We start from the raw sequence: 230,686 nt of genomic DNA, 5'->3' as shown, positions 1-230,686 counted from the left end.
CCACTTGCATAATCACCTGCACTTTCACAACTATAATTTCCTAAAAACACTGATCCTGCATTAACTATTTTACTTATGTATTGAGTTGCATTATCAGAAGCTATAATTAAGTGCTCAGGTGCATATTCATTACTAAATTCAATAGTTTCTTCGATAGCATTTAAAACAACCGCAAAACTATTTTCTAATGCTTTTTTTGCTATTTCTTTTCTTGGCAACTCTTCTAATTGGTTTTCAATTTCTTTTAACACCTCTTCTACTATAGTAGTTTTAGTTGTTACCAATACAACTTGGCTGTCTGTTCCGTGTTCTGCTTGCGATAATAAATCTGCTGCTACAAATGTTGGATTTGAAGTTTCATTTGCAATAACCAAGACTTCACTCGGTCCTGCTGGCATATCAATAGCAACTCCTTTCTGTTGCACTAATTCTTTTGCTTTAGTTACATATTGATTTCCTGGACCTAAAATTTTATACACATTAGGTATGGTCTCTGTACCATAAGCCATAGCTCCTATTGCTTGTGAACCTCCTACTTTAAAAATTTTAGTAATCCCAACTAACGATGCCGTATATAAAATCGCTGGATTTACCTCTCCCTTTTTATTTGGAGGTGTACACAAAATAATTTCTTTACATCCTGCTATTTTTGCTGGAACTCCTAACATTAGAATTGTTGAAAACAAAGGAGCTGTACCTCCAGGAATATAAAGTCCAACCTTATCTATCGCAACACTTTTACGCCAACAAGTAACTCCTTCTGATGTTATAACCTCTTTTTCTTCTTCTTTTTGAGAAGTGTGAAAAATCTCAATATTTGATTTTGCTAACTGTATTGCTTCTTTTAATTCATTACTTACTGTATTCTTAGCAATCTCTATTTCTTCTTCAGTTACTTCAAAAGAAGTGATATCTAATCCATCAAACTTTTTCGCATACTTTGTTAAAGCTTTGTTTTTATTTAACTTAACATCTTCCAAAACCTCTTTAACCACTTCATCTAAATTACTTTCACTTAAAGTAGCTCTCTTGCAAAGATTTTTCCAATCTTCTCTATTAGGATATTTTATAATCTTCATTTTATTCCTTAAAATTTAAATTACCATTTTTTCAATTGGACACACTAAAATCCCTTCAGCTCCATTGTTTTTCAACTCATCTATTATTTCCCAAAACTCATTTTTGTCTAATACCGAGTGTACTGAACTCCAGCCTTTTTCTGCTAATGGCAATACTGTCGGGCTTCTCATTCCTGGTAAAATATTTATGATTTTATCAAGCTTATTATTAGGTGCATTTAGTAAAATATACTTAGACCTCCTACCCTTTAAAACCGATTGTATTCTGAATTGCAGCTTATTTAAAATTTCTTGTTGTAATGGTTCTAATTTCGGTGACACTGCTAAAACTGCTTCAGATTTTAGAATAACTTCAACTTCTTTTAAATTATTTTTGAAAAGTGTAGAACCACTAGAAACGATATCACAAATACCATCTGCCAAACCAATATTGGGAGCAATTTCTACTGATCCGTTAATAATGTGTAACTGTGAATCAATATTGTTTTTGGTTAAAAAATCTTGTACTGTTTTAGGATATGATGTTGCTATTTTTTTATTCTGAAAAAAAGACAATCCGTTATATTCTTCTCCTTTAGGAATTGCAAGAGATACTTTACATTTCGAAAATCCAAGTTTCTCTATAAACTCGATTCCTTCTCCTTTTTCTATCAACAAATTTTCCCCAACAATTGCTATATCAATAACTCCATCTTTTAGATACTGTGGTATATCACCGTTTCTCAAATAGAAAACCTCTAATGGAAAATTGCTTGCTGAAGCTTTCAATTGATCTTTTCCATTATCAATAGAAATACCGCAGTCTTTTAATATTTGTAAGGAATCTTTATTTAGTCTTCCCGATTTTTGTATGGCTATTTTTAATTTACTCATTTTCTTAAGTTTGGTTTGAGTAAATCTTTATAGAGAAGATAATTTCCTGGCGCCTATGGAAACAAAAAACCCGTTTGATTTACTCAAACGGGTTTTAAATATATTTTATTTTTAATCAATACATCTTCACTTCGCTTGAGTGCAAATATGATGATGATGATGTAATTGATTAAAATTCATGTCTTTATTTCTGTTTCACAAATATTTGAAATAATTTTTTAATTTTCCTAATTAAATTAATGTTAATTATAAATTACTCAATAAATCGTACAAACTTTCTTCTTTTTCTAGTCCCATTTTTTTCTTAATTCTATACCTAACAGTTTCCACGCTTCTAGGAGAAACATTGACTAATTGCGCCACTTCCTTACTTTTTAAATTCGATACAATATAAGTACAATGCTTCAGATCATTAACCGATAAGTTTGGTGCTACTTTTTTTAATTTATTATAAAAATCTGGTCTAGTTTTCTCAAATTGTATTCTAAAATCTTCCCATAATTCTTCTTCTGAGATTAAATTCAGTAATTTTTTATTTATGGTTATAAAATAACTTGAAGCATCTAAGTTGTTTTCCAAATGAGTCTCCAAATCTTTACATATTTTTCTAATAGCATCGTTATATGTTGAAATTTTTAAGACTCTTGAAAATAAGGCTTGTTCGTTTAATTTTAATAGATTTTCTATTTCCTTCTTATTTTCAGAAAGCTCTTTATTTTTACCTTTTAAATCTACTATTAAACCTGCTAACTCTTTGTTTAACTCCTTAATTTCTCTGTTTTTTTCTTTGTTCTTCTTCCAATAAAAAATTTGAGTTAGGATTAAAACTACCAATAAAATAATTGTTAGAACACTCCAAAATATTGTTCTATTTTGATCTTTAATTATTTTTCTACCCTTATCTTTTAACTCATTTTCTAACTCTAATTCTCGAGTATAAAAATCTTCTATTCTCTTTTCGGTTTCTTTATTTGCCTCTCGTAAATTATTAGTTACGTTTTTGTATCGCTCTAAAGCTTTCTTATATTCTTTCTTCTCTTCATGAAGTTTCCCATAAGTTTCATTAATCAAGCTTGTTGTAAAACTAAAGCTATCATCTTTAAAAGTAATATCTTCAGCTATTTTCAGGTTACGAAATGCATCATCGTATTTTTTAAGTCTTAAGTAATTATGCCCAATGAAGTAATGCATTCTTCTCAAACCCGTAATCTTATCCTCATACTTATTTAACAATTTTAAAAACTCAAAAGCATACTTATTGGATTCCTCCCACTTGCATCTTCTTTTAGCATTCACTGTTAAATTATAATAAGCATCTATCAGTTGAGGGATTTCATTTATTTTTTTATACTCAACTACTGCTTTTTCAAATAAGATTTTTGCTTTTTCATAGTTAGTGCTTCCTTTCGTTAATGTTACACCTCGTGAGTTAAAAATAGTTCCTTGTAAAAGAATGTCGTTTGTTTTTTTAGCTAACTCATAAGATTTCAAGAAAGTCTCTTCAGCTTTATCATATCTTGTTAAGAATAAATTTTTGACTCCGTTTAAATAATATATTTTACTTTTTATTGAGTCTTCTTCTACGTCAATTTTGTTAAGTTTAATAAAACGCAGAATACTATCTAATAATTGACCATCTTCAGTTCGTTGAAACCTATAATAATCTTTGACTACTTTTTCTTTATAATTTTTTACTGTTATTGCCTTTTCTTGGCTTAATATAGCTAGGGGGGCTATTAAAAATATTATTAAAAAAAATAAAAATGTTTTATTGTTTTTCACTTTAATTAATGGTTTTTCAGGTACTTCATTTATACTACAAGCAATTTATTTTAAAAATTTAGCTTTAATTTTCATCAGATTTTAACTCAAAAATACATCAATTCTACTACAGGCTATTTTGTTCTGTTTTGAATAAATACTTTTGTGTCGAAATTATTAGTTCTTTCCCCTTACTATAATTTTATTTTTGTTCAAAGTTACCAAAGTATAATGATGTTCTTTTTCCCCTTATAGATTTCCTCGTTAATCATTTTGGTAACTTTTCCTTTTCAATACTATTTTAACATTCTCTTATATTTTTTTTTAGTTTCTTAAAGTCTTGCAACTTAACTTTTGTTTCTTTTACACTTTGTAAATAAAACGCAATAATAAAAATTTACTAGCTTAATTCAAGATTTATGACAATCTATTTTTAATTAAATTAAATAAAACAGCTAGAATGCCACTTAAACAAATCAATACTATTTTAACATAAATAAAGATTATTTTATTAGCCTCAAAAAAAAAGCCACCTTAATAGGTGGCTTTGATTATAAATAAGTTTTTGTTTCTTTAAATCTATCTAAAAGAGATTTTACGCATACGTAAACTTTCAGGAGTTACTTCTAAGTACTCATCTGGTCTAATATACTCCATACATTCTTCTAAAGAAAAATCAACTTTTGGTGCAATTTTCACTCCATCATCAGAACCAGAAGCACGTACGTTAGTTAATTTCTTTCCTTTAATTAAGTTTACAGCTAAATCTCCATCTTTTGAGTTTTCTCCAACAACTTGTCCTTTATAAATCTCTTGGTTAGGATCAATAAAGAAACGTCCTCTATCTTGTAAACGATCAATAGCATAAGCCGTAGCTTTACCTGTTTCAGAAGAAACAATAGCTCCTTTTAACTCATCACTAAATTCACCTTTATAAGGGCCATACTCACTAAAACGGTGGTTGATGATTGCTTGACCAGCAGTTGCTGTTAATATTTTATTACGTAAACCTATTAATCCTCTTGAAGGAATATTAAATTCTAAATGCTGTAAATCTCCTTTTGGTTCCATTACTAATAAGTCTCCTTTACGTAATGTTACTAAGTTAATAGCTTTTGAAGCTACATCTTCAGGAAGATCGATTGATAATGTTTCGTATGGTTCACTCTTTACACCATCAATATCTTTTAAAATTACTTGTGGACGACCTACTTGTAATTCATATCCTTCACGACGCATTGTTTCTATTAATACTGATAAGTGAAGTATTCCACGTCCAAATACATTGAATTTATCTTCTGTATCAGTTTCATCAACACGTAATGCAAGATTTTTCTCCATCTCTTTAAATAAACGATCACGTAAGTGACGAGATGTTACGTATTTTCCTTCTTTACCAAAGAAAGGTGAGTTATTAATAGTAAATAACATACTCATTGTAGGTTGATCTACTTCAATTCTTGGTAATGCTTCAGGGTTTTCTAAATCTGCAATTGTATCTCCAATTTCGAAATCATCAATACCTGTTACTGCACAAATATCTCCACTACGAACTTTTTCTGTTTCAGCTTTACCCATTCCTTCAAAAACGTGTAATTCTTTGATACGAACTTTTTTCGTAGTTCCATCAGCTTTACAAAGCATGTAATCTTTATTCTTCTCTAAATCTCCACGGTATACACGTCCGATAGCAATTCTTCCTTTAAATGAAGAATAATCTAATGATGTAATTTGCATTTGTGGTGATCCTTCTCTGTACGGAGCTTCAGGAATAGTTTCAATTACCGCATCTAATAAATCGATAATATCAGTTTTCTCATCCTTCCAGTCAGTACTCATCCAACCATTTTTAGCCGAACCATAAATTGTTGTAAAGTCTAATTGTTCTTCTGTAGCTTCTAAAGCAAACATTAAATCGAAAACTTTTTCGTGCACTAAATCTGGTGTACAGTTTTCTTTATCAACTTTATTTACAACTACAATAGGTGTTAAACCTAACTCAATTGCTTTACCTAATACAAAACGTGTTTGTGGCATTGGTCCTTCGAAAGCATCAACTAATAATAAAACACCATCAGCCATTTTTAATACACGTTCTACTTCACCACCAAAATCGGCGTGACCTGGAGTATCAATTACATTAATCTTAACTCCTTTATAGTTTACAGATACGTTTTTAGAAAGAATTGTAATTCCTCTCTCACGCTCTAAATCGTTGTTATCTAACAATAAATCAGTACGTTCCTTACGTTCATCTAAGATTTTTGCCTGATCTATAATTTTATCTACTAAAGTCGTTTTCCCGTGGTCAACGTGCGCTATAATAGCGATGTTTCTAATTGATTGCATTCGTGCTTATTTTGAAGCTGCAAAAGTAGTGTTTTAAAAATGAATACTATAGGGAAGTTGAATTATTTTTCTTCTTCTGAAGATTCATCGTCTCCTCTGAAAGCACTTGGGAGTATATCGGGAATAAATTTTATTAGTAATGGTAGTAGTAAAGCTCCTCCTGGTAACATAAAAACTGTAAACGCAGGAATAGCTTTACATATATCTAACATTTGCTCTTTTACCTTTATCTTTTCTTCTTCAGATAAATTTGTGGTAAGAGACTTTTTTATCAAAAAAACTAGCTCTTTGCTTTCTTGAAGCTCTTTAGCTAGTCTTTTTTTATTTTTTTGAATAGCTTCTTTTATTTCGTCAACCGTACTCATTACAGTTTACGACGCTTTCTTTCGGTTTTCAATAAATTTAACTCTCTTGAAGTTTGACCTGCTACTGAAGTATTTTCTTCTGCTCTACGAATTAAATATGGCATTACATCACGTACTGGTCCAAAAGGAACATATTTAGCTACATTATATCCTTCTTTGGCTAAATTAAAACTAATATGATCACTCATACCATATAATTGACCAAACCACATACGCTTATCTGTTGATTCTATATTATATTCTTTTGCTAAATCCATTAACAAATAAGAACTTTCTTCGTTATGTGTTCCAGCAAAGATTGCCATGTTCTTATGCTCCATCATAAAACGAACAGCTTCATTATAATTATCGTCTGTTGCTTGCTTATCTACGCAAATTGGTGATGGATATCCTTTTTCTTTTGCTCTTTCTCTTTCCTTCTCCATATAGGCACCACGCACTACTTTCATACCTATATGATATCCTTTTTGATGTGCTCTTTGATATAAACCTCTTAAATATTCTAATCGGTCATGTCTGTACATTTGTAATGTATTAAATACAATAGCTTTTTCTTTATTGTAAATTTCCATTAATTCTTCAATCAAATCATCAGCTGCATCTTGCATCCAACTTTCTTCTGCATCTATTAATAATGGAACATCTTTCTCTGCTGCAGCTTTACATACTATATGAAAACGCTCTACAACTCTTGCCCACTCTACTTTTTCTTCTTCTGTATGCTCTTCACCTTCTGTTAATTTCTGATATAAAGCAAAACGTCCAAAACCTGTTGGTTTGAATACTGCATATGGTATTGACTTTTTTTCTTCAGCAAAATCAATTGTTTTCAAAGTCATTTGTAAAGCATCGTCAAACTGTGCTTCATCTTCTTTTCCTTCCACTGAGTAGTCTAAAATACTATGTACATTACCACGATTGTACATTTTTTCTATGTTTGGTAAACAGTCGTCTTCTGTTACTCCTCCACAAAAATGATCAAAAACTGTTGAACGGATTAAACCTTCAACTGGTAAATGTGCCTTTAATGCAAAATTAGTTACCGCTGTTCCTATGCGAACCATTGGCTGGTTCTGTATCATTTTAAACAAAAAATATGCTCTTTCTAACTCTGAGTCAGATTTTAATTTAAAAGCAGTTTCGGTGTTGTCAAAAAGTCTCATTATTGAGGTAATATTATTATTTGATTTTAAAGACAAATATAACAGACCCATATGATATATTTTAATTTTTTCTATTTAATTTCGCCTTTAAATTATAGATTGAAATGACTTCTATTCAAGCAGCAACATACCCTATCCATTTTGAAGAAAAAGCGTACATCGAATTAGCTAATTTAATTCGCAACAATAACTACTCGTCTATTTTTGTTCTTGTAGATGACAATACGATAATGCATTGTTATCCTCGATTTATGCAATTACTAGAAACCGACAAACCCATCGAAATTATTCAAATTGATGCTGGTGAAATTTATAAAAATATTGATACTTGTGTTGGTGTTTGGAATGCTATGACCGAATTAGGTGCCGACCGTAAAAGTTTATTAATTACTCTTGGTGGTGGTGTAATTACAGATTTAGGTGGTTTTGTTGCCTCTACATTTAAGCGCGGAATTGATTTTGTAAACATTCCTACTACTCTTTTAAGTATGGTAGATGCTTCTGTAGGTGGAAAAACTGGTGTTGATTTAGGTGTTTTAAAAAACCAGATTGGTGTTTTTGCTAATCCTGAATTAATTGTATTAGATCCTGAATATTTACATACGGTTACTCCTAGAGAAATTAGATCTGGTACTGCAGAAATTATCAAATACGGAATGACACACGATATTCGTTTATTTAATGAAATTAAAGATAACCCTGAGTTAAATATTATTGACTTAATTCATCGATCTGTTGAAATTAAAAACGAAGTTGTTTTAGAAGACCCTAAAGAGAAAAATGTTCGTAAAGTTTTAAACTGGGGTCATACCATTGGACATGGTGTTGAATCTTATTTTTTAGAAAGTGATTATAAAGAAAACCTAACTCATGGTGAAGCTATTGCTATAGGTATGGTTTGCGAAGCATATATTTCTTCTGAAACTTTAGGCTTTTCAAATGATAAACTTGAAGAAATCAAAAAAGCTATTCATACTATATATGGTAAAGTAGAAATCTTAGAGGATGACTTTTCTGCTATTCTTGAATTAATGAAACACGATAAAAAGAATATAGGTGGTGAAATTAACTTTGTTCTTTTGAAAGATTATGAAGATTTTAAAATCGATTGCAAAGTTCCTTCAAACCTAATTATAGACAGTTTGAAATATTATAATATATAACAAAAAAGGCGAGAAAATTTCTCGCCTTTTTTAATTTATGCTGTTACCGAACAACTTTTATATATCTCTTCGTATACTGGTAAAATATTTTCTAAAGAAAACAACTTTATATGTTCTTTGGCATGTTCCTTAAATTGATTTAACATAGCCTCGTCTTTTAAAATTTTAATAGCGTTTTTAGCCATATCATCTACATCACCTAAGTCACTCAAATATCCTGTCTTACCATCTATATTTACTTCTGGAAGACCTCCTGTATTTGTTGATATTACAGCTGTACTTGCTGCCATTGCTTCTAAAGCCGCTAATCCAAAACTTTCTGTTTCTGATGGTAATAAAAACACATCTGAATAGCATAATATTTTAGCCACTTCATTACTATTTCCTAAGAATAACACCTTGTCCTCTAAACCAAATTCTTTTACTAAGTTCTCAGCTTTTAAACGTTCTGGCCCATCTCCAACCATTAATAGTTTTGATGGAATTTCCTTTTGAACTTGATTAAATATTCGAATTACATCGTCAGTACGCTTAACTGGTCTAAAATTACTTACATGTGTTAAAATTCTTTCCTCTGGTTTTGCCAATCCAATACGTTTGCATTCAGCCTGGTGAGCTTTATCATACTTTTCTCCATCAATAAAGTTATACACTACTTTTATATCCTTATCAATATTAAACAAACGCAACGTATCCTCTTTTAAACTATTAGAAACTGTAGTTACTTCATCCGATTTATTAATACTAAACTCTACTGCTGTTTTATACGTTGGGTGACTTCCTACTAAAGTAATATCTGTACCATGTAATGTAGTAACTACTTTTACATTGATACCTTTTTCCTCTAACATCTTTTTAGCCATATACGCTGCATAGGCATGCGGTATTGCATAATGTACATGTAAAACTTCTAATTGATGCTTTTCAACTACTTCAACCATCTTACTAGACAATGCTAATTCATAAGGTTGGTATTGAAATAAAGGATACTCTTCTAATACTACTTCATGAAAGTGTATTCTGTGTGAAAAAAAGTCTAATCGAACTGGTTGATTATATGTTATAAAATGTACTTCATGTCCTTTATCAGCTAATGCCATACCTAGTTCAGTTGCTACTACTCCACTTCCTCCAAAGGTAGGATAACATACAATTCCTATTCTCATTTATTGGGTTTTATTATTTGGTATTATTAATGACGTAAATTTACGTTTTTACTTACGCTTTAATGTGAAGAAAAACATAAAAAAATCCCGCATAAAAGCGGGATTTTGAATATTATTTTAAATAACTATTTCTTAGTAGTCTCCTAATGTTTCTGGATTTTGTGCTAACGATGCTTCTAATTGCTCATCGTTTGGAGCTTTACCATGCCATGCATGTGTATGCATCATAAAGTCAATTCCATTCCCCATTTCTGTATATAATAATACACAAACTGGTTTTCCATTTCCTGTACGAGATTTTGCATCAGCCATTCCTTTTAAAATAGCATCTACATCATTTCCTTCTTTAATTTCTAATACATCCCAACCAAAAGCTTCAAATTTAGCTTTTAAGCTTCCCATTGCTAAAACTTCGTCAGTAGTACCGTCAATTTGTTTTTCGTTTACGTCTACAGTAGCAATTAAGTTATCTACTTTCTTTCCTGCTGCATACATTGCTGCTTCCCAGATTTGACCTTCTTGTAATTCTCCATCACCATGTAATGAATATACAATTTTATCATCTCCATTTAACTTTTTTGCTTGAGCAGCACCAATTGCAACACTCATTCCTTGACCTAAAGATCCAGAAGCAATACGAATACCTGGTAAGTGTTCGTGTGTTGTTGGGTGCCCTTGTAAACGTGTATCTAACTTTCTAAATGTTGCTAACTCAGCAACTGGAAAGAATCCGCTACGTGCTAATACACTATAATAAACTGGCGATATATGTCCGTTTGATAAAAAGAATAAATCTTCATTATTTCCGTCCATTTTAAAATCAGTAGAATAATCCATGATTTCTTGATATAAGCAAGTAAAAAATTCTGCACATCCTAAAGATCCTCCAGGGTGTCCTGAGTTTACTGCATGTACCATACGAACGATATCTCTACGTACCTGTTGTGTAAATTCTTGAAGCTGTTGTGTTGTCGACATTATTTTTTGTTTTATCTCGACAAAAGTAATAGTTTAAAAAATAATTGCCAATTACTTTTTCAATTCTTATTTAAAAAAGGGTTCGATAATTTTAAAGTTCTTTTTCATGTAATTTCCCCTCCGATATAGTTTTGTTTCGAACCCTTGGTTTACGTACCTCAAAGAACCTTTATACTCAGCTAGGATACAAGTTTTAGTAGTCTATTTTCATGAAAACAGAGTATTCAAACAAACTAAAACCTTAATTAACAACATTTTAAAAAAACACATATTTTCTGTTAAAAACAGTAATTTTGAATCATTTAATAACCTCATATGTCATTTCTTATAAAAAGAATACTCTATTTTTTATTCATTTTTACATTCAGTTTAACAATAAACAGTCAAAACCAAACTTCTTTACCTGATTCTTTGTTACAGAAAAGTTATAAAGAATTATCAGATTTATTCTACAACAATAAATCTGACACTTTAAAAGCAATAACTTATGCTAAAGCTCATTTCTTAAAATCTTTAAAAGAAAACGACACAATGAAAATGGTAGATGGAAAATATTATTTAGCTGATATAAAAAATAATGATTCTATTTATTTGAACTTTTGTGATTCTTTAATTAATATAACTCAAAAAAAACCTAATAAAAATTACCCTGCTAGTATATACATAGATAAAAGTAACTTTTACTTACATCACGAAGAATATAGTGAGGTATTAAAAGAAATAACTAAAGCTAACAAACAATTGAAAAAAAACAAAAATGATAGCTTACAAAACTTAATTTATATAAATCTTGGATTAGTTAAAGAAACTGTCGGAAAGAAAAGAGAGGCTATAAAGTACTACAAAAAAGCATATTCCTATGCCTTTAAAAAAAACAACCTAAAGTTATCTGACCCATTTATAGCTATACCAACTAATATAGCAATTTCTTATAGCGTCTTGGGACAAATTGATTCAGCTTTTAAATATAATAACATAGCAATTAATACGTATAAAAAAAATAATGATTCTATCTTACTTGGATACTCTTACTTTTCACTTGGGCTCATTCTAAAAAAAAAGAAAGACTATATGAACTCAATAAATACATATCTTAAATCCATAAACGCAATCAATAATGATGAAAATTACAGAATTCTAACCAGTCTTTACTCTAAAATAGCTGACATGTATGATTCTTTAAATGATAAAAAAAACACTCTTAAATTTCATTTAAAAGCAGATTCTATAAGCACATTAAAACAAACTAAAAATATATCTTTAAAGAGAAGTTATAAATACTTATATGATTATTATAAACAGAAAAATGATTATCAAAATCAATTAAAATACATCAATAAGCTTTTAACCCTAAAAGAATTTATCTTAAAAGAAAAAAATAAAATTGACGAAATATTCTCTAAGGAATATGATATTCCAAACCTTTTAGCTGAAAAGAAAAAAATCATAACTAAACTAAAATTTGAAGCAAAAAACTCTAAAAGAAATAAACTTATCTATATAACACTTCTTTTTATTTCTTTAATTTTAATTGTTTATCAAATCAATAAAAAAAGAGTCTACAAAAAAAGATTTCTAGCCTTAATAAATCAAAAAGAAAAAGGAAGTCTAAAAGTTGTAAAAGAGGTTAAACCTAGCAATACTGAACTTTCCCTTCCAGATACTGTTATTAAAGATATCTTAAATAAACTGATCCTTTTTGAAAAGAATAATGATTTTTTAAACAACGATATAAACCTACAAAACTTGGCTACTAAGTTTAATACTAATTCAAACTATTTATCTAAAGTTATAAACCAACACAAAAACTTAACTTTTACTAACTATATCAATAATCTTAGAATTGAATATACAATCCAAAAATTAAAAACCGATTCTTTTCTTAGAAAATATACAATTAAAGCAATTGCTACTGAAGTTGGATTTAAAAACTCTCAATCTTTTTCTAAAGCTTTTTTTAAATATACAGGCATTAAACCTTCTTATTTCATCAAAGAATTAAACAAATAAACACCGCTCATTTTAACTTAAATTAACATAATTAGGTACTACAATTTAGTAGATTGCACAAAAAATTAACTAAATGAAGTACCTATCAATATTATTCGCGTTTTTAACGCTACAGCTATTCTCTCAAGAGAACCCCAATTGGCTGAGACACTCCTCAATTTCGCCAGATGGAAAAGAAATTGTTTTTACTTACAAAGGAGATTTATATAAAGTTCCTTCTACTGGTGGAAATGCAACTCAATTAACTTTTCATAAAGCACACGATTACAAAGCTGTTTGGAGTAAAGACGGTAAAAAAATTGCCTTTGCTTCTAATCGTTATGGTAATTTCGACATTTATATAATGGACGCCAGAGGTGGCGAGGCTAAAAGATTAACGTTTCACTCTACTGACGAAATTCCATTTTCTTTTTCAGCAAACAACAAAGAGGTTATTTTCGGAGCACAACGTCAGGATGAAGTAAAACATAGACAGTACCCTACTAATTCTCAACCTGAACTTTATGCTGTACCTGTAACAGCTGGGCGTGTTAGTCAATTAATGACAGTACCTGCTGAATATGTACAAGTATCTAAAAATGGCAGCACCATGTTATACCACGATAAAAAAGGTGGTGAAAACGAATGGCGTAAGCATCATAAATCATCAATCACTAGAGACATTTGGAGTTACGATACTAAAAAGAAAACTCATAAAATGCTTACTTCTTTTGCTGGTGAAGACAGACATCCTTTCTTCTCTGATGATGAAAAAAGCATTTATTATTTAAGTGAAAAAAGCGGTTCTTTTAATGTTCATAAAATGAATATTGATAACGCTAACCAAGATCAACAATTAACAAATTTCAAATTACACCCCGTACGTTTCTTAAGTGTTGGTAATGGTATTTTAAGTTTTGGTTACGATGGTGAATTATATACCATGAAAGAAGGTGAAAAACCTTCAAAAGTGAATGTTATTATTAGAACACAAAGCAAAGACAATAAAGATAAATTCATCTCTATTAATGGAGGTGTTAATGAAATGGCTATCTCTCCAAATGGAAAAGAAATTGCTTTTATTTCTAGAGGAGAAGTTTTTGTAACTTCTGTAAGTGAATCTTTTACTAAAAGGTTAACCAATACACCAGAAAGAGAGCGTTTTGTTACTTGGACTCCTGATGGAAAATCGGTAGTATACAGTAGTGAAAGAAATGGAAAATGGAGTATTTATAAAACAGAAAAAGTACGTAAAGAAGAACCTTTCTTTTTTGCAGCAACTTTATTAAAAGAAACTCCAGTTATTGAAAACAAATTTGACAATTATTTACCAGAGTTCTCTCCTGATAGTTCTAAAATAGCTTTTGTTGAAGGAAGACGTACTTTAAAAGTAATGGACTTAAAAACTAAAAAACAAGTAACCTTATTAACTCCAAAAGATTTATTCCACATGAGAGATGGTGATAAATACTACACATGGAGCCCTGATAGCAAATGGTTATTAGTTGGGTGGAGTAAAACACTAAGTAATAGTGAAGCTTTATTAATGGCTGCTGATGGTAGCAAACGTATAAACTTAACTGAGAGTGGTTATAACGATTACTACCCTAAATGGGTTAACGGTGGAAAGCAAATGTTATGGTTTAGTAACAGAAATGGGTTAAAGTCTTATGCTACTAGCGGACGTTCTCAATCGGATGTATATAGCATGTTCTTTACACAAGAAGCTTGGGATGAATTTAACCTTAGCGATGAAGAGTTTAAATTGATGGAAACAATTAAAGCTATTCAGAAAAAAGAAAAGGATAAAAAGAAGAAAGAAGCTGACAAGAAGGATAAAAAAGACAAAAAGAAAAAGGATAAAGACAAGAAAAAAGTAAAACCGCTTACTTTCGATTGGGATAGTATGAAAGATCGAATTAAAAGATTAACTATTCATTCTTCAAGCCTTGGCGATGCAGTACTTTCTAAAAAAGGTGATGTTTTATATTACTTAGCTCGTTTTGAAGGAAAAATGAATCTTTGGAGTACTAATTTACGTACCAAAGAAACCAAAATGGTTATGCGTTTAAACGCTAATTACGGTTCATTACAATGGGATAAAGACATGAAAAACCTATATCTTTTAAGTGGTGGAAGAATTTCTAAGATAGATCCTGCTAAAAAGAGCAAAAAACCAGTAAAGATTAGTGGTGAAATGATGTTGGATACAGCAGCTGAAAGAGAAGCTATGTTCGATCATGTATGGATAAGAACCAATGCTATTTTTTATCACCCAGATTTCCACGGAACTGACTGGAACAAAATGAAAAAAGAATATAAAAAGTACTTACCATCTATTGGTAATTCTTTTGAATTTTCTGAAATGCTTTCTGAAATGTTAGGTGAATTAAACGTTTCTCATGCTGGAGCTGGATATAGTACCAGTATTAAAAATGCTGATGCAACTGCTTCACTTGGTATTTTTATGAATTACAACCATAAAGGAGACGGAATTTTAATTGATGAAGTTATTAAAGATGGACCTTTAGATAAATCATCTTTTAACGTTAAAGCAGGGATGATTATTGAAAAAATTGATGGTGTTACAATTGATAAAAACGAAGATGTTGCTAAATACTTAAACAGAAAAGTAGGAAAATTCGTTTTACTTGATATCACAAATCCTAAAACAAAGAAAAAACAAACTATTACTGTAAAACCTATTTCTTTAGGTCAAGAAAACCGTTTATTGTATAAGAGATGGGTAAAAACTAATGAAAAAGAAGTAAATAAATTAAGTAATGGAAAGTTAGGTTATGTTCATATCCCTGGAATGAGCGACGGTCCATACAGAAGTATTTACAAAGATATTATGGGTAAATTTTCTGATCGTAAAGGTATTATTATTGACACACGTTTTAATGGTGGTGGTGACCTAGTTGCTGATTTAGCTATGTTCTTTACTGGAGTTCCTTTTATTTCATACGAAACAGAAGCTAAAGTAGTTGGAGGTGAACCTACTTCACGTTGGACAAAACCTACATTATCTATCTTTAACGAGAGTATGTATTCTGATGGACATTGTTATGCTGCTGGATATACTGATCTTAAAATTGGAAAAACAGTAGGTATGCCAGTTCCTGGTACTTGTAGTTTTGCAGGATGGGAAGGATTACCTAACGGAAGCTACTGGGGTGTTGTTCCTATTAGTGCGAAAGATAAATCTGGAAGATGGATGGAAAACAACCAAACAGAGCCTACTATTAAAGTAAAAAACATGCCTGGTATTATCGATAAAGGTCGTGATCAACAATTAGAGCGATCTGTATCTGAAATGCTTAAAGATATCAAGTAGTTTTAAATACATTCAATATCAAAGAAGGTTAAAGTTCATTATACTTTAACCTTTTTTGTTACAGTACATTCAGCTTGCTAAGTATTATAGTTTTTTTCTTTCAACGAAACTCGCTAATAGCTCTGCATTAAAACGAAACCATCAGAGAAGCTCGTTGATTGAATTGTACAAAAACAAAATGCTCAGCGAAGTTCGCTGAGCATTTTGTCGAGTTTCGAAAGCACCAGCGAGCTTCGCTGATGGTTTCGTCGTATTTTTATTGAGTCAGCGAACACAGCTGATACTTTCAACTAAAAAATATTTAGGTTTTTTGTTTTTTCTTTTTTGCTGCTGGAAAAAGTACATTATTTAAAATTAAACGATAACCTGGAGATGTTGGATGCAAGTCTAACTCTGTTTTTGGATCTCCTACCCTATGCTGATAATCTTCAGGATCATGACCTCCATAAAAAGTAAACATTCCTTTTCCTTTTGTTCCATGAATGTATCTACCTTCTCCATTGGTTTTATTTTCTCCTAAAACCATAATAGTAGGTTTGATTGTTTTACGATCAAAAGAAGTGGTTTGTCCCATAAACGCTTTTACTAACTGAGTATGGTTTTGTGTTAGCATTGTTGGTACCTGATCCCACTTAGCCGAATATTCTTTTAACGTAAAGTAATCTACTTCCTTTTTTATTCTACGTTTACGAGTCATATCTATAGAAGAAAACTCATATGTTGTTGGATTACGAATTAATTCAAAATTTCTAAAAGCAAAGGTTTTATTAAAATCTATTTTCGACTGATAGTTTGGTTCAGAAGCATCTCCATCAAACATTCCTTCACAAATATCAACTCCATCTGCTGCTAATGCAATATCAAAACTATCGGTAGCCGAACACATTGCAAACATAAACCCTCCTCCTATTACATAGTCACGTATTTTTTTAGCAACGGCTCCTTTTTCTTCTGAAACCTTGGCATATCCTAACTTTTTGGCCAATGCTTCTGCATCCTTCTTTTGTTGTATATACCATGGTGCTGTTCTAAACGCTCCATAAAAACGTCCATACTGTCCTGTAAAATCTTCGTGATGTAAATGCAACCATTCATATAACAATAGCTTGTTATCTAATACTTCTTCATCATAAATAACATCAAATGGAATTTCTGCATAGGATAATACCATTGTTACTGCATCATCCCAAGGCATTTTTCCTTTAGGTGAGTACACTGCTATTTTAGGAGCTTTTTCTAAAGTTACCGCTTCTTGATTTTTAGATGGTGATGAAATTTCTTCTAATATTAACTTCGATCTGGCATCGGAAATTATTTGATAAGAAACCCCTCTAATTTTACATTCCTTTTCAACAGCCTCATTATTCTCCATTAAAAAAGCACCTCCATCATAATTCAACAACCACTTAGCTTTCAAACCATTTTGTAATGCATAATAAACAATTCCATAAGCTTTTAAATGATTCTTTTGATTATCATGACTCATCGGCACATAGATAAATGATGCCCAAATTGAATTTGAAAATAACAGTAACGCTACTATGTATATATATTTTTTCATATGTAAAAACTAAAATACACAATTACTGTTTAGCAATTGTGTATTTTAAATTATTTTATGAATTGTTTAATATTCTAAAACGGTACATCGTCATCACTTGGACCGAAAGCATCTTCTGGTGAAGTGAAGTTATTTGATGAAATTTCATCGTTAAAACTTGAGTTCATACTCGACTGGAACTCACTACTAAATCCTTCTTCTAAATCCGAGAATTTTGCTAAGTGTCCAGTAAACTTTAAACGAATATTATCTAAACCACCATTACGGTGTTTTGCTACAATAAACTCTCCTTGTCCCTCACATGGTGAATGATCATCATCATCCCATTCTGTCATTCCATAATATTCAGGTCTAAAGATAAACGATACAATATCGGCATCCTGCTCAATCGCCCCAGATTCACGAAGATCGGATAATAATGGACGTTTTGAACCTCCACGAGTTTCTACCGCACGCGATAACTGTGATAACGCAATTACTGGTACATTTAATTCCTTTGCTAATGCTTTTAAGTTACGTGAAATTGTAGAAATTTCCTGCTCACGGTTTCCTCCTGCTCCACCAGCTGTCATTAACTGTAAATAATCAATAATTAAGATACGTACATTGTGTTGCGACACTAAACGTCTTGCTTTTGCACGTAAATCGAAAATTGAAAGTGCCGGAGTATCATCAATAAAAATTGGCGAATCTGATAACCTCTTCACTTTTACGTTTAACTGCTCCCATTCGTGTGGTTCTAAGTTACCTTTACGTAATTTCTCTGAAGTTAATCCAGTTTCTGATGATATCATACGAGTAATTAGCTGTACAGATGACATCTCCAGTGAAAATATGGCTACTGCATGATTAAATTCAATTGCCATATTTTTAGCCATCGAAATTACAAATGCCGTTTTACCCATACCAGGACGTGCTGCAATAATAATTAAATCGGAAGGTTGCCATCCAGATGTTAAGGCATCTAGTTTGGTAAATCCAGTGGCTAAACCACTCATCCCTTCTTGACCTGATATCTCTTGAATTTTGTTAATCGATTGTTGTACTAAAGAATCTGCTCTTTCTGCTCCTTTTTTAAGGTTTCCTTGCGTTACCTCAAATAACTTTCCTTCGGCGTCATCTAATAAATCGAATACATCTATTGTTTCTGTATAAGCACTCTCTATAATTTCAGAAGAGATAGTAATTAACTTACGTTGTATAAATTTCTCTAAAATAATACGTGAGTGAAACTCAATATGTGCAGACGATGCTACTTTTTGTGTTAATCCTATCAAATAGAAATCTCCACCAGCAACATCTAATTTTCCATTTTTCTTCAATTGATTGGATACAGAAAGTAAATCAATTGGCTCTGAGTTTTGGAAAAGCGTATAAATTGCAGAATATATTTCTTGATGACGTTTATCGTAAAAAGCCTCTGGATGTAGGATATCAATTACTTCATCAATCCCCTTTTTATCAATCATCATAGCACCTAAAACTGCCTCCTCAAGTTCAAGAGCTTGTGGTGGTAATTTTCCTTTTTCAAGACTTACTATTCTAGCCTTATCAACTTTTGTTCCCCTAACAGAGTGCGTTTTTTCCATGAGAACAAAAGTATATTTTTATGCTGAGATTTATATCAGCATTACCTAAATTTCTTTTTACACAAATTCGCTAATAAAATTGTTATTAACTTGTTGATAACGTTCCAACTTTCTTATTTTTGACACTATGAGGTATTCAAAAAAATATTTAGTTCTAGCGTTAACTCTTCCTTTACAAATCATATTTATTCATTTTTTAAGTCAACAAACACAATGGATAGAACGCTATTATAGTAATGGATTATACCCTTTCATATCAAAATTATTTAGAATTATTTTTGGATGGCTTCCTTTTTCTTTTGGTGATGTATTAGGCTTCTTTTTATTATTCTTATTTATCAAAGCTATTTATCGTTTGTTCAAAACCAAATTTAAATTCATACTACCTCAATTAATCAAATTCGTTTCCATTTTAGCAATTATTTATGCTTGTTTCTATACTTTTTGGGGATTGAATTATTTTCGCGAACCTTTAGCTAAAAACCTGAACTTACAACAATCTGCTTATACGACTGATGAGTTAGTTTCAACCACAAAAAAAATCGTTTCTGAATTAAATAGAGTTCACTTACTTATAACTAACAACGACTCTGTTGAAGTGAAAGTACCTTATTCTCAAAAAGAAATTTACAAGTTAGCACCCAATGGTTATAATAAGTTAACTAAATCCTATCCGCAATTGGCGTACACCAATCCTTCTATTAAGAATTCTATGGTAAGTTTATTTCAATCATATAATACAACTTCAGGCTACATCAATCCAATAACAGGTGAAGCCCAAGTAAACGATATGATTCCTAAAACTGGTTATCCAGCTACTACCTGTCATGAAATGGCACATCAAATAGGTTGGGCTGCTGAAAATGACGCTAATTTTGTTGGGTTCTTAGCTTCTATTGCCAACGACGACTTATATTTTCAATACTCAGGTTACAGAATGGCTTACAATTATTGTATTGGTCAAGTATATAAACGAGATAAAAAAATAGCATTGGAAATAAAAAAAACGATAAACAGAGGAGTCTATAAAGATTACAGAAATAGTTATTTACACTGGAAACAATATGAAAACCCTATTGAACCTTACTTTAAAAAAGGCTATAACTCTTATTTAAAAGCCAACAACCAAACAAAAGGAATTGATTCTTATAGCTATGTAGTAGACCTACTAATAGCTTACTTTAAACAAGCAAATTAAACTTCAAATTTATTTATAAAATACTATTGAAATAGCTATTTTTGATGCTGATAAAATTAACAACAATGAACAAACAACATATTATTGATAGATTTGTAAAGTATGTAACTATTGATACAGAAAGTGATCCTAACAACCCTGCTTTTCCTAGTACTGAAAAACAATGGGATTTAGCTAGAGTTCTTGAAAAAGAATTGATAGAAATAGGAATGGAAGATGTTGAGTTAGATGAAAATTGTTATTTAATGGCAACATTGCCTAGTAATTTAGATTACGAAGTACCTACTATAGGTTTTGTAGCTCATATTGATACTAGCCCTGATTTTACTGGAGCTAATGTGAAGCCACAAATTCATGAAAACTACGACGGAAAAGACATCGTTTTAAATAAAGAAGAAAATATTGTTTTATCTCCTGATTATTTTGAAGACTTATTACAATATAAAGGACAAACAATTATTACTACTGATGGTACTACTTTATTAGGTGCCGATGACAAAGCTGGTGTAACTGAAATTGTTTCTGCTATGGAATACTTAATTCAGCATCCAGAAATTAAGCATGGTAAAATTAGAGTTTGTTTCCCTCCTGATGAAGAAGTTGGTAAAGGAGCTCATATGTTTGATGTTGAGAAATTTGGTGCACAGTGGGCTTACACAATGGATGGTAGCCAGATTGGTGAGTTAGAATATGAAAACTTTAATGCTGCTGGAGCGAAAGTAACTATTGAGGGTAAAATTGTACACCCTGGTTATGCAAAAGGTAAGATGATTAACTCTATGTTAATAGCTAATGAATACATTAATGCTTTACCTGAAGATGAAGTTCCTGAAAAAACTACTGGTTACGAAGGATTCTTTCACTTACACCACATGGAAGGTTCTGTTGAGAAAACTACATTACACTATATTGTAAGAGACCACGATATGGATCAATTCAATAACCGTAAAAAAGCCATGTTAGATTTAGCTGAAATATTAAATGCTAAAAGAGGTCAAAAATTAATTTCTGTAGATCTTAAAGATCAATACTATAATATGAAAGAAAAAGTTACTCCTGTAATGTATATTGTTGATATTGCCGAAGAGGTGATGAAAGAAATGAACATTACTCCAATTATCAAACCTATTAGAGGAGGTACTGATGGTTCTCAATTATCATACAAAGGTTTACCTTGTCCTAATATTTTTGCGGGTGGTCATAACTTCCACGGGCGTTACGAATATGTTCCTGTTGAAAGTATTATTAAAGCTAGTGAAGTAATTGTAGGTATTGCTCAAAAAGTAGCTACTAAATTCAAATAACATATTCAATTATAATATAAAACAAAAAACTCTAGCAATTGCTAGAGTTTTTTGTTTTGATACATATTACTTTTATTATAATAAGAAAAGCTCTAGTGAAACACTAGAGCTTTAATTTAATGATATAATCACCCCTTAAAGAAAATATCATTTAAATGCGAAATAAATCCCCTACATTTATTTCACGACAAATATGTCTCTTTTTCAACACTTTACATTAGGAAAACCCCCTTTTCAGAATGTGTAAATAACCTTTTTTTCACAAAAAGAACAGATATGTTTATTTCTTATATATAATTTGTTAGCACAAAGCCATTATCTAATTTTGGGGTATTAAATAATAATAAAAATGGATAGAAAAGCCTTATTAGAGTTAACTGGGAAGTATCAATCCCCACTTTATGTTTATGACACTGAAAAAATTATTAGCCAGTATAAAAAGATTACAGGAGCTTTTTCAAAGGTCAAGAACCTAAAAATAAATTATGCTGCCAAAGCTTTATCTAATATTAACATTTTAAAAGTTTTTAACTCTTTAAAAAGTGGGTTGGATACTGTTTCTATTCAAGAAGTAAAACTAGGCTTAAAAGCCGGATTCTCTCCTGAAAACATTATTTATACACCTAATGGTGTTTCTTTACAAGAAATTGAAGATGTTGCTAAATTAGGAATTCAAATAAACATTGATAATTTATCTATACTTGAGTTATTTGGACAAAAACATCCTAAAATACCTGTTTGTATTCGTATTAATCCACATATTATGGCTGGAGGAAATAGTAAAATTTCTGTAGGTCATATTGATTCTAAATTTGGTATTTCAATACATCAAGTACCCCATATTAAAAGAGTGGTAGAAAATACGGGAATGCGTATAAATGGTGTACACATGCATACTGGATCTGATATTTTAGACATTGATACTTTTTTAAGAGCTTCTGAAATATTATTCAATACTGCTAAAGAGTTTGATAATATCGATTTTATTGATTTTGGAAGTGGTTTTAAAGTACCATATAAAGAAGGTGATATTTCTACAAACATTGAAGAATTAGGTAAAAAGCTTTCACAACGATTCAATAATTTTTGCAAAGAATATGGTAAAGATGTCACCCTAATGTTTGAACCAGGTAAATTCTTGGTAAGTGAAGCAGGGTACTTTTTAGCTAAGGTTAATGTTATAAAGCAAACAACTTCTACTGTTTTTGCGGGTATTGATAGTGGTTTAAACCATTTGATTCGCCCAATGTTTTATAATTCATACCATCGTATAGAAAACATTTCTAATCCTAAAGGAAGGGAACGTTTTTATAGCATTGTTGGTTATATATGTGAATCTGATACTTTTGGTTCTAACAGAAGAATTAATGAAATTTCAGAAGAAGATATTTTATGCTTCCATAATGCTGGAGCTTATTGTTATTCAATGGCTTCAAATTACAATTCGAGATACAGGCCTGCTGAGGTTATGATTTATAAGGGGAAAGATTACTTAATTAGAAAAAGAGAAACTTTTGAAGACATCTTAAAAAACCAAGTAGAAGTATCTATATAAATAAAAACTCTGACTTTAAAAGTCAGAGTTTTTTTAAAATATAATCAACCCCTCAAAGACTATATCTTAAAACGTTGTAATAAAGTCCCCTATCTTTATTAACTGATACAAATATGAAACTTTTTTTTAATTAAATTCATAGGTAAAACCCCCTTTATTAATAAATTTTATTATAAAAAACAAAAAACCTCCATGAAATGAAGGTTTCTGTCGTTGAATAGCATCTTTTAAAAGATATATCGTAATCCTAATTGCATTTGCCAACGAGAATTTAAACTCGTATCATACACAAATGTTTCTTTTAAATTTGGATTAAATGAGTATGTTGGTTCTTTAGTATAATCAGGAACATAGTTTGCTGGATTGGTATTTGCCGGATTTACATCTGGAAATCTTACCCCAACTGGCTGCACATTTCCTACCTGCTGCACTACTCCCCAATCTGAATTAATTAAATTACCAACATTTAATATATCTAAACTTACTTGAATCGTATTCTGCTTATCTTCTGAAACATTAAAATTAAAATCTTGTAAGATTTTTAAATCCCATCTTCCTCTCCATGGTGCTAAAGCCCCATACCTTTCTACAAACTGACCTCTTCTTGAACTTAAGTACTCATCTTGGTTTATATAAGTCTCAAAAGCTGTAGCCTCAGCTGCTGTGGCAAAATTCATTTGAGTTAACTCAGATGCAGTTGGAATATATAATAAATCATTTAATGCAGAACCATCATTATTTATGTCTCCTCCATATGTATAATTAAATCTTCCTCCTTTAGCATATTCAAAAAACGTAGAAATAGTGGTTGCATATTTACCACCTCCATAATTAAATTTCTTAGAAGCTACACCAATAATTCTATGAGTATCTCCATATTTTGAGAAAGCTAATACATCATTATTTGCATTTCCTACTACTGGGTTAAAAGCAAAAGCATCTCCTGTAATTTCCGCCTCTATTGAATTTACATCTTTTGAATTTAAATAACTATAAGCAACATTAGCATACAATCCATTCTCAAAAGTTTTTTCTATTTTAAATGAAGCGTTGAAAGTTCTCCCTTTATCTGAATTTGTAAATACATATGCATTGTTTCCTTTGTCTGAATTTGCATAAATCACTCTGTTTCCTGTACCATTTCCTTGCAATGTAGCTGTTGGATTACGTAATCCCCAGTTTTGAACATGTGCTCCGTTAATATCTTTAGTATATGCAATATCACCAGAAATTACATAACCACTTTCAAACTTATAGTCTGCTCCAATATTAGTTCTCCATACTTGCGGAAATTTAAAATCTGGATCTACCATTTGGTAGAAAAATACATTAGGGTTTGCAATTTGGTTTCCTAACCACACAAAAGGTAAACGTCCTGTGAATATTCCCGTTCCACCTCTTAATTGTAATGTTTTATCTCCTTTTGCATCCCAATTGAATCCAAATCTAGGTGAAATTAACCATTGATTAGTTGGCATTTTTCTATTATCTAACCTTACTGTTTCGCCTGTATTAGGATTAAAATAATCTATATTAGGAGCAAAACAACATGCATTATCAATTACATCCTGTGCTTTCTCTGCAGTATCGAAAAATAATGGTTTATCAAATCTAATTCCGTAAGTCAATTTAAGGTTATCGTTAACCTCCCATTCATCTTGAACATAAAAAGCTAATTGACCTACATTGGTTTCTGCTAAGGCCCAACCACCTGGATTTCCTATACCTGCACTATTTAAAGCATTATTTGCTGAAATTGCACCGTTAAATTGTGCTTGGAAATTTGCAACTAATGCTGCTTCTGCTGCTGGGTTTCCTACAGTATTTCTAAAGTCAGATATACTTCCTGTTGGAAAAAATACTCCTTGTGCTCCATAAACACCTAAATTGAATGAATTATCAAATTGAAACTTTTCAAAAGAAAAACCTACAGTAAACGTATGGTCTCCTTTAAAGAAATTCATATTATTAGTTAATTGAAATACTTTTTGATCTAATTTATTGTGAATTGAAAATGGTTCGTGTCCTGCAATAATATAATTTGAACTTCCTGTATCATCTAAAATACTTATCGATGGTGCTGGTGAAGATAATGCATTTCTGAAATCATCAAAGTGTGTATATCCTATTTGCAGTTTATTTGTTGTTTCATCATTAAAAGATGAATTTAACTCTACTAAGAAAGAGTTTATATTGTTATTGATTTCATATCCTGCGTTTTCAAACTGTAAAGTAGTCGCACTTGGTCCTCTAAACCCTAATGCTGTTGGATGAGCTGGTTTTTCTTTTTTAGCTCTTAAGAAGTTATAAATAAGAGCTAAACGATGTTTCTTATTTATATTCCAATCTAATTTAAAAATACCTTTTGTTGATTTAGAATCGTATGTAAAACCTTTATAAGCTCCCGTATTGTAAAATACATTTCCGCCATTAGCATCTTGCCCTACTACAACTTGAGATAGTATATTTTGAACTAATTGTAAATCTGATTCTAAAACTCTTGATTCACTAATTCCTCCATTACCAGTATTTGGTGTCCATCCAGCTGTACCTAAATCCGTACGATCATCTTTTTCAAAATTTGCAAAAAAGAATAGTTTATTTTTAATTATTGGACCTCCTAAACTTACTCCATATTGCGCTTGGTTTAATTTAGGTTTTACCACCGACTGTCCTTTAATTTTCCCTCCAGTCATGTCTTCATTTCTATAAAAACCATAAACTGTCCCTTTAAGTTCATTCGTACCACTTTTAGTTACTGCATTTACCGAAGCACCTGTAAAACCTGATAATGTTACATCATACGGTGCAGTAGATACAGAAATTTGTTCTATTGCATCTAATGAAACTGGCTGTGAATCTGTTTGTCCTCCTGGAGTAGCTGCATCTAATCCGAATGGATTATTAAAAATAGAACCATCTAAAGAAAAGTTATTAAACTGGTCATTTCTTCCCCCAAAAGAATTACCACTTGCTGTTGGCTCTAATCGTGTGAAATCAGATGCTGAACGTGATATTGTTGGTAATGTCTTTAATTGAACTGAACTAACACTTGTTTGCGCTCCTGTCCGATCATTATTAAATACTTTACTTTTAGAAGCTGATATAACAACTTCATCTAACTGTTCTCCGTCTTCTGATAATTTCCCATCAATATTGGTTGTTTTACCTAAAGTTAGAAATACATTATTTACTTCTTGCGATTTGAAGCCCACATAACTAAACGTAACTTTATATGGCCCTCCTACCCTTAAGTTTGGTATTGTATATCTTCCATTATCTTGAGCTACAGCTCCAGACACGGTACCCGTCGGCACGTGAAGTATTACAATGTTTGCCCCGAATAACGGCTCCCCTTGGTTATCGGTTACTGTCCCCTTTATTTTAGATGTTGTTACCTGAGAAAAAACAGATACACTTAGTAAAATAAAAGAAAATAAAATCAATTTCTTCATAATAGTACTAATTTTCATTAAGTTATCTCTCAAATTTACGCAATAAAAAAATCCGCTCAACAGAGCGGATTCATACTTTATTAACATGTATTTAACAATAAATTACTTTTCAGCAACTACTTCAAATACGATGTCAGCTACAACAGTTCTGTGTAAACGTACAGCAGCGTTGTATTTTCCTAATCTTTTTACGTTTCCTCCAGTAACTTTGATAAATTTCTTATCGATTTCAGTACCAGCTTTAGTTAAAGCTTCAGCAACATCAATGTTATTTACTGATCCGAATAATTTATCTCCAGCACCAACTTTAGAAGCTATTTTTAACTCATAACCTTTAACAGTATCAGCTAATTTAGTAGCATCTTCAATTAATTTAGCCTCTTTAAAAGCACGTTGCTTTAAGTTTTCAGCTAATACTTTTTTAGCTGAAGAAGTAGCTAAAACAGCATATCCTTGAGGAATTAGGTAGTTACGACCATAACCATTCTTAACAGTTACAACATCATCTTTAAAACCTAAATTTTCTACGTCTTGTTTTAATATCAATTCCATGTTTCTGCTTCTTTATTATTTTAATAAATCACCAACGTATGGCATTAATGCTAAGTGACGAGCTCTTTTGATAGCTTGTGCAACTTTACGTTGATATTTTAATGATGTTCCTGTTAAACGTCTTGGTAAAATTTTACCTTGCTCGTTTACTAAATACATTAAGAAGTCAGCATCTTTATAATCGATATACTTAATACCGTTCTTTTTAAAACGACAGTACTTTGCTTCTTTTTTTGTATCAATATCAAGTGGAGTTAAGTAACGTACTTCTCCTTGCTTGCTTCCTTTTGCTTGTTGATCTATTGATGCCATTTCTTACTTTTTTGCAGATTTAACACGTTCTCTTCTCTTCTCAGCCCACGCTGCAGCATGCTTGTCTAACTTTACAGTTAAATAACGCATAACGCTATCATCTCTTCTGAATTCTAATTCAAAAGGAGCAATTGCATCTCCTGCTACTTTGTAGTCAAATAAATGGTAAAAACCACTTTTTTTCTTTTCAATTGGGTAAGCTAATTTTTTCAATCCCCAATCTTCTTTAGAAATCATTTCTGCACCTTTAGAAAGTAAATAGTCCTCAAACTTTTTTACTGTCTCCTTTATCTGAGTTTCAGATAAAACGGGATTCAAAATGAAAACAGTTTCGTAATGATTCATAATTAAATTGTTTAAAATTTATTTTTAAGCCTGCAAATATACTTCTTTTCCTTCTAATAAAAAAGCAAAATTACTCTTTAATTAAACGCTTCATTTTTAGTATGTTTGTTAAGTAACAAAAACTCTTCATTTCTATGCAAATACCTGACCTCCCTAATTTAATCCATTATGCCATTCCTTTTTTTATCATTACTATTATTATAGAAGTAATTTTAACTGTAAAAGTAAGGTTAGAAGATTATGAGTTTAAAGATGCTATGACATCTATTACTATGGGGTTAGGAAATGTTTTTATTGGTTTATTTACCAAGGCATTAATATTAGGATTCTTTACCTTTTTATATAAGTATCGTGTATTTACTATACCTTTTAAATGGTGGGCTTGGTTTATATTACTTTTTGCTGAAGATTTTATTTACTATTGGAATCATAGAATTGCTCATGAAAGTCGTTTATTTTGGGCTAGTCATGTAGTTCATCACTCATCTACAAAATATAACTTAAGTACTGCTTTGCGACAAACTTGGTCTGGAAGCTTTTATACTTTCATATTCTGGGCGCCTTTGCCTCTATTGGGGTTTCATCCTGTAATGATTTTAATGCAAATGAGTATTAGTTTGCTATATCAATACTGGATTCATACTGAATTGATTAATAAACTTCCTAGATGGTTTGAAGCTATATTCAACACACCAAGTCATCATAGAGTTCATCATGCTACAAATCCCCAATATTTAGATAGAAATCATGCAGGTATATTTATCATATGGGATAAACTCTTAGGAACTTTTGAACCAGAAGTTGAAAAACCTGTTTATGGTTTGGTTAGTAATATTAATACTCATAACCCTATTAAAGTTGCCTTTGTTGAATGGTATTATATGTTAAGAGATGTTTTTACGAGTAAGACAAGCTTTAGTAAAAAAGTTTTATACCTTTTTAAACCTCCTGGATGGAAACACGACGGAAGTGGGAAACTTTCCTATCATTTACGACAAGAATGGGAAAAGAATAAAAAAGGAGATGTTTAAAACATCTCCTTTTTTATTAATTAATATCAAATCGAACTCCTAATGAAATATTTCTTGTACTAGTTCCCTTAAACAATGGGTTTAAATCATATTTAGCATATAAACCACAACCTTTGTAAGATGCATAGGCACTTAATCCATAGTTTATAACATTGGTATTAAAACCTGCTTTTTGTACTTCTTCTACATCTACTCCTTGTGCATTTGTATATTCTAAATATTGGCGTGTTCCTAACTTGAATCCGAAAAAGCCTCCTATTCCAAACTGAAATGAATCATGTGTATTGTCTATAACTTCTTTATCGGAATTAGTCTTATTCTTAGATAAATCAAGTTCTATATGCATTGGAAAAGTCATTTGCACATGCCTTAATCTACTTTCTGAAAGATTATTAATATGCGTACTTAATACAGTCTGATTTCCATTAACCACATGATATTGATTGTTTTTAGCTCTTAGATTATTCCATAAGAATGAAATTCCATATTTGAAATATAATTTTGATGGATCTTTAGAAAAGCGTGTTTTCCAAGTAAAGCCTAACTCATAAAAATGTGATTGCCAAAACTTATAATCAGAATCATTTAAAGAACTAAACTCACTACTAGTCAACACGTTATTTACTCCCAAAGCAAAAACAAACTGTGTAGTTGTTCGTTTATTTTGTTTCTTTTTCTTCCTTTTTTCATAAGAATCGAAATGAAAAATTGTCTTATCAAAAATTTTAAAATCAAAACCATCAGTTTCATCTACATTAGCTATTTTTCCATTGGTTTTATCTTGTACAAGTTGTTGTAACTTTCGTTCTTGAACACTTACTCTAGTTTCAATACGAGTTGCATGTAACTCTGCTGCTTCTTTTTTTAACTTCTTCGCTTCTTCTTGAGTTATTGTTTTCTTCTCTAACTTGTCATTAATTGACTTAACTTTTATCTTAAGACTATCTTTTTCTTGCTTTGTTATTTTCTCTATTTTTTTTGCAATCTTACTTACTTCGTCTTCAAAGTTTCTCTCTTGAGAATGGGCAATAGTTGTTACAAACAACACTAATAGTAGTATTCTTTTCATTTTTTTATTTTTAAATTAAACAGGTATTAACTGGAAAGTTTAATTATCGATAATTAATAAGCGCTTTTATTTATTCCTATCTGCAATTGCAACAATTACATCAGATAATTTTAATTTTAACTTACTCATGAAGTCTTGCTTGAAATCTGCTTCTTGTATGCTAAGCTCGACTTCTGCTAGAATAGTTTCTGGGTTTATTTTAAGGTTAGATTTAATTAATTCGTCTTGTATTACATCTAAAACATCTTCTCTATTTATTTCATACTTTGCATAATACTCTTTAACTTCCTCAGGCGAGTGCGTTACTGCATATAACAAATAATCACTATTTACTTTTATTCGCGATTTAACTTTTTGTTCAGGCGTATTATTTTTTTCTTCTTTAGCTATAGATTTATCAACATTAGTCAGAGATATTTTTACTTCTTTTGATTCTTCTTTTACAGCACTAGCAATAAAACTTTCCTTTAAAACACGACCTTTTTTTATGCTCTCTTTTTTAGAAATTTCACTCTTTTTAAAATCTTCATCTACAAGGTTTGCTACTGCTTTTTCATTCACCATTTCTTCTTTGATATCTACTTCATTTATTTTGAAAGTATCTAAAGTGGTCTCTACAATTATTTCATTACTAGGAACAATATGCTGATCATCACTTTTAGTTCCTAGATATAATATACTAATACTAACTAATAAAATAACACTAGCAGCATAACTTAAAAGTTGAATTCTCTTCTTCTTTTTTCGTGCCTTTTCTTGATCTAACTGAATACTTAAACGTTCCCAAGCTGAAGCAGATGGTTTCAATTCTCTGTTTTTCAGTTTATCTTTTATATTTTTATCAATATTATTTGCTTGCATCTTTAATTTCATTCATTTTTATATAACTCTCCTGCAAATATTTACGTGCTTTAAATAATTGAGATTTTGATGTCCCTTCAGAAATATTCAGCTTTTTTGATATCTCAGAATGTTTATATCCTTCTATCGCATATAAATTAAAAACTAACTTATATCCTTCTGGTAATTGATCTATTAACTTTTGAATATCTTCAACAGAAGTATTTTCTAAACTTTCCGTTGCTGCATCATTAAACACAAAATCTTCTTCTGCTAATTGAATAGGATTTTTTTTCCTTAAATAAGTAAGACAAGTATTTACCATTATTCTACGAATCCAACCTTCAAAACTTCCTTTGTTTTTAAACTTATTTAAGTTGGTAAAAACTTTAAAAAAACCTTGTAACATCAAATCTTCTGCATGATGTATATCTTTTACATACTGCCTACACACACCTAACATTTTAGGCGAAAACTGCTCAAACAAAGTTTGTTGAGCTTCTCTATCATCTTTACTTGCTTTTTTTATCAGTTCTGTTTGCTGATTATGTAAACGAATAATTTTCAATTCAAATTCTCAATTTTGCGTCCTTACAAATATATAGACTACAGATTTTTAAAAAAGGTTGCTCGTTTATATATTTTTTGTTTTTTTGCTCTAAATTTTCAAAAAAAAGAAACTATGAAACTACCGAAAAACATCAAACCTATTAGTTTATTTTTACTAAGATTACTTTGTAAATATTATTTGGCCTATTACTTATTCTCATATGCTTTTGCTAAAATTTTAAAAACACAATTTAGTTTTGGACCAGTTTGGGGAGCTGATTATAATGTAAGCGATTATAATGGTTTTATGCTTACTTGGTACTATTATGGCTACTCAAGAACATATGGTTTAATAATTGCTGGTAGCCAAATCTTAGCTGGAATATTAATACTATTCAGAAAAACCGAACGTATCGGTGTTATTCTACTTTTATCTTTTATGGTAAACATTCTGTTAGTAAATATTTTTTATGAAATAGCTTTTGGTGCTATGGTTATGGCTATTACATTAACAGTTATGGGATTGTTCTTGTTAATTTCAGATTGGCAAGGCTTTAAAAATTATTTCTTTAAAATTCCTGTAAATAAAGAAAACTCATTGGGTAATCTTCCTAAAATATTCACCAAATATTACTGGCTACCATTTTTAATACTTCCTATATTACTTTACATTAGATATGATTATATAAATGATCTTGCTAAAAAATATGATAAAACAAACGAGTTGGTTGGCGTTTGGAAAGTTGCAGAAAATAAACCTTCACAAGAGCTATTTAAAATATACTTTGACAAAAGAAGTAGTATTAAAATTAAAGACTTTGATAGAAAAATATATTATGGTAGTTATTCTTTAAATGATAGTTTAAAATATTTTAGTTATAAAATTAAACATTCTACTGAGGTAGGAGCATTTAAAGTTCAAGACAGTTTAAATAAAATGAATTTGCACAAAGACAGTATTAAATCTTATAGAAAAAAACTGATTGAGCACTACAATAAAGAAATGAATATAATAGAACTTGAAAGTAAATTCAATTATTCTATAAAAAAGGACACTTTAACCTTAACTGATAATCTAGGTGTAAAACAATACTTTTTAAATATAACAAAAGAATATCCTGTCTTAAAATAAACATCTGTTTTTTGTAAATAAAGAATCTCCGACTTTAAATAAAGTAGGAGATTCATATATCACACTTGAATGATATCCAGGGGTACTTTATATATAGCAAAGTTTTATACCACTGAATTATAATACAAATGTATGCCTTTATATTAAAACGATGTATAGGAAAAACACTTGTTATTCATAAGCCCCATCCTTTTTTTAATCTTTTACCAGCTCTTTTTCAAGTATTTAACCTTTTAAACATAAAACTCTTTTCCTATTTATTCAAAAACCTATAAATAATCAAGGTTTAATTAGCTTTAAACATTTCCTCCTAAAACTTGCTCAGTATATTTGTTTATACTACTTTTATTTTGAAACATATTCATTCAAAAGAGTTTTAAGTGTATGAGTTATAATGCAACGATAGAAGAAGAAAACAAAGAAATAGCTAACAGGTACAAAGATTTATTAAAAGGGACCTATCAAACTTTATCTGATGAAGATAAAAAATTAATACGTAAAGCTTTTGATATTGCTGTTGAAGCACATTCTGAACAACGTAGAAAAACTGGGGAACCTTATATTTATCACCCTATTGCTGTAGCTAAAATTGTAGCTGATGAAATTGGACTTGGTGCAACTTCTATTGCTGCGGCTTTACTTCATGATGTAGTTGAAGATACACATTATACGATTAACGACATGGAGCGCTTGTTTGGCGAAAACATTGCCCGAATAGTTAGTGGACTTACCAAAATATCTAATTTAAAAAAAGAGCAAGATTATTCTATACAGGCTGAGAATTTTAGAAAAATGCTACTTACCTTACATGATGATGTAAGAGTTATTTTAATTAAGATTGCCGACAGATTGCACAACATGCAAACCATGGACGCAATGCCAGCTCATAAGCAAGTAAAAATTGCTTCTGAAACTCTATATATTTATGCGCCATTGGCACATAGATTAGGTCTATATAATATTAAAACGGAATTAGAAGACCTAGGTTTAAAATATACAGAGCCTGATGTTTACAAGGATATTTTAAACAAAATTAAAGATAGCAAGGAAGAACAACAAAAATACATAGATACTTTTACAGGTATTTTAAAAGAAGCATTAGACAATGAAGGCTTTAAATATGATATTAAAGGACGTTTTAAATCAATTTTTTCTATTCGAAGAAAAATGCGAAAACAAAACGTAACTTTTGATGAAGTCTACGATAAATTTGCTATCAGAATCATTTACGAACCTAGTTCAGGTGATGAAAAATTTGATGCTTGGAAAATATACTCTATTGTAACAGATTTCTTTAAACCAAACCCTGCCCGTTTACGAGATTGGATTTCTCAACCAAAATCAACAGGATATGAAGCTTTACACATTACTGTTATTGGTCCAGAAGCTAAATGGGTTGAAGTACAAGTTCGTTCTGAAAGAATGGATGAGATTGCAGAAAAAGGATATGCTGCTCACTTTAAATATAAACAAGGAGCTGTACAAGAAAATGGTCTTGAAGGTTGGCTTAATCGTTTAAAAGAAACTTTAGAAAACCAAAGTTTAGATGCAGTAGATTTTGTTGAAGATTTTAAACTCAATTTATACGCAAAAGAAATATACGTATTTACACCTAAAGGAGATTTAAAATCGCTTCCCAAAGGAGCCTCTGCTTTAGATTTTGCTTTTTCTGTACACACCGATGTGGGGTTAAAATGTAGAGGAGCAAAAGTTAATGGTAAATTAGTTCCATTAAGCTATGAACTTAAAAGTGGTGATCAGGTAGAAGTACTTACTGCTAGTAACAATAAGCCTAATGTTCGTTGGTTGGATTTTGTTTTAACAGCAAGAGCTCGTACTAAAATAAAGTCTGCTTTAAAAGCCGAAGAAAAGAAAATAGCCGAAGAAGGAAAAGCTATTTTACTTAGAAAACTTCGTCATTTAAAAATTGGTTCCAGTGAAAAAGTTATCCACGAGCTAGCAGGCTACTTTGGCTTAAAAACTAGTTTCGATTTATTCTTTAGAGTTGGTAATGGAGCCATAGATAATACTCAATTAAAAGAATTTGTTGCGCAAAGGAGTGGGCTTATTATGGGCTTCATTAAAAATACCTTCCGTCGTAACCCTTCTAAAAATATTTCAGAAAAAGAAGAAGTTACTAACAAATTTGACGCTTTAGTTTTTGGTAAAGAAGAACAAACTTTGGATTATACTATTGCTAAGTGTTGTTCTCCTATTCCAGGTGATAAAGTTTTTGGTTTTGTAACTATTAATGAAGGAATCAAAATTCATAAAAACGATTGTCCAAATGCTATTTCATTACAATCAAACTATGCTTATAGAATTATGTCTGCAAAATGGATTGATTCTACAAAGCAAGAATTTACAGCAATTCTACACTTATCTGGAATTGATAATAAAGGAATTGTAAATAATATTACTAGAATTATTTCAAACAGTATGGATGTATTTATTCATACAATTAATATTTCTGGAGACGATGGTGTGTTTGAAGGAAAGCTATCGTTAAGTGTTAAAAATAAATCACAATTAACCAAACTAATAGACAATATGAAAAAGGTAGATGGTGTTCAAAAAGTAGAGCGTGTTAATACTTTGTAAATATCATTTTAATATCCTTGTTTTTTTATCAAGAAATAACTGTAAATTTGTCTTTTCGTAAATTTTAAACTAAATGAGTAATTCAGCAGAAAATCAAGAAATTGTAAAAAAAGTTTTCACTTCTTTCTTAGAAGAAAATAAGCATCGTAAAACACCTGAACGTTATGCTATTTTGCAAGAAATATATGATGCTGATGAACATTTTGATATTGAATCTTTATATATCAAAATGAAAAACAAAAACTATCGTGTAAGTAGAGCAACTCTTTACAACACAATGGATTTATTATTAGACTGTGGATTGGTGCGCAAGCATCAATTTGACGGGCAATCTATGGCTCGTTATGAAAAAAGTTATTTTGATAAAAACCATGACCATGTAATACTTACAGATTCTGGAGAAGTAAAAGAATTTTGCGACCCAAGGATTCAAATTATCAAAAAGACTATTGAAGAAGTTTTTGATATCGATATTCATAATCATTCACTTTATTTCTACGGAACAAAAAAGAACTCAAAATAACAACAACAAACACACTTAACAACACACTAAATGGCAGTAGATTTATTACTCGGACTACAATGGGGAGACGAGGGAAAAGGTAAGATCGTAGATGTTCTTACAAAAAACTACGATATTATTGCACGTTTTCAAGGAGGACCAAACGCTGGTCATACTTTAATTTTTGATGGAAACAAACACGTTTTACATACAATTCCATCAGGAATTTTTCATAAAACAGCTTTAAACGTAGTGGGTAACGGAGTTGTAATTGACCCTGTTATCTTTAAAAAAGAATTAGAAAATTTAGACGTTCACAACATTGATTACACTTCTAAATTATTAATTTCTAGAAAAGCACATTTAATTTTACCTACGCATAGACTACTAGACGCTGCTTCTGAAACTTCAAAAGGAAAAGCTAAAATTGGTTCTACTTTAAAAGGAATTGGTCCTACTTACATGGACAAAACTGGTAGAAACGGTATGCGAGTTGGAGATTTAGAACTAGACAACTGGAAAGAAAAATATAGAGCATTAACTCAAAAGCATATCAATATGCTTAATTATTTTGATGTTCAAATTGACTATGACTTAGATGAATTAGAAGCTGAATTTGATTTAGGTATTCAAAAACTAAAAACATTACAGTTTATTGATTCTGAAGAGTTTTTAAATAAAGCTATTAAAGAAGGTAAAACTATTTTAGCAGAAGGAGCACAAGGTTCATTATTAGATATTGATTTTGGAACTTATCCTTTTGTAACTTCTTCTAACACTACTGCTGCTGGTGCTTGTACTGGTTTAGGAGTAGCTCCAAATAGAATTGGTGAAGTATTCGGGATTTTTAAAGCTTATACAACACGTGTTGGTTCTGGACCTTTCCCTACCGAATTATTCGATGAGGATGGTGCTACAATGGCCAAAGTAGGTCATGAATTTGGAGCAACAACAGGACGCCCTCGTCGTTGTGGATGGCTAGATTTAGTAGCTTTAAAATATGCTGTTGATGTAAACGGTGTTACTCAACTAATGATGATGAAAGGAGATGTTCTTTCTGGGTTTGACACATTAAAAGTATGTACATCATACAATTATAAAGGAGAAAAAATAGAACACTTACCATATAATATAGAACCTGAAAACGTATCTGTAAACTATACTGAGTTTAAAGGATGGGAAGATGATTTAACTAAAATGACTTCAGCAGATCAATTACCTAAAAATTTACTAGACTATGTTGCTTTTATTGAAAAAGAAACTGGAGTTCCAGTAAAAATTGTTTCTGTAGGACCTGATAGAAAACAAACAATTAATAGATAAACAAAAAGGAGTTCTTTTCAGAACTCCTTTTTTATTTTTTGTTGCTTTCTAAAATCTCTTTGGCAAATTTATTACATAACAACAAAGTTTCTTTCACATCATCCATTGTTGTTTTAGGATTTATTAAACACATTCGTAATACAACTTGTTTATTCAAAATAGTAGTTACCAAAAGAGCTTCTTTAGACTCCATTACTCTTCTAGATATTTCTTGATTCAATGCGTCAATTTCTGGCTCTGAAAAGTTTAAACCTATTGGATTATATCTAAAATTAATTACCGCTAATGTTGCTGGTGAAATAATTTCCCAGTTACGGCTCTTACGTAAAAGTTTTTCTACATCATCAGCTAACTGAATATTATAAGTTACTGCTTCTTTAAATTTATCTAGTCCATACGTTTTTATCGACATATAAAACTTTAAAGCTCTGAATCTACGTGTTAATTGAACTCCGTAATCATAAAAGTTTATTTCAGATTCATTTCCTTCAATATCTCTTAAATATTCAGGTTTCTCACTAAAAGTATTACTCAACCAAGAAGCATCTTTTACCAACAAACATCCAATTTCATATGGTTGATAAAACCATTTATGAGGATCAACTGTCAAAGAATCTGCACGTTCTATTCCACGTAAAGCTTTTGCTCCTTTTTCAGATAAAATAGCTGCCCCTCCATAAGCTCCATCAATATGAAACCATAAATTTTCTTCTTCACAAATATCAGCTATCTCATCAAGAGGATCAACAGTTCCTGTATTAGTAGTTCCTGCTGAAGCAATAAAGCAAAAAGGTTGTAAACCTTCTAACCTATCTTTAGCTATTGCATTTTTAAGTTTGTTAATACTAATTCTAAACTCAATATCGGTTGGTAAAATTCGTATTTGTTCTTTTTTAAACCCTAAAACTCGAATAGCTTTTATATTAGATGAATGTGCTTGGTCAGATAAATAAATTACCGCCTTCGAAAAATCGTCTCCACATTTAATTCTACGAGCAGTAACCAAAGCAGTTAAATTTGCCATAGAACCACCACTTGTAAAAATCCCTCCTCCTTTTTTTACAGGGAAATTAAACATTTTCAACAACCAATTCATGGTTACTATTTCAAGTTCAGCAGCAGCAGGAGAAACAATCCATCCTCCAGAAAACACATTAAATCCAGTTGCTAAACTATCGGCCATAGTACTAATAAAGTTACTTGGACCTGGAACAAAAGAGTATGATTTTGGGTGCGAAATTACATTACTGTAAGTCATCACATTATTCATCACAAAATCTAAAACTTCATTGGCATTTGTTCCTTTATCAGGTGCTTCTTGTAAAAACAGATTATCCATTTCTTCACGAGTAGCAGAAGTAACAGGTTTTTTATCATTTAAGGTATCCCAATGCTCAGCAATTAGGTCTACTATTTTATATCCATAAGATTTCATTTCTTCTAGAGATAAATCAAAATGGGCGCTCATAAGGTTCTTTTTATATTGTTTTTGCAAAATTAACCATTAAAAAAACGACACTGTTGCTTTTTACTTAATAATTTTATTCATTCATTAAGAAATATGGCACGTTCTTTTCATTATTTTTGTCCTCTAAATTTTGTATTTTGAAAAAACTATTTCTTTTAACCTTTATACTGTTTTCAATAGAAAGTTATTCTCAAGCTAAAATAATTAAGATTCTTTCTACTGATCAAACAATTGCCGATGATGAAAAATACCCTGGTGCTAAGGTATTAATTGGGAATGTTAAGATGAAACATGAAGGAGCTACATTAGAATCTAAATTTGCATTATTTTATCAAAAAGAAAACATCTTTAAAGCTGTTGGAGATGTGGTTGTTGAGCAAGGAGATAGTATTATTCAATACAGCGATTTTGCTTTATATAATGGAAACACTAAAATGGCAAAATCATGGGGACATGTCGAAATTAATGATAAAGAAATGAAACTAAGTACGGATACTCTTTATTTCGACAGAAAAGAACAAATCTTATTCTATCCAAGCGGAGGAACTATTCGTGATAAAAAAAATACGTTAAAGAGTACTAGAGGAACTTATTTCTTACAAGACAAAAAATTTACTGCAAAAACAAAAGTAACAGTCGTAAATCCTGATAATAATTTAGAATCTGATCATTTAGATTATTACACCAATACAAATTTAGCCTACTTATACGGACCTAGTACTGTTACCAATTTAAAAGACAGTACTAAAATTTATTCTGAAAGAGGATTTTACGACACAAATACTGATATTTCTTATTTTGTAAAAAATGCTAAACTCTTTTTAAAAGAACGAACTGTATTAGCCGATAGTTTGTATTATGACAAGCGCAAAGGCTTTGCTTCTGCAACAAATCGAATAAAAGTTATAGATACGGTTCAAAACATGGTAGCCAAAGGGAATTACGCTGAACTATATGAGAAAAAGGATTCTCTTTTTATTATAGACAATCCTGTAGCAATTACAGTTGTAGATAAAGATTCTATGTATGTAGCTGGTGACAAAATACTACTGACTGGTAAACCTGAAAAAAGAATTGCTCGTATTTTCAATAATGTAAAAATATTTAAATCTGATTTACAAGGTAAATGTGATTCGATTCATACAAGTCAAACAACTGGTTTAACCCGAATGTTTGTAAATCCTATTTTATGGTCTGGAAAAAACCAAATTACAGGAGACAGCATTCAAATATTAATGAATAAAAAAACCGAAAAACTTGATTCTTTAAAAGTATTAAAGAATGCTTTCATGGTTCAAAAAGATTCATTATCAAAAGATGATTTTAACCAAATTAAAGGTCGAAATATATATGGAAAATTTAAGGACAATGATTTAAGATTAATGCTTGTTAAAGGAAATGCTGAATCCTTGTATCATAACAGAAATGAAGATACTCAAAAGCTAGAAACTATTACGAAAGAAATTGCTAGTGATATAGAATTTACCTTAAAAGACAATGAAATAGAGCAAACTAAATATTTCAAAAAATCTGAAGGAAAAACCTTCCCTCCTTCTGAATTTCCTTCTGAAGAAAAAAAGTTTAAAGGATTTATTTGGCGTGCAGATGAACAACCAAAAACTGTTGAAGATATTTGGGTAAAAGGTAAAAAAGCCACAATACTTAAACGTAGCAATAATTTAAACGTAAAAAAAGCTAGAGAAAAATTTATAAAAGAAAGTAGTAAAAAGAAGAAAAGTAAAAAAATTGATATCAAAAATATCTAATTACAAAACATATAATGAGAAATGATTTTTTAAAATATCAGGGACAAACTACACCTCACCCATTAGCTATTGAAATTTCTAAAGCAGAAGGAAGTTACATTTACGATAGCGATGGTAAAAAAATGTTAGACTTTGTTGCTGGTGTTTCTGCGAATAGCTTAGGACACAGTCATCCTAAAGTTACTCAAGCAATTAAAAATCAATTAGATTCTTACACTCACGTAATGGTATATGGCGAGTTTATACAAAAACCTCAGCTAGATTTATGTAAAGCTTTAGCAAATACATTACCTGAAATTCTTTCCTCTATTTATCTTGTTAACTCTGGAACCGAAGCTACTGAAGGAGCTTTAAAACTAGCCAAAAGATTTACTGGAAGAAGCGAAATTATTTCAGCAAAAAACGCGTATCACGGAAATACACAAGGAGCTATGAGTGTTTGTGGTGCCGAACAACAAAATAGAGCTTTTCGCCCTCTAATCCCTGGAGTTAAATTTATAGAATTCAACAATGAATTAGATTTAAATAAAATTACGAAACACACTGCTGGGGTTATTTTAGAAACCATTCAAGGTGGTGCCGGTTTTATTGAGCCTAAAAACGATTATTTAACTAAAGTTAAGCAACGCTGTGAAGAGGTTGGAGCTTTATTAATCTTAGATGAAATCCAAACTGGGATTGGACGTACTGGAAAATTTTGGGGATTTGAAAATTACAATGTTACGCCCGATATAATTATTACGGGTAAAGGTCTTGGTGGTGGAATGCCAATAGGCGCTTTTATTTCTTCATATGATATTATGAATTGTTTAAAAGAAAACCCTAAACTAGGACATATTACTACTTTTGGTGGACACCCTGTTATTGCAAGCGCTGGATTAGCTACTGTTGAAGAAATAACTTCTACTAAACTTATCGAAGAAACCTTAAGGAAAGAAGAATTAATTCGAAATAAGTTTAAAGATCATCCAGCTGTCAAAGAAATTAGAGGAAGAGGATTAATGTTAGCTTTATTAGTTAACTCTCCTGAAAATGCATCAAAAGTTATTTTAAATTGTTTAGAAAAAGGAGTTATTCTTTTTTGGTTACTTTTTGAAGGTTCTGCAATAAGAATCACCCCTCCATTAACTATATCTGAAGAAGAAATTAATGAAGGATGTGATATTATTTTAAATGAATTGAATAATCTCTAAACTAAAAATTCAAACAAATTAGGTTTATCATTTAAATATTCCCCATAAAAATTACGCGATTTCATTCGTTTAATTAATGGAGCTAAATCTGATTTTTTTTCTAATTCAATTCCAACAACAGCAGGACCATTTTCTCTACTTGTTTTTTTAGAATATTCGAAATAGGTTATATCGTCATTTTTACCTAAAACGTCAATTACAAATTCTTTTAAAGCACCAGCTCGTTGAGGAAACTGTATAATAAAATAATGTTTCAATTTGTTATACAACAAAGCGCGCTCTTTAATCTCCGCTGTCCTTGTAATATCGTTATTACTACCACTAATTACACATACTATATTTTTACCTTTAATTTCTTCAGCATAAAAATCTAACGCAGAAATAGTCAAAGCTCCCGCAGGTTCTACTACAATAGCCTCTTTGTTATATAAATCTAAAATAGTTTGACATACTTTTCCTTCAGGAACTGTAATCATATCGTGTAAATTCTCTTTACAAATATCTAAAGTTAAATTCCCTACTTGTTGTACAGCAGCACCATCTATAAACTTATCTATTTTATCTAATCGTACATTTTTATTTTCTACAATAGATGTTTTCATTGAAGGAGCTCCTTCTGGTTCTACTCCTATTATTTTGGTTGTTGGTGATAATTGTTTAAAAACACTCGACAATCCAGAAGCCAATCCACCTCCTCCAACAGGAACAAACACATAATCTATAGGAGTTTCAAACTGTTTAATAATTTCTAAACCAACTGTAGCTTGTCCTTCAATAATTTTTTCATCATCAAATGGATGCACAAAAGTTTTCCCCAACGTATCGCATACATGTTTTGCAAGTTTATAAGCATCATCAAAAGTATCTCCAGTCAATTCAATATCAACATAATCACCACCAAACATTTTAACTTGTTCTACTTTTTGTTTAGGTGTTGGAGATGGCATTACAATAGTACCATGGATTTTCAACTTTTTACAAGCATAAGCAACTCCTTGTGCATGATTTCCAGCACTTGCACAAATAATTCCATTACGACGCTCTTCTTCCGATATTGAACTAATCTTATTATACGCTCCTCTTATTTTATACGATCGTACTTGCTGTAAATCTTCTCTTTTTAAATAAATAGAGGATTTATACTTTTCAGAATAAATAAAGTTTTTTAACAATGGAGTTACAGTAGCTACACCTTCTAATGTAGCTACTGCTTCTTCCACAGCTTTTATCGTTGGTCTGTATTTTGTTTCTACTTGCATACTTTTAATGAAAAACTACTGCCTCCTTTTTTTCTTCTTGACTGATTACTTTCATTGCTGTCATTGACGTTCTTAATGTTTTACCTACTTTTTCAATTGGATGACTTTGGATAGATTCATTAACTCTAATTAATTCTAAGTTATCTACTTCATTAGAATTTGTATATGGTTTTCCTATTACTGAAGTATCAACCTTACTCATGAAATCAACTAATAACGGTTTTGCTGCATGATCAAATAAATAACATCCATACTCAGCAGTATCTGAAATAATTCGATTCATTTCATATAATTTCTTTCTTGCAACAGTATTTGCTATTAACGGTAACTCATGTAATGATTCATAGTATGCCGATTCTTCTTTAATTCCTGAGGCAACCATGGTGTCAAAAGCCAACTCTACTCCTGCTTTTACAAAAGCAACCATTAAAGTACCATGATCAAAATATTCTTGCTCACTTACTGCAACCTCAGTTGCTTCTGTCTTTTCAAAAGCAGTTTCTCCTGTTGCTGCTCTCCATGATAATAGATTTACATCATCATTAGCCCAATCTTCCATCATTGTTTTTGAAAAATGTCCTGACATAATATCATCCATATGCTTATCAAACAATGGCTTTAATATTTCTTTCAACTCTTCTGAAAGTTCAAATGCTTTCATTTTTGCAGGATTAGACAAACGATTCATCATATTGGTAATTCCTCCGTGCTTTAAAGCTTCGGTAATAGTTTCCCAACCATATTGAATTAGTTTTGCTGCATAAGTTGGTTCAACTCCTTCTTCCAACATTCTATCGAAAGATAAAATCGAAGCGGTCTGTAACACTCCACATAAAATAGTTTGTTCTCCCATTAAATCCGATTTCACTTCAGCCACAAAAGAAGACTCTAAAACTCCTGCTTTATCTCCTCCTGTTGCTACTGCATAAGCTTTTGCCTGTGCCCATCCTTTATTTTCAGGGTCATTCTCTGGATGTACAGCTATTAATGTTGGGACTCCAAAACCTCTTTTGTACTCCTCTCTTACTTCTGTCCCTGGACATTTTGGTGCCACCATAATTACTGTTAAATCTTCACGAATTTTCATCCCTTCTTCAACAATATTAAATCCATGAGAATATGATAATGTTGCTCCTTTTTTCATTAAAGGCATTACCGTTTTTACAACTCTTGTGTGTTGCTTATCTGGTGTTAGATTCAATACTAAATCAGCATTAGGAATTAACTCTTCAAACGTACCTACATTAAAATTGTTTTCAGTGGCATTTTTATATGAAGCTCTCTTTTCTTCAATAGCTGCTGGTCGTAATGCATAAGAAACATCTAAACCTGAATCTCTCATATTTAACCCTTGGTTTAAACCTTGAGCCCCACAACCTATAATGACTACTTTTTTATTTTCTAATGCTTTAACTCCTTCTGAAAACTCAGATGCTTCCATAAATCTACATTTTGCAAGTTGCTCTAATTTTCCTGCTAATGATAATGTATTGAAATAATTTGTTGCCATAACTTATAGTTTTTAGCCTTGCGCTTTTTATGTTATTTTTTGTAACAGATAAAAGTTTTCGTTTAAAATATCTGTTGCGTTTATTTTGTTGTTTAATTCTTTAGAATATATAAAGTAATCTTTATGCTCTTTTATTAGTATACCTTGGTTTCTTTTTATTCAATACTTAAATGAAACACTCCCTATATATTCTCCTTAATTTAGAATCTTATCGTATAATGTATTTTAATATCTTTTCTCAATTCCTGATTCTAATAATTTAGAAATTCTCATTTCATCTTTTGTTATTGCAATACGTCCTGATCGAACAAACTGCATAATTCCATGCTTGTCTAATGCATGATATAACTCTTCTATTTCTTCTTTTGTTCCTGACTTTTCAAGTACAAAAAAATCTTTGTTTATATTAATTACTCTCGATTTACTATTATTAATAATTGTTTGAATATGATCGTTTTCTATTAAAGATTCTGAGCTTAACTTAAACAAGCAAGACTCTTGATAAACTGTATCCGTAACTGTATGGTAATAAGCCTTGATAACCTCTACTTGCTTTTCTATTTGACCAATAATTTTCTTTATTTGCTCTTCGGTTACTTTGACTAATAATGTAAATCTTGAAACACTTTTTATCTCCGATTTAGAAATATTCATGCTTTCAATATTGATATGCCTTCTTAAAAAGATTCCTGAAATCCTATTCAATAATCCCACGTTATTTTCTGTATATACAGAAACTGTAAATGTTTGCTTATTTTCCATAATTATTCTAATCTTATATCTGAAACTGAGGCTCCTGTTGGTATCATTGGAAATACATTATCTTCTTTTTCTACACATACTTCTAAAAAATATGCTTCTTTAGATTCCATCATTTCTTGAACTGACTTAGCTAAGTCTTCTCTTTTAGTTACTCTATTTGCTTTTATACTATACCCTTCAGCAATAGCAACAAAATCTGGATTTGTCATTTCTGTTGATGCATATCGCTTGTCAAAAAACAATTGTTGCCATTGACGTACCATTCCTAAATATTCATTATTAAGAACCACTATTTTAACGGCTGCTTTGGTTTGTAAAATGGTACCTAATTCTTGAATTGTCATTTGGTAACCTCCATCGCCAGCAATCATAACAACTTCTCTATTCGGAACTCCCATTTTTGCTCCAATAGCTGCTGGCAATGCAAATCCCATTGTTCCCAAACCTCCAGAAGTAATATTACTTTTAGTTTTATTGAATTTTGCATAACGACATGCAAACATCTGGTGTTGCCCAACATCTGAAACAATAACAGCATCTCCTCCCGAAGCATTGTTGATTTCTTTTAAAACCTCTCCCATGGTCAATCCTTCTTTAGTTGGGAATAAGTCGTCTTTTTTCACTTTATCAAATTCAACAGCTTCTAGCTTATTAAATTCTTCCAACCATTCTGTATGTGAGTTTTGATTTACAAATGGTAATATCTCTGCTAAACTTTCTTTTACATCTCCTAAAACCGCAACATCAACTTGAACATTCTTGTTAATTTCAGCTGGGTCTATTTCAAAATGAATAACCTTTGCCTGCTTAGCATAAGTATCTAAACTTCCTGTAACTCTATCGTCAAATCGCATACCTACAGCAATTAATAAATCGCATTCATTGGTTAATTTATTAGGTGCATAATTCCCATGCATTCCAACCATACCAACATTTAATTCGTGTTCTGTTGGCAATGCCGATAAACCTAAAATGGTCCATGCCGATGGAATCCCAGTTTTTTCAATAAAAGTTTTAAATTCTTGTTCAGCTTCTCCTAGAATAACTCCTTGACCGAAAACTATCATAGGTTTTTTAGCTGCATTAATCAACGTAGCAGCTTCCTTAACTTCTTCTAAACTTACTTCGGGCTGTGCTTTATAACTTCGAACATTGGTACATTTTTCATACTCAAAATCGAATGTATCAAATTGAGCATTCTTAGTAATATCAATCAATACAGGACCTGGACGCCCTGATTTAGCGATATAAAATGCTTTTGCAAATATTTCTGGTATCTCTGATGCCTTTGTTATCTGATAATTCCATTTAGTAACTGGTGTAGAAATACCCACAATGTCTGTTTCTTGAAAAGCATCCGAACCTAATAAATGCTCTGCCACCTGTCCTGTAATACATACCATTGGAGTGGAGTCTATTTGAGCATCGGCAATCCCAGTTATCAAGTTAGTTGCCCCTGGGCCTGAAGTAGCCATAGCTACTCCAACTTTCCCTGTAGCTCTAGCATACCCCTGTGCAGCATGTGTAGCTCCTTGCTCATGACGTGTAAGTACATGATGTATTTTATCTTGATACTTAAACAACTCATCATATACAGGCATAATTGCCCCACCCGGATATCCATAAATCAAATCTGCTCCTTCTTCTAATAAACATCTTACCACAGCTTCTGCTCCTGAAATATGCAACTGCTGTTTTGTTTGTGTTAATGATTGTTTTTTTGTTTTTGTGGTCATAACTTCAGGTATTAAAATTCATCGGTTACACATCCTTTAGATGCTGATGAAACTGTTTTAGCGTATTTATATAAAACACCTCTGTTTACTTTTAATTCAGGTGCTTTCCATTGTTGTTTTCTTTCTTCTAATTCTGCTTCTGAAACTTCAAGAGTAATTGAGTTATTCTCTGCATTAATCGAAATGGTATCTCCATCTTTTACCAATGCAATTACTCCTCCGTCTTGTGCTTCTGGAGTAATGTGTCCAACAACAAAACCATGTGTTCCTCCAGAGAAACGTCCATCGGTAATTAAAGCAACATCTTTTCCTAACCCTGCTCCCATTATAGCTGCAGTTGGTTTTAACATTTCTGGCATACCTGGTCCGCCTTTAGGACCTTCATATCGAATAACAACAACATCGCCTTTGGTAACTTTTCCATCTCGAATTCCATCATTTGCAGCATACTCACCTTCAAATACTTTTGCTTTTCCTGTAAAAAACAATCCTTCTTTTCCTGTTATTTTTGCTACTGAACCATCTTTTGCTAGGTTCCCATATAACATTCTAAGATGCCCTGTTTCTTTTATAGGCGCATCTAAAGGTTTGATTACATCTTGATTTTCTGTTAAATCTGGTACACTTTCCAAATTTTCGGCTAATGTTTTCCCTGTTACGGTTAAGCAATCACCATGCAATAATCCTTTCTTTAATAAATACTTAAGCACCGCTGGAATTCCTCCTACCCGATGCACATCTTCCATCAAGTATTTTCCACTTGGTTTTAAATCTGCAAGGAATGGAGTTTCATCTGAAATACGTTGAAAATCTTTCAGCGTAAACTCAACATTTGCGGCTTTTGCTATTGCTAAAAAGTGTAATACAGCATTGGTTGAACCTCCCATAACTGTTACCAAACGAATCGCATTTTCCATTGATTTTTTAGTAACAATATCTGATGGTTTAATATCTTTTTCTAATAAAACACGTAAAGCCTCTCCTGCCTTTACACATTCATCTTCTTTGTTTTTACTAATGGCTGGATTTGACGAATTGTATGGTAAACTCATTCCTAAAGCTTCAATTGCAGAAGCCATAGTATTTGCAGTATACATTCCTCCACAAGCACCAGCTCCTGGACATGCTTTCTCTATAACATTTTGATATTCTTCGTTGTTTATCTTCCCTGCTACTTTCTCTCCCCAAGCCTCAAATGCAGAAACTACATCTAACTTTTTTCCTTCATGACATCCAGAGGCTATAGTTCCTCCATATACCAAAACCGACGGTCTGTTTAATCGTAACATTGCCATTAAAGCACCCGGCATATTCTTATCGCAACCTACTACTGTTACTAAGCCATCATAGGACATAGCTTGTACTACTGTCTCCATAGAATCGGCAATTACATCTCTCGATGGTAGCGAAAAACGCATTCCTGGTGTCCCCATAGAAATCCCATCTGAGACTCCAATTGTATTAAAAATTAGTCCAACTAAATCCGCATTTTGAGTTCCCTCTTTTACCAACTTTGCTAAATCATTTAAATGCATATTACACGGATTCCCTTCATAACCAGTACTTGCAATTCCAATTAGTGGCTTTTGTAAATCTGATTTTGACAAACCAATAGCGTGCAACATTGCTTGTGCTGCTGGTTGTGTATCGTCTTGTGTAACTTGCTTACTGAATTTATTCAATTCCATTCTAACTCGCTTTTCTTTTTTGACGTAAGCCTAGTACTTCGTCTTTATATAATTTCATTAATTGATATCCGTATGATTTTTCCCATGCAAGAGGAAACTCATAAGTATCTAGAGATTGTAATCCTACTACTTCAGCAGCGGTTCCTGTAAAAAAACATGCATCTGCATTTTTCAATTCTTCTAGTGTAAAGTGCTTTTCTTCAATAGAAATACCTTCTTCTTTACACAATTCTATAACCGTAGACCTTGTAATTCCCGCCATAATATGTCCACGTGGTGGCGTATATAACTTTCCATCCTTTTCCATAAAAATATTAGCTCCTGAACACTCAGCTACATTTCCATTCATGTCTAATAACAAAGCTTCATCATAACCATTTTGCTTAGCTTCATTGGTTGAAAGAATAGAATTGATATAATGTCCAGTAACCTTTGCCTCTACAAAACATGCTTTTGGATTCGGTCTTTGAAACGAAGATGTTTTAACACGCAATAACTTATCTCCCATATATTTTCCCCACTCCCAGCACTGAATAATTAAATTCGTTTCATTAGAAGTTACCAAACTCATATCGGCTCCAGTAGTGATTAATGGACGTATATATGCATCTTTCAGCCCGTTTCTTTCTAACAATTCATATGTTATTTTAGTAAGCTCTTCTTCTGTATAGTTGAACTGAATATTCATTACTTCAGCTCCATATTTTAAACGTTTATAATGGGCTTCCGATTTAAAAATTCTTGTACCGTTCGGAGTGTTATAAGCTCTTATTCCTTCAAAAACTCCGTTTCCATAATGTAAGCTTTGGCTATATGGATTCTCTGTAGCCTCCGATGCTTTGATAAATTTTCCGTTATAAAAAATGATACTATCCTCTTTGTAATACATTGTTTTTAGTTGTTTTGCTGTTCGAAATTATTTTATTGTCTTTTTAGTTAATTCTTATTTTTTTGTGATTTAATGATATCTACTTGACGGATTTAAAACTCATTTGATTGATTTTTAATTAATTACATGTTTAAAACTCTAATATTCAGCACAAAAAAAAGCCTGCATCTAAATTGACACAGGCTTTCTTATATAGCAATAATTATCTGTATCAACTCGGCGGTGAGCTAATAATGACAATAATTAATACTACTATAATATTTAAGTTTCTACTCATATTTTTGTTAACTAGAAAAGGCTTCCTAAATTAGGAAGCCTTTTCTTATACTACATTATAATTTAAACGCGTCCCATTTATCCTTGTGAAATAATCACAACGACAATAATAGAGATGATATTTAAAAAATGTTTATTCATTCGTTCTATGTTACAAATATCTATAATATTTTTTTAATTATCCAAATTTATTTCAAAAAAAATAAAAATTATTTTATATGTTTGTGGCATGAATTATTTAAAAAATAAAATACGTAGTACTGTTCCCAGTACATTTGTTCGCTTTCGCCGCCGCCGCTAAAAGCTAACAAACCATACCCTATATACGTAATTTTTATTTTTTATTTCTTGTACAATTTCAACTACATATCTGTTTTTCCTATAGTTATTCTTTCGAATAGCCCAGTTGTTGTACGCCCTATTTTCCGCCGTCGCCCGTCAGGGTGTTAGTCGGTTATTGAACCTAGGTGAGTCCGGTTCTTCTTTTCAAAACAATCCATTTTACAATCATTTTTAATTTAAAATCAAGAACAATGAAAATTGTTATTGCTGATAAATCGCATGCAAAGTATGCCGATATCATTTGTCGAACAATTGATGAGGCTGCCCAAGTTAGAGGTACAGGTATTGCTAAACGTAAACCTGAATACATCATTACTAAACTAGAAAACAACAATGCTGTTATTGCCTTAGATGGCGATAAGTTTGCTGGCTTTTGCTATATCGAAGCATGGAGCCACGGTAAGTTTGTAGCCAATTCTGGATTAATTGTTCATCCAGATTACAGAGGAATTGGACTTGCTAAAAAAATTAAAGCAACTGTTTTTAAACACTCTAGAACTAAGTTTCCAAATGCTAAAATCTTCTCTATTACTACGGGATTGGCTGTGATGAAATTAAATAGCGACTTAGGCTACAAACCCGTTACTTTTTCAGAATTAACCAATGATACTTCCTTCTGGAAAGGCTGTCAGACTTGCAAAAACTACGATGTTTTACAGCGAACAAAACAACAAATGTGCTTGTGTACGGGCATGCTATACAATCCATCAACAACAAATAATAACAAGGTAAAAATCAAAGAAAAGGTGTTTCAAAGATTAAAGAGAATTAAAGAAAGCATCTATTTAAAAAAAGATAAAAAATGAAAAAATTAGTCATTGCATATAGCGGAGGATTAGATACTTCTTATTGTGCTATTAGCTTATCTAAAGCTGGATACGAAGTACATGCGGTTAGTATAAACACAGGAGGTTTTACACAAAAAGAAATTACAACTATTGAAACCAATGCCTACAAAATGGACGTTTCAACCTATCAAAATATTGATGCCATTTCTACCTTTTATAAAAAAGTAGTTAAGTATCTCATTTTTGGAAATATATTAAAAAATAACACCTATCCTTTATCAGTTAGTGCAGAAAGAATAGTTCAAGCAATTGAAATTGCTAATTATGCTAAAAGTATCGGAGCACAATATATTGCACATGGTAGTACTGGTGCAGGAAACGATCAAGTAAGATTTGATATGATTTTCCAAACCATTGCTCCAGAAATCAAAATTATAACCCCAATTAGGGAACAACAATTATCGAGGCAAGAAGAAATTCAATATTTAAAAGACAATGGTATTGAACTCTCTTGGGAAAAAGCAAAATACTCTATAAACAAAGGACTTTGGGGAACCAGTGTTGGTGGCGACGAAACCTTAACATCTCATAAAGCATTACCAGAACAAGCCTATCCTTCTCAATTAGAAAAAACAGGAGAAGAAACAATAAAACTAAGTTTTAAGAAAGGGGAATTTATAAGCTTAAACTCTATTAACGACACTCCTGAAAACAACATACAAAAACTAAACAAGCTTGCGAGTTCTTATGCCATTGGTAGAGATATTCATGTAGGTGATACCATTGTAGGAATTAAAGGGCGTGTTGGTTTTGAAGCTGCGGCTGCCTTGATAATTATCAAAGCGCATCACTTGTTAGAAAAGCACACCTTAACCAAATGGCAATTACAACATAAGGAATACATGGCTAGCTTTTATGGAATGCATTTACACGAAGGACATTATTTAGATCCTGTAATGAGAAATATTGAAGCTTTTTTAAGCAGTAGTCAAGAAAAAGTAACAGGCGACGTGTTCGTAACCTTAAAACCTTATCATTTTCAATTAGATGGTATTAGCTCTAAACACGATTTGATGAACCCAAAGTTTGGTAGTTATGGTGAGGAAAATAATAGCTGGACTTCAGACGAAGCCAAAGGATTTATCAAAATCTTAGGAAATCAGAATAAAATATATCAACAAGTAAATTCTTAACAACATGATACAAGTAGGAATTATAGGAGGTGCAGGTTATACCGCGGGTGAACTAATTAGATTATTACTACAACATCCAAAGGCTACATTGAACTTTGTATACAGTACATCCAATGCAGGAAATAAAATTAGTGCTGTTCATCAAGATTTGGAAGGTTCTTTAACCATGGAATTTACAGATACCATCAATCCAAAAGTAGATGTGTTATTTTTATGCTTGGGACACGGAAATTCTAAGAAGTTTTTAGAAAGTCATTTCTTTTCTAATAAGACTAAAATCATTGATTTAGGAAACGATTTCAGGTTAGTTAAAGACAAAGCTTTTCAAGAGAGAGAATTTGTTTATGGTTTACCAGAATTACAAAAAGAAAACATTCAAAAGGCCAAAAACATTGCAAACCCAGGCTGCTTTGCAACAGCAATTCAACTCGCTTTATTGCCATTGGCTAAATCAGGATTACTTAGTAAAGATGTACATATTAATGCAGTAACAGGAGCTACAGGAGCAGGAACTTCTCTATCTCCAACTACTCATTTTACTTGGAGAGATAATAACTTCTCCTATTACAAACCTTTTACACATCAGCATTTAGGAGAAATTACTGAGTCTATCAAAATCTTACAAACTAGTTTTGATAATGAACTCGTATTCATGCCTAACAGAGGTGACTTTTCAAGAGGAATTTTCGCCACAGCTTACACCTATTTTGAAGGAAGTTTGGAAGATGCAAAAGCTATGTATCAGGAATATTACAAAGAAGCTCCATTCACTTTTGTTTCCGAAAATCTAATACACTTAAAGCAAGTAGTAAACACCAATAAATGTTTGATTCACTTACACAAACACAACAACAAACTTTTGATTACAAGCATTATTGATAATCTATTAAAAGGAGCTTCAGGACAAGCCATTCAAAACATGAACTTACTATTTGGTTTTGAGGAATCTGAAGGATTACAACTAAAAGCAAACTTCTTTTAACAACAAAACACAAACACATGAAAATAGCAATTATAGGTACAGGAAACTTAGGTAAATCTATTGCAAAAGGACTTATTAATACAAAAGCAATTAGTAGTTTATACTTAACCAAAAGAAACATAACGGTTCTTAAAGAGTTTGAGGCTATTGACAATGTCTTCTTAACAAGTAATAATACAGAAGCAATCCAAAATTCAGACATTATTCTTTTAGCTGTACAACCAGCACATTTAACAAAGATATTAGCAGAAATAAAACCAGAATTAAAATCACATCATCTGATTATTTCTACTATTACAGGTTTTTCAATTGCTAAGATTGAAGAAATTATAGGAACTGAAAACAGCATCATCAGGGCTATGCCGAATACAGCTATTGCCGTAGGAAAATCGATGACATGTTTATGTGGAAATTCTAAAGGATTAGAAAAAATAAGTACTGCGGAGACTATTTTTAACAAACTAGGAACTTCTATTATCATACCAGAATCGCAAATGCAAGCAGCCACGGTAGTTTGTGCTAGTGGTATTGCTTTTTGGATGCGAATGATTAGAGCTACTACTCAAGCTGCTATTCAACTTGGTTTTGATGCTCATGAAGCACAGGAACTAGCCATGCATACCTGCGAAGGAGCTTCTAGCTTACTAATTACCAATGGCAATCATCCAGAGCAAGAAATAGACAAAGTAACTACTCCTAAAGGCTGCACTATTGAGGGACTGAATGAAATGGAACACCAAGGATTAAGTTCATCACTTATCCAAGGAATGGTGGCATCCTACCAAAAAATTAACACTATAAAATCGGAACAATTATGAGTTTATTTAATGTATATCCTTTGTTTGACATTACCCCTGTAAAAGCAGCAGATGTTTTTGTATACGATAAAAACGGTACCGAATATTTAGACTTATACGGAGGGCATGCTGTTATTTCTATTGGGCACTCCCATCCTACTTATGTACAAAACATTAGAAAACAATTAAGCGATTTAGGGTTTTATAGCAATTCTATTCAGAATCCATTACAAGAAGCTTTGGCTAAGAAATTAACACAACAAGCTAATTGTAAGGATTACCAATTGTTTTTATGCAATTCGGGAGCCGAAGCTAATGAAAATGCCTTAAAGCTAGCTTCCTTTCATACGGGTAAAAAGAAAATTCTTTCCTTCTCAAACTCTTTTCACGGAAGAACCTCAGCTGCTGTTGCTGCTACTGATAACACTAGGATTGTAGCACCTATCAACGCACAGCAAGAAGTCGAATTTTGCCAATTGGGTGATTTAACAGCCGTAGAAAAAGCATTACAAAAAGACGATGTATGTGCTGTTATTATTGAATGTATTCAAGGAGTTGGTGGTTTAGACGAAAGCTCTACAACATTTTACCAAGGTTTGGCTGACTTATGTAAAAAGTATCAAACAGTATTGATTGCAGACGAAGTACAATCGGGGTTTGGAAGAACTGGTGATTTCTTTGCCTTTCAAAAACACGGAATCCAACCCGATATTATTTCTATGGCAAAAGGAATGGGAAATGGATTTCCTATTGGCGGTATCTTAATTCACCCAAGTATTAAAGCATCTTATGGTTTGTTGGGAACTACTTTTGGTGGTAATCATTTAGCCTGCGCAGCTTCGTTAAGTGTTTTAACTGTTTTAGAACAAGAACAATTATTAGAAAATGCCAAGCATATTTCAGCCTACTTTCAACAAAAAGCAGCGACAATTCCTCAAATAAAAAAGCTAAAAGGAAGAGGCTTAATGTTAGGACTCGAATTCGATTTTCCGATAGCAAACTTACGAAAGAACCTCATCTTTAAGCAACACATCTTTACAGGAAGTGCCAAGAATCCGAATTTATTAAGAATCCTTCCACCATTAACCTTGAAAGAACCACAGGTCGATTTCTTTTTTGAAGGACTGATAACCGAGTTAAACAAACAATCATGAAAAAATATACCAACATAAAAGACCTTGAAAGTATTCCAAATACCATTCAAGAAGCCATTGCTTTAAAGAAAAACCCGTATCAATATGCAAGCATTGGAAAGCATAAAACCTTGGTTATGCTATTTTTTAATGCAAGTTTAAGAACGCGATTAAGTACCGAAAAAGCAGCCAAGAACTTAGGGATGGATGTAATGGTATTAAACGTAAACGATTCTTGGAAACTTGAGTTTGAAGACGGAACTATGATGAATTTCAATACTGCTGAACATATCAAAGAAGCTGCACAAGTAGTTTCTCAATATGCTGATGTTATTGCAGTAAGAGCTTTTCCTTCATTAAAAGATAAAGCAATAGACAGTAGCGACTTAGTCCTCAATAGTTTTGTAAAGTATGCCACTGTTCCTGTAATTAATATGGAAAGTGCAGTTGCACATCCACTACAGGCCTTGGCTGATGCCATTACTATTGAAGAGTTGAAAACCATACAAAAACCAAAAGTAGTATTGTCTTGGGCACCACATCCCAAAGCATTGCCTCATTCAGTTGCCAATTCTTTTGTAAAAATGATGTCGGAAATAGACATTGATTTTTCCATCACACATCCTGAAGGTTATGAATTGAATCCTCAAATAACTAAAGGTATTCCCATTGAATACAATCAACAAAAAGCCTTACAAGATGCTGATTTTGTTTATGTAAAGAACTGGAGTAGTTATTCAGAATACGGAAAAATACTTTCGGAAGATTCCAATTGGATGCTTAACAAAGAAACTTTAGGCAACGCCAAATTTATGCACTGTTTGCCCGTAAGAAGAAATGTAATTGTAGAAGATGCTGTGTTAGATAGTGATGCTTCTGTGGTTATACAACAAGCCAATAACAGAACCTATGCAGCTCAGATAGTATTGAAGAAAATTATAGAAAACCTATCCTCATGAAAACACTTAAAATAATAAAAATAGGCGGCAATATTATTGACGACCCAAAAGCCTTGGACGACTTTTTGTATCACTTTTCAACCATAGAAGGTCCGAAAATACTGGTACATGGAGGAGGTAAACTAGCAACCAAGCTTGCCGAACAAATGAATATTAAGGTACAAATGACCGATGGGAGAAGAATTACCGATACTCAAACCTTAGACCTAATTACCATGGTATATGCAGGAAAAATCAATAAGAACATAGTTACAACACTCCAAAAGAATACCTGCAATGCTCTTGGTTTTACGGGAGCAGATGGAAATACGATTCTTTCAGTAAAAAGACCAGTAAAAGAGATTGATTATGGTTTTGTGGGGGATGTGGTTAAAGTAAACACCGCTGTTTTAGAAAGCTTGTTAGCACAGCATATTACGCCTGTTTTTTGTGCCATTACACATTCTACAGAAGGACAATTGTTAAATACCAATGCAGATACCATAGCAGCTGAGTTAGCCATAGGGTTTGCACAACAGTATCAAACGGAACTCTATTACTGTTTTGAAAAAAACGGAGTATTAATCAATGTAGAAAATGACGATTCTGTGATAGAACACCTTACTAAAGAAACTTACCAAGACTTACTATCACAGCAAATAATAGTCAATGGGATGTTGCCTAAACTAAACAATTGTTTCTATGCTATAGATCATCAAGTACATAAAGTATGTCTTGGAAAACCTGCCATGCTATACAAACAAAATTCTAAATTTACTACCATACAAGCTTCATGAAAACACTAGATATATTAACCACTGAAGCCATTGAGCTTTTAAAAAAGCTAATTGAAACACCTTCTTTTTCTTCTAAAGAAGATGTTACTGCTGCCTTGCTTGAAAATTGGTTTGTTAACCATCACATACCATTTCAAAGAAACCAACACAATGTTTGGGCAGTAAACCAGCATTTCGATGCACAAAAGCCAAGTTTATTGCTTAACTCACATCACGATACGGTAAAACCGAATAAAGGCTATACCAAAAAACCGTTTGAAGCACTAGTTGAAGACGGCAAACTATACGGTTTAGGAAGCAACGATGCTGGTGGATGTTTAGTTTCATTATTGGCTACTTTCACTCATTTTTATGCCCAGGAAAACTTAGCCTATAACTTGGTATTTGTAGGCTCTGCTGAAGAAGAAAGCAGCGGAGCTAACGGATTAAATAGTATGTTATCCATTATTCCGGAAATTGCTGTGGCTATTGTTGGCGAACCTACGCAAATGCAACTGGCCATTGCCGAAAAAGGTTTGGTTGTTTTTGATGCTATTGTAAAAGGAACTCCGAGTCATGCTGCTCATCCTAACACCAACAATGCTATTTATAATAGTATAGATGTGTTACAATGGTTTAAAAACTATGAATTTGAAAAAACTTCTGAGGTCTTAGGTCCTGTAAAAATGACGGTAACTCAAATCAATGCAGGAAAACAACACAATGCTGTACCTGCCGAAGTTTCCTTAGTGGTAGATGTTCGTGTAAACGACCAGTACACGAATCAGGAAATTGTCGATTTACTTCAAAAAGAAGCGCCTTGTCATAGTATTGTTCCTCGTAGTACGCATTTAAATTCTTCTTCCATTCCTATGCATCACGATTTGGTTCAAGCTGGAATTTCCTTAGGTCGAACTACTTATGGCTCTCCTACGCTTTCTGATCAATCTGTATTGAGTTGTCCTTCTTTAAAACTAGGTCCTGGAGATAGTAAGCGTTCCCATACCGCTGATGAATTTATTTATCTTCATGAAATTGAAGAAGGGATTGAATTGTATGTAGAGTTGTTGGGGAGAGTATTGAGTAGTTAGATTAGAGATGTTAGACAAAAGATAAAAGACTCGAAACGTGAAAACAACTTTCACTAAAGACTAACAACTAAAGACTTAAAACTTTAGACATGAGTATTGAGTAGTTAGACAAAAAGATTAAAGACGAAAAATTTAAGTGAGAGTTTAGATGATAGAAATTAAAAAATATAAAAAATGAAACTTTGGGATAAAGGAACCAATATAGACCATAAAATAGAACTGTTTACCGTAGGTAACGACAGAGAAATTGACCTGCATATTGCGAAATACGATGTACTTGCTTCTATAGCGCATGCTAAAATGTTGCATAGCATCAACATCATAACCGCTGATGAACTTCAACAATTACTTGCGGGATTAGAGGCCTTACTTGTGCAAATCAACAACAACTCTTTTACCATTGAAGCACACTTTGAAGATGTACATTCTAAAATAGAATTTGAACTCACCCAACAATACGGTGATGTTGGAAAGAAAATACATACTGCTCGTTCTAGAAACGATCAGGTGTTAGTCGCTCTACATTTATATTATAAAGAGAACTTACAAGAAATCAATCATTTGACTAAATCCTTTTTTGATACCCTGCTCCAATTGGCTGATACTCATAAAGAAGCTTTACTACCTGGTTATACGCATTTGCAAGTAGCCATGCCTTCTTCTTTTGGCTTATGGTTTTCTGCCTATGCTGAACTTTTAATTGATGATGTGTATCTTTTAAATGCAACATTAAAAGTAGTTGATCAAAATCCATTAGGTTCGGCAGCTGGTTATGGTAGCTCCTTCCCTATCGATAGAGTTTTTACCACTCAAGAACTTGAGTTTGCTACTTTAAAGTACAATGTTGTAGCCGCTCAAATGAGCAGAGGAAAAAGCGAACGCACCGTTGCCATGGCTCTTGGTAGCTTAGCCAATACCTTAGCTCGTTTTGCCATGGATATTTGTTTGTATATGAGTCAGAATTTTGATTTTATTTCCTTCCCTGAAACACTTACCACTGGGAGTAGTATTATGCCACATAAAAAGAATCCCGATGTTTTTGAACTTATCCGTGGTAAATGCAATAAGATTCAGGCTTTGCAATCCGAAATGCTTTTAATTACCAATAATCTACCTAGTGGTTATCATAGAGATTATCAGTTATTAAAAGAAAACATGCTACAGGCTTTGGAAACTATGAAAGAAATTCTGTTCATCTTTAACTATGCCATTGAGCAGATTGTTATCAAAGACATTGATTTGACTTCTGAAAAATACCAGTATCTATTTACGGTAGACAATATCAATATATTGGTAGAAAACGGGATGCCTTTCCGTGAGGCTTATCAGAAAATAGGAAATGAGGTAAATCAAGGGAAGTATGTTCCCGACAGATCTAAACAACACAGTCATTTAGGTAGTATGGGGAATTTAGGTTTGGAATTGATACGTCAGAAAATGGAAAATAGTTAACGAGTAATTTAAAATATCGTCTTAAAAGCAGATAATTGAAGTTATCTGCTTTTAAGACGATATACCATCTGGTATTTATTCTATTTTTTGTCGGTTTTCATCATACAAACCAACCAAAAGACTGTTTCCTTGTGTATCTACTTTAATTCCTCCATACTTAGTTTTTTCATACTTTTCAGCATCACCTTCTTGAAAAAAGTAAGATTCAGCACCAATGCTTAGTCTTCCCCATTTCTTTAAGTTGTATCGTATTAAAAACTCTCCTTCGTTTATTGGCTCTTTACCATCTTGCATACGCACTTTCTTTGCAATGCCATTCTCGGTAAGTTTTATTACGCAGAATCCTCTTTTAGTAATACTATCAGTATCTATGTTGTTTGAAATCGCATAATTCAATCTCATATAATCTCCTTGCATTAAAGAACGAGGATCTACAGGAGCTAATTCAAACAAAACCAATTGTCCTTTTTCTAATAAGGCTTCTTTCTGAAAAATTGATCGATTAAACAATACTAATAAAATAGCAAGGTTTAAAAGAATGAGTATCCATTTATATTTCTTCATTATTTCCTAGCATTTTTGTGGTGAATACATAGCACGCTAAAAACAGCACGCCCGATACAAATAAAAGTATAGACTTGGTTAGTAAAGTAAAGCTCAAGTCGTAATAATATTGCGAAACAAAATAGATTAAAGCTACGATTCCTATAACCAGCCCTGTTTTATAATTAACTAAAAAGCTAAGTAACAATAATATGATAGCTCCCGATATTGCTGGTGAGAATATAGTTGACAGTAATATTAAAAAGCTTAACACATATAATATTGTCTTGGTTTTAGCTAGTGTTATTTGGTGCACCTTGATAATCACATGTACAATATACATTCCTATGATGATAAATAATACCGAGGAAATCCAAATGTAATTTTCATTCAATGCTATTGCTCCTTTCTTCCCTAGCATACTCAAACCTATTAGAAAGGAAACAACCACACCAATCCTAAGTGGATTGTATAGTTTCGCTAGCTTCTTTGTGGATGATAATATTCTTGCCTCTTTTAAAAACACATAGCTTAGCATTAAAGCCATCACTCCAACATATATATGAATAAAATCGTAAACCTTTGTATTTAACAATAAAGACAAAAAGCTTCCATTTACGGTAAGTATAGCTATAAACGATAAGATATAGTTTTGTGTAATTACTAAAGTCACAAAAGCTATTAAGCCAACGAGTATGGATATCATATCTTCATTCATTCGCATACCAGACAAGCCAAAAACAAGCATTACAAATCCCGTTATATATATTGTAACACTAAAGGTATCCCAAATAAGGTTATCCTTTACTACATTAGTTACAACAGCAAGCACTATAAACAATCCGCCTAAAAATATCATTGCAGCTTCAGAACTGTAAAAACCAGCTATTCCTAAAAAGGCTATAAATGCTAACATTGCTACAAAACTTCCTAAAATGGTAAGTATCTTAATTGCTAAGCCCGATTTGTTTTCTTCTTTTTTTAAATAACTGTCTAAAATCGCTTGTTCGTTATAGGTAAAATCTTTGTCTTCACTCAAACGAATACTTTCTAACAGTTCCTTTTTATTCGCTAATTCTTCCATTTCTTTTTCAAATCTGTTAAGGTTTTAATCACAACACTTACACTTGCAATAACAAATAGACTCAGGAAGAAAAACATTCCTTCCACATCTGTTATTTTTAAAAGCAGTGCACAACAAATAATAATGCAGCTAAATGCAATTATTGAAAGGTAAAAAACACTTTTTTCTTTCAACCCATATCGAACTCCTATTCCATACAATCCTGTTGCTAATAGTACTAACACCCAAAAAGCTTCCGAGTTTCTTTCAAAAATTCCTGTTGCAATCCCTACGGTACTAAAGAAGACCACTGCCAATGCTAATACATTGGTAAACCAGCTGGGTACACTAATCTGTTCATTTATTTTCTTTACCAATAAGAACGCAATTAAAAACAGTGCATTGATACAAAACAGCAAAGCAAACACAAAAATTTCTGACCAGTCTTGAGCTACTTGCTCTGCATATAAAATAAGAGTTGTATTGATGAGCGTTATAAACACCAACCATAAAGGAGCAAAGTTTGAAATGACTACCCAAATAACAATAGCCATAGTCCAGCCTAAGAAAAAGTCGTAGGCATTGGCACCCGTTTGATAAATCTGTCCAAATACAGCAAACAGCACTCCTACCAATATAGAAACTCCTGTTAGTATTATTTTCTTTATATCTAACGGTATTTTAGCCACTACTAAAACTAGGGTGAGTAATAAAATTCCACCTTCTATTAAACCTAGTTTAAAAAACTTGTGCATACTTGCCCAGTTATAGGCAAAGAAGAAAATAATTCCCGCGGTAGTAAAACCAACACCCAAACTCATAAAAAACAATCTCAGAAACTGTTGCCAAGATGTTTTATCGTGATACACCTGTGTATTCAATATCTTTTGAATACTTCTTTCAGACCAATTGCTATGCTGGGCAATTATCTGAATATCTTCTCTATCAATATCTTTCATTCAATTTTTTTTTAATGTTCTCTCCCTTCTTCCTAAGATTAGGAAATATTAAAAGTAGTCAATTTTTAACTAAACTCCTTTTTTAGTTTTACGTTGTTCTATGCTCCTTAAAATAGTTAAGTAATTCCATTAACCTAAAAACAAGGTAAGCCCTTACTTTATGTACGGGTTTTTATAAGGTTACCATCCTATTTAATGCTAAGTTTGTTTGTACTCTAAAAAGTATTGCAACACAACTAACATTTATTTAACTAACTTTTAAATCTTTAACTATGAAAAAATTACTGTTATTATTAATCATCTTTTCTATTTCTTTTTTTTCTTCTTGTAGTTCAGAAACTTCCGATATTGAACTAAAACCTCAAATAATTGAAGCTTCTGATAACAACCAAGCATTCTTCCCTGGAAAAATTCAAGGTAAAGCATCACAATCAAAAAGCGCTAAAGGTTTTTCCAACATAGCTGGATGTGGAGTAAGTGGTCCAAAGTGTGCTTCTTCAAATCAAACACTAACCTATACCTATGCTGGTTCTAATAATGTAACATGGACAGTAACTAGTGGTAATATTTCTGTTGCAGGCGGACAAGGAACCAATACTGTTTCTTTAAATTTTGGAAGTAATTTTACAGGAGGTGTTATTACCGCTGTCAATTCTGAATCTCCAAGTTGTACTGTGATACTCGAAATATTAAAATGTGGAGGTACTCCAACTCCAACTTGTGGTATTATTACCAATGGTATCTATGAACGTAATCTTTTGGGAGATGAAAATGTTATCTTCTACACAACTACAACTACAAATCCAGGATGGCTTATAACAAGTTCTTTCTTTACGGTAACTTACCAAAACGGAGATACTTCTCATCATGTAGGTTATACAAATCAACAAGGATATCAACAAATTATAATCCCTGTTAGCTGTACTAATAAAGTAAGAAAAGTTAAAGCAACTATTTATGGAGGAAATATCTCTAATACCCTTTGTTCTGATTCTATAACACGCGATTGGGGATCCATTGGTGTTTGTGGAACCGATGGATTTAATTAAACCTCTTACAAAATACTTATTAAGCGGGTTCTACCCGCTTTTTTGTTTAGAAACATATAGACTTCTCTTCTCTATCCTTTCAAATTTAGTTTACTTTTAGCAACAATCCCAATAAAAATACGCTTTAGAAAAGTCTTTATTAATTAAAGCTTCTTTGTTTATAAAAATATGTCCTAGTCCACTATCGCCAAACATAATATAATCATCTACATCTATTTGTAATAGCTGAACATCGTCTGCGCTTCCTACTTCATAGTCTCTTGGGTCAGATTGCGTAAACTCTGCATAGCCTCCTATTTTATGTCCCGTAGCGTCAAAATATTCTCCAAACTCTTCTTCTTGCTCCTCAGTTAAACTTTCTGAAAAATCCCAATAACCATAGTCACCAAACAGATAATCAAATTGTGAATCTTCAGAACCTCCTCTATCAATTCCTTTTTCAAACGATAATTGATGTAGTTTAAAAACAGGCATCTCTTCATAATCCTTAACCGATAAGAAAGAAAAATCTTGCAAAGGCTCTTTCTCTAAATCTTCTTTGGTATGGTAAACAATCGCTGCATCTTCTACATACCATTCTGTTGCCGATAAAAACAATTGAAGAATTCCATCTGTTGGATAAAACTTTAATGAAGGAATTTGTGCAAAATTAAGTTGTGCCACCAGTACCATTGGTTTGCCATTCTTATCTTTCGGATATTCCTTTTCTTTTGGAAAAAAGGGAAAACCAAGAAACTTACTGTCTTTTAAGTCTAAGTTATCTTCTAAATCTTTTTCTTTTCTAGGTTTAGCAATTATTTTTATAAACTCTCTTTCGTACTCTTTTAAGTCCGATTCATATTTCTTTAAAAAGTCAGGAATCATATAGCTATTTTTTATACTGAACACACAAATATATCGACTTCTCTTGTAAATAAATAAGTTTTTATAAATCTTACCTATCAATACATCAGCAAGCTTTTATGATTGTTAATTATGAAAGTATAAAATAATATAGCTACTTTCAATTCTAAAAAAACAAGTACAAATAAGATATCTAAACCTTAGATTATTCACTTGTATTTGTTTAGCTTTATTATAGTTTACCTTATTAATAAAACGCTATCTATTTCATCAGGAAAAGCCAATCTTAAGTAAAAATGTCCTGTTCCTGCTAGGCCTAGTAATAAACCTGGAGTTTGGTTTTTATTTGTAGTAAGCCCATTAGGATCATTTACACCACTTGGCCATGCTTTTCCATTTTTATCGTAACGTTCTATTCCTAATACCCCTGCTTGCTGAGCTAACTGAATATAACTCATCTCATTTAATAACAATCCTCCACTTAGAAGAATATCGGCATTACCTGCAATTCCATGACATAATGAATAATTAATTGATTCACTATTATTTAATTGGCCAATAATGTCTTTTGAGGTAGTTTCCATTGCTATTCGAATTTCTTGTAAAAAATCTAAATCTGAAGTCATTTGGTAAGCTGCTAAACGAGACAAGCCAATACCTGCTGCTCCATGACACCACATAACTCTACTATAAAGATGTTTTGATGTATATGTCTTTTGTTCTTTACAATCTCGTAAATCGGGCCAATTATTCATTTCTTTATTAAAAAGTTCTCGTTCATATTGAAATCCCATAAAAGCTGCTTGATAATATTTATCATCTTTTGTTTTTTGCCAAAGTTCTAATAAAGCCAAAGCCATACCTGCATTTCCATGTGAGTATCCTGCTAAACCAGGCCTTGAAGGTATTGTTTTCCAAGTCCATGAAGTATCATTCTTACAAGCTTCTTTAATAAGGAATTCCCCACAACTAATAGCTAGTTTTAAAAAAACATCATCTTGTTCTACTCGATGCATTTTTAACAGTGGAGCTATAGCTCCGGCCACTCCTGTTATTACATCAATTTCACTAATTTCATCTTCTTTTAAGTTACGAACCATTTTCAATCCAGCTTCTTTCCAAACAGTATTTTTGTTAAGAACTCCTATTTGCCATAAAGCAAATCCTACCCCAAGTTGTCCTGAATATAATCCAAATTTACAGTCCAATGGTGCTGCTTTAAATTGTAATAATATATTCTTTACAGCCCCTTCCAAAACTAATTGTAGAACATCATCTTTTTTCTTTGCTAAAAACTCAGCAAGAAACAAAGCAATACCAGATAATCCGTTATATAAGTCAGATTTAAATGTTCTATTTACCATCTGGTAACTACCATTTACATATTCAATTGCTGTTCCTTGCCAATTACAGCAACCATCTACTGACCAAATAGCCTCTTTAGCCAGTTGTTTTGCTATGTTATAAGCCGTATTTAAAAATGGATGTTCTTTTATACTTAGTTCTTCCTTTTGCTCTTTTATACACTTTATCATCTTTTCTCAAAAATTAACTCATTAGTATGAGGGTTTAAATAAATGCGGTCAATACCAATTCCATTATTTACTAAAAACTGTTTAATAAAAAGGTTTCGTTCTGTTACATCATCAATAGCATTTTCTCTTGCTTTTATTAATGATTCCGCAATCATTTCTGATCGACTCATACCAAAACTCTGACCTAAACCTGGATCTTCAGCGATAGAAACTCCTGCTGCTATTTTTTTAGTAAACAATGGTATTCTATCTATTAAACTTTCTTTTAACACAGTAATTATAGACCTTATTAAAAGACTTACAATTGATAAGTGTTCTACATTAATATATAATACAGCATTATCATTACGTTTAAATAAATCAGGATGATTTAAACATTTGAAATGAAAAGGAATTCGATACTCGTTTAATATACTTGTAATTTCATGAACTAAATTCCCAGCAGCTTCTGGTAAAATATTCCAATAAATCCTAATTTTATCACAGTCATTCGTTAAATACTCATTTCCAAATACGTAATAAAAAACAGGTTGAGCATCAAACTTTTCTTTTTGTCTATAAAAATTAATATTTTGTCCTACTTTCATTGTGCTTTCTGTAGATTCTGTGATATAAGTATTTGGTATAACTGGACGTAAAGTACCATTCTTCTCAGCATACATTCCTCCCTGACTATCAATCGAGTAAATCATCCAATTTTTATCTAAATCTTGTACAGAATTATTATGCAAACTCAAATTTTTCATAAAAGCAACTCGTTCTCTTTTATCAGGTAATTTAAAATCTGTATCCTCTTTCTTAACACCACAGTAAAATCGAGTATATAAAGTATTAGTCAAATGCTGATGCAATTGTTTACGTGTTAAGGTTTCGTCTATCTGTTCATGTTTACCAAAATCCGATAATGATTTTATATAATTATAGCATGGACTTTGTTGATAAACTTTAATTAATTCTTCTTCTACCTTATAACTGGAGCTAGATGTAATTTCAATAGCAGACAATAATTTATTTAATTGTTTTTCATATGTAGACAACTTGTTTTTCATCTCTAACTACTTTTATTTTGTTTCATTTAAATAATTATAAACTGCAACTTTAGGGTCTTTAAAAATTGTTCTTGCTAAATCAATAACTTGAGTTGTACCAGAAACTAATTCAGTAGAGTTATCTGGATTAAATTCTTTTGCTGTTTGTAACAAACGTGCTGCAGTAAACCTCATTATTTTTATTTCTATTTTTTCTAGTTCTTCATTCCATGGATAATGCTTAGAATAACGTTTCCAAAAAGCCTTAATAGCTCTCTCATATTCTGCTAAACTTATTTCTTTATCACTCTCTGTATCTTGTTCATTGAATTTTAAATGTTGAGTAAATATACTAGTACTTAAATAGCTTTGAATTAAACCAGCTACATCCCATAGCGGGTCTCCAACATTAGAAGTTTCCCAATCTATAAGTTTTACTTCTTCATTATTACCATTATTGGTTACTAAAAAATTAGCCAATTTAATATCTCCATGAATCAAACTATTACCTTTCCATTCCCTATATAATTGAATCAACCCTTCTCTTAGGATATAATCGTCTTTAATTATCTCAAAAACTTTCTCTTTAGGGTTTTGTTCATTCACAAATTCAGGCAATCGTAATATAAAAGGTACTTCTTTGTTATAAAATTGAAGTGATTTATTAGTTCCTATTTCTTCTTCAATATCTTTATGAAAACTAATAAAAATATCAGCTATTTGTTCAGCGTGTTGATGAGATAATACTTTATGCTTCGTTGCTAGATTGTATAAATCTATTGCTTCTTTAAAAAAATCTAAAACCAATACATGAGAGAAAGGATCATAACCATGATATTTCGGTATATATTTTTGAGTTTCTGGATAACAATCACTTTTATGAAATAAATAGTGTGTTGTTGCATCTTTTTGCATCCAATATATTTCATGAGCACTCATATTTTGCAATTGTTTTATAAATAAACCATTGCCTTTACCCAAGGACACTTTAAAAATACTATTACGACTTATAACTTGATGGAAAATAAAATCTCCTGTTACCACATCATTAGCATTTACAAAGGCTTTGTTAATTAAATAGGATATTAAATTATTATTTGTCAATCGCATGATATATGTGAGGGTTAAAACTGGAACACTTATTTAAATAAATGTCCCAGATATTTATGTTCTAACTATTAAATAAATATTTAGTCCATTCTTCTCTTATTTATTAACAATGCCAGAACCAAGCTGTATTGCAGTTCCAAGAAGGACAAAACATTGAAGGACAACCTGTATGGGTTCTCATCATAGCAGTACTCCCTGCTTGATGATAAACTGGTGGCACTGTATTCGTTGGTGCACCAGTTTGATGGTAAACCGGTGGCACTGTATTCGCTGGTGTTCCCACCTGTGGTTGTACAGTAACTCCCCCATTATTTGGAGCTTGTGGATTTCCGGTATTATTAGAAGGATTCATTTGCTGGCTTGACTGAGGACAAAGCTCTAGTACAAGGGTTTGTCCCATTGTAGGAGGACAAAGGTTTTGATAAGTAATCATTGTAGTAATAGTTATTTTTCCCTACTCTTTTTAAAATAGGCTTTTCGGGGTTCCACCTTGTACTCAAAAACCAATTGTAGCTACTAAATCGAATATTATAATTTTTGATTACTTTATAAAATTCTAAAAAGAATCATTTTAAATTTAAAAAAATGTAACAAGCTCTATATTAACAGGTATGAAAAAGGAAATTAAGAGTATAAGTAAAAAGTTGTAATTACAATTAATTATTTTCTTTGAGCTAAAGACTATATCATTATTCATTTCTCTAATTATTCAATACTCAAACTTTAAATAATAGGAAATAATTAAAATTATAGATAGAAAAGTTTTCATACTTTTGGACAAAATATGTCTATAATCATTTTGTCCAAATGAAAAAATTAGGAGATACATTAAGAGAAGCGAGAGAACAAAAAGATCTTATACTTAGAAAGGTCTCAGCTGAAGTTGATATTGATCAGTCTCTGATTAGTAAGTTTGAAAAAAGTGAAAGAAAACCTACCAAAGAGCAATTAATTAGGTTAGCCAATTTCTATAATCTTTCCGAAAAAGAACTTATTATAAATTGGTATTCTGAAAAAATAGCTCAAGAATTAAAATACACAGAATCATCTTCTGAAATATTAAAAATAGCAGAAGAGAAAATTAAATACTATAAAAATCAAGAAAATGGATAATAAATCTATAAAAGTAGCTGAGCTTTTTGCAGGAGTTGGAGGATTTCGACTTGGTTTAGAAAAAAGTAATTATAATATTGTTTGGAGTAATCAATGGGAACCTTCTACAAAAATGCAACATGCATCTTTAGTTTACGAGGCTCGTTTTGGAAAAGAAAACCATTCAAATGAAGATATAGCAAATGTACCTACAAATGAAATTCCTGATCACGACTTACTTGTTGGAGGATTTCCTTGTCAGGATTATTCTGTTGCTACAACACTACACAATTCAAAGGGATTGAAAGGTAAAAAAGGAGTTTTATGGTGGTCTATTCAAAGAATTTTAGAGGAAAAGAAAGATAAAAAGCCTAAATACTTATTTTTAGAGAATGTAGATAGGCTTTTAAAATCTCCAGCCAAACAAAGAGGTAGAGACTTTGCTGTGATGCTTCAAAGTTTAAATGAACTTGGTTATGCCGTAGAATGGAGAGTTATAAATGCAGCAGAGTATGGTATGCCACAACGTAGAAGAAGAGTTTTCTTTTTAGGTTATCATAAATCAAGTGATTTATATAAAAAACTAAAAAAAGAAACATCTTTAAATTGGATTACCAAAAAAGGAACTATAGCAACAGCTTTCCCTGTTCAAGAAACAAATTCAATTCAAGAACTTGAATTACAAAGTGATTTAGTAGAAATTACGAATGAATTTAATAAAGAAGGAAAACTTTCACCTTTTCAAAATACAGGTTTAATGATTAATGGAAAGGTATACACTACCAAAACTGTTGCTAATTATAATGGAAAACATACCGTTTTAAGAGATATTTTACAAAACGGAGAAGTAACAGATGATTTTTTTATTGAAGATAAATCTTTAAAAACTATAAAGACTATAATCAATAAAGACGGAGGGTTAAAAACAATTTCTACAGAAAAACAAATGTGGGAATATTTAAAAGGAGCAAAAAAAGAAAAAAGAAAAACACAAGATGGATTTGAATATAATTATAGCGAAGGAGCTATGATTTATCCTGATGCTCTAGATAATGCTTCAAGAACAATTATAACTGGTGAAGGAGGTAAATCTCCATCAAGATTTAAACATGTTGTTGAAACAGAAAAAGGTTTAAGAAGACTAACACCTGTAGAATTAGAACGTCTAAACATGTTTCCAGATAATCATACACAACTTGAGGGTATTACAGATACTAAGAGGGCTTTTTTTATGGGAAATGCCTTAGTTGTGGGTATTATTGAAAAAATTGGAAAAGAACTTTATAAACAAATTATGAATGAGTAGAAATTATGATATACTTTCTACTCATTCTATAATCAACTTTGCTAAAAAGTTAAAAGGGAAAAGTTTAAGAATTGCTTGTGGTGAAATAATTGAAAAAGCGAATTATAAAGGGAAAGGTAATTTCGGTCAATTATTAGAGAAGTTTTATTTTGGATATAATCCAAATTCTAATGCTGAACCTGATTTTAAAGAAGCTGGTATAGAACTTAAATCAAGTCCTTTAAAAACACTAAAGAACGGAGAATTTCGATCAAAAGAAAGACTTGTTTTAAATATTATAAATTATCTAGAAGTCTATAAAGAAGATTTTGAAAATAGTACATTTTGGAAGAAAAATGCCCATTTACTACTTATTTTCTATTTACATGATAAAGATTTAAATATACAGGATTACATTATAAAACTGGTTGATAATTGGGAATATCCTGAAGAAGATTTAGAAATTATCAAACAAGATTGGAAAAAAATCAATCAAAGAATAAAAGAAGGTAAAGCACATGAATTATCCGAAGGTGATACTTTATATCTAGGAGCTTGTACAAAAGGATCTACAGCTGCTAAATCATTACGAAAGCAACCTTTTAATAAGCAAAAAGCTAAACAAAGAGCTTATTCTTTAAAACAAGGTTATGTAAACCATATAATAGCAAACATATCAAAGGACGAGGAAGCTGTTTATGGAAAAATAATTAAACAATCAACTGAATTTAAAGAGAAACAAACATTTGAAGAAATTGTAATTGAAAAATTTAAATCTTTTTATAATAAAACTGCAGAAGAAATTGAAAAACACTTCAATTTAGAATTAAAAAAGGGAGCTAAAAACTATTATTCGAGTCTTTCAAAAAAAATTTTAGGTATAGAACTTAATCAGAAAATTGAGGAATTTGAAAAAGCTAATATAGAATTAAAGAGTATACGAGTAGAATCTAACAACAAAATTAAAGAATCAATTTCTTTTCCATCATTTAAATTTGAAACTATCTATAACGAAAATTGGAGAGAAAGTAAAATGAAAGATATTACAGAAAAAAAGTATCTATTTGTTTTTTTTAAAGATTTTGGTAATGGATATATTCTTGATAAAGTGCAATTTTGGAATATGCCTTATAATGATAGAAATGAAGTTCGAAAAGTTTGGCTCAAAACAAAGGAAGTTATTTCTAAAGGGAAAATTTTTGATGACTATGCTCGAGATAAAAATGGTGATATCCGATACTCTACAAAATTGAACCCTATAAAAAAGAATAACTTTCCAAAAATTAAAGACAATAAAGTTTGTCATGTAAGACCGCATGGAACTGATTCTACTGATATCTTTCCTTTACCTATAGAAGATAAAAAACTTAAAGTAAAAGAATATAGTAAACAATGTTTTTGGTATAATTCGATTTATGTGAGAGATGAGATATATCTGAAATAATTGGCAAAACTCAAAAGACATTTATTCTATATCAATCTAAAAAACAGGTGTTACATATAATTAACTAATTATAAAGCAGAAAACCTCCATATATTTAAAAAACAAATTTTAAGACTACCAAACAACTATGTAAAAAGAACTTAACAATAAATATCTTTCTTATTTACAGTAAAGTTTGTTTACTAAACTAGGTTTAGTTTTTATTTTCAAATATTCTTAAATTTAATAAATATTTGAAACATAAGAAAATGAATTATAGTGATGGAGTAACTTACATGAAAGATTTAACAACGAAATTAGATGTAGGAGAAACATCTTCGTTTATTTATGGTAAATTAAAAATTAATTATCCTGGATTTAAAAATTATGGTGATTATAAATTAACATTAAACGGTAACGCTCCAAAACATACTGATTTAGTTCAAGAATTTTATGATAAAACAACTTCTGCAAATTATAATAATATTGTTAATTTCTTGGAAGATATTTATTCAAATGGATTGAAAGCAAAAACGACTATCTTTAATCAAGATTTTATAAATTTGATTTATTGGATAACCTTACAAGAAGAAATTAACTATCCTCAACCTCGCTTTAAAGGTCGTAAATTAACTTTTCAAAGATTTTTTGAAGGAGTTTATTCTAAAATCTTTCCAAACATAATTAGTATTGAATCTGTTTTGAATAGGACAAATAATCACGGAGGAGGAATTCCTTCCTTATTAAATATAAAAAAGCCTCCTATTTTTTATAATTAAGTAATCCCAAAATAAGAATACTTATAAATGCTTTTACAACTTATTATGTTACAAAATCAATTATTTATCTATTTCTTTAATTAATATTAACTATAGATAGGCTTCGTAAACAAAATAGTTTAACAACTATTTTTAGAGTTTTTTTGTGAAAAAGGGTATTTTATCAACTTTCCATATTAAAAAAAATAAGGTAAAACCTTACTTTAAGTACGGGTTTTCTCAAAAAACCTTTTTTATAAAATGGTAGGTTTGTTTCCCCTTAGTTAAGAATACTATTTATTATCTAAACTAACACACATCATGAAAACAAGAAGTATCAAACTAGTATCATTTAGCATACTCTTTGCATTATTGGGTAGTTGTTCTTCTATACCCCCAGAGTTTGCCATGGCAATGCAGAAAGAAAAAGAAGGAATTCAGCTCTTAAAAAAGCGACATCAACAAACAGTTGTTGAATTGACCGAAAACTGGTACAACGAACGTCGCAATAGATTGCTTTTTATAAAAGAATTGGAAATTAAAAAAATCACTTTACAAGTAAATGATCCTTCTGGAAAAGGCAATATTACTGTGCTAAAAAAAGACTCCTTTGCTAAAATCAATCAGCAATTTAACGAGGCCATGGAAATGGCTGGTAAAATAAAACAAGAATTAATCAAAGGCTATGCCGACAGCGACAATTGGAACAAACTGATAAAGCTGAATGCTATTAATTTAGAAATGACCCGATCGCTAACAGATTTAAATGCTTCTCAAAGAGCTTTCTATTTAGAATTGGTTGGACAAAACGTTCCCTTTCCTAGCGATTTTATAAACGAACAAACACAAGAGCTTCTCAACCGCGTAAAAAAATAGATTATGACACCTCAAGAAAAATATGTCAAAGCTTTAAAAGATTTATTACAAGCTCAAAAAGAAGTGCAAGCAGCGGAAAGTAATCCTTTTAACTTAGGACTTCCTACCCACCTTGGGCTTTCTGACGAAACTTTTATTACCAACGAACAACTAGCGGAACTAAGTACTATTATTGGAGAAGCTAGCGAAAACAACCAAAAGTTTGCTAAAATTTGGAATCTAGGAACCGATATTATTTTAAAAGCGAAATCGATATTCCTATAAAAACTTATTAGCAATACTTTAGAACATATTAAAGATACTTTTCTATCAATTAGAAAGGTATCTTTTTTATATCTTGGCTTCTAATAAATTGTAGTAATTGAAAAATGGAGAAAGAACTACCAAACTATTTTGATATATTCATGGAGCAATTTCCAACCATGGGTACTGAAGCTAAAAACTTTACACGATCTATACTTAGCTTAAAAAAATATTCTAAAAAAGAGTTACTATATCAAAGTGGAGAAATACAAAAAGATATAGCATATGTATGTCAAGGCTTAGTAAGAAAATACTATATCAACGAAAAAGGAAATAAAATTAGTGTTGGTTTTTCTTCTGAATTACAATACGCTACCGATTATCCTTCTTTTATAAAACAAACTCCTTCTAAATATTATTTAGAATGTATAGAACCTACTATTATTATTTCCATGCCTTATACTAAACTTCAGGAAGCATACGACAATTTTAAAGATAGTGAAATGTATGGTAGATTAGTTGCCGAATATGTATTAACCAGAGAAACTGATCGCATTGAAGGTTTTCTATTCGAAACCGCTGAAGAACGTTATTTAAACTTTGTAGCCAATAATAAAAAACTATTAAACCGAATTAGTTTATCACATTTGGCTTCTTTTTTAGGTATTGAACGACAATCGTTAAGTAGAATTCGAAGTAAACTTGCTAAAAGATAATTTTGTCACATATGTGTCAGGTACGCAGTCTATTTATAACAGAACTTTGTGGTATTCAAAATAAATTCTGTAAAAATGAAAAACAACATCTTTAAAAAAGTTCTATTCGTTTTAGTTCTATTAATCTTATCAATATTTTCAAACGGACAATATGTTATCTTTTTTGCTATTTGGCTTTTTACCTCAACACTTCTTTTTGCTGTTAGAAACCTAAAGAAAGGACAAGGCTTTTTATTCGCCTTTATAATCATAAGTATTGGTTATTATATTGGAACAGATGTAGCTCCTTTTTTACCTGTTAGTGTATCAATAATTATTACTATAATTTTTAGTTTATTTGCCTCTCTGCCCTATTTTATTGATTCTTTTTTTTCAAAACATAGAGACTCTTTTTTAACAACACTCATTTTCCCAACATCAGCTGTTTTAATAGAGTATGGTTATCATTTATTTGACCCATTTGGTTCATGGTGGCACATAGCCTATACGCAAAAAACGCAAAGTATTTTACTCCAGTCTATTTCTGTTTTTGGAATGGGGTACATCACTTTTTTGATTACTTGGTTTGCAACTGTAAGTAACTGGATATATGAACACAAAGCTACTTGGAAAAACATTCAAAAAGGAACCCTTATTTATATAGTGGTTTTAGGAACTACATTGATATATGGTGGGTATCGTTTACAATTTCAAAAGGCTATTTCTACTACAGTCCGAATTGCTTCTATATCTGTTTTAGATAGTTTAAGGCCTAATATTGATTTACAAAGAATACAAAACGATGAAACAACTCAAAAAGCTACTATTGAGGCTAAAAAAGGAATAACGAAACTAAATCAGTATTTATTTGATAAAAGTATTACCGAAGCTAAAGCTGGTGCAAAAATAATTTTCTGGGCAGAAGGTAATGCTACTATATTAAAAGAAAACGAAATAGCATTTTATGAAAAAGCCAGTCAAGTAGCTATCGAACAAAAGATTTATTTAGGATTAGGATTAGCAGTTATAAATCCTAAAAACAGTAAGTTCCTTGAAAACAAATTTGTATTATTTACTCCAAATGGTAAAAAAGCAATTGATTACTGGAAAGGAATTTCTGTACCAGGAGCTGAAGCTAGTATAAGTAATAACAAAGTTGTAGGCATTCCTAAAATTAAAACTAAATATGGTACTATTGCTGCGGCTATTTGTTTTGATTTAGACTTTCCTAATTATTTAAAACAAGCTAAAGGCTCTGATATTCTTTTAGCTCCAAGTAATGATTATAAGGAAATTGACCCAATTCACACCGACATGGCAAAATTTAGAGCTATTGAACAAGGATTTAATTTAGTTAGACAAACTAGTTTGGGGTTATCAATTGGAACAGACTATACAGGAAAGGTTTTGAGTGAAATGGATCATTTTACTGATGAAAATAAAATATTAATAACACAGCTCCCAACTAAGGGAACTACAACTATATACTCTATTATTGGAGATACATTTATACTACTATGTCTATTCTTATTAATTATCGTTATTATCTTTCTTAAAAAAAGAAAATAATCATACCTCACTTCATTCTTAAAGTTTATAAAGAAAAAGATACTATCAAAAGTATCTTTTTTTATTAAGTATTCTTAATAAACAGAAGTAATTCTATTGAGTTTTTTATTCTATAAATTTAGTTTCAGGAGGTGTTCAAAGAATAAAAGTGAATTTAAAACCTTTTATAATAATTACAATCTTATCCTAGGTATGAATTTATTCTATCCCACCTCCCAAAACACAATTTTAATACAATCAATCTTAATCTTTTCTTAGCAATATTATAAACACACTTAATCTTTAGAAATAATAAATTAAGGAAGCCTTTATAAAGCCGTCGTTACGTAACTGATATAAAAACTCATTCGTTGATACTTTTGGAAAACCTGTAGCCTGTATATTTACTTTCCAAGTATCACTCAATCTTCTATTAAATTTTATAAAATAATTTTGCGTTTTACTACTCAAATCATAGGTATAACCTCCTAAAAACTCTGTAGCATTGGTATCGTTTCCTGTAATACGAATACCTGTATATATATCGTTATCAAAACCAGTAATTAGTTCATCTCCTCTATCGTCAAAGTTGTATTCTGTTAGAAAACCTAAATCGGCACCTGTATTAAAAATATTACTAATCGTATATTCTTGTCCCACAACAAAAGCTGTAATTGTTTTACGCTTGCTTACGCGTCGTATCGCTTCTAATTTCCATAAAACTGGTCCCGTTGCAGCTTGAAGCTCCAACCCTGTTTGATTAATTCGTTCGTAGAAAATTTCTGGCAAAAAGTTTCCTGTATTTCTAAACAAAGGTGCTCTGGAAGTTCCATAAAAGTGCGACAAACCAATATCAAAACCTACATTGCCTAAGTTGAAAGAATGCGACCAACGTACTGCCAACTCTGGTTGGTATCTTTTATGACTACTTTCATATGTTACCTTTGAATAATCTAAGACTCCTCCTGGGCGTGGACGACCCTCTGCTCCTGGATATAACAACGGTCTATGATAGGTCATTCCAAAAATATCTAGCGTTCCCCAATTAAAGTACTTTGATAAATGAATCATTGGCTGCCCTAACTTTTCTTCAATATCAACTCCTTCCAATCCGTCTGACTGGTTGATTATATCTACCAAATGATTTGCTTCCGTAACTCCCCAGAATATTTTCTTTAAACCTACTGACAGTTCCCAATCTTTAATAATGGTTTGCCAATACAGCTCTCTAATATCATAATGCGTACTCTCTGCATCATGCTGATCTATTCTTAAAAAGCCTTCGAACTTTAAAGTATTCTCGGTCTTTTTTCCCCATTGCATACTAAACTCTGGTCTGTAGTAGGCTGATAAATACGTTTTATGCTGTCCTGCATACAAGGCTTTTTTAGGAAAATAACGTCCTGTTAAGCCAATCCTTCCAGAGAAATCATAACTTATGGAAGGATTTTGAGTACTATCTTGTGCATACCCTTCTTGCCATCCTAAAAAGATGCTTAGAAATAATAAGTATGTACTAATTTTTGCTTTCATTACTTAGCGCGCTTTAATGCATTTTGAGAAAAGTCATTTTCATCAATGTCAACTCCAAACTTTAAGTTTGAAAACTCTAATAAGGTTTGTTTTCCATTTTGGTGATTTACCATATTTAACTTTCCCGCACGCCAATACTTGTTTAAATACTTTTTATAATCAGCATGTGTTAATGTTTTTAAAAGCGTATCTTTTCTGTCGTAAAATTCTATTTTTTGTGGTCGGTAGTTTTCTTTATTATACCACACTATGTTTCGTTTATACCCTGAGCTTTTTGAAACAGGATAACGTTCTATTTTAAAACACATATTCCCATTAACCTCTTCTTCTCCAATGTATTTATACGTATATTTTTCTACCTCTTCCGATCCTATGTCTTCAAAAGCAAACTCACTTCCTAAAAATGGACCTGATTTAGTGGATGAAGAAATTCTCTTTACTCTACGAATGGCTGGTAAATACAACCATTGATCGTCGTCCTTCATCCTGTGCGTAAACGTCATACTTACTGTACCTTTTACATCTCTTGGTGTATCGAAAATAGTCATGGATTTATCTCCATCATTTGCTACTTCCATATTATAACCGTGCATCTTACGCACCGTTTTTTGTCCATTTCTATTGGTTAACGTCATCGTCATTGTTTGCGATGCTGTTTGCCAACCTGAACTTGCTTTTTTTGCTGACTTAGCAATGTCTAATCCTTTATTAGTTTGTCCAAAGGTAGCTGCTGATAACAACAACAATCCTATAGTTGTTATGTTTATAATTGATTTCATTTTATTATTTTTTAATTATTATTTTTTTGTTGTTGAAACGTCTAAAAGTGTTGGTTTGTCTAGTAACAATAGTAATGCAGGTAATAGAATTAAATCTAAAACTAATGCTGCTATAATGGTAATAACTGATAAGACAGCCATGTCAGAATTCAGACCAAATGATGATTGCATTAATACTGAGAAACCTGCTACCAAGATGATCGTTGTAATTACAATAGCTCGCGCTACTGAAGAAAAGGCATACTGAATTGCTTCTTCTGGCGATTTCCCCATCTCTCTACGTGCGCTAATGTATTTTGAAAGGAAGTGAATTGCATCATCTACCACAATTCCTAAAGTCATTCCTAAGGTAGCCGCCATTCCCATATTGATTTCTCCATTGAAAATATACCAGAAACCAAAGGCCATTGTAATTGGTGCTATGTTAGGTATGATACTAATGGCTCCATAGCGGAAACTCTTTAACACAAACATTAGTAAAATAGAAATTAGAAATAATGCTCCAATTCCACTCACCATCATATTGTTTAGGTTGCTCTTTGCGATTCTCGAAAAGATAATTGACGGACTTACTCCTGGAGTAAACATCTCTTTAGGTGCATTGTCTTTTAACCATTGTTCTGCTTTTTCATTAAAAGCTAATAAATCGTTAGATGAAATGTTTTTAAGCGTTGCTGTAAACCTTGTTTCCGATTTATCTACATTAATTTGATTGTTTAAATCCAAACCAAATGGTAACGACATTTCATAAAGTAATAAGTATTGCGAGGCTTCATCCTTTGCATCTGGAATTTTATAATAACTGGCATCATCTCCATGCATTGACTTGTTTACCTTTTTAAATACTTCTGAAAAAGAATTGACATGTACTACTTCTTCTTGGCTTAAAAGCCATTCTTTAAACTCATCAACTACTTTTAAATAACTAGGGGTTGTTATTCCGTCTTCTTCTCCAGCTCCTAAAGAGAAATCTATATTATAAATACCTGTTAAGTTTTTACTTATATAATCCGTATCCGTTCTAAAGTCAACCGACTCATCAAAAAACTTTACAAACTCATTATTCAATTCATTTTTTACAGAAATAAAACCTAATCCTAAGATTACTACCATTGAACCAACCAATATTGATTTATGCTTGTTTATGACTACATTTCCAAACTTATCGAACCATCCTTTTCCTTTCTTTTCATCATTAATTGGTTTTACTTTCATTGGTAGTATGGCTATCAATGCTGGTAATAAGAATAAAGAAAACAACAGCGCAAAAAAGACTCCCATTGCTGTGATATTTCCTAAGTCTTTATAAGGTGATCCTTCAGAAAAATTTAAGGTTAAGAATCCTAAAATGGTTGTAATACTGGTAAGTAATACTGGTTTAAAGTTTAAAGAAACACTCTTTTTTATTGCCTCGCGTTTAGATAATCCGTTACGCATTTGTTGAATAATAGTAACTAATACATGTATACTATCGGCAATAGCTAATGTCATTATCATCGTAGGTGCCGATGATGAAGGTCCTGTAAGTTCAATCCCTATCCAACCAGCCAACCCCATAGCTGCCATGATAGAAAAGATTAATACAAAAAAGGCTGAAATCATTCCACTTACACTTCTTGTAGTTATCACCACCGCTATAATGATAATTAAGAACATGATAGGAATTAAAGTACTCATATCGTTCATTGAACTCTCTGCAAATGCAGTATTCATCATCACCACTCCAGAAAGGTAAGTTTTATGCCCTGGGTAATCCTTTTCCCATTTCTTTACCATTTCTCTAACATTATTGGCTACTTGTAAAGCTCCATCGTCTTTATCTGCTGGTATTTGAACCGTAATATTTACTGAAGTTATAGAGGCTTCTTTATTAATAGACCTATTTAGTAACAAAGGTTCATGCAAAGCAATGTTTTTAATTGCTTCTAAATCTTGATTAGATAGTGCTTCAACATCCGTATATAAATTTTCTACATACATATCGTCGCCTTCTGCTCTGGTATGTTGAAAATTTGATAATGCGTCTACTCTAGACGACCAAGGCGTTTGCCAAGCTCTCTTTTCTAACTCTTGAATAGCTGCTAGGGTTTCTTTGGTAAATACCTTACCATCTTCTGGTTGTACAGCAATAAGTACATTATCGTTTTTTACATACTTCTCTTCTATAGCATCAAAAGCCATTATTTGCGGATCGTCACTATCAAAATACACATGGTAATCGTTATTAAACCTTAGGTTTTCTCCTCCCCAGCCTAATAATACTGTAATAAAAATGGAGCCTAAAAGGATAAACCATCTGCGCTTGATAAGCCATTCTCCAAATTGAGTTATTTTATCGTTGTTATTCATTTTATGTTTATTTAATTTTTCTATTGTTTATTGGAGTGCGTTTACATACTCTTTTATTAATGCCACACCTTCTTTATCTATAATCGTAGTTCCGATCAAAGGCATTTTTTTTATTTCCATTTGTTCTAAAATTGCTTCTTTGTTTTCGGCAATGTTAGATTCTTGAAAAGACACTTGATTGTTCAAATTCAAATCGAGCCAAAAAGCATAATTGGTTGCAACTCCTCCGGTACGATGACAGTGCGCACAGTTTATATCTAAATAAGCTCTTCCTCTTTCTTCTATTGAAATGGAGGTGTTCAAATAATTAGGAGTTTGTGCTATTTTTGAAGGATCAACATTGTGAAGTATTCCTATATCTTGCAAGTGTTTTAATTGGTTTACCTCAACTCCATCAATACTCACCATACGATTAAGCATTCTTAACTTAGGTCCAATAGGCACCACCTCTTTATCTATTTGATGACAAGTAGTACACGCTGTATTATCTGGAACTTGATAGTTAATGGTTCTAAATACTCCATTTTTATCGTTCCATTTCACCACAGTTTCATACCCATCTTCAATGAGTTTCGCATCTGTTTGTTCCTTGTTCCATAAATAAACTGCTACATTCCAAACATCGTTTTGCTTTTCTAAAACTCTAGTTTCAATAACTCTTTTCCCCTTTTCTGGAGCTAATTCATCATTTAAATAGTAAAAAGTTTTTGCGATAATGGTTCCATCAGGAAAATTAGGAAGATCATCTCCTAAAGAAGTTAGCTTCTCTCCATTTGGTAATTTTATCAGACGTTGCTTTTTTGCATAGTCTGTAAACAAAGGAGAAGTTAATTCGTATTCATAATAACCGTTTTTGGGTTCTAAGTTTTTAGGAGCTCCCTTATACATGTTATACGAAGACAAATAAGGTTGAAAAGAAATTTTATTCTTTACATAAACATCACTATCCCCTATTAATAAACCATACCCTACAAATACAACTACTAGGAAAATAAGAACAAAAAGAAAGACTTTTAATACCTTCATTATCTAATGCTTAAAATTTAGTGAGGCAAAATTACTGGAGCACTAACATTCTTTTCATATTGTTTTTAAGGTAAAAACTGTAAAAAATAAGGTATCTTTGAATTCCTAATAAATAATGAGGAGCTCAGATGATAAAGAAAGAAACATTTATAATGGAAAATATTTCCGAAACCTTAAAGGCACTAAATCTTTCTAAATATCAAAAGTCCGATCATTTTCATATCCTTAAATTTAAAGACCATTATCATGAAATGCCTCATCAAATTTCAACGAAATCTAATGGTGTTTTTGAAGTCACGGTATCTTCTGGAGATGAAACCAATATTAGAGTAGATGGTAAAGATTTAGACTCTTTTAATGATCATTTATTTTTTCTTGCTCCTGGGCAAACTATTGATGTTGATGTTCAAAGCGATGGAATAGACCCTAAAGGGTATATGATTTTCTTTACTTCAGAATTTTTAAATTTTGCTACTTCTAGCTTTAGTGTTATTCAACGATTTCCATTTTTTAGTATGAATTATTCTCCAATGTACTTTATGAATAAAAAGGATAGTGCTCTGTTTATGGGATATATGGAACGAATTTATAAAGAGTTTCAAAACATGAATGAGAATACGATTGAAATTATTCGTTCTTTATTAACTATTATACTTTTTGAAGCCAAAAGATCCTTAGACGAAAATGCTTTTAAGAATACCATAAGTTCCAGAGCCGAGGAAATTACTTTCAATTTCGAAACCCTGCTAAAAAACACCAAACAAACAAAACGAAAGCTAAGTTATTTTGCCGATAAACTTAGTATTAGTCCTATTTACCTTTCTGAATGCATTAAAAAAACTACTGGTAAATCTGCCAAGAAATTAATTACCGATTATATTATTATGGAAGCTAAATCATTGTTAACACATTCATTGGACACTATAGATTATATAGCAGATCATTTAGGCTTTGATGACACTTCTAACTTTATTAATTTCTTTAAAAAGAATACTTCTAAAACCCCCAATCAGTATAGAAAATTGAAACTTGATAAGTAAGAGTCTCTTTAAAACCCTCTCGAATATCTATAGCTTTTAAAAATGTTTTTCTTTTTGGTATATTAGCACTGCGCTAAGAAAAAGAACTACATGGAAAAACTTTATACCCAAAAACACACTAAAGAAAGCTTATACTACGCTATATCAATAATGCTTGAAAGAGCATCTTATTATGGACTTCGTGTTTTAATAATTCTATATTTAACAGAAGGTGTTCTAAAAATGGACAAACTTGCAACCTCAACTATCTACGGCTTGATTGCAGGTTCATTAATGTTTAGTAAAATCTTAGGAGCACTATTAGGTGATTTATTATTAGGAAATAAAAAAACAATTATTATTGGAGCTATTCTCCATGCTATTGGTGCATTTTGTTTATGTATTCCTTCTCTCACTGGACTTTATGTAGGATTAATTCTTATAGCCATAGGAGGTGGTTTCTTCGTCCCTAATATTACCTCCAATTTTGGTAAACTATATTTAAACAAACCTAAGCTTATAGATGCTGGTTTTACATTGTATTATTTAATTATAAACCTAGGTTCTTTCTTCGGTATTATGTTAATGGGATATTTAGGAGAGACCATAGGTTTTAATGTTGGTTTTATTACTGCGGGAACCTTAATGTTGCTATCTATTATACCTGTACTTCTTTCTAAAAAAGAAACACAGGTAAGGTTAAAAAAATCCTCAATTTCTATAAGCAAAAGAGTTTTAATTATTTTAACTACTTTTTTTCTTGTTGGGTTGTTTTGGGGAATCTATAAAATAGCTGGTGCTCATTTTTTTGACTTACATGCATTGTTATGCAAATTACCTTCTTTAAGTGTTTCTAATTCTTTTCTATTATCCATAAATAGTTATTTTACTATCGTAGGCTGTTTAATTACTGCTATAATTTGGACTTATTTTTACAATAATCGATTCTTTAAAATACTTCTTGGGTTTGTTTTCGGAGTCTTATCATACGGAATTTTATTATTTATTCCAGAAATTCCTACCGAACAACATTTATACATTTTTATAATTTCTATGTTCTTTTTAGCGCTTTCTGAAGTGCTTATTGCTCCCACAATTTTTGGAGTACTTTTACAATATTCAAATCCTAAATATTTGGCTATTTTAATCAGTCTTATGTTTATTCCTACAAGACTTATGGCACTATTATTTGGATTGTTTGAGAATCATTTTGAAGAGAACTCTATGTTGGGATTACAATTTAGCATCGTTGCCATGAGTATTATTGCCTTAGCGTTGATGGGATATTTATTATGGAATAGAAAATCAAACACCTATGAACTTGAGTAATAAAAAAATAATCTACGCTTGGATTGGGACTTTTAAATCAGAAAAAAAGCTTTATGAAAAATATTTAAACATAGATTATTCTAATGATGATTTACCTCAATCTAAATTCGGCAAAGATGTTGGGTTAGAATACTATGATGATGACTTTATGGAAAGTTGGTGGTTTAAAAAACTAAATTTAAATGAACTCAAAGAATACAAAGAAGACTTACTAGATTCTGAACATTTTTTCGATGAACTTATTATCGAATTAAGTAAAAGAAACTTAGATAAACGTAATACTATTTTATTTCTATTTGGTGAAAATGGTGAAAACCCAATAAATGAAGTATTATTTAATCATAATAATCATAGTGTAAATAATAAACGAATTGAATTTATTTTTCGAAAAGAATATTCATTAAAATAACACTACACAAAATGAATCATTTAATCAACACAGGAAAGAAAAGAACCATATTAATTTCAATAAGTATTTTATTGATTTCAATTCACACTATCTATTTCTATCATTCAGTAAGACCAGAAATAGAAGTCAAAAAACTTATTAGTCAACTAGTGCGGTTCTCTTTAACTCTTGGGCTTTTAATAATGGTACATAAAGGAAAAAGCTGGGCTAAAAACATCTCATTAGTATTATTTTCTATAGCCGTTTTAATAGCCTCTGTAAGCTTTTTTACTATCAATGCTCCTATTCTTAATAAAACTCCATTAATCGTAATGATTTTTATCTACTCAATGGCTATTCATCATTTTGGTTTTTCTAGTAGTTATAAGGCTTTTTTTGATTTTCAGAATAGTGGTACAAGAAGCTTTTCAACTGAACAAACTATAATCTCTGAAAAGATTGAAAACACAAATGTAGAAACAGTTATTTCTTCTTATGATAGCATTATGGAAACGAATAAATTTTGGAACATTATTGAAACTACTAAAAACAAGAGTCTAGGAGATTACGAACAACAACAAATTGAACTTGAAAAAGAGTTATATAAACTAACAGCTAATGAAGTTTTAGAATTTGATAATAAATTCAGAACCTTAAGGGGGAATATTTATAACTGGGATTTTTGGGCTGCTGCTTATATTATAAATGGAGGTTGCTCTGATGATTGTTTTTTAGATTTCAGAGGTTGGCTAATTGGGCAAGGAAAATCGGTTTTTGAAAATGCTATAATTAATATAAAATCTCTTACAGAACTCAAGGATACAAATGACGGAGATTGGGAAGGATTAAGCTATATAGCTACTAGTATTTATGAAGAAAAAACAGGAAAAGAAATGCCTACTGGTATTAGTGAAAACTTTAATATGACTGGAGAAGAATGGGATGAAGATTCTGATGATTTGAAAAATAGATACCCTAAACTATGGGCTAAGTTTGGAATGGAATAGTTATCAACGCTAAGCTCTTAAAAAACAATAAATCAAATACTCAAAAAATGAAAAAAACATTTTTCCTTTTTAACCTTTTAATTTTAATAACTATAAGTTCAATTGCTCAAGAACAATTTACGCTAGATCAATTCAAAGAGTTTTGCGATTCTTCTGGACTTGTTTTTAAAATGCCTGCTGGTTATAAAGTTACTAAAGTTAAAGAAAACCCTAATTTAGGATATTCTTTTGCTGTAATTAACAATGATGCTTCTATGGAAATTAGATATACTATTTGGCCGCTGAAAGCTGCATTGAAGAACTATGAAGCATCTTTAAAGGATGAAAACTCAATGATGATTTCTCCTAACAATATTTATAAAGGGAGAATTCAAGCAAATGTTTTAAATATGACAGGTGGACAGATGTATAACATAGGTCGCTTTCCTCCACAAGCTGTAAAGAAAGAATTTAATGCTGATGATGGTGGGTCATGTTTTTTAAATTTCAATTCAGAATTTGGAAAAGGATATAAACATGGTCAATTCATCTATTTGCATAAAGACAATACTGCCGATGTTATCATCACCTTTATGAGTAACGACAAGGAAAAACATTCTGATTTAATGATGGAAGGCTTTTATTCTTTGAAATTTAAATAAATATAACTCATGTAACCTGATTTAATTTCAAGTCGTCTAAACAGAAAACTTAGAAATTAATCATGAAAAAAACATTCCTTTTCCTTGTTTTAGCTGGTGTTTTAAAAAGTAATCTCCATCAATTGCAAGCGCAAGAAACAACTCCTTCTACTACTCTATTTTCAAGAATAGACAACTATTTTACTGCTGGAACCAAAAATGGTTTTTCTGGCGCTATTGCTGTAGTTAAAAACGGTAAAACAATTATTAATAAGGGTTATGGTATTGCCAATAAAGAAACCAACAGTCTTAACAACCCGAATACTATTTTTGATATTGGTTCTAACACCAAACAGTTTACTGCTACTGCTATTTTAAAGCTTGCTGAGTTAGGCAAACTAAAACTTAACGATCCTTTAAGCAAGTATTTTAAAGAGCTTCCTGCCGACAAACAAAATATTACAATTCATCAATTACTTACTCATTCCGCTGGATTTACAGATTCTATTGGTCGTGATTTTACTGAAATATCGCAAAAAGACTTCTTTGAAAAACTTTTTGCTTCGCCTTTATTATCCAAACCTGGAGAGAAATATACCTACTCTAATGTTGGCTATAGTGTATTAGGAAGAATTATAGAACTTACTTCTGGTCAACCTTATGAGGTATTTTTAAACAACTATCTTTTTACACCTGCAGGAATGTCACAAACCGGATATCTTTTACCAAAATGGGATACCAATCAAATTTCTCGTAGTTATAACCGAGGTATTATTGAAGGGAAATCGCCTATTTTTCGTTATCAAAAAGATAAGGGTGTTAACTGGCATTTAAAAGCTAATGGTGGAATCAACTCTACTCAAAATGATATGCTTCTTTGGCATAAAGCCTTAAAGGAACACAAAATTTTATCGAAAGCATCTTTAGAAAAATTGCTTACTCCTGTGATTCATTATTCAAGAGGAAAATATAAATATGCCTATGCTTGTGGTTGGGGAGTTAGAATTTTAGAAAACAATATTAAAAGAATAGCTCACAACGGATCTAATGGTTCTTATTCACATTCACTCATATGGTTTCCTAAAGAAGATATTTATATTGTATATGCAACCAATGCTAATAGCGATCGAGTTGAATTTGCTGCCTATCCTGTTGCAAAAATGCTATTGGATGAAAACTATGTTCCTAAACCAATACAAAACAATATTTTCTCATTTATATTGGAGTATACAAAGCAACACCCTTCTAATAAACACGAAGAATTAATTACTGTTTTAAAAGAGCAATACAAAGATGACTTTACCCATTCAGGGGTTTTAAATACCACTGCCTACCTCATTCTTAAATCGAATAAGAATCAAGATTGGGCATTGGAATTATTTAAAGAGAATGTAAAATTATATCCTAAAGATGGAAACCTTTGGGACTCTTTAGCCGATGGATATAAAGCCCATAATTTAACTAAGGATGCTATTAAAAGTTATCAAAAAGCCGTTGAGTTAGGCTATACCGATTCGCAAAAAAAACTTGATGAGTTAAAAAAGAGCTAAATCATTTATTATTCTCTCAATCTCATACAATTTCAAAGCTACTTATATAGTAGCTTTTCTTTTTACTAATAAAATTATATCTGAAATGTGCGTATACACTACAACAGGAACTATGACTCCCGCTAACAAAATTATTGGAAAGTAAGCTATTCCTCTGTTAGGTACAGCATATCCATACCTTTGGTATAACATTTCTTGAGATAATACACCGTTGATAAAAACAAATAGCACTAAGCACACTCCTATAATATTCCAACCTATTAAAAGTTGTCTATTGATTGTTTTATAATGCATCCAAACAACCAATAATATAGCTGTTATTCCTGGTATAATATCGAAGTTCCAACCTTTATAAGTCATTTCCATGGGAAGCCATTCTCTTATTGCTAATTGAAATAATAATAGTTCTATAGGAAATCGGACAATATGGAGTGCTGTACTCCAACGAATGTCCCTATTATTATAAACTGTTTTAGTTCTAAGTAAATACATAATAAATACTGTAGTTGGTATAATGATAAGGCCAAATCGAGAAACACTATCTTCTTCTTGAAAATGATAAATTCCTATATAAGACAAAATAGAAATAAGAACAATCCAAGTAAAGGAAATAACGATAGCTGTATTTGATAGTTTATTTGATTTTATAAACATAAAAACTATATACACCGTAAGTAATATAAACGAAATTGAAATGTACAATGGTAAATTTGGAATCATCTTTTTAAGTTTTACTCAAAAATATGTTCCGCTACCTGTTAAAAACTTGCCATATGACAAGAAATACTATTGAATGATTTCTTTTCTAATTCTACTTAGTGAAGTGTCGGTAATTCCTAAAAAAGAAGCAATGTGTTTTAAGGAAGCTTTTTGAATAATTTCTGAAGAGTTCTCTACCAAATCTTGATATCGTTCTTTGGCCGTTTCAGTAATCATAGCCAAGCTCCTTTGTTTAAACTCAAAAAAGTTTTTTGATAAATGAGCTCTTCCCCATTCTCTATACTTTTCTGAAAAATTAAAATGTTCTTGAAATGTATCAAAGTCTTTAGCCCACAACTCAGCATCTTCCATTACTTGTATATACTCTTTGGTGGGAGTTCTTAAGAAAAAAGAAGTTTCTTCCAAAACAATGGCTCCCTTACCATAAAAGTTAGTAGTTACTTCATTTCCTTTTACATCTATAACAAACGAACGTAAAAATCCTTTTTCTACTAAATAATAATGATTGACTACCTTTCCTGAATTGATTAAGAAATCGCCCTTTTTTACTTTAATAAGCTGATATCCTGAAAAAATTACTTGTTGCTCCTCTTTAGATAATAACAAATCTTTAAACTCATGAGTAAGCACAGTAACTGGTTCCATTAATGTAAAATTTTAAATAACAACTCTTTTAAAATATCAGCATGCGATTGGTTAGCTCCTACTCCTTTACTCTTTACATCTGCCTCTCTTAATAAGGCTATGATTTGTGATACTTTACGCATTGGGTAATTACGAGCTGCTGAGCTATAATCGTCAACAAAATAAGGATTAACTCCCAAGTTTTTTGCTACTGATGCTTTTGATTTGTCTTGCAATCCATGATACATTAATAACTGTGTAAAAAAACTATTTAATAATGAAATGGTCATTACCAATGGATTGTTCTTTGGATTCTGTGCAAAGTAGTTGATTATTCTATTCGCTTTTACTACATCTTTTTGCCCTACTGCTTTTCTTAACTCGAAATTATTGAAGTCTTTTGAAATTCCTATATTCTCTTCAATATGCTTATCGGTTATAATTGTTTCTTTAGGTAAAACAGAGATTAATTTATCTAACTCATTAGATATTTTACTCAAATCAGTTCCTAAAAACTCCACCAACATTTGAGAAGCTTTTGGTTCTATATTGTACTTCTTCCCCCCTAAAACCTTACGAATCCAATCAGCTACTTGATTTTCATACAGTTTTTTGCTTTCATATATCAATCCATTTTTAGCAATGGTTTTATATGATTTCTTACGCTTGTCTAGCTTCTTGTATTTATAGTTAAATACCAATACTGTTGTAGGTTGTGGATTCGCCGCATAAGCTTCAATCTTATCTATTGTACGACTTAAATCTTGCGCTTCTTTTACTATAATTACTTGACGTTCTGCCATCATTGGAAAACGCTTTGCTGAAGAAACAATTTCTTCCATAGAAACGTCTCTTCCATACATCACTACTTGGTTAAATCCTTTTTCAGATTCTTCAAGTACGTTTTCTTCTATATAATCAGAAATTTTATCAATATAATAAGGTTCTTCTCCCATTAAAAAGTAAATAGGCTTTAGGTTTCCTTCTTTTATATCAGATATGATGGATTTTATTTCGTTCATTTTCTTACTTTTGATTTATGCAAAAGCTCAATCTTCCTAGCTATACATTCAAGACCAAAAGTAACGAAAATAAGATGCTTATTTTCGATAATTTGAGAAAAAAATATGTGGTATTAACTCCCGAAGAATGGGTGCGTCAACATTTTGTTGAGTACTTGGTTAGGGAAAAAAACTACCCTGTTTCTTTAATAGCTATTGAAAAACAGCTTACTATAAATAATAGAAAGAAAAGAACTGATATTTTAATCTTTAATTCTAACGGTAAACCAAACATTATTGTTGAATGTAAAGCGCCTTCTGTTAAAATAACACAAGATACTTTTGACCAAATAGCTCGATACAATCTTAAGCTAGATGCCGATTATCTTGTTATAACCAATGGTTTAGAACATTATTATTGTAGTTTAGATAAAGAAAACGAAACTTATGTGTTTTTAAGGGATATTCCTTCTTATAATTAACAAATTATTGCATCACTTAATCACTTTAAAAGTGTATTTTTGCCGTCTTGAAAACTGCAATCGTCATATTAAATTGGAACGGTAAAAAATTGTTAGAACAGTTTTTACCATCAGTCGTAAATTTTAGCTCTAATGAAGCCGAAGTTTATGTTGCTGACAATGCCTCTACTGATGACTCTATTACTTTTGTAAAAGAACATTATCCTAGTGTTAAAATTGTTAAAAACAAAGAGAATGGCGGATACGCTAAAGGGTATAATGACGCTTTACAACATATAGATGCTGATATTTATTGTTTGCTAAACTCTGACATTGAAGTTACCGAAAATTGGTTAACTCCTGTTTTAAAAACTTTTAAAGAAGAGGAAAACACTGCTATTATTCAACCTAAGCTATTAGATTTTAAAGACAAAACTAAATTCGAATACGCTGGTGCTGGTGGTGGTTTTATTGATTTATATGGTTATCCTTATTGCCGTGGTAGAATTTTCAACCATTTAGAAATCGATAACGGTCAGTTCAACGATACGGCTTCTATTTTTTGGGCTTCTGGTGCTTGCTTATTTATACGTTCTGAAGTATACCATCAATTACATGGTTTTGATGAAGACTATTTTGCTCATCAAGAAGAAATTGACTTATGTTGGCGTGCTCAAAACGAAGGCTATACTATTAAATATGTAGGAAGTTCTACAGTGTATCATGTTGGTGGAGCTACTTTACAAGAAAGTAACCCTCATAAAACTTTTTTAAACTTTAGAAACAGTTTACTTAACATTGTTAAAAATGTACCTAAACAATGGTTTTTGTTTGTCGTTTTTTCTCGTTTAATTTTAGATGGTGTTGCTGGGCTAAAATTTATGCTTGAATTAAGACCTATACATACATGGGCTATTTTAAAAGCTCACTTTAGCTTTTACAAGAACTTTTTTAAGTTTTTAAGTAAACGTAAAACACTTCAGAAAAAGTCTAATTATAACTTACATACCTCGATTGTTTGGCAATACTTTGGTTTAAGAAGAAAGAAATTTGAAAACCTACGTTAGGTTTATTCTAATATTTTATTTCCTTCTAAGTTAGATAGTCTAAAATCCTTAACTTCTCCTACTCCTTTAAACCTAAAACGAATTCCCACAATTGTTCCTATAGACTCTTTGTAAGCTTTTGTATACACTTGAGTACTATCAATAAAAACACTTACTTTTTTATTTTGATTCAGTACCTTAATTTTTCTGAAATCTGATAAATCTGTGCCTAATGCAGATAAGTCGTTCTTTTTACCTTCCAAGTACACATCACTCAACATTAAATTCATTTCTGAAGCACAGCCTGTAATTGAAAACGGAATTAAAAAAGCGCTTTTTGTACCGATAATAATCAGGGTTGTTTTCTGACAAACGCCCCATTTTTCATTAAATGTACTTTTAATTTTACTCTCCAATTGAAAGTTATCTCCAGAGAAATCTCCTAAGTCATCTACAAAGTGAAAAGTAGAATTTATTGGTTTTTCATTGCTACTAATTTCATCAAACACCTCTTTTGAAAAGGCTAATGTATTTTTGACTTTTACTTGCTCTTGCTCAAAATACTTTGGTATAGGCTCATAATCTATGGTTCCCATCCAACCTTTTGTTTTTATAAATAAATCGTGCTCTCTAACAATTTCATTATCTATTAACAACTTAGCTCTAAAATACCCCGGATAATAGTATTGTCCCGTAGCTTGTGTTTGTTCTTTATTAATTTCTATTGTTTTAGAAGTGTCCCAATATTGTTGAATTAAAATATTATTAGAAGTGACTCCTTCTAAATTAAAATCGAAAATTACTGAATTAGGTAAACCTTCAACAATAGGTTTACTTTTAAAAGAGATTTTAGAATAATCTTTAGCTTTTGCACTTTTATTATTTGACATAGCTAGTATTGATACAAACAATACGGCAATAATAAATGCTGAAAACATAATAACTCGAAAGTTAGCAGAAACTGTTTTTTGGTAAAAGGTAAGTTTTGATTCTTTTTTAGTATTCTTAAAGTCTCTCCAATTTCTATAACCTGCAAATTGAGCCAAAGCATTTAGCGTACTAATACTTGGAGTGCTCTTATAATTAACTCTTCCCCAAACTCTTTTTAAGGTAGTGGCACTTAATAACACTTTTGTCTCTTCATGAATCTTTTCACTTAATTCTGTAAAAACATCATTATGCCATAATTTAGAGTCTCCCCAATTTAGCTTCTCTTCTATTAGGCTCAAGCACTTTTGTAATTCGGTATGTTCTTTAAAGGTATTCATTCACTACAAAAATCACCAAAAATCACCACTTGAACAACTATGAATGAACTTGAACACGTTTGTTTCTCTCTGAAAAATAACTTTTTAGACTTTTGAGTAAAAATTAAACACATTAATCATGAACTCAAGATTATTAGCCATTCTATTATTCGTTACCTACTTTGGATATTCTCAAAATCACATTCCTTTAGACACTATTAATTGGGATATCAAAGCGAAATCTTATATTATTGAAAACTACAAAGGCAAAGATGCTATTTACTTACAAGCTGGGTCTATAACTCTAAAAGATAAAACCTTCTTAAATGGAACTATAGAGTTTGACATTTTTTTAAAAGAGGAACCTGCTTTTCCAGGTGTTTATTTTAGAACTACCAAAAGCTTAGATTCAGAACAATGGTATATGAGACCACATTTATCTGGAAAACCAGATGCAAATCAAGCTGCTCCAACTACAAAAGGAATTAGTCCTTGGCAATTGTACTTTGGTAAAAAGTATTCATTTCCTCATAAATATAAATTTGACGATTGGACACATGTTAAACTTGTAGTAAATGATAACAAAGCACAAGTGTATTTAGACTATTCTGACAAACCCAACCTATCTTGGAACTTGTTTAACCCAACTCAAGAAGGAGGAATTAGTTTTAGGGGTGGAAATTCAAGTGGTTTGCATTTGGCTAATATTAAAATAACTCCTAATAAATCTGAGATTATCGATTTTTCACCATTAGATAGAAAACCTATTAAAAATCTTGTTTCTAAATGGAAAGTATCTAATAAGTTTGAAGAAAAACAGCTTGATAACTTAAACAACTTTAAATCACTTTTAAATTCTAGAAAATGGATTGGTACTACTGAAATCGAGGAAGGTACTGCTGCTAATATTTCTAGAGTAGTTCAACTAAGAAACGGAAAACCAGGTAATACTGTTTTTGCTAAAATTGACATTCATTCTGATAAAGTTCAAACTAAAATTTTCGAATTTGGCTATAGTGATCGTGTTGTAGCTTTTCTGAATGGAAAACCTATATACAGAGGAACTAATAGATGGAGATCCAGAGATTACAGATATTTAGGAACTGTAGGACTTTTTGATGCTATTTACTTGCCTCTTAAAAAAGGAAAAAACACGTTAGTTATGGCTGTTTCTGAAGACTTTGGTGGCTGGTTAATTACCGGGCGATTTAAAGATGGTAAGCTCGTTAAGGTTATTGAGTAATAGAATTCTCGTCTTTAGGCTAAGCCTTCTTCATCTTTATAGATATAATAAAGTAAAAAGAATACCGAAATACCTCCAAATGTATGCCATAGCCAATGAGTTCCCATAGGTAATATGATAGCTAGGTTATCTAAAGTTCTAAAAAACACTGCTATCAAAAATATAACACATGCCAATATCATTAGTTTCGCGTGTTTCCAATGAGTTAAATATAAATACCAAAAAATTGGACCTACTAGTGATATGGCTGTGATTAAATAATTTACTGACGAGTCATACTCTTCAGGAATTGGTAACATCCTTGGTAAAATGGATAATACTATTATTGAAGTAATAATTAATAATCGGGATTTCCATCCTTTCTTTACTTTAAAGATAAAAAAGACTACTCCCATTAAGCTTAATAACATAATAGGAATCCAATCTAACATAATCCAAAACTCATGGCTTCTAGTTGCATGATAGACAGTTCCTCCTACCCAACTTATAAAAATAATGGGCAAACAGCTTAGTAAAAACAAGTGTTGCTTTTTACTTTCATATATTTTCTTACCTAAATAATATATGATTGCTAAAAAAATTAGGTTGCTAAACGTATTGAAAGGTTCAACAGGCATTCTGCCTGCTATTGTTTCTTGGTAAATTGGGCCGCTATCATTTGGAAATTGCTCTAGTAAACAGTAAAGTATCGTCATAAATAAACATCATCTATCTCATTTACAACAAGATAAGAAAATAATCGTTTATTTACAAAATGTCTAAACTTCCTTTTCCTTCACGAATAACCTCTGGTTCACTGGTAGTTAAGTCAATAACAGTAGATGCATAATTATCTCCATAACCTCCATCAACTACTACGTCTACTATGTTTTGCCATTTTTCATAAATCAATTCAGGATCTGTAGTATATTCTAATACTTCATCCTCATCATGAATAGATGTTGATACAATAGGATTTCCTAAAGCTTCAACAATGGCTCTTGCTATGTTGTTATCTGGAACACGAATACCTACTGTTTTTCTTTTCTTAAAAACCTTTGGCAAAGAATTACTTCCAGGCAATACAAAGGTATAAGGTCCTGGTAAAGCTCTTTTTAAAATTTTATAGGTTGGTGTATCTATTTGTTTTACATAATCTGATAAATGACTCAAATCATTACAAACAAATGAAAAATTTGCTTTTTCTAATTTAACACCTTTAATTTTTGCAACTTTTTCTAGTGCTTTTGTATTGGTAATATCGCAACCCAATCCATAAACAGTATCTGTTGGATAAATTACCAAGCCTCCTTTTTGTAGTACATCTACAACTTTTTCTATTTGTTTTGGACTTGGGTTATCGCTATATAGTTTTATGAATTGTGCCATATTTTTTAATAATTATCAAAATCGAAATCATCTAAACTTTCAAAATCATTAAACTCGTCGTCTAAATCTTTTGTCAAATCATCCGCTTTAAATTCTTTATCTGGTGCTTCTGCTGGTACTTCTCCTACCGACAAAATTGTTTTTGCTTCATTAACCACTTCATTAGACTGTTCTATTACTTCAACATAGAAAGTCCACATTTGTAAAAAATCATAAACATAAATTAGCTTATCATTATTTCTTGGTAATTCCTCTTTTAAAACACAAGTAGCCATTGACAGTCCTTCTCCAGCTTCAGCCATGTTAAATAATGGAATTTCTTCTCCTTGGTTCCAACCTTCATCTGTACGGTAAAAAGAGGCCATTTCCTGACCATCAAAACCAAATGATTTTGATATTTCAAAATGTAAATCTTCTAACGATTTTCCTTCGTTAACTGTTAAGGTTCTGATTACATCTTCTTCTGTATCTAAAATTACGCGTACTTTATACATTCTATCATTTTTAGTAGCCACAAAAATACGTATTTTTGAATGATAATTTTAGTAAAATGAATAAGCAAGAATCTCTAAATATACTTAATAGCTACAATAAGAACACCTTAATGGAAACTTTAGCTATTGAATTTATTAATTTTGGTGATGATTTTATTACCGCTAAGATGCCTGTAAACCCAAAAGTTCATCAACCTTATGGATTATTGCACGGAGGAGCCACTGCTGCTTTAGCTGAAACTGTTGGTAGTTCTGCTTCTGCTTTTTTCTTAAAAGATCCTAATAAAATAGTAAAAGGAATTGAACTAAGTATTAATCATTTAAAAAGTAAAAAGACAGGAACTGTTTTTGCCACTGCGAAGGCTATTCATAAAGGAAAAACTACTCATTTATGGGAAGTTAGAGTGGTAGATGAAGAAGATACTTTAATTTCTTTATGTAAAATAACCAACATTGTTTTAGATAAAAAGTAAATGACATTATTAAAAAAAATATTAAAAATTATGGGAGCTATTCTTTTTGTAGCTCTTTTAGTTCTTTACTATTTATTTTCAAGTTTTACAGCTCCTAAGTCTGATGAAGAAGTTACAGACAGTTTTAAAAACAGTAATGTAAAGCCTGTTATTTCTTACGATACATTTAAAAACTATAAATTCCGAAAACTAACTATACAAAAAGATACTACTTTACCTACACTTGTATTTGTTCATGGAACTATTGGTTCATCTACCGATTTTATTGAGTATATGAAAGATAGCTTACTGTTAAGTAAAGTAAATATGATTTCATACGATAGAATTGGATATAACTACAAAGATGTAAATCCTGTACAAGAAAGTATTGCTTTTGAACGCGATATGCTACAATATATTATTCAGGGCTTAGATCATCAAAAAACAATATTAGTTGGTTACTCGTATGGTGGACCAATTGCTTTAGCTATTAAAGAAAAAATTAATAAAACAATTTTATTAGCTCCAGCCGTTTACAGTAAAGTAGAGCCAATGCCTTGGGCTGTTAATTTATATAAATCGAAATTGACTAGATGGCTAGTTCCTGATATATGGAAAGAAGCTTCTAAAGAAAAAATGTCTCATCAAAAAGATTTACAAAAGTTTGAAAACAATTGGAAATCTTCTCCTAATAAAGTTATAAGTATTCATGGATCTAACGATTGGATTGTTCCTTATGAAAACTCAACTTTTTTAGAACAACAGTTCCCCAAAGAACAATTTAAATTAATTTCTATTAAAGATGCTGGACATGGATTTATTTGGAGCAACTTTAATGAAATTAAACAACAACTACTAAATCAAATAGATTGAATATATTCTCAGCAACAAAAAAAGCATTAGAAAACAGGCTTCCTTTTGTTATTTATAGAAAATCAGGTACTACAATACTAAAAGCTTGGTTTCAAAAAAACGATACTTTATACACTTCTGAAAATTACACAGAGAGTGGATTTATTTTTGCTCCTTTTGACAATAACAACTCTGCTATTTTAATTCCTGAAACAGAATCGTCTTTTTTTCAAGAAGAAATAGATTTAGATATTAAAGTATCTCAGCAAAAAGAGTTTGATTCAAACAATTCTTCTAAAAAAGAACATCTTGAATTAGTTGAAAAAGGTGTAAAAGCTATTAGTGATAACTTGTTTAAAAAAGTTGTTTTATCTAGAAAAGAAGAAATTAAACTTGATTCTTTTAATGCTATTAAAACTTTTCAAAAACTTTTGGTAAACTATCCTAGTGCTTTTACTTATTTATGGTACCACCCTAAAGTTGGTATGTGGTTAGGTGCAACCCCTGAAACATTAGTTAAAATTGAAGGTGCTCAGTTCAAAACAATGTCACTAGCAGGAACACAAATTTTTAATGGAACTACTGATGTTACTTGGAAAACAAAAGAAATAGAAGAACAACAATTTGTAACTGACTATATAAATGATAGAGTTTCTAAGATTTCAAAGGATATTAAAATTTCAAAAACTGAAACTATTAAAGCAGGAAATTTATTACACTTACGTTCTGTTATCAGAGGAACTATAAACGCTGAAAACTCAACATTAATAAAAGCCTTACATCCTACTCCTGCTGTTTGTGGTTTACCTTTAGAACCTTCAAAAAAATTCATTTTAGATAATGAAAATTACAACCGAAGCTTTTATACAGGCTTTTTAGGTGAATTGAATTTAACCAACAATGACCAAAACACATCAGAACTCTTTGTAAACCTAAGATGCATGGAGATTAAAAATAATTCAGCATTTGTTTTTATTGGTGGTGGAATTACTTTAGATAGTAACCCAGAAAATGAATGGAAGGAAACAGTTGCTAAAACTTCAACTATGAGGAAAGTTTTATAAACTTACTTCCTTTTGTTAAAAATAAAAACCACCTATTGATGTTGATTTCAATGGTGGTTTTCGTGTGTAAATTGAATTTGAATTGATTTTTTTAAGCATTCAGTTAAAAGCATAAAATTTCTTTACGCTAAAAATTAAACGCTAAACAGTTTCTTCTGCTTAAATATCTTCGAAAGAAACGTCAGTAAAGCTTTCTGTAGATGCTTTTGCTTCTGCTACTTCTTCTTTTTTATAATCTTTCTGGTGACGCTCACTAATTACTTCAGAACCTTTTTCGTTTACGATAAAGTCAGTTGCTTTATTCAACATTTCTTTAAAGTCAGAAAAATCTTCTTTATATAAATAAATCTTGTGCTTTTGATAGTGGAAAGAACCATCATCATGAGTAAATTTCTTACTTTCAGTCACAGTTAAATAATAATCATCTGCTTTTGTAGACCTAACGTCAAAAAAGTACGTTCTTCTCCCTGCTCTTAAAACTTGTGAAAAAATTTCTTCTTGTTCTACTCTCTCGCTCATAATTCGTTTCTTAAATAATAGTTGTTTACTTAGAATTGCTCAACAAATCTAACAAAATATTTGACTTGACAATACGAAACACTACATTTCTTTTTCTAAAAGTTGTTGTTCGTATAATTCTTTATAATATCCTTCTTCTTCTATTAATTGATTATGAACACCTTGCTGAATTATGTTTCCTTCATCTAAAACTATAATTTTATCTGCATTCTTAGCTGATGAAACTCTGTGACTTATAATAATAGTAGTTTTATCGCTAGATATTCTTTCTAAGTTTGATAATATTTGTTCTTCTGTTTCAGTATCTACTGCCGATAAACAATCGTCAAAAATTAAAATCTTAGGATTTTTAATAATTGCTCTAGCTATCGAAGTACGCTGTTTTTGTCCTCCTGAAAGCGTTACTCCTCTTTCTCCTAAAATAGTTTTATAACCATCTTTAAAACCAATGATATTATCATGAATTACAGCGTTTTTGGCAGCTTTTACAATTTCTTCTTCAGAAGCATTTTCTTTACCAAACTTTATATTGTTTTCTATTGTATCTGAAAATAAAAATGGATCTTGAGGCACAAAACCAATTTGATTTCTAACATCGTTTAAATTACGAGTTTTGATATTCTCTCCATCAATTAACACTTCACCTTCTGTTACATCATATAAACGTGAAATCAGGTTTATTACCGTAGACTTTCCACTTCCCGTTTTTCCTAATATGGCTAATGTTTCTCCTTTATTAACAACAAAACTCACACCTTTTAATGCTGTAATATCTGTATCATCATAAATTAATGACACCTTCTTAAACTCTATTTCACCTTTTACTTCTGTAGGTTCTTCAACTTCATTTTCTATTTCAGGAACTTGTTCTAAAAATTCATTAATTCTTTGCTGCGAGGCCTCTGCTTGTTGTACCATAGAAGTTACCCAACCAACGACTGCAACTGGCCAAGTAAGAATATTCACATACATAACAAAAGCAGCAATAGCTCCTACTTGAATTTCTCCAGCGATGTATTGTTTACCTCCTATATATAGTACTATTATATTACTAATTCCAATTAACAATATCATTAGAGGAAAAAACAGGGCTTGAACTTTATACAAATCAATGTTCTTTTCTTTACTTTGATTTGCAATCTCATCAAATGAAGTAATCACTTCTTTTTCTATTCCATAGGATTTTACAACATTAATTCCTGAAAAAAACTCTTGATTAAATGTTGTTAACTTCGATAAATACTGTTGAACAACAGTACTTCTCTTATTAATTTGCTTACTTAAGATAAAAATTGATATCGATAACACAGGAAATGGAATCATCGTATAAAAAGTAAGCTTTGGCGAAATCGCATACATTTGAGTAAAACCAATGATAAAAGATATAATCATATTTAATGAATACATAATAGCCGGACCAAAATACATACGTACTTTAGATACATCTTCGCTAATACGGTTCATTAAATCACCTGTTCTATTCTTTTTATAAAAGTTAATCGATAGGTTTTGATATTGTTGATAGATTTCATTCTTTAAGTCAAACTCAATCATACGTGACATCACAATAATAGTCTGTCTCATTAGAAACGTAAAGAAACCTCCAAGAAGGGTTACTCCTACTATCAACAATATATTATTAAGTAATATAGTTTTAACTTCAGATAGCTCTGTTAGCTTACCTAATTGGTAATCTTCTACTATATTTAGAGAATCTCCAACAAAATCAGGAATTTTAAGAGTTAATATTTTGGATAATACTGTAATTAATACTCCTAAAAGTAACCTCCATTTATATTTTACAAAGTATTTATTAAGATATTGTAATGCTTTCAAATTTAAATTTATGTTTAAATAAAAAAATTAAACTAACAAATGCTTTTTGTTAATAATAACATAATTTAGTTCTCTTTTTTTGCTTATGTTTTGACGATTTCTTACTTTTGCACTCGAATTTTTGAGATTTATAAAACAGCCTCAAATTAAAAAACAACTAAAAATGACATCAGAAATCATTGATACTAAAGATCTTAAGAACGACCCAGTATTTGGTCAACTTTCTTTCGATAATCACGAGCAAATTGTTTTTTGCAACGACGAAGATACAGGATTAAAAGCAATAATTGGTATTCATAACACAACTTTAGGACCTGCTTTAGGAGGTACTAGAATGTGGCAATATAAAAGCGAGTGGGAAGCATTAAATGATGTTTTACGTTTATCTCGTGGGATGACATATAAATCGGCTATTACTGGATTAAATCTTGGTGGTGGTAAAGCTGTTATTATTGGGGACGCTAAGACTCAAAAGAACGATGCTTTAATGCGTAAGTTTGGTGAGTATGTAAATTCTTTAAGTGGAAAATACATTACTGCTGAAGATGTTGGAATGGAAACTCGCGATATGGATATTATTCGTGAAGTAACTCCACACGTAACTGGTGTTTCTGAAGCAATTGGTGGATCAGGAAACCCTTCTCCTGTTACTGCTTATGGAGTATACATGGGAATGAAAGCTGCTTCTAAATATAAGTTTGGTTCTGAAAACTTAGATGGTAAAAAAGTATTAGTACAAGGTGTTGGTCACGTTGGAGAAACTTTAGTAAAACATATTACTGATGAAGGTGCTCAAGTTATCTTAAATGACATTAACGAAGCTCGTTTAGAAGAGTTAAGTAAAAAGTACGGTGCAAACGTAGTATTAGGAAATGACATCTACGGCTTAGATATCGATATCTATGCTCCATGTGCTTTAGGTGCTACAGTAAATGATGAGAGTATTTCTCAATTAAAAGCTAAAGTTATTGCTGGTGCTGCTAACAACCAATTAGCAAACGAATTAAAACACGGTAAATTATTACAAGAAAAAGGAATTGCTTATGCTCCTGACTTCTTAATTAATGCTGGTGGAATTATTAATGTATATGCTGAAGTAGTTGGTTATGATAAAGCTGAAAGCTTAAAAAGAACTGAAAACATTTACAATACAACATTAGAGATTTTCAATTTAGCAGAAAAAGAAAATATCACTACACATCAAGCTGCTTTCAATATTGCACAATCAAGAATTGATGCACGTAAAAAAGAGCAAAATAGCTAGATAAAAAACAAAAAAGTTTTACTTTTGCAGAGCGTTAGAAACAATTTCTATCGCTCTTTTTTTTAAAGTTCTTTAAAATGATTAACAGAAGACACATTCGAGTTAAAGTAATGCAATCGGTTTATGCGATGCAGCAATCACACAGTGATGATTTGGTGAAGGAAGAAAAGTTTTTAAAACACAGCATACAAAAAATGTACGATTTGTATGTTTTAAACCTTCAGTTATTAGTAGAAGTACAAAAATTAGCTCGTAAAAGAATTGAACTTTCAAAAAAGAAAATACTTGCGACTAAAGAGGATTTAAATCCTAACGAAAAATTTATCAACAACAGACTTATTAATCTATTAAACGAAAGCGTTAGCTTAGAAGGTTATGTGGAATTAAATAAGCTTAACTATTGGGAGCTTGATGACGAGTATATCAAAATCCTTTTAGATGAACTTCAAAATAGCGACATGTATAAAAAATACATGAACACTATTGAAGATTCATATAACGTAGATAGAGCTTTTGTAATTGAGTTTTTTAGAGAAATAGTAGCTCCTAACGAAAAGTTAGCCGATTATTTTGAAGATAAAATGATTTCTTGGATCGATGATATTCCTTTTGTAAACACTTGGATTATTAAATCTTTAAACAAACAAAAACCTCAAAACCCTTTTATTTTAGGAAGTCTTTATAAAGACAATGAAGATAAATTGTTTGTATCTAATTTGTTTACAAAAACAATGCTTAATCAGCACAAATATGAAGAAGATATCATTGACAAAACTCCAAACTGGGAAGCAGATAGAATTGCCGATATTGATATGATTATTATTAAAATGGCTATCACTGAATTTTTGCATTTCCCTTCTATTCCAAGCAGAGTAAGTATTAACGAATATATTGAGTTAGCTAAGGATTACTCTACAAACAAAAGTGGATATTTCATAAACGGAGTTTTAGATAAATTAGCAAAAGACTATTTAGCCTCTGATAAGATGGTTAAAATAGGTAGAGGTTTGTTATAATTTATTATTTTTACAACAGAATAAATTAAATGTTTTTTAAAATGAAAAAAATAGCAATAGCAATAGCATTATTCGTTTCAACAGGAATGTTAGTTTCTTGTGGTCAAGGAAATGCATCATCAAAAGTAAAAAAGGAGAATGTTGAGAAAGCAGAAAAAAGAGATACTTCTATAAGCTTAGGTGCTCCAACTGTTTCTTTTGACAAAGAAGAGTATGACTTTGGTACCGTTAATGAAGGAGAAGTTGTTGAAACTACTTTTGTTGTTACAAACACTGGTAAATCAGACTTAGTAATCACTAATGCTCAAGCTAGTTGTGGATGTACTGTACCTGTTTGGCCAAGAAACCCTATTGCACCTGGTAAAACTGGAGATATTAAAGTAAGCTTTAACACTAACGGAAAACCAAACAAACAATCTAAGTCAATAACTTTATCTACTAACACAGAAAAAGGAAGAGAAATTCTTAAAATTTCTGGTATGGTAACTCCTAAAAAGAAAGCTTAATGTTTACAACCATTTTCTTACAAGCAAGCTCACAAGAAAGCATTATGAACATGCTTCCTTTTATTGCTATGATTGGTGTTTTTTACTTTTTGATTATTCGTCCACAAATGAAGCGTCAGAAAAAAGAAAAACAATTCCAAACTACCATTAAAAAAGGAATTAAAGTAGTTACATCTAGTGGTATCCATGGTAAAATTACCGAAATTAACGATTCAGATAATACTGTGATTATCGAAACTGGAGCTGGTAAAATCAAATTTGAACGATCAGCAATCTCTATGGAGCTTAGTAAAAAATATAATACTACAGAAAAAAAATAGTATTCCTATATTTAAAAAAAGTGAGCTCTCAAGCTCACTTTTTTGTTTTTTATGTAGATTGCATAATATTTAAATTTTGAATAAAATTTTCAACATACCTAAAACCTTTTTTGGTTTTTTAGTAGCTTCTATTCTTTTTTGGCTACTTATAAATCTATCAAAAGAATATACCTCTATTTCAAATTTAGAAGTAGTATATACTGATTTACCTCAAAAAAAGATACTGCTCTCTCCTCCTCTAAAAAAGCTACCTGTACTTATAAAAGGAACTGGATTTAACTTAATTTCTACTAAAATAGCCAACAAACCTATTAAACTTAGTTTAAAAAAGCTTTCTAAAAAAAGCGCCAATGATTACTATTTTTTATCAAAAAACATATTTCAAGACATCCAAAAGCAATTAAAATCTGGAACAGAATTAACTCAAATTCAAAAAGATAGTATCACATTAAAAATAGGAACATTATATTCAAAAAAAGTTCCATTAAAAGCAAACCTCAATACTACTTTTCAGTTAGGTTATGACTATTCTAGCCCTACTACTATTACTCCTGATAGTGTCTTAATTTCTGGAGATAAAACTTTTTTAAAAAACATCAACTCTTTGATGCTTGAAAAAATCAACTTGGAAAATATCTCAGAAAACAAAAGCATTCAATCTGTTATACTTTTTCCAAAAGGAGGAGAGATTAAAACGAATATCACTTCTGCAAAAGTTAATGTTTATGTAGACAAATTTACAGAAGGCGAAGTTGAAGTTCCTATTTTAGTCAAGAACGCTCCTAAGAGTATTAACATATATCCTAAAAAAGTAAAATTAATCTACAAAGTAAGTTTAAATAACTTTAATAAAATCACTCCAGATTTATTTAAAGTTGAATGCAATTATCATCAAGTAGAAAATAACGATACTAACTACCTTACTCCGAAATTAATTGTCTCATCAGATTTGGTTTCTTCAGTAAGGATTACTCCAAATAAAATAGATTTTTTAATTCATAAATAATATGGTTGTAGGATTAACAGGCGGCATTGGTAGCGGAAAATCAACTATCTTAAAAATGTTTTCCAAATTTGAAAATATTGCAGTTTATATTGCCGATGAAGAAGCTAAAAAACTAATGACTTCTTCTAGTGAAATTAAATCTCAATTAATTACCGAGTTTGGAGAAGAAACCTATCAAAACAACCAATTAAACAGACAATATTTAGCAAATATTGTTTTTAAAGACAAAAGTAAATTAGCTAAATTAAACTCTATTGTTCATCCAGTTGTTCACAAACATTTACAAAACTTTATTCATAGTAATTCAAAAAAGAAATACATCCTTTATGAAAACGCTATTCTTTTTGAAAATGGTAGCAATCATATTTGCGACAAAATAATCACCGTAACTGCTCCTGAAAACATTAGAATTCAACGTGTTCTAAAAAGAGACAATTCAAACATAGAAGATGTAAAGAATAGAATGAAAAATCAATGGAATCAAACTAAAAAAACGCTACAATCTCACTATATAATTGAGAACCTGACAATTAGTAAAAGTAACGAGCAAGTCTTGAAAATCCACAATAATTTAACAAAAAACCTATAGTAATTTACGTTTAATTAATGCTTTTTCTTAAAATTATCTTAATTTTACACTAACTTTGTTAATCTAAGTTAAAAGAAAACATCCCTTCACTTTATTGATTTATTTTTGAATAATGGGTAAGAAAATTTTCATGCTTATTGTTGTTTTAATGAGTATTTCATTAATAGGAATAATCTCTGTTCAAGTATATTGGATTAAAGATGCCATTAGAAACAAACAACAACAATTTAACAATAATGTAATTATTGCTTTAGCTGGTACTTCAGAAAGTATAAAAGATAGAGAGTACACAGAATTTGTTCAAAATAGTAAAGATTTTTTTGAGAATAATAAATTTAGAACAGATGCGGAAATAAAGACTTTCTTATTTCAACAGATAGACACAACCAACAAGAAAAAATTCTCTTTTGGTAGTACTATTTTAGAAGAAAACTTTAAAATACCTGGAGATTTTGTTAATAACGACTCTATTGTTGTAAAGCGTTACACAGGTAAAGAAGATATTTATTTTTCTCAAATCATAAAATCTGAAAACAAAGATTTTAGAAGTTCTAATAATGAAAGTCAATTTTCTACTTTTAAACTTTATGATAATTGGAATAAACAACAATTAGAACATGTATTTAGAGAGAGTAAAAGAATATATCCTATTAACCAACGAATTAGCAACAAACAGCTAAACGAAACTATAAAACGGGAATTAGCAAGAATGAATATAACCCAAGATTTTAAATATTGTGTGTATGAAGATGGATTTGCAACGCAATTAAAATCTGGTTATTTTAATATTAAACCTAACGATACCAGTTATCCACTATTTGAAGATGATAATGGAAATAGTAAATATAAATTATACATAAGATTTCCTAACGAACGTAAGAACTTACTTTCTGGGATGGTAAAAATTTTAGGTTTATCGTTATTGTTTATTGGTATAATTATTGCAGCTTTTTCTGCTTCCTTGTATCAACTAATTCGTCAGAAAAAAATATCTGAAATCAAAACAGATTTCATAAATAATATGACACATGAGTTTAAAACACCTATAGCTACTATAAACCTAGCTTTAGATGCTATTAAAAACCCAAAAATCATATCAGACCAAGATAAAGTGAAACGATATGTTCAAATGATTCGTGACGAAAACAAACGTATGCACGGGCAAGTTGAAAATGTTTTACGAATTTCAAGATTAGAAAAAAATCAAATAGAAATTAGTAAGGATGCTATTGATGTACACGACATTATTGAAGAAGCTATAGAACACATTCAGTTATTAATAAACGATAAAAAAGGAAGTATAACAACACATTTTAAAGCTATTTCAACAGAAATATTAGGTAATCAATTTCACTTAACAAATGTGGTAGTTAATATGCTTGAAAATGCTTTAAAGTACTCTGATGGAGCACCTAAAATTGATGTATATACTGAAAGTACAAATAAATACTTTATCTTTAAGATAAAAGATAAAGGTATAGGAATGAGTAGAAATGCTCAAAAATATGTTTTCGATAAATTTTATAGAGAGCATAAAGGAAATATTCACAACGTAAAAGGCCATGGTTTAGGATTAGCCTATGTAAAAGAGATTATAGATAATCACCAAGGAAGTATACACGTTGAAAGTGAAAAAGGCAAAGGAAGCTTGTTTACGGTTAAATTACCATTAATATAAATTTAAAATAAGATGGGGAGTAAAAAAATACTATTAGTAGAAGATGATCCAAATTTTGGAACTGTCCTTAAAGATTACCTGGCATTAAACGACTATAATGTTACACATGCTAAAGATGGTATAGATGGATTAATTATGTTTAAAAATGCAGAATATGACTTATGTATTTTAGATGTAATGATGCCTCGAAAAGATGGATTTTCATTAGCTCAAGACATTAGAACAACGAACAAAGAAATCCCAATAATTTTCTTAACAGCTAAAACATTAAAAGAAGATGTTTTAAGAGGTTACCAAGTTGGAGCTGATGATTATTTAAATAAACCTTTCGATTCTGAGGTTTTATTACATAAAATCAAAGCTATTTTACAACGAAAAGAAAATGAAAAATCAAACGAAACTGATGAGTTTGAATTTAAAATAGGTGGATTTGATTTTAATTCTAAATTACGTCATTTAACTTTTAATGGTGGAGAAACACAAAAATTATCTCCAAAAGAAAGTAAACTTTTAAGAATGCTTGCAATTCATAAAAACGACTTAATGCCTCGTGAATTAGCGTTAACTAAAATATGGAGAGACGATAATTACTTTACTTCTCGTAGTATGGACGTTTATATTGCTAAGCTTAGAAAGTATTTAAAAAACGACGAGAACGTTGAAATTTTAAATATCCATGGTGAAGGATTCAGACTAATAGACAAGTCATAAAAAACATCAAAGAAAACAAATGAGAAAAGACTTCCTAACAAAATTAGGAAGTCTTTTCTTTTTTATAAATTGTAACAATAATTCTGATTAATCGTCAAATACATATAATCAACAAACTCAAACAAATTTGGAAACAATTTTATCTATAAAAAACCTTGATAAAAAATATGGAAAAGTCCATGCCGTTAATAACCTTTCTTTTGACATTAAAAAAGGAAACGTTTACGGTATTTTAGGTCCTAACGGAAGTGGTAAATCAACAACTCTAGGCATCATTTTAAATGTAGTAAATAGAACTTCAGGAGAGTTCAGTTGGTTTGATGGTAATTTATCAACACATGAAGCTTTAAAAAAAGTTGGAGCTATTATTGAACGCCCTAACTTTTACCCATATATGTCGGCTGTTCAAAACTTACAATTAATTTGTAAAATAAAAGGTGTTTCTCATGACAAAATTGAAGAAAAACTAAAAGTTGTAAATCTTTTTGACAGGAAAGATAGTAAGTTTAAAACCTATTCTTTAGGTATGAAACAACGATTAGCTATCGCTTCTGCCTTATTAAATGACCCTGAAATTTTAATTCTCGATGAACCTACAAACGGATTAGACCCACAAGGAATTCATGAAATTCGTCAGATTATAAAAAAGATTGCTAAAAATGGAACTACAATACTTTTAGCCTCTCACCTACTTGATGAAGTTGAAAAAGTATGTTCTCATGTTTTAATTATAAGAAACGGGGTAAAGCTATACAGTGGTAGAGTTGATGAAATGACTACCTCAAATGGTTTTTTCGAATTAAACTCAGAAAACAACGAGTCTTTAATTAATTCCTTAAAGAAGCACCCAGCAATAGGTAATATTAAAGAAGAAAATGGTCATATCATTGCTTTATTAAATAATGAATTATCTTCTTCTGATATTAATAAATTTCTTTTTGAAAATAACATAACGTTATCACATTTAGTAAAAAGAAAACCTAGCTTAGAACAGCAATTCTTAGACTTAACAAACAATAACTAACCCTACTACACAACAAACTATGTTACGACTTTTATATATAGAATTTCATAAATTAAAACACAATAGAGCCAGTAAGGTTCTTTCAATTATATATTTTGGACTTTTAACTTCTATAGCACTAATTGCAGCTATAAAATTTGATATTGGTCCTATAAAATTCCATTTAGCAGAGCAAGGTATATTCAATTTCCCATATATATGGCACTTTAACACTTATATGGCTGCTATTTTCAAGTTCTTTTTATTGCTTGTAATAGTTTCTATGATGGCCAACGAATACAGTTATAAAACATTAAAACAAAACTTAATTGATGGATTAAGTAAAAAAGAATTTATACTTTCTAAATTTTACACAGTTATTGTTTTTGCTGCTGTTTCAACACTTTTTGTTTTTGTTGTTTCATTAATTTTAGGTGCTATATATTCAGATTTTAATGAGTTATCAATTATTTTTTCTGACCTTAGTTATTTAGCTGCTTTCTTCATTAAACTAGTTGGATTCTTTTCATTTGGTTTGTTTTTAGGGATTTTAATCAAAAGGTCAGCATTTGCAGTAGCTGCAATGATTGTATGGCTAATTATTGAAAGTATTTTTAAAGGCTATTTATATTGGAGTTTTAAAGATTTAAAAACAGGTACTAACGAAGCGGTAGAATCAATCATGCAATTTTTCCCTTTAGAAGCAATGGCTAATTTAATTAAAGAGCCTTTTACTAGATTAGGAGCTGTAAAATCTGTAGCTAATCAAATAGGTGAAAATTTTACAAAGGATTATTCTGTAGGCTTACTAAATATATTTATTGTATTAGTTTGGACCACTATTTTTATATATGCTTCATATTTTTTGTTAAAAAAACGAGATTTATAATAGGTTTTAAGTAGTTTCGTTGTTCTATATTAGCAGAAAATTACTTGAAATAATGAAAAAAACTCCACTACTTCTACTCTTTTTATTAATTTCAATATCAACTTATTCTCAAAAAGAAGCAAATTTTTGGTATTTTGGTAACAATGCTGCTCTAGATTTCAATTCTGGAGCACCTGTACCAGTAAGTAACAGTCAGTTAGATACTACTGAAGGTTGTTCTTCTTTTTCAAATGCTAATGGAGAATTATTATTTTATGTTGGTGCTCCTAGTCCCAATGCAAGAAATTTAACCATTTGGAATCGAGATAATGTTCCAATGCCTTTTTCAGACGTTACGAGTGGTGGGCAAACATTAAAAGGAGATTCATCAAGTTCACAATCTGCTTTAACTGTACCAGCACCTAAAAAAAAGGATATTTATTATCTTTTCACTGTAGGTGCTCAATTAGGTCCAGCTGGTGAAAAAGGTTTTTGGTATTACACTATTGATATGACCAAAGATGGTAGCTTTGGAGATATAGTTGAAGGTCCAGTGGTATTGCATACTCCAGTTTTAAAAAACAGATGGAGTGAAAAAGTAACAGCTGTAAGAGGAGATGAATGTAATACTTTTTGGGTTATTTCTTTTGCTACCGGTAACACTTTCTTTGCATATAAAGTTGATGAAAACGGAGTAGATAAAGCTAATCCTGTTATTTCTACTATTAATGGTTTAACAATAAATGATCCTAGAGGTTATTTAAAAGTGTCTCCCGATGGAACTAAATTAGCTTTAGCTAATATGACTAGTGGAGCCTACTTGTTTTATTTTGATGATAAAACAGGAAGAGTTACAAATTACAACAACCAAACAACTCCTCAACTAATAAGAACAAATTCTGAAAGTGCTTATGGCGTAGAGTTTTCTACTTCAAGTAGAAGAATGTATGTTTCAACTGGTGAATTTGGCGGCGCTACTGAAAACTTATTTCAGTTTGATGTAACAAAACCAACTATGAATGAAGTTAATAACTCTAGATTTATTGTTCATACGTACTTTAACTCTAGAGGAGCTTTACAATTAGGACCTGATAGTAAAATTTATTGGACAAGTGATCAAAATAATAGAATAAGTGTTATAAATAAGCCTGAAGAATTAGGAGCTGCTTGTGACTATTCTCACTTGTCAGTTTCATTAGGGGGAGCTAGGGCTAGTCAAGGTTTACCTCCTTTTCTTTCTTCTTTATTATTACCTATAAAAATAACAGATAACTCAACTGGAAAAATACTTAATAATACAACCGAACAAAGCTGTATTGGAGAATCATTAACCGTTACACCTGAAAGCATAACTCCTCAAGCAGGATCTACTATTGATTATAAATGGTACTTTAATAATGGAACTACTCCAATAGCCACAACTAGTAACCTAACACTACCTAATTTAACCCTAGCTAATGCTGGTGATTATAGGTTAAATGTTAGTTTAACAGACAATTGCGGAAATGCAACCACTTTAGAAGGAGTTTTTAAACTGGAAGTTTACCAACCTACATCAGCAACTAAGCCGAATGATATTTTCTATTGCGATACAGATAACGATGGATTTAATACTTTTGATTTACAGGCTACAGTTACTCCACAAGTTTTAAATGGTCAAAATAACACCGTTTATGAAGTAAAATACTTCTTATCTCAAGCTGATGCAAATTCTAATAGTAATGCCATAGCTAACCCTTACACAAATCCAACAGCATTTAGTAATCAAACCATTTATGCTAGAATGCATAATATAGTAGCTCCTGATGCTTGTTTTGATATTAAATCTTTTCAATTAGTAGTTACAGGAAACCCTAATCCGCAAACTCCAGTTGATTATGAAGAATGTGATGATACTGCCAATGGTGGTGACACAGATGGTTTCTTTAATAATTTCTTGTTAAACTCTAAAGACAATGAAATTTTAGGTACGCTTCCTACAAGTCTTTATGAGGTTTCTTATCATACTTCTTTAACTGGAGCCAATACAGATAAAAACACAGACGTAATTGATAAAAATACTCCATACAGGAATGTTACAGCTAACTCTCAAACAATTTACGTTAGAGTAGAAAATAAAAATAACCCAGTTTGTAATGATACTTCTAAAACTTTCAATTTAGTCGTTAACTCATTACCTGTTATAGTTAATGACCCAGTAATTATAAGACAATGTGATACAGATGCTGATTTAAACACGAACATCAACCTTACATTATCACAAATAAATATTTCTGCTAACCATGCGAATGAAACATTTAAGTACTACCCTACTCAAAATGATGCCATTAACAATACTGCTGAAATTACAAACACTACTGCGCATCCTGTTTCCAATGGTGATGTTATTTGGGTAAGAACAATTTCTAATAAGAATTGTTATCGTATTTCTAGAATAGAAATTGTAGTTGGTTTCTCTGCTGATGTTGCTTACAACACTCCTTTTGAAACTTGTGATGACTTTTTAGATGCGGATGGAAATGATAATGCTAATAATGACGATACTGATGGAATTGCTACGTTTAATATCAGTTCTGTTGTTAACGATGTGAAAGCTTTATTCCCTGCTGCAATACGTCCTAGTTTAGATGTTTTGATTTTTGAAACTATTGCTGATAGAGATGCTGTTTTAAATGCTATTCCTAATCTTACAAACTACAGAAACAAAAATGTTCCTGCTCAAACTCCACAACCTTTATACATTAAAATTATTAATACGGTTAATAATGATTGTACTGGAATTGGTAGCTTTACTATTTGGGCACAACAACCTCCTGTTGCCAACAAACCTTTAAATTTTGAGTTTTGTGACGATTTTAATAGCGGCTCTATTATTGATGGTATAAATATCAATATCAATTTAAGAGATAGAGTTAATACTATTTTAGGTCCAACTCAAACAACTGGCTTTACTGTTACTTTCCATACAAGTGCAGCTGATGCTAATACAGGGAACAACCCTATTCCTAATGATACAAATTATACCAATCAAACTAAAGATAAAGAAACAATCTATGTTAGAGTTCTAAATAATACTACTAGTTGTTTTAATGACCACATAACTTTCGATATTATCATTAACCCTCTTCCTACAATAGCCAATGCTATTCCTAACTTGGAAGTTTGCGATGTAGCTACTCCTAGTGATGGTGACCCTAGAAATAGATTAGCTCAAAACATTGATTTATCTCAAAGAGACGCAGATATATTAAATGGTAGAGATCCTAATTTATTTGAAGTTTCGTACCATAGAACATTACAAAATGCTATTGATGGAGTATTACCTTTATCGAAAACTAATTATTCAAATGATCCTACTACTACTAATTTCCCTGCTAATTTATTAAGTGACGATCCAGCTACAGAAATTATACATGTTAGTTTATTAAACAAAACTACGGGGTGTAGATATGGAATCGCTACACTACAACTAGCCATAATGCCTGAACCTAATATCCCTTTGAATATTACTAATTATATTGATTGTGATAATCAATCAGATGCTAGTAATGATGATACTAATGGTATTAATGGAGACATTACACTTAAAAATAAAATTCCTCAAATTTTAGCTAACTACCCTACAACAGAGCATGGGAATTATAAAGTGACATTTCATAGTAGTTTAGCTGACGCTCAATCTGGAAGTAATCCTTTAGATGAGAATAAGTATGAAAACACAGCTAACAATCAAACCATATATGTAAGAGTTGTTAATACTAAAACTTCTTGTGTACACGATGATTTGAATTTCAATATTGTTATCAACCCTCTTCCTGCTTTTACTGTAGACACCCCTGTGATTGTATGTTTAAACAATCCTCAAACAAGATTAGAATCTATTAACCCTAATGCTACTTATAGCTACGAATGGACTTTAAAAGGAGATCCTAAAGTACTTAGTAAAGATGCCTTTTTAGATGTGTTAAAAGGAGGAACTTATGTAGTAAAAGCAACAATGCAAGATGGAACTGGATGTACTAGAAGTAGAGAAATAGTAGTAAATGAATCTATTAATCCTACTTTAAACGATGATGATATAGTTATTGTTGATGATACTAATAATAATGGTCTTGATAACTATTCGATTAAAATAATTACAGACAATAAAAATTTAGGTATTGGTGATTATGAATTCGCTATTGTTGATGAAGATAACAACATGACAAGTTTTCAAGACGAACCTTTATTCAAAAATATCTATGGTGGTTTTTACAACGTTATTGTAAGAGATAAAAACGGTTGTAAACCTGATGCTCAATTAAAAGTATCTGTTATCGAATACCCTAAATTTATCACTCCTAACGGTGATGGTAAAAATGATACTTGGAAAATTAAAGGAGCTGATTCAAGCTTCTACCCTTCTAGTAATATTACTGTTGTAGATAGATATGGTAAAATTGTAGCTATCATACCAATAGATAGCCAAGGATGGGATGGAACTTATAATGGTAAACAACTTCCTTCTAGCGATTATTGGTTTAAAATTCAACTCGTAGATAGAAAAGGAAAAATGCATCAACATCAAGGACACTTCTCTATCCTAAGAAAATAATTTTATTAGTTCAGTTTTCTCTTTTTTTATTCTATTAAAAGTAGGGAAAACTGATTATTAATTGTTTTATTTGTTACATACTTTTTTTTAAAATATGAAGTCAAAACTACCTCTAAGTATTATTTTATTATTTATTGCTTCTTTTTCCCTAAAAGCGCAAACAATAGACGTAAACACTGCTGCTCAAGCAGAAGCAGTTTACACACCTAAAGACCTTATAGAAAAGGTTTTAATAAACAACACATGTGCAACAGTTACAAACATAACTTCATCTGTTTTTGGTGCTGCAACAGATAGACAAAATAAAAGTTATGGATACTTTAAAAGTAAACCTGGAAGTGGTTTTCCTTTTAAAGAAGGAATTGTTATCTCTACAGGTAAGGCTTTTTCAATAGGAGAAACTGGTTCATTTAGTTTAGATTCTGGAACTACAGGTAATAATGATCCAGATTTAAGCGCTTCTTTAGGAGAACCTAATTTACTTGATGCAAGTGTTATTGAATTTGATTTTGTTCCAAAAGCTGATGAAATAAGTTTTCGTTATATAATGGCATCTGAAGAATATCAAAATAATTACCCTTGTAGTTATGCCGATGGATTTGCTTTCTTATTAAGAGAATCAGGTACAACTGCTTATACGAATCTAGCTGTATTACCAGGTACTACGACCCCTGTTAGTGTTACCAATGTACATGGACCTATTAGTGGAGCTACAGGCTGTGCAGCAGCAAACCCAACATATTTTGCTGGTAATAATTTGGGAGACACCAATTTTGATGGAAGAACAACTATTTTAACAGCTAAAGGTAAAGTAAAACCTAATGTTAAATACCATATAAAATTAGTTATAGCTGATAATAGAGATAGTAGACTTGATTCTGCTGTATTTTTAGAAAAAGGAAGTTTTAATCTAGGTTTAAATTTAGGAACAGATTTTTTATCTGCAACAAACACCTCTGTTTGTGGTACAGAAAAATTATTATCTTCAAATATTACAGCAGATACCTATCAATGGTATAAAGACGATGTGATAATTCCTGGTGCAACTAATAAAGATTATTTAGCTAACTTAGGTAATGGTAAATATACTTGTAAAATTACCACAGGTACTTGTAATGATGAAGATGATGTAACTTTAAATTTCTCTGATGCACCTGTAAACAATACTGCTATTACACCACTTGCTACATGTAGTAATAATTTAACAACTAATATAGATTTAACAGCTAAAACAAATGAAATTTTAGCAGGTCAAAGTAATGCAACTTTTGAAGTATTATTTTTCTCAGATGCAGCATACACCACTCAAATTACTGCCCCTACTACTCATGTGAACAATACAGCGGATGATACCATATATGTAAGAATTAGAAATAAAACTGCAACTAATTGTTTTGTCGATTCTTCATTTAAATCACAAATATTTGGTGTACCTATTCCACAAACTCCAGTTAATTACGAAGAATGTGATGATACTGCCAATGGTGGTGACACAGATGGTTTCTTTAATAATTTCTTGTTAAACTCTAAAGACAATGAAATTTTAGGTACGCTTCCTACTGCAACTTATGAAGTTTCTTATCATACTACTTTAGCTGGAGCCAATACAGATAAAAACACAGACGTAATTGATAAAAATATTCCATACAGGAATGTTATAGCTAACTCTCAAATAATTTACGTTAGAGTAGAAAATAAAAATAACCCTGCTTGTAATGATACCTCTAAATCTTTCAATTTAGTTGTGAATCCATTACCTGTAGTAAATAATCCTATAATTGTTAGGCAATGTGATACAGATGCTGATTTAAACACTAACATCAACCTTACATTATCACAAATGAATATTTCTGCGAACCATGCGAATGAAACATTTAAGTACTACCCTACTCAAAATGATGCCATTAACAATACTGCTGAAATAACAAACACTACTGCACATCCTGTTTCCAATGGTGATGTTATTTGGGTAAGAACAATTTCTAATAAGAATTGTTATCGTATTTCTAGAATAGAAATTGTAGTTGGTTTCTCTGCTGATGTTGCTTACAACACTCCTTTTGAAACTTGTGATGACTTTTTAGATGCAAATGGAAATGATAATGCTAATAATGATGATACTGATGGAATTGCTACGTTTAATATCAGTTCTGTTGTTAACGATGTGAAAGCTTTATTCCCTGCTGCAATACGTCCTAGCTTAGATGTTTTGATTTTTGAAACTATTGCTGATAGAGATGCTGTTTTAAATGCTATTCCTAATCTTACAAACTACAGAAACAAAAATGTTCCTGCTCAAACTCCACAACCTTTATACATTAAAATTATTAATACGGTTAATAATGATTGTACTGGAATTGGTAGCTTTACTATTTGGGCACAACAACCTCCTGTTGCTAACAAACCTTTAAATTTTGTACTTTGTGACGATTTTAATAGCGGCTCTATTATTGATGGTACAAATGTCAATATCAACTTAAGAGATAGAGTTAATACTATTTTAGGACCAACTCAAACAACTGGCTTTACTGTTACTTTCCATACAAGTGCTGCAGATGCTAATACAGGGAACAATCCTATCCCTAACGATACAAATTATACCAACCAAACTAAAGATAAAGAAACAATCTATGTTAGAGTTGTAAATAATACTACTGGTTGTTTTAATGACCACGTAACTTTCGATATCATTATCAATCCTCTTCCTACAATAGCTAATGCTATTCCTAACTTGGAAGTTTGTGATGTAGCTACTCCTAGTGATGGTGACCCTAGAAATAGGTTAGCTCAAAACATTGATTTATCTCAAAGAGATGCTGATATCTTAAATGGTAGAGACCCTAATTTATTTGAAGTTTCGTATCATAGAACATTACAAAATGCTATCGATGGAGTATTACCTTTATCGAAAACTAATTATTCAAATGATCCTGCTACTACTAATTTTCCTGCTAATTTATTAAGTGACGATCCAGCTACAGAAATTATACATGTTAGTTTACTTAATAAAACAACAGGTTGTAGATACGGAATCGCTACATTACAATTAGTAGTAATGCCTGAACCTAATATCCCTTTGAATATTACTAATTATATTGATTGTGATAATCAATCAGATGCTAGTAATGATGATACTAATGGTATTAATGGAGACATTACACTTAAAAATAAAATTCCTCAAATTTTAGCTAACTACCCTACAACAGAGCATGGGAATTATAAAGTGACATTTCATAGTAGTTTAGCTGACGCTCAATCTGGAAGTAATCCTTTAGATGAGAATAAGTATGAAAACACAGCTAACAATCAAACCATATATGTAAGAGTTGTTAATACTAAAACTTCTTGTGTACACGATGATTTGAATTTCAATATTGTTATCAACCCTCTTCCTGCTTTTACTGTAGACACTCCTGTGATTGTATGTTTAAACAATCCTCAAACAAGATTAGAACCTATTAACCCTAATGCTACTTATAGCTACGAATGGACTTTAAAAGGAGACCCTAAAGTACTTAGTAAAGACGCCTTTTTAGATGTATTAAAAGGAGGAACTTATGTAGTAAAAGCAACAATGCAAGATGGAACTGGATGTACTAGAAGTAGAGAAATAGTAGTAAATGAATCTATTAACCCTACTTTAAACGATGATGATATAGTTATTGTTGATGATACTAATAACAATGGTCTTGATAACTATTCGATTAAAATAATTACAGATAATAAAAATTTAGGTATTGGTGATTATGAATTTGCTATTGTTGATGAAGATAACAACATGACAGGATTCCAAGATGATCCTTTATTCAATAATATCTATGGTGGTTTTTATAATGTTATTGTAAGAGACAAAAATGGTTGTAAACCTGATGCTCAATTAAAAGTATCTGTTATCGAATACCCTAAATTTATCACTCCTAACGGTGATGGTAAAAATGATACTTGGAAAATTAAAGGAGCCGATTCAAGCTTCTACCCTTCTAGTAATATTACTGTTGTAGATAGATATGGTAAAATTGTAGCTATCATACCAATAGACAGCCAAGGATGGGATGGAACTTATAATGGTAAACAACTTCCTTCTAGCGATTATTGGTTTAAAATTCAGCTCGTAGATAGAAAAGGGAAAATGTATCAACATCAAGGACACTTCTCTGTTTTAAGAAAATAAATTATTAAAAAGACCTGTTATTACTAACAGGTCTTTTTTTTACCAAAAACACTAAAAATAAGATAGTTAAGGAAAAAACCTGTACTATAAAACTTCTTTTTTGAGTAAATTTGTATTTAGCTACAAATTATTAAGATGAAGAAAGTAATTATCACTTTTTTCCTGCTTACCTCTCTAATAACATCTGCACAAAATGAAGCTAATATTTGGTATTTCGGTAGAAATGCTGGAATAGATTTTAGTGCGGGCAACCCAATTGCGCTTGTAAATGGTCAATTAAATACTTTTGAAGGTTGTTCTACTATTTCTGATACGAATGGAAACCTATTATTCTATTCAGATGGTACTACAGTTTGGGATAGAAATCACAATGTAATGCCTAATGGGACTAATCTTTTAGGGAATAGCTCCAGTACACAGTCTGCTTTGATAGTTCCAAATCCAACAATTAATAATATTTATTATCTCTTTACAGTCGATGCACAAGAAAATAATATGCATGGGGTTAATTACTCAATAGTAGATATGAACTTGAATGGTGGTAATGGAGATATTACTACCAAAAATATTCCTTTAGTTAGTACAGCAACCGAAAAAATAACAGCTGTGATTGGTAAAAGCTGTGATGCTATTTGGGTAATCACAGCAGATACAACGAATTTTTATGCATATGAAGTTACTACTGCTGGTGTTAATACAACACCAGTTCAATCTAGTCTTATAAACACTTTAGGAGCAATGTTTAGTAGAGGTTACTTAAAAGCATCACCAGATGGCACTAAACTAGCAATGGCTGCAGCCGAATCTGGCTCTTATATATATGATTTAGATACTAATACAGGAATAATCACCAATGGGAGACGCCTAAATTTAGACTTTAATGATGGATATGGGGTTGAGTTTTCAATAACAGGAAATAAATTATATATAGCTACAGGTATTTCTTCAAATGGAGGAACAGCTAATCTTTATCAATTTGACACATCTACTTCGGATATTAATACTATTAACAATTCTAGAGGAGCTCCTTTTTTTACCTATCAAGGTTCTAGAGGAGCTTTACAAATTGGTCCAAATGGTAAAATTTATCATGCGGTAAATAGGCAAAACTTTTTGGGAGTTATTAATTCTCCAGAAAATCCGAAAAACTCAATAAATTATGTTCATAATGGAGTGAGTCTTAACGGTAGAGAATCATCACAAGGACTTCCTCCATTTATCCAATCCTATTTTTTACCTACTACGATTCTAAATGCAGCTAACGACTTAGTAATTAGTAATGAAAAACAGTTTTTTTGCTCAGGAAGAGATTATGATTTAAAAGCAGGTAGAATAGAACCAGGAGCAACATATACTTGGGTTAAAGATGGAAACGTTATTGGAACAAACGCTATATTAACAACAAATAATGTTAATTTTGGTCCTGGAATATATGAACTCACCATTGAATTAAATGATGCCTGTAATACAACTTTAACTGCTGATGCAGATATTGAATTTGTATCACAACCAACAATTGTTAACATCCCCGATTTTGAACAATGTGATAATGATTCAAATCCTTCTGATCAAAGAACTACTTTTGATTTAACCACTAAAGAAGCTGAACTAACTAATAACGCTACTAATGTAACTGTAGATTTTTTTAATCAAACTGATGTTAACTTCTTAAACCCACTACCAAAAACCAATTATATCAACACTACTAATCCAGAAACAATAGTTGTACGAGTTAGTTTTAATTCTTCTAACAATAATAATTGCTTTACTACAGGCTCATTAACCCTAAGGGTTATAAACGCTAATTCAACTACTAATTTAGCAGATGTATATGTATGTGAAACAGATCTCAATGCAAACAATCAAAATGCGACAAATAGTCAAGGCTCTGGAAATGGATATTATGATTTTTCAAAAAAAATAGGGGAAATCACTTCACTAAATCCTGCTGTTTCTCTTAATACTCATACTATTAATTTTTATAGAAGATTAGATGATGCAAATAATAATATTAATGTATTAATTCCTCCTTATGAAAATCACTTATTTACTAATAATTCCGATATTTATGTAAGAATAACTCCCAATTCTGCATCTTCTTGTTTTACTATTACTAGTTTCAAAATATTTATAGAAGCATTACCTATTCCTAGAGGAAGCTCTACCCCTATTCTTTTATGTATTAACGTTCCTAAAGAAAATGCTATTGTAGCTACAGTAGATTTGAATGCTTCAACGGGTAATGCTTTAGATACTTATCAATGGTACAGAAATGGAGAACTAATTCCAAATGCTACAAATTCAATATATAAAGCTTCAGATGCAGGAACCTATAAAGTGGAAGCTTTTACAAATAATTCATTAACTGAAGCTCCGTGCTCTGGATACAATACTTTTACTGTTACAACATCTAGTAAAGCACTAATTGTAAATATTACCCCTATTGATGATACTTTAAATGATAATAGTATAACAATAACAGTTGAAGGAGATGGCGATTATGAATATGCTTTAAACAACTCTAACAACTACAATACTGGTATTGAGAATTTAACGTATACTTTCTCAAATTTAGCTATAGGTATATACACTATAAGTATAAGAGATAAAAACGGATGTGGAATTACAAATTCTGATGAAATACCAATAATTTTTTTTCAAAAACATTGTACACCAAACCAAGATGGTATTTATGATACTTGGAAAATATTAGGCGTTGATAATGACTTTTTCCAATCTGTATCAGTTAATATTTATGATCGTTATGGAAAAAGAATTGCTGTAATACCTAACAAAAACCATATAGGTTGGGGAGGTATTTATAATGGTAAACAAGTTCCTTCAACTGATTATTGGTATCATGCTACTTTAGTTGATAAATACGGTAAAATTCGGATTAAAAAGAGTCACTTTGCCTTATTACGGAAATAAATTTTCTGTAGTTGACTATAACATAAAACAAATAGTATTTCAATAAAACTATACGTATTTTTGTTGTATGAACTTTGAACTACACTCAGAATTTAAGCCTACAGGAGACCAACCTTCAGCCATTAAACAACTTGTAAACGGAATTGAATCAGATGAAAAGTACCAAACTCTTTTAGGTGTTACTGGCTCTGGTAAAACCTTCTCCGTTGCAAATGTAATTTCAGAGGTAAATAGACCTACTCTAGTTTTGGCTCATAACAAAACTTTAGCAGCTCAATTATATTCTGAGTTCAAACAGTTTTTTCCAAACAATGCTGTAGAGTATTTTGTTTCATATTATGATTACTATCAGCCAGAAGCTTATATTCCAGTTACGGGAACTTATATTGAAAAAGATTTATCTATCAATGACGAAATAGAGCGTTTACGAATTAGCACCTCTTCTTCCCTATTATCTGGCCGTAGAGATGTATTAGTCGTAGCTTCTGTATCTTGTTTATATGGTATTGGAAATCCAAATGAATTCAAGAAAAATGTAATACCAATTAAGGTAGATCAACAAATATCAAGAACAAAGTTCTTACATCTTTTGGTTACCAGTTTATATGCTCGTACAGAAGTTGAAATTAAAAGTGGGACATTTAAGGTAAAAGGAGACGTAGTTACTATTTATCCATCCTATGGAGATAGTGGTTATCGAGTTCACTTTTTTGGAGATGAAATTGAAGAAATTGAAACTTTTGATATAGAAACAAATCAAGTAGTAGATAAACTAGATGAACTAACAATATACCCTGCCAATCTATTTGTAACATCACCTGATATACTACAAAATGCTATCCATAAAATTCAAGAAGACATGGTAAAGCAAGTGGATTATTTTAAAGAAATAGGCAAACATCTAGAAGCTAAAAGACTTCAAGAAAGAACTGAATTCGACTTAGAAATGATTCGCGAATTAGGTTATTGCTCTGGAATAGAAAATTATTCACGTTATTTAGATGGAAGAGATCCAGGAACACGTCCTTTCTGCTTACTTGATTATTTCCCAGATGATTATTTAATGGTAATAGATGAAAGCCATGTTACCATTCCACAAACACATGCCATGTATGGTGGAGATAGAAGCAGAAAAGAAAATTTAGTAGAATATGGTTTTAGATTACCAGCCGCTATGGACAATCGACCATTGAAGTTTGACGAATTTGAATTACTTCAAAACCAAGTAATTTACGTATCTGCAACTCCTGCTGATTATGAATTAGAAAAAACAGAAGGTGTCTTTGTAGAACAAGTAATCCGACCTACAGGATTGCTAGACCCAGTAATTGAAATCCGTCCTAGTTTGAATCAAATTGATGATTTAATTGAAGAAATTCAAACTCGCGTAGAAAAAGACGAACGAACATTGGTTACAACTTTAACCAAACGAATGGCAGAAGAGTTGGCAAAATATCTAACTAGAATACAAGTTCGTTGTCGCTATATTCATTCAGATGTAGATACTTTAGAGCGTGTTCAAATAATGCAAGACTTACGTAAAGGTTTATTTGACGTCCTTATTGGAGTTAATTTATTACGTGAAGGTTTAGACTTACCTGAAGTTTCTTTAGTAGCCATTTTAGATGCAGATAAAGAAGGTTTTTTACGTTCGCACAGATCACTTACACAAACTATAGGAAGAGCAGCTCGTAACGTAAATGGAGTGGCCATAATGTATGCTGATAAAATTACTAATAGTATGCAACGCACTATTGATGAAACAAATCGAAGAAGAGAGAAACAAATTAATTACAATACAGCTAACGGGATTACTCCAACACAAATAAACAAGAAAATTGACGATACATTATCGAAAGATACTGTTACTTCTTATCATTACGATAATGCTACTCAAAAAGCAGCTGAGCAAGATTTAGAATTTTTACCTAAAGAAGAAATAGAAAAACGTATACGTGCAAAACGTAAACAAATGGAAGAAGCAGCCAAAGCATTAGATTTTATGGTCGCTGCTCAATTACGTGATGAAATTAAAGTTTTAAAAGAAAATTTATAACTTTAATCTTTGCTTCCCCAAGGTGCACTTGGTACATCTATCTCTTTTGTTAAATCAAATTTTACAGAGAAGAACCTACCAACACCTACTCTACGTAAATTATAAGTAAAACTTGTTCTATCTATCGTTACCCACCAAACATTGGTAGAAGCATAAGGTATTAAATCTGATGTATGCTGGTCAGCAGGGAAAAACTGGATATGAGCTAATCCTTTATTAGGATTAGTACCTCCATATTGAGTAATTTTATCTTCAGATCCATCTTTATGTCTATGGTCATGTTTTAAACTAATGAATCTATCTTTATTTAATTTAAAAACCCAAGTACGTGATTTATTATTCCCAACAAAAAAAGGGATTCTTATTGTATTATTTTCGCAAACACGAAAATGTATTACTAATTTTTCTCCAGTAAAACCATCACCTTCTTTTCCTCCTTCAACTATTTCTCCTTCATATGCTTTTCCACAATGACTTTTTAAACTATTCCAAAATAACTCAGAATTAGATACCTCTTGCGATATTAATTGCAAAGGGAATAATAGTAACATCAATAGTAGCTTTCTCATTTTTATAAATCTGTTTTCATTAAATCTCTACCAAAATAAAACAAAAAAACCTCACTTTTTGTGAGGTTTTCAATATATAACTAAGAAATTAATTTTAAGCTCCTAAAACTTCTTGAACTTTATCAGCTGCTTCTTGGAACTCAGTAGCTGAGATAATTTCCATTCCGCTATTATCAATTAATTCTTTTGCTTCTTTTGCATTTGTTCCTTGTAAACGGCAAATAATAGGCACATTAATTTTGTCTCCCATATTCTTATAAGCATCTACAACACCTTGAGCAACACGATCACAACGAACGATTCCTCCAAAGATATTTACTAAGATAGCTTTTACGTTTGGATCTTTTAAAATAATTCCAAAAGCAGTTTCAACACGTTGAGCATCTGCAGTACCACCAACATCTAAGAAGTTTGCTGGATCACCACCTGCTTGCTTAATTAAATCCATAGTTCCCATTGCTAAACCAGCTCCGTTTACCATACATCCAACGTTTCCATCTAAATCTACATAGTTTAAACCTGCAGCTTTAGCTTCAACTTCAATTGGGTTTTCCTCACGAATATCACGCATTGCTGCATAATCTTTATGACGATATAAAGCATTTTCATCTAAAGTTACTTTAGCATCTACAGCCATAATCTTATCATCAGATGTTTTTAACACTGGGTTAATTTCAAACATTGCTGAATCAGATTTAATATAAGCTGTATATAAAGCTGTAACAAACTTTACCATTTCTTTTAAAGCTGCACCACTTAAACCTAAGTTAAAAGCAATTTTACGAGCTTGGAAAGGCATTAATCCAGTTGCAGGGTCAATCTCTTCAGTAAAAATTAAATGAGGAGTTTCTTCTGCTACAGTTTCAATATCCATACCACCTTCTGTAGAATACATAATCATGTTTCTACCAGTAGCACGGTTTAATAAAACCGACATATAAAATTCATTCGGTTCGCTATCACCAGGATAATAAACATCCTCAGCAATTAAAACTTGGTTTACTAATTTACCTTCCGCTGAAGTTTGAGGAGTAATTAACATCATTCCTAAAATATCATTAGAAATACTTTTTACCTCATCTAAGTTTTTAGCTAACTTAACTCCACCACCTTTTCCACGACCACCTGCGTGTACTTGTGCTTTAATTACGTGCCAACCAGTTCCAGTTTCTTCAGTTAATTTTTTTGCTGCTTCAACAGCTTCTTCTGGTGTATTTGCAACAATCCCGCGTTGAATACGAACGCCAAAACTGCTTAATATTTCTTTACCTTGATATTCGTGTAAGTTCATTAGATATGAATTTTTAAAAGTCGAACAAAAATACAAATTCAAATGATATTTCATTACATTTTGCCCTTTAATTTGTAGTATTTCATATGATATTCTTAGAATTACACTTTCACATATCTTTAACGTTTAGAATGTAACGTTAAGTTTTTTAACATGTCTTTACTCTAATTAACATGATTTTATGATTTGGTTCGTGAAATCATAAATAATTTAGCTAATCCTTATTACTCTATCAATCAACTATGTATAAAATCGCTACATTAATAAGCGCTATTCTTTTTATTTCTAATGGGATAAATGCACAAGAAATCAACAAAAACAGAAAAAAAATTAATGCTACACGTGTTGATTCTCCTCCTAAAATAGATGGTATTTTAGACGACAATGCATGGAATAATACTCCTATTGCTAAAGATTTTGTGATGATGCGTCCTAATAATGGAGAAGCTGAACCAAACACACATAAAACTGAAGTTAAATTAGTATATGATGATGAAGCTATTTATGTTAGCGCTGTAATGTATGCTCCTGACCCTTCTAAAATCCCAGCAGAGTTTAACAATAGAGATCGAATTGGGAACTCAGATTTTTTTATGATGTTAATTAACCCAAATGACGATGGGCAAAACCCTAATATGTTTGTGGTTACAGCATCTGGAGTACAAGCCGATTCTAAAGTTTCTACCAATAATGAAGACTTTAACTGGAATGCTGTTTGGGATAGCGCCATAAAAATAAATGAAGATAATTGGTCTGTAGAAATGAAAATACCATATAGAGCATTGCGTTTTGCTAATAGACCTGTACAATCTTGGGGATTTAATTTTCATAGAGATGTAAAAAACCTAAATGCCCGTTATACTTGGAATCATATAGACAATACACAAGGAAACTGGACTCAATATGATGGTTTAGTCGAAAACTTTAAAGATATAAAACCTCCTACTCGATTGAGTTTTTATCCGTATGCTTCAACTACAGTAACTTCATTTGATGGAGATACAGATTTTGATTGGAGTGTGGGAATGGATGTTAAATATGGAATTACAGAAAACTTTACATTAGACGCTACTTTAATTCCAGATTTTGGTCAAACTGCTTTTGATAATGTTACGTTAAACCTAGGGCCATTTGAACAACAGTTTAGTGAACAACGTCAATTTTTTACTGAAGGAACAGAGTTATTTACGAAAGGACGATTATTTTATTCAAGAAGAATTGGTGGAAATCCTATAGATCAATTTTCTGGAGAAAGAAATTTAATTGACGATGAAGATTTTACCAACGGTAGAAAAATAAATGAAGAAATTACAGATTACCCTGATGTAAAAATGTTAAATGCCATAAAAATATCAGGAAGAACTAAAAAAGGGTTAGGAATTGGTTTTTTCAATGCTATAACAGATAAAACTGAAGCTACAATTACTAAAACAGAACAAATAATTAATGGAACAGAAATTATCAAAAATGTTAGTAGCTACAAAACAGTTACAAGTCCATTAACAAACTATAACATTATTGTATTCGACCAACAGTTCAACCAAAATTCTTCAGTAACATTAATTAACACCAATGTTACTCGTGATGGTCGATTTAGAGATGCTAATGCTACTGGATTATTATGGCATGTAGAAGATAAAGGTAGTAACTATAACATAGATGGTTCATTTAAAATGACAAACATCACTGATGATGTAAATAACCCTAATACAGGATATTCATTTGATACAAGTATTGGAAAACAATCTGGAAATTGGAGAGGAGAAATTGGTTATAATTTTGAAAACAAAGATTACAATCCTAATGATTTAGGTATTTTATTTAGAAATAACAGACAAAGAATCTATGGTTTTGTGGGATATCGATTATTAAAACCAAAAGGAATTTTTAATAGTTATAGAATAAACCTTTATTACAATGTAAACTTTTTACATACTCCAGGCACTTATACTGGTACCAATGCAGGTTTATCTTTTTCATCACAAACAAAAAGTCGTTTTGGTTTTGGAGGAAATTTAAATTTCGGTACCGAATCAAAAGACTTTTTCGAGCCAAGACAAGGAACACAAAGTGGTATTTTTTTTAATAGGCCTCAAAGATTAAATATTAACCATTGGGGATCTACAGATTACCGAAAAAAGTTTGCTATTGACTATAGCTGGTACTATACTTTTTTCAGAAACAACCCAAGAGAAGGATATGGCTTTAGAGTTTCACCAAGATATCGTTTTAACAACCAGTTCTCATTAATCTATGGATTTAGATTTAACAAATCGAATAGTGATCAAGGATATGTAACTACTTTAGATAATGATGATATTATTTTTGGACAAAGAGACCAATCTTCTTACAACAATTCTCTTTCTGGGAAATATAGCTTTAGCACCAAATCTTCTTTATCATTAACATTCCGTCATAATTGGAGTAAAGTTCCATATCAAGATCAATTCTATAAACTAAATACTAATAATGGTTTATTAGAAGCCAATTCTTATTCTGATAATCACGATGTTAATTTTAACAGTTGGAACTTAGACCTTAACTATGTTTGGCAATTTGCTCCTGGTAGTCAACTAATAGCTTTTTACAGAAATTCTATTTCAAATTTTAACGATAAGGCCAATCAAACATTTTTTAATAACCTAGATAGTTTATTTGATGAAGCAAACAGACATACATTCTCTGTTCGATTGGTTTATTTTATCGATTACAACAACCTTAAAAAGATATTATAATAGGGTTTATTATATATAGATTGAAATAAGATAAGCTTTAAAGTTTATCTTATTTCTTTTTTATACTTTCGTTACATTGAATTCAGAATTATGATTATTACTAAAAACATCCATAAACATTATGGTAATGTTGAAATTTTAAAAGGTGTAAACCTACATATTAAAAAAGGAGAAATTGTGGCTATTGTTGGTCCTTCTGGAGCTGGAAAAACAACCTTGCTTCAAATATTGGGTACTTTAGATAAACCTCAAAAAGAACAAGATTATGAGCTTTTAGTTGACAATGTATCTATAAAAGATTTAAATGATAATCAAATATCTTCTTTTAGAAATAAAAACATTGGTTTTGTTTTTCAATCACATCAATTACTTCCTGAGTTTACTGCCTTAGAAAATGTATGCATACCGGCATATATTGGAGGTAAATCAAAATTAGCAACTGAAAAAAGAGCCAAAGAACTATTAGAGTTTTTAGGATTATCACATAGAGAAAACCACAAACCTGGTCAACTATCAGGAGGAGAACAACAAAGAGTTGCTGTGGCTAGAGCTTTAATAAACGAACCTTCCGTTATTTTTGCAGATGAACCTTCTGGTAATTTAGATTCGAATTCAGCTAAAAAATTACACGAACTTTTCTTTGAACTTAGAGATAAATTTGGACAAACGTTTGTATTAGTTACTCACAATAAAGAATTAGCCCAAATGGCTGACAGAACTTTAACCATGAAAGACGGAATCATAATTAGTTAATGTAACAAATTCATGTTTGGAGCTACATATTAGCAAATCAACTAGAACATGATAGAAACATTTAACGAACTAATTGCTTTTCTAAAAAATCCTGTATTAGAAAAAGATGCTAATCAGAATGGTACATATCGATTAAAAAAATTCTTACACATACTTATTATAAGTATATTAACAGGAGTAGCTTTATCACCTCTTTTTGTTCTAATAGAACATTTAGGTTGGGTAGATATGAACAATCATGCTATGGAACAACTAATGAAAAGTTTGTCTAAAGTTCAAATTTTCCTCTTTGCTGTGGTTGCTGCACCTTTGTTAGAAGAATCAATTTTTAGGGCTCCCATAACCTTATTTCGAGGAGATAAAGTATTTAAAATAGCTTTTTATGTGTTTGCAGTTGCTTTTGGTTTAATTCACTTAAGCAATTTTCCTATAACAAACAATGTACTTATCCTCGCTCCTATCTTGGTAGCTCCTCAAATAATTTTAGGAGGCTATTTAGGTTTTATTAGAGTTCGTTTTGGTTTAATTTGGAGTATTCTTTTGCACGCTACTTACAACGCTTTCTTTGTTTTTATTAGTTTTGCGGGAGATTCAATATAAAAAATGACAAAAGCAGAACTTAAAGAATTCTTAGACGAAAAAGTTTTAAAATATAATAATCTAGACTTTATTGATAGTGATCCTATTCAAATTCCACATCGATTTAGCTTAAAAGAAGATATCGAAATCATTGGTTTTTTAGCAGCTACAATAGCTTGGGGAAATCGTAAAATGATTATTAAAAATGCTTCAAGGATGACTGAATTACTAGGAAATTCTCCTTACGACTTTGTCATGAATCACACCGAAGATGACTTAGGAAATTTTGATGGCTTTGTTCACCGTACTTTTAATGCTGAAGACTTTAAGTTTTTCATCAAATCTTTAAAAAACATCTATCAAAATCACAATGGATTAGAAGCTGTTTTAGCTACTAAAGGAGATGATAATTATAAATTAGCCATTCATAATTTCAAGCAAATATTTTTTGAAATCCCTTATTTAGATAGAACACTCAAACATGTTTCTGATCCTCTAAAAAATTCAGCTTCAAAAAGAATTAATATGTTCTTTGTTTATAAAAGGTAGTACAAAAATCTGTGTTATCTGCAAATCTATTACATTTACAAAAGATATAATTTTTAAAAATAAAAATAATTGAATTCAAACGAATTAAAAGACTTTCTAGATTCTAAAGTAAATGAATATAATAGATTTAATTTTATAGAGTCAGACCCTATTAGTATTCCTCACAAGTATTCTTTAAAACAAGATATAGAAATTTCTGGTTTCTTAGCAGCTACAATAGCATGGGGTAATAGGAAAAGTATTATTAAAAATGCAAATCGTATGATGGATTTAATGGGGAATTCTCCATATGATTTTGTAATGAATCATAAAGAATATCATTTAGAAAATTTAGAAGGATTTGTACATAGAACTTTTAATTCTATTGATTTTTCATACTTTATTAAAGCTTTAAAACATATTTATATAAACCATAAAGGATTAGAAAATATATTTTGCACTCATGCTTCAAATGATTCTTTACAGCCTGCTATACATGAATTTAAAAAGATTTTTTTTGAAATACCTCACCCCTCCAGAACTACCAAACATATCTCAGACCCTTTTAAAAATTCCGCATGTAAGAAAATTAATATGTGGTTGAGGTGGCTCATAAGAAATGATAATTCTGGGGTAGATTTTGGTATTTGGAAAAATATTTCTCCTTCTAAATTATCCTGTCCTTTAGATGTACACTCTGGAAATGTAGCTCGTAAACTAGGTATTTTAACTAGAAAGCAAAATGATGGTAAAGCCTTAGCTGAATTAGATAATTCGCTACGTAAATTTGATGCTAACGACCCTGTAAAATATGATTTTGCTTTATTTGGATTAGGGGTTTTTGAAGAATTTTAATCAAATAATATTAATTCATTTTTATCTAATTTAATATTAAATAAAGAATGACCTACAGATATAAAGGTATCGGACTCTGTATTACTATATCTTTCTAACATTTCCATTCCTATTGATGACTGTGATAAAAAACCTTGCTGCTCTTTAGTAACCAACACACTTGTGGGCTGCTGCTTTTGAATCCCAATAAGTTCAAAATTTATTGCAGTTCTATTTGTTCTAAACATAGTAGTTGTTTTAGTTCCTACGTAATTAATGTAGATATTATGATAACGTTTACCACCAATGTTTACATATTGTAACTTGATGCTTTCTATAAGGTTTCTTATACCTCTTCGTAAAGTTTCAAACGAATAATCATTTGCAATATCTTCTATAGTATTTTTAACTTCTATTCTACGTTTCGTTTGATTTAAGGTGTCTAATCGATTAGAATGCGTTTGAATATTTTCAAGAGCATTTAATATACCTCTATTTACTTTATTTAAGGAATCTACCATTTCATCTGTATTTTCTAATTTGTCATTATCAAGTAATGCCATTAGATTTGTTTTCTTTCTTCTCAACTTAGATAGTTTACTCTTAGTATTATCAATTTTATCTTCTGTTTCTTTTATTAAATTATTGTCTTGTGGTTGCTCCATAAGCATCTCTTTAAGAGAAGAGTTCTCAAATAAGTGTTTAATAATAAATGTTTCTAGTTTAGGAATTGATAAACCTCTTGACTCTTTACAAATAGATATGTCGCGTTGTTTTGTTGAACATTTATAGGCACTTTCCTTATTGTTTAAGCGTTTTTTTCCAATTACAAGGTTCTTACAATGACTACAAAAAATAATATCTTCTAAAAGGTAATGATATGTAGCTCTTTTTCCTACTCTTCTTTTAGAATGTAGAATTGTATTCACTTTTTCCCATATTTTAGATTCTATTATTATAGGTGTTTCTACTCTGATATCACTATGATACTTAAAACCTTTGTATATCGTATTTTTAATAATACTACTAATACTAGAACCAGACCATTTGGTATCTTCTTTCTTTCGGTCTATTTGGTGGATATTTCTTTTCTGTTTAAAAAATCCTGTTCTAGTAGCGTAAGATGTCTTAACACCTCTTCTGTTTAAAATTTCAGCAATTTTATATGCTCCATGATTACCTTGTAAGTATATGTCGAAAATTTCCTTTACAATTTCAGCTTGAGATTTATCAATTGCATATTTACCTGTTTTTGAATCTCGTTTATATCCATAAGCTATCATTCCATGAGTTTTACCTCTTTCTGCATTTATCCTATGTGCTGGACGTACTCTTAAAGAAGTTGTCATAGCATAATACTCGTTGAATACTGAAAAAATAGTACTCATCATTTTAGTCATGGGGTCATTAAGATTAATAATTTGACCATTAACAATGTATTCTATTTTATTATCAAGGACCAACGTTGCAAACATCAACCATATATTTGTGTTACGCTCAATTCTATCTTGATTGTATACCCAAATTGCATTTATTTTGTTTTTTTTAATATCTATTATCATTTGTGCAAATTCTGGCCTATCAAGAAACTCCACTTTATTGAAATTAGAATCCAATACATCAAAAGTATCCAGACCTTTAGTTCCAGAAATATTTTCATCTACATATTCTATAACATCAAAACCATTTGCTCTAGCATAAGCTAGACCGCCATTTATTTGATGTTCAATACTTGTATCATTTTTATTACTTCCTGATTTTCGAGCATAAATTGCTAATACTGATTTATTCATACTTTTTTCTTTTTTACAGCTATTTCACTCATAGCCAAACATTACTATTTTATTTTTTCGGTAACTATTTGACATAGTTATCCTAGCTCGATTTTAACATGTTAAAATCAAAAAATGGTCAGATAACCGCATACAACGGATATCATTTAGATAAGGTGTGGTTTATGTTTGTTTGCTGTAACTACTCTTTAGGTTGGTAATAATACAGAGTAGCGTAATTGGATGGGATATAGGTTATTACCATCTCTAACAAATATCACACTTTTATTTCATAAGTGCAACCTATTTTTTTAAGAACTGTACTTTTTTGCTCCTAATTCTTCGATAAAAACTAGGCTGCTAGTTCTAAATTATTAAAAATTAACTTTCTGATTTTTGCTACAGTTCCAAGTGATACAGAATAAAGTTGAACACATTCTCTAACGCTAAAACCTCTTTTCAAACCTCCTACAACTTTAGAATATTTCGCTAAAAACTTTTCTTTATTTTCTTTTGTTCCTTTGGGTCTACCACAATGAGTACCATTAATTTTGGCTTGTTCCATCCCAGAACGAATCCTAGCAATTGAAGTTCTTCTTTCATTTTTAGCGAATAGGGATAACATATGTAACATTATCTCTGTTTGCATATTCATTTCACCATCTTCATTCAATGTTTCAGCATTCAAGTCTTGCAAATAGATACTTATATTTAATTGATGAAGTTTTTCAACAAGTTTTAATGTTTCTAATGTTGAACGTCCAAGTCGTGAAACTTCTGTAACTAATACTTTTTGAAATTTTCCCGCTCGGGCTTCTTCCAATAATTGTTGAATTCCAGCACGCTCTTCATTTTTCTTTGCGCCACTTATTTTTTCAGTAATGATACTTACAACCTCATAATTGAATCTATCAGCTACTTTTTGCATATCTACAACTTGACGTTGATAATCTTGTTTTTGTGTTGATGTTCTTCCAAAAATTGCTACTTGTGTCATAATTACTAAAATTTACGTTTATACTCATTTGCTGTTATAAAAAAAGGTTGGTATCTATTTCAAGGTCATTTTGCTTGGTTTTTACCCTGTATTTAATAGTCCCAGCCGTTATGGGAAATCGTACACCTTTTTTTATAACACGATTCAAGGATACAAGGAAAAACATTCCCGTGCCAGTATTTCTATATTTTTTATTTACGGAACCTCCCGCCCTTATTGGGATTACCTCCTTTTTTGTCCCTAAAATATCTAACCAAGGACTTTTACTGATTTCGCAACTATTTATAGATAAAACAATCTATGAATACAAAAAAAGGAATCAATGTGTTGTCGCTCTTCGATGGCATATCCGTGGCGCAGTTAGCCCTAAAACAACTAAACATCCCAATCAATAATTATTACGCTTCTGAAATTGACAAGAATCCAATCAAAGTAACTCAGCATCATTTCCCAGGGACAATACAACTTGGTGATGTCAGAAATGTTGATACGTCTGAATTACCTCCAATCGATTTGATGGTATTCGGTAGTCCATGCCAGAATTTGACAGTACTAAATTCTAATCGTAGAGGTTTAAACTCCGAAAACTCTGGATTGTTTTATGAAGCGTTGCGTATACTTCAAGAAGTAAAACCTAAATATTTCTTAATGGAAAACGTTGGAAGTATGAGTAAACAGGACCGTAAAATAATATCTGAATTGTTAGGTGTTGAACCAATTCAAATCAATAGTTCATTGGTTGGTCCCGCACTCAGAAATCGTCTGTATTGGACGAACATCTCCAATATAACTATTCCAACGGATAACAAAATAATCTTGCAGAAAAGCATTGAGAATGGCTGGATGGATAAACGCAAAGCCAATGCGATACTGACTAAGAATGTTCCGTATACACGTAATGGACTGATACGTTATCTAACACGTTCCATCGGACAGATTGTGTTCTTGAATAAAGATTTCTGTTACGAATCCAAGGAACGTAAACTTGAACTGATTGAAGATATGACAGACGATGAAGTGAAGCAACTCTTCAGACCGTTCACCACATCAGAATTGGAAAGAATGCAAACTTTACCAGTTGGTTACGTTGGTGAGATACTGAAGAAAACACCGAGTCATCACGCTATCGGAAACAGTTTCACCTTGGAAGTTATCAAGCACATTCTATCACACCCAGATTTTAATACCACAACGAATGAGTAACCAGAACAAGCTACAGGACCTAACCAACAGGATGCAGTTGAAAGATTTGGAGTTGAAGCAATTTCAGTCCGAGGATAAGAAGAAACTGCTTAGAAACGAAATCTTGATACTTCAGAATCAAATGGCGTTGGAACGCATACGGCTGAAGATTCAACGGCTACGAGACAGTCGCCCCTCCTAAATAAGTTGGTGAAAATTTTACCAAAATTTTTACGAAGCAATGCGAACTGTGTTTTTTCGCTTCGCTAATTGGTATAAGTAACAAGGGTCACAGCATGTAAAAACCTTTGCGAATATTAGGGGAGGGAGGCTCTTTTGAGAATCTTTAAAACTGGTTGGTGGTTTGTTTACACGTTGATGTGGAATCGCCCCTATGAGCATTACACGCTGTTTTAGGTTGGAAGTCCTTCAGCGTTTACGTGCTAATGGAATCAGTACGGGTTCAGTTATTTTCCTTGATGTTTTAAATACGCTTCGCTTATTGGAAGTTGCTTAATTCTCAAAGATTCCGCACTCCTCTTTTTTAATATTCGTTTTGGAGTGTGGTGGAATATAAATGGAACCACCTCCATAAATGAAGATGTTATATTACTTATATAGTAAAGGGGTACCAAAAGTTCCCCTATTATAGGGGTAGTTATTACCGCTATTGGAGAATCTGATTATCACCAAGTGAAAAAATATTGAAATTTCTTACTCAAAACCCTTGACTTTTCTCCAATTGGTGAGTATACTTAATCAAAGTTAGGTTGGAGGTCCATGTTACTTCAACGTGGTTATATCACTCCAACCGAGCTTTTATAAATAACAAAAGATATTATACGTTATGATAAATGTCAAAGAAAAACAAAAAGGTAATAAAAAAGGATTTAACTAAATCCAAGTTTACCACCGTACATCACAGTATGCTGTACGACCAGAGATTAAGTGCCAACGCACTTAGAATTTTAATAAGCTTACTAGCAGATGCTGAAAACTTCAACGCTTTCTATAAACTATTTGAGAATCGTTTCAAGATTAGTAACAAAACCGTAAAAGCTGCATTCAAGAATTTAGAAGAATGTGGTTACGTCAAACGTACCAAATTACCCAGAGGATTTCATTATACCATTTCAGAGTTTGGGAATCTAAATCCAACGAAAACTGAAGTTGAAGAAACTCCCGTAATAAAAGAAGTAGATGTTAAGTTGGAAGAAAAGATTCAACAGCAAAAAGATTTACTTCAAGAATATTTAAATAGAAACGTTGCCTATTTAGAACACGATTACATTCAAAATTTCATGTTTGATTTGGTAAGTACTCATACCAATTCTGATGGTTTATTAGATTTTTATACGTTTAGGAATAAAGCTGAAAAAGAATTGAAATCTATTAAAAAGGAATTATTTCAAGGTTTAATGTCACATACCAATAAGCGTAGCCCTTGTATTTCTAAAAAAGCTGATAAGAAATATAAAGAGTGGTTGAAAGAAGAAATCTATGTGAAAAACAATGTTCCAACTGATGTAGAATGTAAGCACAAATGGAAACATATTAAAATCAGAAATCAAGAATTTAAAACTGATTATGAAACGGCTAGATATGATAAAGCTGAACAAGATTATTATGATAATCAATAATGATTTATAATAATTAAAATTTAATTATAAAGTGAAATCCGCACGGATCGTGCGGATTTTAACTTTATTACATTTATTTAAACTATATATTATTTCATAAATAAATTATTTTTCAATTTTCCATTAGCATCAATTTCATCAATAATTATTTTAGAGACTCTTTTAATATCTGAATTCTTTTGATAACCTAAGTACGGACTTGATATGTCTATAAATATTTGTCCAGTCTTATTATACCCTATATAATCTACAGTTCCATTTTTTGGAGGTATAACAATGGTTTGAGTTACTTTCATTGTTGACTTATTGATTATCTGTATGATTGGATTTTGATAGCCCATATAGCCCTTAGACTTGGTATAACCACCAATAACTAAGTAATCTTTAGATTCTGCTACATGATGAATATAATAGAAATCTCTAATCGTTTTTTGTTTGATTAGCTTTAGGTTTTCATCGTATAATTTCAATTCAAATAAATAAGGCGTATTTGCTCCTGTGAACTTTAAATCACTTGCAATATTTACAAATCCACCAGAAAAAGGCATATAGAATACATCTCCACTACTCTCCGTCATATATTTATGTTCTCTAAAGAATTCTCCGTTTGATAGTATAGAGCTTTTAATTACTTTTTGTTTTGATGTTTTCAAATCAATCTGAACTGGTAGTAAATTATTTTTTACTAGTAAGAATACTGTTACAACTTTATTATGTTCAAATATTGCTTTGATTCCCCAATCTGTGTTTATCTTTTGTACACCATTTGAAGTTCGCAACAATCCTTTAAAGATATTTTGACTGTCAAACGAATTACTAATCTTTGATAAATCCACTTCAATTAACTTACCATCATTCGTTTTTGAAATGAATAGATGACGCTTTTTATCAAATTTAGACCTCGTTTTAATTGCAATCAATCCACAACCTAATTTATATCTTTCAATTTCATGTGTATCTATATTTCCATTGCTATTGGATTCAAAATTATTCTTATAAAACTTTTCATTTAGGTAATTCCTATTATTAGCCATGTAGTTTCGAAAAACAGTAATTCCTTTATTGGTGAATTTGGCTGTATATATTTTATCGTAATCTTTTAATGAACTGTTATTTCTAAATACTGTAATGTTTTCTAAACTTTGAGAAGTGTTTAGAGCAATAATGTTTTTTCGTGCTTTGGTTATGATTGAGAATTCATTCTTAGGAACACTTTTACTTCTAGCGTAATATTTAGTTACTGCTCGTAGCGATAGAATACCTCCATCCTCATTGATAACGGTTTTATGTACTCTATTTGAAACTAAATCATATGGAATATGACTTCTTATTCTTCCACTTGTGATAATTTCTTCTGATTTAACAGCATTTTGACTTGATAGTGAATTACTAATCCCAAGTAATCCTACCAATAGTATTATTTTGATTTTCATATAAATGATTATTTTATTTTTTATGGAAGTTTAATCTTTGATGTACCAACTCTTAAATAAGAATTAGGAGTGACACACTTTACTTTGGTTACTTTTGAATTCAAACGATTATCTCGTTCAATCCAAACAGCGAGGTGCTTTACTTTATCATTATCAAATTCATCACGAACTTTTCGATAGTAGATTAGCACCGACCAACTAGAATACATTTGCGAAGACAGTACTTTATTGGGCTTACCTAGCAGCTTTTGTACTGCGTATTTACTTTCTCCAAAGATTCTTGTTTTAATGGTGTTAAAAGGCTTGATATTGGAGTTGTATGATTTTTTCTCATTGGTATCACCACTTAAATCTAGCGGAATGTTTGGAGCTGATAAATTCTTTTTAGCATAGTATGTATCGTGGATATAATAGCTTATCCCTAATACGAGTATTAGCAGTACTACAATCTTTTTTGTTTTCATATTTGAGTATTATTTTCTTCAAATATAAATTATTTTTTCTTTTTGCGGTCGTTCGTCCGCATTAATATTTATAACAATACATTCTTTTGTCTTATGGATATCAATAAGAAAGTGTGTAATTTTATAGCAAAAGAGTGGGTTTCAGAAAGTAAGTCTAATAGGAATTTTGCTTTAGACCATAATATTGATGAGAAGACCGTAAGAAAATTACTTCAATCTGATGGGTATAGAATTCCTTTGAAAACTTTAAGTAAAATATGTGAAGCTAGGGAAGTTAGTTTGGAAGATTTTTTTAAACAGATAAAACTATAATATATTTTCAATCTCATCTCTTATGATGAATCTAAATCTTTGTATCATAAAAAGAATCGATATTAAATATCTTATAATCATAAAAAAAATAATGGCAGTAAGAGATATTTCTACATACTTCGATAACGCATCTTTCAATATATGATTAATTAACAATAATGACAATATATATATACCTAAAGAAATTATATATAGTGTGATATTAGCAATTTGTTTCATATTATTCTTATATCTTTCAAATGCTTTATTGTCAATATTAGGGTTATCCTTTTCGATTCTTATCCTAGAACTTATATTCAATAACAAAGAAAAAAAAAGTCCCGTAAAAATAGCAACGCCTGTTGCAGTAACTTTATCAAAAGAAGAAATTTTAACATCATAAACAAATATTAAAATAGAAAAAAGAAGAGGTAAAGCATAAAAAAGAAAATAGAAAACTAAAGTATTAAAACAATCAGAAATGGTATCACCATCACTATCAGTTTTAATACTTTTAATAGCTTTTGAATTAATTTCTTGGTAACTTTTAAAATCTAACATCTTTAAGATTTTTTAGCTTCTTTTATTATTTGTGTCATTTCTGCATCTACAAATCCTTGCATCTTTTTAAAATTTGGAGAGTTATCTGCATTGATACATTCATTAGGTACCTTTATATTAGGAATAATATTAATTGTTTCTTCTGTATCATCAATCTCTACAGTTTTTTTCTCTTTATAACTCTCAAAGCTTCGACCATATGTTACTTTTATTACACTTCCTTTATCGTCAAAGGAAACCCCATGCCTTAGTAAAAGGGTCTTGATATCATTCTTATCCACTTTTTGTGAACTATTTTTAATACTACTAAATTTTATTGTAGCTGTTTTAGCTGAAATTGAAGCAGTGTCAAAAACACTTTTCTTACTAACAATTGTTATATCTAAAACATTAGAATTTTTCAAAAATTCTTTTTGCCTTCTTTTAGTTGTAGTTGCTTGTAATTTTCTACCTAAGATTCCAAAATCATGTGGATTTAACACCTTTTTAAGTAGCTCATCATAAAGAGGTTTTATACTTAATGAACCATGTTTTTGTATAAAAATAAAAGCGGAATTAGAATTTGAAGGAAACCAGATTCTAGCGAAAAAAACTAAACCTACAATATCTTTATCTGATACTATTTTTTTTTCTTTTTCTTCATTTATTATATATTGTTTCACGCCTGTTAATCCTCCATTAATCAACAAATCTAAAGTCCTTTCAGAGTTATTAAAATCAAATTTCTCTAAAATTCCACCATGTGTATTCTTACTGTTTTTAAATGACTTTTCAGTATCCAATTGTTTAATAATATCTTGAACAAATCCTTCTTCAAATTTCTTTTCAACATCATTATAAGCATTACTTAAAAAATCATTAGTACTAATTAAATCTGAATTCTTTCCAAATTTCTTTTTTATACCTAAAGAGTACATTCCTAAAAACAAATTATGACTAGCCATTAAAATTTCGGGGGTTTAAATTATTATCATTTAAATATACAAAAAAAGATGAACCTAAGTCCATCTTCTTGCATATTCTAATTATTTAATTTACTACTAAGAATTATCTTCTACAGTAGCATTTGGAGCATTGTTTGTGACAGAAGCTATACCTACCTTATTCCAGTAGAAAAATCTCACATATACTAGAAAATGCAATAAGTATTAATTAGAGCCAGCAATATTTAATCTATATTGTAAAAAAGGTCCTATTAAACTTTGGCTATTATCCAATTGTTTTTGATTTGTAATAGGTATACCAATTCTAAATTGATTTTTGGGTGATATTTTTAACTCTATATATGGAGTTATAATACTTTTCTTACTTATTCCATTTTCACATTTAGCTATACTTTCATTACATTTTAAATATTCAAATGACAATCCTGCGTGAATACTAGAAATAAATAACCCTTCTATATATTCTTTTGTTTTTTTATATTCCTTATTAAGGATAAATATTCTCTGTCCAACAGCAGCGCTAAAACCGTAATAATCATTAAACTTTTCTCCAGATTTAGGACTTGACCTTTTTTGAAGATAATAACCAGTAAAACTCCAGCCTAATTTTTCACTCTCAATTCGAGTTATTCCTAAAGACAAGTTTTTTTGTTTAATATTTTCTGCATTATCTATTAAACCATCATTATCTAAATCAATTTTATCTCCTCCAAGTATTTCAAAAAAAGAAATATTTCCTCCAAATGTAATCTTAGTACTATTTTCCATAAGTTTTTTATAATAATCTATGGATAAATAATCTAGAAAAGCTTTTGTACTTTTATCATAAGATTGTTTTAAGTTCTTATAATAAGTGTATTTTTGACTATCGTTTATTGGGTCAAAAAATAAATCCTCTAAGAAAAAACCATCTTTGTTCTCTTCTAATTTATTTAACACTTTTTCTATAAGATTTACTAATAATGTATCCTTATATTTAATTAAATCTTCAGTTAGTTTCTTTTTAAGTTTTTTATCTAAAATTCTTTTCTTATTTAGATAACTCTCATTAAAATTTGGGTTAATTTTCTCTAAAATTTTAATACCTCTTTTACTTTCAGCAATTGAATTATCAAATGTAAAACCAATACCAAAAGTTGTAATTCCTCCTTTTTGAGCCAAATTTAATTTAGTATTAAATAAAAAATTATAGTTTTCATAATTTGGGCTTCTAAGTTTCATTGGAACAACAACTATTTTCTGTAAATCATTATTTTTAGAGAATTGAATGTTTGTAGATATTGCTTCAAAAGAGTTTAAACTAATATCATTGAATAAATCTGTATCAGCATTTAACCCTGTATAAGAATTATATAAGTGAGCCCTTTTTAATTTATGTTGAGCATTAATTGTTTGAATGAACATAAATAATATTATACCAATTTTTAAACTTTTGAATTCCATATCTCTCCTTTAGTTAATTTTTTAGTAGCACTAGTTGCTGGATTCTTTTTCACAATTTTTCTATTTGTCTTATCAATTAAAAATGCTTTCATTTTAGGAACAGTTGTAATTGCGTAAACTCTAAAATAAACCCTTATTATATTCCCTTCTATTAAGCCTAAAGGAATATTTATAGTCCCGTCATTATCGGAATAAGGTTGATTTAGTAAATTAATTTTTTTCCTCCCTACTTGAAGACTTGCATTAAGAAGGGCAATAGCTTTTCCTTGCGTCCATTTAAGTGTAAACTGATATTCGTTTGCCATTAAGTGGTTTTGAAGTTCATTTTCAAAACCATCAATCTCTATATCAATAGAGAAAAAATCTTTAGTAATCATATAAGGTGTTTTTTGGTTACAAAATCTAAAAATAATTAAAGAACCATTTTATTTAAGTACCTATACATAGGTTTTTTACCCTATATTTTCATAGTGGTTTTCTCTATTTTTAATTGAAAAACAATAATTAGTGAATATTATATCTGGCTAAAAAAGAGAATTTTTGTAATTAACAATAGTTAAAAATTCTTATTTAATGTATTGGCAAAATCTTTTGCTAATATTATAGATTTTGTAATTGCTTAAATAAATAGAACTTTCCTTTTAATATTTACAAATGCATAGACCGTATATCACTTAAAATAGTTTTATATAGATGTATTTTACATGAATATAAATCCATTGAATTAAACTATGAATTTAGAAATTACTAAAAAGCAGCATTATGTATGGAGAGAGTATTTAAGAAAATGGGGAGAAAATGAAAAAAGAAGAATCAATTTAGACACCATATGCACTACAATATAAATAAAGGAGATTTTTAGTTTTTCATTCAAGACTTGGCATCTAAACCACTATTATTTGATAATATGATTGGTAGTATTGGACATGAAATAAATGAATTTATGAGTTTAACAAGTTTCGGAAAAAAATTATATAGCACATAACTAGATGATTTAATCTAAATTTTATTTATTAAATTAGGAGTTCAAAAAACAATGCTAATCTTACCTCTAAGGGTAAGCTAAAAAAAATGAATGAAATCAAAATATGATTTAGACCCTAAAGAGCTATTTAAAATTTTAACCAAGAAAAAGATTAAGTTTCTTTATCACGCAAATACAATATCGACTTCTAAAACATTTTTAAACAATAAAAGTCTTTTTTCAAGAAAATATATAGAGGATAATAAACTATTTCAGACCAAACAATATTCAGATGAAAAGGATAAGAAAATTGGTGTTTGGGATGGTATTTTTCTGGATGCCATAGATATTCATGAAGAATTTAATAGAGCTAACTTATATGGGCCTTTCTTATTCTCATTAGATTTAAAACTTCTAGAATCTGAGCATGTAAAGACTGTGAAAATCACAAAAAAGAACCCCGTTCATTGGGCTTTAACAGAGAGCAATGATAACTGGTATTATTCTGATTTAAAAGAATTCAATGAGAACTATAAGATTGGTAATAAGAGAAAAGATGTTGGAAGTATGTTTATTTTTGAAGATATAGATGGAGTAATACCACTAGCTCCATATTTAAAAAGAATAACTTTAGATAACCCAAATCTATATGTAAGTTATAATAATAAAGATAAATTACTTTCCAATATTGTAAAAGAAGAGATTGATGAATTATTAAACAAAAATGGATTTGAAGGGGTTGAAAAAGTGTTAAGACATAAGTTTTCTAATATCACTTGCTCTTGTTGGAGAGAGTATAAAAGATTAAGAAGAACTGAGTTAAAAAAACTTTTTCACGTAAATCCTTAATAAAATAAGATTGAAAATTATTTTTCAAATATTCGAACTAAGTAAGGAAAACCATAAACTGAATTAAAAAAAGGAATATAATTTAGATAATTAAATTAATTTATGACAATAGAAAGAATATATAGTAATGGAAAACTTAGTGTTCGCTCATATCATGCTTGTAAGTACAATAAAATTGAAACTATTTTAGATTTAAAAGAATACTATTCTATATATAAAACTTTTGTCAAATTAAAAAACTGTGGAGAAAAATCTAATCTTGAATTAATTGAACTATGCAAAGCTTATTCGGAAAATTTAATTGGTGACAAGGTTATTACTGATGAAAATAATCTAATAAATAAAATTCAAAAACTAAATCGACCTCAAAGACAAGTAATTAATCAATTCATTAAAATCACAACTTCAAACTTAAAAGTAAGAGGGCGAAATGCAATAACTTCATACATTGGAAAGTCGCTTAGATTAAATGATTTTCTAATTAAAATTTTTGGTGAAGAGAATTTTCAAGTTTCTAAAATCAAAAATATTGGTGAAAGAAATATTCTTGAGATAGAAATATATATCGATAAAATTAAAGCATATATAAATGAGGTTTCTCACATTATTGATGAAAAAAAATTAATTAGTCTTAACAATAAATTTTTAATACAAGATACCTTTTCAATAAAAGAAATATCAGATGAGGTTACTCAAAGTCAATCAATTATTAAGCTGTGTGATTTTTTAATTTTGAAGAATGCTTTCTTTAAAACAGATTACACAACTATTTTTAAAAACACTATAGATGTTTATATTTCAGATTGTAAAACTCTTGATGAAACAGCTGAAATAACAAACCTAACAAGAGAAAGAGTTAGGCAAATTCGTCAAAGATGTTTTGAAGAAGTAAAAGATAAAGTTTTGTTGTTAGAAAACTTCGAAGATGATTTTTATCAAAATTACGATATTGATATTACAGAAAATTTTATCATACTAACTGATGAAAAGGTTAATGAAATCAATTTTTTATATGATACTAAGTTTTCGAAAAATTTTATAAACTATATATTTTCAATCTATCTCTCGAAACATTATTCTATAATTGGAAATCTTGAAGATGTTTTAATTCCAAGACAACTTAATCCCAAGAATAGACATAAATGGAAAAACATATATCTAGCTAAAAAACAAATTCAAGAAGAATTAGATTTTAATAAACTTTTTGAAGATATCAGTCTAAGACAAAGAGAGAGAAAAAACGCAACATACAAGTTCAATTTTAAAAGTTATTTATCTCAATTTTTATTAACTGAAAAATACACCCTTTTAGAAGAAATAAAAGACGATTGTGAACGAATAATTAATGAAGAATTCGATTTATTTCTTGATTTAGACGATAACATTGTTTTTAAAAGGAACACCTTAAAAACTGCGGCTGAATATGCTTATGATGCTCTGATTGAGTTAGGTGAACCATCAAAAGTTGAAGATATCTATAATAAAATAACACAGTTATTTCCTGGTTTCAAGACAGATTCAAAGAAGGTTAGAGCTTCAATGAAAAGAAAAGCTGGTTTCGTGCCGATTGGAAGAAAAAGTGTCTATGGATTAAAAAAATGGGAAAACGAGCTTGTTAATTTTAAAGGAGGTACAATAAGAAGTATAGTAAAAGAATACCTAGACAATTTATCTACTCCTATACATATATCTAAAATAACACAATATGTTCTTCAATACAGGCCTAAAACTAACGAGTATAGTATTATTCAAAATTTAAAACTCGATGAATCTAAAATGTTTAAATTTTTCGAGAATGGGGTTATTGGTATTTCTGGGAAGAAGTATGAATCTACTTTTATTACCTTAAATAGTAAGCCTAAGCCTGAAAAAAGAACTTGGGAAGAAAGCTATGAAGTGTTGTCTGATTTTATATTAGAAAATGACAGGTTACCTTTTTCTAGTAATTGCCCAGAAAGTGAAAAGATTTTATCTAGATGGCTAACTGTTCAAAAAGGTAAAATAAAGAAAGGAGAACTTAATAATACTAAGGTTAAACTAATAAATGAAAAACTAGAAAAATTTCCAAATAGAGTTATTCGAAATCACTCAAAAAACTCTCATGATATACAAGATTTACTGAAATTTATAGAGATAAACAAACGATTACCTAAGCCTACTATTCAAGAAGAACAAAGATTATATCATTTTTTCTATAGAAAAAGAAAACTACTCGAAAAAAACAAATTGCCTAACAAAGAATTTGACATCATCAATAAAATACTTAACGAGCATTCATTAAAATTGAGATGTAAAAATAGTTTATCCAATAGATATGAAAAATTATTGGTTTTCGTGAAAGAAAATAAGAGACTGCCTTCAGCAACTTATACAAACGAACAAAACTTATATCACTTTTTTTATAAACAACGAAAACTCTATGAAAATGATGAATTAAATGATGAATTAACAAAGCTTTTTCTATCTATTGCCAAGGAAATACAAAACATAAAATATGAAAATACAAGAAATTAAAAACAAACAACTTAATAGGTTAAAAGAAATTTGTGAAGAGAGTGATGTAAGCTACTCTTCAATAAGCACTTTATTAGAATCTGTCAAAACAAAAAAATTATATAAACGAAATAATTATCATTTACAAACAATGAATGATGAAATAGAAAAAGCTATAAAATGAAATTTAAGGAAATAAGCATAAATAATTTTAGACAATATCATGGAAATGTAATAATTGACCTAGAAACAAATGCAGATAAAAACATTGTTTTAATCGGAGGAAGAAATGGTTATGGAAAAACAAATTTATTATTATCCATAGTATGGTGTTTATTTGGAGACAAGATTTCTCAAGTTGACGATAATTTCAAACGAGAAATTCAAAAAGAAAAAAACTATTCCCTCTTTATGAAGCAATCTATAAACTGGTCAGCTCATAAAGAAAATGAAAATACTTTTTCAACTAGTTTGGTAATCTCAGAAATTGAATTACCAGAAATTAAATCAATATCTACTAAAATAGACTCAATTATAATTAAGCGTGAGTTTAATGTCTTGTCTATGGAGGAGAAGCTTTCAATCATTGACAAACAAACAACCAAGGAGTTATTTGATGATGAAATTGATAAGGTTAATTTCATTAATGATTATATAATACCATTGGATGCAGCAAAATTTGTGTTTTTTGATGCGGAAAAAATAGCTGAAATAGCCAATTTATCAATAAAAGAAGAAGGTAGTTTCTTAAATGATGCTCTTGGGAAAATTTTAGGTCTAGATATTTATGAAAGTTTAATTGAAGACTTAAATGATTTTGCCAATAATTTAAAAAAAGAAGGTGCTTCTAAAAATATACAAGAGCAATTAATTGATAGAGAAAAAGCAATAAAAATTGCTAAAAATGAAATTGAACAGTTTGAAGAAGAAAATGCAGAAAAGCAAAAAGAAATTGATGACTTAAAAAAGGAAATTAGAATTTTTCAAAATTTAATATCTGAACATAGTAAACAAGGGAATTCAACTTTTGACCGTCAAGGAATAATCGAAAATATAAGTAGCCTTAAAGAGAAAGAGAAAGAATTGGAAGAACGTTTTGGTGAATTAAGTGAGATTATCCCACTAGCAATGCTTACTGGAAAATTAGAAGAAATACACGAACATATAGAGATTCAAGATAAAAATGAAATATCTATTAAGTCATTAAACGAGAATTCAAAAAAAATAGAAAATTTTATTGAAAGGCTATTTAATCAACCACCCGAGCCTACTAATTCTTCGATGACTCTTAAAGATAAAATGTTTTATTATGAAAAAGCACAGAGTTTAGGTTCTGAATTGTTTGCAAAAAAGAACGAGGTTAAAGATTTAAGTTTTGAACATGACTTAAACAATTCTGAAAAGAAACTAATTGAAGATACTATTAACTTAGTTAATATTCAATCGAAAGACTTATTTGAAACTACAATTGAAGAATATAATTCTGTAAAAATAGAATTGAACGGATTAAATAATACATTAAATAAAATTGATGCTGATTTAGAAGATGAATTAATTTTAGAATATTCATCAAAAAAAGAAAACTCTGAAAGGAGAATTGCTGATTTTCATGAAACTATCGGAGGTAATAAAGGAACTATAATTAAGCTTCAAAAAGATATATCTCGATTAAATCAACAATACCAAGCATTACTTAAGAAGGTTGAAATTAATCAACAAAACAGATTGAAAATTAATAAGAGTAATGAATATCTCCATGTTTTAAAAGCCTTTGTTCATGAGCAGAAAGAATTTAAAAAAGAAAGCTTATCGAAAAACATTTTAGCAGAAATGCAAAAATTAATGCACAAATTAAATACGAGTGATAATAATTTTATAACTGATGTTAAAGTTACAATATTAGCAGAAGGTAACGGTATGAAAATTACTCTTTATAATTCTCAAGATACAGAAGTTAAAAAAGAGATTCTATCGCAAGGTGAAAAACAATTATATATTTCAAGTTTAATTAAAGCTATTTTAAAAGAATCAGTACAGAGTTTACCTATTTTTATTGATACTCCTTTAGGAAGACTTGATGATGAACATATAAAAAACATATTGCTTTATTTCTATCCAGATTTATCTGAACAGGTAGTTATCCTATCAACTAATAATGAGATAACTCCTAAAAGGTATAAAGATATTTCTACTAATGTTTCTAAAGCATACTTATTAGTAAATGATGGTGAGAATACAAATTTAAAAAAAGGTTATTTCCAAGGTTATGAGAATTAAAATTAGCAAAGAAAGTGATGATATTTTATACAAAATTAAAACATTGTATAATTTTAAAAATGATGGTATAGCTCCAAGAATAGCTTTTTCTTATAGCATTATGACTGGAAAGGAATTCGATGTCAATAATGATTTAATACCTAGTTCTGACGGTAAGGAATTCAGAGATGATAGAGCTCTTTTTGGTACAATTGTAAATGATAGTTCAAACTTTATTATTTATAAAGCATCATTAGACCAACATTATAATAAAAATATTTTTGATGATGAGTTTTCGAAATTATTTAAACTTCATTTAAATCATGGTTTAAACTTAATCAGTGATAAGATTGATAAGTGTAATATTTCTAATGGTGAACATATAAGTTTCATTATTAGTTTAATTAAAAAAGGACTTTCATTCCGTAAAAACATCGTTAAAGTTGGCTTAAATACTACGAAAAAAACTGATGTAAAGGAATTTAAGAATCCTCTTTCATTTTGCATTGGAAATTATGAAGACGGAACTGATGTTGAAATTAAGATTAATGATTTAAGAGAGTTCGATAATAGAAATATTGCCATTGCGGGTATGGCTGGCTCGGGTAAAACTCAGCTGATAAAAGATATTCTATTTCAAATATCAAAAAAAACTGAAAATTCTCTTAAGTTTATTTTCTTTGACTATAAAGGAGAAGGAAATCCAGAACAATTAAAACCTTTTTTAAAGAATACTAATTGTGAATTTATTGATATTGTAAATGATGGTGGAATTGATTTTAATCCATTCTCATCTATAAACTTAGAGGAAAGACAAAGACCATTTAGTATTAGTGCTTTTGTGGATACCATTGCTACATTTGTACCAAGCGTAGGTGTATCACAAAAAAATATTCTTAAAAATATTATAACTGACCTTTTTGATGAAAAAGGAAATTCATATCCAACAATAAATGAATTATTTGAAAGGTTAGATGAATATTATGAAGAAACAAAAAGAAAACCAGATACTCTTTATGCTGGAATTCAAGATTTAACATCAAATATCTTCAATTGTAATGATATAGAATCGAATATTCTAGATAAAAGCATATACTTAAATCTACCACCAGCACTATCTGATACTTTAAGGCAATTAGTTGTGTTTTTATTACTTAGATATTTTAATACCTTTTTTAGTTCTACTAATGACTGTAAGCCTAACGATTATATTTTCCCTTTAAGATATGTAATGGTAATTGATGAAGCTCACATATACTTAAAAAATAAAAATGCGAGAAAAGCATTAGAAGAACTATTAAGATTACTAAGGTCTAAGGGAGTGATTATAGTAATGCTTTCACAAGGTGTTGAAGATTATAAGACTAAAGATTTTGATTTTGCTTCTCAAGTTAAATTACCAATCTGTTTAAACGTTCAGAATAAAGACTATAAGATGATTACTTCATTTTTAGGTACACCAAGTAGTAAATATAAACTTGAAACTGAAATTAACAAATTAGAATCTGGAAAAGGGCTATTAAATATAAATGACCCTAAAACTATTGAATTGAGGCAATTTTGGAAAACAATTGAAAAAGAAAGGCTATAAAAGATAGCATAAGAAAAATTAATAACTTTTTAAGGAAGTATTTTTATTTGTAAATCATGAGTGACGTTTCATGATTTGCAAATAAAGTTTACATAATGAATGTTAAGTTGAATCTTTATTCATAAAAAATGGACAAAAACTAAAAGTGAATGTAAAAATACATTACAACTAAATTAGAATGAAATATGTTAAAGGCTATTAAAAATCTTAATAAAGTGTAAAAACGCATTCTTTTACTTGTTGTAAATCATTACTGAGATGTTATCTTGTCTATAAAATCTTTGGTTTTTTTTATATTATAAAAAACATACCAAATTAATAAAGGGGAAACAAGTAAAAATAAGGTTAGCAAATCAGAGTATATAGTTGGATGCGATGTAGAAATTAAAGAAACACTACATTTGTACTACCTTTTATAAACAAAGAACATGTTTTTACGTTGGATGGTTCGTGATAACAAAACTGGAGTAGATTTTGGAATTTGGAAAACACATTCCCCAGCTCACTTACATTGCCCATTAGATGTACATTCTGGTAATGTTGCCCGTAAACTTGGTATTTTAAAAAGAAAACAAAACGACTGGAAAGCTTTGGTTGAATTGGATACAACCCTACGAAAGTTTGACAAGCATGACCCTGTTAAATACGACTTTGCATTGTTTGGATTAGGTGTTTTTGAGAAGTTTTAATACTTTTAACTTTCATAACTAACTATACTATGAAAAAAATCATCTTTTTATTTGCCTTATCGTTTTCAATAACTGCAATTGCACAAGACAATAGAGTTCCAATTGACTCTACTGTAACTACAACCAATTCTGTTGTAATTAAAGGTAAAAGAATTCAGTATAAAGCTCAAACAGGAACACAACCTGTATACGATAAAAATGGTGTTATAAAAGCAACTCTTTTTTATACTTATTATAAAAGAACAGATGTAAATAATAGCGAAAAAAGACCTCTAATCATGTCTTTTAATGGTGGACCTGGCTCTGCCTCTGTTTGGATGCATATTGCTTATACTGGTCCTAAAATTTTAAAAATTGATGATGAAGGAAATCCTATACAACCTTATGGTATCAAAGACAATCCGTATTCAATATTAGATGTAGCTGATATTGTTTTTGTAAACCCTGTAAATACAGCTTATTCTAGACCTATAGTAAAGGAGAAAAAGAAATTAGATAAAAAATACTTTTTTGGTGTAAATGCAGATGCTAAATACTTAGCTGGTTGGTTAAATACTTTTATAACAAGAAATAACAGATGGAATTCGCCTAAATATATTATTGGAGAAAGTTATGGTGGTACCCGTGTAATGCAATTAGCTTATGAATTACAAAATAGCCAATGGATGTATTTAAACGGTGTAATCATGGTGTCTCCAGCAGATTATCAACTGTTAAGAAACAAAAACTCTGAGGATTACGCTATTAACTTCCCTTATTTTACTGCGGCTGCATGGTATCACAAAATGTTACCTCAAAAATTACAACAGCAAGATTTATTAGATATTTTACCAGAATCTGAAAGTTTTGCAATTAATAAATTACTTCCAGCTTTAGCAAAAGGTGGTTATGTGTCTAAAGAAGAAAAAGAGGCTGTGGCTGAAAAAATGGCGTATTATTCTGGAATTAAAAAGGAAGTAATACTTAAACACAACTTAGAAGTGCCAAACCGTTATTTCTGGAAAGAATTATTAAGAGATACTTCTGGAAAAACAATAGGACGCTTAGATAGTAGATATTTAGGTATTGACAGAAGAGAAACTGGTAGTTCTCCTGATTATAGTCCAGAATTAGTTTCTTGGCTACATTCATTTACACCAGCAATCAACTATTACATTCAAAATGTTTTAAAGTTTAAAACAGATGTAAAATATAATATGTTTGGTTCAGTTCATCCTTGGGACTTTAGTAATAACGATGCTAGAGAAAACCTACGTAAATCTATGGCACAAAATCCATATTTAAACGTATTAGTACAATCTGGTTACTATGATGGTGCTACTACTTATTCTGCTGCTAAATATACCATGGGAAAAATAGATCCAAGTGGTAAATTTAAAAATCGTTTAAGTTTTAAAGGATATAGAAGTGGACATATGATGTACCTTAGAAAAGAAGACTTGGAAAAAGCAAATGACGATTTACGTAATTTTATAAAAAAGAGTTCAGAAAATATTGGTCCAGCAAAATATTAAAAGATAGATATAGTTTTATGAAGAATGATTTAAATGATATGATGTGCTTAGACACTTATTTATCTTCTTTAGATGATGATAAATATAAAGAAACTAGCTCTTTAATTAACCAAAACAAAGCGCAAAACATCAATTTGTTAAGCTGGGGAATTCAAGATTTATTTACAGTTAGCACACTTGCTGACGATCTTAAATACCTACATAAACTAGCCAACAATTTTGATTGGGGAAACAATTTCAATTCTATTTTAAAAGAAAACTCTTATGAATCTTTGGTTATTACCAACAGTGATAAACAGATTATTTGGGTAAATAGTGGCTTTAAAAAGATGACTGGTTATGATAGAGAATTTGCTATAGGAAAGTCACCTGTATTTTTGCAAGGAGAAAAAACTACCGATGTATCTAGAGAAAAGATTCGTAAAAAACTATTAAAAAACAAACCATTTAAAGAGGTTATAATTAATTATAAAAAAGATAAATCAACATATAAATGTGAATTAAAAATTTTCCCTTTATATGCTCAAAACGAAACCACACACTTTTTAGCACTAGAAAAAGAAGTTGTTTAATGCAAACATTTATCCATTACTTTTTACATTTCGGTTTTCCTTTTATTCTAGCTTATGTATTCTTTAAAAAAGAATGGAAAAAAGTAAGTTTAATTCTATTAGCAACTATGCTTGTAGATTTGGATCACTTATTAGCTACACCTATTTTTGCCCCAAATAGATGTAGTATTAACTTTCATCCTTTACATACCTATTATGCAATGATTATATATGTGTTTCTTCTCTTTTTTAAAAAACCTTTTAATATTATCGGAATTGGTTTATTGTTACACATGATAACGGACTATATTGACTGTTTATTTATGTAGTTAGTTAAAAACGAATCAACCAAAAATTTAGACCTTTCATCTATACATAAATACCTTTCATCTAATTTCACATTTCCCCTCTCTAACTTAAAAGTATATTTATAATAGCTTAACTTATTAAATATGCTTCACTTAACTACAACCAACATAGATGAAATAACTTTAGAAATAAAGAATTTAGTAAAAAACAATACTGCATTAATTTCTATTGGTGAACACACAGACATAAATATTGATAATCTTGTAAGCTCATTAAATGAGGCCGATATTAATTTTATTGGTGGAATTTTCCCTATGGTAATCTGGAAAAACGATGTTCAAGACAAAGGAATTATTGTTCATGAATTAAGTAATGTAGTTCAAACATATACAATCAGAAATATTAGTCAAAAAGAATTTAAAATTCCAAAAACTAATTTTAAAGAAAATACCAATTACAGTTTAATCACTTTTGTAGATGGTTTAACTTCAAGTATTTCTAATTACTTAAGCAGGCTTTATCAAGAATACGGAATGAAAACCAATTATTTTGGAGGAGGTGCAGGGAGCTTAACTTTACAACAAAAGCCATGTGTTTTTTCTAAGGAAGGCTTTTTAGAAGATACTGCTGTAGTTGCTATTATAGAAATGAAATCTTCTATTGGTGTAGAACATGGATGGCAAAAGCTAGATGGACCTTACATTGTCACAAAAACTAGTGGTAATTCTATTGAAGGCATCAACTGGGATGCTCCTTATGATTTATATAAGAAAGTAGTTGAAAATGATTCTGGAATGAAATTTAGTGATACCGGGTTTTTCGAATTAGCCATGAGGTATCCATTAGGTGTTATAAAACAAGGAACAGATTATATCATTCGAGACCCTTTATCTACAGATGAAAATGATTCATTGGTATGTGTTGGTGAAGTTGAAGAGAATACAATGATTAATATTATGAAAGGAGATAAAGATTTATTAATTAAAGCGGCTAGAAAAGCTGCTGAAAGTATTGCTAATCAAGCTGAAAAACCAAAGTTTGCAATGATTATTGATTGTATCTCTAGAATTCTATACTTAAAAGATGATTTTAAACATGAATTAGAAAATGTTTCAGAAGCAATTTCAAATCAACATCCTACTATTCCAACTTGTGGAGCTTTAACACTAGGTGAAATATCTTCTTACGGAAATGGATATATCGAATTTTATAATAAAACTATAGTAGTTGGTTTATTTGAATAAATGGAACAGGACAATAAAATATTAGATATTTTAAGACTTTATGAATACTCAATGAGCATAGGAAAATCGTTAGATTACTATGAAAATTGTAATTCTTTTCTAAAACTTCTTCTTACGAGAAGAAATCTAAATGCTTGTTGGATTCTTAACTTGAATGAAAAAAATCAGTTAACAAAAAAATATTCAATTCCACATGGTAACGATATAACCCCAGAACTAAGCCCAAACTTAAAATCATTTTTAAACTCTATAAACAATTATATTATAATTGAATATAGTCAAGATTTTAAGGAATTAGTGCCTATAAAAGTAAATGAAGGTACTATTGTAATTTATAAGCTTTATCAAGGAAATTATTTATTCTTGTATACCAATACTTCTAATATTTATAAAAAAAATTCCGAGCAATTATTACCTGTAATAAGTAAGTTTTCACATACTTTGGAAGCTTGTATGGTTTTTGAAAAAAAACAGAAACTATTAGAACAACTTGAAGAAAAAAACAAAGACCTTAGTAATTATGCACATATCGTTTCTCATGATTTAAGATCACCTTTAAGAAATATTGAAACACTTGTTACTTGGCTAAAAGCAGATCATGTAGAGAACTTAAATAATGAAGCCGTGCAATTCCTTGACTCCATAAGTGATAATATTCACATCATGGAATCCTTAGTTAAAGGAATACTAGAATATTCAACAATTAATAGAAATGATTTCAATTTTTCTAAATTAGACTTAAACCATATTATCAATAAAATTCTTCAATATACCAATGCACCAGAAAACATAGAAATAACAGTTTCTAAAGACTTTCCTTCTATTTTAGGAAATGAACATAGAATACAACAGTTATTTCAAAACCTAATAGGGAATGCTATTAAATATAACGATAAGGAAAAAGGTCTTATCGAAGTTGGTTTTTTTGAAGAAGATGAAAAAACTGTTTATTACGTAAAGGATAATGGAAAAGGCATTGAAAAAGAATACCATTCAAAAATATTCAATGCTTTTCTAAAACTAGAAGACACAAAAGATTCTATTGGTATTGGACTTTCTATAGTTAAAAAGATAATAAGTAACTATGGAGGTAAAATCTGGTTAACTTCTGAACTTGGTAAAGGAACTACTTTCTTCTTTACTTTAGAAAAGTAGTTTTCTATATCTTTTTTAAATCGCAATACCAAAAACTAGTATCGTAGCTTTTTACTTTTTCTTTGGTAGAAGAATGACAGTTTTGAGAATTATCTTTATTTAAAGTATATGATTTTAAAACCTTCTCTCCTATTTCAAACTCTACTGGCTTTTTAAAGATTGGCCCATCAAAACAGAAGGTATGGAACTCTCCATTTTCTCCACAAACATCAATATCATCAGGTAGTTCATTAATAAAGTCTTCATCAATAATTCTTCCCACAAACTCTTCTCCTAATAACTTAGCATTTACACAAACTGTAATAGTTTTAAAACCCAACGCTAAAAATTCTCTTAGTAAATCTTTGGTGTTTTGTTTCCATAATGGATATACACCAATAATTCCTACTTCTTTAAGCTTAGAGTCCCTATAATTTTTTAAATCTTCTAAGAAAATATCTCCGAATACAGCATGATTTAAGCCTAATGATTTCAATTCAGACGTTTTGTCTTTCATTTTCTCATTGTATAAATCCATAGTTACATCGGCAGGAAAGTAAATTTTCTCTAAAGGAATACCAATACTTTCCGCTTGAGCGTCTAACAAATTTTCATGAAGTCCATGCATAGAAACTCGTTCGTAATCTTGATTTACATTTGTTACAAGTTTTTCGATGTCATATTCATCTTGTTGCAATATTTTATACAAGGCATAAGCCGAATCTTTTCCTGAACTCCAATTAAAGTAAGCTTTCTTCATGGCTGTAAAGATGTATAAAATTCTTATCTAAAACAATTTTTTATTCTTTAATGATTAAAGAAAACTTTCCATTTAGAAGCTATAAATAAATCACGTGATTCTTGTAAATAAGTATCCATAATTCTAGGCATACGATTTAAAATCGTTGTTACGGTATCTTGATTTGGTTCAGGATGTTTCATTGCTAGGATATCAATTTCAATTATATGACGAGCCAACCAAACAGGTAACTTGGCTTGCTTTGTTAACTTATACATATATTCATCTCTACTAATATTTTCATAAATAACTTTCCTATTCGTTACATGTGATATTCTGGCAGCCATACTCTGATGTGATATAGCTTCCGGTCCAGAAATAACAATTCGTTTTCTGTCTAAAATATTATTTGAAAGTAGATATTTCACTGCTATTTCTGCTACATCTCTAGCATCTACATAATTTCTTTTTGCATCTCCCATTACATCAAATATTTTTCCAAAATACTTAATTGAAAAAGTATTACGCTCCCAATTTTGCATAAACGAATGTGGTTGTAAAAAACAGTAATCAATATTAGTCTCAAATAATATTTTTTCAATTTTTCGATGCCAATCACTCACTTCTACATATATATTATTTGGTACAATAGGAGCCGATAACTTAACTATTCTTTTAATATTCAACTCCTCTGCTACACTAATTATACTTGCCTCATAGTTTATTTGATTAGGAGAAGTTCCTGTTAACAAAAAGATTGTATCTGAATTAATACATGCTCTTTTAATTTCTTTTTTTGACTTTAAATTTACAGCTATGTATGTAATATTGTTATTCTCTCCATTCAATTTTACAGGTACTTTTCTTGTAGGTTTTCTTAACACTCCTCTTACAAAACAATTACATTTACTCAATTGTCTCAACACTTCAGATCCTACTGTTCCTGTAGAACCAAAAACTACAATAGTTGGTTTACTTAAATACATCTTATGAATGTTTTTTTAATGGAAATTTCCAAACTGTTATAACTGTTCCTATTGTAGATGATAAAAGAATATCAAACTTATAAGAATCCAACTTAAATAAGTTTATAATCAACAAAGACAAACTTGCTATTGTTATGATTATAAAAAAAGTTCTTGTATATCTTTCTTTAAGAATTTTTTGATTTTTTTGAAGCTCCTTCAGAATTAAATACACAAATATTGTTGCTATTAATGATGGTAATGCTATGCTTTTATAACTTGCTTTCATTAATTCCGGGTTCTCTAAAATCCATCCAGAAATCCAAGACATAATTGCAGGAAATAAATACGATGGCATAGCTACAGATAAAAATGATTTCGTAGTAAAATTATTGTATTCTAAATCTTTAGTTTTCATTATTTAAACGGTTTTATTTTTATTCCTGTAGTAAAATAACCTCTCAACTTTGTATCATAGCCATAGATTACTTCTTCATCTATATCTTGAAATTCATATTTCTCATAAACTGAATGAGTTGCTCTAATCATAAAACCAATATTTTTATTTATCCAATAATTATATTCGATACCTGCAGTTACTGTGGTAAAAACAGATTTATCTATAATTGTATTGTTCGGTTGATTTAATAACAAAGGTTTGTTTATGTTCACAGTAAAATCATTTAAATCGCCTAATAATTTTATAGCATGTCTTTTATTAAAATTATATTTTACATAGGTATTAGGTACACCAATTCCAAAGGTTAATTTTTCGTTTATACTTCCCATGAAATTTACTATCGGATTCACCATTGTTTTACCAGACATAGTTAAATACCCTACTCCAAAACTTAGTACATAGTAATTTTTAGTATTCTTACTTATGAATCTCTTTTCTGCAAACAAAATTCCGTTTATCTTAAAATCATTATTCGTTACTTTTTCATTAAAGTTTCCAATAACATGTGGCATAAACAAAGCATTTAAAGACCAATTTCTAGATATTCTGTATTGAGCCAATAAACTATAGTTCACATTGTAGTATTTTTCTTTTTCACTTAGAAGAGGCTGCTGATTATTTTTAAACAATATTGAATGATAATCTACACCGATTGTATTATATAAAGCTATTTTATTAAATGTTATTGGTGGTAGTCCTAACTTGGTACTTATTCTTTGATAATCATATAAAGAATTGTCATGTATTTCAGGCGTATAATAAAAATAAAACAGGTCTCTATCTTTATCTAAAACAAATACATCACCCGTCACCTGTCCAAATATTTTGCAGGCAAAAAACAATACCACAATTACTATTTTCTTACTATTCATTCTATATTGTATTAATTAATTTTAATACAAAGATTGCTCGAAAATGATTGCTGTAAATTACCAAATGATAATTAATACATCTAGCTTATTATATACTAGTTATGCTTTAGTTGTACTTATTTCTTTTCGTATTCTACTAAGTGATTGTGGTGTAATTCCTAAAAATAATGACAAATCTTTTAAAGGAACTCTAAATATTAAATCCGAACGCTTTAGCAAATCTAAATAACGCTCTTTTGCTGTTAAAGTTTGAAAGTTGTGAATTCCATACAAAACACTTGTAAATGCATCTTCCCATACTAATCTCCCAAATTTTTGCCATATCGGAAAACGATCATATAACATTTCCATGTCATTATAAGAAATACTGTATAGTTCTGTATTTTCAATTGCCTTTATATAGGACTTTGAACGTTTTTTACTTTTTATTTTACTAATGTCTGCTATAAGTTCATTTTCAAAAGTAAAATATCTTGTATATTGAACTCCCTCTTCTACATCATAAATAATAAGTCCACCTGAAGCAATAAAGTAATAATCTGTAACCACTTGCTCCTTTTTCATAATAAACTTATCTTTCAATAAAGTTTTCCTTTTGAAAAAAGATAAAATCACTTCTAATTCTTCTTTTTCGAGAGTTACATATTTACTGATATATTTGACCAATTTTTCCATTTCAATTATTCATTAAAAGCTATTATAAATATGCATAAAAAATCCTGCAAAAGCAGGATTCATTTATTAATTTATTATTGTAACTAAAGCTTAAGAAGATTACTTCTTTTTTTGATGCATAGGAACTGGTCTTTCTTGCTTTACTACTGGTGTTCCGTATAAATCAAAATCACCGGCATCATATATTTCTATATCAATAAATTCTCCTAATTTGATATAGTGCTCACGAGCATCAACAATAACGTCGTTATCTACATCTGGTGAATCAAACTCGGTACGTCCATAATAATACTCACCATCTTTTCTATCAAATAAACAACGATAAGTATTTCCTATTTTTTCTTGATTTAATTCCCATGAAATTTGAGATTGTACTTCCATGATTTCATTTACTCTTCGGAATTTAACATCAGCAGGAACATCATCTTCTAAAACAAAAGCTCCAGTATTTTCTTCATGCGAATATTCGAAAGCTCCTAAACGTTCAAAACGCATTTCTTCAACCCAATCTTTCAATTCTTGGAATTGCTCCTCTGTTTCTCCAGGATATCCAACAATTAAAGTTGTTCTAATTGCCATGTTAGGTACATATTCTCTAAATTTATGAATCAAAGCTGTGGTTTTTTCATGCGTAGTACCACGTTTCATTGATTTTAAAATTTCAGTATTAATATGCTGTAATGGAATATCTAAATAGTTGCAAACCTTAGGTTCTTCCTTCATTACATCTAATACATCCATTGGGAATCCAGATGGAAAAGCATAATGTAAACGAATCCATTCAATTCCATCTACTTTTACCAGTGCTCTTAATAAATCGGCTAAAGCTCTTTTTTTATAAATATCCAACCCATAATAAGTTAAATCTTGAGCAATTAACATAATCTCTTTTATTCCTTTCTCCGCCAACTTAGTAGCTTCTGTAACCAAATTTTCTATTGGAGTAGACTTATGCTTTCCCCTCATTAATGGAATTGCACAAAAAGAACAAGGTCTATCACAACCTTCAGCTATTTTTAAGTAAGCATAATGTTTAGGTGTAGTTGTTAAACGTTCGCCTATTAATTCATGCTTATAATCTGCTTCTAAAACTTTTAATAAAGCAGGTAAATCATGAGTACCAAAGTACTGATCTACATTCTTTATTTCATTCTCTAAATCTGGCTTATAACGTTCACTTAAACAACCAGAAACAAACACTTTGTCTATTTCTCCTGCTTCTTTACGCTGTGCATAATGCAAAATAGTATCAATACTTTCTTCTTTAGCCTTACCTATAAACCCACAAGTATTAATTACTACAATATTACCATCATCATTTTCATCTTCATGAACTACGTCTTTACCATTAGCTTTTAATTGTCCCATTAAAACCTCACTATCGTAAACGTTTTTAGAACATCCTAAAGTAACTACGTTAATCTTATTTTGCTTTATTGTTTTAGTACGCATCTTATTTAACTTTTAAGCGACTGCAAAAATACTGTATTAATAATTGCTATTGATAGTTTTTTGGCATTTTCTAACCTTTGTTAATTATTCAAAAGCATAAGTTAATTTTAATAAATTGACCTTCAAATAAGGCATTCTTAAAAAAATACTAGAATTACAGCTAATAAAAAACATAGTCTTCTCATTTTTTTAATTACCAGAAAACAAATACAATCCTTTTAAAAACGAAAAATTCCTTCAACTATAAGAGGATTCTTGTTATTATCTATCTAATTTTCTTATTTAAAGAAACAAGCTACAAGTTTTAACTTAATTTGTTTCTGATTTAATTTTTATCGTTATTGGTTGTTCATTAAAAACTAAAACTTAAAATGAATAAACTAAATCCTTCTATTAAACATCATACTTATGTTGGTGTTTTCATTAGTCTTTGGATTTATTTTTTCACTTTTTATATCAAACCTTTCAACGGCCCTTCATTTACCGATTCTTTATGGTGGGAATTTTTAAGCATTGGTTTTAGTTTAATTACCTTTATATCTTACTTTATCTCAATTCTTTTCCAAGACTCTATTTATAATCAGTTTTATAAATGGAATATTTTTTTAGAAACATTGATTATTGTACTCTTCCTTTTTCTAAACCTTCTATTTACATATTTGTATTATAAGAGTCCATTTTTAAATGGAATTTTAACATTTTCAGAGTTTTCTAATGCTACTTTTAAATCTGCTATTATTTTCACTCCTATTCTCTTATTTGCTAGGAGATTTACACTTAAACTTCTTCCTAAAGAGATAAAGAAAACAGAAGAAAAAGTTTTAACTATAAAAGGAGAATATAAATTAGACATTTTAAAAATTTTAAAATCTGACTTAGTCTGTATTTCTAAATCTCAAAATTACATTGAGATTTTTTTTCTTGAGAATGGGGTTTTAAAATCAAAACTCATAAGATCTTCATTAAAAAAAATTAAAAAGGATTTGTTTTTCTTAATACAAGTACATCGTTCTCATTTAATAAATCCACAACATTTTAAGTCTTGGAAGAATCAAAATGTTATACTTCTTACTCAAATAGAAATTCCCGTTTCAAAAAGTTATAAAAAAAATATTTTGCCTCTATAATTTCACACCTAAAACAGTGCTTTTTGCACCTAACCAATTATATAACAGCTATAGAATATTGTTTAAGTATACTTTTATTTAATCATAAATAAATACTTAAAAACAATCATTTATATGAAAACAAGCTTACAATTATTAATACTCTTTTGTTTTACTTCTATTTTTCCTCAGAGTAATTCTTCTCTTTCAACCAAAACAATGAATGATATTACCAATTTCATTAAGGACAAACAAGAATATTATAATAGCCCAAATATTGCTGTTGCTATAACCGATAACAATAAGACAATATATTTAAAGCATTTTGGTAATACTCAAAAAGTGAATAAATATTTGATTGGTTCAAACACAAAATCTTTTACTGCATTAATCACACTTATACTTCAAGAAAAAGGCTTGTTAAATATAGATGACCCTGTAAATAAATATTTAAAATGGTTTAAGTATAAAAATAATAATGTTTCTAATAAGATTACTATTAAAAACCTACTTCAACACACTTCAGGAATAGATACAGAAATGGGAAAAACGTTTCTAGAAAGTGATTATGATTTTGATTACATCAAGTATTATTCTAAAACATTAAAGAAAATTGACATCAATGATTTACCTGAACAACCTTATATATACTCTAATGTAAATTATAGATTATTAGGTTTTATAATTGAAAATGTTACTAATAAAAAATTTAACGAATGTTTACGTTATTACATTACCAATCCTATGAAGCTTAGTGAGACATCTGCTGATATAAGCACAGATTTAATAAACAGTTATCAATATTTTTTATATCAACCTATATTAAAATTCAACAAAAGCTTTCATTATCAAGAAGCTCCTTCTGGTTTAATTTCTAGTACTGCTAATGATATGGCTATTTATTTAAGAAACTTAATGAATAGTTATAATAATAATTCAAACACAATTTTGAATAGTAATACAGTAAAACAATTATTTACTCCAAATCAAAATAATAAATCTGGATATGGATATGGTTGGCGTATTGTTAATGATATATTCTATCATAGTGGCACAAATAAAAGTTTCGAATCTAGCATGTATATATTACCATCAATAAACAAAGCTATAATTGTATTAATAAATTCAAACCAAGCACCAGATTCTGAAATTATAGATGGAATTGCAGGTATCTTATTAAACCAAAAAATAAACAAAACCTCTTCTTTTCCTTACTACAGAAATTTGCCTCTTATTGCTTTTATAATTTTGATAACCTTTTTCTTTCAACTAATAAAATGGAAAAAATTGAATTTCCCTTTAAGTTTATCTAAAAAATTAATTCCTAATTTATTATTGCTGATAGGCATCTCTTTAACAATTGCTTTTTTATTTATTTTCCCTCAATTAAATGGAGCTAGTTTAAAAGTCGCTATTCAATTTGATCCTGCAAGTGGCTACAGTATCATTTTAATAGTTTTATTTACAATATTAACTTTAATACTAACTTACTTTAATAAAAATACTAAAGCTATTAAGATATAACTCTTAATAAAAAAACTCCTTTCATAGTTGAAAGGAGTTTTTTTATTATCTATCTAGTTTTCTTATTTAAAGAAACTATCTACAAATTCGTATTTATTAAAGACTTGTAAATCGTCAATTCCTTCACCTACTCCAATATATTTTACTGGAATTTTAAATTGATCAGAAATACCTATTACAACTCCACCTTTTGCTGTACCATCTAATTTAGTTACTGCTAATGAAGTTACCTCTGTTGCCTTAGTAAATTGCTTCGCTTGTTCAAATGCATTTTGTCCTGTAGAACCATCTAATACTAGTAATACATCATGAGGTGCATCTGGAATAACTTTTTGCATTACACGTTTAATTTTAGTTAACTCATTCATTAAGTTAATCTTATTATGTAAACGTCCAGCTGTATCAATAATAATTACATCAGCATCCTGATTTACTCCCGACTTTACAGTATCAAATGCTACTGAAGCTGGATCTGACCCCATTTCTTGACGAATTATTGGTACATCAGTTCTATCTGCCCAAACTTGTAATTGATCAATTGCTGCTGCTCTAAAAGTATCTGCTGCTCCTAAAACTACTTTTAAACCTTGCTTTTTAAATTGTGAAGCTAACTTACCTATCGTAGTTGTTTTTCCTACACCGTTAACTCCTACCACCATTAAAACATAAGGTTTTTTATTGGCTGGTATTGTAAAATCAGTTTCGTCTCCAGTATTTGTTTCAGATAACAAACCTGCAATTTCTTCACGTAAAATTTGGTTCAGTTCATCAGTCCCCAAATATTTATCACGAGAAACACGAGCTTCAATTCTATCAATAATTTTTAAAGTAGTTTCAACACCTACATCAGACGATACTAATACTTCTTCTAAATCATCTAAAACATCATCATCAACTTTGGCTTTACCTGCTACTGCTTTTGATAACTTAGAGAAAAAACTTGTTTTAGTTTTTTCTAATCCTTTATCTAAGGTTTCTTTTTTCTCTTTCGAGAAGATTTTTTTAAAAAAACTCATCGTTAAATTTTATAATCGCTTATATAGGTTAAAAACTATACCAAACTTATTATATGGTCAAATTGTCATTATTTTGTTTTTCTCTTCCATTTCTTTTGAAAGAGCAAAGCTCAAAAATACAGTTTTTTAACACATAAAAAAAGCTACCTTCTATCAGAAAGTAGCTTTAGTTTAAACTGTATATACAAGTCTTAGTTTTTCGCGATGAAATCGTTTACTTGTGAAGGATCCATAATAGCTTCAACGAAAGTATAAGCTCCTGTTTTTGGAGATTTTACCATTTTGATAGCCTTAGTTAATCTTTTTGCTCCTGTTTGTAACGATGCTACTGATTTCTTTGCCATGTTCCTATAGGTTATAAAGTTTTATAAAAAACTTTTAATTATTTAATTTCTTTATGAACTGTCATCTTCTTTAAGATTGGATTAAATTTCTTTAATTCCATTCTATCAGGAGTGTTCTTTTTGTTCTTTGTAGTGATATAACGTGAAGTTCCTGGTTTTCCAGTCGCTTTGTGCTCAGTACATTCTAATATTACCTGTACTCTGTTTCCTTTTTTTGCCATCTCTGTAAAATTTTATCTAAGTAAGGAATTATTTAGTTAAGAAACCTTTTTCTCTAGCTTCTTTAATCACAGCAGAGATTCCTTTTTTATTAATATTTTTTAATGCAGAAGCAGATACTTTTAAGGTAACCCATTTATCTTCTTCTGGGATATAGAAACGCTTAGTCATTAAATTAGCGTTAAACTTTCTTTTAGTTCTATTTAAGGCGTGAGAAACGTTGTTCCCTACCATTGCTTTCTTTCCTGTTAATTCACAAACTCTAGACATCTTCTTGACAGTTTTATAGTGTTATTTCTAAACGAGGTGCAAATATACGAACTTTTAAGAGAAATAAACAAAATATTACTAGTAATTTTTTAAAATATTTTCGGTTAATAATTCTAAAGCTTTTGTTACCGTTCTATTTATTACTTTCTCTCTTGGCTGACCAAAATTAAACTCCTGAACCTCAATGCCATTTTTCGATGCAATGGCTATATACACCAAGCCAACACTTTTATCGTTATGATCTGTGGTTGGTCCTGCATTACCTGTTACTGCAATAGCATAATCGGTTTTTAGTCTTTCAAAACATCCTTTTGCCATCTCCAAAGCAACTTCTTTACTCACTACAGTATTATCTTCAATCGTTTGTTCAGATACACCTAATAATTCTTGTTTCAATTCTGCCGTGTAAGTAATAAAGCTTCCCATATAGTAGGCAGACGAACCTGGAATAGCAACTAATGTTGAAGCTATTTTTCCTCCTGTCAAACTTTCAGCTGTACTTAAAGTTTGGTTTCTCTCTTTTAATAAATTCCCTACTCGTTGTTCTATAGAAGCTTCATCATCATACCCTACTATAATATCTGATATTAATAAACTCAGACTATCTATTTTTTCTGCTACCTCTTTTTCTAAAGCTTCCTTATTATTTCCTTTTGCTGAAATTCGTAATCGAACTTTTCCAAACGAAGGCAAGTAAGCTAATTTTATATTCTCTGGTAAATTATTTTCCCACTCCTCTATTCTTCCAGCAATGACACTTTCACCTGTACCCACTGTCATTACAGTTTTGTGAAGTATAAATGGAAGTTTAAATTTTTGTTGTATTCTAGGTAGTACTTCGTAGGTAATTAATCCTTTCATTTCATAAGGCACACCTGGTAAGGAAACAAAAACGGTTTCATTTTCATAAAACCACATTCCTGGAGCTGTTCCAAAACGATTGGTTAGCAATTCTGCCTTAGAAGGCAATTGTGCTTGATACTTTTGTGCTTCATTAAAAGGGTGGTTTACTTTTTTAAAGAGCTCTTTGATGTTTTCTATTACCTCAGGGTATTCAACAACATCATAATCATTAAAGTACTCAGCTATTGTTTTTTTTGTAATATCATCTTTTGTTGGACCTAACCCTCCTGTTATTATAACAATATCGGCTCTACTTTCTGCTTCTTCTAAAGCATTTAATATATGGTTTCTTTCATCTTGAATTGACGAAATTTGATATACCGATACTCCTATTTTATTTAATTCTTGACCTATCCACTGCGAATTCGTATCAACTATTTGTCCGATTAAGATTTCATCTCCAATCGTTATTATTTCTGCATTCATTTAATCTTCTTAAAAAAGAATCCCGCTTATACAGCGGGATAATAACTTATTTTACTTTTATTTGAAAAGCTTGTTTACCTTCTATTGTTCCAGTTAACACATCATTTTCATCTACTTTTCCAACTCCTGCTGGTGTTCCCGTAAAAATAACATCTCCTTTTTTTAAGGTAAAATATTGAGAAACATAACTAATTAACTCATCTACTTTCCATAACATACTAGAGGTATTTCCATCTTGAACTACTTCTTCATTTTTTTTCAGTTGAAACGATAAATTATCTAAATCAAACTCTTCTTTAGGAAAAAATTCTCCTATTACAGCACTACCATCAAAAGACTTTGCTTTTTCCCATGGTAATCCTTTTTCTTTACACATTGCTTGTACATCTCTGGCTGTAAAATCAATTCCCAGTCCAATAGTATCATAATACTTATGTGCAAATTTTGCAGAAATATGTTTTCCTACTTTATTTATCTTAACCAATACCTCAACTTCATAATGTATATCATTAGAAAAGGGAGGTCTAAAAAAAGGCATCTTCTTTGGAAGAATTGCAGAGTCTGGTTTTAAAAAAATCACAGGACTCTCTGGCTTTTCATTTGCCAATTCTTCTATATGTTTTGCGTAATTACGCCCAATACAAATTATCTTCATTCTTATTAATAAAACTTTAGTTTTTGAAATAAAAGATTAAGTATATCATTAAAATTATAGCTAATAAACCTATTCTTCCATTCCAATCTTGTTTTAAAACTTCATTGTATGAATATTTTCTTTTCAGAAATAACCATCTTATAAAAGCTCCTAATTTAGAAATGCTTGAAAAAAGAATTTCTTCTAAAAAACCGCTAAAGAAATCTTCCATTCAATAATTTAAATTATTATGGAATCCAAGTTTTAGGGAAGTTTGGCTTACGTTTTTCTAAGAAAGCATCACGTCCTTCTTTTGCTTCATCTGTCATATACGCTAAACGTGTAACTTCTCCTGCAAATACTTGTTGTCCTACCATACCATCATCAGTTAAGTTCATGGCAAACTTTAACATTTTAATTGATGTTGGCGATTTCTCTAAAATCTCTTGTGCCCAATCAAAAGCTGTTTGTTCTAATTCATCATGAGGAACTACTGCATTTACCATTCCCATTTCATAAGCTTCTTGTGCTGAATAATTTCTTCCTAAGAAAAATATTTCTCTTGCTTTCTTCTGTCCTACCATTTTAGCTAAATATGCCGAACCATATCCAGCATCAAACGAAGTAACATCGGCATCAGTTTGTTTAAAAATTGCATGCTCTTTACTTGCTAAAGTTAAATCGCAAGTAACATGTAAACTATGTCCTCCTCCTACTGCCCAACCAGGTACTACACAGATAACTGCTTTTGGCATAAAACGAATTAATCGTTGTACTTCTAATATATTTAATCGGTGATAACCATCTTCTCCTACATATCCTTGATGTCCACGAGCATTTTGATCTCCTCCTGAACAAAAACTCCATACTCCATCTTTTGTAGATGGTCCTTCCGCAGATAATAACACAACACCAATATTTGTATCTTCATGAGCATCTTTAAATGCATCTAACAATTCTGAAGTAGTATGCGGGCGAAATGCATTACGTACATTAGGTCTGTTAAACGCTATTCTAGCTACGTTATGCGATTTCTTATAAGTAATATCTTCATACTCTTTGGCAACTTTCCATTGAGGTTGTATCATAATTCAATAATATTTTCGTTATTAACAAAGCAAAAATAACATAATAACTTTATTTTTCTTTTCTATATTTGAACGATATAATATATTCCCTTATGAAACAACTATTTTTCTTATTTACCGTATTATTCAGTTTACAGCTTTTTTCTCAAAAAGTAATTACTGAAAAGATTAATTCTAAAGAATTTAATAAAGATAGAATTGTAAAAATTTACATTCCTAAAGATTATGACAAAGAGGAAGCCATGAGTTATCCTGTGGCAATTGTTTTAGGTGATGGTTATCTTTTCGACTTATATGTGGGTAATGCTAAACTATATGCTAATGTAGATAAGGCTCCTAAACAAATTGTAGTTGGAATAGGTATGAAAAACTCTTACAATAAAGATGTTTCTATTATTCCTTCAAACAATGCTTTAACAAGTCACTCTACTAAGTTTTTCAACTTTATACAAAAAGAGTTAATCCCTCATATGGAAGGTAATTATAGAACTTCTCCTTTTATGACCATTGTTGGTCAAGGTATTGGAGGTAACTTTATTACTCATTTCTTAAAAGCACAAGAACCTATTTTTAATTCTTATATATGTATTACTCCTAATTTTTCTGAATTAGCAGCAAATACTATTGCTTCTTATTCTTTAGGAAGATTAGCTTCTGTAGATAATTCATATTTTTTCTACGCAAGTAACAATAAAAAGTATATTAGAAAAGAAGTAGACGATAGATACAATCAGATAGCTACTTACCTATCTTCTTTTGAAGCTAAAAACCTTCATTTTACTTTTAATGAATTCAAAGACGCACCAAATCATTTATCTGTTATTAGTGAAACTATTCCAAGAGCATTTGATAAAATGTTTTCTATATATTCTAAAATTACGAAAGACGAATTTGATAATAACATTAAAGATTTAGGACCTTTAGAGGCTATCAAATATGTAGAACAAAAATATTTAGACATTGAATATCTATATGGCACTAACTTAAATGTTCGTTTAGATGATATTTTTGCTATTGAAGGAATTGTTATAGACAAATTAGACGGTGATTACCTTAGAGTATTAGGTGATTTTGTAATGATCAAATATCCAAACTCTCATATTGGTGATTTCTACGTAGGTAAATATTATGAGCTTGGTAAAGACTACGAAAAAGCAGATTTTTATTATAAAGCTGCTTACGGTAAAATGGATCCTTCTGACCCAAATGCAAATGCTTTTTACGAAAACATTAAACGTGTAAACGATTTAAAAGATAGTCAACCAAAAGAAGCACCGCTTGAAGATCTTCCAGAAGAAGATCAAGAAAATGAAGACAAACAAGAAGAGGATAAACAATAATCTCTTCTCAACTCAAAATAAAAAAGCACGTCAATTAGACGTGCTTTCTTTTTATATGTTAATTGGTTTATTTCTTCACCAACTCTATTCTGTCTTCTTTTAAAACTATCTTTTTACTTTTATATAAATTCCCTACCGCTCTTTTAAACGCTTTCTTACTCATTTGTAATCGGAATTTTATTGATTCTGGTGAGCTTTTATCGGTTAACATTAAATAACCTTTCTCTTCTAATTTCTGAAGAACTACTTCTGCATCCGAATCAATTACATTTCTAAAACCTTGAGGTCTTAGAGAAACATCTATTTTTTCGTCTTCTCTAATCTTTTTAATATAACCTACTGTTTTCATTCCTTCTTCTAAGTCTTTAAAAACTTCGTTATTATATAACAAGCCTTCATATTCTTCATCGATTAAAACAGTATATCCTAATGCAGTTTGCTGACCAATTACTAAGTCTACTTTATCACCTTCTTGTAATTCCATTTTATAAGTTTTTAAAATAGTTCTTTAAAACTACATCATTAATTTCTTTAGGAGTAAAAACCTCCATTATTTTTGGTTGATTTGATACTGCATAAAAAGCAGGCAAGTTATTATGTAACTCCTCCAAATCCTTTATTGAAACATATTCAAAATTAAACATCTTTGCTAAATGCTCTGCTGTCAAATTGTGAGGAGTTTCAAAATATTCAGTTGCATTGGTGGTCAATGGTCCTGGTATAAATCGGAATATTCCACCACCTGCATTATTTAAAATAATAATTCTAAAATCATTTGGTATACAAGTATTCCATAAGGCATTACTATCATAAAAAAAACTCAAATCTCCTGTTATAAAAGTAGTTTGATTCTTATGGGCATAAGCAGCTCCAATAGCAGTACTTGTACTTCCATCAATACCACTCGTTCCTCTATTACAAAATACTTGTAAAGTCGGATTTAAATTAAACAACTGCGAATATCTAATAGTAGAACTATTACTTATTTGAAGTTGCGAGTTATCTGGTATCGCTTTTAAAACAGCCTCAAAAACTTTTAAGTCTGAATATTCAGTATTCGCTAAATACTCTTTATGCTTTATTGAACGATCTTGATTTTTAGTCAACCATTTATTTTGATAAGATACCTCTTCATTTCGAGATAAGCCTTTTTCAGTTGCTAATAATTTTCTTAAAAAAGAAACTGGTTTTTCTTTTATGTGTTCTGACAAACAATGATAAGTATTCATTGCTCTCAATTCATCAATATGCCAATGCGCTGCAGGTTGATGCTTCCTTAAAAGCTGCTTGATTTTTTTAGAAATAACCATTCCACCTAAAGTTACTAAGACTTCAGGCTGCAAATCTAAAAACGCAGTAGCATCTAAAGGAAAAATAAGTTTATCTATAGAATTGATAAACTTCGGATTGTATAAGTTTGAAGTTGTTTCTGTTAAAACTACAACAGTTTCATCTTCAATCAACTCATCTAAAACATTCTGTAAATCTGTATCTGGAAAATTACTACCTACTAAAATCATTTTTTTAGCAGTAGTTTCCCAGGTCGTTATTAATTGTTGATAATCACTTTTTAACTCTGTAACTGTATTTAAAGTGTTATCAGGAAAATCAAAGGACTTTAATATTTCAACCGTTTCATATAAAGGCTCATCAAATGGCACATTAATATGTACAGGGCCTTTTTTAGAAACAGCAGTTTCTAAAGCATTAATTAATAACGTTGTATTATTTTCTAGCTGATGCTCTTCGTCAATCAAGTTTGCAGAATATAAAATATGATTGTCAAAAACATTTTCTTGACGAATGGTTTGACCATCTCCTATATCAATTAAATGTTTAGGTCTATCAGCAGAAATTACAACTAAAGGAATGTTACTGTAAAACGCTTCAGCAATGGCTGGATAATAATTTAGCAATGCCGAACCTGATGAACAAACAATTACAACAGGCTTTTGTTTTTGCTGGGCGATTCCCATAGCAAAAAAAGCAGCACACCGCTCATCAACAACACTTAATGCTTCTATGTTAGGGTGATTTGAAAACCCAATAGTTAACGGAGCATTTCTTGATCCTGGCGATATAACAACTGTATCAATTTCAAATTGATTACAAGCTGTAACTACTAATTGTGCGAGTTCTTTTTTTGGGAACATTCTTTTAGTTTAAAAATGTCATTCTAAAGCAAAAACTTTAAAATGACATTTTATAATAAAATCAACAATGTTGATTAATTTCCTTTTTTATAATCTGCTAAAAACTTAGCTAAACCGATATCAGTTAAAGGGTGCTTTAACAATCCTTCAATTGCACTTAAAGGTCCTGTCATTACATCAGATCCTACTTTAGCACAATCGATAATATGCATTGTATGACGTACAGATGCAGCTAAAATCTCAGTATCAAACATGTAGTTATCATAAATCATGCGGATTTCTTCGATTAAGTTTAATCCATCTGTAGAAATATCATCTAAACGACCAATAAATGGAGAAACATAAGTAGCACCTGCTTTAGCAGCTAATAATGCTTGACCTGCAGAAAACACTAATGTTACATTCGTTTTAATTCCTTTATCAGAAAAATATTTACAAGCTTTTACACCATCTTTAATCATTGGTAACTTTACCACAATCTGTGGATTTAAAGCAGCTAATGCTTCACCTTCCTTTACCATTCCTTCAAAATCAGTAGAAATAACCTCAGCAGAAACATCACCATCAACAATATCACAAATAGCTTTGTAGTGATTGATTATGTTTTCCTCTCCAGTAATTCCTTCTTTAGCCATTAAAGATGGGTTTGTAGTTACTCCATCTAAAATTCCTAAAGCTTGTGCCTCTCTAATTTGATCTAAATTAGCTGTATCAATAAAAAATTTCATTTATATAAATTTAAAAAGTTGTGTTCTATTATAAAACTATTTAAAGGACAAAGATACTTACCTTAATGTAATTTATTACTACTCGTAAATATTTAATTTTTACTATTCATATTTTTCAAAACCATTTCACCAGAATCTGAATGAACTCCACACAAAATCATTTCTTTAGAATCTACCTTCTTAATTAATGTTACACCATTTATTCTCCCTGCACTATATTCAGAAATCACAAAAGTTTCATCTATTTTTTGAACAAAAAATCTTTCGTTAAAAAAGTCTAAGTTTTCTTTTTTTATTTCTTCTCTATATTTCTCAAGGTCTTTATCAAACTTAACAACACCTAAACTAGTTCCATATACATTATTCTCTATTTCTTCTTTTGTTAATTTGGTAATCGTAGGAATTATTTTCACATAGCGTATGGAAAAAACAGACTTTTTTCCATTATTATCAATCTCATAATCTACCTCAAGCATATTTTCTTTAATAAATCGATAAGGCCTCTCTACAGTTTGTTTATCATAATAAATTTTTATGCTATCCTTGACAGTCGAATAACGTCTTTGATCTATTATTGATAACGAACTATCAAAACCATAAAATTTTACAGTTCCTTTCTTAAACTCTATAATACTAACACTTGGATCTGAATTTACATCAAGACTATTTCCAAGCTTCATTAACCACTTTCCTTCTATATCTTGTGCAGAAGTCGTTAAAGAACACCAAAATAATACTACTGTAATAACTATTCTCATAACTTATAATGGTTCATTAACAATTTTTCATATACTTTATCAGGTAGAATTCGTTTCAACACAATAGAAAACTTCTCCATAAAGCCTCCAATTTTATAATGTATTCTTGGATTTTTATTCTCTATAATTTGATGAATTGCCTTTGCCATAATTAATGGATCAGCACCAGAGTCTACATGTTCATCCATTAACGCTAAGTTTTCGGCATATTTTTTCTTGTAAGCAGACTCTTCAAATACTGGTGTATGATATCTTCCTGCTGCTATATTGGTAGCAAAATCACCAGGTGCAGCATTCACTACTCGAATACCAAATTGTTTTACCTCCATACTCAAGGCTTCTGTAACCAATTCTAAAGCTCCTTTACTTGCTGAGTAAATTCCTCTAAATGGTAATCCCATATATCCAGCAATAGAAGTAGTATTGATAATTAATCCGTTTTTCTGCTTCCTCATAGTTGGCAAAACAGCTTTCATTACTTCAATAGCACCAAAAAAGTTAGTTTCAAAATTAGAACGCATTTCACTAGTTGGTGTATCTTCAATAGGTCCCGTAATTCCTTTCCCTGCATTATTAATCAATACATCAATCTTACCTTCTTCAGCAACTACTTTAGCTATTGCGCTTTGTATCGAAACTTCATCAGTAACGTCTAAAGCAACCATTTTAAATGATAGTGTTAACTTATCAGGATCCCTACTAGTACCATAAACAGTATATCCTTTTGTATGTAAATAAGTGGCAATTGATTTTCCTATTCCAGAAGAAGCTCCTGTTATAAATATAACTTTAGACATTGATATAATTTTAAGCAAATATCTAAAAGATACCTTCAATAAAAAAAACTTTAAACACTTATATTAGCGCTTTAATTAGTGATTATGTTCAAAAAACACCTCCTTCTTACCTTAACTTTATTAAGTTCTTATTTGTCTTTTTCACAAACTTCTCTTTTTGAGCACTCAAAAAACTTTACACGTCAAGATTCTTTAAGAGGAAGTATTACTAAGGAACGTGCTTGGTGGGATTTAACTTACTATGATTTAAATGTACAAGTAGATCCTGATAAAAAATTCATTCAAGGAAAAAACACAGTACAATACAAAGTATTAAAGCCTCACAATGTTTTACAAATAGACTTGCAAGCTCCCTTAAAAATAACAAAGGCAATACAAAACGGAAAAGAATTAGATATAATCTCTGAAGGTAATGCTCATTTTATTCAGTTAAAAGAAAAGCAAAAAACCGGAAGTATTAACTCAGTAGATATATACTATAAAGGAAAACCAAGAGAAGCAAAACGCGCTCCTTGGGATGGTGGCTTTTCATGGAAAAAAGATAAAAACGGAAAACATTTTGTAGCAACATCCTGTCAAGGATTAGGGGCTAGTATATGGTGGCCAAATAAAGACCACATGTATGATGAAGTAGACAGTATGGCTATCAATGTTAGAGTACCAAAAGGATTAATGAATATTTCTAACGGACGCTTACGTAAAACAGAACATCATAAAGACAATACAACTACCTATCATTGGTTTGTAAACAACCCAATTAATAACTACGGAGTAAACATTAATATTGGTGATTATATTCATTTTTCAGAAAAATATAATGGTGAAGATGGTGAATTAGACATGAATTATTATGTTTTACACTACAATTTAGAAAAGGCAAAAAAACAGTTTAAGGATGCTCCAAAAATGATGAAAGCTTTTGAGCATTGGTTTGGAAAATATCCTTTTTACGAAGACGGATTCAAACTAGTAGAAGTTCCTTATTTGGGAATGGAGCACCAAAGTTCTGTTACTTACGGAAACCAATATTTAAACGGATATTTAGGTCGTGATTTATCCGGAACAGGATGGGGATTAAAATTCGATTTCATCATTATTCACGAATCAGGACACGAATGGTTTGCAAACAACATTACCTATAAAGATATAGCTGACATGTGGATTCATGAAAGCTTTACAGCCTATTCTGAAAACTTGTTTTTAGATTATTACTATGGAAAGGAAGCTGCAGCAGCCTATGTGATAGGAACGCGAAGAGCTATTCAAAATGACATTCCTATTATTGGGCAATACGATGTTAACAATGAAGGTTCAGGAGACATGTATTATAAAGGAGCTAATATGTTACACACTATTAGACAATTGATTAATAATGATAAAAAATGGAGAAACATTCTTCGTGGATTAAATAAAACTTTCTATCATAAAACAGTAACTACTAAAGAAATAGAAAACTATATGATTGAAAAATCTGGTTTAGATTTAACGAAGATTTTCGATCAATATTTACGCACTGTTAAAATACCTGTTTTCGAATACAAAATTAAAAACAACAAACTGTCGTATCGTTGGACTAACGTAGTTAAAGACTTTAATATGCCTTTGAATATTAAAGTAAATAATAATACACTAGTGTTAAAACCAACAGAAAATTGGCAAACAAAAACAATCAAATCAAACGATATAGAAGTTGATATTAATTTTTATATAAAAACCAAAAAAGTAAATTAATCACAATCAATCCCCCGTAACAAAAATGACTGAAGTAAAAATTGCAAAATTTGAGGAGCTTTTAAAAGAATTTGAACGCGAAAAAGAGAATCAGAATTTTGTTTTCAGAGGCCACTCAAATTCCGAATACGAATTAAAAACATCCTTAGGAAGATGTGATTCATTCTATGGAAGAACAACACAACAACTAGAAAAACGATTATTAAAATTATTTAAAGAATCTTCCCTCCCCTACTTGGAACATAGACCAAGTTCAGAATTAGAATGGCTAGCTGTAGCCCAGCATTTTGGACTCCCAACTCGTCTTTTAGACTGGTCATACAATCCACTCGTAGCAACATATTTTGCTGTTGAAGACAATCCAGATACAGATGGAGCCTTGTTTTTACTATCGGGATGTAGTACAATTCAAAATCCAGATACTTTTAAAATAGAGAGTCTAAACAAGGTCAAAAAATACAGACCTCCTTATATCTCTTCAAGAATACAAAATCAATCAGGATTATTTACTGTACATAATAATCCAGAGGAAGTGTTTACACATGAAAAAATGAAAAAAGTAATCATTCCAAAAGAAGTAAAAAGAGATATTAAAAGGACACTATTCAAGTACGGAATAAACCAACGAATGATTTATCCAGGTTTAGAAGGAATTGCTAAAGATTTAAAATGGTTGGAGACTAGTATTTATTAGACATTCTATCAAAATAAAACACATTTATCACAAAATAAACATACAATAATGAACCAAGAGATAAAAGAAGAAATACTAGAACAGTTAAAAAAAGATATTCTTTTTGGGTTTGAAAATGAAAAAGAATTATTTGAAAGTATAAATGATATGTTTTATGATTATGAAGAGCTTGATACAAACTGGTTAAAAAAAGAAATTGATTTAAGGTTAAAAACACATCAAACTGAAAGTCTTAAATGGGAAAAACCAACTGACTTTGAAAGATTAGCTAAATCTTTCAACGAGTTAAATAAAGAAGGAATTGTTTCTCTTCACAAAACAGGATACACCAGACAAGATGCAGAAGGCGATTGTTTAGAAATTATTGATGAATTAAAAAATATTGGAATATTAGCTAAAGGATACTGTTATTATCATACACAAGATTTAGAAAGAGCTATTGGTCAAGAAAAAACATTATTTATTGGATACGATAGTCATAATCAAAATGATGAACTTGCTATGGAAGTTGCTAAAAAAATAGTTGATGTTTTAAAAAAGAATGGTTTTACTATCAAATGGAACAACTCTTTGGATACTAGAATTGAAATTTCTAAAATTAACTGGAAAAAAACAGTTGATAATATTGACTACAATTACAACCAAGTATTTGATTTAATGGAAAAACATTATAAAATAAATAACACTCAAACCAAAAACCACTCTAAAAAGCCATTTTGGAAGTTTTGGTAAGGACTAAAACATCTCATAACACTTTATAAAAAAATCTATTTGGCGTATATTGCCACCCCATTAAAAGGCACTAATTATGCAAGAAAACAAAAGGTTAAACTACATAAAAGATGTGATAAAAAATATGCCAACAGGATGGTTGAGCATAACCACACATCGACTAGATATATACAACGAAGAATTAGCAAAAACTCAATTCATAGAGCAGTTTGAAGCTTTATGTGAAAACAACAATTCAGACACAGCAACTCTAAATGAATTACCTACAGCTTATGATTATATAAGACTAGGACATCCATTATCATGTGTATTAGAATGGGGAGTAGCGAGTATTAACAACCTAAACTCAGAAAATGTCATCAGTTTCTCATCACAGGTTGTTCCTATTTTAGCTGTTTTAAGAAAAAACTTATTAGAAAATAAGCAAACTCAAATCCTTTACACAGGAAACCTACCTAGTTCGTTTGATGCAGAAATCATTCGAAATGTATATGGGTACCAATTCGACTTAAAACAAGTTGAAAATTCAAATGAAGTTACAGAATTTGATGGTAGTACCGTTTTCATTTCAGAAGAAGAAAAAGTTGAGGCACTTGAGCTAAATTCAAATATTGATTTTTACATTAGTCTTTATTCACATTTAGGAAGTATCTTATTAGTTAACGGAGCTCAAAACGAATCGTACATTTCAGAAATACAGCATGTACGAAGAAGAGAAACTGTAGCTATGACGCCAGCAAATTGCTTGGAGGCATTAAAAATGTTAGTAGAAAATACTACCTACACACATACCGACAACAATACGGCTAACAACAAACAATCAGTTTTAAATTCAATAGCAACTATTACAGGTTCAAACACCAAAGCGTTGGTAGGTTCAAGCGGATTATCTATACAATATGCCATTTTAATGGGACTTGTAGATTACGCACAAGAAAACCACAAAGGGAAAGCAATCAAGTTTGTAGTACCTCCAAATTGTTATGGAGGAACTAACGACCAAGCAAGACGTGTTGCTGCTTGTTTAGACAATGTAGAAATCATGGACTTACCTGTAGATAGCGGTAACGACATGGTACAAAGTATAGAAGTAGTTTTAAATAAAATTGCTAGTGAAGATGCCGTTCCATATATCATTGCTGAGATTCCTACAAACCCAAGAGTAGAAGTTCCAAATCTTATAAAATTACAAGAAACACTTAGTAAAAAGCGTACAACACCATCAGGAGAAACAGCTATTGATCCAGTATTTATATTAGATCAAACATTTTGTCCAAACGTACACTTTTTAGGAGAAGGAGAAATACTTTCAACGGTAAAAACTATCTCTTTTGCTAGTGGATCAAAATTCCCAAGCGGAGGAAAATGTACAGCGGGTTACTGTATAGGAAATAAAATGACTGACGCTTTACTAGATAAAGTAGAAGCACATTTAAATCTTTGCGACAATGAAGCTACACATCTTCAATATGAAATACTAGCAGAACAAATGCCTTCAATGGTACAAAGAATTGCAGGAGCTTATAAAAACACTCGTGAGTTTGTTAGCTTTATTGAAGAAACATTACCTGGAGCTAAAATCAACTTTGTATCGGAAGAATTAGCAGAACAAGGATTTACACCATCAGTTTTTTCACTAGACCTTCCTACAAAAGGAGCTACCGCAGAAGAAAAGGAAACTTATAAAAGAGCATTGAATCATAAGTTAATCAACTTAATGATTACAGAAATTCCAAACGAAAGTAAATACTGTGTAAGTTACGGACAGTTAAAAGGATGCTATTGGACTATTCCGGCAACTTCAACACAAGGAACTACTAAAGAAGGAGACAAAGATTATATTGCTCGTGTAGCACTTTCGCCAGACATGGATTTAGAATTACACAAAAAAGTATTTTTAGATTTCGTTAAAAGTATATAATTGTTTTTATGAAAAAGATAATAACAATATTTAGTATCTGTTTTTTCACTTTGTGTTATTCACAAAATGAAAAAACAGATATCAAACTAGATTTAATTGATGTTTATAACCTTAAGATTGGTAAAACCCTTCTTTTTGGAAATATCAATGATCAAATAGTTGAACTAGGAATGCCAAAACAATTAGTTCAACAAAATAAATCAAAAGAGTTTAATTCTAATGAAGATATTGAATCTATAATTAAATCTTCTTCCAATTTCACTGTTGCTAATTTTTCAGGATTAGAATTTTGGTGTTTCAATGATATGGAGTCTATACCTACTAAAATAGATTTTAGAAAATTAAATAAAAACATAACTAATAACGATTTAACTTACAATAAAGAGTACTCTATAAGTAATTTTAAAAATCAATACCCAAAATCTTTTTTGAATACTCCTAAAATGCCTCAATCCTTTTTTCAAATGGCAACACAAGAAAAAATTAAAGGATTAAAGCATTTTATTTTGCTACGAAAAACAAAAAGTAATAAAAATGTACGCTTATTAGTTGAATATACTTTTAAAGATGATAAATTGATGTACATCTTCTTCGCTAACTTTTAAAATGTATATTATTTAATACAAAAAGATTAAATCTTATTCACTCTAAAAGACAAAATAATTACTTTTTCATAAATGATAAAAATAAGAAAAGCTCTTACAAATACTGAATTTAAAGTAATTGAAAAATTAGCAAGCATAATTTTACATGAAGTTTATGACCCAATAATTCCTGCTGAACACACTCGTTATTTTTTAGAAAAATTCCAATCAGAAAAAGCAATTGAAAATCAAGTAAAAAAAGAAAACTATCAGTATTACCTTTTACAATATAAAAACGATAATATAGGATATTTGGGCATTCAAAAACTTGATAAAAAACTAATTTTAAGCAAACTGTATATCTTAAAAGCATTTCGTGGTTTAAAAATAGGAAAGAGTGCTTTAAATTATGTTCACCAGTATGCTACAGAAAACCATATCAAAAACATTGAATTGATTGTTAATCAACAAAACCAAAACACTGTAGAGATTTATCAAAAAAATGGATTTAAAATAATTGATTCAATAACAAACTCTTTTCCAAACGGGCACTCTGTAAACGATTATAAAATGGAGAAAAAACTAGTATAAAAAACAAACTCTTATACACTTCGACACAAATTCGTATCTTGCCCTCTGCATTATGATACAATTTATACTTAACAATCAGATTATCAAAACATCCGAAAAATCGGGTGTTACTTTACTCGATTTTATTCGAGAACAACAACAGTTAAAAGGTACAAAAATAGGATGTCGAGAAGGAGACTGTGGAGCCTGTACTGTTTTAGTTGGAGAATTAAATAATAACAATGTTGCTTATCAAAGTATTACCTCTTGTATTTCACCATTAGGAAATGCAAATGGAAAACATATAGTTACCGTAGAAGGAACCAACTTACCAAAGGAATTAAACACCGTTCAAAAAGCAATGACCAACAATTATGCTACACAATGTGGTTTTTGTACACCAGGTTTTGTTGTTTCTATGACCGGGTATGCTTTAGACGATAGTAAATCAAACACTTGCAACGATGCTATTAGTGGTAACATTTGTAGATGTACAGGATATAAATCAATAGAAAAAGCTGGTTTAGAAATAGAAGAAAAGCTTGAACAAAAAGATAAAAATCACCAAATAGAATGGTTAATAAACGAAGGTTTTATTCCGAATTATTTTAAAACCATTCCAGAAAAGTTAGCACAATTACAACCAAAAGTTTTTGAAAAAACAGGAGTAAAAGTAGCCAACGGTACCGATGTTTATGTACGTCATGCAGATAAAATGGCAGAAGAAGATGTACATTTATTAACAGATCAAAATGCTTTAAAAGGAATTTCATTTACAGAAGGAATTTGTACCCTTGGTGCGAATACTACGGTTACTGAAATAGCAGAAAACAAAAAACTTCAAACCTTATTCCCAAAACTTAAACAGTTTTTAAAATTAGTTTCTTCAGAACAAATTAGAAATATGGGAACTATTGGAGGGAACTTTGTAAATGCTTCACCGATTGGAGATATGTCTATTTTCTTTTTGGCGTTAAATTCAACTTTAACAATTCAGAAAGAAGACGATGCTTCAGAAAGGCAAATCCCTTTCCAAGACTTTCATCAAGATTATAAAAAATACGATTTACAAGAAGGAGAAATTTTAAAGAGTATCTCTTTTAAAGTTCCACAATCAAATGATTATTTCAACTTTGAAAAAGTAAGTAAACGTACACATTTAGATATTGCAAGTGTAAATGCCGCAGGAAGAATTACTGCAGAAAACAATATTATTACAAGTGCACACTTTTCAGTGGGAGGTGCAGCAGCAACTCCAAAATACTTAGAAAAAACTAATGCTTTTCTAATTGGAAAAACAATCAATTCAGAAACAGTAAAAGAAGCGGAAGCAATTTTACAGTCTGAGATTTCACCTATTAGTGATGTTAGAGGAGCTTCAGAATACAAACGTTTGTTAGCAAAACAATTATTCTTTGCACATTTTATAGAGTTATTTCCTAATGAAGTTGAACTAAAAAAACTGATTGCCTAATGAAGACGATGAAAAATATTGACAGTTTTACACACGTTCGAGGAGAATCGTTATTTGTTGACGATTTAATGTTACGACAAGATGCTTTATTCGGATTGTGTTTCGATTCGCCAAAAGCACATGGAAAAATAAAATCGGTAGACTATTCAAAAGCAGAAGCACTAGATGGTGTTGTAAAAATATTTACCTACAAAGATGTAATAGGAGAAAATCAAATTGGAGGAATTATTCCAGATGAACCTCTTTGGGCTGAAGATGAAGTACACTTTTGGGGACAACCTATAGCATTTATCGTAGCAAAAAGTGAAGCCATAGCTAAAAAAGCAAGAGCCTTAATTACTATAGATATTGAAGAGCTACCAGTAATTACCACAGCAAAAGAGGCTAAAGAGAAAAAGAGTTTTATCAATGCACCACGTTCTTTTAAATTAGGAGATTCAGAAAATACATTTGCCAATTGTGATTATGTATTTGAAGGAGAAACTTTTTCAAATGGGCAAGAACATTTATACCTAGAAACACAAGGATGTTATGCGATTCCACAGGAAAATGGAAACATTAAATTAGTATCATCTACACAAGGTCCAACTGCTGTACAAAAAACAGCTGCCAAAGTATTGGGAATTCCAATGCATAAAATAGAGGTAGATGTTATCCGTTTAGGAGGTGGATTTGGAGGAAAAGAGGATCAAGCAACACCATGGGCAGTTATGGCTGCAGTAGCGGTACAACACTTAAACCGTCCGGTAAAGTATATGTTAAATCGTCATGACGATTTACGTATGACAGGTAAGCGACACCCCTACTCTTCTTTTTATAAAATTGGATTAACAAAAGATTTAAAAATAAAAGCGTTTGAAGTAGAGTTCTTACAAAATTCAGGAGCAGCTGCCGATTTATCACCTGCCATTGCTGAAAGAACATTATTTCACGCAACCAACAGTTATTTTATTCCAAACGTTAGCACAACCGTATATAGTTGTAAAACAAACTTACCACCAAACACGGCTTTCCGTGGTTTTGGAGGACCGCAAGGAATGTTTGTAATAGAAAGTGCAATTGCAGATGCAGCTGATCAAATAGGAGTTAATAGAAGACGCATACAAGAAGCGAACTTAATTGATGAAAACGATGAGTTTTCATATGGGCAAATAGCCAAGCAAGTAGAAGCTAAAAACACTTGGTTTACAGCCAAAGATAAATTTGAGTTAGAAAAGTTAGAAGAAGAAGTAACTAACTTCAACAACGAAAATAAGCTGTATAAAAAAGGAATTTCGTTAATGCCAATAACCTTCGGAATTTCATTTACCAACACACCAATGAATCATGCACGAGCATTGGTACACATTTACCAAGATGGAAGTGTGGGAGTATCAACAGGAGCTGTAGAAATGGGACAAAGTGTAAACACAAAAATGTTACAAGTAGCTCAATCAGTTTTTGGTATTTCAGCATCGAAATTAAAGTTAGAAACAACCAACACTACACGTGTTGCAAACACCTCGCCTACTGCAGCAAGTTCAACAGCCGATTTAAATGGAAAGGCAGTAGAAATGGCTTGTAATTCACTAATCGAAAGATTGACATCGGTAGCTTCTAAAATGCTTTCAACCGAAGAAAAAAACATTTCTTTTAAAGAAGATACGGTTTTAGTAAATGGAGAAAAGTCAACACTTACTTGGGAAGCATTAGTTGCAGAAGCAATGTTACAACGTGTAGCATTATCAGAAAATGCTCATTATGCAACGCCAGTGATTCACTTTGATAAAACAAAAGAAAAAGGACATCCATTTGCATACCACGTATACGGTACAGCAATTACAACTACAACGGTAGATTGTATTAGAGGTACTTATGAAATTGATTCTGTAAAAATTGTACACGACTTTGGAAAGTCAATGAACATAGGAATTGATTTAGGTCAGATAGAAGGAGCACTTGCACAAGGAATTGGCTGGATGACAATGGAAGAAATCGCTTATAACAAAGACGGACGTTTGTTATCAAATGCTTTATCAACATACAAAGTACCAGATATCTTTTCGGCAGCAAAAACAGTAGAAACTATTCCAGTAGAAACAGCAGGTAATGATATGGCAATTCAAAAATCAAAAGCTGTAGGTGAACCACCTTTAATGTACGGAATTGGAGTTTATTTTGCCATACAACAAGCCGTTAAGGAGTTCAATCCAAATTACAAATTAAAATTCCACTCACCATTCACACCAGAAAAAGTGTTAATGGGATTGTATGAAAAATAATACAGAACATATCATAAACGAAACAATTTTCGAAAAGTTTCCAGAGCTAGAAAGCGAGCGTCTTCTTTTTAAAGAATATCAAAAAGAAGATGCTGCTAGCTCACTTTATATTCGATCGCATCCAAAAGTTTCCAAATACATGGATTCTGAAATTCCTAAAACAGTAGAAGATACTGAGAAAAGAATTGAAGGTATTCAACAGGCATTCTCAGAAAAAAAAGGAATTACTTGGACAATTATCGATAAAAACACCAATACTCTTATTGGTGATTTTGGGATTTGGAAATTGGACAGACAAAACTTTAGAGGTGAAATAGGTTATGTCTTAAGTCCAGATTATTGGGGAAAAGGCTATATGAAAGAAAGCATGGTTACACTAATTAATTTTGCTTTCAACACCTTGAACTTACATAGCCTAGAAGCCAATGTAAATCCAGAAAATGAAAACTCAAAAAGAGCACTTTTAAAATTTAACTTTAAAAAAGAAGCCTATTTTAGAGAAAACTATTACTACAATGGAAAGTTTTTAGATAGCGAAATATACTCGCTATTAAAAACAGATTTGTAGTCCAAAAAAGCTATTAAATAAGAACACTCAAAAATCAATTGTCATGAAAAACAAACTAACCTTACTACTAACCCTTTTAGTTTTTAGTTTACACACCTATTCACAAAGTAAAAAAGCCATCGCAGGTCAGTTTATGTTTTACTTTGAAGAAAACTACAACAAAGAATTATACGGTAAAATTTATAACCGATTTACAGCTCCTTTTCAAAAAAAAGTTTCAAAAGAAAAATGGAACTCAATCTTATCAGAGTTTCAAACCAAATATGGTAAGATTAAGTATTTTAACTTTATTGAAGTTTCACAAGCAGCAGTACGCTTTAATGTAAAATTTGAAAAAGGAAATCAACGATTTAAAATTTATCCAAGTGAACAAATTTTAAATAAACTAGATGCTTTTTTATACAGAGACAATCCAGTTTTAGAAAAAAACATTTCAAAAATAACACTGCCTTTTAAAGAAGGAAAATGGTGGGTTATGCAAGGAGGTGATACTAAAAAGCAAAATAATCACCAGACCATAAACTACCAAAAAAATGCTTTCGACTTTGTTTTATTAAATAAAGACAGTAAACGATACACAGGTAATAGACGTCAAAACGAAAACCACTTTTCATTTGGTAAAGAAGTTATTGCTCCAGTTGAAGGAGAAATAGTATCGGTTATCAATGGAGTAAAAGATAACATTCCAGGACATATCAATCGTTATTATTATTCAGGAAATACGGTTATCTTAAAAACAAAAAATAATGAGTTTCTATTTTTTGGGCACCTAAAGAACCAATCGATCAAAGTAAAAGTCGGTGATAAGGTTACTAAAGGACAAACCTTAGCACAAATAGGAAATTCAGGAGCTTCCTATTATCCACAATTACATTTTCATGTACAAAATATCGAGGATATCAATGGAGCCGATGGAGTAAAATGTTTCTTTGACAAAGTAAACGTTAACGGAAACGAAAAGTCTAACTATTCTCCAGTAAAAGGAGACATCATTTCAAACTAATCGCTATCAAATTACAATATACCAAACATAATATCATAAGAGGCGCTATTATTTATAGTGCAGGAGATACCATTGCAGCTTTATTATTAAACGAGTTTTCTATATACAGATTACTCGGAATAGTTTTAGTAGGAGCCACTATTTATGCGTTTGAAATCCCTAATTATTTTGCTTGGATAGATAAAAAAACAGCGGCATATTCAGGAATAAAAAAAACATTAGCAAAAACAGGTTTAGCAATAGCTTATTTTAATCCATTATGGATTTTCAGACATTTAGCTTTTATTAAATTATTTACAGGAAATTATGATTTGGTAAATAGTCAATTGCTAATCATAGCATGTTGGTCGTTTTTAGCAAACATACCAATATCTTTTATTGCTAATTATTTGATTCAAAACAAAATTCGTTTAGATTGGCGATTTATGGCAAGTGCTATATTTTCGGCATTAATGGCAATATACTATGCCTTAAGCGAAACCATTTTTAATTAAACTATCAATATACAAAGTGGAATTCTGGAAACACGTATTAGAACAACTACAAAACAATCAAAAGCTATATGTCTTAACAGTCATAGAAAATTTTGGGAGTTCACCAGGTAGAAAAGGGTTTAAAATGCTAGTTACCCAAAACAAATTCATCTATGGTTCAGTAGGTGGAGGTGTTATGGAATTCTCTTTGGTAGAAGAAGCTCAGGAGTTACTTCAAAAAGAACACTCCCCTACTTTTATAAAAAAACAAATACATAAAGGAAACATCAAAGATGGATCTGGAATGATTTGTTCAGGAGAGCAAACAGTTGCATTTCACTGTTTACATAATGAGCACATAACTACAATTCAAGAACTACTTATTTGTTTACAAAATGGAGAAAAAGGAAGTTTGCAATTAACGCCTAACTCTTTCACATTTACAAAAGAAACCATTGAGAATCAATTCGAATATCAAATCAACACTAATAACGATTGGTATTTTAAAGAACACATAGGTTTTAAAGAAACCTTATATATTGTAGGAGGAGGTCATGTAGGAGTAGCCGTTTCAGAACTATTTATAAAACTAGGCTTCCATGTTGTTATATTTGACAACAGAGAAAACCTCAACACTTTAGAAAACAACAAATTTGCACATCAAAAACTAATAATAGACTACAACAATGTTAGTGATTACATTATTAAAGGTAATTCTAGCTACGTAGCTATTATGACGAATAAATACACAGATGATAAATTAGTATTGAGTAAACTTTTAAAAAACAACTATAAGTTTATGGGAGTTTTAGGAAGTAAAGCCAAACTAAAAACAATGTGGGATGTGTTATTACAGGAAGGATTTACACAAGAAGAACTAAATACTGTCCACGCTCCTATTGGTATTTCAATCAAAAGTGAAACACCTGAAGAAATTGCTGTAAGTATTGCGGCACAAATTATACAAGTTAAAAATTTAGGAAAGTAAGATTCTAGTAATACTCCCCTATTCAAATGATCGATATAAAAGAAGCCATAGAAAATCTATATAAGGTATTTTCAAAATATACCACTTCTGATATGTATTATTGTGATTGTGGTTGTATTAAAGAAGTTCATGTTAAAAAACTAGCTTCTAAAAAATTAAGAGACCTAGAAGAAGATGATTTCTCATATTATCACGGAAAAGCCACTTATACTTGGGGAAGTGTAGAACATTACAAACATTTTTTACCAAGAGTTCTTGAAGTTCATAATCAAAAAAAAGGTAAAGGTTTAATTGATTTGTGTGAAATTACCATTAAACTAGAGAGCATAGAATGGGAAACTTGGGAACAAAATGAAATTGATGCTATTAATAATTTCATTTTAGCCGACTGGAACAGTTTTGTAAATGCACCCTATTCTGAAATTAGTAGTTCTGACTTAGAATGTTATTCATTCTTCTTTACACCTCAGTATTTGTTAAACCAATGGGAAATAGCAAAAAACGAAAACACTTTAAAGAACTTTATTTATTTCTTTTACAGAAATGGAACAGATTTAATGAATAAAGGGTTAAAAGTTGGAGATAAAATCTATCACAAAGAATTTAGTGAGTTCATAGTTAATCAAAAAGGATTGATTGAATATCTAGAAAAAGAATTCTTCAGAATTGATGAAATTAACAAGAAATACTCTGAAAAGATCTCAATTGTAATTCAAATGATAGAGCAGGAAAAACTATTTTATTCCTCGCAATAATTCCACTATCTTTCAAAAGCATGGACAATAATACAATCAATACACTATTTCTAGAGCTTGAAAAAATTGGAACACCAATTAAATTACAAAGCCATAAAACATTAATAGAATTTAATGAAATAGCACAAAAGTTATTTTTAGTTAAAAAAGGAGGTGCAGTATTGTACCATGTACATCCAACAACAGGAGAAGAAAGAGCTATCAATTTTTTCATCCCCAACTATCATCCTATAGCAACAGTAGCTCAATCATTTACTTATAATACACCTTCTAAATACCGACTTGCTACTTTTACCAACACCGAATTAATAGAGCTTACAAAAGAAACAATTACGGAATTTAGAGCTAGCTCAGAATTAGCAGAAGTTTTTCAAAACTATGGAATCATGAGTTTATTAGATAAAAACGAATTAAGAGCCATGTTAATTAGTTTGACTAGTGAAGAAATGCTAAAACACCTACATCAAAACTTGCCACAAGTTGTACAACAAGTACCCTCAAAATACATTGCAAATTTCCTCGGAATTACACCACAATGGCTTAGCAAACTAAAACACAAACTTTAATTTCTGAAATTAATTTCAGATTTGAAAAACTTATTAGTCACAATTTTGCATTGAATTTACGGAACGTAAAAAAGAAATTATGGCAAAATGGGACGAAAACAACATACCAAACCTTAGTAATAAAGTAGCGATTATAACTGGAGGTAATACAGGGTTAGGGTATCAAATAAGCTTAGAGTTAGCACGAAAAAACGCAACAATTATAATAGCTTGTAGAACTATTGACAAAGGATTTACAGCAATAAACCAAATAGAAAAAACACTGAACAAAAAAATTGATGCAGATGTTATTCGTTTGGATTTAACCGATATTAATTCGGTAAAGGAGTTCACCAAAGAATTTACTAAAAAACACAATCGTTTAGACATACTGATTAATAATGCAGGAGTCGTAAGTCTAGAAAAACATCAACTTACTAAAGATGGTGTTGAAATGCATATGGCCACAAATCACTTAGGACATTTTGCCTTGGTTGGATTGTTATTACCACAAATTAAGAAAACACCAAATGCACGAGTTGTAACAATGTCTAGTGGAGCATATCTTTTTGCAAATCTCGATTTTGATGACATCAACTACGAAAAGCGAACATATGAAAGAACTAAATGTTATGGAGTAAGTAAATTAGCCAATTTACTTTTTATGGTAAGTCTCGATAAATTATTCAAAACACATAATTATTCAGCAATTTCGGTAGGTGCACATCCAGGACTTTCAGCAACCAAAGGACAAAAAGGAAGAGCAAAAGGACTCTTTCATAAAACCATGGCACAATCGGTTAAAATGGGAGCTTTACCTGCCTTAATGGGTGCAACAGATGAAAACACCAAAGGACAAACTTATTTTGGCCCTAGATGGTTTATTAGAGGAAATCCAAAGCCAATAAAATTAAAAGAAATAGTATTTGATGAAACCTTAGCAAAAAAACTATGGGAATATAGTGTAGAAACAACAGGTGTTAATTATGAATTTTAAAACAGTTAAGGTTTAAGAGTTTTCTTAAGCCTTTTTTATTTTGATACTTTACTATATTTCTAGTACTTTTCGCTTATAACAAAATCATATTTTCATAGTGATTCTAGAAGAGAATGAAATAAGTCCATCTAAACTTAATCGATTAATTGGAAGCCCTAAAAAGATAAGTCTAAAAAAACTTACACCTATTGGTTCTGGTTCATTAATTCTTAAAAAAATCGAAAACAAAACATCCGTAAATTCTTCGATAAAAATTGATTCTAGATGTAATATAGCTGCTTTTGAAAAAGGAATATTAGTTTATTTAAATTTTTCTAATAAACTAAACGCAATACCAATTCATGAAAAAGAATTGCTAAAAATTAACCTTATTCGTGGAAAAGAAATCATAAAACCAATTCGATTTTCTCCAATGTGGATATTATTAAAACTAGGGATTCCAATGGCATATGCTCGATATTTTCGAATCTATCGATTACATGAATATCAAATAAATCATTTGAAACTCGAAATAGAAACCACACAATATAAACTGAATATGATTGCAAACGGTTATACTTATGAAAGACAAGAAAGTTTTTTTAAGAGTTTGAATTTAAAAAACAAACTAACATTTAAATAAAACAAAATCTTATTCTTAACGTTCTTATTATAATTTGAAAAAATACACTAAATACATATTACTTCTTTTTTCGACTCTTTTTTTGTCATGCTCTACTAGTGTAAAAAACAAAAATTTTGATAAAAAAATGTCACTAGAGTTTATAACTCAATTACTTCAAAAGGAAAGTTCATTAAAAGATAAAAGTTTTCTTTCAGTAAATTCATTAATGGAACAATCTACATGGAGCTTGGACTTAATTGATAATGAATACAAAACATATCTACAAGAGCATCTAAAAATTAAAGACACAACTTTTCTTAATTTTCAAATTGACTTATTGAATAACTTCAAAATAACCAAAGAAATAGCACCTCAAAAAAACATCATTACAAACAATGATTATATTGAATTTAATAAATCATTTGAAATTAATGAGTTTGCTTATTTAGATTGGCTTGAGAAAAACAATTGTAAAAGAGGCTTCTCCTCTATTTCTAAGCCTATATTTAACGAAACTTATAACTTGGCTATTATCCATTTTGAACAAATTTGTGGTCCCCTTTGCGGTGGTGGTCTAATTAAACTTTATGAATTAAAAGATAAAAAATGGGTTCAAAAAAAAGTTATAGATCATTGGATAGGTTAAAAACATCTTCAGTATAAAACTTTTATAACGTTACGGTTACTGAATCTAAACCTAGTTGACAAATAACTTTATTTGATACTTTACCATATTTCTAGTACCTTTCGATAACTATGAAATTATATCCTTATAATAAGTATTTAATAAAGACATCTTTATTAATAGTACTTTCAGCTACTTTACTATCGTGTAATAAGAAAAAGAAACAAATATCAAAAAAATGGAAAAACCCAATCATTATTGATTCATTACCTATTGCTAAAAAGTATTTTGATAGTAAAAACACCTCTCTTCCTTATAACCGATTAATATTTATTGGCACAAAAGAAGATTCAATCCGTATTGCTAAAAAAAACATAAACCCTAGCTATGAATTTAGAAGCCTTAAAAAGGCTAATAACAAACATACAGAAATTGAAATCATACCAGACATAACACAAAATTTGAGTATTGACATAGAACAATTTTCTTTTCCCCCTTCTCTTGTTTTTCTTAATAAAAATGATTCTGAAATCGATAAACACAAAAGTGATTCAATATTGGATGTATGGAAAAATAGACCTAGAAAATATGTTAAAGCATACCCTATCTTCATAAGAAATAAGTCTAAAGACACAATTAAAATTGAGCATCAAGATGGTGCAATAATTTTAATACAAGAAGCAAAAAACAAACAAGGAAATTGGAAACCAATAGAAAAGTGGCTTTACTCTTTTTGTGGTAATAGTTATGGAGACTATCATTTAGGAAAAAATGATATACTTGTTATAAAAAAAGCGCATTATCAAGGCTCTTTCAAAACAGAAATCAGGCTCAAAATCAAAACTAATAATAAAATAATATATTCAAAACCGTTTAAAGGTTCTGTAAACCCAGAACAGTTTAATTGAATAACAAAGAATATTTTATATACATTTTAAAATAACACTTTCACTAAGTACAAGTACACTTCTAAATGATTGAAAAAATTGAAAGAATAAAAGAAAAACTTAGCTTACTAAAGAAATTAGATAAGAACTACAAAGTTTTTGGTTCTGAAAATCATAAATACAAACTCAATAAAAGAAAAACAGAGCAAGAGTTAATTGCTTATGAAAAAGAATATTCAATAACACTACCAAAAGAATATAGAAGCTTCTTAAAAAATATTGGAAATGGTGGTGCAGGACCTTACTATGGACTTGAACCTTTAGAAAATGGAAGATTTTCTGACTTAGAATATAAAAGAAAAGATGACTTAATCGACCTTGCCCAACCTTTTCTACATACTACCCCTTGGAATTTCATCGAAATAACAGCGGAAAACGAAGAAGAATATTTTGAAAATAAATGGATAAACGGACTTTTACGAATCTCAAATTTTGGTTGTGGTGTTTCTATAAATTTAGTCGTTAACGGAGCAGAACATGGAAATTTATGGGTTGATGATAGATGTAACGATCAAGGAATTTTTCCTGAAACCTATTCTGATAACAATGAACGAATTCAATTCCTAGATTGGTACGAAGCTTGGCTAGATAAAGAATTAAAAATATTATTTTAAATAAAGATTTATTACCAACTAAATCGCCACCATTTCTTTTTTTTAATTTCAAAAACGGATGGAATTACAGAAAAAAAGGAATAAACAGAATCTTCTAATCCGTTTTCAAATTGTTTTTCAACTTTAGCAAAAGGATAAGCTACATTTTTATTATCAAACTTTACACATGTTACTCCGTTAGAATCCTTTCCCCATTCTCCTCCATAATTTTTAATTATAGTTTCTCCAAGAAAAGCTCCACATGATGTGATTAGTCCTTCTCTTTCTTCTTTTCCAAAATTCTTTTTTACTCTTTCAATAAAACCTTCTAAAAATTTAATTGATTTAGAATCATATTTAAGTTTTAACTGTTGTCTTGTGTCTTCTGCTAATTTTTTAACTCTTTCCATTTAAATATTTTTATCATATAAATCACATCTTCTAAACATTATAAATTGCTTCTGACCTAAGAACTCACAATCATTTTTCCAAGTCTTTGCATAAGCTTCAAGCAAATAATAACCTTTTTCCCAAACATCATTATTTAAAAGACATTCTCCTGAGATTTCTCCATTAGGTTGTCTTGATATATACAATTTCAACCAATTAAACTTATTATCCAAAAGATTATTCTTAACCTCATTTTCTATAATAGAATATAAACTTGTTTGGTCTTCAGTTTCATTCCAATTCCCTTGAAAAAATTCGTTACTCATTTTGGGGTGCCATAAAACTTCTCGATGATTAAGAATTGATGTAAAATCAAACTCCTCAGAATGCGTATCATTAAAACTATCAATAATCGTTGAATAAGTTGTACTAATATAATTATCTATAGCAGATTCTACTTTTTCTTCAGCAGTAATACCAGCCCCCATTAAACTAGATTGAATCCCTTCAGGAAAATAATCCTTATGAATAGTAACAGTTAACAAAGGTAAAATTGAAGAATGGAAATCGCCAGGTATAACAGCCGTAGCAATCTCTATTTCCGAGTTGACAATTAAGCCTGCATATTCAGTTGAAAACACTACAGTATGTCCTCCCACTTCAATTCTTTCTTTCAGTTTAAGAAGTAAATAGGAATTTATATCTATTGGTTCTTCTTTCTTTTTAGACTTTAAAAAATTAAATATTCCCATGCTGTTTAAAATCTATATTAAGCTTTTAACTTTTCAAACTCCTTTTCAGTCATAATCTCTACCAATTCTAATTCAATTACTTCGTGTTGAATAGGTATTTTTCTTTTATACTTTATCATTCCAATATTTTTCACATAGTATGCATATTGATAAAATATTTGCTCAACCTTATGATCAAGTGCTTTAATTATATAATCATCTCTAAATTTAACAGCTTTATATTCTTTTCCTCTTACAGTAATAGTCTCAATTCCTATTTCTGCTCTTTTCTTTTCAAATTCAAAACGACCATATTTATTTACATACTTAACTGAATAAGTATACACTTTCTCTCCATTCCATTTATAAACATCTTTATCAATTATTTTAGCTTTAATTTCTTTTCTATTCCCATCTCTATCCATTTCAAAATCGATATAAGAAGTCAACTCTGCTCCTTTTTCAGTTATAACTTCATTAAATTTATTATAGATATTGAAATTAGAATCATAAGAAACTGTTTTTAATTCCTTAGTTTCAGGAATGGACGTTACTTTCCAATACTCAATTTTTGTAGAATCATTTTTATCAACATATTTATATACCTTAGTTTCATGTTGACTAGAAAATGGATAATAAAAATTCTTTAAATCTTCTTGAGATTTACAACTGGAAATCATAGCCAGAATCAAGATTAATGCAATATTCTTTTTCATTCAATTTTATCTTTATATAAATTATTTACATATAACAACGTAAAACGTTGACCGTAAAAATAAACATATAATTATTCTCTTATAAACAAAAAACACCCTACGTTACCTTTTATTTTTGGCAGATATAGGATGTCGATACTTTTATAAAAATAAAACAAACTTATTCAGCTAGGTTCAATTGCCAAGAAACACCAAAGCGATCTTCAACAAAAGCAAACTTTTTACTAAATCCATAGTTATCTAAAGGCATCATAACCTTGCCACCTTCAGAGAGTTTTTCAAAAGTACTAGCAATACTTTCTTCAGACTTAAGATCTACAAATAACGAAACACCCGGAGTAAAAGTCCAATCGTGTTTAATATAACTATCACTACACATGAAAAGGCTTCCGTTCAATATAAATCGACCTACTTTTACCTTACCTGCACCAGGTTCATTTTTTTGATTATGTTGAATATCAACAATTTTTGAGTTTTCAAATAAGTCTACATAAAAATTCATAGCTTCTTCTGCATTACCATCTTGAAAAGTCAAAAAACTTGCAATTCCATTTTCAGCATTCGATTTGTTTTGATTTAATAAAGCTAACATACTATCCCTTTCTTGTTTTAAATGATTTAATTCTTTGTTTAAGTTTCCTTCTGCCTTGAAGTTTTTACAGCAAACAGTAATAACTCCAAGAATTACAAATACAATAAGTTTTCTCATACCTAATAATACAACTTATAAGATTTCAACAATCTGAATATGATTACCACAGGTATCATTAAAAACAGCTAGTTTCGCAGTTCCCATTTCAGTAGGCTTTACACTAAAAACCACACCAAGATCAACCAATCTCTTGTATTCTTTTTCAACATCCTCAACATTAAACTGCGTATAAGGAATACCAGCATCAAAAAGAGCTTTCTGATAAACTTTAGCAGGTTCAAAATCTTTAGGAGCAGGCTCCAATAACAACTCAGGACCATCTTGCTCCTCACCAGAAACTAATGTTAACCATCGATTACCACCACCAACTGGAACATCAATTTTCTTAACAAAATTTAGTTTTTCAGTATAAAACACAAGAGCTTTCTCTTGGTCATGAACAGGCACACTTACAATTCTAATTTTCATCTTCTATAATTTTAAAATGATTTGATACTGCAAAGTTTCGAATTATAAGCCAAAGAAATTTATCGAAAATTGCGCTTTCGATAGGCACTAGGAGAAAACCCCGTTTTTCTTTTAAATAAATTACTAAAAGAACTTAGACTTTCAAATCCAACTTCAAAACAAGTATCAGACACCGACAAACCGTTGTTTATGTATTCTTTAGACATTTCAATCCTCCTATCAATCAAATATTGATTAGGAGTTTGTCCATAGTATCTTTTAAACAAACGCAAAAGGTGATATTTAGAAACAAATCGAATACGAGAAAAGAGATCAAGATTTAAATTTTCTTTAAAGTTGTTATTTATATAATTCCTCAAACCAATAACAGTATCAATTTGCCATTGATTCGCATAACAATCAGCTTTAATTCGTAATATCTCTTTTTTATAAAAACTCATTTATCTTTCTAATGTCGATATATAAATATAACAAGATTTAAAAATATGAATATTATTTAATAATAATTTCTTATCCACAAGCACCGTGGCAATTCAAAGGAACATGAATGTGAACTTTACCAATTTTTGAATGTCTTCTTTCAAGAATTGTTTTTTTAGAATCTTTACCAACTAAAACTCCATTAACAGGATTCATTATAAAAGCTAATTCATCATTAACTACAACAGAAGTTTCTTCATTTAATTTAGTAGCGTTTAAAAAGGAAGAGTCTATTAATTTAGGTTCAGAAGCTAAAGCAATATTAATAACTTCATTTTTAGCTAACTCCTTATAGTTACCAATATCAAAACTGTCCATTCTTTTTAACCACTTTTTAATATTAGGTAGACCTTTAGCATACTTTAGGTGATTCAATCTATAGGAATACCAAACATGAGTATATGCAGTAAGGTCAACATAACTAGGAACTGAGTTTTCAGATAAGAACTGATGATTTTCAAGAATCCCATCAATCATTTTCAAGTAATAAATTAAAATACTTTTCCACTCATCTTTCGATTTCTCTTCTAATGGATTTTTACCCTTAGTTCTTTTTTTAACTTGAAGTCTATCTACAATAAACTCGTAAGCGTCCTTTATAGGAATGTGCTTAAAGTAACTAGTAATTATTTCAATAGGATTTAGCAAACCCATAACAGCTTTTCCAAACTCAAACTCTAATTGATCAGAAAACACTTGTTGCTCTTCTGTTAAATGATAATAACTCAATACTTTATTTCCAGAAATTTCAGCTATTTGATGACAAATCTCTTTAGTATCACAATAAATATCAGAGCCAATTTGCAAAATAGGAACTCTTCTTGAATAATTTCCCGCCAATATCTCTTGAGTAGGTCTTGGCATACCTTTACTAGTAAGTTCAGAAAACCAATCTAATTTACAATAACCAAGCATGGCTATTATTTTCTGGCAATAAGGAGAGCCATAGTTTCTATGTAAAATTATTTTTTCCATTTGTTAATTTAACCACAACCACCAAAACAATGTTTTGATAATTTCAATTTTATAGGTTGGTTTTGTTCATTTACTATATCCAGTTCATATTCACCACTCCCCTTTTCATAAATATCTTCAAGTTCTACTTCAGACTTTAGATACTGTTGAATTTCCCCATTCTTTTTAAGTAAATAATTAGTTGTAGTTTCATCTTCTAACAAACCAATTCCTAAAGTTTGTTTTGGATTGTTTTTCGACAAAACTTTATATATTCTTTTCATACGTAATTATTTTAAATATGATTTTTTCATTAATAACATCTTAAAGTAAAACTTTACTATTGGTGTCATATATTTAGGCATATCACTTTTAGTATTATATGAAGGTCTCCGTCTAATCTTTTCTACCCAATTAACAACCTTAGGGTATTTAGAAAAATCAAAGTTTAGATATTGCAAAAACATTACATTGGGTGCCCAAGCAATATCTGCTACAGATATTTTATCTCCTAAAATATAATCTTGTCCTTCTAAAGAGTCTTCAAGTCGTTGCATCTGTAATTCATTTATAATTAAAGCTTCTTCTTTTTCTTCAAGACTCATATGATATCCTTTATCAACTAAAAATCGATACTTTTCATAATTACACTCTTTATAAAAATGAAGTTTATCTTTTCTAGCAGGTCTTCCAAACCCTTGAGCATATAAATAATATACAATAGAACTAATATGAGTTCGTGTTGATGCTTGTACCCATTCCCACATTTCAGTTTCTTTAGTAGGAAAAGGAGTAAAACTATTTTTAGAAAATACGGCTTCTAAATATTTCAATATATTTTCACTCCCATTAATGGGAGTTCCATTATGTAATAAAGTAGGCACACTTCCTTGAGGATTTAACCTTAAAAACTCAGGAGAAAATTGTTCAAATTTATTTAAGTGAACAATATGACTTTGCCAAGGAATCTGTTTTTCTTCTAATAAAAGTCTTACTCTTAAAGCATTATTTGAAGCAGGATGATGAAATAAATGTAATCCTTTAATTTCTTCCATCTTTTTATTTTTCAAAATATCGAATGCCATTATTAAACTGTTTGAATAGTGCAAAACTAGAGCAAACTCTTTTTGAAAAAGTTAACCTATGTGACAATCACATATAATGAAAAAAATTATTTAGCTGCTCTAATTCGGCTAAGGCTTTGTCTTTTCATTCCAAGATAAGTAGCAATGTGATTCAAATTAACACGCTGAAAAATAGCTGGGTGTTCATTTAGGAGATTCTCATACCGTTCTTTAGCAGTTTTAGTTTGAATATCCACCAAACGATTTGCGACTTTAATAAGGGTAGAAATAATCAATTTTTCTATAATTACTGTTACTTCACTAGAAGCTTCTTTAAGTTTAATAAAATCATCAAACTGAATTACTCTAACACTAGTAGCATCTTCTAAAGCTTGTAAACCATATGGACTTACAGATTGATTTAACGCACTAGAAAGAACTGTTACAATATCGTTTTCAAATGAAAACCAATGCGCTATATCATCACCCTTAGAATCGTAATAAAAAGTCCGAATAGCACCTTTTTCTATTAGTAAAACAGACTTATATATTGAGTAAGTCTCAATAATAATTTCATTTTTAGAAAATGATTGTAAAGGATAAGAAGAAAACAATTCTTTTATCAGTTTTATTTCATTATCAGTGTTACTATGAACATTCATTCTTTAATACCTTGAAGTCTTAAATGTAAAAATAATAAAAGGATTATAATTAATTTTTTACAGGAACCTTAAACTGAAACTTATTATTTTTATCTATGGTAATTGTTACATTTAAAACATCAGATTCTACATATTTTTTAGGAACATTTACTTCCGTTTCAAACGTATTATCATCAATTTTAATTATTCTTATTCCTGTTCCATAAATCATAACATCTCTAGGAGCTACATTTGTAGTTATAAACTCTACTTTTGTAGGAGTATCATAAATCAAAAAATCTTTTCCATTTTTTATTTTCATTTCAATCTTCTGATTTCCATTCTTATAAATAAATTTATGAGATGAATCAATAACATTTTGAAGTTTTTCAAAAGTTAAATCTCTATTCATCTTTAAAAGCTCTGTATTTGATTCTTCTAATTTATAAATATAGAAAGCAATCAATACAATCAATACAATTGATACTATTTTTTTCATGCGTTGCAATTAATTAACTCAGATATAATAGGAAGTAATATTATAAACTTAAGGTTTTAGTATGGTAAATATAAAAAGGATATTGTTATTTAATTATTTATTTCTACAAACTTTAAAGAGTCTAGACTAACTTCAAACTCCCCAATTCTATCATACTTCTTCTTAAGATAAATTATTAATTTATTTTCTGTCAATTCTATTACTTCAAATCTTCCTTCACTTAATCGAGAAAATTTTGCCACAGCATTTCTTTTTAAATCAACTAGAAATAGTCTTAACTCAACATCTTTATCCTCTTTAATAATTTCAGCATTAAAGTTTTCATTTATATACTCTTCAAAAACAATTATTTCTTCTTTTTCTAGATGCCAAAATTTTCCAGTAAACCAACCATCAAATTCATAAGAACTATCTAATAAAGCAAGCTTATATCTATAATACCAATGATCAGCTTTAATATTTAATTCTGATGGATGAAATGCGTCTACAAAAATTAAGTTTAAAGAAGTGTCTCTTCCATGTACAACAATATTTTCCATCTAATCAATTAAAAATTTCCCTTTGTATTTTTAGTTCATAAAACTACTAATCCTAATTATATATTTAACAATCTTTTTATAAAACTAGCATCCTAAAGTATAAAACTGCCAATCACATTATATATTCTACCACCCTAATTTATAAAACTAGCGTCCTAAAGTAGAAAACTGCTAATCACATTATATATTTTAACAATCGGTTCGAGTATTTTAACAACCTTTTTAACAAAACTAGCAATCCAATTTAGAAAACTACCGTCCTAAAGTAGAATTCTAGCAATCTGCTTTAGAAAATTGCCACACATAAAAACACCTAGTTTCATTTCAAATAAATAGTTAGTTATAGAATAATAAATGAAACTCTCTAAAAGCAACAAGAGAGACAAACATCTAATAAATATTTGATACTAGTAACTTTAACAGAGTTTAACTTCTACTAAAATATCATTAACATAAATTCTTTTTAACTTTCTCACACAAAAAATCACACTATGAAAAAACTAACAAGCACCATACTCTTATTTATTTCTAGTATAAGCTTTAGTCAATTAAAATCAACTATAATAGATAGTGAAACCAAAGAAGGAATTCCCTTTGTAAATATCTGGATAGAAAACGAAAACATAGGAACATCATCTAATGAAAAAGGGGAATTTGAGCTAAACATCAATTCACCAAAAACAATTGTCATATCAGCTATAGGATATGAAACAAAAAAAATCCATTCAAATACGATTAAAAAAAGTATAACACTTATACCTCAACTAATACAATTAGATGAAATTGCTATTACTACCAAAAAGAAAAACAAGAAACAAATCATAGGGAAATTTAGAAAATCAAAAATTAATTTTTATTTCTCATGTGGCAAAACACCTTGGGTTTCAGCACGATATTTCCCTTATAAAGAAAACTATAACGATACAGCATTTTTAGATAAAATTAGAATACTAACCAATAGCGAAGTAAAAAATGCTAAATTTAACATTAGACTTTACGGAGTCAATGAAAAGGGAGAACCAGAAGGATATATACATGATAGCAATATTATAGGTGTAGCAAAAAAAGGAAAAAGAATTACCGAAGTAGATATTTCTGATTTAAACATTCAATTTCCAGAAAAAGGATTCTTTGTTGCCATTGAATGGCTAATTATAGATACAAATAAATATGAATATAAATATAAACGTAAAGGTTCAAATAAAAAACACATAGCAATTTCCTATTCACCAAATATAGGAACAGTGCCTTCAGAAACAGCAGAAAACAGTTGGCGATTTTCACGAGGGCAATGGAAAAAAGTATGGAAAAATAAATCTTCAAGTAAAAGGTATAATAATAAATACAATTTATTAGCAATAGAATTAACTTTAACCAATTAAATAGCTTACCAAAAAACTATTATGAAAAATAGAGACTTTGAAACAAATCAAACCCCTTCTATGGAAACTATCTTAAAATATGAAATAAGTCCTTCCATAGTAACACTATTAAAAGCAGAAATTAAAACTGGTAATGAAGTTGCAGAAATTAGTAAAGGCTGGCCAAAACAGAATTCAGTTTTAATCATTATGAAAAAACCTTTTATAAAAAAATATACCATAAACGGTTTAAAATATAGGCATGTAAATGCCCCACACTATTGGAAAGAAGAATATTCAAATGAAACATCTATGCAAACGATAGCTTGTAGATTTTAACTTTCTAAATAAATCTAAACTTATATTTAGAATCTAAAAAAGCTATAGCAAATAGTAATATTATTGACACCAAAAATGTAATAATATTTACTACTATGGAAAACTTATTTTTCTTAGAAATTCTTACTACTAAAAAGAAAAGAAAACCTACAACAATAATAGAAATAGCATATAAATTAAGTCCTAAATCAAGACTAATTCTTCCTTCATCGTTTGGTTGAAATTGATTAGCCCAAGTAGCACCAAGCCTCATCACAAATGGTAAAAAGAGGAAAGGATATAACATTATATTCTTATACTTTTTTAAGATATAATAAAATACAACTCCCTGAACAATGGTAAATAAGGGCCCTGCCCCACTAGTAATTATTCGATTCATTTTAGTTAATTTAATAGATGAATCTTTAAGAGAAGCTCCATTAAGAGTAAAACCAGCTTTATAACCAAGTAATTCATAAGATATCCAGTGACTCATCTCATGAAAAAAGAAGGTTAAAAAAGCAGCTATAATCATTATTACAATATACTTTGTCAACTTTACAATACTCATTTAATTAATAATTTAAAGTGAATTTTAACTAACATAAATATAAAAACACATTACTTGTGCTGTAAAAATTATTATCAGGATTAGTAAGAGTTTAGATATTTCATAGCTTTTTTGGTAAATATAAAAAGAATAGTGGTATTCTTATCTTTTAAGAAGTAAAGAGTTTTATAAGTACCTCTAAATAAAATCGTTTTTCTTTAAATTAAAAATCTAACAAAAAGAAAATTTACAATCACTTTCTTTTCGTTAGATTTCACAAGCATTATTAACCTATTTTATTCTTCTATCGCTTCTTTTAAATTTGCTATAGAATCTATAATTGCTTGCGGACTTAAACTAAAAATTGATGCCCCTAAAACAACAACTCCTGTTGCTATATTTATTACTTTTTGAACATTTTCTAATGACTCATATGATTCTTCTATTTTTCTTGTTATTTGTCTTATTTCTTCTAAAGATTCACTTGCATCTTCCATTACTATTTTTGCAGATTTTATATACAAATCATACGAAATAGCATTAGTTCTTTTATGTAATTCCCAAAGTTTCTTTTGCTGACTCTTACTTAAGCTTTCGGTATTCTCTATAATATAATTCCCTATCGATTGAGTAAATGATAAAAAATCATGAGCTAAGGCACTTACTTGTTTTGATGTTAATTTTGACATTCTTTTTTATTTTTTTAATTCATTAATTATCATTTTTATTTCACTTGCATATTGAAAAAGAAGTAGTTTTAATTCTTTTGCTTTCAAAGTACCTACACTTTTATGAAGTTTATCATGCCCCTCAGATATTTTCATTAAAGCTTTACCATAAGTATCAAGTTTTTTTTGTTGATTTTCTATATTTGAAATTTCTAAATAATAGTCTCTCGTTATTTTTCTTTTCTCATTTGTTGAAAGAGAATTGTCATTTAATAATTCTTGTGTCTCACGTAAAATATTTTGCTTTTTATTATTTAGTGTACCTTTCAGATTAATTGATATATTTAATTCTAACAAAGAAATCAATTCTTTTATTGAGCTATTCGCTTGTTTTATATATTCTCTAATCTTTTTTCTTCTATAATTATTAGTAAATGCTTCAATTAAAACTTTTGATATTTTAGAATAAGATTTTACATGTTTTTCTTCAATAGTCATTGGACCAAAATCTCCTTCAATTAAAGCTGTTTCTAATTCCTCTGTTTTATATGCTGTTATTTCGTCATTAGAAAGTTTTGCTAAACCATTAAAATACCCATAGAGAGAATTATAAATTTTTAACGTTATACTATCAGCAGCTTTCTCATTTTCACAATCACATTTTTTTCCATTAACTTTTAAGTTATTAATTTTTTCATCTCTACAATTAATCAGACATCCTTTTTCAAAACTATAATCTAGTTTCTCTATAGACTTAAGACTTTTTGCCGAAGAAGATGAAAATTCATTTACATGTTTTAAATTAACACAGCTTATTGAAACTAATGCTAACAATAAAACAATACCGATTTTTTTTAGTTTTTTATTCATTTTATAGTTGTTAGTTAAACTTTGTTAAATATCTTATTTACTAGATTTTATACACTCCCTATGATTAGGTATTTTCAAGTAATTAACATTTCATTTGTAATAAAAAGCAAAGTCCTTTAAATGATTTACATTACTGGAAAGAAGAATATTCAGATAAGACATCTATGCATACTATATAACTGATAATAGACTTCTCCCACACATCAATAATATAATTCTCCAAAACATATAAAACTTTAAAAAGTAAGGATTTACCTTACTATAAGTAAGGTTTTTTATCATGATTCAAAAACCAAAAGCACTAGTTTTGAGAAACTTAAAAAACTACATCATGTTAAAAAACATTTCTAACTTAGGAACAGAATTAAGTAAAAAAGAACAAAAACAAGTCCATGGAGGAAGATGGGGAACTTGTAACACTGCTTTAGATTGCAAAAGAAGATGGGCTAACCATCCAATATTTGCCTATGAAGGATTTAGCTGTTGGTTAGGTTATTGTCAAATATTATAATGAATCACACAAACGAACTTCGGTTCGTTTTTTTATTTCATCATCTTTTAGGGAAAGAATTTACTTTTGGTAAGAATTCACCACATAGTCACCCCAATCGGCAATGGCTTCAATTACAGGAATCAAGGTTTTACCAAAATCAGTCAAAGAATACTCAACTTTTAAAGGAGGCTTAGAAACATATACTTTTCTTTTAATAATACCATCCTCTTCCAATTTCTTTAATTGCAAACTCAAAGTACGCTCGGTAACCGTAGGCATTTCTTTACGAAGCTCATTATAACGTAGGGTTTTATCTTTTAAGTAATATAAAATTACCGTTTTCCACTTCCCTCCTATCAATCCCATGGTTAAGCTAGTACAGCATGGGTATTTAGTACCATTAAACGTATGCATAAACAAAAAATTTAAACTATCCTTTTTGACCGTTATTGCAAAGATAAACAACTATACTTAATTTTGCTACTATAATAATTATAGTATAAAAAATACACAAATGAATATCACTAAAGAAAACATTATCAATGCGTTTAATAACAGACATGCATGTAAAGAATTCGATAGCACAAAAAAAATAACAGAAGAAGATTTTAATTTCATCTTAAAAACAGCACAGCTATCACCAAGCTCATTTGGGTTTGAACCATGGCATTTTGTAGTAGTGCAAGACAAAGAATTAAGAGAATTACTAAAACCAGTAGCTTGGGGAGCACCTTTAAAATTAGATACAGCAAGTCATTATGTATTAGGATTAACCATGAAATCGCCAATGACCAAATGGAACAGCGAATACATAACACATATGATGAAAGATGTAAAACAGTTTCCAGAAGATGTAATGGAAACCTACACAAAGCTTTACAGAGAGTTCCAAGAAAGAGACTTTAACTTAGATACTGACAGACATTTATTCGATTGGGCATCAAAACAAACCTATATTCCACTAGCAAACATGATGACCTCAGCAGCATTAATAGGAATAGATAGCTGCCCCATAGAAGGATTCCATCAAGAAAAAACAGAAGAAGTATTAAAAGAAAAGTTTGGAATAGATACAGAAAAATATGGACTTTCATACATGGTAGCATTTGGATATAGAAAAGATGAACCAAGAGAAAAGTCAAGAAGAACACTAGAAAACATAGTAACTTGGAAATAATAAATTCGATTAAAAGAAAGCAGAAAAGAGGAGAAAAACACATTCACCTCTTTTCAGTTATCTTTGTTACAAGTTCAATTTAGAAAAAAGTTAGTCTTGAAAAGAATAATCCTACTCATCATTATATTAATACAAGTATCAGTAAACGCACAAAGAATAATGTTTGTTGGTAATAGTTTAACTTATTCTAATAACATGCCGCAAATATTAGAATACATAGGTAAACAAAATGGAACAACTATAAGTACCACAAGTATATGTTTACCAAACTATGCAATTATAGATCATTTACACGATGGAAACGTGCAAAAACAACTTAACAAGAAACAATACGATTATATACTAATACAACAAGGACCATCATCGCAAGCAGCAGGTAAAAGAATGTTAGAAGAAGATGGAGCAAAAATGAAAACCTTAGTAAGTAAACACCAAGCACAGTTAGGATATTTTATGGTATGGCCATCGGTACAATATTACTATACATTTGATAAAGTAATCCAAAACCATGAAACTGCAGCAAAGAAAAATAACGCCTTACTATTTCCAGTAGGAAAAGTATGGAAAGCCTACAATACAAATAAAAAATTGTCAAAACTATATAGCCTTGACAATTTTCATCCGTCAAAAGCTGGAAGTTTCCTAGCAGCTTTGACAATATATCATAAGTTACATCCAGAGAAAAGCCTAAAAGAATTAAACTATAAAGACTATTCACAATGGATTAGCGATTCTACATCATTTCATAAAATGATAGAATACATTATAAAAGAAGCAAACTAAACAAGTTCTTTACTCAAATCATATTTGATTTCAGAAAAACTAGTAACTATTTTCTGAGCTAAACTATAATCTTGTCCTTTAGAATGAGTGCTTTTATAAGCAACACAGAAAATTCCTCCATCGTAAGCAGCTCTAATACCATTGGTAGAATCTTCTATAACTATACACTCCTCCTTAGCAAAACCAGCAATTTCAGCAGCTTTTATAAAAATTTCAGGATGCGGCTTCGAAGCCTTTAAATCGGCACCACTAATTTTACCTTTAAAGTATGGGTTCAATCCAAATTTATCAAAAACATTATTGATAGTAACCATAGAAGCCGAAGAAGCTAAAACCAAAGTAACATTGTTATCGTAATAATCTTTAATTAAATCGAAAACGCCATCTAATAATTGTAAATCGTTATCATCAGAAAAAAAGAGCTCTTTAAAAAAGGCTCTTTTATAAGCCACCAATTCGGTAGCTGCTAACGATAAGTTAAATTTATTAACTAAATCCTTACATATTTCAATAGTAGATTGTCCGGTATAAGAATTGTATAATTCCTGAGAAACATCAATCCCTACTTTTTCGAACATTAAAAAATATGCTTGTTTGTGTAAAGGCTCAGTGTCTACAATAACACCGTCCATATCAAATAATACTGCTTTTAAAGCCATTAATTTTAGTTTGTGTTGTGGATTGTAAAAATAGCTATTTGATTATGAACTTTATGTTATTTTTTCTCACATTGTTTCAACACACCCTCAGCCCTTTTCATCATAAACCTTGGGTAAAATTTCTGACTAATTTTTTCTTTCTTAGCAAGTTCAATAGCTCTTTTAACATCTTTACAAAATGGTTCTGTAGACTGTCCAAAGAAACGAGCCGCTCCCATATCAGATTCTGCCTTACTTAAAACAACTCTTGGATTATTAGGTGCTAATTCAAAAGCCTTAGCATATAAACTAGCATTTGCCATAGACTTAGTCATTCCATATTTTTTTCCATCAAAAGCCATGTATCCAACATTTAAAAAGGCTTGAGTAATTAAAATCTCAGGATTGTTTGGAGAAACAGCTTTCGCCATATCTAAAAACTCTTGAGCTTTCGTAAGCTTAGCTATTAACTTAGCTTCTTCTTTTATTTGAAAACTTCCTAAAATTTCAATGGTAGCTGCATAGTATGGAGGCAACCAATTGTCTTTTTCAGCTTTTGCAATTCTTTCAAATAATTGAGAAGCTTCAGCGTTCTTTTTATTTTCCCAAAGATCAAAAGCTTTGGCCATTCCTTTTTCATATTGACTTTGTGCGAACATATTAGTAGCGAAAACCAATATGATTATTGTGATTACTTTTTTCATGTTTAATTATTTTACGTTAATTGATAGTGTTGTGTCTTTGTTTACTTCAAATTTTGCATCCTTGTATTTTGGAGGGCCCATAAACCCTTTGGCATCGTTAGAAATCCCTATAGGTTCTTTTGGAATACCAAAAAAGTTGGTGTCCATTTTTTTATTATCATTTTCATCGTGAAAAGAAGAAACAGCGTAAGTACCAGAAGGAACATCTTTAAATTGTACAGTGGCTTTCTTTTCGTTAATCTTAACAATTTCCCCTTTATAACCATTCTTTAAAAAAGAATCTTTAGAATTGTATAAGGCTACAAATAAGCTTCCTTTATCAGATTTCATTCCTGTGAAATCAATAGTTATCGTGTGATTATTTTGTGCTAGAGTACTTAACATTCCTCCAAAAATTAGCACGGTTAGTAAAATGATTCTTTGCATAGTGTTGGTTTTTAATTGTGTTTTCAAATATCAATAACTTCTTTAATATGAAACAATAAATTATTCTGAGTTGTTAAATTATATTACTGAACTGTTATTAGTTTATCTATTTCCTTAATTACTTTTTTTGTTTCTAATTTTAACGCATCTAAATGATCATTTTCTGAAATAAAAAACGCTTTTGGTTCTTTAGCGTTTTTAAATACAATTTCTGACTGACTCATAGGAATAGACTTATCATTTTCCCCATGTATAATTAGCTTTGGCATATTTTCAATTTCTTTAATCACTTCTTTAGAAGGGTACATTTTACCTAAAGCCATATCAATATAAGAATGTGCTTCTTTTGGAGCATATAACTTAGCTACATCGGCAAATGATGCAAAACCTCCATCCAAAATTAATGCAGCAACCTCATCTTGTTTATCATTGGCTATGTAAGTAGCAATTTGACATCCTAGAGAAGCTCCCATCACTATCAATTTTGTCCCACTTATCTTCTCTTGCATTTTCATTTTTGAATATACTACCCTTACATCTTCTTTAATGTTTATATGAGTTGATTTTCCAGTCGATTTTCCATAACCTCTAAAATCTACAGCATACACTTGGTATCCGTTTTCAAGTAAAGGTTCAATCATATACATATAAGTTGAAATATTACCTCCTGCCCCATGAAAAAACATAATAGTTGCCTTAGGCTTTGCTGTTGATTTAAAGAAAGCTGTATGAATTGTATCAGTATTTACAGGAATAAATTCTTCTGAATATGGTACTGAAACTTCTATCCAATCTTTTTTAGGAAAATAAAATTTATCTTCAAACTGAGCATTGGCAAACTGACAAACAGCTGTAAGAAATATGATGATACTTATTTTTACTTTTTTCATTTTTAGAGTTTTAATTAATTGACTCTTCAAATTTGATGATTATATAGAGGCAATAAAAAAGACTTTGTCTGAATTGTACTTTTTTAATACTGAACTGTAAAACTTATAAATTATTTAATTGATTATCTTTTTTATTATCACTTATTGTCCAGAAAAATCCAACAAAGAAAAAGGTATCAGCATTTGGAGTAATAGCTTGTCTATCAAAAGTTCCATTAACATTAGGCGTATTTTTATAATTATATCCAAAAACATTTTGAGTACCTAAAACATTGTTTACAGAAAAATACAGAATTTTTTGTTGACTCAATAAATATGCCCAGTTTACACTTACCGAATTATAGTTCTTTGTTTTATTATTTAAGAAACCAGGTTCATTAGGGTTCGTATAAGTTCTACCAGAAGCAAAGTTGTAACTAAATCCAACTTGACTTTTCCAATCGGCAATCCAATGTTTAGCAACCACAGAAACATTATGCGAAGAAGCGAAATTAGGAGTTGCCTTGGTAGGATAATTCTTATAATCTCTTTCAGTATCTAAAAATGAGTACGAAACCCAATAGTCGGTATTCTTAATATTTTTATTATCTCTCCAAAACACATCAATCCCCTTAGCATAACCTTCACCCAAGTTAGAATAATTAGATGTAGGCAAGGCAAAATTCGTATCGTACTTCACTAAATCATTATACTTTTTGTAATAACCATCAATTCTAAAAATCTGTTTGTTTTTCACATATTGAAAGTTCGCAATAAAATGAGACGTGTTTTCAGCTTTAAAATTGGTATTAAACTTTAAATAATCATTCTTAGGATTCTGATAGAAACGACCATATGCTAAAGAGAACTGAGAACTTTCACCAGATTTATAGGCTAACGATACTCTTGGAGAAACTGTAAACTCATTAAATAACTCAGAATACTCACCACGAACCCCAATCTTAGAACCTAACTTTTTAGAAAAGAAAATATCAGCTTCAGCATAAGTAGCAACAATATTATTATCAAAACCATAGTTAAAGTTTCCGCTACTAGCTCCTCTAAAATCTTCAGCAAAGTCTGTAATAAAATACTCAGCACCAAAGTTTAATTTAAATCTGTTAGAAAAACGTTTTTGCAAAGCAACTTTCATATGAGCAGAATTTTCTTCATCAATAACTTTATCATCTAAAACATTGATATCAGAATAATCATTAGTAAAACTGAAACCAGTTCTAATTTTCCATCCATTCCCAAAACTGTTTTTATACGAAGAGTTAAAGTATAGATTTCTATTTCTTAAACCAAAACGAAAACCATCAACATAGTTAATATCATCCTGAATCATATCAAAATCAGTATAACTAAAAGCACCATATAATTTTAATATCGACTCATCTTCAAACTTAAACCTATACACAGCTTCTCCACTTAAAGCTTGAACAGGTCTGTTCCATTTATTTCTGTCAGGAAATAAGTTTTGATATGGAGCTAGATTAATATAAGAAGCATTAACACTTAAAGAGTTCTTTCCGAAAATCTGAGTATTTCCAACACCCAAACCTACAGTCATAAAAGACAAATCAGTTTTTTCTTCTAAAGCCTCATCATTCGTATTTAATAATAGTACACTCGACAAAGCTTGACCATATTCAGCAGAGTAACCACCAGTAGAAAAGTTAATACCTTTAAATAAGAAAGGAGAAAAACGACCACGAGTAGGAATGTTTCTTGCTGAAGGAGCATATGGAGTAAACACACGGATACCATCAACAAAAATTTGAGCTTCATTTGCATCACCTCCACGCACAAATAAACGCCCATCTTCTTCATTTGCAGAAGTACCAGGAAGTGTTTGTAAAGCACCTACAAAATCCCCCAAAGCACTAGCTGTGGTTACAATATCCAAAGGTTTTAAAGCAGTAACCTTAGCGTTATCACCAGCTTCAAAAGTTCCCGCATTAATGTTAACAGCATCTAAAGTATTAACGTCTTCTCTTAATTTAACTTTTACATTTTTTAGTTGTGTAACATCTGCAGTTTTAATAAAGGTTTCAAAAGAAATAAAAGAGATGGTTAAAACTTGAGTGCCTTTTTCAGAAGTTCTAAAAGAAAAGTTTCCTTCAGCATCAGTAGAAGTACCATCATACGTACCATCTAAGTATACATTTGCTCCTTCAATTGGAACACCCTTTTCATCTACTACATTTCCAGAAATAGTAGTTTGAGCAAATATGCTGCACTGAATAAATAAAGCTAAAATAAATAATAGTTGTTTCATTGTTTTGTTATTTGATAGGACAAAACTGCGCTCTTTTTAATTTTTAAAGTAAAAAACAATACCCAACTGTATAATTATATTGACGAACTGTTTTTCTTGCACAAAACTAACTCACACTTTATGTTTCAAACTTGACATTTCTTGCTTTCTATTTTCCAAATCTTGCTAAATTTCACAAGCTAAAAAGCCACTAACACTATATAAAATCGTACTTTTACACAGTATAAAAACTTATAATGTCACACGATTTAAGCAATTATAGAAAATCATACGAGAAAAAGGAATTATTAAAAGAACATTGTCCAGAAAACCCAATTGAACTATTTAGAGATTGGTTTTTTGTAGCCGATGAATCAGAAATGGTAGATGAAGCCAATGCTATGACCATTTCATCATTAGGATTGGACGGTTTCCCTAAAAACAGAGTTGTATTATTAAAAAAATATACTTGGGAAGGCTTTGTATTCTATACCAATTACAATTCAGAGAAAGGAAAGGCAATAGTAAAAAACAATAATGTATGCTTATCGTTTTTCTGGGCAGGCTTAGAGCAGCAAATAATTATAAAAGGAAAAGCAGAAAAACTAGCAGAGAACTTATCGGACGGTTATTTTGAATCAAGACCAGATGGTAGTAAATTAGGAGCTTGGGCTTCAAATCAAAGTGAAGTAGTAGCTTCTCGTGAAGAACTAGATAATAAATTAAAAGAAACCGAAGAAAGGTTTAAAGGTAAAGAAATTACACGTCCTCCACATTGGGGAGGATTCATGGTAAAACCTGTTTCTATAGAATTTTGGCAAGGACGCCCCAATAGAATGCACGATCGCATTCGATATACCTTGCAAAAAGATTTTTCTTGGAAACTTGAACGTTTAGCCCCATAGTTTTATATTTACAAAGCTTTTATTAAATTAAATGAAAACACTTTATATCGTTCGTCACGCCAAGTCTTCTTGGAAATATGACAGTGTAGCAGACATTGACAGGCCTCTAAAAGAGCGTGGTATTAATGATGCACATCTATTATCTAAATATCTTGCTAAAGAAATAAATAAACCAGATGTTTTTGTTTCAAGTAGTGCAAACAGGGCTCTTCATACCGCAGTAATCTTTTGCGAAAACTTCGGCTACCCACTTTCAAACTTGCAAATTAAACGACAATTGTATAGTTTTAGTGATGGTTATTTAGTAAAAACCGTTAAAGCACTAGACGATAGTTTTAATAGTGCTATAATATTTAGTCATGACCATGGTATTAACAGTTTTGTTAATAAATTTGGTGACAAACCAATAGCGCATGTAGCAACCTGTGGAGTTATTGGTATTCAATTTAATGAAAAACATTGGAAAAACATTAAGAAAGGTGTTACTACCTTAGTTGAGTTTCCAAAGAATCATAGATAAAATTATATATTTTGAAAATAAAAAAATATGGCGCTATAGATATAGGATCTAATGCAGTAAGACTCTTAGTTGCCAATGTTATAGAACAAAAAAATAAAGAACCCTTATTTAAAAAATCTTCTTTAGTTCGTGTTCCTATTCGTTTAGGAGCGGATTCTTTTGTTTCTGGAGCTATTTCAGAAGAAAATACCAGTAGAATGATTGATGCCATGGAAGCTTTCAAATTAATTATGAAAGTGCATGGAGTTGAAAGATACAAGGCTTGTGCAACCTCAGCAATGAGAGAAGCTGAAAATGGAGATGAAGTAGCCAAAACCATTTTAGAAAAAACTGAAGTAGAAATTGATATTATTGATGGTAAAAAAGAAGCCGCAATTATATTCTCTACCGATTTAAATGAATTAATAGAATCTGACGCAACCTATTTATATGTAGATGTTGGAGGTGGTAGTACCGAGTTTACTTTATTTTCTAAAGGAAAGATTATCAATTCAAAATCATTTAAAATTGGTACTGTTCGATTGATTAACAATAAAAAATCTGAAAACAAACTTCTTTTTAAGAAAGTACAACAATGGATTGAGGAAAATACTCAAAACTATAAACGTATTGCCTTAATAGGTTCTGGAGGAAATATTAATAAATTGTTTAAAATGTCTGGTAGAGATGCTGGAAAACCTATTTCATATATTTACTTAAATGCTCAATACCAATTCTTGAAAAAGATGAGTTATAAAGAAAGGATATCTGAATTAAGTTTAAACCCAGATAGAGCCGACGTTATTGTTCCTGCTACTAAAATATACCTTTCAGCAATGAAATGGAGTGGAGCTCGAAAAATTTATGTTCCTAAAATTGGATTGTCAGATGGTATTATAAAAAGCCTATACTTAAATAAATTATAATTTTTGTGACTTTTCAGTTATGGAAGTGTCATAATGTTAGTAGTAAAATAGATTAAAAAATTGATGAAAGATTAGTCGTCTTTGTTTTCACATCGATTAACAAAATAATTCTAAAACTACTTTACTTCTAACAAAGTAAATCAAAAGAAAAACCGAGCGTAAGCTCGGTTTTTTATTTAATAAATTCAACATTTTATTTTTTTACTAAAGCTAAACAAACATATAAATCAGGTTTATTTGCTGTATACTGTTTTAACCAAATAGTCAATTCTTCAATCTCGTAAGGTAACAGTCTATTAAGTGCTTTTTCAAGTTCTCTACAAAATAAATCAGTATTAAAACTTACTTTCTTTAATACTGTTTTTGTGTATTCGTACATTGCTCTTGCCATAATAAGGGGATAAAATAGTTGTTTATAACAGAACGTAATTTACAATATTTTATTCCTTCTTGTATGTTAAAATTTACAAAAAAAAGCGAGACTTATTAAAATCTCGCTTTTCAAATACTTTGATTAACTATAAAATTATAAGCTATTTACCTTGTCTAATAAAGCGTTTGCTTTAGTTTCTAACTCAGCACTAATACCTTTAAAATGAGCTTTTTTATTCTCTACATTTTTAGCATTAACTTTAGCTATTAAATCATCATACACCTCAAAAATTTCATTTCTAATAGCTTCAGACTTTTCTAAATCTACATTTGAATTTAACTGAGCTGCTAAATTAGTGATATCAAGAATATCTCCTAATGTATAATCTATATCCTTTTTTAAATTTTTTATGCTTGCCATAATTATTATTTTGCTGCAAAATTAGTTGATTTTATCTAATTCAGCTTGAAATTTTTCAAAAAACTGTCCTACATCATATCCATCAATCAATGCATGATTTACATTTACTGCAATTGGCATTAACATTTTACCATGTTCTTTTTTAATTTTTCCAAAAGCTAACTGCGGAACACTATCATTTTTATTTCCTGAAAAAGGTTCTTTATGGCTCGAAAAACTTACCCAAGGCAACGCTGAACAATGAATACATCCTGGTGAGTATTTTGGCGGAAATAAATTATTTGAATTCATAATTCTTTCTTTCTCTTCTAAAAAATTACGATTAAATTCCTCTATATTTTCTGAAAATTCTATATAAGAAAAACCAAAAGTATTATCTGGTCTTGCAATAGTTGCTGAGGCATTTATAACATCATAAATAGCCACTCTTCCTTCTTCTTCTATTCTATATTTAAAACTTTCAACTGCATTTAAAGCAATTAAGCAAGCATGTAAATACTTTACAAAAAAAGACTGTCCTTTTTCTTTAGCTAATTGATAAGCTTTAGAAACTTCTACATCTGCTACAAGTCCAAAAGTTGGGTCAGCTAAAGTTCTAAAATGTTCAAAGTGTTGTTTTCTTTTCCAGTTCTCTATATCTAAATACTTCATTCTACAAATACGTTAAAACATCAGAAATTTTCGACACTGTTTTATACTTATCTGATTTTTGCTCTTCAGATACTTCTTCATGTGCCCAAGTAGTATGGAATGGAATATGAATTGCAGAAGCTCCTATTTCAATCAACGGTAAAATATCTGATTTCAAAGAATTTCCTATCATTAAAAACTCTGACGGATTAATATCTAATCTCTTTGTCAACTTTTGATAGTCTAATTTTTTCTTTTCACTCATTACTTCAGTGTGATGAAAATATTTTAGAATTCCAGATTTTTCTAGTTTTCTTTCTTGATCTAACAAATCACCTTTAGTAGCTACAATCAATTTATAGTTTCCATGTAACTGCTGTAAAACTTCCTCTACTCCATCTAATAACTCTATAGGCTTTTCTAACATATCTTTACCTATGTCAAGTATTTGAGTAATTTTTTGCTGACTTATTTTATGATTTGACAATTCCAAAGCACATTCAACCATAGATAACATAAAGCCTTTAACTCCGTAACCGTAAATTCTTAAATTATCTATTTCTTTCTTAAATAATTCTTGGTGAATTTTATTTTCAGTCTCAAAGTCCGATAGAATTTTTGCAAATTCATTTTCCGCTTCACGAAAATAAGTTTCATTTACCCAAAGGGTATCGTCTGCATCAAATGCAATTACTTTAATATTATTCATTTCCTATTAGCTTTATGGCTTGTTCTAAATCTTCTGGGGTGTCTATTCCAATACTTTCAACAGAGGTTTCTATCATTTTAATCTTCTTCCCTACTTCCAAATATCGTATACATTCTATTTTCTCTGCTGCTTCTATTGGAGTCATTGGTGTATGATAAAAATCAATCAATGCTTTTTTTCTAAATGCATAGACTCCTTTATGTTTAAAATAAGTTACTTCTAACTCTTTATCTCTGTGATATGGGATAACACTTCTTGAAAAATAAATTGCAAAATTATTGACATCTGTAATCACCTTTACATTGTTTGGGTTTTGAACAGCTTCCATATCGGTCATTGCAACTTTTAACGATGCTAAATCTATTTCCTCATTAGTATCTTCTTCAAAAGCTTGAATTAACTTAGACAGTGAGATTGTATCAATAAAAGGTTCATCTCCTTGGACATTTACTACTATATCTACATCTAAGTTTTCTACAGCTTCTGCAATTCTATCAGAACCACATTCGTGCTCTTTTAAACTCATTATTGCTTTTCCTCCTGCTTCTTCTATAGTTTTATAAATAACATCAGAATCAGTTACCACATAAACTTCATCAAATAATTTTGCTTCTACTGCTGCTTCATAGGTTCTTACAATTACCGGTTTACCTCCTAAATCTTTCATTAATTTCCCCGGAAAACGAGACGCGCTATAACGAGCAGGTATCATTGCAATAATCTTCATAAATTCTTTTCTATAATATACATCAAAGATACAATTTTATGCTTCTTAAAAAGAATTAAAAAAACATGCTCTAATAAAACTTTAACACTAATATTTTTAGATTTTCTTTGTTTTCAGAAAACTTTTACTACATTTGGTACTCTTATGAAGTTATTTACTTATACATATACGATCATTTTAAACGCAATCGGCATGATTACGTATAATAACTGTATGCGTAAACAATATGTATATATTAAAAAAAGCACTTCTCAAAACAGATATAATAAACGATTTTAAAAATCGATAAATCATATAAACTACAAAAGGTGCTTTTTTACAAAAAGCACCTTTTTTTATTTAGTAACATTTTAAATTTTAACCATTATGAACACAGTAAAAAACACAAAACGAATTGGCATGTATTATTCAACAATTAACTCAACGCAAAATCATTTTTTCAGAGAACCTAAGTTTCCACCCTTAAACCCATAATACAATGCACACACATATAGCACCTCAAAAAAACGCTTCACAATTTGTTGTTAGCAAAAAACAAGTTGGTAAAAACAAAACATTAAAGACTTCTATTTTATATAATAAAATTGAGTCGAGCTTACACTCTTCCCTTAGTTTTTATAAAAACACTTCTCGTTTAAATTTTAAAAGCATTGAATTCGACATTCTTAAAAATGCTTATTTACATGATAAACTTATCATAAAAAATAATGTCAAAAAATTGAGTGATACTGAAATTGTTTTAAACATAACCGTATCAAAGAAAGAAGAAAAACAACAAAATATTATATGTAAAGCTGTATTTGGTTACAGTCTTTTAAAAGCTTCTTAACTCGTTAAGTTGATTTAGTTTGTTTGCAGACTCTTGGTTTTACCTTGAGTCTGTTTTTTTTTACTTTATATAAACTTCTAAAAGCTTTACATTATCAGTTACAATGTTCATTTTCTTTAAACAGGCTGGCATTAAAATAGTCTCTCCCATTTCTAATGTTTCTTGTTTATCATTGTACACAAATGTAGCTGAACCTTCCACACACATATAAATTACAAAACTATCTTTATCGAAATGATCTACCGGTAAATCTTTTGTTAAGTGTAAAAAGTTTGTGGTAAAATACTTACAATCTACAATATTAGATGGTGCATTTTTTTTCTTAATATACTCAGCCTTATAATTGGATTTTGCCGAATAATCAATTGCATCAACTGCTAAATCTAAATGTAATTCTCTTTTATTTCCTTCAGCATCTCTTCTATTCCAATCAGAAATTCTATAAGTTATATCAGAAGTTTCTTGAATTTCTGCTAATAAAACACCTTTTCCTATTGCATGTATTCTTCCTGCTGGTACTAAAAAAGTATCTCCCTTTTTTACATAATCAACATTCAGTAACTCTAATTCATTTTCAGATTCAATAGTTTGAAGAAAAGATTCTTTATTTGTTTCTTCAGAAAATCCTATGATAATTTTAGCTTTTTTATCAGCATTAACTATATACCACATTTCGGTTTTTCCAAGAGAATTATGTCTCTTTTGTGCTAATATATCATTAGGATGCACTTGCAAACTTAATTTCTTCTTAGCATCAATAAATTTAATAAGTAATGGAAATTTATCTTGAAAAATTTGATAAACCTTTTCTCCTACAATGTCTTGTTTGTGGTCTTTTATAAGAGCATTTAAACTTTGCCCTTTTAAATCGCCATTGGTTACTATAGAAACATCTCCTTCAACGTCGGAAATCTCCCAACTTTCTCCAATATTACTCTTATCTGTTTCTTTGTTAAGTATTGTTTGTAGTTTATTTCCTCCCCAGATTTTTTCTTTTAAAATTGGGGTAAATCTTAATAACTGGTTTATCATATATTATTCTCCTCTGTAAGTTACGTAATTTCTAGGGGTTTCATATAACGTTATTTCTAAGTCTAAATTCTTAGGAATACTTACACGTAATTTATTATAAATTACAATTGATATATTTTCTACTGTTGGATTGAGTTCTTTAAAAACCTCTACTTCAATATTTAAGTTCTTATGATCAAAAGCTTCTTCTACTTCAGATTTTATTAACTCTTTTAACTTTCCTAAATCATAAACATAGCCTGTTTCTTTATCTACTTCACCTGTTAAAGAAACTATTAATTCATAATTATGCCCATGATAATTAGGATTACTACATTTTCCAAAAACTTCATAGTTCTTCTCATCTGACCATTTAAGATTAAACAATCTGTGAGCAGCATTAAAATGAGCTTTTCTATGTACAGTTACCCTTGGCATATTATATAAATTTTGATATTTTCTCGTAGGATTCTTTAAATATTATTTTGAACCATTCAGTATAGATTTCTGGTTGCTTTTCTATATCATTTTTAACATCTTCTAGAGGCATCCACTTGTATGCTTCTACCTCTTCTTTATTTATTTTAGGTTCACCTTCGAACTTCCCTACCATTACGTGGTCTAATTCATGCTCTGTTAAACCATTATCAAAAGGTGCTTTATAAATAAACCAAAACACTTCTTCTAGTTCACATACAAACCCCATTTCTTCTTGCAATCTACGCTTCCCAGCTTCAAGTGATGTTTCTCCATCTCTTTGATGAGAACAACAAGTATTTGTCCATAACAATGGTGAATGATATTTTTCTGCAGCTCTTTGCTGAAGCATCAACTCTCCTTTTGAATTAAAAACAAAAACAGAAAACGCTCTATGTAATAACGCCTTTTCATGCGCTTCTATTTTTTCCATCAATCCTATAGGATTGTCTTGCTCATCTACTAATATTACTTGTTCTAAACCCATAATTGGCAGCAAAAATACTTAATTATATTATTAACTTCTTTTTTTTTTATAATATTGTTATTAATAAAAAAATAACAAAAAACAACATGAAAAAAGCAGCAATTTACCTTACATTGTTTATCTCTTTATTTATAACATCGTGTAGTATCAATGATAATACTCCTGATGTAAATATAACAGAAAGTGACTTAATTGGAGACTGGAAAATTACAAATGTTTATACTGAAAACGGTAAAGTTTCACTTAATGCTAATGGTACAACTGTGAGTGGTGATTATTCAGCAACTGGAAAAGATTACAATATTAATATGTCTTTTACAGATTCTCCTAAAAAAGTTTCTACAAGTGGTAGCATTACTATTGTAGCTACAGTTACAATAGCAGGACAAACTCAAACACAAGAGGAATCTAGTGGTGAAATTCCAAACACAACAGGTGAATGGTCTTTAAAAAATAACATTTTAACGGTTAAAGGAACTCAGGAAACTGGAGAATTAACTATTGTTAAGTTTGAGAATAATTCTTTGGTATTAAAGCAAGCTCTTAAAGCTTCTCAATCATTAGGTAGCTTACTAAACATTAAAGTTACTGGAGAACAATACATTTCACTAAAAAAACAATAGTTAACAAAAACATATTTAATTCTAAAACTACCTAAAAAAAAGGTAGTTTTTTATTTTTTTACATATTGCATTTCTATCTAAAAAACTATCTTTGCCCCTTAAAATTTATAAATGGGTTTTTTAGAAGAAATACAGAAAAGAAGAACATTTGGAATTATATCACATCCAGATGCTGGTAAGACTACTTTAACAGAAAAATTATTATTATTTGGAGGAGCTATTCAAGAAGCTGGTGCAGTAAAGAATAATAAAATAAAAAAAGGAGCTACTTCCGATTTTATGGAAATTGAGCGTCAACGTGGAATTTCTGTTGCTACTTCTGTATTAGCTTTCATTTATAAGGATAAAAAAATAAATATTCTAGATACTCCTGGGCATAAAGATTTTGCTGAAGATACATTTAGGACTTTAACAGCTGTAGATAGTGTTATTGTTGTAATTGATGTAGCTAAAGGTGTGGAGCCTCAAACAGAGAAATTGGTAGAAGTTTGCCGTATGCGTAAAATACCAATGCTTGTTTTTATTAATAAGTTAGACCGTGAAGGTAAAGACGCTTTTGATTTATTAGATGAAGTTGAGCAAAAGTTAGGCTTAAAAGTTACTCCTATGAGTTTCCCTATTGGAATGGGGTATGATTTTAAAGGAATCTATAATATCTGGGAAAAAAAGTTAAATCTTTTTTCTGGTGAAAATAAAACTACTATCTCTGAAGGGGTTCAATTTGACGATCTTTCAAATCCTGAACTAGACAAGATTATTGGAGAATCTGCTGCTCAAACTTTACGTGATGAAACTGAATTAGTATATGAGGTATATCCTGAGTTTGATCAACAAGAATATTTAAATGGTGATTTACAACCTGTATTCTTTGGTTCTGCTTTAAATAACTTTGGAGTTAAAGAATTATTAGATGCTTTTATCGAAATAGCTCCACAACCACAGCCTAAAAACGCTGAAGAGCGTTTAGTAGATTCAAAAGAGGAAAAACTAACTGGATTTGTATTTAAAATCCATGCTAATATGGATCCTAAACACCGTGATAGATTAGCATTTATTAAAATCGTGTCTGGTACTTTTAAAAGAAATGCTCCTTACCTCCACGTTCGTAATAACAAAAAAGTAAAGTTTTCAAGTCCAAATGCATTTTTTGCTGAAAAAAAACAAATCGTAGATGAGTCATTCCCTGGTGATATTGTTGGTTTACACGATACTGGAAACTTCAAAATTGGTGATACTTTAACAGAAGGAGAAAAATTGAATTTTAAAGGAATCCCTAGTTTTTCACCTGAACACTTCCGTTATGTAAATAATGCTGACCCAATGAAATCTAAACAGTTGTATAAAGGTTTAGATCAATTAATGGATGAAGGAGTTGCACAATTATTTACTTTAGAGATGAATGGTCGTAGGATTGTTGGTACTGTAGGTGCTCTTCAATATGAAGTAATTCAATATCGTTTAGAACACGAATATGGAGCTAAATGTACTTATGAAAACATTGCAGTTCATAAAGCTTGTTGGGTACAACCTGAAGACCCTAAAAGTGAAGAGTTTTTAGAGTTTAAACGTGTAAAACAACGTTATTTAGCAAAAGACAAACAAGGTAAATTAGTCTTTTTAGCTGATTCTGCTTTTACCATTCAAATGACACAAAGCAAATACCCTAGTGTAAAATTACATTTCACAAGTGAATTTGAATAAACATTACATAGTAACTCTGTATCTAATTCTTTTTTCTGTCTTCTCTAAAGCTCAGGAAAATTTATCTAATTTAAAAGGTACTGAATTACATAATAAAGTTCGTTTGAATTTTATTCCTGTTGAAATACCATCCAATCAATTCCCTAGTTTAAAATCAACTATGGGATTAGCTGGTTTACATTACCAAGTCCCTTTAAACGATTGGTTATACGGTGGAGCCGCATTTCACTTTGCTGTTACAGGAGATCAAGGAGGATTATTTACCCTTGGGGCTGAATTAGGAATTAATAAAAAAATATATAATAATCTATACTTTGATGCTAACTTCCATTTTGGTGGCGGTGGCGGATATCGCTATTTAGTTAATGATGGTGGTTTCATTAATCCTAATATAGGATTGCAATACAAAAAGAATGATTACTCTTTTGGTATCCAATATAGTCATATTAACTTTTACTCTGGTGAAATAAAAAGTAATTCTGTTTCTTTCTTTATTGAAATACCGAGTATTTTACGTTTTACTGATTATAAAAAAGCACATCAAAACTTTGTAGCTAACAATATCGACCCTGATAGCTTTTGGAGTAAACCAACTGTTAAAAATGCTCAGCAAGTTCGCTTTGATTTTTTCAGGCCATTTGGAAACTCTAAAAAAGATAATGGTGATCCTTTAACAGAAACATTATATGTTATTGGATTTGAATATCAAAAATATTTAAACGATAACACTTTTCTATTTGCTCACACCGATGCTATTTATAAGGGGCTACGAGCTGGTTTTATGGATTTATTTTTTGGAGCAGGATATCATCCTTACCAATCTAAATACATTAATATATTTGGTAAACTGGGAATTGGTGCAGCTGGAGGTCGTGTAGCTCCCGAAGGAGGTTTAATGATTTATCCTTCTGCTGGTATTGACTTAAAATTATCTAACAAACTAGCCTTAAGTGGACATGGAGGATATTATAGAGCTATTGATGGTGATTTGGAAGCATACACTGTTGGTTTTGGTTTAAAATATTTTGGTTTAAATGGAGGTACTAAAACGGATAAATACGAGAATAATAGTTATTATGCACAAGGAATAAGAATTGGAATTGAAAATCAAACGTATTTTGATGTTGCCAAAACTGATGATACTTTTGGTGCTAAAAGTATTGATTTGCAATCGATAGCTATAAAAGTAAGTTACGACCTTAATAAATGGTTATACATTGCTGGAGAAGCTAGCTTTGCTTATGAAGGGCGTTCAGGTGGTTATGCACACGGATTAGTTGGCGGAGGAATATATTCACCTCGCTTTATAAATAATAAATTTCGTGGTTTTATCGAGTTTATGGCTGGTGCTGGAGGTGGTGCTGGTGTAGATACTGACGAAGGGATTATTATTCGTCCTACTGCTGGATTAACTTATGATGTAACTAACAGGGCTTCTATTTTAATTTCTGGTGGACGTTACTATTCTCCATTTGGAAATGTAAACTCAAACAATATTAACATAGGTTTAAATTTTAACCTTTCAACTTTATCATTAAAAAACTAATTTTGTTTTTTTTAGGAAAAAACATTATTCAATATAAATAAGATAATTAAATAAAAATGGATAACGGAATTTACGCAAAGTTCACAACACCTAAAGGTGATATTTTAGTGAATTTAGAATATGAAAAAACACCTGGAACTGTTGGTAACTTTGTTGCTTTAGCAGAAGGTAACTTAGAAAACTCAGCTAAACCTCAAGGTACTCCTTATTATAACGGATTAAAATTTCACCGTGTTATCGCTGATTTTATGATTCAAGGTGGTTGCCCTCAAGGTACAGGAACTGGAAACCCTGGTTATAAATTTGACGATGAAATTCATGCTGATTTAAAACATGATGCCCCTGGAAAATTATCTATGGCAAATGCTGGACCAGGAACAAATGGTTCTCAATTTTTCATTACTCATACAGCTACTCCTTGGTTAGATGGTAAGCATACTGTTTTTGGAAGCGTAGTTGAAGGACAAGACGTTGTAGATGCTGTTGAACAAGGTGATAGTATGGATGTTGAAATTATTCGTGTAGGTGAAACTGCTGAAAATTTTAACGCTGTTGAAGCTTTTAGAACTTTTGAAGGTGCTCGTGAAAAACGTGAAGCAGAAGCTTTAGCTAAACAAAAAGAATTATTAGATTCTGTTGCTGCTGGTTATGACGAAACTCCTTCTGGATTACGTTATAAAATCTTACAAAATGGTGAAGGTAAACAAGCTACTAAAGGAGCTATGGTTTCTGTACACTATAAAGGTCAATTATTAGACGGAACTGTATTTGATTCTTCATACAAACGTAAACAACCAATCGACTTTGCTATTGGTGTAGGACAAGTTATTGCTGGTTGGGATGAAGGAATTCAATTATTAAAAGTTGGTGATAAAGCTCGTTTAGTTATTCCTTCTAACTTAGCGTATGGTGAAGCTGGTGCAGGTGGAGTAATTCCTCCTAATGCAACATTAATTTTTGATGTTGAATTAATGAATGTTAAATAAATAGCTTTCAATAAAACATAATTCAAAAACTCTCTACTTAAGTAGGGAGTTTTTTTATTTACCATAAATTAACTTTCTTAACCTTTAATCAAACATTAATTAAAGCATATATTATATTCTCTTAAACAAAACAATAAAAAGCTTTTTCATCTTTACAGTACAAGACAACTAAGACAATTTAAAATGAAAAAGGCTGTACTAATTCCCCTATTCTATCTATTTAATATACTATACATATATAGTCAAGTTAATGTATGTGAAACTCTAAAAGAAAATGATATTGACCCAAATGCAATATCCGTTAAAAAGTGTGAAATTGAAGAAAAAGAAGATTATTCTAAAAAAATAACACGAACAAGAATAATAAGAAAAAGGCCTCTCAGGAGAATTGCTAATAAAGAACAATTAAGTCAACTAAAAATTGAAGGAAACAATATTAATTTAGAACTGCAAAGTAATAAAACTGTTTTAAATCTACCTAATGCTACAAAAGAGGTTCTTTTTAATCTTGTAGAAGAAATTCCAATGTTTAATTCTTGTCAAAATGAGACAAAAGAGGAGAATATTAAATGTTTTAAGAAACAAATAAACACTCATTTTTCAAAAAACTTTTCTACTTATGACTTTATCGATGAATCAATTAACGATAAAATTTTTATTCAATTTAGTATTGATATTTATGGTAAGGTTATAAATCCGAAAATAAAAAGTAAAAAACATAACAAACTACTTAACAAAGAGTTACTAAGAATACTTGATAAACTTCCAAACTTTACTCCAGGAAAAATGCAAGGACTTCCAGTTATAGTTACTTATTCATTTCCACTTAACTTAACGTTAAATTAATATACCAAACATACAATATATCATATCGTTATATTATTTTCACATTCCCAAAAATAACCCTTTAAAAAACTAACTATGAGATTTCCCCTTTCAATAGTTATAGCTTTATTTATCTCTACAATTGCTATAGCTCAGGAAAAATGCGAGACACCAAATGAAACTGTAAATGACCCTAACAGTATTAGTGTAACCAAATGTTCTATTGATGATGTAAAGAAAGCTCTAGAGGATTCTGATAATAAAAAATTATCTACACGAAAAAGACATAGAAAAATAAGACAATCTAATGTTTCTTTAAACGCTTCAAAAGAAGTAAAAAACGTAAAAAACAACACATTAGAGCTACAAAAATTAAATATTAAAAATGATATTGTTTCTTCTCTAAAGAAAATACCTTTTCATTTGGTTGAACAAATCCCATTATTTAAAAAGTGTAAAAACACTCCACTTTTAGGACAAACTAAATGCTTTGAAAAACAAATGTTGAAACACGTTGTAAATAACTTCAACTACCCTAAAGAAGCTATGAATCAAGGAATTGAAGGAAAAGTAATGGTTCAATTTACTATTGATACAGATGGTAACGTAATTGATATCAAAAAAAGAGGACCTAAAGGAGGAGAGCTTTTAGAAACCGAAGCTACTAGACTAATAGCTAAACTTCCAAAATTTATCCCTGGTAAGCATAATGGTAATAATGTTAATGTAAAATATGCATTACCAATTATCTTTAAATCTCCTAAAAAGGGATAAAAATCCTCAAAAATAAAATAAACACCTAAAAAACAACAAATTAACTTATTTAAAAAAAAGTTTAAATAAGTTTGCTTGTGTGTGATTTTTTCATACATTTACAACCTAATAATACGTTAACCTCCTTGTTAACCCCTTAAATAGAGTACTATTATGAAGAAATTCCCTTTACTAGTGGCAGCTATGCTAGTTTCTACAATGGCTGTTTCTCAACAAGAAAAATGTGATACTCCTGATGATTCGATAGCAGACCCAAACAGTATAACTAAGTGTGCTATTGAAGATACCAAAGATGGAAATAAAAAGCAATTATCGATTAGTGTTTCTACAAGAAGACGTGTTGTTCGTAAGAACAAAGAAGCTGTTTCTGCTGTAGGATCTATGAACTCTTCTCAAAAAGTTGCAGATATAAAAAAGAATTCCTTATTAATAGGAAAGCTTGAATTAGATGATAATTCTTCTACTATTGAAAGAATACCTTTCAATTTAGTTGAGGAAATTCCTTTATTCACAAAATGTAATAATGTACCATTAATCAAACAAGCTAAATGTTTTGAAACACAAATGGCTAAACACATTATGAAAAATTTTAAATATCCTCAGGATGCATTTAAAAAAGGAATTCAAGGAAGGGTTTTAGTTCAATTTACAATTAATGAGTTAGGTAGTGTTGAATCTATTCAAATGAGAGGACCTAAAGGAGGAGTATCTTTAGAAGAAGAGGCTAGTAGAATTATTAGTAAATTACCAAAGTTTATTCCTGGAAAGCACAATGGAAAAGCTGTAAAAGTTAAGTATGGGGTACCTATTACCTTTAGAGGTCCAAAAACTGCAGAAGGAACTAACACAGCAATAGCTAAGAAAGTAGTTAAAAAAGCTCCAGTAAAAAGAGCTAATATAACTAAAGAGGCATTAATTACTGACTTTATCAAGTTTTCTCAAGTACAAAGTATACCTCAATTTAAGGCTTGTTTAAAAGTATCTGAAATGCAAAGAATAAACTGCTTTAATGAGAGAATGGTTAGTCATATCCAAAGAAACTTTAACTATCCAGCTGGTGCAGCTGCTAGAAATATAGAAGGAAAAGTATGGGTTCGTTTTATTATAGGTAAAGATGGAAAAGTAAGCAATATAAGAATGAAAGGACCTGAAAATGGATATTTACTAGAGCAAGAAGCTAAAAGAATGGTTTCAAAACTGCCTAAGTTTATTCCAGGAAAGCATAATAACAAGGAAGCAAATGTTGAATATTATATACCTATCAATTTCACATTGAACTAATAATATTTAAATATTAAATTATTTGAAAAAGGAGAAAACTACATAGTTTTCTCCTTTTTCAATTTTCACCTTTTCTAAAATAAAATCTAGTTGTATCAGTTTTAAGTTATCCATAGAAAACAAGCTTAATTTTGATAATGAATATCATTTTAGGAAATATTAAAATTTACAGTAATTTGCAATTTGCCTAAGAAGGGAGATTTACCTTCTACTATAGATATTAATTAATAAGTTTTTTAAAACAGTAATTACTAAATTAAAAAGGAAAGTAATTCTTTTAAGCTTTAACCTATCAATTTGCAGGATTAATTATAAAATCAAGTAGTATTGTATTTATTAATAACTTTTTTAAAGTGAATTATTACTTGTATTAATAAACATTTGGATTTAGTAGATGTCTATTGTCATCTTAATACACAGAAAAGAAAAAGTAGTTTAAATCAATAGAAAATAAAGCTTGATATGTTTTCAAAAATCAAAATATTTATTTTATTATTGAAATAATAAGTATAACATAAAGAACACTGAATACTTGTTATCATACTATTACTAAAAATATTGACAACAAATTATCATCCTTTATTAATATGTGTATCTCAATAAAAACATTAGAAAATTAATACTACTTGAAGAAAAAAATATAATTTATGGATAATTAATTTTTATAATTCTTAATTATAATGTTCTTTTTATCATCACAATCCCTTTCAGCATCTCTATAACATTTATTATCTTCTGCCCTATCACTTTTAGATTTTTTAAAATTCTTTCTTAAAAAATCTAAGAAATTGTTTCTTTTAGATATTCTCTTTTGAACAGCAATTTTTTCTGCTTCTTGCCTAGCCTTGATTTTTTCAACTCCTTTTACTATATAGAAATATGACCTTCTGTTTTTTTGATGCTCCTTTTCAGTACACTTCCTTTTATTTGCATCATTACAGTCATTTAATAATTGATCTTCTCCATATCCTATAGCACTAACAATTCTATTCTTTTTTATTCCTCTAGATAATATATAATCTCTAGTGGATTTAGCTCTTCTATCAGATAATTTTCTATTATAATCACTTGGTCCTCTACTATCTGTATGCGACTCAATTTTAATAATCACCTCAGGATGATTCGTCATAACAGTTACAATATTTTCTAACTCATATTGCGCATCCTCTCTTATGATTGCTTTATTATAATCGAAGTAAATAGGATTAATTACTATTTGATTTCCAACAATTAAAGGAATTAAATTTAAATCAATTTTAGATGGTTGTTTTTTACCTAGTTGAATCTTTCTTTTGCCAGTAGTTTTATGATCTAATTTATTTGCAATAATGCTATAACTTTTATCGCATAAAACTTCTGTAAACTCGTATTCTCCATTTAAATTCGTTATGGCCTCTTTAATTACTTTTCCTTGAGAATCAAAAAGTTTAACAGTTGCACCATCTACAGGTGTATTATTTACAGTTTCAGTTACTATACCATTAATAGATTGCTTGCAAATTGGTGGATCTGTATATATGAAGAAACTATATATATCATCATCTCCTTTTCCTTGCTTTCTATTAGATGAAAAGAATCCTTTCTTACCTGTTTCATTTATAAAAAACGAAAAATCATCTCTCTTACTATTAAATGGATATCCTAAATTTTTTACTGGTGAAAAAATAGAGTCACTTTTAATTTTCGATTGAAAAATATCTAGTAATCCTAAACCTAAGTGTCCATTTGAAGAAAAATATAAAGTATTGTCTTCTCCAATAAAAGGAAACATTTCTTTGTCTGAAGTATTAATTGTTTCCCCTAAATTAACCGGTTCACCATACTCATCGTCATCTAAAATAGCAACTTTATAAATATCTGTTGCTCCAAAACCTCCAGGCATATTAGATACAAAATATAATGTTCTTTCATCAGGGCTTAACGCTGGATGACCAACTGAATATTCATCTCCATTAAACGGCAATTCTCTTACATTCATCCAAAAACCATTGATAAAATTGGCTTTGTAAATTTTTAAGTTAGAAGTGTTTTTTTTATCTCTTCCTACTTTTTTACCATTAACATTGTTTCTTGTAAAATATATAGTTTTACCATCTTTGGTAAATATAGGTGTAGATTCATGATAATCTGAACTAATAGGTACATCTATTAATCGAGGTCTAACTAATGTTAAGACTGTATCTTTTACATTTTCTTCTAATGTCTGAATTTCTTCTTCAGCACTATAAATATTTAAAAACGGTTGATTATTCCATTTGTAAATTCGTTCTCTCTTCCCTCCTTTTGGCACTGCTGAAGTAAAATATGATTTACCATTTAATAACATTCCTCCAAAGTCAGAAAAAGGAGTATTAATCGCTAAATTTCTAACTCCAATTCTTACATTTTTATTTGACGAATAATCTAATAAGTAATTTTCCTTTTTTAGTTCTTTCTTTCTGTTATTGCTTTGTGATGAAGCTAGTGCTAAAAAAATAGAATCAGACTTTTTATACTTTCCATTACTTCTAAGTACTTGAGCATATTTAAATAAATATCTATCTTCTAAATTTTCTTTATAAATTGAAACTAATTTTTGATACCACTTTTCAGCTTTTTCTGTTTCAACATTATTATAATATGAATCTGCTAAACGACTTATAACGTGTTTAGAGCTATCACCTTTCTTTTCTATTAATGCCTTATATAACTTTGCTGATTGAACATAAGAAAACTCATCATAATAGCGGTCTGCTACTTTTTTGCTTTGTCCAAAGCTAACAATAGCCACCATTAATAATATTGACAATAAAGTATTCTTCAAATTCATAAGATGATATTTTAAAAGAATCTAGGAGACCTATATCTTATTTCTCTTAATAATTCATAACGTAACATTATTTCATGTGTTCCTGAATTAGTTACATTATAATTTGAGGTTGTTAAATCATAAGAATAACCTATTAACATTGAATCAGTTACTTGAAACCCTAAAAGTCCACTTATAGAATCTCCCCATCTCCAACCTAGACCTACTCTAAATTTTTCATTAAATAATAAATTAGCTGATACATCTAATGATAATGGAGCTCCAGACACTCCTTTTAATAAAGCTGCTGGTTTAAACTTCAAATCTTCATTTATATCAAAAACATAACCTGCTATTAAGAAAAAGTGCATTCGTTCTACCGCTACTTCTCCTACTGCAGTATCTGCATCGTAATGTTCTTTTCTTAAGATATTCGGAACAGATAGACCAATATACCATTCTGGTTTATGAAAATAAATACCAGCTCCTATAGTTGGTAAAAATCTATTAACTGGAGGAAAGGTTTCAGCATCTTGTACTTTACCTTTAGTCCAGTCTATATTCAACCATCTACCTCCTAAACGTAAACCAAAGGCTAAATTTCCTAAATCACTTGTTTCTACAGTATAAGATACATTAGCATCTAAATAAATTTCATGTGATGGTCCTATTTTATCATTTACCAAATTTACACCTAGCCCCAAACCTGAATACCCTAAAGGAGTATCATAACTTAGGTTTTGTGTTTCTGGAGCTCCGTCGAAACCAACCCATTGAGTTCTTCCAATAGCTGTGATTACTCCATGGCCCCTTGATCCAGCATAAGCAGGATTTACACTCATAGTATTATACATATATTGCGTATACTGAGGGTCTTGTTGTGCATTTATAATAAATACACAACATATACTAAATACTAAGATTAAGTTTAATTTCATTTAACTTTAACTTTTATACATCAATTTATCTACTGTTAAAATACTAATTTTTATCGATTTATGTAAATCCATCCTTTTCTTATTGGTGATCCGTTACCTAAATTTAATTTATAGAAATAAGTTCCCACTGGCAATTTATCATCTACACTAATAGTTGCTCTTCCATTTGAAATACCTTCAAACCTCTTACTACTATCAATATTTGAATAACCTTTTACTTTGTATACAATATTACCCCAACGATTAAATATCTCGATAGTATTATTTCTATACTCTGGATTATCGATACATTCAATATGCAAATAATTATTTAAATTATCACCATTTGGACTCATTATATAATTTTCATCTTTAATACAGTCGTCATTATAGGCATCTCCAAATCCATCTAATCCATCAACACTATCAGAAATACCATCTCCATCTGAATCAGTACCACTATCTCCTACAGTACCATTTCCTCCACTATTTGGATCTGTTGAATCTGAATCAACATCAGGATCATTAGCATCACCATGACCATTAAATCCATCTGCACTATCAGCTATTCCGTCTCCATCTGAATCATCTAATGGATTATCTACCTGGCCATCACCATCAGTATCTGAATTTCCTCCTTCTACTACATCATTTACACCATCATCATCGCTATCTAAATCTCGATAATCTGGTACTCCATCTCCGTCTGTATCAATAACATCTCCTTCTCCAGAATTCCCTTCTCCAAATCCAGGTGTATCACCATCAATACTATCTGCTATTCCGTCTCCATCAGTATCTGAACCTCCTGTATCATTAGAATCAATAACTCCATCTCCATTTGTATCAGATGAACCATTTCCGTTTTCTATTACATCGTTAATACCATCATTATCACTATCTAAATCCTTATAATCTGGTACTCCATCTCCATCGGTATCTGGCTCTTCATTTGCATCTACAGATCCGTCTGCTTGTCCATCATTATTAGCATCAACAAATCCTGAATCATCAGAATTAATAACTCCATCTCCATTTGTATCTAATGAACCATTACCTCCTTCATCTACATCTAAGATACCATCATTATCACTGTCTAAATCTAAACTATCAATGATTCCGTCTCCATCTGTATCTCCTGTTCCTTCTTCAGTATCTGGAATTCCATCATTATCATCATCTACATCAGTAATATCTGGTATACCATCACCATCGGTATCAATAGCATCTCCAAATCCATCTAATGCATCTTCACTATCCGCAATACCATCTCCATCTGAATCATTACCACTATCTCCTACAGTACCATTTCCTCCACTATTTGGATCTGTTGAATCTGAATCAATATCAGGGTCATTAGCATCACCATGACCATTAAATCCATCTGAATTATCTGGAATACCATCGCCATCTGCATCATCTAATGGATTATCTATCTGACCATCTCCATCAGTATCTGAATTCCCTCCTTCTACTACATCATTTACACCATCATCATCGCTATCTAAATCTCGATAATCTGGTACTCCATCTCCATCGGTGTCAACAACATCTCCTTCTCCAGAATTTCCTTCTCCAAATCCAGATGTATCACCATCAATACTATCTGCTATTCCATCTCCATCAGTATCTGAACCTCCTGTATCATTAGAATCAATAACTCCATCTCCATTCGTATCAGATGAACCATTTCCGTTTTCTATTACATCATTAATTCCATCATTATCACTATCTAAATCTTTATAATCTGGTACTCCATCTCCATCGGTATCTGGCTCTTCATTTGCGTCTACAGATCCATCTGCTTGTCCATCATTATTAGCGTCAACGAACCCTGAATCATCAGAATTAATAACTCCATCTCCATTTGTATCTAATGAACCATTACCACCTTCATCTACATCTAAGATACCATCATTATCACTGTCTAAATCTAAACTATCAATGATTCCGTCTCCATCTGTATCTCCTGTTCCTTCTTCAGTATCTGGAATTCCATCATTATCATCATCTACATCAGTGATATCTGGTATACCATCACCGTCAGTGTCTTGACATAATGATGCATCTAATTGTGCATCTCCATCATAAGTAAAGCTTGATGAAGTTGCTGTACAAGTAGCTGCATTATGTGCAGTAATAGTATAACTCGTTCCAGTTAATCCGCCTGTGATAACTCCACCTGCTCCGACTGTTAAGCCTGCTGGTGTTGAACTATAGGTTAAACTACCATCATAGTTCGTTACTGTATTGCTCGCTGCTGCTGCACAACTCTCAGCTGTTACTGTGATTGCTGGCACATCAAAATTCGAATTTACTGTAAAAGTAACATCCGCTGTTGTTGCTGCACAACTTCCATTAGCTGCCATCGTATAACGTACCGTTAC

217 protein-coding genes and 2 pseudogenes (1 of these 219 cut by a window edge) are annotated in these 230,686 nt (G+C 30.3%); 113 read left to right on the top strand and 106 right to left on the bottom strand.

Annotated features, from left to right (window positions below; translation table 11 throughout):
- From hisD to Q0958_RS12440, 6 genes are all read right to left on the bottom strand, one after another.
- On the bottom strand, positions 1–1,079 hold the 5' portion of the coding sequence (gene hisD / locus Q0958_RS12465; protein ID WP_299123556.1) for a histidinol dehydrogenase. It extends 202 nt beyond the left edge of the window; 1,079 of the gene's 1,281 nt are visible here — the first part of the coding sequence; it begins with the start codon at positions 1,077–1,079; its stop codon lies beyond the left edge, outside the window.
- A gap of 15 nt (positions 1,080–1,094) precedes the next feature.
- Positions 1,095–1,952, bottom strand: a complete 858-nt coding sequence (gene hisG / locus Q0958_RS12460) for an ATP phosphoribosyltransferase (RefSeq protein ID WP_299123555.1) — start codon at positions 1,950–1,952, stop codon at positions 1,095–1,097.
- A gap of 246 nt (positions 1,953–2,198) precedes the next feature.
- Positions 2,199–3,734: a hypothetical protein gene (locus Q0958_RS12455; protein WP_299123553.1), complete on the bottom strand. Its 1,536-nt coding sequence runs from the start codon at positions 3,732–3,734 to the stop codon at positions 2,199–2,201.
- Positions 3,735–4,292: 558 nt separating this feature from the next.
- Entirely contained in the window at positions 4,293–6,062 is a 1,770-nt protein-coding gene (gene typA, locus Q0958_RS12450; RefSeq protein ID WP_150899182.1) for a translational GTPase TypA, read from the bottom strand.
- A 62-nt stretch (positions 6,063–6,124) separates the two neighbouring features.
- Positions 6,125–6,427 carry an LETM1 domain-containing protein gene (locus Q0958_RS12445; protein WP_150899183.1) on the bottom strand — a complete coding sequence of 101 codons (303 nt, stop codon included), beginning with the start codon at positions 6,425–6,427 and terminating at the stop codon, positions 6,125–6,127.
- Entirely contained in the window at positions 6,427–7,590 is a 1,164-nt protein-coding gene (locus Q0958_RS12440) for a proline dehydrogenase family protein (RefSeq protein WP_299123619.1), read from the bottom strand. The genes Q0958_RS12445 and Q0958_RS12440 overlap by 1 nt, the downstream gene beginning before the upstream one ends.
- 104 nt (positions 7,591–7,694) lie before the next feature.
- Between Q0958_RS12440 and aroB the strand changes: the two genes are divergently transcribed.
- Complete coding sequence (gene aroB, locus Q0958_RS12435) at positions 7,695–8,753, top strand: 3-dehydroquinate synthase (RefSeq protein WP_299123550.1); 1,059 nt, start codon at positions 7,695–7,697, stop codon at positions 8,751–8,753.
- 35 nt (positions 8,754–8,788) lie between these two features.
- Here the strand turns inward: aroB and bshA are convergent, their stop codons facing one another.
- Both bshA and Q0958_RS12425 read right to left on the bottom strand, forming a co-directional pair.
- Positions 8,789–9,919 carry an N-acetyl-alpha-D-glucosaminyl L-malate synthase BshA gene (gene bshA / locus Q0958_RS12430; RefSeq protein ID WP_299123549.1) on the bottom strand — a complete coding sequence of 377 codons (1,131 nt, stop codon included), beginning with the start codon at positions 9,917–9,919 and terminating at the stop codon, positions 8,789–8,791.
- Positions 9,920–10,051: 132 nt separating this feature from the next.
- Positions 10,052–10,897, bottom strand: a complete 846-nt coding sequence (locus Q0958_RS12425; protein WP_150899187.1) for a transketolase — start codon at positions 10,895–10,897, stop codon at positions 10,052–10,054.
- Between the two features lie 315 nt (positions 10,898–11,212).
- Between Q0958_RS12425 and Q0958_RS12420 the strand changes: the two genes are divergently transcribed.
- On the top strand, positions 11,213–12,907 hold the full coding sequence (locus tag Q0958_RS12420; protein ID WP_299123547.1) for a helix-turn-helix domain-containing protein: 1,695 nt from the start codon (positions 11,213–11,215) through the stop codon (positions 12,905–12,907).
- Between the two features lie 73 nt (positions 12,908–12,980).
- Positions 12,981–16,223 (top strand): S41 family peptidase, encoded by a 3,243-nt coding sequence (locus Q0958_RS12415; RefSeq protein ID WP_299123545.1) that lies wholly within the window; start codon positions 12,981–12,983, stop codon positions 16,221–16,223.
- 301 nt (positions 16,224–16,524) lie between these two features.
- Here the strand turns inward: Q0958_RS12415 and Q0958_RS12410 are convergent, their stop codons facing one another.
- Both Q0958_RS12410 and dnaB read right to left on the bottom strand, forming a co-directional pair.
- Positions 16,525–17,784, bottom strand: a complete 1,260-nt coding sequence (locus Q0958_RS12410; protein ID WP_299123543.1) for an asparagine synthetase B — start codon at positions 17,782–17,784, stop codon at positions 16,525–16,527.
- Positions 17,785–17,858: 74 nt separating this feature from the next.
- Complete coding sequence (gene dnaB, locus Q0958_RS12405) at positions 17,859–19,373, bottom strand: replicative DNA helicase (RefSeq protein ID WP_299123541.1); 1,515 nt, start codon at positions 19,371–19,373, stop codon at positions 17,859–17,861.
- A 127-nt stretch (positions 19,374–19,500) separates the two neighbouring features.
- Here dnaB and Q0958_RS12400 point away from each other — a divergent pair, with 127 nt between their 5' ends.
- The 3 genes from Q0958_RS12400 to lysA all read left to right on the top strand — a co-directional run bounded on the left by Q0958_RS12400 (position 19,501) and on the right by lysA (position 23,430).
- Entirely contained in the window at positions 19,501–20,571 is a 1,071-nt protein-coding gene (locus Q0958_RS12400) for a DUF3810 domain-containing protein (RefSeq protein WP_299123539.1), read from the top strand.
- Between the two features lie 65 nt (positions 20,572–20,636).
- A complete protein-coding gene (gene pepT, locus Q0958_RS12395) occupies positions 20,637–21,875 on the top strand; it encodes a peptidase T (protein WP_272148660.1) in 1,239 nt (412 codons plus the stop codon).
- A gap of 349 nt (positions 21,876–22,224) precedes the next feature.
- Complete coding sequence (gene lysA / locus Q0958_RS12390) at positions 22,225–23,430, top strand: diaminopimelate decarboxylase (RefSeq protein ID WP_299123536.1); 1,206 nt, start codon at positions 22,225–22,227, stop codon at positions 23,428–23,430.
- Between the two features lie 227 nt (positions 23,431–23,657).
- Here the strand turns inward: lysA and Q0958_RS12385 are convergent, their stop codons facing one another.
- The 4 genes from Q0958_RS12385 to rpsF form a co-directional block, all read right to left on the bottom strand.
- The gene (locus Q0958_RS12385) at positions 23,658–26,885 is read right to left on the bottom strand and encodes a carboxypeptidase regulatory-like domain-containing protein (RefSeq protein WP_299123535.1); all 3,228 of its coding nucleotides are present in this window, start codon (positions 26,883–26,885) and stop codon (positions 23,658–23,660) included.
- A 102-nt stretch (positions 26,886–26,987) separates the two neighbouring features.
- On the bottom strand, positions 26,988–27,437 hold the full coding sequence (gene rplI, locus Q0958_RS12380) for a 50S ribosomal protein L9 (RefSeq protein ID WP_299123533.1): 450 nt from the start codon (positions 27,435–27,437) through the stop codon (positions 26,988–26,990).
- A gap of 15 nt (positions 27,438–27,452) precedes the next feature.
- Positions 27,453–27,749, bottom strand: a complete 297-nt coding sequence (rpsR, locus tag Q0958_RS12375) for a 30S ribosomal protein S18 (RefSeq protein WP_150899195.1) — start codon at positions 27,747–27,749, stop codon at positions 27,453–27,455.
- A 3-nt stretch (positions 27,750–27,752) separates the two neighbouring features.
- On the bottom strand, positions 27,753–28,094 hold the full coding sequence (rpsF, locus tag Q0958_RS12370; RefSeq protein WP_272148657.1) for a 30S ribosomal protein S6: 342 nt from the start codon (positions 28,092–28,094) through the stop codon (positions 27,753–27,755).
- A gap of 134 nt (positions 28,095–28,228) precedes the next feature.
- Between rpsF and Q0958_RS12365 the strand changes: the two genes are divergently transcribed.
- Positions 28,229–29,125, top strand: coding sequence for a sterol desaturase family protein (locus tag Q0958_RS12365; RefSeq protein ID WP_299123528.1), 897 nt, complete (start codon positions 28,229–28,231; stop codon positions 29,123–29,125).
- Between the two features lie 16 nt (positions 29,126–29,141).
- On the opposite strand, the gene Q0958_RS12360 is transcribed toward Q0958_RS12365, so the two are convergent.
- The 3 genes from Q0958_RS12360 to Q0958_RS12350 all read right to left on the bottom strand — a co-directional run bounded on the left by Q0958_RS12360 (position 29,142) and on the right by Q0958_RS12350 (position 31,602).
- Positions 29,142–30,194, bottom strand: a complete 1,053-nt coding sequence (locus tag Q0958_RS12360) for a hypothetical protein (protein WP_299123526.1) — start codon at positions 30,192–30,194, stop codon at positions 29,142–29,144.
- A gap of 66 nt (positions 30,195–30,260) precedes the next feature.
- Positions 30,261–31,067, bottom strand: coding sequence for a hypothetical protein (locus Q0958_RS12355; protein WP_299123524.1), 807 nt, complete (start codon positions 31,065–31,067; stop codon positions 30,261–30,263).
- Complete coding sequence (locus Q0958_RS12350) at positions 31,042–31,602, bottom strand: sigma-70 family RNA polymerase sigma factor (RefSeq protein WP_299123522.1); 561 nt, start codon at positions 31,600–31,602, stop codon at positions 31,042–31,044. Before Q0958_RS12350 ends, Q0958_RS12355 begins: the two co-directional genes overlap by 26 nt.
- 114 nt (positions 31,603–31,716) lie before the next feature.
- Here Q0958_RS12350 and Q0958_RS12345 point away from each other — a divergent pair, with 114 nt between their 5' ends.
- The 4 genes from Q0958_RS12345 (at position 31,717) to Q0958_RS12330 (ending at position 37,141) form a co-directional block, all read left to right on the top strand.
- Positions 31,717–32,715: a hypothetical protein gene (locus tag Q0958_RS12345; RefSeq protein WP_299123520.1), complete on the top strand. Its 999-nt coding sequence runs from the start codon at positions 31,717–31,719 to the stop codon at positions 32,713–32,715.
- Positions 32,716–33,099: 384 nt separating this feature from the next.
- A complete protein-coding gene (locus Q0958_RS12340; RefSeq protein WP_299123518.1) occupies positions 33,100–35,316 on the top strand; it encodes a RelA/SpoT family protein in 2,217 nt (738 codons plus the stop codon).
- Between the two features lie 73 nt (positions 35,317–35,389).
- A complete protein-coding gene (locus tag Q0958_RS12335) occupies positions 35,390–35,839 on the top strand; it encodes a transcriptional repressor (protein ID WP_299123516.1) in 450 nt (149 codons plus the stop codon).
- 30 nt (positions 35,840–35,869) lie between these two features.
- The gene (locus Q0958_RS12330) at positions 35,870–37,141 is read left to right on the top strand and encodes an adenylosuccinate synthase (protein WP_299123514.1); all 1,272 of its coding nucleotides are present in this window, start codon (positions 35,870–35,872) and stop codon (positions 37,139–37,141) included.
- A gap of 31 nt (positions 37,142–37,172) precedes the next feature.
- Here Q0958_RS12330 and Q0958_RS12325 read toward each other — a convergent pair whose 3' ends face one another.
- A complete protein-coding gene (locus Q0958_RS12325) occupies positions 37,173–38,609 on the bottom strand; it encodes an aspartate aminotransferase family protein (RefSeq protein ID WP_299123512.1) in 1,437 nt (478 codons plus the stop codon).
- A 137-nt stretch (positions 38,610–38,746) separates the two neighbouring features.
- Between Q0958_RS12325 and Q0958_RS12320 the strand changes: the two genes are divergently transcribed.
- Positions 38,747–40,375 carry an OstA-like protein gene (locus Q0958_RS12320; RefSeq protein WP_299123510.1) on the top strand — a complete coding sequence of 543 codons (1,629 nt, stop codon included), beginning with the start codon at positions 38,747–38,749 and terminating at the stop codon, positions 40,373–40,375.
- Positions 40,376–40,389: 14 nt separating this feature from the next.
- On the top strand, positions 40,390–41,568 hold the full coding sequence (locus Q0958_RS12315; protein ID WP_299123508.1) for an aspartate aminotransferase family protein: 1,179 nt from the start codon (positions 40,390–40,392) through the stop codon (positions 41,566–41,568).
- Here the strand turns inward: Q0958_RS12315 and ilvA are convergent.
- From ilvA to Q0958_RS12285, 6 genes are all read right to left on the bottom strand, one after another.
- Complete coding sequence (gene ilvA / locus Q0958_RS12310; protein ID WP_299123506.1) at positions 41,565–42,827, bottom strand: threonine ammonia-lyase IlvA; 1,263 nt, start codon at positions 42,825–42,827, stop codon at positions 41,565–41,567. The genes Q0958_RS12315 and ilvA overlap by 4 nt on opposite strands.
- Positions 42,828–42,831: 4 nt before the next feature.
- A complete protein-coding gene (ilvC, locus tag Q0958_RS12305; protein WP_299123504.1) occupies positions 42,832–44,337 on the bottom strand; it encodes a ketol-acid reductoisomerase in 1,506 nt (501 codons plus the stop codon).
- A gap of 225 nt (positions 44,338–44,562) precedes the next feature.
- A complete protein-coding gene (gene ilvN, locus Q0958_RS12300) occupies positions 44,563–45,099 on the bottom strand; it encodes an acetolactate synthase small subunit (RefSeq protein ID WP_175578670.1) in 537 nt (178 codons plus the stop codon).
- A 2-nt stretch (positions 45,100–45,101) separates the two neighbouring features.
- The gene (gene ilvB, locus Q0958_RS12295) at positions 45,102–46,835 is read right to left on the bottom strand and encodes a biosynthetic-type acetolactate synthase large subunit (protein ID WP_299123500.1); all 1,734 of its coding nucleotides are present in this window, start codon (positions 46,833–46,835) and stop codon (positions 45,102–45,104) included.
- Positions 46,836–46,846: 11 nt separating this feature from the next.
- Positions 46,847–48,523, bottom strand: a complete 1,677-nt coding sequence (gene ilvD, locus Q0958_RS12290; protein WP_299123495.1) for a dihydroxy-acid dehydratase — start codon at positions 48,521–48,523, stop codon at positions 46,847–46,849.
- Between the two features lies 1 nt (position 48,524).
- Positions 48,525–49,412: a branched-chain amino acid transaminase gene (locus Q0958_RS12285; RefSeq protein ID WP_299123492.1), complete on the bottom strand. Its 888-nt coding sequence runs from the start codon at positions 49,410–49,412 to the stop codon at positions 48,525–48,527.
- An 809-nt stretch (positions 49,413–50,221) separates the two neighbouring features.
- Here Q0958_RS12285 and Q0958_RS12280 point away from each other — a divergent pair.
- The 9 genes from Q0958_RS12280 to argH all read left to right on the top strand — a co-directional run bounded on the left by Q0958_RS12280 (position 50,222) and on the right by argH (position 59,180).
- Positions 50,222–50,836 (top strand): GNAT family N-acetyltransferase, encoded by a 615-nt coding sequence (locus tag Q0958_RS12280; RefSeq protein WP_299123489.1) that lies wholly within the window; start codon positions 50,222–50,224, stop codon positions 50,834–50,836.
- Complete coding sequence (locus tag Q0958_RS12275; RefSeq protein ID WP_299123486.1) at positions 50,833–52,011, top strand: argininosuccinate synthase domain-containing protein; 1,179 nt, start codon at positions 50,833–50,835, stop codon at positions 52,009–52,011. Before Q0958_RS12280 ends, Q0958_RS12275 begins: the two co-directional genes overlap by 4 nt.
- Positions 52,012–52,015: 4 nt before the next feature.
- The gene (gene argC, locus Q0958_RS12270) at positions 52,016–52,993 is read left to right on the top strand and encodes an N-acetyl-gamma-glutamyl-phosphate reductase (protein WP_299123483.1); all 978 of its coding nucleotides are present in this window, start codon (positions 52,016–52,018) and stop codon (positions 52,991–52,993) included.
- 17 nt (positions 52,994–53,010) lie between these two features.
- A complete protein-coding gene (proC, locus tag Q0958_RS12265) occupies positions 53,011–53,811 on the top strand; it encodes a pyrroline-5-carboxylate reductase (protein ID WP_299123481.1) in 801 nt (266 codons plus the stop codon).
- Entirely contained in the window at positions 53,808–54,944 is a 1,137-nt protein-coding gene (locus Q0958_RS12260; protein ID WP_299123477.1) for an aminotransferase class III-fold pyridoxal phosphate-dependent enzyme, read from the top strand. Before proC ends, Q0958_RS12260 begins: the two co-directional genes overlap by 4 nt.
- Positions 54,941–55,882 carry an acetylornithine carbamoyltransferase gene (locus Q0958_RS12255; protein ID WP_299123473.1) on the top strand — a complete coding sequence of 314 codons (942 nt, stop codon included), beginning with the start codon at positions 54,941–54,943 and terminating at the stop codon, positions 55,880–55,882. Before Q0958_RS12260 ends, Q0958_RS12255 begins: the two co-directional genes overlap by 4 nt.
- Positions 55,879–56,658, top strand: a complete 780-nt coding sequence (gene argB / locus Q0958_RS12250) for an acetylglutamate kinase (RefSeq protein ID WP_299123469.1) — start codon at positions 55,879–55,881, stop codon at positions 56,656–56,658. The genes Q0958_RS12255 and argB overlap by 4 nt, the downstream gene beginning before the upstream one ends.
- The gene (locus Q0958_RS12245) at positions 56,655–57,728 is read left to right on the top strand and encodes a M20 family metallo-hydrolase (protein ID WP_299123465.1); all 1,074 of its coding nucleotides are present in this window, start codon (positions 56,655–56,657) and stop codon (positions 57,726–57,728) included. The genes argB and Q0958_RS12245 overlap by 4 nt, the downstream gene beginning before the upstream one ends.
- 174 nt (positions 57,729–57,902) lie before the next feature.
- Positions 57,903–59,180 carry an argininosuccinate lyase gene (gene argH / locus Q0958_RS12240; protein ID WP_299123461.1) on the top strand — a complete coding sequence of 426 codons (1,278 nt, stop codon included), beginning with the start codon at positions 57,903–57,905 and terminating at the stop codon, positions 59,178–59,180.
- A 75-nt stretch (positions 59,181–59,255) separates the two neighbouring features.
- Here the strand turns inward: argH and Q0958_RS12235 are convergent, their stop codons facing one another.
- The 3 genes from Q0958_RS12235 to Q0958_RS12225 are packed head-to-tail and all read right to left on the bottom strand — an operon-like array spanning position 59,256 to position 61,745.
- Positions 59,256–59,744 (bottom strand): GDYXXLXY domain-containing protein, encoded by a 489-nt coding sequence (locus Q0958_RS12235; RefSeq protein WP_299123459.1) that lies wholly within the window; start codon positions 59,742–59,744, stop codon positions 59,256–59,258.
- A complete protein-coding gene (locus Q0958_RS12230; protein ID WP_299123457.1) occupies positions 59,731–60,807 on the bottom strand; it encodes a DUF4401 domain-containing protein in 1,077 nt (358 codons plus the stop codon). Before Q0958_RS12230 ends, Q0958_RS12235 begins: the two co-directional genes overlap by 14 nt.
- Complete coding sequence (locus Q0958_RS12225) at positions 60,795–61,745, bottom strand: DUF2157 domain-containing protein (protein WP_299123454.1); 951 nt, start codon at positions 61,743–61,745, stop codon at positions 60,795–60,797. Before Q0958_RS12225 ends, Q0958_RS12230 begins: the two co-directional genes overlap by 13 nt.
- 272 nt (positions 61,746–62,017) lie before the next feature.
- Between Q0958_RS12225 and Q0958_RS12220 the strand changes: the two genes are divergently transcribed.
- A complete protein-coding gene (locus Q0958_RS12220; protein ID WP_299123451.1) occupies positions 62,018–62,794 on the top strand; it encodes a hypothetical protein in 777 nt (258 codons plus the stop codon).
- Positions 62,795–62,890: 96 nt separating this feature from the next.
- Here Q0958_RS12220 and Q0958_RS12215 read toward each other — a convergent pair whose 3' ends face one another.
- The 5 genes from Q0958_RS12215 to Q0958_RS12195 all read right to left on the bottom strand — a co-directional run bounded on the left by Q0958_RS12215 (position 62,891) and on the right by Q0958_RS12195 (position 67,743).
- Positions 62,891–63,658 (bottom strand): DUF1963 domain-containing protein, encoded by a 768-nt coding sequence (locus tag Q0958_RS12215; RefSeq protein WP_299123448.1) that lies wholly within the window; start codon positions 63,656–63,658, stop codon positions 62,891–62,893.
- A 218-nt stretch (positions 63,659–63,876) separates the two neighbouring features.
- The gene (locus Q0958_RS12210; protein WP_299123445.1) at positions 63,877–65,172 is read right to left on the bottom strand and encodes a lanthionine synthetase LanC family protein; all 1,296 of its coding nucleotides are present in this window, start codon (positions 65,170–65,172) and stop codon (positions 63,877–63,879) included.
- Positions 65,169–66,221 (bottom strand): T3SS effector HopA1 family protein, encoded by a 1,053-nt coding sequence (locus Q0958_RS12205; RefSeq protein WP_299123442.1) that lies wholly within the window; start codon positions 66,219–66,221, stop codon positions 65,169–65,171. Before Q0958_RS12205 ends, Q0958_RS12210 begins: the two co-directional genes overlap by 4 nt.
- Positions 66,222–66,233: 12 nt before the next feature.
- Positions 66,234–67,310, bottom strand: coding sequence for a phosphotransferase (locus Q0958_RS12200; RefSeq protein WP_299123438.1), 1,077 nt, complete (start codon positions 67,308–67,310; stop codon positions 66,234–66,236).
- A 103-nt stretch (positions 67,311–67,413) separates the two neighbouring features.
- Positions 67,414–67,743 (bottom strand): hypothetical protein, encoded by a 330-nt coding sequence (locus Q0958_RS12195; RefSeq protein ID WP_299123435.1) that lies wholly within the window; start codon positions 67,741–67,743, stop codon positions 67,414–67,416.
- A gap of 374 nt (positions 67,744–68,117) precedes the next feature.
- On the opposite strand from Q0958_RS12195, the gene Q0958_RS12190 reads away from it, so the two are divergent.
- The 8 genes from Q0958_RS12190 (at position 68,118) to Q0958_RS12155 (ending at position 75,251) form a co-directional block, all read left to right on the top strand.
- On the top strand, positions 68,118–68,423 hold the full coding sequence (locus Q0958_RS12190) for a helix-turn-helix transcriptional regulator (RefSeq protein WP_299123432.1): 306 nt from the start codon (positions 68,118–68,120) through the stop codon (positions 68,421–68,423).
- Positions 68,416–69,708, top strand: coding sequence for a DNA (cytosine-5-)-methyltransferase (gene dcm, locus Q0958_RS12185; protein WP_299123431.1), 1,293 nt, complete (start codon positions 68,416–68,418; stop codon positions 69,706–69,708). Before Q0958_RS12190 ends, dcm begins: the two co-directional genes overlap by 8 nt.
- Positions 69,701–71,131, top strand: a complete 1,431-nt coding sequence (locus Q0958_RS12180) for a Sau3AI family type II restriction endonuclease (protein WP_299123429.1) — start codon at positions 69,701–69,703, stop codon at positions 71,129–71,131. The genes dcm and Q0958_RS12180 overlap by 8 nt, the downstream gene beginning before the upstream one ends.
- A gap of 233 nt (positions 71,132–71,364) precedes the next feature.
- On the top strand, positions 71,365–71,889 hold the full coding sequence (locus Q0958_RS12175) for a hypothetical protein (RefSeq protein WP_299123428.1): 525 nt from the start codon (positions 71,365–71,367) through the stop codon (positions 71,887–71,889).
- A gap of 300 nt (positions 71,890–72,189) precedes the next feature.
- Positions 72,190–72,744, top strand: a complete 555-nt coding sequence (locus tag Q0958_RS12170; RefSeq protein ID WP_299123427.1) for a hypothetical protein — start codon at positions 72,190–72,192, stop codon at positions 72,742–72,744.
- Positions 72,745–72,747: 3 nt separating this feature from the next.
- Complete coding sequence (locus Q0958_RS12165) at positions 72,748–73,008, top strand: hypothetical protein (protein WP_299123426.1); 261 nt, start codon at positions 72,748–72,750, stop codon at positions 73,006–73,008.
- A 104-nt stretch (positions 73,009–73,112) separates the two neighbouring features.
- Positions 73,113–73,703 (top strand): Crp/Fnr family transcriptional regulator, encoded by a 591-nt coding sequence (locus Q0958_RS12160; RefSeq protein ID WP_299123425.1) that lies wholly within the window; start codon positions 73,113–73,115, stop codon positions 73,701–73,703.
- Positions 73,704–73,778: 75 nt separating this feature from the next.
- Entirely contained in the window at positions 73,779–75,251 is a 1,473-nt protein-coding gene (locus tag Q0958_RS12155) for a nitrilase-related carbon-nitrogen hydrolase (protein WP_299123424.1), read from the top strand.
- A 282-nt stretch (positions 75,252–75,533) separates the two neighbouring features.
- Here Q0958_RS12155 and Q0958_RS12150 read toward each other — a convergent pair whose 3' ends face one another.
- Genes Q0958_RS12150 through Q0958_RS12135 form a run of 4 tightly spaced genes read right to left on the bottom strand, consistent with a single transcriptional unit; the run spans position 75,534 to position 80,917 of the window.
- A complete protein-coding gene (locus Q0958_RS12150; protein ID WP_299123423.1) occupies positions 75,534–76,763 on the bottom strand; it encodes a hypothetical protein in 1,230 nt (409 codons plus the stop codon).
- Positions 76,763–77,542 carry an outer membrane lipoprotein-sorting protein gene (locus Q0958_RS12145; RefSeq protein WP_299123421.1) on the bottom strand — a complete coding sequence of 260 codons (780 nt, stop codon included), beginning with the start codon at positions 77,540–77,542 and terminating at the stop codon, positions 76,763–76,765. The genes Q0958_RS12150 and Q0958_RS12145 overlap by 1 nt, the downstream gene beginning before the upstream one ends.
- Before the next feature lie 18 nt (positions 77,543–77,560).
- Complete coding sequence (locus Q0958_RS12140; protein WP_299123420.1) at positions 77,561–79,891, bottom strand: efflux RND transporter permease subunit; 2,331 nt, start codon at positions 79,889–79,891, stop codon at positions 77,561–77,563.
- Positions 79,892–79,918: 27 nt separating this feature from the next.
- Complete coding sequence (locus tag Q0958_RS12135) at positions 79,919–80,917, bottom strand: hypothetical protein (RefSeq protein ID WP_299123419.1); 999 nt, start codon at positions 80,915–80,917, stop codon at positions 79,919–79,921.
- A gap of 128 nt (positions 80,918–81,045) precedes the next feature.
- On the opposite strand from Q0958_RS12135, the gene Q0958_RS12130 reads away from it, so the two are divergent.
- The 6 genes from Q0958_RS12130 to Q0958_RS12105 all read left to right on the top strand — a co-directional run bounded on the left by Q0958_RS12130 (position 81,046) and on the right by Q0958_RS12105 (position 86,830).
- Positions 81,046–81,957, top strand: a complete 912-nt coding sequence (locus Q0958_RS12130) for a helix-turn-helix domain-containing protein (RefSeq protein ID WP_299123418.1) — start codon at positions 81,046–81,048, stop codon at positions 81,955–81,957.
- Positions 81,958–82,047: 90 nt separating this feature from the next.
- A complete protein-coding gene (locus Q0958_RS12125; protein ID WP_299123417.1) occupies positions 82,048–83,265 on the top strand; it encodes an MFS transporter in 1,218 nt (405 codons plus the stop codon).
- Positions 83,252–83,674 (top strand): immunity 22 family protein, encoded by a 423-nt coding sequence (locus tag Q0958_RS12120; protein WP_299123415.1) that lies wholly within the window; start codon positions 83,252–83,254, stop codon positions 83,672–83,674. The genes Q0958_RS12125 and Q0958_RS12120 overlap by 14 nt, the downstream gene beginning before the upstream one ends.
- A gap of 11 nt (positions 83,675–83,685) precedes the next feature.
- Positions 83,686–84,660 (top strand): DUF4240 domain-containing protein, encoded by a 975-nt coding sequence (locus Q0958_RS12115; RefSeq protein WP_299123414.1) that lies wholly within the window; start codon positions 83,686–83,688, stop codon positions 84,658–84,660.
- A gap of 47 nt (positions 84,661–84,707) precedes the next feature.
- Positions 84,708–85,301, top strand: a complete 594-nt coding sequence (locus tag Q0958_RS12110) for a hypothetical protein (RefSeq protein WP_299123412.1) — start codon at positions 84,708–84,710, stop codon at positions 85,299–85,301.
- Between the two features lie 62 nt (positions 85,302–85,363).
- Positions 85,364–86,830, top strand: coding sequence for a serine hydrolase domain-containing protein (locus Q0958_RS12105; protein ID WP_299123410.1), 1,467 nt, complete (start codon positions 85,364–85,366; stop codon positions 86,828–86,830).
- A 42-nt stretch (positions 86,831–86,872) separates the two neighbouring features.
- Here the strand turns inward: Q0958_RS12105 and Q0958_RS12100 are convergent, their stop codons facing one another.
- From Q0958_RS12100 to holA, 3 genes are all read right to left on the bottom strand, one after another.
- Positions 86,873–87,550 carry a hypothetical protein gene (locus Q0958_RS12100; protein ID WP_299123408.1) on the bottom strand — a complete coding sequence of 226 codons (678 nt, stop codon included), beginning with the start codon at positions 87,548–87,550 and terminating at the stop codon, positions 86,873–86,875.
- A gap of 66 nt (positions 87,551–87,616) precedes the next feature.
- Positions 87,617–88,195 carry a Crp/Fnr family transcriptional regulator gene (locus Q0958_RS12095; protein WP_299123406.1) on the bottom strand — a complete coding sequence of 193 codons (579 nt, stop codon included), beginning with the start codon at positions 88,193–88,195 and terminating at the stop codon, positions 87,617–87,619.
- A complete protein-coding gene (gene holA / locus Q0958_RS12090; RefSeq protein WP_150899249.1) occupies positions 88,195–89,196 on the bottom strand; it encodes a DNA polymerase III subunit delta in 1,002 nt (333 codons plus the stop codon). Before holA ends, Q0958_RS12095 begins: the two co-directional genes overlap by 1 nt.
- 17 nt (positions 89,197–89,213) lie before the next feature.
- On the opposite strand from holA, the gene Q0958_RS12085 reads away from it, so the two are divergent.
- Together Q0958_RS12085 and Q0958_RS12080 are read left to right on the top strand one after the other, a co-directional pair.
- Positions 89,214–89,657: a type I restriction enzyme HsdR N-terminal domain-containing protein gene (locus tag Q0958_RS12085; protein WP_299123403.1), complete on the top strand. Its 444-nt coding sequence runs from the start codon at positions 89,214–89,216 to the stop codon at positions 89,655–89,657.
- A 47-nt stretch (positions 89,658–89,704) separates the two neighbouring features.
- The gene (locus Q0958_RS12080) at positions 89,705–90,703 is read left to right on the top strand and encodes a glycosyltransferase family 2 protein (RefSeq protein ID WP_299123401.1); all 999 of its coding nucleotides are present in this window, start codon (positions 89,705–89,707) and stop codon (positions 90,701–90,703) included.
- 2 nt (positions 90,704–90,705) lie between these two features.
- Here Q0958_RS12080 and Q0958_RS12075 read toward each other — a convergent pair whose 3' ends face one another.
- A complete protein-coding gene (locus Q0958_RS12075) occupies positions 90,706–91,950 on the bottom strand; it encodes a hypothetical protein (RefSeq protein WP_299123400.1) in 1,245 nt (414 codons plus the stop codon).
- Between the two features lie 118 nt (positions 91,951–92,068).
- Between Q0958_RS12075 and Q0958_RS12070 the strand changes: the two genes are divergently transcribed.
- Positions 92,069–93,172 (top strand): hypothetical protein, encoded by a 1,104-nt coding sequence (locus Q0958_RS12070; RefSeq protein ID WP_299123399.1) that lies wholly within the window; start codon positions 92,069–92,071, stop codon positions 93,170–93,172.
- A gap of 14 nt (positions 93,173–93,186) precedes the next feature.
- Here Q0958_RS12070 and Q0958_RS12065 read toward each other — a convergent pair whose 3' ends face one another.
- From Q0958_RS12065 to Q0958_RS12055, 3 genes are read right to left on the bottom strand one after another with little or no spacing between them, the layout of a single operon-like run.
- Positions 93,187–93,867 (bottom strand): ceramidase, encoded by a 681-nt coding sequence (locus tag Q0958_RS12065; protein ID WP_150899254.1) that lies wholly within the window; start codon positions 93,865–93,867, stop codon positions 93,187–93,189.
- A gap of 52 nt (positions 93,868–93,919) precedes the next feature.
- Positions 93,920–94,540 carry an L-threonylcarbamoyladenylate synthase gene (locus Q0958_RS12060; protein ID WP_150899255.1) on the bottom strand — a complete coding sequence of 207 codons (621 nt, stop codon included), beginning with the start codon at positions 94,538–94,540 and terminating at the stop codon, positions 93,920–93,922.
- 5 nt (positions 94,541–94,545) lie between these two features.
- Complete coding sequence (locus Q0958_RS12055) at positions 94,546–95,034, bottom strand: hypothetical protein (protein ID WP_299123394.1); 489 nt, start codon at positions 95,032–95,034, stop codon at positions 94,546–94,548.
- Positions 95,035–95,090: 56 nt separating this feature from the next.
- On the opposite strand from Q0958_RS12055, the gene Q0958_RS12050 reads away from it, so the two are divergent.
- Genes Q0958_RS12050 through Q0958_RS12040 form a run of 3 tightly spaced genes read left to right on the top strand, consistent with a single transcriptional unit; the run spans position 95,091 to position 97,402 of the window.
- A complete protein-coding gene (locus Q0958_RS12050) occupies positions 95,091–95,507 on the top strand; it encodes a PaaI family thioesterase (protein WP_150899257.1) in 417 nt (138 codons plus the stop codon).
- A complete protein-coding gene (locus tag Q0958_RS12045) occupies positions 95,508–96,359 on the top strand; it encodes an alpha/beta fold hydrolase (RefSeq protein ID WP_299123393.1) in 852 nt (283 codons plus the stop codon).
- Positions 96,356–97,402, top strand: a complete 1,047-nt coding sequence (locus tag Q0958_RS12040; RefSeq protein WP_299123391.1) for a chorismate-binding protein — start codon at positions 96,356–96,358, stop codon at positions 97,400–97,402. The genes Q0958_RS12045 and Q0958_RS12040 overlap by 4 nt, the downstream gene beginning before the upstream one ends.
- Positions 97,403–97,561: 159 nt before the next feature.
- On the opposite strand, the gene Q0958_RS12035 is transcribed toward Q0958_RS12040, so the two are convergent.
- Together Q0958_RS12035 and Q0958_RS12030 are read right to left on the bottom strand one after the other, a co-directional pair.
- The gene (locus Q0958_RS12035) at positions 97,562–97,921 is read right to left on the bottom strand and encodes a PUR family DNA/RNA-binding protein (RefSeq protein ID WP_150899260.1); all 360 of its coding nucleotides are present in this window, start codon (positions 97,919–97,921) and stop codon (positions 97,562–97,564) included.
- Between the two features lie 81 nt (positions 97,922–98,002).
- A complete protein-coding gene (locus Q0958_RS12030) occupies positions 98,003–99,757 on the bottom strand; it encodes an ABC transporter ATP-binding protein (RefSeq protein WP_299123388.1) in 1,755 nt (584 codons plus the stop codon).
- Positions 99,758–99,920: 163 nt separating this feature from the next.
- Between Q0958_RS12030 and Q0958_RS12025 the strand changes: the two genes are divergently transcribed.
- The 14 genes from Q0958_RS12025 (at position 99,921) to uvrB (ending at position 122,470) form a co-directional block, all read left to right on the top strand.
- Complete coding sequence (locus Q0958_RS12025) at positions 99,921–101,021, top strand: Glu/Leu/Phe/Val dehydrogenase (RefSeq protein ID WP_150899262.1); 1,101 nt, start codon at positions 99,921–99,923, stop codon at positions 101,019–101,021.
- Between the two features lie 77 nt (positions 101,022–101,098).
- Positions 101,099–102,037: a transcription antitermination factor NusB gene (gene nusB, locus Q0958_RS12020; protein ID WP_299123386.1), complete on the top strand. Its 939-nt coding sequence runs from the start codon at positions 101,099–101,101 to the stop codon at positions 102,035–102,037.
- 41 nt (positions 102,038–102,078) lie between these two features.
- A complete protein-coding gene (locus Q0958_RS12015) occupies positions 102,079–102,543 on the top strand; it encodes a DUF1573 domain-containing protein (RefSeq protein ID WP_235274097.1) in 465 nt (154 codons plus the stop codon).
- A complete protein-coding gene (yajC, locus tag Q0958_RS12010; protein ID WP_235274098.1) occupies positions 102,543–102,863 on the top strand; it encodes a preprotein translocase subunit YajC in 321 nt (106 codons plus the stop codon). Before Q0958_RS12015 ends, yajC begins: the two co-directional genes overlap by 1 nt.
- Positions 102,864–102,939: 76 nt before the next feature.
- The gene (locus Q0958_RS12005) at positions 102,940–103,869 is read left to right on the top strand and encodes a CdaR family protein (protein WP_299123382.1); all 930 of its coding nucleotides are present in this window, start codon (positions 102,940–102,942) and stop codon (positions 103,867–103,869) included.
- 1 nt (position 103,870) lies between these two features.
- On the top strand, positions 103,871–104,458 hold the full coding sequence (gene coaE, locus Q0958_RS12000) for a dephospho-CoA kinase (RefSeq protein ID WP_299123381.1): 588 nt from the start codon (positions 103,871–103,873) through the stop codon (positions 104,456–104,458).
- Positions 104,459–104,570: 112 nt separating this feature from the next.
- Positions 104,571–106,136, top strand: a complete 1,566-nt coding sequence (locus Q0958_RS11995) for a HAMP domain-containing sensor histidine kinase (RefSeq protein WP_299123379.1) — start codon at positions 104,571–104,573, stop codon at positions 106,134–106,136.
- Between the two features lie 12 nt (positions 106,137–106,148).
- The gene (locus tag Q0958_RS11990) at positions 106,149–106,847 is read left to right on the top strand and encodes a response regulator transcription factor (protein ID WP_150899269.1); all 699 of its coding nucleotides are present in this window, start codon (positions 106,149–106,151) and stop codon (positions 106,845–106,847) included.
- Positions 106,848–106,974: 127 nt separating this feature from the next.
- Positions 106,975–107,871 (top strand): ATP-binding cassette domain-containing protein, encoded by an 897-nt coding sequence (locus Q0958_RS11985; RefSeq protein ID WP_299123378.1) that lies wholly within the window; start codon positions 106,975–106,977, stop codon positions 107,869–107,871.
- Between the two features lie 19 nt (positions 107,872–107,890).
- Positions 107,891–108,739: an ABC transporter permease subunit gene (locus Q0958_RS11980; protein WP_299123376.1), complete on the top strand. Its 849-nt coding sequence runs from the start codon at positions 107,891–107,893 to the stop codon at positions 108,737–108,739.
- A gap of 52 nt (positions 108,740–108,791) precedes the next feature.
- Positions 108,792–113,312, top strand: a complete 4,521-nt coding sequence (locus Q0958_RS11975) for a T9SS type B sorting domain-containing protein (RefSeq protein WP_299123375.1) — start codon at positions 108,792–108,794, stop codon at positions 113,310–113,312.
- Positions 113,313–113,406: 94 nt separating this feature from the next.
- Positions 113,407–117,483, top strand: a complete 4,077-nt coding sequence (locus Q0958_RS11970) for a choice-of-anchor L domain-containing protein (protein ID WP_299123373.1) — start codon at positions 113,407–113,409, stop codon at positions 117,481–117,483.
- Between the two features lie 135 nt (positions 117,484–117,618).
- Positions 117,619–120,414 carry a T9SS type B sorting domain-containing protein gene (locus Q0958_RS11965; protein WP_299123371.1) on the top strand — a complete coding sequence of 932 codons (2,796 nt, stop codon included), beginning with the start codon at positions 117,619–117,621 and terminating at the stop codon, positions 120,412–120,414.
- Positions 120,415–120,481: 67 nt separating this feature from the next.
- Positions 120,482–122,470: an excinuclease ABC subunit UvrB gene (gene uvrB / locus Q0958_RS11960; protein WP_299123369.1), complete on the top strand. Its 1,989-nt coding sequence runs from the start codon at positions 120,482–120,484 to the stop codon at positions 122,468–122,470.
- Between the two features lie 2 nt (positions 122,471–122,472).
- Here uvrB and Q0958_RS11955 read toward each other — a convergent pair whose 3' ends face one another.
- Positions 122,473–123,039: a hypothetical protein gene (locus Q0958_RS11955; RefSeq protein ID WP_299123367.1), complete on the bottom strand. Its 567-nt coding sequence runs from the start codon at positions 123,037–123,039 to the stop codon at positions 122,473–122,475.
- Positions 123,040–123,133: 94 nt separating this feature from the next.
- A complete protein-coding gene (sucC, locus tag Q0958_RS11950) occupies positions 123,134–124,330 on the bottom strand; it encodes an ADP-forming succinate--CoA ligase subunit beta (RefSeq protein ID WP_150901211.1) in 1,197 nt (398 codons plus the stop codon).
- 242 nt (positions 124,331–124,572) lie between these two features.
- On the opposite strand from sucC, the gene Q0958_RS11945 reads away from it, so the two are divergent.
- The 5 genes and pseudogenes from Q0958_RS11945 (at position 124,573) to Q0958_RS11925 (ending at position 129,780) form a co-directional block, all read left to right on the top strand.
- Positions 124,573–127,065 (top strand): DUF5916 domain-containing protein, encoded by a 2,493-nt coding sequence (locus Q0958_RS11945; RefSeq protein WP_299123365.1) that lies wholly within the window; start codon positions 124,573–124,575, stop codon positions 127,063–127,065.
- 90 nt (positions 127,066–127,155) lie between these two features.
- On the top strand, positions 127,156–127,818 hold the full coding sequence (locus tag Q0958_RS11940) for an ABC transporter ATP-binding protein (RefSeq protein WP_299123363.1): 663 nt from the start codon (positions 127,156–127,158) through the stop codon (positions 127,816–127,818).
- Positions 127,819–127,866: 48 nt separating this feature from the next.
- The gene (locus Q0958_RS11935) at positions 127,867–128,418 is read left to right on the top strand and encodes a CPBP family intramembrane glutamic endopeptidase (RefSeq protein WP_299123361.1); all 552 of its coding nucleotides are present in this window, start codon (positions 127,867–127,869) and stop codon (positions 128,416–128,418) included.
- 3 nt (positions 128,419–128,421) lie between these two features.
- Positions 128,422–128,928, top strand: a pseudogene (locus tag Q0958_RS11930) (DUF2400 domain-containing protein); the annotation flags it as partial.
- Positions 128,929–129,015: 87 nt separating this feature from the next.
- On the top strand, positions 129,016–129,780 hold the full coding sequence (locus tag Q0958_RS11925; protein WP_299123358.1) for a TIGR02757 family protein: 765 nt from the start codon (positions 129,016–129,018) through the stop codon (positions 129,778–129,780).
- On the opposite strand, the gene Q0958_RS11920 is transcribed toward Q0958_RS11925, so the two are convergent.
- Both Q0958_RS11920 and Q0958_RS11915 read right to left on the bottom strand, forming a co-directional pair.
- Positions 129,777–131,552 (bottom strand): recombinase family protein, encoded by a 1,776-nt coding sequence (locus tag Q0958_RS11920; protein ID WP_299123356.1) that lies wholly within the window; start codon positions 131,550–131,552, stop codon positions 129,777–129,779. The two genes, Q0958_RS11925 and Q0958_RS11920, sit on opposite strands and share 4 nt — an antisense overlap.
- 331 nt (positions 131,553–131,883) lie before the next feature.
- Positions 131,884–132,528, bottom strand: a complete 645-nt coding sequence (locus Q0958_RS11915) for a recombinase family protein (RefSeq protein ID WP_299123354.1) — start codon at positions 132,526–132,528, stop codon at positions 131,884–131,886.
- Positions 132,529–132,828: 300 nt separating this feature from the next.
- Here Q0958_RS11915 and Q0958_RS11910 point away from each other — a divergent pair, with 300 nt between their 5' ends.
- Complete coding sequence (locus Q0958_RS11910) at positions 132,829–133,731, top strand: DNA cytosine methyltransferase (RefSeq protein WP_299123352.1); 903 nt, start codon at positions 132,829–132,831, stop codon at positions 133,729–133,731.
- Positions 133,732–134,564: 833 nt separating this feature from the next.
- The gene (locus Q0958_RS11905) at positions 134,565–135,350 is read left to right on the top strand and encodes a hypothetical protein (RefSeq protein ID WP_299123350.1); all 786 of its coding nucleotides are present in this window, start codon (positions 134,565–134,567) and stop codon (positions 135,348–135,350) included.
- Between the two features lie 89 nt (positions 135,351–135,439).
- Here the strand turns inward: Q0958_RS11905 and Q0958_RS11900 are convergent, their stop codons facing one another.
- Both Q0958_RS11900 and Q0958_RS11895 read right to left on the bottom strand, forming a co-directional pair.
- Positions 135,440–136,783 (bottom strand): hypothetical protein, encoded by a 1,344-nt coding sequence (locus Q0958_RS11900; protein WP_299123348.1) that lies wholly within the window; start codon positions 136,781–136,783, stop codon positions 135,440–135,442.
- Positions 136,784–136,803: 20 nt separating this feature from the next.
- On the bottom strand, positions 136,804–137,247 hold the full coding sequence (locus tag Q0958_RS11895) for a hypothetical protein (RefSeq protein ID WP_299123346.1): 444 nt from the start codon (positions 137,245–137,247) through the stop codon (positions 136,804–136,806).
- A 93-nt stretch (positions 137,248–137,340) separates the two neighbouring features.
- Between Q0958_RS11895 and Q0958_RS11890 the strand changes: the two genes are divergently transcribed.
- Entirely contained in the window at positions 137,341–137,559 is a 219-nt protein-coding gene (locus Q0958_RS11890; RefSeq protein WP_299123345.1) for a helix-turn-helix domain-containing protein, read from the top strand.
- On the opposite strand, the gene Q0958_RS11885 is transcribed toward Q0958_RS11890, so the two are convergent.
- The 4 genes from Q0958_RS11885 to Q0958_RS11870 all read right to left on the bottom strand — a co-directional run bounded on the left by Q0958_RS11885 (position 137,554) and on the right by Q0958_RS11870 (position 140,863).
- On the bottom strand, positions 137,554–138,099 hold the full coding sequence (locus Q0958_RS11885) for a hypothetical protein (protein WP_299123343.1): 546 nt from the start codon (positions 138,097–138,099) through the stop codon (positions 137,554–137,556). The genes Q0958_RS11890 and Q0958_RS11885 overlap by 6 nt on opposite strands.
- 2 nt (positions 138,100–138,101) lie before the next feature.
- Positions 138,102–139,043 carry a hypothetical protein gene (locus Q0958_RS11880; RefSeq protein ID WP_299123341.1) on the bottom strand — a complete coding sequence of 314 codons (942 nt, stop codon included), beginning with the start codon at positions 139,041–139,043 and terminating at the stop codon, positions 138,102–138,104.
- Between the two features lie 204 nt (positions 139,044–139,247).
- The gene (locus Q0958_RS11875; RefSeq protein WP_299123339.1) at positions 139,248–140,486 is read right to left on the bottom strand and encodes a hypothetical protein; all 1,239 of its coding nucleotides are present in this window, start codon (positions 140,484–140,486) and stop codon (positions 139,248–139,250) included.
- Positions 140,468–140,863: a hypothetical protein gene (locus tag Q0958_RS11870; protein WP_299123337.1), complete on the bottom strand. Its 396-nt coding sequence runs from the start codon at positions 140,861–140,863 to the stop codon at positions 140,468–140,470. The genes Q0958_RS11875 and Q0958_RS11870 overlap by 19 nt, the downstream gene beginning before the upstream one ends.
- Positions 140,864–141,561: 698 nt before the next feature.
- On the opposite strand from Q0958_RS11870, the gene Q0958_RS11865 reads away from it, so the two are divergent.
- From Q0958_RS11865 to Q0958_RS11815, 11 genes and pseudogenes are all read left to right on the top strand, one after another.
- On the top strand, positions 141,562–142,299 hold the full coding sequence (locus tag Q0958_RS11865; protein ID WP_299123336.1) for a hypothetical protein: 738 nt from the start codon (positions 141,562–141,564) through the stop codon (positions 142,297–142,299).
- Positions 142,300–142,401: 102 nt separating this feature from the next.
- On the top strand, positions 142,402–144,813 hold the full coding sequence (locus Q0958_RS11860) for a hypothetical protein (protein ID WP_299123335.1): 2,412 nt from the start codon (positions 142,402–142,404) through the stop codon (positions 144,811–144,813).
- Positions 144,794–144,976, top strand: coding sequence for a DNA modification system-associated small protein (locus tag Q0958_RS11855; protein ID WP_299123332.1), 183 nt, complete (start codon positions 144,794–144,796; stop codon positions 144,974–144,976). The genes Q0958_RS11860 and Q0958_RS11855 overlap by 20 nt, the downstream gene beginning before the upstream one ends.
- Positions 144,973–147,069, top strand: coding sequence for a DNA sulfur modification protein DndD (dndD, locus tag Q0958_RS11850; RefSeq protein ID WP_299123329.1), 2,097 nt, complete (start codon positions 144,973–144,975; stop codon positions 147,067–147,069). The genes Q0958_RS11855 and dndD overlap by 4 nt, the downstream gene beginning before the upstream one ends.
- A complete protein-coding gene (locus Q0958_RS11845) occupies positions 147,059–148,639 on the top strand; it encodes a DndE family protein (RefSeq protein WP_299123327.1) in 1,581 nt (526 codons plus the stop codon). Before dndD ends, Q0958_RS11845 begins: the two co-directional genes overlap by 11 nt.
- A 425-nt stretch (positions 148,640–149,064) precedes the next feature.
- Positions 149,065–149,328: pseudogene (locus tag Q0958_RS11840) on the top strand (DUF2400 family protein); the annotation flags it as partial.
- Between the two features lie 29 nt (positions 149,329–149,357).
- Positions 149,358–150,842, top strand: coding sequence for a carboxypeptidase (locus tag Q0958_RS11835; RefSeq protein ID WP_299123325.1), 1,485 nt, complete (start codon positions 149,358–149,360; stop codon positions 150,840–150,842).
- A 17-nt stretch (positions 150,843–150,859) separates the two neighbouring features.
- Positions 150,860–151,414 (top strand): PAS domain-containing protein, encoded by a 555-nt coding sequence (locus Q0958_RS11830; RefSeq protein WP_299123324.1) that lies wholly within the window; start codon positions 150,860–150,862, stop codon positions 151,412–151,414.
- Positions 151,414–151,722, top strand: a complete 309-nt coding sequence (locus tag Q0958_RS11825) for a DUF6122 family protein (protein ID WP_299123322.1) — start codon at positions 151,414–151,416, stop codon at positions 151,720–151,722. Before Q0958_RS11830 ends, Q0958_RS11825 begins: the two co-directional genes overlap by 1 nt.
- A 123-nt stretch (positions 151,723–151,845) precedes the next feature.
- Entirely contained in the window at positions 151,846–152,946 is a 1,101-nt protein-coding gene (locus Q0958_RS11820) for an FIST C-terminal domain-containing protein (RefSeq protein ID WP_299123320.1), read from the top strand.
- The gene (locus Q0958_RS11815) at positions 152,947–154,101 is read left to right on the top strand and encodes an ATP-binding protein (RefSeq protein WP_299123319.1); all 1,155 of its coding nucleotides are present in this window, start codon (positions 152,947–152,949) and stop codon (positions 154,099–154,101) included.
- Between the two features lie 4 nt (positions 154,102–154,105).
- Here the strand turns inward: Q0958_RS11815 and Q0958_RS11810 are convergent, their stop codons facing one another.
- From Q0958_RS11810 to rimO, 6 genes are all read right to left on the bottom strand, one after another.
- On the bottom strand, positions 154,106–154,840 hold the full coding sequence (locus Q0958_RS11810) for a diphthine--ammonia ligase (RefSeq protein WP_299123318.1): 735 nt from the start codon (positions 154,838–154,840) through the stop codon (positions 154,106–154,108).
- Between the two features lie 47 nt (positions 154,841–154,887).
- Positions 154,888–155,805, bottom strand: a complete 918-nt coding sequence (locus tag Q0958_RS11805; protein ID WP_299123317.1) for an NmrA family NAD(P)-binding protein — start codon at positions 155,803–155,805, stop codon at positions 154,888–154,890.
- 1 nt (position 155,806) lies between these two features.
- Complete coding sequence (locus Q0958_RS11800) at positions 155,807–156,202, bottom strand: hypothetical protein (protein ID WP_299123316.1); 396 nt, start codon at positions 156,200–156,202, stop codon at positions 155,807–155,809.
- Positions 156,202–157,116, bottom strand: a complete 915-nt coding sequence (locus tag Q0958_RS11795; protein ID WP_299123315.1) for a DUF6268 family outer membrane beta-barrel protein — start codon at positions 157,114–157,116, stop codon at positions 156,202–156,204. The genes Q0958_RS11800 and Q0958_RS11795 overlap by 1 nt, the downstream gene beginning before the upstream one ends.
- Before the next feature lie 99 nt (positions 157,117–157,215).
- Complete coding sequence (locus Q0958_RS11790) at positions 157,216–157,791, bottom strand: hypothetical protein (RefSeq protein WP_299123314.1); 576 nt, start codon at positions 157,789–157,791, stop codon at positions 157,216–157,218.
- Between the two features lie 99 nt (positions 157,792–157,890).
- Entirely contained in the window at positions 157,891–159,243 is a 1,353-nt protein-coding gene (gene rimO, locus Q0958_RS11785; protein WP_299123313.1) for a 30S ribosomal protein S12 methylthiotransferase RimO, read from the bottom strand.
- 371 nt (positions 159,244–159,614) lie between these two features.
- Between rimO and Q0958_RS11780 the strand changes: the two genes are divergently transcribed.
- The gene (locus Q0958_RS11780) at positions 159,615–160,370 is read left to right on the top strand and encodes a LytTR family DNA-binding domain-containing protein (protein ID WP_299123311.1); all 756 of its coding nucleotides are present in this window, start codon (positions 159,615–159,617) and stop codon (positions 160,368–160,370) included.
- Between the two features lie 114 nt (positions 160,371–160,484).
- Positions 160,485–161,873 carry a serine hydrolase domain-containing protein gene (locus Q0958_RS11775; protein WP_299123309.1) on the top strand — a complete coding sequence of 463 codons (1,389 nt, stop codon included), beginning with the start codon at positions 160,485–160,487 and terminating at the stop codon, positions 161,871–161,873.
- A gap of 62 nt (positions 161,874–161,935) precedes the next feature.
- Here Q0958_RS11775 and ftsY read toward each other — a convergent pair whose 3' ends face one another.
- The 8 genes from ftsY to Q0958_RS11735 form a co-directional block, all read right to left on the bottom strand.
- Positions 161,936–162,889 carry a signal recognition particle-docking protein FtsY gene (ftsY, locus tag Q0958_RS11770; protein ID WP_299123307.1) on the bottom strand — a complete coding sequence of 318 codons (954 nt, stop codon included), beginning with the start codon at positions 162,887–162,889 and terminating at the stop codon, positions 161,936–161,938.
- 191 nt (positions 162,890–163,080) lie between these two features.
- Positions 163,081–163,233: a DUF4295 domain-containing protein gene (locus tag Q0958_RS11765; protein ID WP_150901225.1), complete on the bottom strand. Its 153-nt coding sequence runs from the start codon at positions 163,231–163,233 to the stop codon at positions 163,081–163,083.
- A 38-nt stretch (positions 163,234–163,271) separates the two neighbouring features.
- A complete protein-coding gene (gene rpmG / locus Q0958_RS11760) occupies positions 163,272–163,454 on the bottom strand; it encodes a 50S ribosomal protein L33 (protein ID WP_029034962.1) in 183 nt (60 codons plus the stop codon).
- 28 nt (positions 163,455–163,482) lie between these two features.
- Entirely contained in the window at positions 163,483–163,722 is a 240-nt protein-coding gene (rpmB, locus tag Q0958_RS11755; protein ID WP_020082122.1) for a 50S ribosomal protein L28, read from the bottom strand.
- Positions 163,723–163,800: 78 nt separating this feature from the next.
- Complete coding sequence (locus Q0958_RS11750) at positions 163,801–165,051, bottom strand: competence/damage-inducible protein A (protein WP_299123305.1); 1,251 nt, start codon at positions 165,049–165,051, stop codon at positions 163,801–163,803.
- Positions 165,052–165,097: 46 nt separating this feature from the next.
- Positions 165,098–165,706 (bottom strand): fumarylacetoacetate hydrolase family protein, encoded by a 609-nt coding sequence (locus tag Q0958_RS11745; RefSeq protein WP_299123304.1) that lies wholly within the window; start codon positions 165,704–165,706, stop codon positions 165,098–165,100.
- Positions 165,707–165,722: 16 nt separating this feature from the next.
- Positions 165,723–165,917 (bottom strand): hypothetical protein, encoded by a 195-nt coding sequence (locus Q0958_RS11740; protein ID WP_299123302.1) that lies wholly within the window; start codon positions 165,915–165,917, stop codon positions 165,723–165,725.
- A 16-nt stretch (positions 165,918–165,933) separates the two neighbouring features.
- The gene (locus Q0958_RS11735; protein ID WP_299123300.1) at positions 165,934–166,773 is read right to left on the bottom strand and encodes a 1,4-dihydroxy-2-naphthoyl-CoA synthase; all 840 of its coding nucleotides are present in this window, start codon (positions 166,771–166,773) and stop codon (positions 165,934–165,936) included.
- A 92-nt stretch (positions 166,774–166,865) separates the two neighbouring features.
- Here Q0958_RS11735 and Q0958_RS11730 point away from each other — a divergent pair, with 92 nt between their 5' ends.
- Positions 166,866–168,113 (top strand): alpha/beta hydrolase-fold protein, encoded by a 1,248-nt coding sequence (locus Q0958_RS11730; protein WP_299123297.1) that lies wholly within the window; start codon positions 166,866–166,868, stop codon positions 168,111–168,113.
- 67 nt (positions 168,114–168,180) lie between these two features.
- Here Q0958_RS11730 and Q0958_RS11725 read toward each other — a convergent pair whose 3' ends face one another.
- The 5 genes from Q0958_RS11725 to Q0958_RS11705 form a co-directional block, all read right to left on the bottom strand.
- Complete coding sequence (locus tag Q0958_RS11725; protein ID WP_299123294.1) at positions 168,181–168,597, bottom strand: DNA-binding protein; 417 nt, start codon at positions 168,595–168,597, stop codon at positions 168,181–168,183.
- 1 nt (position 168,598) lies between these two features.
- The gene (menD, locus tag Q0958_RS11720) at positions 168,599–170,266 is read right to left on the bottom strand and encodes a 2-succinyl-5-enolpyruvyl-6-hydroxy-3-cyclohexene-1-carboxylic-acid synthase (protein ID WP_299123291.1); all 1,668 of its coding nucleotides are present in this window, start codon (positions 170,264–170,266) and stop codon (positions 168,599–168,601) included.
- 74 nt (positions 170,267–170,340) lie between these two features.
- Positions 170,341–170,994, bottom strand: coding sequence for a fructose-6-phosphate aldolase (fsa, locus tag Q0958_RS11715; protein ID WP_150901232.1), 654 nt, complete (start codon positions 170,992–170,994; stop codon positions 170,341–170,343).
- Between the two features lie 92 nt (positions 170,995–171,086).
- Complete coding sequence (locus Q0958_RS11710; protein WP_299123285.1) at positions 171,087–171,752, bottom strand: hypothetical protein; 666 nt, start codon at positions 171,750–171,752, stop codon at positions 171,087–171,089.
- Positions 171,749–172,549, bottom strand: a complete 801-nt coding sequence (locus Q0958_RS11705; protein ID WP_299123284.1) for an SDR family oxidoreductase — start codon at positions 172,547–172,549, stop codon at positions 171,749–171,751. Before Q0958_RS11705 ends, Q0958_RS11710 begins: the two co-directional genes overlap by 4 nt.
- A gap of 84 nt (positions 172,550–172,633) precedes the next feature.
- On the opposite strand from Q0958_RS11705, the gene Q0958_RS11700 reads away from it, so the two are divergent.
- From Q0958_RS11700 to Q0958_RS11615, 18 genes are all read left to right on the top strand, one after another.
- Positions 172,634–174,280, top strand: coding sequence for a M1 family metallopeptidase (locus Q0958_RS11700; protein ID WP_299123280.1), 1,647 nt, complete (start codon positions 172,634–172,636; stop codon positions 174,278–174,280).
- Between the two features lie 25 nt (positions 174,281–174,305).
- The gene (locus tag Q0958_RS11695) at positions 174,306–174,974 is read left to right on the top strand and encodes an FRG domain-containing protein (RefSeq protein ID WP_150901235.1); all 669 of its coding nucleotides are present in this window, start codon (positions 174,306–174,308) and stop codon (positions 174,972–174,974) included.
- A 48-nt stretch (positions 174,975–175,022) separates the two neighbouring features.
- Positions 175,023–175,706 (top strand): hypothetical protein, encoded by a 684-nt coding sequence (locus tag Q0958_RS11690; RefSeq protein WP_299123276.1) that lies wholly within the window; start codon positions 175,023–175,025, stop codon positions 175,704–175,706.
- 76 nt (positions 175,707–175,782) lie between these two features.
- A complete protein-coding gene (locus tag Q0958_RS11685) occupies positions 175,783–177,627 on the top strand; it encodes a PLP-dependent transferase (protein ID WP_299123274.1) in 1,845 nt (614 codons plus the stop codon).
- A gap of 8 nt (positions 177,628–177,635) precedes the next feature.
- A complete protein-coding gene (locus tag Q0958_RS11680) occupies positions 177,636–178,232 on the top strand; it encodes a hypothetical protein (protein ID WP_299123272.1) in 597 nt (198 codons plus the stop codon).
- A 72-nt stretch (positions 178,233–178,304) separates the two neighbouring features.
- Positions 178,305–178,802: a GNAT family N-acetyltransferase gene (locus Q0958_RS11675; protein ID WP_299123269.1), complete on the top strand. Its 498-nt coding sequence runs from the start codon at positions 178,305–178,307 to the stop codon at positions 178,800–178,802.
- 52 nt (positions 178,803–178,854) lie between these two features.
- Positions 178,855–180,255: an FAD binding domain-containing protein gene (locus Q0958_RS11670; protein WP_299123266.1), complete on the top strand. Its 1,401-nt coding sequence runs from the start codon at positions 178,855–178,857 to the stop codon at positions 180,253–180,255.
- A complete protein-coding gene (locus Q0958_RS11665) occupies positions 180,255–182,516 on the top strand; it encodes a molybdopterin cofactor-binding domain-containing protein (protein ID WP_299123263.1) in 2,262 nt (753 codons plus the stop codon). The genes Q0958_RS11670 and Q0958_RS11665 overlap by 1 nt, the downstream gene beginning before the upstream one ends.
- Positions 182,506–183,084 carry a GNAT family protein gene (locus tag Q0958_RS11660; protein WP_299123260.1) on the top strand — a complete coding sequence of 193 codons (579 nt, stop codon included), beginning with the start codon at positions 182,506–182,508 and terminating at the stop codon, positions 183,082–183,084. The genes Q0958_RS11665 and Q0958_RS11660 overlap by 11 nt, the downstream gene beginning before the upstream one ends.
- Before the next feature lie 43 nt (positions 183,085–183,127).
- The gene (locus Q0958_RS11655) at positions 183,128–184,087 is read left to right on the top strand and encodes a peptidoglycan DD-metalloendopeptidase family protein (protein ID WP_299123257.1); all 960 of its coding nucleotides are present in this window, start codon (positions 183,128–183,130) and stop codon (positions 184,085–184,087) included.
- Between the two features lie 510 nt (positions 184,088–184,597).
- Positions 184,598–185,548, top strand: a complete 951-nt coding sequence (locus Q0958_RS11650) for an XdhC/CoxI family protein (RefSeq protein WP_299123254.1) — start codon at positions 184,598–184,600, stop codon at positions 185,546–185,548.
- A gap of 26 nt (positions 185,549–185,574) precedes the next feature.
- A complete protein-coding gene (locus tag Q0958_RS11645; protein WP_299123251.1) occupies positions 185,575–186,303 on the top strand; it encodes a hypothetical protein in 729 nt (242 codons plus the stop codon).
- 20 nt (positions 186,304–186,323) lie between these two features.
- The gene (locus tag Q0958_RS11640) at positions 186,324–186,869 is read left to right on the top strand and encodes a hypothetical protein (RefSeq protein WP_235274135.1); all 546 of its coding nucleotides are present in this window, start codon (positions 186,324–186,326) and stop codon (positions 186,867–186,869) included.
- A 79-nt stretch (positions 186,870–186,948) separates the two neighbouring features.
- Complete coding sequence (locus tag Q0958_RS11635) at positions 186,949–187,845, top strand: oxidoreductase (protein WP_299123245.1); 897 nt, start codon at positions 186,949–186,951, stop codon at positions 187,843–187,845.
- A gap of 97 nt (positions 187,846–187,942) precedes the next feature.
- Complete coding sequence (locus tag Q0958_RS11630; protein ID WP_299123243.1) at positions 187,943–188,467, top strand: hypothetical protein; 525 nt, start codon at positions 187,943–187,945, stop codon at positions 188,465–188,467.
- A 127-nt stretch (positions 188,468–188,594) separates the two neighbouring features.
- Positions 188,595–189,095, top strand: a complete 501-nt coding sequence (locus tag Q0958_RS11625; RefSeq protein WP_299123241.1) for a hypothetical protein — start codon at positions 188,595–188,597, stop codon at positions 189,093–189,095.
- Between the two features lie 110 nt (positions 189,096–189,205).
- Positions 189,206–189,982: a hypothetical protein gene (locus Q0958_RS11620; RefSeq protein WP_299123238.1), complete on the top strand. Its 777-nt coding sequence runs from the start codon at positions 189,206–189,208 to the stop codon at positions 189,980–189,982.
- A 65-nt stretch (positions 189,983–190,047) separates the two neighbouring features.
- Complete coding sequence (locus Q0958_RS11615; RefSeq protein WP_299123235.1) at positions 190,048–190,635, top strand: SMI1/KNR4 family protein; 588 nt, start codon at positions 190,048–190,050, stop codon at positions 190,633–190,635.
- Positions 190,636–190,646: 11 nt separating this feature from the next.
- On the opposite strand, the gene Q0958_RS11610 is transcribed toward Q0958_RS11615, so the two are convergent.
- The 12 genes from Q0958_RS11610 to Q0958_RS11555 form a co-directional block, all read right to left on the bottom strand.
- The gene (locus Q0958_RS11610; protein WP_299123232.1) at positions 190,647–191,024 is read right to left on the bottom strand and encodes a hypothetical protein; all 378 of its coding nucleotides are present in this window, start codon (positions 191,022–191,024) and stop codon (positions 190,647–190,649) included.
- Positions 191,025–191,756 (bottom strand): DUF6348 family protein, encoded by a 732-nt coding sequence (locus Q0958_RS11605; protein WP_299123229.1) that lies wholly within the window; start codon positions 191,754–191,756, stop codon positions 191,025–191,027.
- 17 nt (positions 191,757–191,773) lie between these two features.
- Complete coding sequence (locus Q0958_RS11600) at positions 191,774–192,451, bottom strand: hypothetical protein (RefSeq protein ID WP_299123226.1); 678 nt, start codon at positions 192,449–192,451, stop codon at positions 191,774–191,776.
- A 160-nt stretch (positions 192,452–192,611) separates the two neighbouring features.
- Entirely contained in the window at positions 192,612–193,160 is a 549-nt protein-coding gene (locus Q0958_RS11595) for a VOC family protein (RefSeq protein ID WP_299123223.1), read from the bottom strand.
- 15 nt (positions 193,161–193,175) lie between these two features.
- Entirely contained in the window at positions 193,176–193,571 is a 396-nt protein-coding gene (locus Q0958_RS11590; RefSeq protein ID WP_299123220.1) for a VOC family protein, read from the bottom strand.
- 59 nt (positions 193,572–193,630) lie between these two features.
- On the bottom strand, positions 193,631–194,011 hold the full coding sequence (locus Q0958_RS11585; protein WP_150901248.1) for an AraC family transcriptional regulator: 381 nt from the start codon (positions 194,009–194,011) through the stop codon (positions 193,631–193,633).
- 70 nt (positions 194,012–194,081) lie between these two features.
- Positions 194,082–195,026 (bottom strand): glutathione S-transferase, encoded by a 945-nt coding sequence (locus Q0958_RS11580; RefSeq protein WP_299123215.1) that lies wholly within the window; start codon positions 195,024–195,026, stop codon positions 194,082–194,084.
- A gap of 8 nt (positions 195,027–195,034) precedes the next feature.
- Entirely contained in the window at positions 195,035–195,289 is a 255-nt protein-coding gene (locus Q0958_RS11575; protein ID WP_299123212.1) for a hypothetical protein, read from the bottom strand.
- Positions 195,290–195,295: 6 nt separating this feature from the next.
- Positions 195,296–196,090: a glutathione S-transferase family protein gene (locus tag Q0958_RS11570; protein WP_299123210.1), complete on the bottom strand. Its 795-nt coding sequence runs from the start codon at positions 196,088–196,090 to the stop codon at positions 195,296–195,298.
- An 86-nt stretch (positions 196,091–196,176) separates the two neighbouring features.
- Complete coding sequence (locus tag Q0958_RS11565; RefSeq protein ID WP_299123207.1) at positions 196,177–196,731, bottom strand: hypothetical protein; 555 nt, start codon at positions 196,729–196,731, stop codon at positions 196,177–196,179.
- Positions 196,732–196,780: 49 nt separating this feature from the next.
- Entirely contained in the window at positions 196,781–197,209 is a 429-nt protein-coding gene (locus Q0958_RS11560) for a hypothetical protein (RefSeq protein WP_299123204.1), read from the bottom strand.
- 89 nt (positions 197,210–197,298) lie between these two features.
- Positions 197,299–197,748 (bottom strand): hypothetical protein, encoded by a 450-nt coding sequence (locus Q0958_RS11555; protein ID WP_299123202.1) that lies wholly within the window; start codon positions 197,746–197,748, stop codon positions 197,299–197,301.
- A 491-nt stretch (positions 197,749–198,239) separates the two neighbouring features.
- On the opposite strand from Q0958_RS11555, the gene Q0958_RS11550 reads away from it, so the two are divergent.
- Together Q0958_RS11550 and Q0958_RS11545 are read left to right on the top strand one after the other, a co-directional pair.
- Complete coding sequence (locus Q0958_RS11550; RefSeq protein ID WP_299123199.1) at positions 198,240–199,130, top strand: carboxypeptidase-like regulatory domain-containing protein; 891 nt, start codon at positions 198,240–198,242, stop codon at positions 199,128–199,130.
- 21 nt (positions 199,131–199,151) lie between these two features.
- Complete coding sequence (locus tag Q0958_RS11545) at positions 199,152–199,448, top strand: hypothetical protein (RefSeq protein WP_299123197.1); 297 nt, start codon at positions 199,152–199,154, stop codon at positions 199,446–199,448.
- A gap of 4 nt (positions 199,449–199,452) precedes the next feature.
- Here the strand turns inward: Q0958_RS11545 and Q0958_RS11540 are convergent, their stop codons facing one another.
- From Q0958_RS11540 to Q0958_RS11530, 3 genes are all read right to left on the bottom strand, one after another.
- Complete coding sequence (locus Q0958_RS11540; protein WP_299123195.1) at positions 199,453–199,998, bottom strand: hypothetical protein; 546 nt, start codon at positions 199,996–199,998, stop codon at positions 199,453–199,455.
- A 275-nt stretch (positions 199,999–200,273) separates the two neighbouring features.
- Positions 200,274–200,666 (bottom strand): hypothetical protein, encoded by a 393-nt coding sequence (locus tag Q0958_RS11535; protein ID WP_299123193.1) that lies wholly within the window; start codon positions 200,664–200,666, stop codon positions 200,274–200,276.
- Between the two features lie 6 nt (positions 200,667–200,672).
- Complete coding sequence (locus Q0958_RS11530) at positions 200,673–201,515, bottom strand: hypothetical protein (RefSeq protein WP_299123191.1); 843 nt, start codon at positions 201,513–201,515, stop codon at positions 200,673–200,675.
- Positions 201,516–201,846: 331 nt separating this feature from the next.
- On the opposite strand from Q0958_RS11530, the gene Q0958_RS11525 reads away from it, so the two are divergent.
- Complete coding sequence (locus Q0958_RS11525) at positions 201,847–202,026, top strand: hypothetical protein (protein WP_299123189.1); 180 nt, start codon at positions 201,847–201,849, stop codon at positions 202,024–202,026.
- A gap of 60 nt (positions 202,027–202,086) precedes the next feature.
- Here the strand turns inward: Q0958_RS11525 and Q0958_RS11520 are convergent, their stop codons facing one another.
- On the bottom strand, positions 202,087–202,422 hold the full coding sequence (locus Q0958_RS11520; protein ID WP_150901253.1) for a helix-turn-helix domain-containing protein: 336 nt from the start codon (positions 202,420–202,422) through the stop codon (positions 202,087–202,089).
- Positions 202,423–202,522: 100 nt separating this feature from the next.
- Between Q0958_RS11520 and Q0958_RS11515 the strand changes: the two genes are divergently transcribed.
- Both Q0958_RS11515 and Q0958_RS11510 read left to right on the top strand, forming a co-directional pair.
- Positions 202,523–203,185, top strand: coding sequence for an NAD(P)H-dependent oxidoreductase (locus Q0958_RS11515; protein ID WP_299123188.1), 663 nt, complete (start codon positions 202,523–202,525; stop codon positions 203,183–203,185).
- 96 nt (positions 203,186–203,281) lie between these two features.
- A complete protein-coding gene (locus tag Q0958_RS11510; protein ID WP_299123187.1) occupies positions 203,282–203,968 on the top strand; it encodes an SGNH/GDSL hydrolase family protein in 687 nt (228 codons plus the stop codon).
- Here the strand turns inward: Q0958_RS11510 and Q0958_RS11505 are convergent.
- From Q0958_RS11505 to Q0958_RS11485, 5 genes are all read right to left on the bottom strand, one after another.
- Complete coding sequence (locus Q0958_RS11505; protein ID WP_299123186.1) at positions 203,965–204,627, bottom strand: HAD family phosphatase; 663 nt, start codon at positions 204,625–204,627, stop codon at positions 203,965–203,967. The two genes, Q0958_RS11510 and Q0958_RS11505, sit on opposite strands and share 4 nt — an antisense overlap.
- Positions 204,628–204,683: 56 nt before the next feature.
- Positions 204,684–205,310 (bottom strand): hypothetical protein, encoded by a 627-nt coding sequence (locus tag Q0958_RS11500; RefSeq protein ID WP_299123184.1) that lies wholly within the window; start codon positions 205,308–205,310, stop codon positions 204,684–204,686.
- Between the two features lie 6 nt (positions 205,311–205,316).
- Complete coding sequence (locus Q0958_RS11495) at positions 205,317–205,736, bottom strand: DUF2141 domain-containing protein (RefSeq protein WP_299123182.1); 420 nt, start codon at positions 205,734–205,736, stop codon at positions 205,317–205,319.
- A gap of 83 nt (positions 205,737–205,819) precedes the next feature.
- Positions 205,820–206,626, bottom strand: a complete 807-nt coding sequence (locus tag Q0958_RS11490) for an alpha/beta fold hydrolase (protein ID WP_299123180.1) — start codon at positions 206,624–206,626, stop codon at positions 205,820–205,822.
- 103 nt (positions 206,627–206,729) lie between these two features.
- Positions 206,730–208,886 carry a TonB-dependent receptor gene (locus Q0958_RS11485; protein WP_299123178.1) on the bottom strand — a complete coding sequence of 719 codons (2,157 nt, stop codon included), beginning with the start codon at positions 208,884–208,886 and terminating at the stop codon, positions 206,730–206,732.
- A gap of 236 nt (positions 208,887–209,122) precedes the next feature.
- Here Q0958_RS11485 and pdxH point away from each other — a divergent pair, with 236 nt between their 5' ends.
- From pdxH to Q0958_RS11470, 3 genes are read left to right on the top strand one after another with little or no spacing between them, the layout of a single operon-like run.
- Entirely contained in the window at positions 209,123–209,770 is a 648-nt protein-coding gene (pdxH, locus tag Q0958_RS11480) for a pyridoxamine 5'-phosphate oxidase (RefSeq protein ID WP_299123176.1), read from the top strand.
- Positions 209,771–209,801: 31 nt separating this feature from the next.
- A complete protein-coding gene (locus Q0958_RS11475) occupies positions 209,802–210,290 on the top strand; it encodes a histidine phosphatase family protein (RefSeq protein ID WP_299123174.1) in 489 nt (162 codons plus the stop codon).
- Positions 210,291–210,298: 8 nt separating this feature from the next.
- Positions 210,299–211,195, top strand: a complete 897-nt coding sequence (locus tag Q0958_RS11470) for an ethanolamine ammonia-lyase reactivating factor EutA (RefSeq protein WP_235274186.1) — start codon at positions 210,299–210,301, stop codon at positions 211,193–211,195.
- Positions 211,196–211,388: 193 nt separating this feature from the next.
- Here the strand turns inward: Q0958_RS11470 and Q0958_RS11465 are convergent, their stop codons facing one another.
- The 5 genes from Q0958_RS11465 to kdsB form a co-directional block, all read right to left on the bottom strand.
- Entirely contained in the window at positions 211,389–211,586 is a 198-nt protein-coding gene (locus Q0958_RS11465; RefSeq protein WP_150901263.1) for a hypothetical protein, read from the bottom strand.
- A 135-nt stretch (positions 211,587–211,721) separates the two neighbouring features.
- Positions 211,722–211,988 carry a hypothetical protein gene (locus Q0958_RS11460; protein ID WP_150901264.1) on the bottom strand — a complete coding sequence of 89 codons (267 nt, stop codon included), beginning with the start codon at positions 211,986–211,988 and terminating at the stop codon, positions 211,722–211,724.
- Between the two features lie 21 nt (positions 211,989–212,009).
- Positions 212,010–212,639 carry a CatA-like O-acetyltransferase gene (locus tag Q0958_RS11455; protein ID WP_299123169.1) on the bottom strand — a complete coding sequence of 210 codons (630 nt, stop codon included), beginning with the start codon at positions 212,637–212,639 and terminating at the stop codon, positions 212,010–212,012.
- Position 212,640: 1 nt separating this feature from the next.
- Positions 212,641–213,327: an HAD family hydrolase gene (locus tag Q0958_RS11450; protein ID WP_299123167.1), complete on the bottom strand. Its 687-nt coding sequence runs from the start codon at positions 213,325–213,327 to the stop codon at positions 212,641–212,643.
- Entirely contained in the window at positions 213,320–214,054 is a 735-nt protein-coding gene (gene kdsB, locus Q0958_RS11445) for a 3-deoxy-manno-octulosonate cytidylyltransferase (RefSeq protein WP_299123165.1), read from the bottom strand. The genes Q0958_RS11450 and kdsB overlap by 8 nt, the downstream gene beginning before the upstream one ends.
- Before the next feature lie 478 nt (positions 214,055–214,532).
- Here kdsB and Q0958_RS11440 point away from each other — a divergent pair, with 478 nt between their 5' ends.
- Positions 214,533–214,883: a hypothetical protein gene (locus Q0958_RS11440; protein ID WP_150901268.1), complete on the top strand. Its 351-nt coding sequence runs from the start codon at positions 214,533–214,535 to the stop codon at positions 214,881–214,883.
- A 60-nt stretch (positions 214,884–214,943) separates the two neighbouring features.
- Here the strand turns inward: Q0958_RS11440 and Q0958_RS11435 are convergent, their stop codons facing one another.
- Genes Q0958_RS11435 through idi form a run of 3 tightly spaced genes read right to left on the bottom strand, consistent with a single transcriptional unit; the run spans position 214,944 to position 216,858 of the window.
- Positions 214,944–215,915 (bottom strand): type I phosphomannose isomerase catalytic subunit, encoded by a 972-nt coding sequence (locus Q0958_RS11435; protein ID WP_299123162.1) that lies wholly within the window; start codon positions 215,913–215,915, stop codon positions 214,944–214,946.
- Between the two features lie 3 nt (positions 215,916–215,918).
- Complete coding sequence (locus tag Q0958_RS11430; protein ID WP_299123161.1) at positions 215,919–216,332, bottom strand: 6-carboxytetrahydropterin synthase; 414 nt, start codon at positions 216,330–216,332, stop codon at positions 215,919–215,921.
- 1 nt (position 216,333) lies between these two features.
- A complete protein-coding gene (gene idi / locus Q0958_RS11425) occupies positions 216,334–216,858 on the bottom strand; it encodes an isopentenyl-diphosphate Delta-isomerase (protein ID WP_299123160.1) in 525 nt (174 codons plus the stop codon).
- An 86-nt stretch (positions 216,859–216,944) separates the two neighbouring features.
- Between idi and Q0958_RS11420 the strand changes: the two genes are divergently transcribed.
- The 7 genes from Q0958_RS11420 (at position 216,945) to Q0958_RS11390 (ending at position 224,594) form a co-directional block, all read left to right on the top strand.
- Positions 216,945–217,481 carry a hypothetical protein gene (locus Q0958_RS11420; RefSeq protein ID WP_299123159.1) on the top strand — a complete coding sequence of 179 codons (537 nt, stop codon included), beginning with the start codon at positions 216,945–216,947 and terminating at the stop codon, positions 217,479–217,481.
- Between the two features lie 111 nt (positions 217,482–217,592).
- On the top strand, positions 217,593–219,182 hold the full coding sequence (locus Q0958_RS11415; RefSeq protein ID WP_299123157.1) for a peptide chain release factor 3: 1,590 nt from the start codon (positions 217,593–217,595) through the stop codon (positions 219,180–219,182).
- Positions 219,175–220,728 (top strand): hypothetical protein, encoded by a 1,554-nt coding sequence (locus tag Q0958_RS11410; RefSeq protein WP_299123155.1) that lies wholly within the window; start codon positions 219,175–219,177, stop codon positions 220,726–220,728. The genes Q0958_RS11415 and Q0958_RS11410 overlap by 8 nt, the downstream gene beginning before the upstream one ends.
- Before the next feature lie 56 nt (positions 220,729–220,784).
- The gene (locus Q0958_RS11405) at positions 220,785–221,714 is read left to right on the top strand and encodes a peptidylprolyl isomerase (protein WP_299123153.1); all 930 of its coding nucleotides are present in this window, start codon (positions 220,785–220,787) and stop codon (positions 221,712–221,714) included.
- Positions 221,715–221,897: 183 nt separating this feature from the next.
- Positions 221,898–222,560 carry an energy transducer TonB gene (locus Q0958_RS11400; protein WP_299123151.1) on the top strand — a complete coding sequence of 221 codons (663 nt, stop codon included), beginning with the start codon at positions 221,898–221,900 and terminating at the stop codon, positions 222,558–222,560.
- A 75-nt stretch (positions 222,561–222,635) separates the two neighbouring features.
- Complete coding sequence (locus tag Q0958_RS11395) at positions 222,636–223,313, top strand: energy transducer TonB (protein WP_299123150.1); 678 nt, start codon at positions 222,636–222,638, stop codon at positions 223,311–223,313.
- 153 nt (positions 223,314–223,466) lie between these two features.
- The gene (locus Q0958_RS11390) at positions 223,467–224,594 is read left to right on the top strand and encodes an energy transducer TonB (RefSeq protein WP_299123148.1); all 1,128 of its coding nucleotides are present in this window, start codon (positions 223,467–223,469) and stop codon (positions 224,592–224,594) included.
- Between the two features lie 655 nt (positions 224,595–225,249).
- On the opposite strand, the gene Q0958_RS11385 is transcribed toward Q0958_RS11390, so the two are convergent.
- From Q0958_RS11385 to Q0958_RS11375, 3 genes are all read right to left on the bottom strand, one after another.
- Complete coding sequence (locus tag Q0958_RS11385) at positions 225,250–227,403, bottom strand: OmpA family protein (protein ID WP_299123147.1); 2,154 nt, start codon at positions 227,401–227,403, stop codon at positions 225,250–225,252.
- A gap of 11 nt (positions 227,404–227,414) precedes the next feature.
- Positions 227,415–228,320 carry a type IX secretion system membrane protein PorP/SprF gene (locus tag Q0958_RS11380; RefSeq protein WP_299123146.1) on the bottom strand — a complete coding sequence of 302 codons (906 nt, stop codon included), beginning with the start codon at positions 228,318–228,320 and terminating at the stop codon, positions 227,415–227,417.
- A 50-nt stretch (positions 228,321–228,370) separates the two neighbouring features.
- Positions 228,371–230,686, bottom strand: a 2,316-nt coding sequence (locus Q0958_RS11375; RefSeq protein WP_299123145.1) for a gliding motility-associated C-terminal domain-containing protein, incomplete at its 5' end; no start/stop codon positions are given.

Origin of the sequence: uncultured Tenacibaculum sp., from assembly GCF_947499065.1 — a bacterium.
In the GTDB taxonomy this organism is placed as follows: Bacteria; Bacteroidota; Bacteroidia; order Flavobacteriales; family Flavobacteriaceae; genus Polaribacter.
Note: the sequence above shows the minus strand (reverse complement) of the source record. Positions and strands in the feature narration are given on the sequence as shown.

Bases quoted from the DNA above. Each gene is read 5' to 3' on its own strand.
- hisG (WP_299123555.1), bottom strand. From the start codon at position 1,952: ATGAGTAAATTAAAAATAGCCATACAAAAATCGGGAAGACTAAATAAA.
- typA (WP_150899182.1), bottom strand. From the start codon at position 6,062: ATGCAATCAATTAGAAACATCGCTATTATAGCGCACGTTGACCACGGG.
- Q0958_RS12445 (WP_150899183.1), bottom strand. From the start codon at position 6,427: ATGAGTACGGTTGACGAAATAAAAGAAGCTATTCAAAAAAATAAAAAA.
- Q0958_RS12440 (WP_299123619.1), bottom strand. From the start codon at position 7,590: ATGAGACTTTTTGACAACACCGAAACTGCTTTTAAATTAAAATCTGAC.
- aroB (WP_299123550.1), top strand. From the start codon at position 7,695: ATGACTTCTATTCAAGCAGCAACATACCCTATCCATTTTGAAGAAAAA.
- bshA (WP_299123549.1), bottom strand. From the start codon at position 9,919: ATGAGAATAGGAATTGTATGTTATCCTACCTTTGGAGGAAGTGGAGTA.
- Q0958_RS12425 (WP_150899187.1), bottom strand. From the start codon at position 10,897: ATGTCGACAACACAACAGCTTCAAGAATTTACACAACAGGTACGTAGA.
- Q0958_RS12420 (WP_299123547.1), top strand. From the start codon at position 11,213: ATGTCATTTCTTATAAAAAGAATACTCTATTTTTTATTCATTTTTACA.
- Q0958_RS12415 (WP_299123545.1), top strand. From the start codon at position 12,981: ATGAAGTACCTATCAATATTATTCGCGTTTTTAACGCTACAGCTATTC.
- Q0958_RS12410 (WP_299123543.1), bottom strand. From the start codon at position 17,784: ATGAAAAAATATATATACATAGTAGCGTTACTGTTATTTTCAAATTCA.
- dnaB (WP_299123541.1), bottom strand. From the start codon at position 19,373: ATGGAAAAAACGCACTCTGTTAGGGGAACAAAAGTTGATAAGGCTAGA.
- Q0958_RS12400 (WP_299123539.1), top strand. From the start codon at position 19,501: ATGAGGTATTCAAAAAAATATTTAGTTCTAGCGTTAACTCTTCCTTTA.
- pepT (WP_272148660.1), top strand. From the start codon at position 20,637: ATGAACAAACAACATATTATTGATAGATTTGTAAAGTATGTAACTATT.
- lysA (WP_299123536.1), top strand. From the start codon at position 22,225: ATGGATAGAAAAGCCTTATTAGAGTTAACTGGGAAGTATCAATCCCCA.
- Q0958_RS12385 (WP_299123535.1), bottom strand. From the start codon at position 26,885: ATGAAGAAATTGATTTTATTTTCTTTTATTTTACTAAGTGTATCTGTT.
- rplI (WP_299123533.1), bottom strand. From the start codon at position 27,437: ATGGAATTGATATTAAAACAAGACGTAGAAAATTTAGGTTTTAAAGAT.
- rpsR (WP_150899195.1), bottom strand. From the start codon at position 27,749: ATGGCATCAATAGATCAACAAGCAAAAGGAAGCAAGCAAGGAGAAGTA.
- rpsF (WP_272148657.1), bottom strand. From the start codon at position 28,094: ATGAATCATTACGAAACTGTTTTCATTTTGAATCCCGTTTTATCTGAA.
- Q0958_RS12365 (WP_299123528.1), top strand. From the start codon at position 28,229: ATGCAAATACCTGACCTCCCTAATTTAATCCATTATGCCATTCCTTTT.
- Q0958_RS12360 (WP_299123526.1), bottom strand. From the start codon at position 30,194: ATGAAAAGAATACTACTATTAGTGTTGTTTGTAACAACTATTGCCCAT.
- Q0958_RS12355 (WP_299123524.1), bottom strand. From the start codon at position 31,067: ATGAAATTAAAGATGCAAGCAAATAATATTGATAAAAATATAAAAGAT.
- Q0958_RS12345 (WP_299123520.1), top strand. From the start codon at position 31,717: ATGAAACTACCGAAAAACATCAAACCTATTAGTTTATTTTTACTAAGA.
- Q0958_RS12340 (WP_299123518.1), top strand. From the start codon at position 33,100: ATGAGTTATAATGCAACGATAGAAGAAGAAAACAAAGAAATAGCTAAC.
- Q0958_RS12335 (WP_299123516.1), top strand. From the start codon at position 35,390: ATGAGTAATTCAGCAGAAAATCAAGAAATTGTAAAAAAAGTTTTCACT.
- Q0958_RS12330 (WP_299123514.1), top strand. From the start codon at position 35,870: ATGGCAGTAGATTTATTACTCGGACTACAATGGGGAGACGAGGGAAAA.
- Q0958_RS12325 (WP_299123512.1), bottom strand. From the start codon at position 38,609: ATGAGCGCCCATTTTGATTTATCTCTAGAAGAAATGAAATCTTATGGA.
- Q0958_RS12315 (WP_299123508.1), top strand. From the start codon at position 40,390: ATGAGAAATGATTTTTTAAAATATCAGGGACAAACTACACCTCACCCA.
- ilvA (WP_299123506.1), bottom strand. From the start codon at position 42,827: ATGCAAGTAGAAACAAAATACAGACCAACGATAAAAGCTGTGGAAGAA.
- ilvC (WP_299123504.1), bottom strand. From the start codon at position 44,337: ATGGCAACAAATTATTTCAATACATTATCATTAGCAGGAAAATTAGAG.
- ilvN (WP_175578670.1), bottom strand. From the start codon at position 45,099: ATGGAAAATAAGCAAACATTTACAGTTTCTGTATATACAGAAAATAAC.
- ilvB (WP_299123500.1), bottom strand. From the start codon at position 46,835: ATGACCACAAAAACAAAAAAACAATCATTAACACAAACAAAACAGCAG.
- ilvD (WP_299123495.1), bottom strand. From the start codon at position 48,523: ATGGAATTGAATAAATTCAGTAAGCAAGTTACACAAGACGATACACAA.
- Q0958_RS12285 (WP_299123492.1), bottom strand. From the start codon at position 49,412: ATGTATTACAAAGAGGATAGTATCATTTTTTATAACGGAAAATTTATC.
- Q0958_RS12280 (WP_299123489.1), top strand. From the start codon at position 50,222: ATGAAAATTGTTATTGCTGATAAATCGCATGCAAAGTATGCCGATATC.
- Q0958_RS12275 (WP_299123486.1), top strand. From the start codon at position 50,833: ATGAAAAAATTAGTCATTGCATATAGCGGAGGATTAGATACTTCTTAT.
- argC (WP_299123483.1), top strand. From the start codon at position 52,016: ATGATACAAGTAGGAATTATAGGAGGTGCAGGTTATACCGCGGGTGAA.
- proC (WP_299123481.1), top strand. From the start codon at position 53,011: ATGAAAATAGCAATTATAGGTACAGGAAACTTAGGTAAATCTATTGCA.
- Q0958_RS12260 (WP_299123477.1), top strand. From the start codon at position 53,808: ATGAGTTTATTTAATGTATATCCTTTGTTTGACATTACCCCTGTAAAA.
- Q0958_RS12255 (WP_299123473.1), top strand. From the start codon at position 54,941: ATGAAAAAATATACCAACATAAAAGACCTTGAAAGTATTCCAAATACC.
- argB (WP_299123469.1), top strand. From the start codon at position 55,879: ATGAAAACACTTAAAATAATAAAAATAGGCGGCAATATTATTGACGAC.
- Q0958_RS12245 (WP_299123465.1), top strand. From the start codon at position 56,655: ATGAAAACACTAGATATATTAACCACTGAAGCCATTGAGCTTTTAAAA.
- argH (WP_299123461.1), top strand. From the start codon at position 57,903: ATGAAACTTTGGGATAAAGGAACCAATATAGACCATAAAATAGAACTG.
- Q0958_RS12235 (WP_299123459.1), bottom strand. From the start codon at position 59,744: ATGAAGAAATATAAATGGATACTCATTCTTTTAAACCTTGCTATTTTA.
- Q0958_RS12230 (WP_299123457.1), bottom strand. From the start codon at position 60,807: ATGGAAGAATTAGCGAATAAAAAGGAACTGTTAGAAAGTATTCGTTTG.
- Q0958_RS12225 (WP_299123454.1), bottom strand. From the start codon at position 61,745: ATGAAAGATATTGATAGAGAAGATATTCAGATAATTGCCCAGCATAGC.
- Q0958_RS12220 (WP_299123451.1), top strand. From the start codon at position 62,018: ATGAAAAAATTACTGTTATTATTAATCATCTTTTCTATTTCTTTTTTT.
- Q0958_RS12215 (WP_299123448.1), bottom strand. From the start codon at position 63,658: ATGATTCCTGACTTTTTAAAGAAATATGAATCGGACTTAAAAGAGTAC.
- Q0958_RS12210 (WP_299123445.1), bottom strand. From the start codon at position 65,172: ATGATAAAGTGTATAAAAGAGCAAAAGGAAGAACTAAGTATAAAAGAA.
- Q0958_RS12205 (WP_299123442.1), bottom strand. From the start codon at position 66,221: ATGAAAAACAAGTTGTCTACATATGAAAAACAATTAAATAAATTATTG.
- Q0958_RS12200 (WP_299123438.1), bottom strand. From the start codon at position 67,310: ATGCGATTGACAAATAATAATTTAATATCCTATTTAATTAACAAAGCC.
- Q0958_RS12195 (WP_299123435.1), bottom strand. From the start codon at position 67,743: ATGATTACTTATCAAAACCTTTGTCCTCCTACAATGGGACAAACCCTT.
- Q0958_RS12190 (WP_299123432.1), top strand. From the start codon at position 68,118: ATGAAAAAATTAGGAGATACATTAAGAGAAGCGAGAGAACAAAAAGAT.
- dcm (WP_299123431.1), top strand. From the start codon at position 68,416: ATGGATAATAAATCTATAAAAGTAGCTGAGCTTTTTGCAGGAGTTGGA.
- Q0958_RS12180 (WP_299123429.1), top strand. From the start codon at position 69,701: ATGAGTAGAAATTATGATATACTTTCTACTCATTCTATAATCAACTTT.
- Q0958_RS12170 (WP_299123427.1), top strand. From the start codon at position 72,190: ATGAAAACAAGAAGTATCAAACTAGTATCATTTAGCATACTCTTTGCA.
- Q0958_RS12165 (WP_299123426.1), top strand. From the start codon at position 72,748: ATGACACCTCAAGAAAAATATGTCAAAGCTTTAAAAGATTTATTACAA.
- Q0958_RS12160 (WP_299123425.1), top strand. From the start codon at position 73,113: ATGGAGAAAGAACTACCAAACTATTTTGATATATTCATGGAGCAATTT.
- Q0958_RS12155 (WP_299123424.1), top strand. From the start codon at position 73,779: ATGAAAAACAACATCTTTAAAAAAGTTCTATTCGTTTTAGTTCTATTA.
- Q0958_RS12150 (WP_299123423.1), bottom strand. From the start codon at position 76,763: ATGAAAGCAAAAATTAGTACATACTTATTATTTCTAAGCATCTTTTTA.
- Q0958_RS12145 (WP_299123421.1), bottom strand. From the start codon at position 77,542: ATGAAATCAATTATAAACATAACAACTATAGGATTGTTGTTGTTATCA.
- Q0958_RS12140 (WP_299123420.1), bottom strand. From the start codon at position 79,891: ATGAATAACAACGATAAAATAACTCAATTTGGAGAATGGCTTATCAAG.
- Q0958_RS12135 (WP_299123419.1), bottom strand. From the start codon at position 80,917: ATGAAGGTATTAAAAGTCTTTCTTTTTGTTCTTATTTTCCTAGTAGTT.
- Q0958_RS12130 (WP_299123418.1), top strand. From the start codon at position 81,046: ATGATAAAGAAAGAAACATTTATAATGGAAAATATTTCCGAAACCTTA.
- Q0958_RS12125 (WP_299123417.1), top strand. From the start codon at position 82,048: ATGGAAAAACTTTATACCCAAAAACACACTAAAGAAAGCTTATACTAC.
- Q0958_RS12120 (WP_299123415.1), top strand. From the start codon at position 83,252: ATGAACTTGAGTAATAAAAAAATAATCTACGCTTGGATTGGGACTTTT.
- Q0958_RS12115 (WP_299123414.1), top strand. From the start codon at position 83,686: ATGAATCATTTAATCAACACAGGAAAGAAAAGAACCATATTAATTTCA.
- Q0958_RS12110 (WP_299123412.1), top strand. From the start codon at position 84,708: ATGAAAAAAACATTTTTCCTTTTTAACCTTTTAATTTTAATAACTATA.
- Q0958_RS12105 (WP_299123410.1), top strand. From the start codon at position 85,364: ATGAAAAAAACATTCCTTTTCCTTGTTTTAGCTGGTGTTTTAAAAAGT.
- Q0958_RS12100 (WP_299123408.1), bottom strand. From the start codon at position 87,550: ATGATTCCAAATTTACCATTGTACATTTCAATTTCGTTTATATTACTT.
- Q0958_RS12095 (WP_299123406.1), bottom strand. From the start codon at position 88,195: ATGGAACCAGTTACTGTGCTTACTCATGAGTTTAAAGATTTGTTATTA.
- holA (WP_150899249.1), bottom strand. From the start codon at position 89,196: ATGAACGAAATAAAATCCATCATATCTGATATAAAAGAAGGAAACCTA.
- Q0958_RS12085 (WP_299123403.1), top strand. From the start codon at position 89,214: ATGCAAAAGCTCAATCTTCCTAGCTATACATTCAAGACCAAAAGTAAC.
- Q0958_RS12075 (WP_299123400.1), bottom strand. From the start codon at position 91,950: ATGAATACCTTTAAAGAACATACCGAATTACAAAAGTGCTTGAGCCTA.
- Q0958_RS12070 (WP_299123399.1), top strand. From the start codon at position 92,069: ATGAACTCAAGATTATTAGCCATTCTATTATTCGTTACCTACTTTGGA.
- Q0958_RS12065 (WP_150899254.1), bottom strand. From the start codon at position 93,867: ATGACGATACTTTACTGTTTACTAGAGCAATTTCCAAATGATAGCGGC.
- Q0958_RS12060 (WP_150899255.1), bottom strand. From the start codon at position 94,540: ATGGCACAATTCATAAAACTATATAGCGATAACCCAAGTCCAAAACAA.
- Q0958_RS12055 (WP_299123394.1), bottom strand. From the start codon at position 95,034: ATGTATAAAGTACGCGTAATTTTAGATACAGAAGAAGATGTAATCAGA.
- Q0958_RS12050 (WP_150899257.1), top strand. From the start codon at position 95,091: ATGAATAAGCAAGAATCTCTAAATATACTTAATAGCTACAATAAGAAC.
- Q0958_RS12045 (WP_299123393.1), top strand. From the start codon at position 95,508: ATGACATTATTAAAAAAAATATTAAAAATTATGGGAGCTATTCTTTTT.
- Q0958_RS12035 (WP_150899260.1), bottom strand. From the start codon at position 97,921: ATGAGCGAGAGAGTAGAACAAGAAGAAATTTTTTCACAAGTTTTAAGA.
- Q0958_RS12025 (WP_150899262.1), top strand. From the start codon at position 99,921: ATGACATCAGAAATCATTGATACTAAAGATCTTAAGAACGACCCAGTA.
- nusB (WP_299123386.1), top strand. From the start codon at position 101,099: ATGATTAACAGAAGACACATTCGAGTTAAAGTAATGCAATCGGTTTAT.
- Q0958_RS12015 (WP_235274097.1), top strand. From the start codon at position 102,079: ATGAAAAAAATAGCAATAGCAATAGCATTATTCGTTTCAACAGGAATG.
- yajC (WP_235274098.1), top strand. From the start codon at position 102,543: ATGTTTACAACCATTTTCTTACAAGCAAGCTCACAAGAAAGCATTATG.
- coaE (WP_299123381.1), top strand. From the start codon at position 103,871: ATGGTTGTAGGATTAACAGGCGGCATTGGTAGCGGAAAATCAACTATC.
- Q0958_RS11995 (WP_299123379.1), top strand. From the start codon at position 104,571: ATGGGTAAGAAAATTTTCATGCTTATTGTTGTTTTAATGAGTATTTCA.
- Q0958_RS11990 (WP_150899269.1), top strand. From the start codon at position 106,149: ATGGGGAGTAAAAAAATACTATTAGTAGAAGATGATCCAAATTTTGGA.
- Q0958_RS11980 (WP_299123376.1), top strand. From the start codon at position 107,891: ATGTTACGACTTTTATATATAGAATTTCATAAATTAAAACACAATAGA.
- Q0958_RS11975 (WP_299123375.1), top strand. From the start codon at position 108,792: ATGAAAAAAACTCCACTACTTCTACTCTTTTTATTAATTTCAATATCA.
- Q0958_RS11970 (WP_299123373.1), top strand. From the start codon at position 113,407: ATGAAGTCAAAACTACCTCTAAGTATTATTTTATTATTTATTGCTTCT.
- Q0958_RS11965 (WP_299123371.1), top strand. From the start codon at position 117,619: ATGAAGAAAGTAATTATCACTTTTTTCCTGCTTACCTCTCTAATAACA.
- uvrB (WP_299123369.1), top strand. From the start codon at position 120,482: ATGAACTTTGAACTACACTCAGAATTTAAGCCTACAGGAGACCAACCT.
- Q0958_RS11955 (WP_299123367.1), bottom strand. From the start codon at position 123,039: ATGAGAAAGCTACTATTGATGTTACTATTATTCCCTTTGCAATTAATA.
- sucC (WP_150901211.1), bottom strand. From the start codon at position 124,330: ATGAACTTACACGAATATCAAGGTAAAGAAATATTAAGCAGTTTTGGC.
- Q0958_RS11945 (WP_299123365.1), top strand. From the start codon at position 124,573: ATGTATAAAATCGCTACATTAATAAGCGCTATTCTTTTTATTTCTAAT.
- Q0958_RS11940 (WP_299123363.1), top strand. From the start codon at position 127,156: ATGATTATTACTAAAAACATCCATAAACATTATGGTAATGTTGAAATT.
- Q0958_RS11935 (WP_299123361.1), top strand. From the start codon at position 127,867: ATGATAGAAACATTTAACGAACTAATTGCTTTTCTAAAAAATCCTGTA.
- Q0958_RS11920 (WP_299123356.1), bottom strand. From the start codon at position 131,552: ATGAATAAATCAGTATTAGCAATTTATGCTCGAAAATCAGGAAGTAAT.
- Q0958_RS11915 (WP_299123354.1), bottom strand. From the start codon at position 132,528: ATGACACAAGTAGCAATTTTTGGAAGAACATCAACACAAAAACAAGAT.
- Q0958_RS11910 (WP_299123352.1), top strand. From the start codon at position 132,829: ATGAATACAAAAAAAGGAATCAATGTGTTGTCGCTCTTCGATGGCATA.
- Q0958_RS11905 (WP_299123350.1), top strand. From the start codon at position 134,565: ATGTCAAAGAAAAACAAAAAGGTAATAAAAAAGGATTTAACTAAATCC.
- Q0958_RS11900 (WP_299123348.1), bottom strand. From the start codon at position 136,783: ATGAAAATCAAAATAATACTATTGGTAGGATTACTTGGGATTAGTAAT.
- Q0958_RS11895 (WP_299123346.1), bottom strand. From the start codon at position 137,247: ATGAAAACAAAAAAGATTGTAGTACTGCTAATACTCGTATTAGGGATA.
- Q0958_RS11890 (WP_299123345.1), top strand. From the start codon at position 137,341: ATGGATATCAATAAGAAAGTGTGTAATTTTATAGCAAAAGAGTGGGTT.
- Q0958_RS11885 (WP_299123343.1), bottom strand. From the start codon at position 138,099: ATGTTAGATTTTAAAAGTTACCAAGAAATTAATTCAAAAGCTATTAAA.
- Q0958_RS11880 (WP_299123341.1), bottom strand. From the start codon at position 139,043: ATGGCTAGTCATAATTTGTTTTTAGGAATGTACTCTTTAGGTATAAAA.
- Q0958_RS11875 (WP_299123339.1), bottom strand. From the start codon at position 140,486: ATGGAATTCAAAAGTTTAAAAATTGGTATAATATTATTTATGTTCATT.
- Q0958_RS11870 (WP_299123337.1), bottom strand. From the start codon at position 140,863: ATGATTACTAAAGATTTTTTCTCTATTGATATAGAGATTGATGGTTTT.
- Q0958_RS11865 (WP_299123336.1), top strand. From the start codon at position 141,562: ATGAAATCAAAATATGATTTAGACCCTAAAGAGCTATTTAAAATTTTA.
- Q0958_RS11860 (WP_299123335.1), top strand. From the start codon at position 142,402: ATGACAATAGAAAGAATATATAGTAATGGAAAACTTAGTGTTCGCTCA.
- Q0958_RS11855 (WP_299123332.1), top strand. From the start codon at position 144,794: ATGAAAATACAAGAAATTAAAAACAAACAACTTAATAGGTTAAAAGAA.
- dndD (WP_299123329.1), top strand. From the start codon at position 144,973: ATGAAATTTAAGGAAATAAGCATAAATAATTTTAGACAATATCATGGA.
- Q0958_RS11845 (WP_299123327.1), top strand. From the start codon at position 147,059: ATGAGAATTAAAATTAGCAAAGAAAGTGATGATATTTTATACAAAATT.
- Q0958_RS11835 (WP_299123325.1), top strand. From the start codon at position 149,358: ATGAAAAAAATCATCTTTTTATTTGCCTTATCGTTTTCAATAACTGCA.
- Q0958_RS11830 (WP_299123324.1), top strand. From the start codon at position 150,860: ATGAAGAATGATTTAAATGATATGATGTGCTTAGACACTTATTTATCT.
- Q0958_RS11825 (WP_299123322.1), top strand. From the start codon at position 151,414: ATGCAAACATTTATCCATTACTTTTTACATTTCGGTTTTCCTTTTATT.
- Q0958_RS11820 (WP_299123320.1), top strand. From the start codon at position 151,846: ATGCTTCACTTAACTACAACCAACATAGATGAAATAACTTTAGAAATA.
- Q0958_RS11815 (WP_299123319.1), top strand. From the start codon at position 152,947: ATGGAACAGGACAATAAAATATTAGATATTTTAAGACTTTATGAATAC.
- Q0958_RS11810 (WP_299123318.1), bottom strand. From the start codon at position 154,840: ATGAAGAAAGCTTACTTTAATTGGAGTTCAGGAAAAGATTCGGCTTAT.
- Q0958_RS11805 (WP_299123317.1), bottom strand. From the start codon at position 155,805: ATGTATTTAAGTAAACCAACTATTGTAGTTTTTGGTTCTACAGGAACA.
- Q0958_RS11800 (WP_299123316.1), bottom strand. From the start codon at position 156,202: ATGAAAACTAAAGATTTAGAATACAATAATTTTACTACGAAATCATTT.
- Q0958_RS11795 (WP_299123315.1), bottom strand. From the start codon at position 157,116: ATGAATAGTAAGAAAATAGTAATTGTGGTATTGTTTTTTGCCTGCAAA.
- Q0958_RS11790 (WP_299123314.1), bottom strand. From the start codon at position 157,791: ATGGAAAAATTGGTCAAATATATCAGTAAATATGTAACTCTCGAAAAA.
- rimO (WP_299123313.1), bottom strand. From the start codon at position 159,243: ATGCGTACTAAAACAATAAAGCAAAATAAGATTAACGTAGTTACTTTA.
- Q0958_RS11780 (WP_299123311.1), top strand. From the start codon at position 159,615: ATGAATAAACTAAATCCTTCTATTAAACATCATACTTATGTTGGTGTT.
- Q0958_RS11775 (WP_299123309.1), top strand. From the start codon at position 160,485: ATGAAAACAAGCTTACAATTATTAATACTCTTTTGTTTTACTTCTATT.
- ftsY (WP_299123307.1), bottom strand. From the start codon at position 162,889: ATGAGTTTTTTTAAAAAAATCTTCTCGAAAGAGAAAAAAGAAACCTTA.
- Q0958_RS11765 (WP_150901225.1), bottom strand. From the start codon at position 163,233: ATGGCAAAGAAATCAGTAGCATCGTTACAAACAGGAGCAAAAAGATTA.
- rpmG (WP_029034962.1), bottom strand. From the start codon at position 163,454: ATGGCAAAAAAAGGAAACAGAGTACAGGTAATATTAGAATGTACTGAG.
- rpmB (WP_020082122.1), bottom strand. From the start codon at position 163,722: ATGTCTAGAGTTTGTGAATTAACAGGAAAGAAAGCAATGGTAGGGAAC.
- Q0958_RS11750 (WP_299123305.1), bottom strand. From the start codon at position 165,051: ATGAATGCAGAAATAATAACGATTGGAGATGAAATCTTAATCGGACAA.
- Q0958_RS11745 (WP_299123304.1), bottom strand. From the start codon at position 165,706: ATGAAGATAATTTGTATTGGGCGTAATTACGCAAAACATATAGAAGAA.
- Q0958_RS11740 (WP_299123302.1), bottom strand. From the start codon at position 165,917: ATGGAAGATTTCTTTAGCGGTTTTTTAGAAGAAATTCTTTTTTCAAGC.
- Q0958_RS11735 (WP_299123300.1), bottom strand. From the start codon at position 166,773: ATGATACAACCTCAATGGAAAGTTGCCAAAGAGTATGAAGATATTACT.
- Q0958_RS11730 (WP_299123297.1), top strand. From the start codon at position 166,866: ATGAAACAACTATTTTTCTTATTTACCGTATTATTCAGTTTACAGCTT.
- Q0958_RS11725 (WP_299123294.1), bottom strand. From the start codon at position 168,597: ATGGAATTACAAGAAGGTGATAAAGTAGACTTAGTAATTGGTCAGCAA.
- menD (WP_299123291.1), bottom strand. From the start codon at position 170,266: ATGTTCCCAAAAAAAGAACTCGCACAATTAGTAGTTACAGCTTGTAAT.
- fsa (WP_150901232.1), bottom strand. From the start codon at position 170,994: ATGAAATTTTTTATTGATACAGCTAATTTAGATCAAATTAGAGAGGCA.
- Q0958_RS11710 (WP_299123285.1), bottom strand. From the start codon at position 171,752: ATGAGAATAGTTATTACAGTAGTATTATTTTGGTGTTCTTTAACGACT.
- Q0958_RS11705 (WP_299123284.1), bottom strand. From the start codon at position 172,549: ATGTCTAAAGTTATATTTATAACAGGAGCTTCTTCTGGAATAGGAAAA.
- Q0958_RS11700 (WP_299123280.1), top strand. From the start codon at position 172,634: ATGTTCAAAAAACACCTCCTTCTTACCTTAACTTTATTAAGTTCTTAT.
- Q0958_RS11695 (WP_150901235.1), top strand. From the start codon at position 174,306: ATGACTGAAGTAAAAATTGCAAAATTTGAGGAGCTTTTAAAAGAATTT.
- Q0958_RS11690 (WP_299123276.1), top strand. From the start codon at position 175,023: ATGAACCAAGAGATAAAAGAAGAAATACTAGAACAGTTAAAAAAAGAT.
- Q0958_RS11685 (WP_299123274.1), top strand. From the start codon at position 175,783: ATGCAAGAAAACAAAAGGTTAAACTACATAAAAGATGTGATAAAAAAT.
- Q0958_RS11680 (WP_299123272.1), top strand. From the start codon at position 177,636: ATGAAAAAGATAATAACAATATTTAGTATCTGTTTTTTCACTTTGTGT.
- Q0958_RS11675 (WP_299123269.1), top strand. From the start codon at position 178,305: ATGATAAAAATAAGAAAAGCTCTTACAAATACTGAATTTAAAGTAATT.
- Q0958_RS11670 (WP_299123266.1), top strand. From the start codon at position 178,855: ATGATACAATTTATACTTAACAATCAGATTATCAAAACATCCGAAAAA.
- Q0958_RS11665 (WP_299123263.1), top strand. From the start codon at position 180,255: ATGAAGACGATGAAAAATATTGACAGTTTTACACACGTTCGAGGAGAA.
- Q0958_RS11660 (WP_299123260.1), top strand. From the start codon at position 182,506: ATGAAAAATAATACAGAACATATCATAAACGAAACAATTTTCGAAAAG.
- Q0958_RS11655 (WP_299123257.1), top strand. From the start codon at position 183,128: ATGAAAAACAAACTAACCTTACTACTAACCCTTTTAGTTTTTAGTTTA.
- Q0958_RS11645 (WP_299123251.1), top strand. From the start codon at position 185,575: ATGATCGATATAAAAGAAGCCATAGAAAATCTATATAAGGTATTTTCA.
- Q0958_RS11640 (WP_235274135.1), top strand. From the start codon at position 186,324: ATGGACAATAATACAATCAATACACTATTTCTAGAGCTTGAAAAAATT.
- Q0958_RS11635 (WP_299123245.1), top strand. From the start codon at position 186,949: ATGGCAAAATGGGACGAAAACAACATACCAAACCTTAGTAATAAAGTA.
- Q0958_RS11625 (WP_299123241.1), top strand. From the start codon at position 188,595: ATGTCACTAGAGTTTATAACTCAATTACTTCAAAAGGAAAGTTCATTA.
- Q0958_RS11620 (WP_299123238.1), top strand. From the start codon at position 189,206: ATGAAATTATATCCTTATAATAAGTATTTAATAAAGACATCTTTATTA.
- Q0958_RS11615 (WP_299123235.1), top strand. From the start codon at position 190,048: ATGATTGAAAAAATTGAAAGAATAAAAGAAAAACTTAGCTTACTAAAG.
- Q0958_RS11610 (WP_299123232.1), bottom strand. From the start codon at position 191,024: ATGGAAAGAGTTAAAAAATTAGCAGAAGACACAAGACAACAGTTAAAA.
- Q0958_RS11605 (WP_299123229.1), bottom strand. From the start codon at position 191,756: ATGGGAATATTTAATTTTTTAAAGTCTAAAAAGAAAGAAGAACCAATA.
- Q0958_RS11600 (WP_299123226.1), bottom strand. From the start codon at position 192,451: ATGAAAAAGAATATTGCATTAATCTTGATTCTGGCTATGATTTCCAGT.
- Q0958_RS11595 (WP_299123223.1), bottom strand. From the start codon at position 193,160: ATGAGAAAACTTATTGTATTTGTAATTCTTGGAGTTATTACTGTTTGC.
- Q0958_RS11590 (WP_299123220.1), bottom strand. From the start codon at position 193,571: ATGAAAATTAGAATTGTAAGTGTGCCTGTTCATGACCAAGAGAAAGCT.
- Q0958_RS11585 (WP_150901248.1), bottom strand. From the start codon at position 194,011: ATGAGTTTTTATAAAAAAGAGATATTACGAATTAAAGCTGATTGTTAT.
- Q0958_RS11580 (WP_299123215.1), bottom strand. From the start codon at position 195,026: ATGGAAAAAATAATTTTACATAGAAACTATGGCTCTCCTTATTGCCAG.
- Q0958_RS11575 (WP_299123212.1), bottom strand. From the start codon at position 195,289: ATGAAAAGAATATATAAAGTTTTGTCGAAAAACAATCCAAAACAAACT.
- Q0958_RS11570 (WP_299123210.1), bottom strand. From the start codon at position 196,090: ATGGCATTCGATATTTTGAAAAATAAAAAGATGGAAGAAATTAAAGGA.
- Q0958_RS11565 (WP_299123207.1), bottom strand. From the start codon at position 196,731: ATGAATGTTCATAGTAACACTGATAATGAAATAAAACTGATAAAAGAA.
- Q0958_RS11560 (WP_299123204.1), bottom strand. From the start codon at position 197,209: ATGAAAAAAATAGTATCAATTGTATTGATTGTATTGATTGCTTTCTAT.
- Q0958_RS11555 (WP_299123202.1), bottom strand. From the start codon at position 197,748: ATGGAAAATATTGTTGTACATGGAAGAGACACTTCTTTAAACTTAATT.
- Q0958_RS11550 (WP_299123199.1), top strand. From the start codon at position 198,240: ATGAAAAAACTAACAAGCACCATACTCTTATTTATTTCTAGTATAAGC.
- Q0958_RS11545 (WP_299123197.1), top strand. From the start codon at position 199,152: ATGAAAAATAGAGACTTTGAAACAAATCAAACCCCTTCTATGGAAACT.
- Q0958_RS11540 (WP_299123195.1), bottom strand. From the start codon at position 199,998: ATGAGTATTGTAAAGTTGACAAAGTATATTGTAATAATGATTATAGCT.
- Q0958_RS11535 (WP_299123193.1), bottom strand. From the start codon at position 200,666: ATGTCAAAATTAACATCAAAACAAGTAAGTGCCTTAGCTCATGATTTT.
- Q0958_RS11530 (WP_299123191.1), bottom strand. From the start codon at position 201,515: ATGAATAAAAAACTAAAAAAAATCGGTATTGTTTTATTGTTAGCATTA.
- Q0958_RS11525 (WP_299123189.1), top strand. From the start codon at position 201,847: ATGTTAAAAAACATTTCTAACTTAGGAACAGAATTAAGTAAAAAAGAA.
- Q0958_RS11520 (WP_150901253.1), bottom strand. From the start codon at position 202,422: ATGCATACGTTTAATGGTACTAAATACCCATGCTGTACTAGCTTAACC.
- Q0958_RS11515 (WP_299123188.1), top strand. From the start codon at position 202,523: ATGAATATCACTAAAGAAAACATTATCAATGCGTTTAATAACAGACAT.
- Q0958_RS11505 (WP_299123186.1), bottom strand. From the start codon at position 204,627: ATGGCTTTAAAAGCAGTATTATTTGATATGGACGGTGTTATTGTAGAC.
- Q0958_RS11500 (WP_299123184.1), bottom strand. From the start codon at position 205,310: ATGAAAAAAGTAATCACAATAATCATATTGGTTTTCGCTACTAATATG.
- Q0958_RS11495 (WP_299123182.1), bottom strand. From the start codon at position 205,736: ATGCAAAGAATCATTTTACTAACCGTGCTAATTTTTGGAGGAATGTTA.
- Q0958_RS11490 (WP_299123180.1), bottom strand. From the start codon at position 206,626: ATGAAAAAAGTAAAAATAAGTATCATCATATTTCTTACAGCTGTTTGT.
- Q0958_RS11485 (WP_299123178.1), bottom strand. From the start codon at position 208,886: ATGAAACAACTATTATTTATTTTAGCTTTATTTATTCAGTGCAGCATA.
- pdxH (WP_299123176.1), top strand. From the start codon at position 209,123: ATGTCACACGATTTAAGCAATTATAGAAAATCATACGAGAAAAAGGAA.
- Q0958_RS11475 (WP_299123174.1), top strand. From the start codon at position 209,802: ATGAAAACACTTTATATCGTTCGTCACGCCAAGTCTTCTTGGAAATAT.
- Q0958_RS11465 (WP_150901263.1), bottom strand. From the start codon at position 211,586: ATGGCAAGAGCAATGTACGAATACACAAAAACAGTATTAAAGAAAGTA.
- Q0958_RS11460 (WP_150901264.1), bottom strand. From the start codon at position 211,988: ATGGCAAGCATAAAAAATTTAAAAAAGGATATAGATTATACATTAGGA.
- Q0958_RS11455 (WP_299123169.1), bottom strand. From the start codon at position 212,639: ATGAAGTATTTAGATATAGAGAACTGGAAAAGAAAACAACACTTTGAA.
- Q0958_RS11450 (WP_299123167.1), bottom strand. From the start codon at position 213,327: ATGAATAATATTAAAGTAATTGCATTTGATGCAGACGATACCCTTTGG.
- kdsB (WP_299123165.1), bottom strand. From the start codon at position 214,054: ATGAAGATTATTGCAATGATACCTGCTCGTTATAGCGCGTCTCGTTTT.
- Q0958_RS11440 (WP_150901268.1), top strand. From the start codon at position 214,533: ATGCACACACATATAGCACCTCAAAAAAACGCTTCACAATTTGTTGTT.
- Q0958_RS11435 (WP_299123162.1), bottom strand. From the start codon at position 215,915: ATGATAAACCAGTTATTAAGATTTACCCCAATTTTAAAAGAAAAAATC.
- Q0958_RS11430 (WP_299123161.1), bottom strand. From the start codon at position 216,332: ATGCCAAGGGTAACTGTACATAGAAAAGCTCATTTTAATGCTGCTCAC.
- idi (WP_299123160.1), bottom strand. From the start codon at position 216,858: ATGGGTTTAGAACAAGTAATATTAGTAGATGAGCAAGACAATCCTATA.
- Q0958_RS11420 (WP_299123159.1), top strand. From the start codon at position 216,945: ATGAAAAAAGCAGCAATTTACCTTACATTGTTTATCTCTTTATTTATA.
- Q0958_RS11415 (WP_299123157.1), top strand. From the start codon at position 217,593: ATGGGTTTTTTAGAAGAAATACAGAAAAGAAGAACATTTGGAATTATA.
- Q0958_RS11405 (WP_299123153.1), top strand. From the start codon at position 220,785: ATGGATAACGGAATTTACGCAAAGTTCACAACACCTAAAGGTGATATT.
- Q0958_RS11400 (WP_299123151.1), top strand. From the start codon at position 221,898: ATGAAAAAGGCTGTACTAATTCCCCTATTCTATCTATTTAATATACTA.
- Q0958_RS11395 (WP_299123150.1), top strand. From the start codon at position 222,636: ATGAGATTTCCCCTTTCAATAGTTATAGCTTTATTTATCTCTACAATT.
- Q0958_RS11390 (WP_299123148.1), top strand. From the start codon at position 223,467: ATGAAGAAATTCCCTTTACTAGTGGCAGCTATGCTAGTTTCTACAATG.
- Q0958_RS11385 (WP_299123147.1), bottom strand. From the start codon at position 227,403: ATGAATTTGAAGAATACTTTATTGTCAATATTATTAATGGTGGCTATT.
- Q0958_RS11380 (WP_299123146.1), bottom strand. From the start codon at position 228,320: ATGAAATTAAACTTAATCTTAGTATTTAGTATATGTTGTGTATTTATT.